We start from the raw sequence: 222063 nt of genomic DNA on the forward strand, positions 1-222063 counted from the left end.
CGTTCGACGGTCGAGAACTCCGAGACGTTCACCTCGGGGACGCCGCGGTACTCGCGGACGTAGGCGTTCTCGATGCGGACGGAGTCGCCGTCCTCGATGGCCTCGTGGGGGACCCACGCGGTGAACGGCAGTCGGCCGGACTCGTCGCCGAACACGCCGCTCAGGATGTCCGTCTCGCCGTCGCGGCCGTCGATGGTCCGTCGTTCGACCTCGTCGACCGCCACCTCGACGGCCACGCCGCGGTCGCCGGAGGTGAGTTCGCGCAGGGTCGCCTCGCCGCCGACCTCGTAGGGGACGTCCAGGTCCTCCTCGAGGAACGAGAGCGACGTGCTCTCGCCGAGGTTGAGTTCGGGGTGTCCGTCCCACTCGCGGACGTTCGCGTTTCCGATCTGGACCGTGTCGCCGGGCGAGAGGCCGAAGTCGGTCCAGGCGGTGTAGGATATCGTCCCCGTCGTGTCGGCGAGTTCGCCCTCGAAGATGGTCCGCTGTTCGCCCTGCGTCTGGATGGAGCGCTTGCCCACGGTGAGGACGCGGGCGGTGATGGCGACGCTGCTGTCGTCGGTCGCCACGTCGGCGATGTCGCGCTTCGAGGGGGCGGACCCCCCACCGCCGCCGCCGTCGCCATCGCCGTACTTCCGGCGTAGGCTCTGGACGGCCTCGTCCATCGGAACGCTGTACGACACCAGGTTCTCGAGGTCGGATTTGACCTCCTGTTTGTCGACGCCGAGGTCGGAGGCGAGCTCCTCGGCGCGGTCGTCGAGACTCATGTGGGCGCGTTCGGCACGACCGTATAAAAGGATTCGTGGGCCCGTGAGCACCGCGCGCCCCGGAACGCGGGGGTCGGTCCGAGATGGTTGGATTGAAGGCTACACGGCGACCCTATGGAACCGATGCGTCACGACCACCTGCTGACGGCGAAACAACTCTCGCGCGAGGACATCGAGACGGTGTTGGACCGCGCTGCCGAGGTGGACGCGAACCCGGCGTCGTTCGGCGAGCGACACGCGGGGCGTCTCCTCGGCCTCTGCTTCTACGAGCCGAGCACGCGGACGAAGATGAGCTTCGAGGCCTCGATGAAACGACTGGGGGGCGACGTGGTCGACATGGGGTCCGTCGAGTCGTCGTCGGTCAAGAAGGGTGAGTCGCTCGCAGACACCATCCGCGTCGTCTCGGGCTACGCCGACGCGCTCGTCCTGCGGCACCCGCTGATGGGCGCGGCGAAGATGGCCAGCGAGTTCGTCGACGTTCCGCTGGTGAACGCGGGCGACGGGGCGGGCCACCACCCGACCCAGACGTTGCTCGACCTCTACACCATCCGCGAGAACGCCGGACTGGACGACCTGACCATCGGCATCATGGGCGACCTGAAGTACGGCCGGACGGTCCACTCGCTGGCGAACGCGCTGACGAACTTCGACGTGCGCCAGCACTTCGTCTCGCCGGAGTCGCTGAAGCTCCCCCGGTCGGTCCGGTACGACCTGCACGAGGCGGGCGCGACGGTCCGGGAGCACACCGAACTGGACGACGTGTTGCCGGAACTGGACGTGCTCTACGTCACGCGCATCCAGCGCGAGCGCTTCCCCGACGAGAACGAGTACCAGCGCGTCGCCGGCGAGTACCAGATAGACGAGGCGACGCTCGCCGCGGCCCGCGACGACCTGACCGTCCTGCACCCGCTCCCCCGGGTCGACGAGATCGCACCCGAGGTGGACGAGACCGACCACGCGAAGTACTTCGAACAGGCCCACAACGGCGTCCCGGTGCGGATGGCGCTGCTCGACCTGCTCCTGGAGGGTGACGCATGACCGATACCGAGAAACAACTCCGCGTCTCGAAGATACAGAACGGAACCGTCATCGACCACGTCCGCGGCGGACAGGCGCTCAACGTCCTCGCCATCCTCGGCATCGACGGTACCGGCGGCGAGCAGGTGTCCGTCGGGATGAACGTCCCATCGGACGAACTCGCGACGAAGGACATCGTGAAGGTCGAGGGCCGCGAACTGAGCCAGGACGAGGTGGACGTGCTCTCGCTCATCGCGCCCGACGCGACCATCAACATCGTCCGCGACTACGAGGTGGTCGAGAAGCACCGCGTCGAACGACCCGAGAGCGTCAGCGGCGTGCTCTCGTGTCCGAACCACGACTGCATCACGAACGCCGACGAACCGGTCGAGACGCGCTTCGAGGTCCTGCGCGACGGCGCGCGGTGCGTCTACTGCGAGACCATCCTCCGCGAGGACATCGCCGACCACATCGCCGGCGAGTAGGGCCCGTTCCGTCCGTCGGGACGGACCACGCCAGCAGGATTAAATAATCAGCGACCGAATCTGCTCGTATGTCCGGAAAGGTCAAACTCCTGCTAGCCCTGGTCGTAGCGGTGGTCGTCTACAGGATGGTCAGCCGCGGCGGTGAATCCACCATCGAGGTCGACTACGACGTCGCGGAAGCCTGAACGCATCGTTCCGAACCATTTACGCGTCCGACGCCCCGTAGCCTGGGGTATGTACGGCGTCGTCACGCGCAACGAGGAGGAACTCGACTGGCCCGAGTTCGACCGGTCGTTCTACGAGGTCAAGGACGTGACCGGTCGGGCGGTCGAACCGGTCCCGTCGGCGGTGAACATGGTCTCGTGCTTCGGCGACACTGCCGCCGGCGAGGCGAAACCCGACCTCGTCCCCGTCAGCGACGAAGGTGAACCGGCGACGCGAGACCGGCCCTACTTCGACTGGGGCTACATCTGCCCGAGTCGGGACCGGTACAGGGCCGGCCTGCTGGAGACCATCTCGGACTGCGTCGCCGCGAACGGGGACGTCCGCCTCGACGACGTCGGCTTCCCCCGCGAGGAGTACTGTTACTGCGACCACTGCGAGGAGGGGTTCGCCGAGTGGCTGGCCGACCGCGAGGGCGGCGACCCGGCCGACTACGACCTGCGCGAGGCGAGCGACGAGGACCGGTTCGAGTGGCGGGCGAGCGTTATCACCGGGTTCGTGGCCGACGCCGCCGACCGCATCCCGGGTGACGTCTACCTCACGCTCTACCCCGACCCGTACCCGGGCCACCTCTACCGCCGTGCCGGTCTCGACCTCGACGCCCTCGCCGAGTACGTCGACGAGTTCGTCGTCCCGCTGTACGACATGGCGTACTCGACGACCTACTGGCTGGAGGTCATCGCCAGCGGGTTCCGCGACGCGCTCTCGAAGCCGTTCTCCGTCGAGTTGTACGCCGTCGACGTGGACGTCGACGCGCTCGGCCACGCGGCCGAGGTGGCCGACGAGTACGCCGAGGACGTCTACTTCGGCTACGACGCCAGTCAGGCGCGGGCGACCATCCGACGGATGAACGCCGACGCGCAGGACGGCAAGACCTTCGGCGACGTCTGACGGTAGGGGCGCCTGCTGCCGTCCGTCAGAGCGGTTTTCGCGGACTCACGAACGTCGGTTCGAAGCCGAGCGAGTCGTAGAAGCGTCGCGCTCCCTCGTTCTCGACGTGGACGGAGACACCGAGGTGGTCGCAGTCGTTCTCCCGGCCCCACTCCTCGAACCGGTCGAAGAGGGCCGTGGCGACGCCGTCGCGGCGGGCGGATTCGCGGACGTAGAGGCCGTCGCAGTAGGCGGTCGGGCCGCGGGCGTAGAGCGGTCCCGACTCCGAGCGAAAGCCGGTCACGTGCCCGAGGAGCGTCCCGTCGCGGACGGCGACGAAGATGACGCTGCCCTCCTCGTCGGTCCACAGCGTCGGGTCTGCGGCCGCCTCGTACGCGTCGTCGGCGAGTTCGTTGTACTCGTCGTCGTCGCCCGCCCCCTCGTAGGACGGCCAGAGCAGTTCGTCGGCGATTCGGTCGTGTTCGTCGGGTCGCGGTCGTCGTACGTTCATGGCTAGCGTATCGCTGTCGCTGGTCGGTTGCAGGCGGTGCGTCGTCGAGACGGGGATACTACGAACGGTCCGGCGCGGTGCCCGTCCGGGGCGTCAGAAGAGGGTCACGGTTCGACGTGGTCGGCGAACCCACAACAGCGTTTCGGCCGTGTGCGACGGCGTCTCGTGGGGGACGACGACGGTGACGGTCAGACCGGGAGCGTCCGGTCCCGCCAGTCCACCAGTGAGTCGCGGTCGCGGGTGTCATCGGGGAGCGTCTCGAACCAGCGCGCGGCCGATATCTCGTCGTCGGGGTCGGCGACGTGCGGGTCGTCGGTCTCCGCCCGGGCGGCGTACACCGGGAGGACGCCCTCGACGGACCTGTCGCCGTGGACGACCTCGACGCGGGTGAGTATCGCCAGCCCGTCGTAGGTGGCCTCGACGCCGGCCTCTTCGGCGAGTTCGCGCTCGGCGGCCTCCCGGAACGTCTCGTCCTCGTGGACGCCACCGCCGGGGACGACCCAGAGGTCGACGCCCTCGTGGCGGACGAGCAGTATGTCGGCACTCGGCCGGTAGACGATGGTGTGGGAACCGAAGGGCGCTCCCGACCGGTCGATGCGGCCGACGAGGCGACGGAACCGGTGGCGGCCGACGCGTTCGATGCGTTCGGTCACGACCGCGTCGGGGTGCCGTTCTCGGAGTCGGTGGTACGCCTGCTGGCCCGCCTGGCTGGCACGGCGGGCGCGGTACCAGAGGTCGTCGACGGTCATCGGGTCCGACAGGGTGACGGCGGGCGGTCGACCGCGACGCGACGGGGTGGATGGAGGGAGACGTACATCGTTGGGGTGACCTCGTCGACGGGCCACAAAAAGGTATACGTGGACGATGTCGGCAGTCCGCGCCGGTTCCTCGATTATGAAAGGTCTGGCTACCGTAGGGTCGTTCTATGGTATCAGCACTGTTCGTCGTCAGTCAGGAGGGCTACTGGGCCGAGGAGTGTATCGAACCGTTGGCGACCCTCACCGAGGCGGGCGTCGACGTCGAAGTGGCGACGCCGAACGGCGACCCACCGGTGGTCGACGAGCGCTCGCTCGACCCGGAGAGGGTCGGCGAGGAGTTCGCCGAACACGCGCGTGACGTCATCGAGAACGACGACCGACTCAACGACCCCGAACCGCTTGCGACGGTCGCCGCCGCCGACTACGACGCCGTCGTGTTCCCCGGCGGTCACGGGACCGTCTGGGACATCAACCAGGACCGTCACGCCCGGACGCTGCTGAGCGAGACGGTGGCCGGCGACGACGGCGTCGCACTCGTCGTCTGTCACGCCGTCGGCCTCCTCGGGTTCGCCCACGACGAGGACGGCCGGTACGTCGTCTCCGGCCGCAACGTCACCGGCTTCCCCAACGAGTGGGAGGAGGGCATCGTGGACGAGAACGACGTCCTGCCGGACGGTCGAAAGCTCCCGTACTGGGTCCAGGACGAGGTCGTCGCCGCCGGCGGAGAGTGGGACGCGGAACTCGACCAGGACACCTCGGTGAAGGTCGACGGCGACCTCGTCACCGGCCGCGGGCCGGGGTCGTCGACCGCAGCAGCCGAGACGTTGCTGTCCGAACTCGGCGTCGAGACGACGGCCTGAACGGGCACGAACCGTCCCCTCGTCCGCGCTCGTTCCGGCCGACGTATCGTCCAGAATCAGTCCCTTTTTATCGCAGCCCCGGGTACCACGGAACATGAGCTTCGAGGAAGACGACGTCGTCGTCCTGCACGACAAGCACAGCGAGTTCGACGGCGAGACGGGCACGATCACACAGGTCATGGACACCATGTTCGGCGACGCCACCTACACCGTCAGCTTCGAGGACGGGCAGGAGCAGGGCATCCCCGAGGACCAGCTCGAACTCGTCGACGAGGACGAGGAGTAACGCCCCGACACCGGTCTCTCTCCCAATGTCGTCCGTACCGTTCCACTACGTCGACCTCCGGGCGTTCTGTTACGCGACGGAGGACGAGAAACGCGTCGAGGACGCCCTCCGTCACTTCCTGCCCGAGGAGTTCGAGGTCGACCGGCAGGAGAGCAAGGGCCACCACGGCGACCGCATCGTCGTCTTCTCGGCGCGGGTCGAGAACGCGGACGACGTCCGGCACGTCCTCGCCCGCGTCGCGGAACTCGACGACATCGAGCGACTGCTCGACGAACTGGACGACCGGGTCACCGACAACTGCGAACTGTTCGTGCGACTCGACAAGCAGGCCGCCTTCGCCGGCGAGACGGAACTCGGCGAGGGCATCACCTTCCGTGCGAAGGTAGAGGCGTACCCCGCCAAACGGGAGAAGGCGGTCGTCAACGCCCGCGAGACGCTCGAATCGCTGCTGGCGGAAGCCGACGCCGACGCCGGCGCCGACGCTGACGACTGACCGGCGCGGACCAGAAGCGTAAGGTCACTCCTGGCTGAACGACCAGTCGATGTACGAGGCCGTCCACGCGCACCCAGACGGGGACGCGACCGTCTCTCGGTACGCCCACACCGCCGCCAGTTACGGCTACGACGGGGTCGTCGTCCGGAACCACGGCGACGCCCGCGCCGACTTCGACGCAGACGCCGTCGCCGAGGCGACGGGCGTCGACGTGGTCCGCGGCCTCGAGATTCGTGCGGACGGCCCCTCGCAGGCCAGCGGCTACGTCGGGAACTACCGGCGGCAGTACACCGTGTTGCTCGTCGACGGCGGCACGAAGGCCCTGAACCGGTTCGCCGTCGAGCAAGAGCGCATCGACGTGCTCGCGCATCCGATGGCCGGCGACGGCGACGTGAACCACGTGCTGGCGAAGGCCGCCGCGACCAACGGCGTCCGCCTCGAGTTCGACCTGGGCCGGGTGTGCCGGCTCACCGGCGGCGGCCGGGTGCAGGCGTTCCAGGACCTCCGGAAGCTCCGCGAACTGGTGGAACAGTACGACGTCCCCTACGTCGTCAGCGTCGACCCCACGTCGCACCTCCACCTGCGCGCACCCCGCGAACTCGCGGCCGTCGGCGAGGTCGTCGGCTTCACGGCCGACGCGATACGCGAGGGGCTGGCCGAGTGGGGCCACCTCGCCGAGCGCAACCGCGAGCGCCAGTCCGATTCCTTCATTGAGCCAGGCGTGCGTAGCGGACGGTATGAAGAAGACGATACGTGAGCACGCCGCCCGCTTCGACGACGTCGCCGCCGAGTACGACGACGAGCACAACCAGACCGAGGAGTACCGCGCCTGCGTCTCGCTGGTCCTCGAACACGCCCGCGACGCGCTGACGGGCACCGAGACGGTCCTCGACGTGGGCTGTGGTACCGGCGCCATCGGCCTGTCGCTGGCCGACGACGCCGGCCGCGTCGTCTTCCGGGACATCAGCGAGGGGATGCTCGACGAGGCACGTGGCAAGGCCGAGGCGGCCGGCCTGGAGAACGTCGAGTTCGGCGAGGGTCGCTTCCGTGACCCGAACTACGACGGGCCGGTCCAGGTGGTCGTCTCGAACTTCGCCATGCACCACCTCTCCGACGAGGAGAAGCGCCAGGCCATCCAGGTGCTCGCGGCCCTCGGCCCGGACCGCATCGTCCTCGGCGACGTGATGTTCTTCGGTGAACCGGACCCCGAGGACCCGTTCTACTCGCCGGAGGTCGACGACCCCTCGACGGTCGGCCACCTCGCCGACGCGTTCACCGACGCCGGGTTCGCGCTGACGGCGGTCGACCCGGTCCACGACCAGGTTGGCGTCCTCGTCGCCGAGCGCGTCCAGGACGACGGGTCCTAGTCCGGTCCGCTGGTGGCGACGGTCCAAGAGATACTTATACCTCCTGCCGTTGCAGAGGGCATGCACCGCTTCACGCAGGGGGACCTTGGGGACGACGCGCTCGACGAACTCAGGGAGCGAGTGACCGAGACCGACGACCGGTTCGTCGAACTCCGCCGGGAAGAGACGTTCAGCATGCGGTTCTACAGGGTGACCGACGGGACGGAGGGTCCGCACCGACCGATCGGCGGGGACGGCGTGTACTCCGTCGTCTCGGGGCAGGCCCGCTTCCGGCGCGGGGACGAGACGCACCAGGTCGAGGCCGGCGACGTACTCCACGTCGAACGCGGCGACGACCACCGGTTCGTCGACGTCGAGACGCCGCTGGAGGCGCTGGTCGTCGTCTCGCCACCGGATACCACGGTCGCCGGGGTCTGACCCGGGGACGGACGGACGCGAACTTCGAGCATTTCAATGCGGTACGCGTCGAAGGTCGAACAGGACCGTGAAACACCTCCCGAAGCACATCCGACCGCGGTGGCGCTACCTCGCGGTCGGCCTGGAGTCGACGCCGGACGCCCAGCTGTCGCGTAGCACCTTCCAGCGCGACCTGTGGTACGCGGCGCAGAACCTGCTCGGCGACGCCGGGAGCGCCGACGCCGACTGCACCGTCGTCCGGTTCGACTTCGACGGCGGGACGGGCGAGGCCGTCGTCCGCGCCCGACACGGTCACACGACGCAGGCGCGTGCCGCGCTCGCCTGCCTGGCGAGCGTCGACGGTCACGACGTCGGCCTCCACGTCCGTGGAATCTCGGGGACGATACGGGCGTGTGAAGAAAAGTATTTAGGACGGCCGAGTGAAGCCCCGACCCAGAGAACGGTCGCCTTCGAGGACGAAGACCGGCCAGCGTTCGTGCACGACGACGTCCTCGACGTGCGGGTCGACGGACGGTTCGTCGGCGCGACGCACCTCGATTTCGAGTGATCTACAATGCAAGGACAAGCCTCACAGCAGGCGTACGACCGGGGGATCACCATCTTCTCCCCGGACGGACGTCTCTACCAGGTCGAGTACGCCCGCGAGGCGGTCAAGCGCGGGACGGCGAGTATCGGCGTTCGAACTGACGAGGGGGTCGTGCTGGCGGTGGACAAGCGCATCCGTTCGCCCCTGATGGAGCGGACCAGCGTCGAGAAGATACACAAGGCCGACCGGCACGTCGGCATCGCCAGCGCCGGCCACGTCGCCGACGCGCGACAGCTCATCGACTTCGCACGGCGCGACGCCCAGGTGAACCAGCTCCGGTACGGCGAACCCATCGGCGTCGAGACGCTGACGAAGCACGTCACCGACCACATCCAGCAGTACACGCAGGTCGGCGGTGCGCGCCCGTTCGGCGTCGCCCTCATCGTCGGCGGCATCGACGACGGCGAACCCCGCCTCTTCGAGACCGACCCCTCCGGGACCCCCTACGAGTGGAAGGCGCTCGCAGTCGGTGCCGACCGGAACCAGACCCAGCAGTACCTCGAGGACAACTACGACGACGATGCGGACCTCGACGGCGGCATCGAACTCGCCCTGCGCGCCCTCGGCACCTCGAACGACGACGAACTCGAACCCGAGAGCGTCGGCATGGCGACCATCGACGCCCAGTCCGAGACCTTCGTCGAACTCACCGACGAGGAGATCGGCGAGTACCTCGAGGCGTTCGACCTGCTCCCGTCCGGGGAGGAATCCGGCGACGACGAGGCGGAGGCCGACGACGAGTCCGAGGAGTGACCGCGGCAGGGCACCGCCCCGCGGGTCGGCCGGTCCTCGTCCGGGAAACACCTTTTTAACCGCCCCGCGTAACGTTCGGGTATGATTTCGCTTGACGAAGCGGTGACCGCGCGACTGGAGAGCCACGGCGCGCGGTTCGAGGTACTCGTCGACCCCGACGCGGCGCTGGCCATCAAACGCGGGGAGTTCGAGGGCGACCTCGAGGACGTCATCGCGGCCGAGGACGTGTTCGAGGACGCCTCGCGCGGGGACCGACCGGCCGAGGCCGACCTCGAGGAGGTGTTCGGCACGACGGACCCCCTCGAGATAATCCCCGAGGTCATCGAGCGGGGCGAGATACAGATAACCGCCGAACAGCGCCGCGAGATGCAGGAACAGAAGCGCAAGCAACTGGTGAACAAGATCACCCGGAACGCGGTCAACCCGCAGATGGACGACGCACCGCACCCACCAGAGCGCATCGAGTCCGCGCTGGAGGAGGCGGGGTTCAAGATAGACCCGATGCAACCCGTCGAGAGCCAGGTCGACGACGCGCTGGACATGCTCCGGCCCATCATCCCCATCCGGTTCGACGAGGTGACCGTCGCGGTCCACGTCCCGGCGGACTACGCGGGGAGCACGCAGGCCGAGGTGCGGAACTACGGCGAACTCGAGCGCGAGGAGTGGCAGAACGACGGCTCGTGGATCGGCGTCGTCACCTTCCCCGCGGGGATGCAGAACGACTTCTACGACATGGTCAACGACCGGACGAGCGGCACGGCGGAGACGCGCATCATCAAGGACGAAGACGACATCAGCATGCGCTGACCCGGCCGTCCGGGCGGACTCACTCGAGCGATTTCTCGTAGAAGCACTGGACGAACGGTTCCTCGAACGCCGTCACCTCGACCCGTTCCCGTTCGACGAACCCGTTCGTCTCGTAGAACCGTCTCGCCGCGTCCTGGCGCTCCGTTACGTCGAGCACCAGCGTCTCGTAGCCGCGGTCGGCGGCCCGCCGTTCGAGTTCATCGAGGACCGCCTGGCCGTGTCCACGGCGCTGGTGGGCCGGGTCGACGCGCATCCGTTTCAGTTCGGCCGTTCCGTCCGGCAGGCCGTCGAACACGGCCCTGACGCGGTCGCCGGGCGGGCGGAACGCGCCCATGGCGACGACCCGTCCGTCCACCGTCCCGACGAGGAACTCGCCGTCAGCGTCGAGATACGACGCCGCCACGTCGGTGAGGTCGTCGTCGAGTTCGGCGTCGAACTCGGCGTCGGCGAAGAACGCACCGACGTCGCGCAGGGCCTCTACGTGAAGGGTCCGAACCCGGGCCGCATCGTCGGGTCGATACCGACGAACGTTGCGGTCACTCGTCACACTCGTCGTTCGGACCGTCGTCGATTGAAGGGCGGAGAAAGCGGTCAGTGCTACCGGGAACTATCCTTTCCGGAAGCCGAGCATGAAGCCGCCGGTGAAGCCCACACCGACCGACAGCGTCGAGACGATGGGCTCGATCCAGCCCGTGTTTATATTCTGGGTGTCCTCGGCGACGCTGAGGATGCCGCCGCTGAGTTCGTCCCACTTGACGGTGAGGTACCCCTTCGATTCGAGGAACTTGAACAGCGCCAGTTCGAGACCGACGATCGTCGCGATGATCTTCGCGATCTTCTTGGCCGCGAACCCGATCAACCCACCGATGACGGCCCCTGTACCGAATTCGAGACCGAGTTGTTGCGGGTTCAGTTCGAGTGGTAGCATATACCGACACGTGCACGACATCTGAATAAGTCTTTCGGGCAGATGGAAAGAAGTAGCCACGATGCCGGTGCCATCAGTGTCCAGTCACGTCACCCGCCCCAGCAAGAGATTCAAGAGGCGGGAGTTGTTACGTACTGGTATGAATCGCAGACATGGACGTGTGGTGGAGAACCGGCGAGGTTAGCGTCCCCTGCCTCGCGGGGCGCGCCCCGCGAGGAGCGACATCCGCCCGCCGACGAACCAGTGGCGACGTCGGGGTGACCGCGTCGTGAAGGCCATCGCCGTCAAGCGCGTCGACTCCGGCACGCCAGACACGACGGAGATACGCGAACTCGCACACGCGGCCGGCTACGACGTCGTCGGTGAACTTACCCAGACCCGCACCGCCGACCCGGCGCTCCAGCTGGGCGAGGGGAAGGCCGACGAACTCGCGGCGCTGGCGGCCCGACGCGGCGCGGACACCGTCATCTTCGACAACCGTCTCGGTCCGTACCAGACGTACAACCTCGGCCAGAAACTCCCCGACGGCACCGAGGTGATGGACCGGTTCACGCTCATCCTCGAGATATTCGGCCAGCGCGCACAGACGCGCAAGGCACAGCTCCAGGTCGAACTCGCGGAACTCAGGTACGAACTCCCGCGCGCCGAGGCCAAAGCGAGCCTCGCGAAGCGCGACGAGCACCCCGGGTTCATGGGACTCGGCGAGTACGACGAGAGCCGCGAGCGCGACATCAAGGACCAGATATCGCGCATCCGGGACGAACTCTCCCGCATCGAGCAGACGGAGGCCGACCGGCGCGAGCGACGCCACGAGGCCGGCTTCGACCTCGTCGCGCTCGCCGGCTACACCAACGCCGGCAAGTCGACGCTGTTGCGCCGGCTCGCGGCGGACCTGGACGTGGGCGAGAACGAGGACCTGCACCCGGACCTCGACGCCACCGCGGAGTCCGAGGACCGCCTGTTCACGACGCTCGGGACGACCACCCGACGTGCGGCCATCGACGACCGCGACGTGCTGGTGACCGACACCGTCGGGTTCATCTCCGACCTGCCACACTGGCTCGTGGAGTCGTTCAAGTCCACGCTCGACTCGGTGTACCGTGCAGACCTCGTGCTGCTGGTCGTCGACGTGTCCGAACCGGTCGACGAGATACGCGAGAAACTCGTCACGAGCCACGACACGCTGTACGAGCGCAACGAGGCACCCATCGTCACCGTGCTGAACAAGGTCGACAAGGTGGACGAGGCAGAACTCGAGGAGAAGCGTGCTGCGCTCTCGGCGCTCGCGCCGAATCCCGTCGCGGTCTCCGGCCGCGAGGGAATCGGCATCGACGAGTTGCGCGACCGCATCGTCGGCGAACTCCCCGACTGGGAGCGCGAACGACTCGTCCTCCCGATGACCGACGAGACGATGAGCCTCGTCTCGTGGATACACGACAACGCGAACGTTGAGGACGTGTCCTACGGCGACGAGGACGTGCTGGTCGACTTCGAGGCCCGACCCGCTGTGGTCGAACAGGCCCGGTCGCGGGCGGGCGAACTGTCGACGCCGGTGCAGTAATCCGGTCCCTGCGTTCGCCCCTTCGAACTCGTTTCTCGGCGACGTCCGCCGTTCAGTCCTTCCGACGACGGCCAGCGTCGGCGACCGCGGCCGCCGGTTCCGGGCAGGTCCCGCTCCCGGTGAGTGTCTGCACGACGGGGTGGTCGACGCCGAGCAGAGCGGTCAGGGCGGTGTCGAACCTGCTCGTCACGCCTCGCGTTTCTCCTTCGAGACGACCCGGACCCCCTCGATTTGCGTCTCGGGGTACTGTCCGTCTTCGTCCTTCTCGGCCGCCTTGACCATGTCCCAGACGACGTTCAGGCCGGTCGTGACGCCCTCCAGCGCCTCCATCTCGCACCCGGTCTTGCCCGTCGTCTCCACGGCCACGGTCAGCGTGACGGCGTCCTCGGCCACCTCGAACTCGGTGTCGACGTTCGTCACCGGAATCTGGTGACACATCGGGATGGTCTCCCAGGTGTGCTTGACGGCCTGTATCGCGCCGATGCGGGCCGTCGCCAGCACGTCGCCCTTCTCGACCTCGTCCGCCCGGATGGCCTCGACCGTCGACGCCGTGAGGTGGATGGTCCCCTCGGCGACCGCCCGTCGACGGGTGTCCGGTTTCGAACCCACGTCGACCATCTGTGCGTCGCCGGACTCGTCGACGTGCGTGAGGTCCCGCGACTCGTCCTCGGTCATCGTCTCCTCCACATGGCACGGGGTATCTCGTCCAGCAGGTCGCTCGCGAACAGCCCGTAGCCCTGCTCGTCGACGACGGCGTCCCCGGCGGTGCCGTTGACGTAGGCAGCGATGGCGCCGGCGGTGAGGGGGTCGTGCGTGCTCGCCAGGGCGGCGCAGATGCCGGCGAGCACGTCGCCGGTGCCGCCGACGGTCATGCCGGGGTTCCCGGTGCGACCGACACGGGTCGTCTCGCCGTCGGTCACGACGTCGTAGGCACCCTTGACGAGGAGGGTCTGGCCGAGGTCGGCCGCGAACTCGGCCACGAGGTCTGCGCGCTCCTCCCAGTCGCTGGCGGTCTCACCGCCCATCGCCAGCAGTTCGCCCTGGTGTGGCGTACAGAGCAGGTCGGCGTCCGTGTCGACCTCGGGGACCGCCCGGAGCGCGTCGGCGTCGACGACCGCCCGGCCGTCGTACTCGGACAGGAAGTCCCGGACGGCACCCATCGTCCCCGACGCCCTGCCGAGTCCCGGTCCGAGGAGGACGCAGTCGGCGTCGACGGCCGCGTCGAGCAGTTCGTCGACGTGCGTCGGTCGGAGCAGGTCGCCCGTGAACCCCCGGACGATGAGGCCCTCCTCGTACCCCTGGACGGTGTCGGCGACGTTCGTCGGACAGGCGACCCGCACCAGGTCGGCCCCGGCGCGCATGGCGGCCTGCGCCGAGAGCGCCGGTGCACCGGTGTACGGTCCGCCCCCGACGACGAGAACCTCCCCGAAGTCGCCCTTGTGTGCGTGGGGGTCCCGCGAGAGCGCGAGCAGGTCGCCGCGCTCGACGAACAGTTCCGCCGCGTCCGGGATGCCGATGTCGGCGACGGTGACGGACGCGTCGACCGACTCGAGCCCCGGTTTCTGGTCGTGGAAGGTGACGACGTGGTCGGCGTCGACGGCCACGCCATCGGTCTCGCCGGTGTCGGCGTCGACGCCCGACGGTACGTCGACGGCGACGACGGTCGCCCGGGCGTCGTTGATGGCCGACGCGGCCGTCGCTTCGGGTTCCCGGAGCGCCCCCGTCACGCCAGTCCCGAGCATCGCGTCGACGACCACGTCGGCGGCCGGGAGGTCGACGTCGGCCGAGTCGCGGACCTCGTACGTCTCGTAGTCGGCCCGCCGGAGCGCCTCCCAGTTCTCGCGGGCGATGTCCGTCGTGATGGTCTCGGCGCGCCCGAGCAGGAGCGTCGTCACCTCGAACTCGTCCAGGAACCGGGCGGCGACGAAGCCGTCGCCCCCGTTGTTCCCACGTCCCCCGACGACGGCCACGCTGTCGCCGGACTCTGCTACCTCCCGCACGGTCCGGGCGACGGCGTGTCCGCTCGACTCCATCAACTGCTTTCGCGGCACGCCGAGCGCCTCGGCGTTCACGTCGACCTGGGCCATCCGGTCGCTCGTAATCATGACGGGGTGTTCGGGCGGCGGTGTGGTAAATCCGCGCCCTTCGCAAGGCCTTCGGTGCCGGGGGCGCACGATGGACCATGGACCTGCCACCGGTCGGCCTGGGAACGATGGGCATCGACGACCCGGACGCCATCGCGAGCGCGCTGGACGCCGGGTATCGGCACCTCGACACCGCACAGATATACGAGAACGAGGCGGTCGTCGGCACCGGCATCGACCGGAGCAGCGTCGACCGCGAGGACGTGTTCCTGGCGACGAAGGTGTGGGCGAGCAACCTCGCGCCGGAGGACGTGCTGGCGACGACGCAGGTCAGCCTCGACCGCCTGGGCGTCGACTCGGTCGACCTGCTGTACGTCCACCGCCCCATCGAGGCGTACGACCCGGCGACGACGCTACCGGCGTTCGACGAACTCGTCGACCGCGGTCTGACCGACCACGTCGGCGTCTCGAACTTCACCCGGGACGAACTGGCGACGGCGCGTGACCACCTCGACGCGCCCATCTTCGCCCACCAGGTCGAGTACCACCCGTACTTCCGGACGCCGGACCTGCTCGCGGACAATCGCGCCCACGACGAGCAGGTCGTCGCGTACTCGCCGCTGGCCGGGGGCCGAGTGTTCGAGGACCCGGTGCTGGCGGACATCGCCGAGACCCACGACGCCAGTCCAGCCCAGGTCGCACTCGCGTGGCTCATCCGGACGGACGGCGTCGCGACGATACCGAAGGCCGGGAGCACGGCGCACCAGTCGTCGAATCTCGCCGCCGCCGACCTCGAACTCTCGGACGAGGCGGTCGCGAGGATCGACGCGCTCGACCGCGACCTGGAGCTGTTCCCCGAGTAGTCGACTGGTTCGCGTCGGGCGTCCGTCACCGGCGCGCAGGCGGCCGCACCGGTGACCGGGTCGCTGGCGACTCAGTACCGGATACGGAACCCGTCTTCGCCCTCGGGGTCGCCGTACTCGACCGAAACGTCCTCGACCGCGGCCCTCGGCGACCCCTCGTTGCACCATTCGACCATCGCCTCGACGGCGTCCTCTGGCCCCTCGAACACGGCCTCCACCCGGCCGTCGTCCAGGTTGCGGACCCAGCCGTCGACGCCGAACTCGCCGGCAGCCTCCTCGGTGTTCGCCCGGTAGTAGACGCCCTGTACGCGGCCGGAGACGAAGACGTGTGCGCGGGTTCGCGTCTCGCTCATGGCGCAGTGTGCGGTCGCCACGATGAAAACGGTGCCCCCGACCTGGGTCGCGTCGCGAGTCGCGCGTCTACAGGCCCTGGGACGCGTGATAGAGCCACGAGCGCATACCCCCGTCTTCAGGCGGGGGTCAAGCGGACGATAGCGTACGCCTCCACCTACGACGCCACGGCTTGATTTCCCATCGCCCACCGTTAGTATTAACACCCGTATCCACATAGTGTGCAACACGGATGAAGGCCACACGGCACGCGACCTACAACCTCAACTACCACATAGTGTGGTTGCCGAAGTCTCGCAGAACCGATGGTTCTGCGGACATCGCGGAGCAGGGCTCCGCTCAGTACCGTACCTCGGTACTCACGGGTGAGGTCGCAGACCGTGTACGAACCATCCTCCACGAAATCGCCGACGACAAGGGCCTCGACATACTCGACCTCACCGTTCAGCCCGACCACGTCCACCTGTTCGTCAGTAGCCCACCGAAGCACGCACCGTCCCTTCTCGCCAACTGGTTCAAAGGCATCAGTTCGCGCAAGTACAACCACCGCTATGCCGACCACGACGGCGAAAAGATCGGATGGGCGAGAGGCTACTACGCAGGCACAGCAGGACACGTCTCCAGCGAGACGGTCACGAACTACATCCAACAGCACAAGGAGGGCGATTCGTGACCGAGCTCACGAAGACGCTGGAACTGAAACTGGTAGAGCCGAACGCGCACAAGCGGCGGAAATTCCGTGAGACGCGGGAGGCGTACCAGCAGGCCCTCCAGGATGCCTTCGACCAGAACTGTACCACGCAGACCGAAACGAACGACGTGGTGGTCGTCTACGACCTGAGCGGATACGCGAAAAACGCGCTCAAAAAGTACGTCCCGCAACTCACGACGACCTACGGCGCGACCGAACTGCACGACGACCACCCCGTTCGGTTCACCAACGAAGGGCTCCAGCTCGACCACACGCCCGAGAACGCTATCGAGTGGTACGTCAAGGTTCCGCACCACGAGGACTACCACCTCTGGACGCCAGCACAGCCGAACCCCGAACAACGGGACTGGCTGGAAGCGTTGTACGCTGGTGACGCCACGATGGGCGAGAGTCGGCTGTTCGAGCGGGACGGAACGTGGTTCCTCCACGTTACCGCCACCCGCGACGTGGAGGACGGTTCCGAGGTGTCCGCAGAAGAACGGACACCCATCGGTGTCGATATCGGGGAAGCGTCGCTCGTCACGGTGTGTCACCGCGACGACCACGGTTCTCCGACCGCTCCCGAACTGTGGGCCGACGAAGGCAAGACCGTTCGTCGCCTCCGCAAAACCTACTTCACCGCCACACGGCGACTCCAGACGCGCAGAAGCGAACGTCTCGCGGAGTCCTTCGGGGACGATGTGTGGAGACAGATCGACGACGTGTTCCACCGTGTCACCCGAGAAGTCGTGGCGTACGCTGCGTCCGTCGAGAACCCCGTTCTCATGCTGGAAGACCTGACGTACATCCGGGAGTCGATGGACTACGGCGACTTCATGAATCGGCGTCTCCACGGCTGGGGGTTCGCCAAACTCCACGCGCAGATACGCTACAAGGCCGTCGAGAAAGGTATCCCCGTCGAGACGGTGAATCCGCGCAACACCTCGAAGGAGTGCCATACGTGCGGTGAGGTGGGGTATCGTCCGAAGCAGGCGACGTTCAAGTGTACGAACGACGCCTGCTGGGTGGGCGAGTACCAGGCGGACGTGAACGGCGCGGTGAACATCGCAGACCGCTACCGCAGCGGAGAGAGTCGTTCCAGAGAACACGAGAACGACGATGACTCGGCTGCGGATGGGGCGCGGTTGACCGCGCCACAAGACAGCCAGGCCGATGCTACCCAGCAGGAGACGCCTGGAACGTATGCGTCTTGAAACCACAGGGTCGAGCGAACGCTCGGCCTGAACTCCCGTGGTGGGATTCCCGCGTCTTCAGGCGCGGGAGGAGGTCAAACTCTAGAGCACGGCGACCGGGTCGCGACCGGACCTGTCATGTAAGCCCGAAGGCTTGTGGGTCTCGAGTGTGTGACGTTCACTTGCAGAATCGGTGACGCCTGCACTGCCCACCACCACTTCAGTCGCAACCATGGCACCTAGTTGCGACCTCGTGGTGACCGCACTCTTTGTGTTCTCCCGCTCACCAGCCTGGCGAGCGATGTCGACACGTGAAACTCACCGAGACCGATCTCGTGATCCCCGGTCGACGCCGCGACGTTCGAAACATCGCTGCGAACGTCGCGCTGGAGAACGACCGAGACAGGAACGAGGTACACGTCGTCTGCGCTGCTGGCGAACCGGCTGACGTCGACGACCCAGCGAGCTCCATAGCGGATGTCGAGTCGGGCGGTATTGCTGCGGCGCCAGACGCGTCGGACTTCGACTTCGCGACCGCCGTCCACCTCGACTGTCGTGTTGACGTGGCCGTACCACGACGACGGCCCCTATATAAAAAGAATGGGGCGATACTTCCGGGACCCTCCACATTCGGTCGCTGGGAATTATCCCGAAGTAACACTGCCGTCACCGACCGACATCGGCCCTACCTGATATCATTGATGTCAGATTAGATATAAGTATGTTGTAGTGCGAACTAACTGACGTCGTGATACCAGATGCGATACTACAACTGCTTGCACTGCACACCGACCAGTCCCAGACAGAGGAGGCGAGCCGATAGTGGCGGTCGATGCCGGCCTCGGCGGGGTCGTGTTCCTCGTCGCACGGGTACTCTTCGGCGGCCTGCTCGCGTTCCAGGGACTCAACCACTTCCAGAACGCCGACGCGATGAGCGGGTACGCCCAGTCGAAGGGCGTCCCCGCGGCCCGGGCAAGCGTCCTGCTCTCCGGCGGCCTGCTCGTCTTCGGCGGACTCGGCATCGTACTCGGAGCGTTCCCTGCCATCGCAGCCGGGGCGATCGCGGTCTTCCTCCTCGTTACGACCCCGATGATGCACGACTTCTGGGCCGTGTCCGAAGACCAGCAGCAGGCCGAGATGACGAACTTCATCAAGAACGTCGAACTCCTCGCCGCGGCGCTGATCTTCCTCGCCCTGAGCAGTGAACCCTGGGCGTACGCGCTCGGACTCTAATTGAGCGAGCGACGGTCGACCCCGTATAAAAAGGAGGGGGTACATTTCCGGCACCTCATCCCAGGACGGCTCTGTTGACACCCTCAACGACTGATAGAACCAGCGTGCGAGATACAGAGGATGGGCCCTGTTTAGACGCTCCTGACCAACCGGGAGCAATCGTCACTAGTAACTTCTAGTGTCCTAGCAATACTCGCTACTTGTCGAATCTACTAGGAAGTGAAGCGGGACGGGTTCGGTGTGCAAACCAAGACCGCCCGCTTCGCGAAGACAGTCGTAACGTTCGCCCAAAAAGCCGTCGCTGGCGAGCCCGCTCCGGCATACCGCCCCGGTCAAGAGGGGTATGCCGATTGGGTGATTCTGGCGATTCAGGGGTTCAAAGAGTATCTCGGCCACGATTACCGGAAGCTGATGGACGTGCTGCGAGAAATGCCGCGCGTCGCGAACTCACTCGATTTGACGGTCGAGACGCTGCCGCACTTCTCGACCGTGTGTGCGCGGAAGCAAGCGATTCCGATGACGCGGTGGCGAGCGATCCTCGACGCATCGGTCGAACTGTACGAACTCGGCGATGTTCAGGCAATCGACGCAACCGGCGTGGATCGGGTCCAGGCGAGCCAGCACTACGCGAAACGGACGGACTACACGTTCGAGGCGGTGAAGACCACGCTACTCATCGATTGTGGAACTAGTGCGATTCTAGATATACACTGTTCGATGAAACAACCGCACGATACCCAGATCGGCTGGCAAGTGCTGGTGCGGAATCTCGACGTCTTAAGCACTGTCGCGGCGGATAGGGGCTACGATTGGGAGGAACTTCGCACACGGTTACGTGCGGAACGTGTCACACCACTGATTCCGAAACGAGATCCCGGGATGCTGGGATGGGCGAGAAACTTGCTCATTCATGATCGGGCGTATCATCAACGCTCGAACGCTGAATCAGTGTTTTTCGGTCTCCGGCGCAGATACGGAGATACGCTCTGGGCGAGAACGTGGTTCGGTCAGTTCCGTGAACTTGTCATGAAATCGGCGGTCCGAAACATCGAACGCGCCTTAGAGGGTTCAAACCGATGAAATCACGCGTCTAAACAAGGCCCAGAGGATGCAGTCAGCAATGGAAGCTCGGTTGTTCCAGCTTCGAATCGCTGAATGCGCTGACAGACCTGGAATGCAAATCTCCCGACACAAAGGATTTTTTACACAGAAATAAAATCCTCTACTCATGACGTTTCAATCCGAGTTGGTGTCCGGATTCGTCTCCCGATCCGTGCTGCAACTTCCGGTGGTTATCGCTGGCGTTGGGGCAGTCACGGCCTCCTCACTATACTTGTCGGTGATTGCGGGTGCGGCCGTCGGCCTCTTCGTCGGGACTTTCGTCGCCGTACTCGTCGCTGTTCTTGCAACGTTTGTCGGATGATCCGACCAACACACGCGAGTTATCACTGTCACGTTGATGCGCTGTATCTACCAACTCGGATGATCGAAGCCGCGGAGATTTCTCATGGCCGATTTGCGGCCTGTATTCAGCACGAGCACTGAAACCGATCACAGAGCAAGGGTTTCAACAAGGTCCCCACTCCAGGACGTGTTCAAGCCCACCCGTGGCAGGGTAGTAGTCGCACTCGGTGAAACATCCCGACACTTCCGAGACCTTCCCCATAATCCAGCGCGGGTGGTCACGCGTCGGGTTGAAGGGGTACGTCCCGGGGAGACTCGACGCGGTCGTCGACGACGCGATACCGCCGGGTCGCCCGGCCATCGATCACTTCTATCAAATCGTGGTCTGCGAGCTTCGAGAGCTTGTTTCGGCGGGCCCGCTCTGATATCGGCGTCCCCCGTCGCCCCCGGTACGCCTGTTTGGATATCATGTCGTACCGGCGGTGGAGGTCGATGCCCGTGAGCTCGTCCGCATCGCGAATCAACTCGTACAGCACCTGGTGGTGGAACGTGAGCGACGACAGGTTCTCCTGGCGGATGCGGTGGCGAGCACGGTCGTAGGAGTCATCGACGTCTCCGGGTTCGATGCGTTCGTGGCCACGCGACGTCGCGAGTTCGGCTGCCGCGTGCAGGGACTGGATGCCGACGCGGGCGACCCCGGCGACGTCGTCGGCGATGCGTTCGAGCTGGTCGCGGCGAACGACGCCCGACCGGAGCCCTGCGGTCGCCCGTGCCTCGAGGACGTCGGCGAGTTCGTCGACACCATACCGGTCGAGGCTGAGTTCGTGCCCGTCGACGGAGAACCGGTGCTGGAGGTCGGGGTCGACCCGGCCCAGCCAGCGCTGGCGGTCGTGTGTGATGACGACCAGTGAGAGGCCGTCGATGCTGGTCAGGGTGTCGAGCGTGTCGGAGTCGGGAAGGTCGTCGGCCTCGTCCAGCACGCAGATACCGGGGTCGTCGAGGTGGTTGCGCACCGTCCACGTGAGGTCGGTGACGGTCTCGTCCCCGAGTGGGTGGCCACCGATCTGCCCGAGGAGGTCACGGAGCACGTCGCCGGTGGTCTGGCCCATCGCCCCGACGTGGGCGTATGGGACGTGGTTCTCTCGGGTGAGGTTGCGAAGGGCGAACGTCGTGAGGACGGTTTTGCCGACCCCGCTGGGGCCGGCGAGGAGGACGTCGGCGACGGGGTCGTCGACCGTGAGCGGATTCCAGGCCCGGACGAGCGTGCCGACTTCCTCCTCGCGGTGGGCGAGTTCGCGCGGGATGTAGTGTTCGTCGAACACCACCGAGTCGGTTATCATGCTCTCGATTCGACGTATCAATAATATATAAACCCACCCTGCATTTTCGACCCCCCGACGGGTGACTCGGAACTGTCATCGAAACCCGATTCGCGTACCTCTGGCTTGACCGACCCGGTCGCCCCGCGTTCGACGGGAGGGCTGAGCGATGGTCAGCGCCCGTCACAGGCGAGATGGACGGTCCACTCGAAGCCGCGGGCATCGCCGTCGCCCCGGCGCTCGGAGAGGCTCCCGGTCACGACCTGCGTACCGTCGTGTTCGCCCTGCCACTGGACGGCGAACTCGTCGGTGTCCTGCCCCGTCTTCTCCGGGTGCGGGCGAATCGTGCCGTTGTCCGTCACGTCTCCACCCGGGTCGTAGACCAGTACGTCGCCGCCACCGGAGACGTCGACGTGCGACCAGAGTCCGCGGAGTTCGTCCGCCTCCCGCAGGCGGGTACAGGACCAGAGCCAGTAGACGTAGACGTCCTCGTCCAGGGAGGTGGACTGTTCGCTCTCGTAGATCGCTGCGTAGTTGTCCGACTCGGCAAGTGTCGTGCCCGACGAGTCGGTCACTGCGAGCGTCTGTTCGCCGTCCCAGATGACGTCTCCGGACGCAATTCCCGGTTGCAGGCTCTGGTCCAGGGAGGTAGCATCGGGGACGATATCGTCGGCCGCCCACGACCCGTAGCGCTCTGCCATCCGGTCGACGTACTGCTCGCGTTCGGCGCCGGTCAGCCCGCCGGTGTCGGGACCGACCGTCGTGGACGCGGTGGCCGTGCGTACGTCCGACCGACCGGTAATCGACAGCGCGGTCGTACACCCCGCGAGCGCAGCGGTTCCGGCCCCCGCGACCAGGGAGAGAAATTCCCGTCTACCGTCCGGGGCACAGCTGTGTTCCATCACTCTACAGCCAGTATCATCGTAGATTACGTGAACGTTTCGCCTGCCAGATATTCATCGACGGCGAACCCAGGGCTATCGGGTGGGAAACCAGTCGTAGACCAGGTGTTCGATTACGCAAAGAAGATGGCCGCCGGATGTAGCACAGAACTGCTCCCAGATTCGAGGGCTGGTTTCAGCCGTGCCAGACCGGGTGTCTATTCGGCGAGGTCTATCTGTCGGTCGCCGTCGACGGTCACCGTGTACCCTTCGTATTCGAACGTGAGTTGCAACCCCCGGTTCCGGCTGTCGAAGAGGCGGTCGAGCGCGTCCGGGTCGACCGACTCGATGATCGGGTCGAGAGAGAGCGGGTCGACGTCTTTCGCCCGGGCGACTTCCTCGACGACCTGCGTAGAGAGTTCTACCGACGGCTGTCGTTGTGGATTCCGCTGCAGCATCTGGTTGAGTATGCCCATTATGCCACCAATCTGTGCAGAATACCGACGCGGGTAAAAGCTACTGCCAACGTTCAAACGGTTTAGTGCACTGGATTGTACCATCTTGCGGTCGAATGGGCATCAGCCCGTGCCGGAGGGGACTGGCTGGGACCATCGAATTTCGAAATCAACGTTCTTCAGGACGCTGCCCGGGGGAGTTCGGGGACGGACCGTCCGGGAGGCAGAGCGGGTGCTACTGGAGTGACACTCACGCCGTGAGAAGTAGTCAGAGCCCGGAGTACGGTCAATCCTTCGTGAAGATTCGTCGGACTGCGGTCCGGACCGATTTGAACGGGCCGTGCCGGGGTGAGTTCGACATTTCCATACCCCAGTCGGTCTCCCTATGCGACTCCTCATTATACTGTCTACTCGGAGCCATGGAATATCTAGGCCTTATACGGTCTTACTATTAATAGTTTGGTCATTTTGATACGTTCACTCGTGGGATGTCACTCATCTACTGACATTATCAGCTCGAATAATTCATCCGAATAATGCACGCACGCGCCGACCGCCATACCGGCGAAGAGTTCACCGATCAGAAGCAGGTACGAGACCGGGTCTCCCTTGATCTCGAGGATTCCGACGAGCGCGCCACCCATGTACAGGAAGAGACCGGCGATGGCGAAACTGATCGCCCACGAAATCGCGGTCGCGTTGAAATCGTGTACGCGCTGATTCTCACCGATCCATTCAGCATAGCTCTTGCCCAGGGTCTCGTTGAACTCGCGACGGGAAATCTCCCCATTGATCACACGATTCACGGGACCGGGTTTGACTCCCATCTGGAAGCTCGACGACGTGTACGTCATCGCTGAAACGAGACACGACAATATGAGGAGTGCCGTTCCGAGAGCAGTATGTGCGTTCAGGAAATCCGAGGTCACGACCGAGTCGGTTCGAACCGAGAGCGAAAGTCCGCTCGTCAAGACACCGAGCACGAGGAGGTTCGCTCTGAAGATCGCCACTGCCTTCTGGTCCTCGCTGTGAATCTTCTCGATCTGATGATTCAACGTTTCTCGTGCTTCGAGGCACGCGTCCCGGCATGTGTCGAGCGCTCGCTCGCTCTCCGGGTCGATGATTACTTCGTCGGCAGCAGAACTATCATCCACCTGCTCTGTACTCCTGTCCGACATTCTGACTCGGAATAGAAAAGGGCACGATAAATACCTATTGGCAACAGGTAACGGCCTCGAACGACTCTGATAACCACCCCATACTACTCGTGAACCGCACCCGAAATCACGTAATCCGAGTTCCGAGTGCTGGGTGAGCGCACCCACAGTCGACCGGAGGGTGTGGACCGTCTCCTCGGTGTCGTCCCGACTCCCCAGTTGCAGGCACACACCGCCTGGCGTGTCGTCCAGACTCCAGCCCTCCCGAGCTGGAACACCCGCAGGGAGCGCATCTCGCTCGTTGAGGAGCGTGGCGCCGGCGCTCACGCGGGACACGTCACTGGGTCGCTGGCTAGCGCCGCACGTGGCGTACGCGGGCTCTTACGGCTCTCCTCCACCGGTTCGAAGGAGATGGAACACGTAGGTCTGGACGTATCCGGCGTACCGGCCGCCGAACCGCTCCCGGAGGGCACGGGACGTCTCGACGTAGTTCCCCCGGTCACAGTCCGGATAGTAGTCCGAGACGACTGTCCGCATCCACGTGTCGAGGGGGATGGCCTCGTCGTAGCCGAGCGAGAACAGCAGGATGCAGTCGGCCACCTTGTCGCCGACCCCCACGAACCGGGTGAGGTACTCGCGGGCAGCCTCGTACTCCCGACCGGCGGCGTCCGCCGGGTGGGCCTCCCCGGCGGCGACCATCTCTGCCGTGCGCTGGACGTACGGCGCACGGTACCCGAGGCCGAGGTCGCGCAGGTCCGCCTCGGTCGTCGCCGCGAGCTGTTCCGGGCGGGGGAAGGCGTGGTACGTGTCGCCGTCGAAGCTGACCTCGTCACCGTACGTGCGTGCGAGCGTCGACACCATCTCGTGGATGCGTTCGACGCGCATCTGGGCCGAGCAGATGAACGATATCGTACAGCCGAACGGCGGGTCGTCGACCAGTCGGAGGCCACGGTAGGCGTCGTACGCCTCGGCGACGAGCGTCTCGTCCGGTGCGTCGGCGACGATGGCGTCGAGGTCGTCGTCGAGGCGCAGGAGGTGGACGACGGCGTCGTGTGCGTCACACGTCGCCTCCCACTCGACGGCTTCGTCGGTCGTACGGACGCAGACGACGTGCGGGCCGTCGCCCGGCAGCGGGACCCGCGACGCGTCGCGTTCGTCCAGGTCCAGCACCGTGTAGTACCAGGGCGTCCCGTCGTCGTCGCCCTCGTACATCCGTCCGTCCTCGCGTCGCCAGAGGTACGACTGCCCGCTCTCCAGGGTGGCGTGTGCGTCGAATCCCCCCGAAAGCGACGACAGCGGTATCGACCCGGTCTCCATCGAATCGAGGGACGGCCCGACCGCGTTTGGGGGTTTCGAAGTCGCTCGCCGGGGTCCGCATCGCCCCCGGAGGTGAACGAACGCCAAACTTGATACCGCTTGGCAGGCAACTACAGGGTACAATGAACTGCAGAGTTGTCGTCGAAGCTGCAGTGCCGGTCTACGACGTAGAGACACCGGACGAGGCGGTGCGAATCGCCATCTCGAAGACCGGCGAGATGTTGAACCCCGACCTCAACTACGTCGAGATAAACATGGGGTCCCGGACGTCGCCCTCCGGCGAGGAACTTCCGCCGGCGTTCATCGCGGCCGACGAAGCGCTCGTCGCACTCGAACTCGAGATGACGGTGTTCAACGTCGAACGCGAGGAACACGCCTCCAGGATCGCCCGCAAGGAGATCGGGATGCGGCTCGAGACCATCCCGCTGGAGGTGCTGGAGGTCGAGGTCGTCGAGGAAGAGGAGGAAGAGGACGAGGTGGAGCAGGCGTCGACGGCGGAGTCGCCGACCGACGACGGTGACGACGACGAAGTCCTCCCCGAGTTCGAGGACCTCATCGAGTGAGCCGGTTCCGGAGCCGATCGACGGCCGACTGCAGTTCGAGACGACGAACGCTTGTTGCGAGAGCCCGGTCGCAATCGAGTCGAAACGAGAGCGCGCCGGAACAGAAGAGTACGACCCGCGCGAACTGGAGCGGTCGCTATCTGGTGTGGTCGTAGCTAGGACGAGAGCATCCGTTTAGTCGGCGGAAACGGGAACCGTTTCCTCCGATTCCTCGGAGTGCATGTCGGACGTAATCCCGTTCGCCAGTGCAAAAACAGCGGCCTTGTGGTCGGTTTTCGATTTGTGGATCGACGTTGGTCGGATTCCAAGCGATTCGTATTCGTCCAGGTCTAGATCACCGTCGGCTGTTATCTCGTAGTGGCTGGATACCTCTGCGAGCAGGCCGTGAAGGTGAATGAGCTCCTGCTTCTTCATAACCAAAATCTCCTACCGGCTCAAGGGTTATATTATTATCCTGAGTCTCGTTAACACACTTTGCCGAAATTGGACATTTCCCCGTCGTCTGTCGAGGATTACTTCCCCGATCGACGGCCTGAACCCGGTCTTAGCCGTCGGGAACCGACTATCGACCGAGTATGAACTTATTTACTTTCGCTCGACCTTCGTTCTCCTATGGACTACGAGGACCAGCTCGAACGCGCGATCGAGGCGACGCCCGACTCCGAGTCCGTCGGTGAGCGGTTCACCGTCCCCGACGTCGAGGTCCGACAGGAGGGGAAGATGACCGTCTTCGAGAACTTCAGGGAGACGACCGACGTGCTCAACCGCAGGCCAGAACACGTCATGAAGTTCTTCCAGGACGAACTGGGGACCAGCGGTCACATCGACGAGCGCGGCCGCGCACGGTTGAAGGGCGAGTTCAGGGCCGACCGCATCGCGGAAGCGCTCGACGGGTACGTCGACTCCTTCGTACGGTGCAACGAGTGTTCGTCGCCCGATACTCGACTCGTCACCGAGCAAGGAGCGACCGTACTGAAGTGCGACGCCTGCGGGGCGCTGTCGCCGACCCCGGATCTGTAGTCACTGCAGCTGTTTCAGGGTATCGAGGTCGTGTTCCGTCCGCATGAACTCCGCGAGTCGACGCGTCGCGTGACAGCTCGGACAACTGTAGTTCTGCTTCGGCGTCGGTAGACTCGAGGGAGACGACTCCCAGTCTTTCTTGCACTCCGGACAGAGAAGGCGGACGTAGGTTTCCACCATGCAACTCAGTAACACGTCGCGCTATCAAAAAGGTTGTCGCTAAGGGTGTCACTACGCCGTTCGTCGGGGACGATACGTCGAGAATCGTCGGTCGAGGACCGCCAGAGGGAGACCGCGTTACAGCGCTCGCGCGTCGGTGGTGTCGGCGTCGAGCAGTTCCTTGTAGCGGTTCCGGATGGTGACCTCGGAGATGTTCGCCACCTCGCTGACCTCGTTCTGGGTCACCTTCTCGTTGGTCAGCAGTGCGGCCGCGTAGATGGCCGCGGCGGCGAGGCCGACGGGCGACTTGCCGGAGTGGATACCGGTCTCGCGTGCGTTCTCGAGGAGCTGGCGGGCGCGGCGTTCGGCCTCGTCGCTCAGCCCCAGTTCGCTGGCGAAGCGCGGCACGAACTTCTCGGGGTCGGCGGGCTTGATCTCGAGTTTCAGTTCGCGGATGATGTAGCGGTACGTCCGGGTCAGCTCCATCTTGTCGACCCGGCTCACCATCGCCATCTCGTCGAGGCTCCGGGGCGTGCCGGCCTGTCGTGCGGCGGCGTACAGCGCCGCCGTGGCGACGCCCTCGATGGAGCGTCCCGGGAGCAGGTCCTCGTTGAGCGCCCGGCGGTAGATGACGGAGGCGGTCTCGCGGACGTTCTTGGGGAGGCCGAGGGCGCTGGCCATGCGGTCGATCTCGCCGAGGGCCTGCTTGAGGTTGCGCTCCTTGCTGTCGCGGGTGCGGAAGCGCTCGTTCCAGGTGCGCAACCGCTGCATCTTCTTGCGCTGTCGGCTGGAGAGCGACCGCCCGTAGGCGTCCTTGTCCTGCCAGCCGATGTTCGTCGACAGCCCCTGGTCGTGCATCATCTTCGTCGTCGGCGCGCCGACCCGGGACTTCTCGTCTCGCTCGGCGGAGTCGAACGCGCGCCACTCCGGCCCGCGGTCGATGTTCTGGTCGTCGACGACGAGGCCGCACTGGGAACAGACGGTCTCGCCGTGCTCTGCGTCGAAGTGTAGTTCTCCACCGCACTCCGGGCACGTTCGTTCGGTCTCACTGGTCTCCTCGGTGGACTCTGTCTCGCCAGTGTACCGCGTTGTAATCTCACTCATGATGGTCTCCTGAAGCGGTCTCGCCGAGAGCAGAAAGAAAGCACTCTCGCCCCGGACTCGTCTTCACTATTAGTTAGGACGACAAGTACTTAAATGTTTGCCCTACTTTATAAACTATGCGCCGGAAACGTAATATGTACACCGGCGAACGAGCAAAACCTTCATATATTATCGTGTTGCGGGTCGGCTCACTCGAAGCGGTCGGTCGAACCAGCAGGCGACCGGTGGCTCACGGGGCCTGGCGGCCGCCCCGGGTCAGTCCCAGGTGACCCAGACGAGGAACGCGAGGCCGAACGTCTCCAGGACGTGCAACAGCATCTGGGTCTGCCAGACGACGATGGGAACCATGCTCTCGGTGTGCCACCACTCCGACAGCATCGGGTCGAGCATGTAGTAGTACAGCACGAGCGCGTTCTCCGCCAGCAGGAACGCCGAGAAGACGAGCAGACCGAGCGTGTGCTTGGACCGGAACCGCAGGTAGTTCCGACTCCAGACGTACCCGAGTGCGACGAGCAAGCACACGTTGACGACGGTCGAGACCTTCGCCAGGTCCACCCAGATGCTCATCTATACCTCCGTATCAGCCATCCGCGGAAATACTCTTTCCCAATTTCGGCCATAGTGGGTCACTCCACCTGTTCGAATACCCGTTCGACGGTGTCCCAGTACTCGCGCACCCGTTCCGTCGGCAGGTACACCGCGCCGTAGTCGTCACCGCTGTTCTGGACGATGTCGTTGTCCATCAACACGTCGAGGTGGTGCCTGACCGTCTTGTAGTCGAGGTCGAGGTCCTCGGCGAGTCTGTTCGCGTTCCGTGGCCGTTCGTCGACGGCACGCAGGATGCGGACGCGGTTCTCACCACCGCGCGTCCCTGTCAACACGTACCAGAGAACGGCCTCCATCACGTGTCTCCGACTCGTGCGCGCCATGTAATTCCATCGACAACGGGCGTGGGTCGGGCAGCACCGGCCGGCGCGACCGGTGCTACACGGTGAAGAGGTGGCCCTCGCGGGGCACGTCGAACAGGCCGATGCGCGCCCCCGCGTCCAGCCACGCGTGGCCGTAGGAGAACGCCGCCAGGGCGTTCACGAGGTCGCCGTCCGCCCGGAAGTGCTCGCCGTCGTCGAGGTACGAGGTCGCCATCTCGAGGCAGTCGAGCGCCGCCTCGCCCATCGGCGTGTCCTCGGGCGGCGCGACCTCGACCTCGGCGATGGCGTCCTCGAGCAGGTCGTGGTAGCGGTCGGTCTTCTCTTCGAGGTCTGCTGGCATTCGTCCGGTTGCCACTCGTGCGTGAGCGTGCCTGAACGTGTCGACTCTGGCCCGGTACCGACGTGCCGGTCCGGGGGCCGCCAGGACGCAGGTCGCTCCGACCGCCGCCGTTCAGGTGACGGGCTACGAACCACCGCCGGGCGCGTAGGCGACCCGAGACGGCACCGAGAGTGCGGCAAGTGCGTCGAACAACGCAACTATGAAACGCCTACACCGGGAACTACCTCCCATGACAGACGCACCGCACGTTGAGATCTACACCAAGGAGAACTGCCCGTACTGCGTCATGGCGAAGGACCTGTTCGAGGCGAAGGGTGTGGACTACGTAGAGTACAACGTCACCGGCGACGCCGACCTGTTCGAGGAGATGGTCGAACGCGCCGACGGTCGGCAGACGGCTCCCGAAGTGTTCATCGACGACGAACTCGTCGGCGGGTGGGACGACACGTCGGCGCTGGCGAAGGCCGGGAAACTCGACGACTGGCTGATGCTGGCCGACGGCGGCGAGGAACAGGACGCCCCAGACGCTCGGGACGACGTGCTCGAACACCGGCGCCTGCTCATCGCCGGGACGGGCATCGCGGGCCTGACGGCGGCCATCTACGCGGCGCGGTCGAACAACTACCCGCTCGTCGTCGAGGGCGACGAACCCGGCGGGCAACTGACCCTGACGACCGACGTCGAGAACTACCCCGGGTTCCCCGAGGGCATCTCCGGCCCGGACCTCATCAACAACATGAAAGAACAGGCCAAGAAGTTCGGTGCCGACACGAGAAACGGCATCATCGAGTCCGTCGACGCGTCCTCGCGCCCCTTCCGCGTCGAACTCACGAACGGGGACGTCTACACGGCCGACGCGGTCATCGCGGCGTCCGGCGCGTCGGCCCGGACGCTTGGCGTCCCCGGCGAGGACGAACTGATGGGCTACGGGCTGTCGACGTGTGCGACCTGCGACGGGGCGTTCTTCCGCGATGAGGACATGCTCGTCGTCGGCGGCGGCGACGCGGCCATGGAGGAGGCGAGTTTCCTGACGAAGTTCGCCGACAAGGTGTACATCGCCCACCGGCGCGACGAGTTCCGGGCCGAGGACGTCTGGATAGACCGCGTCACGAAGAAGGTCGAGGAGGGCGACATCGAGATCCTCTGGAACACGGAACTGACCGAGATCCACGGGAGCCAGGCGGACGGCGTCGACCACGTCACGCTCGTCGAGAACCCCGAGGGACACCCGACGGACAGACTGGACGACCCCGAGACCACGGAGTACGAACTGGACGTCGGCGCTGTCTTCTACGCCATCGGCCACACGCCGAACACCGGCTACCTCGACGGCACAGACGTCGAGATGGACGAGGAGGGCTACCTCAAGACGCAGGGCGGCTTCGGCGGCGGCCAGACGGAGACGGACGTCGCGGGCATCTTCGGTGCCGGCGACGTCGTCGACTACCACTACCAGCAGGCGGTCACGGCGGCCGGGATGGGCTGCAAGGCTGCCATCGACGCCGACGAGTACCTCGAAGACCACGCGACGCAGGCCGGCGCGGCGGCCACGACGCCCGCCGAAGCGGACGACTGAAGCCGGTTTCGCCGGACCGACTCTCGAACTGGCGGTACACTTTCGTATCCCCCGTGTGAATCGCCCTCAGAGAGGGACTCGCTCCGCAGCCCCGTGCGGCAGGGTAACACGGGCGGTGACAGTTCATCACCGTTCAACCGGGTCGTCAGGGTCGAGAACGACCGCTCGACCGGTCGTCGGGCCGGGGCGGGCCACCCGGTTAGAGGGTTCATAACGGTCAGATACATTTAAATATTAGTGGTGAAAATTGCCGATGATGTCCGATTCAGACACAGAGAACGAGACACAGGAACCCGAGGAATCGAACGACGGACTGGTCGACCGACTCAAGCGACTGGTCGGTCGGAAGTAATCGACGGCGGGTCGAACTGACCGACGTCCGTTCGGCCGACTGCCGCCAGCGGTATATCAGCGACAAGATGGTACCACGATTGGGACTACTGCAGATAAGCTGCAAACGGTGCGGCAACGTCCAGATAGGACGAAAGCACCGGAATGGCGGGCTACGACCGGTCGGCCGGAAGGCCTGTAGCTGTGGTGGAACGGATTTTGTCGCCGCCAGGGGCCGTTCGTCGTAGGCCGTCGTTGGACGCATCCCCCCTTTTTCGAGCGAGGTTCGGAGACCGAGGAGCGTTCCGTCGGTCTCGCCCCGGTAGTGGTGGTATCGGTCGGCCGGTCCGTCCCGCGCTCACGACCACTGGACGAGAGCAGGACGACCGGGCGCGTGGGACACACCGAACCCATAGAGGTTTACGTCCACGAGCGAACCACGAACTATGTCCGAAGACATCGAGACGCTCACGTTCACCATCGAATCCTCCGACGGAGACTCGGACGAGGTCACGCTCCCGGCCGGACTCGTCGATGTGCTCGCCGAGCAGGGCCAGTCGCCGACAGAGGTCGTCGCGGACATCGCCATGCTCTCGTTCGCGTCCCGCGCCCACCACATCGCCCACCACGGCGAGGAGAGCGACCCGCAGATAGACGAGATTGAGGCCGCCACGATGGACTTCTTCGAGGAGCGATTCGGCGTCACCTTCGGCGAGGCGACCGGTCACCAGCACTGAGAACCGTTCGCACGACCTGCACACGTTTTTCCCCGCGGCCCGCACACGTGGAGTCATGACCGACGACGCTCCCGACGGTGGGGTCGCCGCAGAGCCACCGGCACTCGCCGACGCCGTCGACGCGGTCGAAGCCGAGTACGACTGTACGGTGCTGGCCGCGAGGGACGTCGGAAGCCGCGCGTGGGACCTCGACGACGCCGGGAGCGACTACGACGTCGCGGTCCTCTTCCGGCAACCGCTGCTCCGGTACGCGACGCTCGGGGAGTACGTTCCGACCGTCGAGACGGAACTCGACGACGTCGAACTGACCGGGTGGAACGTTCGCCGGTTCGCCGAGTTGCTGGCCGACTCGAATCCCACGACGCTGGAGTTCCTCCACTCGCCACGTCGCTACAGGGCGTTCGACCCACTGGCGGCGCTCGAAGCCGACGTCGGCGGACAGTTCGAACCGATCAGGCTCTACCACCACTACCGGTCGCTCGCGGAGCGCCAGTACCGCAAGTACCTCGAACGCCGGCTGCTGGCGGCGGGCGAACCGGCGTTCGTCGTCGTCGACGAGACGGCGGACCACTGGGTCTGCGTCCCGTCCGACGGCGGGACGGGGCTGGGACGGCAGCTAGCAGGGGCAGAGCTGCGAACTATCTCGAAGGACGACGACCGGTACGAACTCGGCAGGTGCGACCGGACCGTCAGGCGAACGCTGTACGTCGTCCGGGCGGTCCTGTACGCGCGGTACGTCCGCGACACGCACTCGTTCCCGACGCTCTCGTTCCCGACGTTCCTCGACGAGTGCGAGGCGGCCGGGCGGGTCGACCCATCGGTACTCGACAGGGTGCGAACGCTGGTCAGGCGCAAGCGCGCCGGCGAGGGCGACGCCGTCGTCGGGTCGACGTTCTCCGGTGAAGAACTCGCGCTCCCGTCGGACGTCTCGCCCGAAGCGCACGCTGTCCGGGGAATCGACACGGACCGCGTCAACGAGTTCGTCGAAGCGGCGTTCGAGAACGGGTCGTCTCCGGTCGCGAGATAGCGGTCTCGCCCGTCAGTCGTCGTCGGCGGCGCGGGCCTCGTCTGCCACGTCGAGGTCGAGTTCGATGTCGTCCTCCTCCACGCGCGGCGGTTCCTCGCTAACTTCACCTCGTGCGACGCGCTTTGCGTACTCGATGTCCCGTTCGAGAACCTGGGACTCCTTGTTGAGGTGCTTTCGCTCACGGCCACGCTTGGTGTCTCCCATGACAATCGTTACCTATGCACAGGAAGCACGTAACTGTATCGTCCACCCGTCGCCCGGGAGTCGACTGCCCGTCAGTTCCCGTCGTCCGGGACCGTCCACTGGAGCAGGACGCCGTCGTCCATCCGGTCGACGCTCGTCAGCGACAGTTCCGGGAAGTCGTCGACGAAGCCGTCGCCGTCGGCGAGCGTCGGTGCGTCACGGCCGCCGACGACCATCGACCCGACGTAGACGGAGAGGGCGTCGACGAGGGCCGCCTCGAACAGCGAGAAGATGAGCTCGCCGCCGCCTTCGACCATCAGGCGGTCGACGCCCTCGTCGGCCAGCGCGTCCAGTCCCGCCTCCAGGTCGACCCGGTCCGCTCCGGCGGTCAGGACGACCGCGCCAGCGTCCGAGAGCGCCGAGACGCGGTCTGCAGGGGCTTCCGAAGAGACGAGCAGGTACGTGGTCGCCGCGTCGTCCACGACCCGGGCGTCCGTCGACGTCCGCGCCCGCGAATCGACGACGACGCGTGCCGGCTGGGCCGACCGTTCATCGCGTTCACGCGCGGCGATTCGGTCCGAGTCGTCGACCGTCAACGACGGGTCGTCCGCGAGGACCGTGCCGACGCCCACGGCGACGGCGTCGCTCTCGGCCCGGAGGGCGTCGACCCTGTCGAAGTCCGCCGGCCCGCTGATGCGCAACTGGGTGCGCTCGCGGGAGGCGAGTTTCCCGTCGGCGCTCATCGCCGCGTTGACGTGCACGTACACGGACGAGAGGACGGCCAGGGGTGGGAAACTGGTTTCGGTCCGCGACGGCGCACGGGGGTTCAAGTACCAGGACGGGACCAGAGGTGGCATGCTCGCCGTCGCCGGAGGGAAGGGTGGTGTCGGGAAGACGACGTCGACGCTCGCACTGGCGGCCGCGCTGGCCCGGCCCGGCAGGCCGGTTCGGGCGGTCGACGCCGACTGCGAGATGCCGGACCTGCACACGCTGGCGGACTGCGACCGCGACCCGTCGCTCTCGGCTGTCCTCGACGGGTCGCCACCGCCCGAGCAGGCCGTCTCGTCGCTCCCCGGGGTTCGCGTCGTGGCCGCACCGCGACCCGAGAACGGGTCGTCCGTCGCCGACGCGCTCTCGCACCTCCGCGACCGGCGGACGCTCGTCGACACGCCGGCGGGTGCCGGTCCGGACGCAGTCTCCCCGCTGCGTGCGGTCGACGACGTCCTGCTGGTCGCCGACGACACTCCACAGGCACTCAGGGACGCGACCAAGACCGGTGCCATCGCCCGCGAACTGGGGGCGACCGTCGTCGGGTGTCTACTCGTCCGAACGACGGACCCGCCGTCCGGCGTCGCCGACCTGCTCGACGCGCCGGTCGTCGGAACCGTCCCGGAGGCGGCGGAACCGCTGTCCGACCCGGCCGTCTGGTCAGCGTACGATAAGGTCGGCCGTTTGTTGCGCAGGCAAACAGTTATTTAGGCAGGGGTGGCTAACGGTGGAACGAACATGGCCGGGCGGTTAGACACGGGAATCGACGTCCTCGACAGGAAACTGAACGGTGGGCTCCCACCGGGTTCGATCGTCGCGTTCACCGCGGACCCTGCGAGCCAGTCCGAACTACTGCTGTACGAACTGACCGCCGCCCGTGGGACGCTGTACCTCACGACGGAACGGTCCGACCAGGCGGTCCGTGACGCCATCGAGAACACGAACGCGCCGGTCGGGTCGCCGACCGTCCGGGACATCTCGGGGTCGGAACCGCTCGACCAGGCGAACCGACTCATCCGGGCGCTCCCGGAGGGGGCGAACCTCATCATCGACACCGCCGACGTGCTCGAACGTGGCGACCGGAACCGCTACCGGAGCTTCATGACCGAACTCCAGACGCACATGGTCAACACCGGTTCTATCGCGTTCCTGCACTGTCTCGACGGGCATCACATCCCGACGAACCGTGACACGACCAAGCACATGTCCGACGTCGTGTTCGCCCTCGAGACGCGCGTCCGCGGTGCGGAACTGGAGAACCGGCTGTCGGTCCCGAAGTTCCGGGGTGGCACCGCACTGGTCGAGACCGTAAAGCTCGAACTCGCGGACGAGGTCGCCATCGACACCAGCCGCGACATCGCGTGAGGTCTAAACCGGGTGATGACGGCCTGCACCGCCGGTTCTCCGACTCCTTTCGTCGCAATCCCAAATCAGAAGGAATTACATTCGGGATTAGAAAGTACTGACAACGGCGCTCACTGAAACGCAGAGACGCTACCTATGCTACCATGACTGAGAAATACGACGTGGTCATCGCCGGTGCGGGGCCTGCGGGGGGGCAAGCGGCGCGGGACCTCGCTGCCCGAGGATACGACGTGGTCGTCCTCGAGACCGAGAGCGAGGACGAGTTCCCGAGCAGGAGTAACAAGTCGACCGCGGGGACGTTCCCGTCGACGATGACGGACTTCGCCATCCCCGACGACGTGGTGATGAACTTCACGGACGACGTGGTTCTCGAATCGCCGAATCGCCACTACACTCGCCACCAACCCGGGGCGGTCCTCGAGTTCGCCGACTTCAAGAACTGGCTGGTCGACGAGGCCGAGGCCGACGGTGCGGAGTACCGCTTCGACGCCCGGGTCTCGAAGCCGGTGATGGACGGTGACGAGATAGTCGGCGTCACGTACAACGGTTCCGAGGAGGTCTACGGCGACATCGTCATCGACGCCACGGGGCCGGGCGCACCCCTGGCGAAGGCGCTGGACGTGGTCGACCTCAAGCGCGAGAAGCAGGCCATCGGTATCGAGTTCGAACTGGAGGGCATCGACGTCGACTGCGACGGCTACGCCGACCTGACCGACGCGATGATGCTCCGCCTCGACCACGACATCGCCCCCGGTGGCTACTCCTGGATATTCCACACCGGCGCGGACACGGCCAAGGTCGGCGTCTGTTACATCCAGAACAAGAGCCACCGGGAGAACGCGAAGTCGGGCTACAGCATCGACGACTACCTCCAGTACTGGCTGGACACCGACCCCCGGTTCGCAGACGCGACGCGTCTCGAGGGCAAGCAACACCGCGGGTCGGCACACATCCAGCTGCCGAGTGGCATGAGTACGGACAACTTCATGGCTATCGGTGACACCGTCCCGACGGTCGACCCGCTCTGGGGCGAGGGCATCGACAAGTGCATGCGCTCGGGTCGGGCCGCCGCCACCGTGGCAGACCGCGTGCTCATCCACAGCGACCGGGACACCTCGGCGGAGGAACTCGCCATCTACGACCACCTCTGGCACACGCGGGTCGCGCCCAAGGCGAAGACGCGCCTGTTCATGACCGAACTCCTGTACCGCGCGTCCAACGAGCGCTACGACAACCTGATGGAGGACCTGAACGCGACGGACGAGGACACCCTGGAGCAGGCGAACCAGGGGAACAAGCGCGCCATGCTCGCACTGCTGAGCCCCGGCGACGTCTCGCTGGTCGCGAACACCCTGCGCGGCTGGGTCGGGAACTGACTCGACGCTGTCTTACTCGCCCGAGCTGGCGTCCCCCGTGAGTTCGATACGCCGTTCGTACTTCTCCAGCGACGTCTCCAGCGCCCTGTCGGCGTCGACGTCGGCCCACTCCGCCAGCGCCGGCAGCGAGAACAGGGCGTCGCCGAGTTCGTCGTCCGACACCTGGACGTCGTCCGGTCGCCCGCCGTAGGCAGTCGACTCGCAGGCCGCTTTCGCCAGTTCGCCGAGTTCGCTCGTGAGGTCGAGGAGCCGGTACGTGGGATGGGTCTCCAGGTCGTGTTCCGCGACGAATCGCGCGACGCGTCGCTGTTCGTCCATGTCGCCGCGAAAAGGTCGGCCGCGAGAAAGTCGATCCGGTGTCTGACGCGAGCGCTTACTCTTCGAGGTCGGACTCGATGTCCTCGGCGTCGATGTCGGCCTCGGCGAGGGCCTCCTCGATGTCGGCCGCCTCGGCACCGCCCGCACCGCCTGCGCCGCCCATCATGCCGCCCATGCCACCCATCATGCCGCCCATGCCGCCGGAGATGGTCTCCTGGACGATGACGCGGTCGATGTCGAGGTGCTGCATGAGCTGCTGTGCGACCTGCTGCTTGCCGAACATCCACTGCTGGTTCATCTGCAACTGCGGGTCGGATTCGATGTACAGCGTCTCCTTCTCGACGGTCTGGGTCTCGAACTCGGGTTCGGCGTCCTCGTCCTCCTCGTCGGACTCGACGCGGACCTCCTCCTCGACCTCGTCCGTCTCGAACCACATGTCGAGGTCGACGTCGAAGAACATCTGCATCAGGCCCTGCGCCTTCTCGACGTTGTCCTCGACGACGTCGACGACCTCGTACTCGTACTCGATGTCCTCGCCGGCGAGCGGGTGGTTGAAGTCGACGCGGGCACGGCCGCCGATGACGGCGTTGACGTAGCCCTGTTCGCCGTCGACCTGCACCTGTGCGCCGGGGCGCCGGGAGTCCTCGGGGAGCTTCTCGACGCTGACGGTGCGGACCTTCTCGTCGTCGTACTCGCCGAAGGCCTCTACGGCCGGGATGGTGACGGTACCGGAGACGCCGACGTCCTTGCCCCGGAGTTCCTCCTCGACGGCGTCGAACATGTGACCCTCGCCGAGTACGATGACGCGGGGCTCGAACTCGCGACCCTCCTCCTCGATGCCCTCCTCCTCGGCGACCTCGGGGTCGGTCGTGTCGACGAGTCGGTCGCTCTCGACGGTCCGGGCGGTGTAGGCGAGCCTGACGAAGTCACCGTCCTGGAGTCCGGTCTGCTCCGCTTCGGACTCCTCCTCGGTGGCTTCCGCTTCCGCTTCCTCGGCGGCTTCCGTCTCTTCGGCAGCCTCCGCCGCCGTTTCTTCCTCTTCTGTCACTTCTTCCGCTGTCGCTTCGTCCTCGTTGTCGGCCGTCTCGGCCTCTTGGTCATCGGTCATACCTTGAACGTCTCCTACGCGGCATTTAAGTACCACGTTTTGGACCCGTCCGAGACGGCCAGCCTTTTGTCCAGCGTAGGCGAGTGTCGAGGCATGTACGAGGTGGAAGTGAAGGTGCGCGCCGACCTCGAGTCGGTCCGGCGACGACTCGACGAGCAGGGGGCGGCGCAGGTCGACGCGGTCGTCCAGACCGACGTGTACTACGACGCGCCCCACCGGGACTTCGCGGAGACGGACGAAGCGCTCCGGGTGCGCAGGGAGGTCGACGTCGGCGTCGACCCGACCGAGGTTTCGGCCACGGTCGTCGAGGCGGTCGCGGAGGGACGGGAGGCGTCGGTCCGGGTCACGTACAAGGGACCGCTGGTCGACGCCGACTCCAAGACCCGCGAGGAGGTCGAGACGGGCGTCGACGACGGCGACGCGATGGACGCCATCCTCGGGCACCTCGGCTTCGACCCGGCGGCGACGGTCCGCAAGCACCGCGCCCGGTTCGCCCTCGCCGGCTACACCGTCACCCTCGACCGGGTCGACGGCCTCGGCGAGTTCGTCGAGTGCGAGGTCGAGTCGGACGCCGACGGCGTCGACGAGGCGCGCGACGGCGCGTTCGCCGTCCTCGAATCTCTCGGACTCGACCCCGACGACCAGATTCGCACGTCGTACCTCGGACTGTTGCTGGCCGAGCAGGGTGAGTGACCGGGCCGGCGCTGGCCTGACCGGGCCGGTGCTGGACGGTGGGCGAACCGTCTGTCGACGCCGTTTCGCCGGGTTGCGCAGGCGACCGGAGATTACTCACACGCATTCCGAGCGCCAGATGTGGATTCGCAAGTTATAGAAACTGCCCTGTTCAACTCGGTGTAATGACAGAGCGCAATATTCGCGTCGAACCCATCGACCGCCTGGCGGTGGAGGACCAGGAGGTCGAGATCGTCGAACGAAAGGGGCTCGGACACCCCGACTCTATCTGTGACGGTATCGCCGAAAGCGTCTCGCAGGCGCTCGCCCGCACCTACCTCGACCGCGTCGGTCGCGTCCTCCACTACAACACCGACGAGACCCAGCTCGTCGCCGGGTCGGCCGCCCCGGCCTTCGGCGGAGGCGAGGTCATCGAACCCATCTATCTCCTCATCGTCGGTCGCGCGACCAAACACTACGTCGACGAGGACGGGACCGAGTACCACATCCCGACCGAGACGGTCGCCCTGAAGGCGGCCCGCGACTACCTCGGTGAGAACTTCCCCGAACTGGAGTTCGGGACGGACATAATCGTCGACGTGAAACTCGGTGAGGGGTCGGGCGACCTGCAGGAGGTCTTCTCCGAGGACGGCGCGACCGTCCCGATGGCGAACGACACCTCCTTCGGCGTCGGCCACGCTCCCCTGACCGAGACGGAGCGCATCGTCCTCGAGGCCGAGCGCCGACTCAACGGGAGCTACGCCGCCGACAATCCGGCCATCGGACAGGACGTGAAGATAATGGGCAAGCGCGAGGGCGACGACATCGACATCACCGTCGCCGCCGCGATGATAGACCGCTACGTCGACAGCATGGACGACTACGTCGCCGAGGTCGAGGGCGTCCGTGACTACGTCTCCGAGGTCGCCGGCGAGTTCACCGACCGCTCCGTCGAGGTCCACGTCAACACCGCCGACAACTACGACGAGGGCGCCATCTACCTGACGACGACGGGCACCTCCGCCGAGCAGGGCGACGACGGGTCGGTCGGTCGCGGGAACCGTGCGAACGGGCTCATCACGCCGAACCGCTCCATGTCGATGGAGGCGACGTCCGGCAAGAACCCGGTCAACCACATCGGGAAGATATACAACCTGCTCTCGACGCGCATCGCGGAGGCCGTCGTCGAGGAGGTCGACGGCATCCGCGACCTGCGCATCCGTCTCCTGAGCCAGATCGGACGCCCCATCGACCAGCCACACGTCGCCGACGCACACGTCGTCACCGACGACGGCGTCCAGATCGCCGACATCGAGGACGACGTGACGGCCATCATCGACCGGGAACTCGCAGACGTGACCGACGTCACCCGTCAGGTCATCGAGGGCGAACTGACGACGTTCTGAGGTCCAGGACCACCCGGACCGTCTCTCACAGGCCCACAGCAACGCCGCTACCGGCTCGACGGTCGCGGGGTCGTCGCCGTCGCGTCCGCCCGGCGGTCCGACGGCGGTTTAAACGTCGACCCGCTACCGACGGCCATGCACCCACCGGGCTCTGACGCGGTCCTCGTCCGTCACGGCGACCTGAACGTCAAGAGCACCGGCGTCAAGCGACGCATGGAGCGACGACTCGGCGACCACGTCGAGGCGTTGCTCGACGCCGCGGACGTCGACGGCGAGGTCGACCTCGCGTGGTCCCGGCCCATCGTCCGGACCACCGAGTCCGACGTCGAGGCCGCCGCCAGGGCCGCCGCCAGGGCCTTCGGCGTGGTCTCGGCCAGTCCGGCGCTGTCGGTCCCGTCGGAGCGCGAGGCCATCGAGGACGCGCTGGCGACGGCCGGTCGGGCCGTCTACGACCGCGGGACGTTCGCCGTCGACGCCCGTCGGGCGGACAAGTCGCTCCCGTTCGACAGCGAGGACGCCCAGCGCTTCGGCGGGCAGGCCGTCTGGGACGCCGTCGAGCAGCGCGCCATCGAGTCCGGGACGGACTTCGAACCGGCGGTCGACCTCGACGACCCGGACGTCACCTTCGGCGTCGAGATACGCGAGGGCGAGACGTTCGTCTACTGCGACTCCTACGACGGACCGGGTGGCCTGCCCTACGACACCCAGGAACCGCTCGTGGCGCTGGTCAGCGGCGGCATCGACTCGCCAGTGGCGGCCTACGAGGCGATGCGTCGCGGGAGTCCCCTCGTCCCCGTCTACCTCGACCTCGGGGACTACGGCGGCGCTGACCACGAGGCACGGGCAGTCGAGACGGTCCGGAAACTCGGCGAGCACGTCCCGCAGGACGACCTCTCGATGTGGCGCGTCCCCGGCGGCGACGTGGTCGCGGACCTCGTCGCGTCGATGGGCACCGGTCGGATGCTCGCCCTCCGGCGCTTCCTCTTCCTCGTCGCCGAGGCCGTCGCCGACCGGACGGGCGCGGACGGCATCGTCACCGGCGAGGCGATGGGCCAGAAGTCCAGCCAGACGGCCCGGAACCTCGCGGTCACCGCCGCGGTAACCGACCTGCCGGTCCACCGGCCGCTGTTCGCCTGGGACAAACAGGACATCGTCCAGCGCGCCCGGGACATCGACACCTTCGACGACTCGACGGTGCCCGCCGGCTGTAACCGGGTCGTCCCGAAGCACCCAGAGACCAGGGGGTCCGTCGACGCCATCCGGTCGGCCGAACCCGACGACCTGCGCGAACGGGCACGGGCGGTCGTCGAGCGAGCCGACGTCTTCGAGCCCTGAGACGGTCGGTCCCGCAGGCGAAATCCACATACCCCCCGCCTCCCAATACCGCTCCAGTGACCGACGTCTGTCTCATCGGCTCGTCCGACGTGGTCCTCCGGTACGAACTCCTCTCCCGGGAGACCGCACGCGACGCGCTGTCTACCTACGACCTCTGGCAACCGTACGACAACGCCATCGCGCTCCGGACGGTGAGCATCGGGGCCGCCGTCTCCCTGGCGAACGACCTCGACTGGTACATCGTCCGGTTCGTCGACGAGGTACTGGTCAGGGAACCGTCGATAACCGACGAGGAGTGGCTCTCGCGAGGGCTGGCGAACGAGGTCCGCAGCGACGCGGTCGCCCCGGCCGAGACGGACCAGTTCTGCAAGGTCTACGGCCTCGTCGACCACGAGGACGGCCCGCCCGAACTGGTCGAACCGCTGTTCGTCCAGCGGACCGACGACGGCCTCCCGCCGTACGACCTCCGGCCAGACGTCGAGGAGACGGTCGTCGTCCGCGTCACCGAGGGGGAGTTCGCCGGATGAGCGCCGGACACGGCGTCGCCCGGGTCGACGGACTCCGGGTCCACTACCGGCGCGCCGGGACCGAGGGCCCGCCGGTCGTGTTGCTCCACGGCGGGGGCGTCGACGACGCCGACCTCTCGTGGCTCCACACCATCGAGACGCTGGCCGAGGAGTACCAGGTGTACGCGCCGGACTGGCCGGGGTACGGCGAGAGCGACCCCGTCGCGGAACCGTCCATCGGGACGTACCGTCGCGTCCTCGACGACTTCGTCGACGAGGTGGGACTGAACAGTTTCGCGCTCGTCGGCATCTCCATGGGCGGTGCCGTCGCCATCGACTTCGCACTCGACGACCCCGGCAGGGTCGACGCGCTCGGACTGGTCGACAGCTACGGTCTGGGCGGGAGCGTCCCCGGCGGGTCGATGCTGTACGCGCTCGCCAACATCCCCGGGATGAACGCGACCGGGTGGTCGATGGTCGGCAGTTCCCGACTGGCGGCGGCGATGGGCCTGGGGAACGTCGTCTACGACTCCTCGACGCTCGACGAGGGGTTCGTCGACGCCGTCCACGAACGCGCCAACGAGACCGACGCCGGGCGGGCGTTCACCGCGTTCCAGCGGAACGAGATCGGCCCCAGCGGGCAGGTGGCGACGAACTACGCGGACAGTCTCGACGACCTCTCGATGCCGACCCTGCTCGTCCACGGCGAGGCCGACCCCCTCTTCCCGGTCCGGTGGGCGCGTCGCGCCGCGGACCGGATTCCGGACGCCGAACTCGACGTGTTCGAGGAGTGTGGCCACTGGCCGACGCGCGAGTTCCCCGAGAAGTTCGATTCGACGCTCGACTCGTTCTTGCGGTCGCGTGTCCCCCCGGAATCGGCGTCGGACTGACCCGGTCCGTCAGTCGAAGGTTCCGGCGGACATGTAGCGCTCGCCCGAGTCCCAGAACACCGTCACGACGAGCGGGCAGTCCTCGTAGTCGCCGCCGTCGGTCTCGGCACTCTCGGCAGTCCGCGCGTCGCCCGGGGCAGGCGGGCAGTCCGCGGCCGGGTCGGCTATCTCGCCCGCCACCTCCCGCGCCCGGAGCGACGAGGCACCGGAGGACTGGCCGACGAGGATGCCCTCCTCGCGGGCGAGGCGTCGGCACTCCGCCTCGGCATCCTCCAGGCTGACGGTGCGGACCTCGTCGATGAGGCTCCGGTCGAGGTTGTCGCTGACGAACCCCGGTCCCATCCCCTGGAAGTCGTCGGACCCGGATTCGCCGGTCGAGAGGACCGGGTTCGACTCGGGTTCGACCGCGACGACGCGCATGTCGGGGAACTCCTCGAGCAACCGGCGGGCGTTGCCCGTGATGGTACCGCCGGTGCCGACGCCGGCGACGAACGCGTCGACCTCGCGGCCCTCGACCTGTTCGAGTATCTCCTCCGCCGTCGTCCGGTAGTGCGACCGTGGGTTCGCCGGGTTCTCGAACTGTCGCAACTGGACCGCCCCGGTCTCGGCCTCGATCTCGTCGGCACGTTCCCGGGCGGCAACCATGTCGCCGTCGACGAGTTCGATGTCGGCGCCGTAGGCGTGGAGGATGGCCCGGCGCTCCTCGGACATCGCCGACGACATGACGATGGTGACGTCGTAGCCCCGCGCCGCACCGACCATCGCCAGTCCGATGCCGGTGTTCCCGCTCGTCGGTTCGACGATGCGGTCGCCGGGCGACAGTCGCCCCGAGCGCTCGGCGTCCAGCACCATCTCGCGGGCCGGCCGGTCCTTCGCCGACCCGCCGGGGTTGAACGACTCCAGTTTCGCGGCGACGGTCGCACCCGGCGGCGACGACACCTGGACCAGCGGCGACCCGATGGTGTCGAGCACGCTCCGTTTCATACGGACTCCTACTCGCCCACGGATAAACCAACCCCGGTCACCGGCAAGCGTTCCCGGCCTCTACGTGCCCGACTGGACGCTGTCGGCGGGCCGCGCCGGGGGACCGTCGTGGTCGTCTTCGACCGCGTCCGACACGCCGACGACCGGGTGGAGTCGACGACTACGCGGCGTCCGTACCGGTAGCGTCGGGCTTAAACCCGGCACACTCGAACCGGGGCGTATGGAACTGGAGACGATGCGCCCGAACCCCGCGTGGGACGCGGCGTCCTACGAGGACGCGGTCGACGTGTGGTCGGCACTCGCCGACGACGTCGTGGTCAAGGTGTGGGGTGGCGACTGGTGCAAGGACTGCCGGCGGCAACTCCCGGACTTCGCCGCTGCGCTCGCCGCCGCCGGGGTCGAACGCGTCGAACACTACCCCGTCGAGACGGACGACGACGGGTCGAAGGTCGGCCCGAACGTCGAGGAGTACGGCATCGAGTACATCCCGACGGTCGTCGTCGAGGACCGCGACACCGGCACCGAACTGGCGCGGTTCGTCGAGGAGGAGCGCCGACCCATCGCGGTGTGGCTGGCCGACGAACTGGAGCGACACGCCTGAGAACGCGACGAGTCGAGCACCCCCGGAGAGTCGTCTCTGAGCCGTCCCCCGCCTCCTGCCGTTCTCGAACCCGGTTACGCCGAGTCCGAATCCGTGAGCCAGGCGAGCGCCTCCTCGACGTCGTGCGTCGGTGGCGAGCACGAGAAGTCGCGGCAGGCGTAGACGGTCGGTTCGTCGTCGGTGGCGTCCCGGCCCGCCCAGATGGGGGGCGCCTCGTCGAGGTCGAGGTCGGCGAGCCAGGCGTCGAGTCCCTCCGCCGTCGGTGGGCGTACCGACAGCACCCGACGGGGCAGGTACGTCGACGCGAGCGTCTCGCGCCACGACTCCGGGAGTCCGTCGGCGGCGACGGTGAGTTCCGCGTCGCCCGCCGTCCAGCGGTCCGCCGCCAGCGCGAGCGAGGCGTACTCCGTCGGACTCGTCTCCAGGCGGGTACCGTGGGTCGACAGCACGCCCTCGACGACCGTCTCGAACTCGTCGTCCGGGACGAAGTGCGAGAGCGAGAGCAACACGTCGAGGGCCACGCCGAGGCTCGACGGGGTGGACTGGTCGCGGAGTTCCTGCGGGCGAGCGACGAGTTCCTCGCCGTCGCGGGGCGTGAAGAACACCGTCTCCGCCTCGGCGTCCCAGAAGTCGCGGACGACGGTCCGGGCGAGGTCGACGGCGAAGCCGAGGTGGTCCGGGTCGCCCGTTGCCTGGTACGTGTCGAACGCGCCACGGGCGAGGAACGCGTAGTCCTCGAGGAACGCCTCGCCCTTCACGTCCCCGTCTTTGAACCGACGAGTCAGCTCGCCGGCCCGGTCGTCCCAGAGGTGCTCGCGGACGAACGCCAGTGCCTCCTCGGCCGGCCGGGCGTAGTCCGGGTCGAGCACCAGCGCGGCCTCTGCGAACGCCGAGATGCCGAGGCCGTTCCAGCCCGCGAGCACCTTCTCGTCGCGGCGCGGCCGTGGACGTCCCTCCCGGGCCTCGAAGACGGCCTCGCGGGCAGTCGCCAGTCGGGACTGGACCGTCGCGGGGTCGAGGTCGTACGTCTCGGCGAGGTCGACGACGGAGGCCGAGACGGTGAGGACGGTCTGGCCGTGCTCGAAGTTGCCCGCGTCGGTGACGCCGTAGCGGTCACAGAACAGGTCGGCGTCCGTCCCGTCCAGCACGTCGCGGACTCCCTCCGGCGTCCAGACGTAGAACGCGCCCTCGACGTCCTCGCCGGACTCGTCGGGCGACCGTGCGTCGAGCGTCGAGTAGAGGCCGCCGTCGGGGTGGGTGAGTTCGCGCCGGATGAATCCGAGCGTCTCCTCGACCACCGTCCGGTAGCGCTCGTCGCCGGTCACCTGGTAGCCCGCGAGGAAGACACGAGGGAGTTCCCCGTTGTCGTACAGCATCTTCTCGAAGTGCGGGACCGTCCAGTCGGCGTCGGTGCAGTACCGGTGGAAGCCGCCGCCGACGTGGTCGTACAGGCCGCCGTTCGCCATCGCGTCGAGCGTCTCGACCGCCACGTCGCGGTAGGTGTCCCGACCGGTCCGGTGGTAGGCCCGGAGGAGCAGGTGCACGCGGGCCTCCTGGGGGAACTTCGGCCCGCCGGAGCCGAAGCCACCGTGCTCCCGGTCCGCGCTCCTGAGGACCGCGTCGGCGGCGGTTTCGAGCAGGCCGTCCCCCGGTGCGTCCGACCCGGCCGAGGGAACGTCCTCCAGCTGGTCCTTCGCGGCGCGGGTCCACTGGTCGGCGCGGTTCTCCATCTCCGCCCTGTCGTCGGGGTCGGCCCAGGACCTGGCGACGTTGTTCAGCAGGTCGAGAAAGCCCGGCATGTTCCGTCGTGGCTCCCGCGGGAAGTACGTCCCGAGGTAGAACGGCTTGCCGTCGGGCGTGAGCCAGACCGACAGCGGCCACCCGCCGCCACCTGCCACCAGTTGCGAGACGGTCTGGTAGATGGCGTCGAGGTCCGGGCGCTCCTCGCGGTCGACCTTGACGGGGACGAACTCCTCGTTCAGCACCTCGGCGACGGCATCGTCCTCGAAACTCTCCTCCTCCATGACGTGACACCAGTGACACGCCGAGTAGCCGATGGAGAGGAAGATGGGCACGTCGCGCTCTTTCGCGGCGTCGAGTGCGGCCTCGTCCCAGGGCTGCCAGTTGACGGGGTTGTCCGCGTGCTGTCGGAGGTACGGCGACGCCTCCTCGTCGAGTCGGTTGCGGGCGGTGGGGTCGCTCATGGGTGACCTTGGGCCCGGTAGTGGGTAAAGGTCCGTCTCCCGCGATGGCGAGCGTCGGACCGGCGGGTGGGTCACCGACGTGCCGTCTCTCCTCTCGACAGCCCGCGACATATACAGCCCCGTGTATAGTTGCACCCGAACGAACCGAAACCGTTACACTCACTTGCGCACCGATGTCTCCTATGTCCGACACCGTACTGCTCATCGGTGGTGGCGGCCGCGAACACGCCATCGCCCGGGCGCTCGCCGAGTCGACAGAGCGCGAGACGTTCGAGTTCTACGCCTGCGCCGGCAACCGGAACCCCGGCATCGCCGCGCTGACCGACGGCTTCGAGACGCTCGACGAGACAGACGTCGACGCCGTCGTCGACTACGCCGAGTCCATCGACGCGACGCTCGCCGTCGTCGGCCCCGAGGCACCCCTCGCCGCGGGCGTCGTCGACGCGCTGGAGGACGCCGGCGTCTACGCCTTTGGCCCGCGCCAGGCCGACGCCCGAATCGAGACGGACAAGTCGTTCCAGCGGGAGTTCATGGCCGAGCACGACATCCCCGGCTGTCCCGACTACGCCGTCTTCGAGGAGATGGAGGCGGCCTGTGAGTACATCGACGAGTACGACGGCGACCTCGCGGTCAAGCCCGCCGGTCTGACCGGCGGCAAGGGCGTCCGCGTGACCGGCGACCAGATAACCAAGGCCGAGGCCAAGGAGTACCTCCGCGAGTCCGACTACGAGAAGGTCGTCCTCGAGGAGCGCCTCGTCGGCGAGGAGTTCACCGTGCAGGCGCTCGTCGCCGGGGACGACGTGCTCATCACGCCCGCCGTCCAGGACCACAAGCGCGCCTACGAGGGCGACGAGGGGCCGAACACGGGCGGCATGGGGAGCTACACCGACGCCTCGTTCCAGCTCCCGTTCATGACCGAACTGGACTCGTTCGAGGCGCTCGAGATACTGAAAGAGACCGTCGCGGCCCTGGACGACTTCCGGGGCGTCCTCTACGGGCAGTTCATGCTCACCGCCGACGGCATCAGGGTCGTCGAGTTCAACGCCCGCTTCGGGGACCCCGAGGCGATGAACGTCCTCCCCGTCCTCGACACGGACTTCTACGACGTCGTCGCGGCGGCCCGCGACGGCGACCGACTCCCCGCCCTCGACTTCGCCGACCGCGCGACCGTCTGCAAGTACGCCGTCCCCGAGGGCTACCCGACGGACCCGAAGTCCGGCACCCGCATCGAGGTCGACGAGGAGAGCGCGGCAGCCGCAGCGGGCGACCGGGACGGCGAGGCGCTCCTGTTCTACGCCTCCGTCGACGAGCGCGACGACGGCCTCTACACGACCACCTCGCGCTCGTTCGCCGTCGTCGGCGTCGCAGACACCATCGCGGAGGCCGAGGCCATCGCCGAGGACGCCCTGGCCGTCGCGGGCGAGGGCTTCCACGTCCGTCACGACATCGGCACCGAGGCGCTGGTCCAGAGCCGCATCGACCACGTGAGCGAACTCCGGGGCGAGTGACGCGGCGAACGGGCGGGTAGCCGGAACCGGCCGGTTTCAATACCCTCGGCTGACTACACCCGTCAGTGAGCGACGAACCAGCCGACGACCCCGGCTCTCGGCACGACAGGGTGACACACCACCCCACCCCCGGCCCACGCAACTCACTCCAGTACTGGCCAGACGCGGTCCACCCGCTCCACGTGGCGTTCAACTACGTCGTCGTCTGGCTCGTCCGAATCTCCCCGAGCCTCCGTCTCAAGAACTGGCTCCTCCGGCGCATCGGCGTCACCGTCGGCGAGGGCGTCTCCTGGGGCCTCGAGGCGACGCCGGACGTGTTCTGGCCGGCGCACATCACGCTGGGCGACCACGTCATCGTCGGCTACGACGCGACCCTCCTCTGTCACGAGTTCCTCCAGGACGAGTACCGCGTCGGCGACGTCGTCGTCGGCGACCGGGCGATGATCGGCGCGGGCGCCATCGTCCTCCCCGGCGTCGAGATCGGCGAGGGCGCACAGGTCGCCGCGAACTCGCTCGTCACCGAGGACGTGCCCGCCGGGGAGACGGTCGCTGGCGTCCCCGCGAGGCGGATGTCGAGCGGTGGCCTGGCCGACGATTGACGGGCCGCCCGGACGCCGTCACTCCCGGACCTTGACGAGTCCGTCCCTGAACACGCGGTGGTTCGGAACGATGTACTCGCGGCCGTCGGTCTCTATCTGGGTCACGAACAGGTCAACCTCCTGGACGACGCCCTCGTGGTCGTTTATCTCGACCTCGTCGCCGATGCTGTACGGCTGGTTCAAAAGCAGGTAGACGCCGGCGGCGCTCGCCCTGAGCATGTCGCGGAACGCCAGGCCGCCGAGGAAGATGAGCGCGAACACGTAGCCCGCGAGCAGTATCAGCAGGGCGAACATGTTCACCCCGATCTGGCCGAACGCGATGAGGAACGTCACGTAGATGACGCTGTACTTGACTATCTTCGGAAGGACGTTCACCTCGGGCAGTTTGATGCCTCGAAGGCGCTCGCTCGTGAGCAACTCGGCCTTGTCCGCCACGACGAACCCGACGATGAGGACCAGCGCCCCGACGAACACGTCGGGGACGAACCGCACCACGCCGAGCCAGAACTGGTCGGTTCGAACGAGGTTCGCGACGTGGACCGCCGCCAGCGCGGCGATGCCGTAGGTGAACCACGAACTCATCCGCGCGACGATGTCCACGGTCGAACTGCCGAGACTGCGCGCGCTGCTCTCGAAGGGGGTGCCCTCGACCATCTCGGGGACCCCCGCCGCGGTGAGCAGTCGCTTGTTCAACTTTCCGACGACGACGCCGAGGGCGATGCCGAGCAACAGCACGATGGTGGCGCGGACCAGCGGTTCGTTGATGAGCATCTCCCACGTCGGAACCTCCTGTGCCTGCGCCGGGACCGACGTCTCCTGATACAGCGCTAGCAGTGCCGCCGGCGTCCCGTCGAGCGACGTCATCCTCAGTAGTCCTCCGGATCTATCTCGAGCAGTAACTCGCCGTTCTTGAACGCCCGTACCAGGCCGTCGCTCTCGGAGAGGACGATGGCTGTGGCGTTCGTGTCACGGGTGATGGCACCGGCCGCCATGTGGCGCGCGCCCAGGCCCTTCGGGATGTCGACCCCCTCGGCCGACGGTTCGAGGTAGCGATAGGCCGAGACGATCTTCCCCGAGTCGGAGATGACGAACGCGCCGTCGAGGCGGGAGAACTCCTTGAGCATCACGTTCACGATGGGGTCGCCCACGTGGACGTGGGACTTCTCGAACGGGTTGTACGACAGCGGGCGGGACTTGTTCATCACCTTGCCGGCGTCGCCGACGACGAACAGCGCACCGACGGGTTCGCCCTTCTGTCCCTTCTTCCCGAGTTCGACCGCCAGTTCGAGGACGTCCTTGATGACGCCCGGTTCGGCACGCGAACTCGAGAACAGGTCGTAGACCCCGGACTGGTTCGACGCGTCGGCCCGGACCCGGGAGACGGTATCGATGCTGCCGTCGAAGACGCTCGTCGCACAGAGCAGGACGTCGCCGTCGTCGACGAGGCCCGCCTCGAGTGCGCCCTCGAGTCCGAACTGGACGCGCTGGGCGACCTCCTCGAACTCGAGTGGGAGTTCGACGAAGGACTCGGCATCGACGGTGTTCTCCGTCCCGACGACGATGACGTCGGGGTCTTCGAGGTCGTTGAACCGCTCGAAGTACGAACCGCTCGGTGAGAACAGCACGATTGCGTCCACGTCCGCGAGAATCTCCCCGAACAGCTCGCCCATGTTCGACATTGGCCGATACAACAGACCGGGTATGAAAAAGGTTTGCGGGGTCGGACGGGCTATCGCGTCGTCACCGGCCCACCTGGAGGTCGGGTCGTCGTCCTCCCGGACGACGCCGTTTCGGGTCGACCGACCGGACGACGCGATGCTACTCCGCCGTCACGCCGCCGTCGAACAGGGCCGTGAACAGCTTGTTCTCGGCCTTGCGCAGGTGCTGGTGGAACGTCGGCGCGGTGACGTCGAGCGACCCGGCTATCTCCTCGCCAGTGCTCTCTCTGGGCCACGCGAAGTAGCCTCGCTGGTAGGCCGCCCGAATCGCGCTCTGCTGGCGGTCAGTGAGCGCTCCGAAGATGGCCTCCTGCAGGTTCCCACTCGACGGTTCCGACCGCGTCACCTGGCGCTGGGTGACCAGTTCGATGGTCGGGTAGACGTCCGTGATCGTGTCGACGATCTCCCGGACGTTCACCCGCGGTGCGAGGTGGACCCGCATGTAGTAGTTGCCGTCCACGATGCGCGCCTCCTGCATGTAGCCGCCGTGTGCCGCGAGCGCCGAGAACAGTGGCTCGGTCAGCCTGAGTTCGAAGGTGGCCCCCTCGTCCCCTTCGTCGAGGACGTTCAGCCCCTCCCAGTGCTCGTACGCCTCGGACTCGACGGCGGCCCGCATCGCGTCTATCGCGTCTCCCCCGGCCGTCCCGTACACGAGGTACGAATCCTCGCCGACCGGGACCGTCCGTTCGAACTCGATCGGGTCGTCGGTCTCGGCGTCGCCGCCGAGGACGTCGAAGACGTTCTGTATCTGGAACTCGAGTTCGACGACCTCCTCGCTTATCAGCGCGCGTTTGCGCTCCACGGCGGCGATGGCGTGCCCGACGACCTCCCCGAGTTGGCCGACGACCGCTCGCTCGTCGTCGGTGAAGGCGTCCGGTCGGTCGGCGTGGAGCGTCAACACGCCGTAGAACGTGTCACCGTGGACGATGGGAACCACGGCCGACGAGGTTGCCTCGCCCCCGCGGTCGGACTCAGCCTGGGGTTCGTCCCGTGTGGTCTGGACCTCGCGTTCGACTATGGCACGTCCAGTGGGACCGTCGCTGGACCCGCCGTCCAGGTCGACGGGTATCGGCCCGTCGGGGTAGTCCCCGGTGCCCGCGCCGGTCCGGCAGTTCACCGTCTGCGTCTGGACGTCCACGTCGCCGACCCACGCGAACGTGTAGGAGTCGGACTCGGCGAGGCGTTCACAGACGATTGCTTCGATCTGCTCGCGGGTCGATTGTTCGACGACCGCGTCCGTGACGTCGCGGAAGACGCCGTTCAGGTCGTCGAGGGCCGTGAGGCGCTCGCGCTGGCGTTCCAGCAGTCGTTCGTACGCCACCCGGTCGGTGACGTCCTGTGCCATCAGCATCCCGCCGAAGATGTGCCCGTTCTCGTCGGTCACCGGCGCGACCCAGACGTCGAACACGTACTCGTCGTACTCGACCTCGAACTCGGCCGACTCGCCCGTCAGTGCGGCCCTGCAGTTCGTCCGGAACGCGTCGCGGACGTCCGACGGGACGAACTCCTCGGCCACCTGCCGGCCGACGAAGTCCTCCGGTTCGACATCGACCGTCTCGAAGAACTTCCCGTCCATCAGGGTGTACTCCAGGTTCTCGTCGAAGAGCGCGACGACGCCGTTCGGGAAGTTCTCCGCGAGCGCACGGTACCGACGCTCGGACACCTCCAGCGCACGCTCGCGCGCCTTGCGGTCCGTCACGTCCCTGACGACGCCGGTCCGGGCGTGCTGGTCCTCGTCGAACCGGTAGGGGCCGAACCGACTCTCGACCGGCAGCGTCTCCCCGTCGGCCGTCTCGAGGTCGAACTCGAGGACGGCACCCTCGCGCTCGCCGTCGACGACCGACTCGCTGAGTTCGCTCGCGCGTTCGTTGACCATCTCGTCGTGCACGAGCGACCCCGGTCGCCCGAGGAGTTCGTCGCGGTCGTAGCCGGTCATCTCGAGGAACGTCTCGTTGGCCATGACGAACCGTTCGTCGGGGTCCAGTGCGTAGACGCCGTCCCAGATGGTCTCGACGATGGTCGCGTACCGTTCGAGTTCCTTCTCGTATTCCTTGCGCTCGGTGACGTCGCGGACGACGCCGACCGTTCCACGGAACTCGTCCGGCGCATCGGAGAGCAGGGTGTACCGGGCCTCGACCGTCCGCGTCTCGCCGTCGGCGGTCTGCAACGTTACCTCGGTCGTCTCGGCCCGCTCGTCGCTCTCTAGGAGTTGCTCGCGATTCACGCGGCTGGCGTCGACGGCGTCCTCCTCGACGACACTCGAGACGTGCGACCCGACCAGGTCCTCGCGCGAGTATCCCGTCATCGACGTGGCTGCCTCGTTCACCAACTGTATCCGGAGGTCCTCGTCGAGCACGTAGATGCCGTCCTCCACCGTCTCGACGATGTGCTTGTACTCTTGCAACTGGCGTTCCCGTTCCTTGCGTCGGGTGACGTCGCGGAGGTAGACCGACACACCCGTCTCCGAGGGATAGACGTTGGCCTCGAACCACGTCCCGAGCGGTTCGAAGTACTCCTCGAACGACGTCGACTCCTGGGTCTCCAGTGCGTCCTCGAGTGCCCCGCTGGCCGTGGCCCCCAGGTCGAACGCGTCCCCCACGTACTCGCCGACGAGTTCGCCTGGGGACCGGTCGAGCAGGTCTGCCGCACGTTCGTTCAGGGCCGTGAACCTGAGGTTCGGGTCGAGGGCGAAGAAGCCGTCGTCGATGCGCTCGAACACCTCCTCCAGTTCGCCCCTGAGGTCGTCGCGCTGCCGTTCGAGTCGGCGGGCCTGCTCCTTGAGCTGCGTTACGTCGCCGACGGTGACGACGACGCCGTCCGTATCGCCCGTCAGCGGTTCGGCGTTCACCGACAGCCATCGCGTCCGGTCGTCGTGGCCGTCGACCCGGACCCACTGGTTGGTCACGTGCTCGCCCGCAGAGAGCGCACGCGCCGCCGGTCGGTCCTCGTACGGAATCTCGTCACCGTCCTCGTCGTGCAAGGGGTGGTCTCCCAGCACGTACTCCTCGGGGTCCGTCAGGTCCAGTCCGAGCAGGTCGACGAAGCGCTGGTTCACGCGGAGTGCCTCGCCGTCTCCGTCGAAGATGCCGACGCCGGTCGGACTCCCCTCGAGGACGCCGGCGAGCAGGTCGCGCTCCCGGCGGATGTCCTGCTCGCGCTCGCGACGGTCGGTCATGTCCCGCGTGACCTTGGCGTACCCCTCGACGCTGCCGTCGTCGCCGTAGATGGCCGAGATGGAGACGTGCGCCCAGAGGTCGGTGCCGTCGGCGCGAACGCGCCAGCCCTCGTCCTTGATGGACCCGTGGCGCGCCGCGGCGGCGAGGTTCTGTCCCGGGACGTCGTCCGCCCTGTCCCCCTCGGTGTAGAAGGTCGAGACGTGTTCGCCGACGATTCGGTCGCGTTCGTAGCCCGTGATTCGAGCCGCGCCCTCGTTCCAGGTGCGGACCCGGCCGTCCGCATCGAGGAGGAAGATGGCGTACTCCTCGACGGCCTGGACCAGCGACTGGAACCGTCGTTCGGTCTCCGCCAGGACTCGCTCCGAGCGCTTCTGGTCCGTGACGTCGTAGTAGAGTTCGACGCGCCCGCCGGCGTACCGGCCTGTTTCGATCGGTCGACTCCTGTGTTCCAGCCAGCGTTCCGTCCGACCCTCGCCGGCGGTCACGTGGCACTCGAACCGTTCCGGGTAGGTGTTGTCGCGGTACGTCGCCAGGACCGTCTCCGCGAACCCGGCAGACTCCTCGACGGTCGGGGCGATGCGGTCCTCGACCAGGGCACGTTTGTCCCGACCGACCAGGTCCGACCGGTCGACCCCGAAGTACCGGCCCGTCGCGTCGTTGACCCAGGCCACGTCGAAGTCCTCGTCGAGGACGAAGACGCCGACGTCGGCGCTGTCCAGGACGTCGACGAGCGACCCGGATGCGTCGGGCGGCGGCGCAGACGGTCGTCGGTCCCCCGGCGGGACGGTGGCACGCCACCAGACGCGCCCGCGTGCACCGACCTTCTTCGTCTGGAGACGCTCCTGATCGACGAGCCGTTCGAGACGTTCGTAGGTGCTCCGTCGTCCGAGGTCGAGTCGGTCGGCCACCTCCGTCGTCGTGAGCGGCGTTCCCGACGCTTCGCCGTCGAACACGGCGAGTGTCTCGCGGAGACTTGCGGTCAGTTCTGAATCGGTCACTACGAAACGTACAGGGCGTCCGTGCTTTTCAACCCTCCGTCAACGGACCCACCAGACCGACAGTACCGGTCACTCATCCCGTCGACTGTCGTGACCAACTGGTCACCAGACTGTCGCCACCACGCCCGAGACCGGGGGGACGTACCTCATCAGTTGGAGGCACCCCTTATGCACGACCGTACCTTTCTGGGAGGTGCGCGCTGTGAGACGCACGGAGACCCTGGAGGTACCCAACCGATGTCAATGAAATCGAACGTACACGGGGGCGGAGAGCGCGACCGAACCGAACTATCGACGACAGACTGTCACAGACTCCTGGCGGACGAACGACGCCGGACCCTGCTCGACGTGCTGGGCGACTCGACGCTTCCGGTCGACCTCACGACGCTGGCCGAGGACCTCGCCACGCACGACGAGGACGACGCGGCGACCGTCGACGAGTTGGCTATCAGTCTCCATCACCGGCACCTGCCCATGATGGACGACCTCGGCGTCGTCGACTACGACACGGACTCCCGGCGCGTCGAGGTGCGCCGGTCGAGTCTCGAACTCCTTGACCAATAACCGACCTTCTGCGACGCCGTGCCGTCTCGCTGTGAGTCACATCTCCCGTCGAAATCTGGGGGGAGTCGGTGTCGAGGAAGCTATTCTGTCGGGTCGCTTTCGACTGGTCGGTCCGTTCCGGCGGCGACAGCGGCCTCGATTCCGGTGAAAAGGCCGTCGATTGCGAGGAACAGACTCAACAGGAAGAGTGCTCCGACGTACACTACCGTCACCAAGCTGGCTGGCCAGAGATTGTAGAGTAGCAGGGCGCTAGCTGACCCGACCACTACCTTCAGGACGTGCCTATCGTAGGTCATCGTATCCGTTCGTATCAGCCGAATAGCAAAACGGTTTCTGTTCGAATACCCCTCACTCGAACTGACGTTCGAGACGGTATGCGCGGGACCGGATTTGAACCGGAGCGAGACGGTCGCTCACTTCGTTCGCGCTGCGACTCGCAGGGTTCAAAACGGTCCTGCTCTCTCGCTCACGCCGTTCGATCGATGCGCTGGACCGGATTTGAACCACGGTCGCTCACCTCTGTTCGCTCCCTGCCTCGAATCCGTTCGTATCGCAGACACGTCTCTCACTGACGTTCGAGACGGTATGCGCGGGACCGGATTTGAACCGGCGGACCCCTTCGGGACAGCGTCCTAAGCGCTGCGCCGTTTCCTGGCTTGGCTACCCGCGCTCGCCTCGTCTTTTATGTGAGGGCGGTAAGAACCTGTCGGGTTCGGGTGGCAGTTCGTTTAAATACGAGAACGCGGTACGACGGGGTATGTACAGCGCACGAGACCAGGTCGAGAACGAGGAGTGGCTCGCCGAACTGGAGGCGGCGGCGGACCGCCTCGACCTCGGTAGCGACGCGCGCTCGTACGCGGTCGACATGTTCCTCTCCTCGGTTCCGGAGTCGGACCGGTCGAAGCGACCGGCGATGGCGGCGAGTATCTACGCCGGTACGCTCGTGGCGGGTGACGGCAGGAGCCAGACCGAGGTCGCAGACGCGGCGGACGTCTCTCGGCTGTCGATCCAACAGCGCTGGAAGGACGTGCTGGAGGCCGCCGGAATGGAACCGCCGTCGTGGTGACCGGCGTCTCGTCGCTACCTGGACGCGCCGCGACCTTCCCGGTCGGGCGTGACGGCCCCGTGTTCGTCTATCTCGCCGGCGACGATGCGCGTACTCGAGATTATCTCGCCGTCGTCGGCGAGGACGTGGTCGACGACCTCTATCGAGAGCGGGTCGTACCCCCGTTCGGTGCGTATCTCGTTGATGCGTTCGGCACCGTCGACGGTCTCCGGCGAGACGACGAGGTAGTCGAACTGCGGTTCGGTCGCGATGCCGGTCGGTTCGGTCAGCGTTCGGACCTCGAACGTGCGGTCGTATCGCTCCCCGAACGCCGCGAGTTCGGCCTCGAGGGCACGCTTTCGCTCGTCGTACGGTCGGACGTATCGTTCCACGTTGCGCGTCTTTGGGGCGAGTTCGTCGCTGGTCAACCCGACGGTCACGTCGCCGAGTTCGAACGCCCGGTCGAACAATGCACGGTGCCCGTCGTGCACCGGGTCGAACGTCCCGCCCAGCGCCACCTTCATGCCCGGTGAAAGACCTGCCCGTGCAATAAAAGAGTCGAATCCAGCGGTTCACTCGCTCGCCGTCGAGTCGCCGTCGCCGCCTGCCGATTCGTCGGGGTCGACGACGTCCTCGTCGTCGCTAGTCGGGAGGTCCTCGACGGTGATGGTGACGGGTTCGCTCGGTGCCGGTTCGTCGAACTCGTCGTCGTCCTCGCGGTCGAGCAGTTTGTCGAGGTTGAACACCGTGTTCAGTTCGGCCTGTACCTGTCCGACGACGCCACTGACGAGTTCGCTCGGGGGGATGGCGGTGTACTCGTACGGGTTGTTCCCCGCGCCCTTGCTCTCGCGCTTGTCGCGGTGGACCTTCTCCTCGTCGTGGAGTTCGGCGAGTGCCTCCCGTACCGTCGACGGGTAGAGTCCGGTGCCCTGTGCGATCTCCTCGCTCGTGCTCCCGGGTCGTTTCTGGAGGTAGACGTATATCTTCGCGCGCGTCTCCGTGTCCAGAACCCACGAGAGGAGGTCGACGAGACCCTGGTCGAAGCCCTCGACGGCCCTGTCCCGCGTCGACCGCTGCTGGTCGGGTTCCTCGTCGGCGTTCGCGTCGGCGTCAGGGTCTGTGGCGTCGTCAGAAGACATGTCCTCTTCACGAGGACACAAGCCGTCAGGTAGTAAAAACCCATTGTTCACAGGACGAGGTCGCGACACAGAGCGTCGACGCCCTCGTCGGCGTGGATGCGACGCTGCCTCGTCGCACCGCTCTCGCCGTCGTACACGTCCCGGATGCCGGAGATTCCGAGGCGGTCGCACTCCCGGTCGACGACGGTGCCGAAGTCGACCGTGTCATCATCGCCGGAACGGGCGAGGAAGTCGGCGCCGTGACCGTACCTGAGCGCGCGCCACTTGTTCTCGTCGAGGAGTTCGCGACGCAGGGGCTGGCCGGGGTCGGCACCGTCCTCGTAGCGTTCGGAGAGGTCGGTGACCAGCGCCTCCGTGTACTCGACGAACGCGAGGACGACCGACGGGTCCGCCTGGGCGTCGGGCGCGCGCACCTCGACGGTCCCGTGGCCCGAGTGCGGCCGGACGTCGTACCAGAGTTCCCCACGGTCGTTGATGGACCCCGAGGAGACCATGCGGTCCTCGAACCGCTGGAAGGCGTCGTAGTCGTCGAAGGCGGTCGGCATGCCGGTGTTCGGCAGTGCCTCGAACACCTTCGCCCGGGCGGATTCGAGGCCCGTGTCGTACCCGTTCCAGTACGGCGAGTTCGCCGACAGTGCGAGCATCACCGGTACGTACCATCGCAGTTGGTTCGCGACCCAGACGGCCTTGTCGGGGTCGTCGACGCCGACGTGGACGTGCATGCCGGCGGTCGTGTTCCGGTGCTGGGGGTACTGGATGCGGTCTAACTGTGCCCGGTACCGGTCCTTCTGGGCGTGTTCGAGTTCCCGCCAGCGGGCCGTCGGGTGCAACCCGGCGGCGGCGATGCCGAAGTCGTACTCGGCCGCGTAGTCGACGAGCGCCTCCCTGACGGCGAGGACGTTCTCCCTGGCCTCGTCGAGGTCGGCCGACTTCGGCGTCTGCGTCTCGATGACAGTCTTGAACAGTTCGTGGTCGAGTCTGCCGTCGAGTATCCCTGGCGGGTCGCCCTCGTAGACGAGTTCGTCACTGCCAGAGACCGGACGGCCACGGCTGTCGACGACGAAGAACTCTTCCTCGATACCGAGCGTTCCCTGATCGGCGAACGACTCCGGCGACCCTCGCTCCATCGCGCCCCACTTCGCATGGCGCAGTGAAAAGCCGTGCGGAGTCGGGCGTTGCTACCGCGGACGCGCGACGACCGCCAGGTGGTCCTCGTGCAGCGGGTCCATACGCTCGGTCGTGACCACCTCGTACTCCTCCTCGATGGTCTCGACGACGTGCTCGTAGGTGACCTCGGGCGGACCGGTGACGTCCTCGCTCCGGGCCTTGACGGTGGCGACGAGCCAGCCGTCGTCGGCGAGGAACCGCCGGTTCCGACAGGCCACGTCGCCCTGTCCTCGCGTCGCCACGTCCTGGAACAGCACGTCGACGTCCGACTCGACGACGTGGGCGTACGTCTCCGGTCTCCGGGCGTCCTTGAGCAGGGGGAACAGGTTCGGGCGCTCCTCGGCCACCCGCACGAGGTCGCGCGCCGGACGGGGTGCGAACTCGACGGCGTAGGTCGGCCCGGAGAAGTCCGCGACGTGGCTGACCGTCGTCCCGCTCGCAGCCCCGAGGTACAGCACGGTGTCGCCGCCCTCGAAGCCGGTCTCGACGCCGCGACCGAGCAACGCGCCGAGTTTCGACCGGCCGGGGTCCCACGCCCGCCACTCGCCGGCGGTCGGTTCGCCGTACACCGGCGCGCCGCGGGTGGTGAGACGCTGGTCGCCGTCGATGGTCCGCGGGACGACGCCTTCGGGAAGGTGGTCGTCGCGGCCGCCGTCGGGTCGACTGCGGTCGGTCATCCGTCGTCCTCCGCCCGCGCCCGGATGGTCGCCATGCGCTCGTCGAGTTCCGCGTCGAGTTCGGGGCGTCGGTCGCCGGAGTAGTGGTCGACCCGCGCCGCGATGGCGAGTTTGCCGGCGAGCGCCCGGGCGGCCGACCCGCGGTCCTCCGGCCGCGTGCCGTGGACGTACTCGTGCGTGTAGATGACGCCGTGTTTCGGCGACGTGGCGTGGCCCCTTAGGTGCGCGAACAGCGCGTCCTCGGCCCCGAGGACCTGCACCGTCCCGCTTGGCTTCTTCGCGAGCGCCTCCAGTCCGCCCGCCAGCGCGACGAGTCGGGCCGCGAGCACCGGGCCGGCCATCGCGGAGAGGTTCGGCGCGACCGTCGGCGCGCGCGACTCGACGTAGGCCTCGAGGTCGTTCGCCTCCTCCGTCAGGTCGACGACGCGCCGGGCCAGCGAGACGACGCGCTCCTCGTCGGGCGTCGTCGGGTCGCGGTCGACGAGTTCGCGGGCGTACGCGACGCCACTCGCGTCCTCGTCGTACAGCGCACCGGCCCACTCGCTCAGTCGTTCGGCCAGTTCGTTCGCCGTCCGCGTGCAGTCGTCCATCGCCCTGATGGCGTGGACGAGTTGCTGGTCGCCGGCGCGCTCGGCCTCGGACGCCGCCGTCCGCGTCGCCTCGATGCAGGCGTCGTGGAGCGCCTCGTAGTAGGCGTCCTCGTCCGGCGCGAACCCGGCGTCGACGGCGAGCGCTGGCCAGTCGGCCGGTTCGTCGGCCGACCCCTCGGTGACGGCCCTGCTGGCCGCCGCGACGTCACCCGGTTCGAGTCCGTCGAACCACCCCGCGTTCGCGGGGGCTCTGTCGTTCATGCGTGTGCTGTAGAATCCGGGCCTGTATATGCGTTCTCGAACGGCGGGCGGTCAGGATTCGTCGGGCGCGTCCGACACGTCGACCACGATCTCGCCGTCGCCGTAGACGGACACCGGGTACCCACACAGGTGGAACGAGACGAACTGCAGGTGGCTCTCGCCCCTGACGAGGGTCTCCAGCGCCTGCGGGTCGACGGAGTCGTAGAGCGACTGGACGTCGTCCGGTTCGCGGTCCGAGACGGCCGCTATCGTGGAGACGAGCTGGTTGCAGAGCGAAGTCGGTTCGGCGTCCGCGTACTCGGCGTGGAACGTCTCCCGGACGGCGTCGTACTCGAACCGGTTCTGCGGGACGTCGTCATCCCCCATCGACGTGCCCCACGTGCCCGGCTCCGCGATGCGGTCGTTCGCGCGCGTTCCTCCCTGGGGTGCCCACGTACGGTGTCATGCGGTGACGAAAAGGCCGGGCTACGCTGTGAGTTCCTCGAGCGTCGGTCGCGACGACGTGACGCGGTTGCGGTCCCGGTCGTACTCGACGGCCCCCACGTCGTCGAGCAGCGGGAGGTGCGCGTGGTGCAGCGAAATCTTGACGTCGTCGACGGTCCCCGACTGGCGCTCCCTGCTCGCGACTTCGGTGGCGAGGTCTTCGAGTTTCATGGGTGTCCGCCAGTCGACGAGCACCTCGAGCACGACGCGTCGTCGTTCGTTCGCCAGTACCCTGTGCCGGTCGTCGGTCGCGACGTGGGCGATCTCTCGCTCCGCGTCCGGTCCCGAATTCGGTCTGTGGTTCATGGTTGGATGTCGTCTCTCCCCGGGTAGCCGGGAGCTATCAAGTCCGACGAGCGCGCACCCGATAAGGACTGGTCAATAGATATTAGGTCCCTACCTCGGTCCGTCGACCGAAAGGAACGGACGGATGCCGACCGGATCCGTTCGGGAGGAGTACCACCTGGCGACCAGACGTCGACGACGTTCCGAGACCGAAACGGTTCCCTCAACGGAGGCTTGATACGGTGTGCCGACGTGAAGGGAGCACATGACTACACGAAGCCTGACGCCGGCCCTCGAAGAGACGCTCGCCGTCTTCGAGACCGCAGACCGCGGCACACCCCTGACGACGGGAGAAGTGGCCGGGGAACTCGACGTCGGGCGGCGGAGCACCTACGACCGTCTCGAACGCCTCGCAGAGGCCGGCCGAGTCGAGACGAAGCAGGTCGGGGCACGCGGTCGGGTCTGGTGGCAGACGCTGGGCCCGGGAGCGAACGAGACGGCGGGTCCCCAGGTCAACTACGTGGACCTCATCGGGGAGGTTCCAGGGATGGTCTACCAGTACTGGGACGAGCCCGACGGGTCGCTGGAGTACGTCAGCGACGCCTGTACCGACGTGCTCGGATACGACGAGACGGCGCTCCGGCAGGGTCCCGACGACTGGCGCGAGACGGTCGTCCACCCGGACGACGTCGAACAGGTCCGGAGCGACGTCGCGGCAGGCCTCGACGAGACCGGGGACTTCACCGTCCGGTACCGGGTCCGCGACCCGGACGGGGAGACGCGCTGGGTGTGGGAACACGGTCACGGCGTCGACGACACCGGACTCGTCGAGGGGGTCGTGACCGAGATAACCGAGCAGCGACGGACCGAGACCGCCCTGCGAGAGAGCGAGCGCATGTTCCGGTCCCTCGTCGACTCAGTCGACGAATACGCCATCTTCATGCTCGACGTCGACGGGCGGGTCCAGACGTGGAACGCGGGTGCACGGTCGATAAAGGGGTACGAGGCCGAGGACGTCGTCGGCGAGCACTTCGAGACGTTCTACACCGAGGGGGACAGGGCGGACGACGTCCCGGGACAGAACCTCGCCGCCGCGGCGCGCCACGGGTCCATCGAGGACGAGGGCTGGCGCGTCAGGCAGGACGGCACCCGGTTCTGGGCGAACGTCACCATCTCGGCCGTCGAGGACGACGATGGGACGCTCGTCGGGTACGCCAAGGTCACGCGGGACATGACCGACCGACGCGACCGCGAGCGCCGGGTACAGCGGGAGCGGGACTACTTCGACCGCGTCCTCGAGAACAGTCCCAGTGGCATCGCCGTCTTCGACCCGTCGGGCACCGCCGACCGGTTCAACCAGCGCTTCGCCGAACTGGTTGGACTCGACGACGGCGACGGCGACGGCGACGGCTACGAACTCGGCGACCAGACCATCCGGGACGAGAACGGCGACCCGGTCCCGTACGACGAACGCCCGGCACAGCGCACCCTCGCGACTGGCGAGGGGACGAACGACCAGCGCTTCACGATAGACACCGAGACCGACGGGACGCGGTGGGTCTCCATCGACACCGAACCGCTGCTGGTCGACGGCGAGTCGTGGGTCGTCGTCACGCTGACGGACGTCACGCAACTGGAACGGCAGGCCCGAGAGTTGCTGCGCCGCCAGTCCGAACTCGAGGCGGAACTGGCGGACGTCTTCGCCCGGGTCGACGACGCGTTCTACGCGCTCGACGACGACCGCCGGTTCACCTACGTCAACGAACGCGCGGCGGAACTGTTCGAGCGTACCAGTAGCGACCTCCTCGGGTCGCACGTGCGGGAACTGTTCCCCGGGTCGGGACGCGACGTCGAGGTGTACGACCGGCACGAGCGCGCCATGGAGACGCAGGAACGGTGGACGCACGAAGAGTACGTCCCCTCGCTCGACCGGTGGCTCCAGTTCCGCATCTACCCGTCCGAGGGGGGCCTCTCGGTGTACTTCAGCGACGTCACCGAGCGCAAGCGCCGCGAGCAGGAACTCGAGGAGTACGAGCGCATCATCGAGACGGTCGGCGACGGCGTCTACGTCGTCGACAGCGAGGGGACGTTCACGTTCGCCAACGAGGCGTACGCCGAGATGATGTCCCGTTCGCGCGACGCCCTGGTCGGGCAGCACGTCTCGGCGGTCGTCGACGAGGACGTCGTCGAGACGGGGTCGAACGCACAGCGGGCGTTGCAGGCGGGAGACGACGCGACCGTCACCGTCGAGGCGAATCTGAGGGGTGACGACGGCGACCCGCTCTACGCGGAGGCGACGTTCGCGCTCCTGCCCGGGGACGAGGACGGCAAGCGAGTCGGCGTCGTCCGCGACGTCACCGACCGGGTCGAACGCGAACGGGAACTCGAACGGTACGAGACGATACTCGAGACGGTCGACGACGGCGTCTACGTCCTCGACGAGGAGGACCGGTTCGCCCTCGTCAACGACGCCTACGTCGAGTTGACCGGCTTCGGGCGCGAGGAACTGCTCGGTGCCCACTGCTCGCTCGTCCACGACGAAGACATCGCCCGAACCGTCGAGGCGCTGTCCGGGTCGCTCCTCGACGGCGACGACGAACACGCGCTCGTCGAGTCAGGACTGTGCCGGGCCGACGGCGGGGAGGTGCCCACCGAGAGCAAACTCACCGCCCTCGATGGTGTCGAGGTCGACGTCCGGGGTACGGTCGGCGTCGTCCGCGACGTCACAGAACGCACGCGGAGAGAGGGCGAACTCGAACGCCAGCGCGAACGACTCGCCGCACTCAACGACCTGAACGCCGTCGTCCGGGGCATCACTGAGGACGTCATCGAGCAGTCGACCAGGGAGGAGATAGAGCAGTCGGTCTGTGATGGCCTCGCAGAGACCGACTCGTACCGGTTCGCGTGGATCGGTGACGTCGACAGCCACTCACAGGAACTCCGGCTGAAAGCCGAAGCAGGGGTCGAGAACTACCTCGGCGGCGTCACCATCTCGGTCGACCCGGAGGACGAACACAGCGTCGGGCCGACGGGCCGGGCCGTCCTCGACCACGAGATGCAGGTCACGCAGGACGCCCGGACGGACGCGTCGTACGAGGCGTGGCACGAGCAGACGCTGACCTACGACTACCGCGCGTCGGCCGCGATTCCGATACTGCACGAGGAGTCGCTCTACGGCGTCCTGAACGTCTACGCCGACCGCGTGGACGCCTTCGTCGGAGACGAGGGCGAGATGCTCGGGTACCTCGGCGAGGTCGTCGGGCACGCCATCGCCGCCGTGGAGCGCAAACGCGCCTTGATGAGCGACGAGGTGGTCGAACTCGAGTTCCAGATGCTGGGCGTCTTCGAGGAACTGGGCGTCGAATCGGGCGGTGACGGCGAGATACGCATCGACAGAACGGTCCCGGTCGACGACGAGTCCTACGTCGTCTACGGGACCGTCTCGGAGGACATGGTCGACGCGCTCGAGGGCATCACCGAAGCACTCCCCCACTGGTACGACCTGACGCTCGTCGGCGAGTCCGCGCGTGGCATCCGCTTCGAGGTCAAGTTCGACGACCCACCCGTGCTCTCGGCCGTTACCGCCCACGGCGGCCACGTCGAGGAGGCCATCGTCAGGGACGACGACTACTACATGACCATCCACCTGCCGCCGAGTGCGAGCGCGCGGACCGTCATCGAACGGGTCCAGCAGGCGTACCCCGCCGCGCAGTTGCTCTCGCGACGACAGATATCGAACGAGACCCACTCGCTGGAACGGCTGACGCAGGCTCTCTCCGAAGAACTCACGGACCGACAGCGACTCGCGCTGGAGACGGCGTTCTTCTCGGGCTACTTCGAGTGGCCCCGGCGACGCTCCGGCGAGGAGGTGGCCGACTCGCTGGGCATCACGTCGCCGACGTTCCACCAGCACCTCCGGAAGGCGCACCAGCGGTTCTTCGAGGCGGTCTTCGTCGGCGACTCGACGGCCTGACGCTCCCGTCCCGGGGACGGGTCGGCGGAAAGCTTATGTCGATACACCCGTGTCATGCAGGTACCACGGTGCGGGGTCACACCCGTACTGGCACACCATGAACCGCGCGAACGACACGTCAAAGGACGACCCGCCGGAAATCGCGACCAGATTCAGAGCACGCGAAGTCGACGATGAGACCGTAGAGATCTACGACGAGGAGAACGACGACGCGTGGATTCGCTCGGACCGCGCACTGGAGCTAGAGCAACCGAACTGACGGGCGAGAGGCGTCTTCTCACCACACTATCGGCAACAGCACGTACCGGAGCGTGAACGCCTCGCGATCGGAGACCACGACCAGCGGTTCGTCCGGTCCCGTCTGGACGGTCACCGGTCCCCTGACCGTGTCGAACACGAGCGAGAAGCCGCGGTCGTACTCGTTTCGCACGTCGGGCCCGGTCACGGCACCGTCGAGGGTACCCGTCGCCCGCGTGTAACGCGTGTCGCCGAGTTCGACCCTGAGTGCACTGTCGCGGACGACGAACGGGTACGTCGTCGTCGCCCGGTCGAGTTCGACACCGTCGGCGATGCGGGCGAGTTCCTCCGCCCTCGTCTCGACGACGGTCGGCGCGAGTTCCCCGTCTTCGAGGATGAACCGCTCCTCGTCGGTGAACCGGTTCGGAAGTTCGAGCGTCACCTCCGCGAGCATCTCCGGGTCGCGGTAGCAGTCGACGTGTGCCTCCAGTCCGCCCGCCGACAGCGCGAGTTCGCCGGCGTTGCCCGTCTCCGGGTCGCCGAAGACGCGGACCGTCACCGGTCCGCCGTCGTCGACCCAGGCAAGCCAGTCCTGCACCTCTCCGATGTCGAAGAGGGCCGTCACGGGTTCGTCGCGGTGGAGGGCGAACCCGTCGAGCATCGACGCCGACGCCGAACAGTACGTCGCCAGCGACGACGTCGTGCTCCCCGCCGGCGTCTCCAGGCGGTCCTCGTCGATGCGGAGCAGCATCTCGTCGTAGTAGGGTTCCTCGACGCCCGCCGGGTGGAGGCCGGCGACCGATAGCATCCGGTCGAACAGGTCGTACGGCGCCGTCAGTTCTGCCAGTAGCCCCTCGTCCATGCGTGGGACTCTCACTCGACGAACAAAACGTCCGCGGATTCTTCACTCGACCGGCGCGGTCGTCACTCGAACTTCTCGAAGGGTTGCTGGCACTCGTTGCAGTAGTGCATCGACCGGCAGAGCGACGGTCCCTTCGGGTGCTCGCGGACGGTGTCCTCGGACCCGCAGTAGGGGCACTCTGCGCCCTCCATGTCGCCGCTGGTCGTCACCGAGGGGTCTGGTCGTCTCATATGCTCAGGCCGAATTCGCGGAGGTCTTCTCTGCCCTGTTCGGTCACGAGTTCGATGTTCCACTCCGGCGACCAGACCAGACGCAGGTCCACGTCGTCGACGCCGGAGACCTCGCCGACCTCCTCGCGCATCTGGTCCATGAGCATCGTCCGGGCCGGACACCCGGAGTACGTCAGCGTCATGTCGACGGTGACGGTCGTTCCCTCGTCGGACTCGTCGACGCCGACCCCGTACACGAGTCCGAGGTCGACGATGGAGATGGGCATCTCGGGGTCCTCGATACCGTAGAGTACGTCCCAGACGTCGCGTTCGAGGCCCTCGGCACCCTCGCCGGTCGCGGGCACCTCCTCGTAGGCCTCGCCCTCGACGTACTCGGTGTAGGCACACGCCGTCGGTTCGACGCAGTCGCCGTCGACCGGTTCGACGCTGTCCGGCACCTCACCGGGGTCGTACACGTCACTCATCGTCCGGGTCCTTCATGATGCGGCTGGCAGTCGTCCGTCCCAGTTCCCTGTAGGTGTGCGTGAACTCGTCGTAGAGGTCGTACCAGTCGTCGGTGTGCGTCTGGTCGCGGCCGACGTGGTCGGGGAGGTCGAACTGGCTGTGGTGGACGTCGTACTGCTCCGGCAGTTCGGCGTCCTCGACGTTGAGGCCGAGCGATTCGAGGTACGGCACGACCTCGTCGAGCCACTCCTCGCGCATCGTCACGAGCGGTTCGGTCCGGATGCCGAGTTCGTCGATGCGGTCCTCGACGGCCTCGTCCGTCGGCGCGAACAGCGTCAGCGCGTACGGGAACAGGCGGTCGAGTGCAGCCTGGACGCGCTCGCGGCTCTCCTCGTTCTCACACAGTCGTTCGAGCCAGTTCTGGGCGTGCTCGCGGTGGTAGTCCTCCTCGCCGAGTATCTTGCCGACCCGGTCGCGGATGCGGGGGTACGACGAGTCTTCGAGCGCCCGAAGCTGGATGTCCTCGGCGACGTCGTAGAGGTACGACCGGAGGATGGGGTCGGCCCAGTCGCCGTCCTCGAACGGGAGTTCGACGAGGGTCGAGTGCCGCCACTGGTCCGGGTCGCGCTCCCAGATGAGTTCGGCCTCCTCCTCGCCCCAGTCCTGGAGCAGGTCGTACCAGAGGCGTGCGTGGCCGTACTCGTCCTGTGCGATGTTCGAGAGCGCGAGGTCGGATTCGAGCGTCGGCGCGCGGACCTGCCACTCGGTGTAGCGCTCGGCGATGACGAACTCGTCGTCGGCCAGGCGGTACAGCAGGTGTTCGACGGCCTCGCGTTCGTCGGGCGTGAGCGACTCGGGTTCGGGGAGTTCCTCGACGGCCGCCATCAGTTACCACCCGCCTTCTCTAGCTGTGCCTTGCGTTCGCGCTCGGCGGTGGCCTGTTCGCTCTCGGACTCCTCGACCTCCGAGGCGGCGGCCTCGAAGTTGTACGTCATCGCCCAGCGGTAGGACTTGTCGGTCGTCCCGCCGAACGCGGCGTCCTCGGTGTCGACCTCGCCGATCTCCTTCTGCGGGGCGACCCACAGGCTGTTCGTCGGCTTTCGTCGCCCGTGCTGTATCTCCGCGAACATGAGCGCCATGTCCCGGTCGGGCGCGTGGACGTTCCCACAGTGCGTGTGGTAGTCGCCGGACTTCTCCTGTCGGAATACTTCCCAGATCATGGTCTTAGTCTGCAGCCTGCGGCTGGCTGGAGCCGTAGGCACGGCGTTCGTGTTCGTCGAGCGATTCGCGGACCCACTGGACCGCCTCCTGTGCGGCCTTCCGCCCGTCTATCTGGCCCAGACCGGGTTCGTACTCGTTCTTCGCGATGGTGAAGAACTCGTCCCAGTCGAGGTCCTCCTCGACGACCTCGTAGGTGCCGTCGTCGTTCTTCGAGATGCGCGGCTCCTCCGGAATCTCAAGGCCGTACTTCTCGGCCTTGGGGATGTAGGCGTTGAGGAACGCGTTCCGGAGGTCGTCGTTGCTCATCTGCTTGAGGCCGACCTCGCTGGCGAAGCCGTGGTGGGTCGACTTCTCGTTGGTGGGGCCGAAGAACTGGATGATACGGGGCCACCAGCGCTCGAAGGCCTCCTGGGTCAGCTCCTGTTCCTTCTTCGAGCCCGTCATCAGCTCGTAGAGGATGGCCTCGCCGTGCTTGACGTGGAAGCCCTCCTCGAAGCAGACCTTGTCCATCGCGTGGGCGTAGGGTTCCCACGAGGTGGACTTCAGCGTGGCCTGCCGGCGCATCGCCGCCCCGTCGACGAAGAACGCGATCATCGGCGTCTCGACCCACGACTCGAGGGGGTAGTGGAAGCAGTTGAGGAACTTCCCCTCCCCGGTGGCGAGTTCGTCGAGCATCTCGTCGCGGGTCTTGATGCCCAGACTCTCGGCGGCGCGGTACAGGAGCTGGCCGTGTCCGATCTCGTCCTGGACCTTCGCGCTGAACGCGAGCTTGCGGTCGAGGCTCGGCGCCTCGCGGATGAAGGGCTTCTCCAGGTAGGCGCCCATGATCTCGGAGTTCGCGTGGAACTGGATCATCCGCGTGGCTGCCTTGCGGTACTCCTCCGGCATGTCGTCTTTCGGACTGAACTCCCGCGGTCCTGCCCGTCGTTTGACCTCCTCGATGTCCATGGTCGTTCGTACAGAACTTCGGAACCGAGCAACTAACAGATTAACCCGCCCATACGCGGGGTTTAAGTACGACCGGCACCGACGAACGGACGATGATTGACGAGTGCCTCGTGGTCGAATTCCGCGTCACGGGAGACGGCTGTCCGCTCGCTGACGCGACGGCCGAGACCGGGGCGACCGTCGACGCCAGTCCACCGCAACTCAGGTCCGACGACAACGCGCTCTTGAGCTTCACCGTCGGCGAGAACCGGGAGTTCGCGGAGGTGCTGGACGACGACGACCGGATTCGCTACCTGCACGCCTCCCAGACCGGCGACCGGACCAACTACCGGTGCCTGTCGAAACACCCGTGTGCCGTCCACCGCCTCACGGACGCCGGGTTCATGGCCGAGTCGCTCCGCTACGACGACGGCGTCGAGTCCTACACCGGTGCCGTCGTGGGCTACGACGTTCTGGAGGGAGTACTGGAGGCGGCGGGCGAGACGGTCGGCGTCACCCTCGAACGAATCTACCCCCTCGGGGGCGAGGACGACGAGGTGGTCGCCCGGCGCTGGGGCTTCACCCCCGCACAGGAGGAGGCGCTCCGGGTCGCCAACGAGATGGGCTACTTCGAGGTCCCCCGCGAGGCCGACGCGGGCGACGTCGCGGCCGAACTGGGCATCGGCAAGTCCGCCTTCCTCGAGCGATTGCGCCGGGGCCAGGCGGCGCTGTTCGCACAGTTGTTCGAGTAACGTCCGTAGAACCAGGTGCCGAACAGGGGGCCTTACGACGTCTTGTAGACGCCCCGAGCGTCGGCGATGAGCGTGTCGTCCTCGGCTGCGTACACGTCGACGTCGACGGTGCCGACGGTGCCACACCGGACCACGTCCGCCTCGGCGTAGAGGTCGCCCGTCCCCGCGTCGAGGTAGTCGATGCGCATGTCGATGGTCGGCACGGGCTGGTCGACGAGCGAGACCAGGGCCGCGCCGCCGACGGTGTCCGCGAGCGTGAACGTGACGCCGCCGTGGGCCATCAACTGGTCGGCGTTCCACGACAGTTCCTCCCGCATCTCCAGTCGTCCCTCGGCGTGGCCGTCCTCGGCTTCGGTGACCTCGACGCCGAGCAGGTCGGCGAAGGGCATCTCCTCGAAGAAGGCTTCGATGTCCATGCCCGTAGGTGAACGGGACACCCTCTTAACGATTCAGGATTCGACGGCCGCCTCCCTGCCGGTCTCGTAGGACTCCACCGCGGCGACCACGGCGTAGACGAACGGCGTGTCCGCTATGGCGACGAGCAGTTTGAACGCGTACTGCCCGACGATGAGCGCGAAGATGATGGGGGGCTCGAGATCGCCCCCGGTTCCGAGGACCATCGGCGCGACGAGGAACGCCACCGAGATGAAGATGACCGTGTCGATGGCCTGACTGGTCGCGGTGGACACGACGTTCCTGAGCCACAGCGCCTCGCCGTCGGTCGCCTCGCGGAGCCAGTGGAAGGCGAACACGTCCCAGTTCTGGCTGACGACGTACGCCAGTAACGACCCGACGACGATGTTCGTGCTCGCGCCCAGCACCGTCGCGAAGGTGTCCGCGCCGACCGGTGACGCAGCGGCCACCGGCGAGGCGATGGTGCTCCAGACCAGGACGAGCACGACGAAGTTCATCGCGAAGCCGACGTTCACCATCACCGTCGCCGCCCGCCGGCCGTACAGTTCCGAGTAACAGTCGCTCGCGAAGAACGTCATCGCGTACGCCAGTGCCGCCCCCGGCAGGATGAGTGCCTCGCCCGCGTGCGGGAGCGAGATGGGAATCGAGAACGCCAGTAACTTGCTCGCCGTCACCTGGGCCGTCGCCAGTGCCGTGACGAAGAGCCCGATGAGGAACACCTGCCCTGCGTCCGCCGCGTCGCCCCTGCGAATCGGATGTGCCATCTCTGTCTGTTCGACTCGGCGCGTCGTTTTCAGGGTTGCTATCTTCGAGCTCCGGTGCTCGTGGCACGTGTGTGGGTGAACGGGCCTGGTCCGGTTCGAGGTCAGGGGAAGAGATGGGGTCCAGGGACGACCCGACCACTGCGACGGGGACGCGGGCTCACAGCCACTCGGTCGCCCAGCCCTCTATCTCGTCGAAGACGGGACAGAGCGAGTCGCCCTTCTCGGTCAGACTGTAGTACGAGGCGATGGGTGCGTCTGCCTCGACGCGGCGCTCGACGAACCCGAGTTCGCCGAGGTCGTCGAGGACCCGGGAGAGCGTGCGCGAACTCGCGCCGGTCGAGCGCTTGAGTTCGTTGAACCGCTTCTCGCCCTCGCGCAGGTCGTGGAGGACGACGAGTCGCCACTGCGACCCGATCTGTTCCAGCGATTCGACGACGGGACACGCCCCGGCGTTCTTCTCGGTCTGCTCGATGGATTCGGACGACATCGGTGGTCTCTGGTCTCGTCCTTGGCACCTCGGATACAAAGAGGTTCGGAAACGAATCAGGTGTCGAAACGTAACTAGCTACTGCGTGGTGGGTCCCCTCCGGGGGCACGCCGACGGTCGAAGGGTCGAACCACGTCCAGAGGACAGGCGAGCGCTCCTCGCTCGAACGGTCGTCGCAGGGTTGGCGTCACCCATCGACGGGGTTCAGCGCCCGTGGGCGTCGCCGAGCAGGATGGCTTCGATGCGGTCGAGGGCGCGCTTGCAGACCGGGACGTACGGCGCGGCCACCAGAGGCAGTTCGAAGACCACGCGACAGCGCTCCTCGGTCAGTTCCTCGACGCGGTGCCCCGTCGCGGGGAGTCGAGCCACGTCCCACGTCCAGCGTTCCCCGTCGCAACTCGTTATCTCGTAGGGGACCCACACCGCCCCGAGGACGTTGACTCGGCCGTGCAGGCCGTCGGCGATGAACCGCGTCGGGGCGTCGACCTCCGTTATCGTCGGCCCCCAGTCGGACCAGCGCCACGTGTCGGTCAACAGTTCCCACGCGAGCATCCGCGAGACTGGTATCTCGCGGGCCACCTCGATGCGGCGGCCGTCGGGCGTCCGCGCCAACCGGACCTGTGGGTGCTCGGACACGTCAGAACCTGGGGTCCCGGTGCCGATAAGCGTACCGTCGGTGGGTCCGTCGACGTCCCTGCGACCAGCGGCGGGGTGCTCAGAGGTTCCGCATCACGATCGGAAGGACGAAGACGTAACAGACGACGGCGAGCAGGCCGACGCCGACGAACCCCCCGACGACGGCGAGTCCGGCACCGAAGTTCGGGCCGCCCGCCCCGCGCTGGTACCGGTACACGTCGTAGGTCAGGGACTCGGTCGTCGTCCCCGTCGCGTCGGTGACGGTGACGGTGACGGTCCGGTTGCCCTCCGCGACGAAACGGTACGTCGCCGTCTCGCCCGTCGCCGTGGATCCGTCGGGGAACTCCCACGTGACGGAGACGTCGCCCTCCGCGTCCGTGACGACGGCCTCGAACGTCGACGTGGCGTTGTAGACGGCGGTGTGGGGTCCGTCGATGGTGACGTTCGGACCGGCCTGCGTCTCACCTGCGTCGCCGGCCAGCGCCGGCGTGGCGGCCCAGAGAACGGCGACGATGGCGACGGTGACGACGAAGCGGGTGGAGGAGCGCACGGGCTACGTTCTACGGCACTGACAGTTAGACCTTGCGCTCACGGGTGGCCGGTGCGCTCACGTTTTTGACCCACCCGGCCGTGGACACGGGCATGGAGTACACGACCCTCGGCGATACGGGAATGCAGGTCAGTCGCATCTGTCTCGGCTGCATGAGCTTCGGCAGTTCGGACTGGCGCGACTGGGTCCTCGACGAGGAAGCCGGGCACGAACTGGTCGACCGGGCGCTCGAACTCGGCATCAACTTCTTCGACACCGCGAACATGTACTCGCGAGGCGAGTCGGAACGCGTCCTCGGCGAGGCGCTTGAGGGGCGACGGGACGAGGCCGTCGTCGCCACGAAGGGCTACTTCCAGATGGACGACGACGACCCGAACTCCGGTGGCCTCTCGCGCAAGGCCATCGAGCAGGAACTCCAGAACAGCCTCGACCGTCTCGGCATGGACACCGTCGACCTCTACCAGATTCACCGCTGGGACTACGACACGCCCATCGACGTGACGCTCCGGGCGCTCGACGACGCCGTCCGGCGCGGGCAGGTGCGGTACGTCGGCGGGTCGTCGATGTGGGCCCACCAGTTCGCCGAGTCGCTGTACACGGCTGACCGACTCGGCACCGAGCGCTTCGTCACGATGCAGAACCACTACAACCTGCTCTACCGCGAGGAGGAACGGGAGATGCTGCCCCTCTGTGCGAAGGAGGACGTCGGCGTCATGCCGTGGTCGCCGCTGGCCAGGGGCTACCTCGCCCGACCGCACGAGGAGATAGAGGCGACCGTCCGCGGCCAGACCGACGAACACGCACGCAACCATCCGTACCTCCAGGCCGGCGGTCGGGAGATAAACGAGCGCGTCCAGGAACTCGCCGCCGAGTACGACGCGACGATGGCACAGATCGGACTCGCGTGGCTGTTCACCAAGGACTGGGTCGACGCTCCCATCGTCGGCACGACGAGCGTCGAGCACCTCGAGGAGGCCGTCGAGGCCCTCGACATCGACCTCGCCACGTCCGACGTCGAGTGGCTCGAGGAACCGTACGAACCCGTCCCCGTCTCGGGCCACGAGTGAGCAGTCGGTCGGTTCCCGGGTCCTTCGTCACCGACCCGTGACCGACGCCGCGACGGTTCGAATCGTCTCGTACTCGCCCTCGTCGTAGGCGACGAACCGGACGTCCGACAGGGTCGACGGCTCGAACGCGTCCAGTTCTTCGCAGATGATGCGGGCGCCGTCCGCCAGGTCGAACCCGGCGACGCCACACCCGAGCGCCGGAATCACGAGCGACTCACAGCCGAGTTCCTCGGCCGCCTCCAGCGCGTTCCGCGTCGCATCGCGGATGCTCTCGGCGGTCGCCCGTCCGTCGCCGTAGTGTGGCATCGCCGCGGCGTGGATGACGTACTCGGCGTCAAGGTCGTAAGCGTCGGTGACCGCGACCTCACCGAGGTCGACGGGCCCCTTCGACGTCGCCTCCTCGTCGATGTCTCCTCCCGCGGCGCGACGGAGCGCGCCTGCGACGCCGGACCCCATCTCGAGACTCGTCCCGGCCGCGTTGACGAGCGCGTCTGCGGACTGTGCCGCGATGTCCCCCCGTATCACCGTGAAGTCCATGTAGGTCTGTTCGTCGTCTTCACACCTCAACGTGGGGGTCAGGTGCGTCGGCCAGACGCGGCCACTCCGCCCGGGTCCAGACCCTCGTACCAGGCCCCACGCTTACGCATCTCCAGTGCGTTCTTCCGACGTAGGGCCGTCGCCCGTGACCTGTTTCCACGGTCGCACTGCCGTGGATAGCCGCCACCGTGAGAATTTTTGAAACCCTTTATTCACCCATGAGTAAATTTTTGTGCAGGGCCTCCGTAGTGTCTCGTATGGCTACCAGGACAGCACAACGGAAGGAACGAGTCCTCGTCGACGGCGAGTGGGTGGGTGGCACCGAGACCCTCGCAGTGACGGACCTCGCCGACGGCGGCCACTTCGCAGAGGTCGTCGCGGCGACCCCCGAGCAGGCGGACGCGGCGCTGGCTGCGGCCGAGCGTGCGGAGGCCACGATGCGCGAGACGACCGTCGTCGAGCGCGCCGAGTGGTGTGAAGAGATCGCGGACCGCCTCGAAGCACGCACGGAGGAACTCGCGGAGGTCATCGTCCGCGAGGCGGGCAAACCAATCTCCAGTGCACGCGGCGAGGTCGGGAGCGCCGCCGAGCGGTTCCGGCGCGCGGCCGAGGAGATCCGCCACATCAAGGGCCAGTTCCGCGAGGGCACGACCGCGGGCCACGAGGGCTGGGAGGCCATCGTGAAGCACGAACCCATCGGAACCGTGCTCTGCATCACGCCGTACAACTACCCGCTGGCGACGACGGCCTTGCAGGTCGCCCCGGCGCTCGCGGCCGGGAACAGCATCGTCCTCAAACCGGCGAGCAAGACGCCCATCAGCGGCGCCATCCTCGCCGACGTCGTGAAGGACGTCGTCCCGAAGGGCGGGTTCAACTTCGTCGCCGGGCACGGCTCCGAGATCGGTGACGTCCTCTCCGGCGACGACCGGGTCAACGCCATCGCGATGACCGGGTCCTCCGGCGCAGGCAAGCACGTCGCGAAGGAGTCCGGCATGGTCAACCTGCACATGGAACTCGGCGGCAACGCCCCGGAGGTCGTCTTCCCCGACGCCGACCTCGACGAGGCCGCCGCCGCCGCAGCGAAGGGGTCGCTGAAGTACGCCGGCCAGCGCTGTTCGGCCGTCTCCCGCGTCCTCGCACACGAGGACGTCCACGACAACCTCGTCGAACGCATCGACGAGAAGATGGACGACTGGGTGCAGGGCGACCTGTTCGACGAGGACACCGACCTCGGTCCCCTCATCTCCGAGGACCAGGCCGAGTGGGTCGAGGAACTCGTCCAGGACGCACTCGACAGGGGTGCGACCCTCGTCCGCGGCGGCGACCGCGACGGCGTCGTGTTCGAACCGACGCTGCTCGCGGACGTGCCCCACGACGCACGCATCGTCCACGAGGAGCAGTTCGGCCCTGTCTGTCCCGTCACGACCTTCGCGGACGAGGACGAGGCCGTGTCAATCGCGAACGGCGGCGACCTCGCACTCGACGCCTGCGTCTTCACGGCGGACTACGAGCGCGCGATGCGCCTCGCCGACGTCGTCGACGCCGGGGCGGTCCGCATCAACGGTGCGCCGAGTCACGGCCTCGGCGACATCCCCTTCGGCGGCAACCGGGACTCCGGCATCGGCCGCGAGGGCATCGACGCGTCCATCCACGCGTTCCTGCGCCAGAAGAGCATCGTCCTCTGAGACAGGACGTCCGTCCCCGCTGTCGATTCGGCCTCCTTTCTACCGTATCGCGACGCTCCGAGCACCAGCGTCTCAGGGGAGCTGGAACGCCGCCAGCACCGCCGACGCCGACTCGTCGGAACTGGTCCAGACGACCCGCACGTCGGCACCGCTCTCGGCGCCACCCACGTCCACGGTCACGCTGTCCCCGGCAGTGACCTCGTCGTACTCGTCCGCGAACTGGGTTCCGGTGGCGGTCCCGGCGACCGTGACGGTGAGCCGGTTCGCGTCGGCGCTGTCGCCGCCCTGGTGGACGACGGTGACCGCCTCTGCGTCGGGGCCGTACTCGAACGCGAAGGAGATTCGCGGTACCCTGGTCTGACCTTCGGTCTCCGACACCGACGTCCCCTCACCGGACCCCGACTGGCCGCCGCCGTAGAGGTCGAACTCGTCCGTGGCGACCGTCCCGGTCGTCGCCACGACGCGGCCCTCGACGGTCCCCTCGAACCCGGTGTAGTTGGACGGGACGACCTGGGTGGCGAAGTGGTCCGTGAACGCCGCGGGGTCGGCGACCTCACCCTCGGGATACGTTGCCGCCGCGGTGAACGTCGTCTGCTCCCGGCCGAATCGCCACCCGTAGGAGATGCCCGTCGACCCCTCGAGGGGGCCCCATCTGCTCGTCGCCCGGCGCGGGTCCGTACTTGCGAGCCGAAGGTGTGCGTCGCCGACACCGTCGTACAGGGTGGGCAGGTCCTCGTCGCTCTCGAACGCCCGGGATTCGTCACCCGCCCGCGCTGCGAGGACGGCTTCGACGGCGGTCGTGTCGGTCTCTTCGGCGGAGACTGTGGCGGTCTCGGTCTCCTCGACGGCAGTCGGGGACTCGGCTTCGACAGTAGCTGTGGCGGTCTCCTCGACGGCAGTCGGTGACCCGGCTTCGACGGTTGCCGTGGCGGTCTCTTCGGCGGCGGTCGTGTAGTCGGCGGCGATGGCGTGGACGACCGTGCCGTCCACGACCGCGACGGCCGACCGAACTCCGTCGAGGTCGCCCTCGTAGAGGGTCGTGGAACCGTACTGTCCGGCGCTTTCGAGTCCCGCGTCGACCACCGCGTCGACGAGCGTGGCGTCGTCGAGGGTCGTCCGGGTCAGGGTGACCGGTGCCGAGTTCATACGGAGAACCTCGACCGTCTCCTCCTCGGCGACGATGCCGCTCAGGTCGCGACGGAGGAGGTGGTTCGTGAGGGCGTCGTACGAACCGGTGGGGAGCACGTCCCGGAACGACCGTATCGAGTCGAGGTCGAGGTGGAACAGCGTCGTCTCGTCGGCCGTCTCGAACGCGTCTGCCGTCGGCACCCAGAGGCGCAGGTCGCTGGTCCGGAGGTCGGTCCCGGTGGTCGACTCCCGTTCGGTGTCGTCCGGTCCGGCGCCGACGCCGGTGTCGTCGACGCAACCGGCGACGGACAGCGCTGCCGCGGTGGTTCCGAGGCTCGTCACGAAGCGTCGTCTGGAGGGCCCGCTCATGTGTCGGTTTACAGACTGGTCGTACAAAGGAATTGTGTTTCTAGAGACGTATCGACCGGGGAAAAATAGCTCCGGCTCGGTGCGATTCCCGGGGCGTCACCACTCCGCCACGCTCCCGTCGTCGCGCCGCCAGACCGGGTTGTGCCACTCCGGGTCCCGCGTCGCATCCGCCAGCGCCGACTCGTCGACCTCGACGCCGAGTCCAGGCCCGTCGGGCACCGAGACGAACCCGTCCTCGTAGTCGAACACCGACGGGTCGGCCACGTAGTCCAGCACGTCGGCCGACTCGTTGTAGTGGATGTCCAGGCTCTGCTCCTGGATGAGCGCGTTCGGGGCGACGGCGTCGACCTGCAGGCACGAGGCCAGCGCGACGGGACCGAGGGGGCAGTGCGGTGCGAGCGACACGTCGTAGGCATCCGCCAGGTCGGCGATTCGTTTACACTCCGTGATGCCCCCGGCGTGGGAGAGGTCCGGCTGGACCACGTCGACCGCCCCCGATTCGAGCAGCGGTTTGAAGTCGCTCCGGTGGTAGCAGCGCTCGCCCGTCGCGATGGGTACCGTCGTGTGCTCGGCGATGGCCGGGAACGCGTCGTCGTACTCCGGCAGGACCGGTTCCTCCACGAAGAACGGGTCGTACGGTTCGAGCGCCGCGACGAGTCGCTTCGCCATCGTCTTCGAGGCGCGCCCGTGGAAGTCGACGCCGACGTCCACCTCGGGACCGACCGCCTCCCTGACGGTCCGGAGTCTGTCGGCGGCGGCGTCGACCGCCGCCGACGTGTCGAGTCGGCGGAGGTCGGCCGTCGCGTTCATCTTCAGGGCGGTGAACCCCTCGTCGACCTGCTCACGGGCGGCGTCGGCGACGTCTGCCGGCCGGTCTCCGCCGACCCACTGGTACACCCGGACGCGGTCCCGGACCGGGCCGCCGAGCAGGACGTGGACCGGCGCGCCGAAGTGCTTGCCGCGGATGTCCCACAGCGCCTGGTCGATGCCGGCCAGCGCCGAGGAGAGGACCGGGCCACCGCGGTAGAAGCCGCCGCGATACAGCCGTTCCCAGTGGTCCGCGACGGGGAGGGGGTCCTCCCCGAGCAGGTAGTCTTCGACGAGTTCCTCCACCGCCGCCCGGACCGTGTGTGCCCGTCCCTCGACGACGGGTTCGCCCCACCCGACGGTGCCGTCGGCCGTCTCCAGACGCAGGAAGAGCCACCGCGGCGGGACCGGGTACAGTTCGTAGTCGACGAGTTCCATCGGTTCGGGCGTCGGTCCCGCGCCACTTGGGGGTGTCGACGTCGGGGGGCGTGGCGGACCACTTTTCCCCAGCGCTGCCGAACCGACCCGCGTGCAACCCGACCCCGCTCTCGCCGCCCGACGGTACGTCCTCGACGAGCACGGGGCCCTCGTCGACGGCGTCGCAGAGTGCGCGGACCGCGTCGCCGCCGCGTGGGAGGGCCCGCCGACCGAGCGTGCCGGCGTCGTGGAACCGTTCTCGGCCGTCCTCGCGGACGCCGGACTGCTGGAGCGCCTCCCCGACGTCCTCGCGGGGGCCGTCGACGCGGCCGGCTACGACCTGCGTGCGTCGCCCGTCGCTGCACCGCCGTACGTGACCGTCACCAGCACCGGCCCGGTCTGCCGGGCGACGGTGGCCGACGAGCGTCTCGTCCTCCGGTTCGACCACTTCCGCGTGGAGCGAGCAGCGACCGACGGCGACCGGGGAACCCGGTACGTCCGCCGTGACTGCGACCCAACCGAGGCCGTCTCGGTCGCCCTCCGGGAGTAGGACCCGCCGGGTTACCGACCGACGAACTCGGGGTCCTCGTCCCCGAAGAACGCGGCGTAGCCGGCCTCGTAGTCGTCGGTTCCGGCGAGTCGCGCGATGGTGTCCTTCTCGGCCGAGAGCTGTGCAGAGAGCGAGCGCTCGTGCGAGCGCGCCAGCAACCGCTTGATGTTCGAATAGGCCTTCGTCGGGCCGTGTGCGAGGTCGTCGGTGACCTCCTCGACGCGCTCGTCGAAGTCGTCGGCCCCGACCGTCTCGGTCACGAGGCCGATCTCGTCCGCCTCGTCGGCGGGAATCGGCTCGTCGAGGAGCGCCAGTTCCCGGGCGCGCCTGTAGCCGAGGAGTCGCGGCAGGAACCACGTCGACCCGCCGTCGCCGGAGAGGCCGATTCGGGGGTAGGTGAACTCGAACCGGGCGTCCTCGTGGGCGACGACGACGTCCGACGCGAGGGCGAGGCCGAGGCCGCCACCGGCCGCCACGCCGTCGACGGCTGCGACGGTCGGTTTGGGTGCCGAGGCGAGCGTCTCGACCGCCCTGTGGAGCGGCGTCGCCACGGCGTCGAGGCGCTTCGCGTCCGTCTCGTCGCCCTCGTACGTCGAGAGGTCGGCCCCGGTGCAGAACGCCGGCCCGTTCGCCGCGAGCTGGATGCACCGGACGTCGTCGTCCTCGGCGAGGCCGGTCACGGCGGCGCGGAGGTCCCGCGCCGTCGCCGCGTCGAGGGAGTTGTACGATTCGCCCCGGTCGAGGGTGACACGGCCGACGCCATCGCTCCGGTCCACGACTACGTGGTCGTACTCGGTCATGTCAGTGTGTGGGCGTGGCGTCGTGAAAAATCCGCCGAGGCGGTTCAGGGGGTTTAATAGGTCACCCTGTAACCAGTCGGAGTATGGAGCACGTGGACGTGGCCATCGTCGGTGGTGGGCCAGCCGGGACCAACGCCGCCATAGAGGCGGCCTCCCACGGTGCGGACGCCGTGGTGCTGGAGAAAGGCGTCCCCAGGGCAGACCGGGACGGGCTCGGCCCGGATTCGACCGACGCCGCCGGGATGCTCGACTACTGGATAGACATCATGGAGCTCGACGTCGATGAACTGCCCGAGGGCGTCGTCCTGCAGGAACTCGACAGCGTCGACTTCGTCGGCCCGGCGACGACGACGACGATGGAGCAGACGGGCATCGACTCCTCGTACGACCGGTTCGGGTTCACGTTCCAGCGTGCCCGGATGGACGACTGGTTGCGCGACCGGGCCGAGGCCGAGGGCGCGGAGTACCGCGTCGGCGTCTCGGTGAAGTCGGTCGACTCCGACCTCGACGAGGAGTACCGCCACACCGTCACGCTGGCCGACGGCGAGAACGTCGCGGCACGGAACCTCGTCCTCGCGGACGGCCCCCAGCGAACCGTGACGATTCCGACCCTCGACCAGTTCATGCCCGAGGGTCGGAGCGTCGCCGACCAGATGGCCTCGACGAAGGCGAACCACATCGCCTACCAGGAACACCGCGAGTTCCCCGAGGAGGTCTTCGAGGAGAACAAGCTGAAGTTCTGGTGGGGCTGGATGCCGGGCGAGACGGCCTATCCCTGGGTCTTCCCCAACGACGGCAACGTCGCGCGCGTCGGCCTGACGATGCCCATCGGGATGCGCATGGAAGACGTCGAGAACCCGGAGGGCTACCGACTGCTCGAACCCGACGACGAAAGTCTGCCCCGTGCAGGGGAGTACGTCCGCCGCCTCCTCGAGACACTCTACGGAGACGAGTACGACGTCGAGGAGGACTTCCCGCTGGTCGAGGACCGCGGCAAGTCCGGCGGCACCGAGACGTACCCCATCTCCTCGACGCGCCCCATCGACTCGCCCGTCGGGGCGGGCATCGCCGTCGCTGGCGGTGCGATGGGCACCACCTCGGCGTTCCACGAGGGGGGCTACCACGTTGCCTCCCGGACCGGGAAGATAGCCGGCCGTCTCGCCGCCGTCGACTCGCTCGACCGGTACAACGACGTCTGGAAGGACGCCATCGGCGAGGAACTCGTGCGAAACATCACGTTCGCGGACCTCGTCGCCGACTACGGCCCCGACGACTGGGACCGCACCTTCCGGACGGCGAACAAGCTGATAGATTCGTCTGCGACCGACCTGTTCAGGACCCGGCTCTCCGGCGGCTTCAGCGGCCTCAAACTCGTCACGAGGTACAAACTGCACAAGCGTCGCCTCCTCCGGGGCGGGTACGTCCAGATCAGCGAGGACGAGTACCGCGTCTGAGCGCCGGTCCCCGGCGGTTTCTGGCGGTCGTCGTACGAACGGTGAGCCTGGCCCTCGCCGACCCGCCTCCAGACCCGCAAGACCTTACCTCGTCGGCCGACTACGGTCGGACGCGTGCCATCAGTCCCCGCCCGAGCAGACCCACTTCGGGAGCGATGATACGGCGGAGAACCCAGGCACGCGACACTGCACTGCTGGTCGCGCGAGCGGCCCGCCGAATCGGCTGCCGTCGATTCGGAACCCGGCGGCACTGGCAGCGTCGCCCGCCCGGCACGAGGGTTTCCCGGTCGACTCGGCACGCCGCCACGGGATGAGACCGGTCGTTAGTGTTCCGGGCGCACATCGTTATACGTATCAAACACGTTTCTAGAACGACGAGAAGACGTCGTCCGTAGCGTTTCGGGTCGGAGACGGTTCCACGAGCTCTCCCCTTCGTTTATCGGGGAGTCTACCGTAGCACGCAGTATGGGAGAACTCGAAACCGAGGCCGAGATGACACGGGCAGAAATCGCGTCGTACCTCCGCGAGTTCGCCGACCAGTTCGACGGCGGCGGTGACGTGACGCTCGAACTCGGCGGCCAGCAGGTCCGAGGGAATCCGACGGACCCGGTGACGGTCAAACTGGAGGGCGAATCGGACTGGTCCGAGGGCGACACCGAGGCGAAACAGAGCATCGAGTTCGAGTTCGTCTGGTGGCGCGACGCCCGGACGGCGGACGAGGGAACGCTGGACGTCAGTACCGGAGGAGCGTGAGGCCGGCCCACCGTCCCTGGACACCGTCACCATGTACGACCGAATCCTCTTCCCCACGGACGGGAGCGAACCGGCAGATTCAGTCCTCGACTACGCACTCCAGATAGCGTCCGAACACGGGGCCACGCTCCACGTCCTCAACGTCGTAGACACCAGCCAGGACAGCCTCACCCGAGTCCGGGAGGACGTAGTCGACGTCCTGGAGCAGGAAGGGAACGAGATAGTGGACGAAGCAGCAGAGCGCGTGAGTGAGCGCGGCATCTCCGTCGTCCCGGAGGTGGTCCAGGGCGACCCGTACACGTCCATCGTCGAGTACAGCGACCGGGTCGGCGCCGACCTGATCGTGATGCCGACCCACGGTCGGCACGGGCTGGAGCGGTTCCTCCTGGGAAGCGTGACAGAACGCGTCATCAACTCGGCCGAAGTGCCCGTGGTCGTGGTCAATCCCGACAGGGAGCGCCCACTCGTCTACCCGTGCCGGAACCTTCTCGTTCCGACGGACGGCAGCCGTGGCGCAGCACTCGCGTTGACCGAGGGCATCGCGGTTGCGAAAGCGACCGGTGCGACGCTGCACCTGCTTCACGTCGTCGAGACGGGTCGGCTCGGTCCCGACGCCCGGTCCGACATGGAGGAGGACGAATCGACGGTCCGAGCGAACGAAATCGTCACGGACGCCACCGAGACTGCAGAAGCGGCGTCCCTCCATACCGTCGTGGGTCAGGTCGAATACGGTGTCCCGTCCGAGGAGATTCCGGCCTACATCGACGCGAACGCGATCGACCTCGCTATCCTGGGTACGCACGGGGAGACGGACTTCAGCCGATACATGATGGGCGGTGTCAGTGCCAAGATCGTCCGAACGTCACCGGTTCCGGTGATGTGGGTGCGTGAGCCGGAGACCAGCGGTTGACGGGCCATCTGGACGTGACTCCAGCAGTCACTCGCCGTCGACACGCACGGAGCCAGTCCTGTCTGCGTCACCCGTTCGGAGTCACGGTTATGCGGACAGCACCCGCATTTTCACCCAGTACAATCATGGCCGACACCCGGACACCACCGGACCCGACTGCGTTCCCGTCGGGGGACCCACTGGCGGAACAGGCAGAGTTCCTCCTCAGATACGCGGTTCTGGCCCCCTCGAGCCACAACTCACAGCCGTGGGCGTTCGAAGTCGCGGACGGTTCGATAGCGGTGTACGCCGACGCGTCTCGTCAGCTCGACGTCGCCGACCCCGACGGCCGGGAGCTGTATCTGAGCGTCGGGTGTGCGCTCGAGAACCTCTCGGTCGCGGCCGAGCGGTTCGGACTCGAGTACACAGTCGAGTACGCGTCGGTCGATGCGCCCGAACCGTCGAGCGAGGACGGACTCCTGCACGTCGCTACGGTCCGACTCGACTCGCCCGCGTCGCCCCCCGGACCCGAGTCGGCGCTGTTCGACGCCATCGCGGAACGCCACACGAACCATCGGCCGTTCGACGACAGGCCCGTCCCCGAGTCGCTCCGCTCGCGGTTCGAGCACTACGCGAAAGCGGAGGGACTGGGACTCGAACTGGTCACCGACTCGATGCGACGGGAGGAGATTGCGTTGTTGCAGACCCGTGCCGACGAGCGACAGTTCGACGACCCGGCGTACCGCGAGGAACTGGCCTACTGGATCGGAACGGGCGCACTCGGTGCGAACTGGTTGACGGCCCGGATCGGCCAGTTGGCCGTCCGCCATCTCGACGTCGGCGAACGCGAAGGGCGGACGAACTCGAAACTCGTCACGAGTGCGCCCGTGATCGCCGTCCTGACCGCGAACTCGGACGACGCGGTGACCTGCCTGAAAGCGGGGCGGGTGTTCGAGCGCATCGCACTGGCCGCCGAGAGCGAGGGCCTCGCGGTCCATCCGATGAGTCAGATACTGGAGGTGGACGAACTTCGCGACGACCTGACGACGCTCCTCGAACTCGGGGCGGAGACGCCCCTGCACCTCTTCCGTCTCGGGTACGCCGAACCGGACTCGACTCGAACCCCCCGCCGGCCGGTCGAAGAAGTGCTGCTGTGACGTGGTCGCGGTCGTGACGTGTGCTCGATAACTACTAATTACGAGAGGTCGTGTGGTCTGTTACCAGGCATGTGTCCCGGACCGAACGAGCCCGGCCCGGCGTTCGAGGACGTCCAGTTCCTCACCGGGTCGGCGAATCGCGTCGAGGTGCTGACGGCGCTGACGGACGGCCCCGTCGACCGTCGCGACCTCCGGGACGACGTCGGCATCTCGCAACCGACGACGAGTCGGACCCTCGCCGAGTTCGAGGAGCGAGGGTGGGTCACGCACGACGGTCGACGGTTCCGGACGACGCCACTCGGGACGCACGTCGCCGAGTCGGTGGCGTCCTTCGTCGAGGAGATGGAGTCGGCCCGTCGACTCGCCGACGTCGTGCAGTGGTTCCCGGAGGAGGGATTCGGGTTCGACCTCGACCGACTCGCGACGGCGGACGTGGTCTCGGTCAGCGAGGGCGACGTCGGTGCGCCGGTCGCCCACCTGGCCCGGCAACTGGCGGGCGCGACGAACGTTCTGGCGCTCTCACACGGCATCACGAGTTCGCTCATGCGGGCGTGGCCCGCCGGGTCCCCGGGGAGCGACCGGACCGTACGCTGGGTGTTCGGCCCGGCCGTCCTCGACGTCCTGCGGGCGGACCCGGAGATGGCGACGCGTGCGCGACGGGCGGTCGAATCCGGCGGCGTGGACTACTTCTGTTACGATGGCGAGGTCCCGTTCAACGTCGTCGTCACCGACGACACCGTCAACCTGTGTCTGACCGGGGGGTCCGGGGCCCCGAACGCGGAGATACAGACCGACGACGCGGCGGTGCTGGCGTGGGCCGAGTCGACCATCGAGGCGTATCGACGGGACGCGACGCCGGTCACGCCCGACGTACTCGACGCCTGACGGTATTCACGGCGTGAATCGGATTCGGTGGGAATCGCTATCTGGCCGCGCGCCCGACCTGCTGACGACTCGGCCGGCACGAGCAGTCCCGTCCCGGCGGGACGCCGGGCGAGGATTCACCGACCATGTTCCACTCGACTACTCACCCGTGGACGCCGAGTGCGACCGTCGTGGGCCGTCACCTCGACCGGTCGCCGTGTTCGCCTGCCAGCCGACGAGCAGTCCGCCTGGACGGGCGGTGGTGGCGATGACGGACCGACCGCTCCGACGCTACGCAGTCCTCGGGTACGGGTGGGCCGCGTACCTGCTCGCACTGGCGGCGATCCTCTACGCCGTCGGGTTCCTCGCCAACGTGGCCGTCCCGAAGTCGGTCGACGCCGGGGCGGGTCTCTCGGCCGGAGACCCGGTGGTCGTCGACCTGGCGCTCGTCGGAGCGTTCGGTCTCCAGCACAGCCTCATGGCCCGACCGTGGTTCAAGGACCCGTGGACGCGACTCGTCCCCGAACCGGTCGAACGCAGCACGTACGTCCTCCTCGCGAGCGTCACGCTCCTCGGCGTGATGTGGGGGTGGAACCCGCTCCCGGAGACGGTGTGGCAGGTCGACGGACCCGGGGCAGCCGTCCTCTGGGCGGTCTACGCGTCGGGGTGGGTCCTCATGTTCGCCGCCGTGAACGCCATCGACAGGGACGACCTCATGGGGTTGCGGCAGGTCACCGCCTACTTCGAGGGGCGAACTCCGGACCCGCTCGGGTTCCAGACGCCGACCCTCTACCGGTTCGTCCGCCACCCCATCGTGACCGGGTTCCTGCTGGCGTTCTGGGTGACGCCGGACATGACCGTCGGCCACCTCGTGTTCGCCGCCGGCACGACCGGCTACGTGCTCGTCGGCGTCAAACTGGAGGAGCGCGACCTGGTCAGGGCTTTCGGCGACCGATATCGACGGTACCGCGACGACGTCCCCATGCTCGTGCCCCGACCGTGGCGGTCCGTCCCGCCGGCGCTCTCCGACGAGGGCGACGATGTCCGGTGACGACGCCGGTAGTGACGGTCGGCCGCCCGTCAAGAAGTACGGTCCTGGCGACGCGGCGGACGTCCACCGGTGGTCCGGGGGACTCACGTGGATCGCCCATCCGGACGAGACGATGCACCGGGCGAGCCACGCCCTCGCAGTCGGGCCGGACGGGGCCCCGGTCGTCGGACGAGACCCGCCGTCCGACGCGGCCGTCTGGTTAGTCGAACCCATCCACGTCGACGGACTCGACGAGTTGCTGGCCGAACTCGGGACGGTCGCGGGCGTGGTCGTGCTCGCGGGCCTGCACCGGCGGGACAACACGACGATAGCCGACCGTCACGACGTCCCGGTGTACCTCCCCGGGACAGTCGCGGGCTTGCGACGGCGCATCGACGCCCCGGTCGAGGTGTTCGAGGGCCGTCTCCCGGGGACGACGTACCGCGCCGTTCCCGTCCTCGACGGCGTCCCCTGGAGCGAGGCGGTCCTGTACGACGAGGGGACGGGCACGCTGGTCGCGACGGAGGTGCTGGTGACGAGCGACCGTGCGACCGGCAGGGGAGAACCGCTGTCGGTCGGTCCGTACGCCCGGCTTCAACCGCCACGGGCGGAACTCGGCGACCTGCACGTCGAGCGCGTCCTCGTCGGTCACGGTGCGCCGCTGTGTGACGACGCCCGGTCGGCGCTCGACCATGCACTTGCACGCTCGTTCCGGGGGATACCGGGGTATCTGCTCGACGACGTGGCGTTCATGCTGCGTGCCGGATACGTCGCGATGCGGGACTGACGGACCCGGTCGCAACGACCCGTCACTCCACCGTCGCCAGCACCTGTTCCCTGGCCACCTGCCCGAGCAGGACGAGGACGGGGACGAACAGCACGCCAGCGACGACGAAGGGAGACCAGTAGGCGACGACGACGTACAGCAACCCGGCGACGGCCGGGCCGACCGTCCGGGCGAGACTGCCCGCCGACTGGGTGAGGCCGAACGCACCGCCCTGCTCGTCTGCCTCGACGTTCAACGACACCAGTGCGTTGAGCGAGACGTTCGTGAGCGCGTTGCCGAACGCCAGCGGCGTCGAGACGAGCGCCAGCGCGACGCCGCCGGACTCGACCGGGCCGAGCGCCGGGACGAACGACCACGAGAGCGAGAAGGGGACGAGTGCCAGCGTCACCACCTGGACGCCGGCACCGGTCAGCGCCAGGCGGTACTCGCCGAAGCGGTCGGTCAGTGGACCGATGAGGCCGCCCTGGATGACCGCGATGAGTACGCCGATGTACGTGAGGAGGACGGCGTTGGCGGCGGTACCGTAGCCGAGACGGTCGTTCGTGAGGAAGATGAACTGGCTCTCGAACGCCGAGAAGGCGAAGGAGGCCAGGAAGAACGAGAGGACGAGCGCCCCGACGTCCGGCGACCGGACGGCGTCGAACAGCCGTCTGAGCCGGGATTCGTCGGCCGACCCTGTCGCCGGTGTGCGCCGACGTGGTTCGGGGAGGACGAGGAAGGCGAGCACGAGGTTGACCGCCGAGAGGAGAGCCGCCGTGAACGACGGCATGGTGAACTCGGTCACCGGGACGACCGCCGGGAGGACGTCCCGGAACAGGTCGAGGACGAACGGACTCGACACCACGCCCGCGATGGCCGGCCCGAAGACGAACCCGAGTCCGAACGCCGCGCCGAGGATGCCGAGGCCCTTCGCCCGGTCCTCCGGGGGCGTGATGTCCGCGATGTAGGCGTTCGCCGTGGCGATGTTCCCGCCCATCGCACCGGCGAGGGCCCGGGCGACGAACAGCACGACGAGTCCGTTCGTGGCACCGGTGAGCGTCCCGAGTTCGCCCGCGAGACCGAACAGCGTCCACACGACGACGCTCCCCGAGAGCGAGACCAGGAGGACGGGGCGCCGGCCGCGTTCGTCGGAGAGGCGGCCGAGCACCGGCGCGCCGACGAACTGGAACAGCGAGTAGGTGGCGATGAGGAGGCTGCCGACGAACTCGTTGGCGCCGAAGAACTTGGCGTACAGCGGGATGACGGGGATGAGGATGCCGAACCCGAGCAGGTCGATGAAGATTACGAGAAAGAGCGTCCCGACGACCCGTCGTCGGGTCTTGCCGGCCCCCTCGACGACGTCGTCGTCGTCGTCGGCCACGTCGTCCTCCGGAGCGTCGTCGGAGGCGGAACGGTTAGTCACACCTACACGATGCGGACACCCCCCAGATAGCTGTTGCGCTGGCGACGCCGCCATGAGCCAGCGTGAAGGTGCAGGGACGCGTCTGTGAGGTATGGACAGACCGGAGTACGGGCGGGACGCGCCCGTCCAGCACTCGTGGCCCGACCTGACGTGTTACGGGTGTGGGCCGGCCAACGAGCGGGGGCTACAGTTACAGAGCTACCTCGGGCCGGACGACGAGCGCCTGGTCGCGACCGTCGACCCCGACGCGACGTTCAACTCCGGCGCGCCGAACGTCATGTACGGCGGTCACGTCGCCTCCCTGCTGGACTGTCACTCTATCTGGACGGCCATCACGTTCGCGTACCGTGCGGCGGACCGCTCCCTCGGGAGTTCACCCCGCATCGGCTACGTGACGGGCCGACTGCGCGTCGACTACCGCGCGCCGACGCCCCTCGACCGACCGGTACACCTCCGGGCGTGGGTCGACGGGGACGTGGGTCGGAAGACGACGGTCCGGAGCGAACTCGGTCCCGTCGGGGAGACCACCGCGAGCGGGGAGGTGCGCGCAGTCAGGGCCGACCCGGACGAGGACACACACCACCGACGGGCGGACCGGCCTGCCGGGGGCACCCCGTCCGACCGCGGTGACGCCGACGACGGATGAGCCTCCGCCCCGGGTTCGACGAGGGCGTCAGGACGATACTCCCGCTGGTTCCCGCCACGGCGTCCGTCGGACTGGCGGCCGGCGTCGCCGCGCCAGCCGCGGGGCTCACGCCCGTCCAGTCCGTCGCGATGTCCGTGGCCGTCTACTTCCCGTCGGTGATGCTGGCGGCGCTCGAACTGCTCACCGCCGACGTGCCCGCGTTCGTCGTGGTCGTCACGTCGCTCGTCGTCGGCATCCGGGTCGTGATACTCAGCCTCTCCATCGCCCCCTACTTCGACCGGTTCTCGACCCCGTGGAAGCTGGTGCTCGCGTACTTCCTCTGGACGCCCGTGTACGCCCTGACCGTCGAGCGCTTCGTCGACGACCCGACGGGCGACGTCCGGGGGTACTACCTCGGCCTGGCAGCGCCACTCTGGGTGACCGTCCAGCTATCGGTGGTCGCCGGGACCGTCTTCAGCACGACCGTCCCACCCGGGTTACAGTTGACCTTCATCGTCCCGCTCGCCTTCATCGCGCTCGTCGTCCGGTTCCTGACCGACCGGTCGTCGAAAGCCGCCGCCGTGGTCGGCGGCGTCGTCGCCGTCCTCGCCGGGGGCGTCCCGCTCGGACTCGGTATCGTCGTCGCCACCGTCGGTGGGACGGTCGCGGGCGTGATCGTCGAACGGAGGGGAGGTACCGGATGACCCAGCCAGCGCCCGCAGCGACGTCCGTCTGGACGCTCATCGCCGTCATCGGCGTTCTGACGTTCGCGCTCAGGCTGTCGTTCATCCAGCTGTCCGACAGGGTGGACGCGTTCCCGCCGCAGGTCGTGGCGGCGCTGAAGTTCGTCCCGGTGGCCGTCCTCTCGGCACTGATACTGCCCGCCCTCGTCTCCGTCGACGGACCGGTGGTGAGCGGTCTCGTCAACGCCCGGTCGGTCGCCGGGGCCGTCGCTACCGTCGTGGCCTGGCGAACGAGGAGCATGACGGCGACGATCGCCGTCGGGATGGGCGTGCTCTGGAGCGTCCAGTTCCTCGTCGGCTGACGGCGTCACGCGGTCCGCGACGCCCGCCTCGGTGGGGCCGTCCGGGGGTCACCCCTGTCCGACCATCGACTCCTCGTCCTCCCACTCGCGCTCGCGGAGTTCGTACTTCTGGACCTTCCCGGTCGCGGTCGTCGGGAGTTCCTCGACGAACTCGACGTACGAGATGGCCTTGAACCGGGCGACGCGTTCGGCGACGAACTCCTTGAGTTCGTCCTCGTCGACGTCGGCGTCCTCGGTGGGGACGACGAACGCCTTCGGCGTCTCCCCCCACTTCTCGCTGGGTGCCGGGATGACGGCCGCCTTCGACACCGCCTCGTGGTCGTAGAGGACGTCCTCCAGTTCGATACTGGAGATGTTCTCGCCGCCGGAGATGATGATGTCCTTCTGGCGGTCCTGGATGGAGACGAACCCGTTCTCGTCCCACGTCGCGAGGTCGCCCATGTGGTAGTAGCCCTCCAGCCGTTCGGTGAACGCCTCCTCGGTCTCCTCGGGTTTGTTCCAGTAGCGGTCCATGACCTGGTTCCCGCGGACGACGATCTCTCCGATGGTGGACCCGTCCCGGGGGACGTCCTCGCCGTCGTCGTCGACGACGCGGATCTCGGTGCCGAGGTAGCCGATACCCTGGCGCTTCACGAGGTCGAACCGCTCGTCGTCGGTCTTGCCGGCGAGGTGTCGCGGCGCGTGCGAGGTGGTGATGAGCGGCCCCGTCTCGGTCGCACCGTAGACGTGCATGAGCGTCCACCCGAACTCGTTCTCGACGGTCCGGACCGTGGACTCGGGCGGTGCCGAGCCGGCCGTCGCCGCACGTACCGGGTTCGCGCCGGTCGTCGCGACGTCGTGGTTCCCGTAGTACTCCATGAGCATGTTGAGGACGGTCGGTGCGGCACAGAGGTAGGACACGTCCTCGGTCTGGATGACGTCGAAGACGCTCTCGGCGTCGACCCCGCGCGTGCAGACGTGGGTCGCACCGTTCCCCGTGATGGAGTAGATGTGTCCCCAGCCGTTCACGTGGAACATCGGCAGCGTCCAGAGGTAGACGTCGTCGTCCGCGATCTCCAGGTGAGCCGTGATGAGGTAGGAGTGGATGGTCTCTGCACGGTGGGTGCGACAGACGCCCTTCGGGTCGCCGGTCGTCCCCGAGGTGTAGTTGATGGTGATGACCTCGTCCTCGCTCATCTCGGGGCGGTCGTACTCGGCGCCCGCGTCGGCGACGACGTCGTCGAACGACTGCCAGTCACCCTCGACGGCGTCGACGTCGTTCGTCACGAAGACCTCGGTCGGCACCTCGTCTCGGATGGCCTCGATGCGGTGTGCGTACTCGTAGTCGGCGTAGATGGCCGTCACGCCGGCGTCGTTCAGGATGTACTCGTAGTCGTCGGGCGTCAGCCGGTAGTTGAGTGGCGTGTGGACCGCACCGGCCTGCATCGTGCCGTAGGCGGCCTCCAGCTGGTAGTGCGTGTTCGGGTCCAGCACGGCGACGCGGTCGCCCTTCTCGACGCCTTCGGACTGCAGGAAGGCGGCGAACCGGTCCGCACGGTCGCCGAACTCCTCGTAGGTGAAGCGCTCGCCCGTCGTCGCGACGATACCGGTCTCGTCGGCGTAGTGTCTCCGTGCCCGGTCCAGGGAGTCGGTCACCAGCAGTGGCTTGTGCATGATTGATTGTTGCGTTCATCTGTGTTCAATCCTGCGCGTCTGTTCAATAGTTACCGGAGAAATGACGGACGTCCCGAACGGACACACGGAATCGCCCGGACAGAAGCGTCTCCACGGCCCAGGCGCCACCCTACAGGTCGAGGAACTCCTCGGCGTTCTCCCAGAGTATCTTGCGCTGGACCGACTCGGGGAAGTCGAGTTCGGCGAACTGGTCGAGCCACGTCGCGGGGTCGAGCATCGGGTAGTCCGTCCCGAACATGACCTTGTCCTTCAGCAGGGTCTTCGCGTAGTGAAGCACCTGGTCGTCGATGTAGGCGGGCATCCACCCGGAGAGGTCCATGTAGACGTTGCCCTTCTGCTGGCAGATGGCGAGTTGTTCCTTCTCCCACGGGAACGCCGGGTGTGCGATGAGTATCTGGAGGTCCGGGTGTTCGGCGGCCACGTCGTCGATGAGCATCGGGTTCCCGTACTTTATCTTGAGGCCGCGACCGCCCGGCGCACACGCGCCCAGCGTGGAGTTCCCGCCGTGGAAGACGACGGGGACGCCGAGGTCCTCGATGGTCGACCAGAGTTCCTCGTGTTCCGGGTCGCTCGGGTCGAACCCCTGGGCGATCTGCTGGAACTTGAAGCCGACGAGGTCCAGGTCCTCGACGCACCGGCGGGCCTCCTCGACGCAGTCGTCCTTCAGGGGGTCGACCGACCCGAACCCGACGAAGAAGTCGTCGTACTCGTCGCGCACCTCGGCGACGTAATCGTTCGGGACGGGCGGGTTGCCCGTGTTAGTCTCGGCGTCCCAGCCGAGCAGGACGGCCCTGCCGATGCCGGCGTCGTGGTACTCCGCTATCATCTCCTCGTAGGAGTTCGGGACCATCTCCTTGCCGAACCGGCGGGCGGCGTCCTGCATCATCTCGCCACCGGCGTCGAAGAGGAACTCCTCCGTCGGCTGGTGGGCGTGGGTGTCGATGATGCGCGGTTCGTCCGGGTCGACGACGCTCGGCAGGGTCATGCTCTGGACTCCGACTGGCAACCGAAAAAGCGTTCGTGTTTCCGCGCCGCCTCAGACCGACGTCACCAGTTCGAGCACGTAGCCGTCCGGGTCCTCCACGAACGCGATTCGCAGGTCGAGTTCGTCGAGGGTCTCCGGCCCGCGGTGGATGCGGTCGTCGTCGAGCGCCGACACCGCCTCGTCCACGTCGGGGACGGAGACGCCGAGGTGGTCGGTGTCCCCGGGGTCCACCGACCCGTCGGCCTCGACGAACTGGAAGACTGGCTGGTCGTCGACGCCGACGAACGTGTCCGAGACGACGTCGCTCTCCTCGTACGCGTCGAGCGGTTCGTAGCCGAAGACGTCCCGGTAGAACGCGAGGGAGTCCTCGAGGTTCGAGACGCGAATCGCCGCGTGGTCCATCGTCATACGGGGTGATTCTCGGCGAGACGGATAGTTCTAGCTCAGGGGTGACCGGGCTTCTCGCCGTAGTAGTCCCGCCGTTTGAACATGAACTTCATGTCGCCCTGGAGCAACACCTCGTCGTCCTGGTTCCGCGTCTCGGAGTCGATGACCACGAGGCCGGCGTCCTCGCGGGAGTCGAACTCCTTCTTCTCGGTGACCTCGAACTCCGAGGAGATGGTGTCCCCGATGGTCAGGGGGTTCGGCACGTCCATGTAGTTCATCCCGAGGAACGCGATGACCGTCCGCTCGACGAAGCCACAGCGCTGGACCATTCCGGTCGTCAGGATGAACGTCATCGGCCCGTGACCGATGCGCTCGCCGAAGGGGCCCTCCTCGGAGTACTCGGCGTTGGTGTGCAGTTCCGTCCAGTCGTCGGCGAACATCGAGTGGAAGACGAAGTCGGACTCCGTGACCGTCCGTCCGGCGCTCTGGAACGTCTTCCCGACCTCCATGTCCTCGAAGTAGTGCGGTTCGTAGCTGTAGGCCATGCCCGGGCATTCGGAGGGGGTGCAAGTAACGATTGCCTTCTCGGCGAGGGATGGGAGGGGGCGCCGCCGCTGGTTCGTCACGCGGTCGAAAGAATCGTGGTCGGACGACGGTCCGTCGGCGTCAGTACTGCGCTTCTTCGTAGCTCTCGGTGGTCGCACCGGGTCGGCCGCCCGACCGGGCGCGATAGAACTCCTCCTCCCAGATCAGGTGGGCGAGGACGCCGCCGGCGGCGGCGAGACCGACGGTGTAGATGCCCACGAGGACGAACAGGAACAGGCCGAACACCAGGAAGAAGAGGAACCCGGTCGCGTCCCCGGTCAGCAGTCCGAGGACGCCGAACCCGAATATCACGACCAGCATCGGGATGAACGAGATGGCGCCGGCGGCCGCGCCGACCCGCAGGTTCTCGTTGCGCGACGTTCCCTTCTGTAGATACGCCGCCACGACCCCACCGAGTACCGTCGAGAATGGGATGAACGAGAGGACGAATGCAGCGACTGCACCGATCGCCGCGTTCACCCAAAAGCCGTTATCGTAACTCCGCTCGTCGAAACTGAGTGCCATGGGAGGCAAATGTTTCTCGTGAAATATAAAGCTACGTACTCGAAGCGGCCGGCCTCCGGAACGCTGCTCGTGGTATGCCCGGATTTCGGATGGGGCCCCGGACCGGTTCGGCAGTTAATGGTTTCCGATTGATAGTTTCGACGGGGGGACGAAGGCCGGGGGGACCGGCGTCAGCCACCGAGGAACCGCTTGCGGACCTCCTCGTCGGCCAGCAGTTCGTGGCCGGGGCCCTCGAAGCTGTTCTCGCCGTTGACGAGGACGTACCCCCGGTCGCAGCGCCGGAGCGCCTCCTTGGCGTTCTGCTCGACCATCAGCACCGCGGTCCCGGCGTCGTTTATCTCGTCGATGCGGTCGAACATCTCGTCGACGAGGTCGGGCGCGAGGCCGGCCGACGGTTCGTCGAGCATCAGCAGGTCGGGGTCGAGCATGAGGGCGGCACCCATCGCGAGCATCTGCTGCTGGCCGCCCGACATGGTGCCGGCGCGCTGGCGCTGGCGTTCCCGAAGGATGGGGAAGCGTTCGAAGACGTCCTCGAGTCGGTCCTCGGGGACCTCGTCGAAGACGTACGCGCCCATCTCCAAGTTCTCGCGGACGGTCATCCGCGGGAAGAGGTTCTCGGTCTGGGGGACGTACGCGATGCCCTCGCGGATGATGTCCTGCGTGCTCTTCTCGTGGATGGGGGTCCCGTCGAAGTGGACGGCCCCGTCCAGCAGGGTCGTCAGGCCGAAGACGGTCTTCATCGCGGTGGACTTCCCGGCACCGTTCGGTCCGACGATGGTGACGTACTCGCCGTCCTCGACGGTCATGTCGACGTCGGTGAGTATCTGGAGGTCGCCGTAGCCGGCGTCGACGGCGGCGAGCTGGAGCAGGCTCATAGCTCCTCCCCCAGGTAGGCGTCGATGACGCGCTGGTCGTTCCGGACGGTCTCCGGGTCGCCCTCCGTGAGTTTCTTCCCCTGGTGCATGACGACGACGTGGTCGCAGTTTGCCATGATGACCTCGATGTCGTGTTCGACGAACAGGAACGTCTGCCCCTGCGATTCGAGTTCGTGGATGCGGTTGAGAATCTTCCGTTCGAGGGTCGGGTTGACGCCCGCGAGCGGTTCGTCCAGCAACACCATCTCGGGGTCGGTCAGGAGTACCCGGGCGAGTTCGAGCAGTTTGCGCTGGCCGCCCGAGAGGTTGCCGGCAGGTTCGTCGAGGAGGTGGTCGAGTTCGAAGAACTCGGCCATCTCGACGGCCGCCCGGCGACTGCGGCGTTCGTCCTCGACGAACTCGCCGCCCCGGACCCAGGCGCGGGTCAGGTTCTCGCCGGACTGGCCCCGGGGCCCGAGCAGCAGGTTCTCGCGGACCGTCATGTTCTCCAGTTCGCGCGGTATCTGGAACGTCCGGACGAGTCCCTCGCGAACGATGGCCGGCGTCCGGTCGCCGGTCACGTCGGTCCCGTGGAACTCGACCGACCCGCCGTCGGGCGAGAGGTAGCCCGTGACGCAGTTGAAGAACGTGGTCTTCCCGGCACCGTTCGGCCCGATGAGACCGGTGATGCCCTGGTCGACGGTGACGTCGACGCCGTCGAGGGCGGTGATGCCCCCGAAGGACTTCCGGAGGTCGGTGACCTCGAGGACCGGGTCAGTCATCGGAGACACCTCCAGAGAGGTCTGCGCGGTCTCCGGGGACGTCGGCGTCCTCCTCCGACACGTCGACGTCGGCCCCCGGGAGGGCGATGTCGTAGTCCTGCTCGCCGAGGATTCCCTCCGGCCGGTAGTAGAGGATGACGATGAGCAGGACCCCGATGAAGACGAGCCGCGACGCCGCAAGCTGGACGGCGTACTCCGACGGGAAGTAGTCGTTGAGGAACTGCGTCCCGCTGTTGATGGACCAGAACACCGCCGTCCCGAGGACGACGCCGGCGTTGTTCGCCGTCCCGCCGATGATGACCGACGAGAACGCGAAGAACGTTATCATCGCGCCGAACTGGTCGGGACTGATGAACCCGAGGTGGATGGTGTAGAGCGCGCCCGCCGCCCCGGCGAGGGCGGAGCCGAACAGGAGCGCCTGTATCTTGTACCGGAACGTCTCCTTCCCGAGCGCCCGCGGGACGTCCTCGTCGTCGCGCACCGCACGCAGGACGCGACCGTACGGACTGTTGATGGTGCGCTGGCACCAGACGTAGCCGCCGGCGAGGAAGGCCAGCGAGAGGAGCATGAAGAACCGGTCGTAGTCCAGACCGCCGTTCGGCCCGGCGACGGGGTCGAACAGGAACATCACGTTCGTCTGGAGCGTGACCGTCGGGTTCGCCGCCGTGAGCAACGGCTGGACGAAGTACCAGCCGACGAACGCCAGGGCGACGACGACCCCGAGCGTGCGCTCGGGTTCGGTCGAGCGACGGACCGCCTCCCGGACGAGGGCGACGCCGACGATGGCGAGCAGGACGCCCACGTACTGGAACGTGCCGCCGGTCGCGACCACGCTGGCGGCGACGCCGAGGACGACGACGCTCGCGACGCCGAGGCCGGCACCGACCCCGTCGACGTCCCTGACGTAGTCGAGGACGCGGAAGGTCGCGTAGCCGATGACGAGCACGCTGAGACCGCCGAAGACGAGCAGGTTCACCGTGAACGACCCGAGGCTGAACGGGAACAGGCCCGCCGCCGGGTGGTGGACCGTCTGGATGCCGAACGGCCCGTTGAACAGCCAGACCTCGTTGCGGACCACCTCGTTCAGGATGGTGGCGATGCCGAGCGCCGTGATGGCGAGGTAGTCCTCGCGCAACCGGAGCGTCGGCACGCCGACCAGCAGCGAGACGAGCGCGGCGGCGAGCATCCCCACGGCGACGCCGAGGAGCCACCCGAGGAATGCGCCGCCCGGGACGACTCCCAGCAACGCCGGGAGCGCGTAGCCGCCGAGTCCCTCGTAGCCCGTCGCCTGCGCGGGCATCGTGAGGACGGCGGCGACGTACCCGCCGATCATGAAGTAGGCCACGTGGCCGAAGTCGATCAGCCCCGTGAACCCGAACTTGAGGTTCAACCCGAGTGCGAACAGCCCGTAGATGGCGACGAACGTCGCCAGCGAGACGAGGAAGTCTGACAGCGCCATCAGACGTCACCCCACAGGCCCTCGGGTTTCACGAGCAACACTGCGATGAGCATGACGAACGCGATGGCGGTCCGGTACGTCGCGAGGCCGGACGGCAGCAGGTAGACGCCGACGTCCATGCTGACGCCGATGACGAGCGCGCCCGCCGCGGCCCCGTACGGCGACCGGATGCCACCGAGGATGACCGCTGCGAACACCGGCAGGAGCAGCGTGAAACCCATGTTCGGGTTGACGTTGGAGGCGCTCCACCCGGCGAGGACGCCGGCCAGCGCGGTGAGGAGTCCGGCGATGACCCAGACCACGAGCTGGACGCGGTCGACGTCGACGCCGCGCACCTCCGCGAGGTCCATGTTGTCGGCCGTGGCGCGCATCCCCTTGCCGAGGCGCGTCGCCTTCAGCACGAGGTTGAGCAGGAACATCGCGACGCCGACGGCGAGGACGATGGTGACGTCCTTGCTGCTGGTCCCGACCCTGGTCTCGAAGAACGCGCTGGTCCCCTGCGGGTCGAAGCGTACGACGGCGGCGAGTGCGAGCAGCGTCGCGACGCCCCCGAGCAACCCGAGGACGCGCGGCGAGACGAGGTGGACCGCCTCGAAGTTCGAGTCGGTCTCTCGCCACCGGTAGATGCCGTAGCCCACGCCGCCGGCGACCGCGAGGACGCCGAGGACGACCCACCAGGGGTAGCCCCACTCGCCGAGCAGGGCCATCTCGTTGGCCTGGCGCTGGGTGCGCTGGACGGTGAGGCCCGACCCGGTGAGGTAGAGGTCCCAGTTCACGTCGCGGACGACGGGCGTCTCGTAGCTGATGTTGCGCGACCCGGCGACGAACAGCACGACGTTGCGCAGGACGAGCGCCAGCCCCAGCGAGACGATGACCATGGTGATGAGGTCGCTCTCCTTCGACCGGAAGTGCCGGAAGATGGAGTACTCGTAGACGGCCCCGAACAGCGACGCGACGACGAGCGCGACCGCGGCGGCGACGACGAGCGACACTGCGCCGCCGGGGAGTCCCGGCAGGAGCGATATCTCGTCCGGCCGGTTGACGACCAGCGCGAGGTACGCGCCGACGGTTATCATGTCGCCGTGCGCGAAGTTCGGCACCTCGGCGATGCTGTACACGAGCGAGAGGCCGATGGCACCGGCGGCGATGATGCTGCCGGTGACGAGCCCCTGTGCGAGCGCGTCGAGAAGCCCGGTCTCTACCATCCACCGGCCCCCCGGCCCCGACGCGGCCTGTACGTGTTCTCGGACTGCATGTCGTTCTGTCTCATGCGTAGCGAACCATCGTGTAGTAGGTTGCGGCGGCGGCGACGGCGTTCAGCGCGCCGAGGACCAGGAACGCGCCGCCGTAGCTCCCGGTCGCCTCCCTGATGGTCCCCGTGACCGGCGGGAGGACGAGCGCGGCGACGTTGCCGGCCGCGACGATGGTCGCGATGGCCGTCCCCTCCGCGTCCGTCGCGCCGGCGGCGAGGTTGTAGACCGCACCGAACGGGACCGAGACCGCCAGCATGACGAGGAACGGGAGGACGACGAGCGCGACCGGACTGCCGGTCACGGCCATCGCGGCGAACCCGAGCGCCGCCGCGGCGGTGCTCCCGGCGACCAGTCGGCGGTCCGAGAGCGCGAAGCGCCAGACAGTCTCGCCGCCGCCGACCCGTCCCGCCGTCGCCGTCGCCAGCACGACTACGTTGAGCCGTCCGACCACGCCGAGGTCCGCGAAGTACGCCGTCACGAACGTCGAGAGGGTGATGTACGATCCGATGATGGCGACGTAGCACGCCGACGCGAGCAACACGACCGGATGGAGCACCACGCCACCGGGTTCCGTCGACCCGGTGGGTTCGGTCCGGCGGTCCGAGAGGTGCATCCCGCAGACGACGAGCGCCGGAACCGAGAGCAGCGCGCCCGGCGCGTGCAGCGCCAGCCAGCCGAGTCGCTCGACGAGCGTCGGCGCGAGCAGGAAGCCGAGCATCCCGCCGAAGGTCAGCAGGCCGCCGTAGACGCCCTGCTGGCGCGTCGAGTTCGCCCCGTCGGTGAGGCGTGAGATGTGCGTCGCCCCGACCGTGACCAGCAGTCCACCGGTCGCTCCCCAGAGGCCCCGTAGCGCGAGGACGACCGGGAACGACGCCGACAGGTCCAGCGAGAGGCCGAGCAGGAGGTGTGCGATACCACCCACGAACAGCACCCGCGTCGTCGTGTGCCGACCGACCCACCGCGAGGCAGGCCGCTGGACGAGCACGAACGCCGCCAGCGGGGCGCTCATCAGCAGTCCGAACGACGGCAGGCCGACGCCCAGTCGCGCCGTCAGGACGTCCGGGAGCGCGGCGTAGGCGAAGATGACGTAGCCGACGCTGGTCACGAGGACGTGCGGGACGTACCGGAGTGGGTCGCGGCGCATCAGTCATCGCCACCCTCCAGACTGTCGGCTTCGTCGTCGCCGGTCGCACCGTCGACGTCGACCCCGTACGACTCGCGGGCCGCCTCGGCCGACACCTTCCCGTGGCGGACGTCGCGGCGGACGGCGTCGGCGTCGCGGTCCGCCGGGTCGCCGTAGCCGCCGGCACCCGGCGTCCGGATGCTGACCGTCGACCCCGGCGGGAGTTCGTGCGTCGACTTCTGCGGGAGTCGGCGCGTCTCGCCGTCGTCGGTCGTGAGCGCGGCCGAACCGCACTCGCCCGGTTCGCCGCCCTCCAGTCCGTAGGGCTGGTGCTGGTGCCGGTCGGCGAGGAGGCTGAAGTGCGCCTCGTGGTCGCGGACCTGGATGTCGCGCCGGAGGCCGAGACCGCCGCGGAACTGCCCCGGCCCACCCGAGTCCTGCCTGAGTTCGTACCGCCGGACCCGGAGCGGGTAGGCCGTCTCCAGCACCTCGACGGGCGTGTTCATCGTGTTGGACATGTGGACGTGGACGCCGTCCATGCCGTCCTTGCCGGCGCGACCGCCGAAGCCGCCGCCCTGCGTCTCGTAGAAGGCGTAGGGCGTGTCGGTCCGTGGGTCGGTCCCGCCGAAGGTGACGTTGTTCATCGTCCCCTGCCCGGCGGCCGTCACGCGCTCGGGCGCCTGCTGGGCGAACGCGCCCAGCACGACGTCGGTGACGCGCTGGGACGTCTCGAGGTTCCCGCCGACGACGGCGGCCGGCGGTTCGGGGTTGACGATGCTCCCCTCGGGAGCCTTCACCTCGATGGGCCGGTAGCAGCCGTGGTTCGGCGGGATGTCCGGGTCCGTGACGCACCGGACGGAGTAGTACGTCGCCGACGCGGTGACGGCGAGGACGGCGTTCACCGGCCCCTCCGTCTGGTCGGCGGTGCCCTCGAAGTCGACGGTGACGCCGTCGCCCTCGACCGTGACCGTCGCCTCGATGGGCAGGTCCTCGTTGCCGAGGCCGTCGTCGTCGAGCACGTCCCGGAAGTGGTACGTGCCGTCCTCGAGGGCCGCGATCTCGGTCCGCATCCTGGACTCGGAGTAGTCCTGTATCTCGGCGAGCGCCTCGGTCAACGTCTCGCGGCCGTACTTCTCGACGAGTTCGAGGAACCGGCGCTTGCCAGTCTGGTTGGCTGCCTCCTGTGCCCGGAGGTCGCCGCGGCGTTCGTCTGGCGTCCGGACGTTCGAGAGCACCACTTCGAACACGGCGTCGTTGGGTTCGTCGCCCTCGAACAGTTTCACGGGCGGGATACGGATGCCCTCCTGGTATATCTCGGTGGAATCGGCCGCGACGCTGCCGGCGCGTGCCCCGCCGACGTCGGCGTGGTGGGCGCGGTTGGCCGCGAACGCGACGAGTTCCTGCTCGCCCTCGTCGTCCTCGTGGAACACCGGCGTCACGAGCGTCAGGTCGGGCAGGTGTGCGCCGCCGTAGAACGGGTCGTTGAGCAGGATGCCGTCGCCGGGTTCGAGCGTCTCCGGCGGGAACCGGTCGATGGCCGCCGACACGGAGAACGGCATCGCGCCGAGGTGGACCGGCATGTTCTCGGCCTGGCTTATCATCTCGCCCTCGGCGTCGAAGAGCGCACACGAGCAGTCCCGGCGCTCCTTGATGTTGGGCGAGTAGCCGGTCCGGATGAGGTTCGCGTTCATCTCCTCGCAGACGGCGATACAGGCGTTCCGGATGACCTCCAGCGTGACGGAGTCGGTCATGGGTTCACCTCCACCAGCAGGCTGCCGTACTCGTCCACGCTCGCGGACTGCCCGGGGTGGACGACGACGGTACTCTCTCGCCCCTCGACGATGGCCGGGCCGTCGAAGGCCGCGCCCGTCGGGAGCAACCGACGGTCGTAGACGCTGGTCTCGTGCGTCCGCCCGTCGTAGACGACGGCTCGCGTCTCGCGCACGGCGTCCGCGACGGTGCCGTCGACCGGGTCCGGATGGAGGTCGGGGGTCTCGACGATGCCCCGCGCCCGGAGGCGGACGGTGACGAGTTCGACCGGTTCGTCCTCGTAGGCGTGACCGTATCGCTGGCGGTGTCTGTCGTGGAAGCGCTCGACGACGGTGCCGAGCGTCGCCTCGTCGAGTTCGCCGGACGGGACCGGAACGGTCAACTCGAACGACTGGCCGGCGTACCGGAGGTCGACCGAGCGCTCGAACTGCACGTCGCCACCGGTCCGACTCTCGGCGGCGAGGCGGTCCTGCCCCCGCCCACGGAACGTCTCGAAGGCGTCCGCGAGCGTCCGCGGTTCGACCTCGGTCCACGCCCGGACCTTCGAGGTCGAGTAGTCGTAGAGCACGTCGCTGATGAGCAGGCCGAGCGCCGAGAGGACGCCTGCGGTCCGGGGGACGACGACGCGGGGGACCTCCAGGTCGCGCGCCAGCCTGCAGGCGTGGAGCGGTCCCGCGCCGCCGAAGGCGACGAGACCGAAGTCCCGGGGGTCGTACCCGCGCTCGACGGAGACGACGCGGAGCGCCCGCGCCATGTTCGCGTTCGCCACGTCGAGGATTCCCTGGGCCGCCTCCGCGACGCCCATGTCCAGGTCGGCGGCGACGTGCTCCTCGACCGCCGCGTCGACCGCGTCGTCCGGCGACGGGCCGTCGAGGAACCGCGAGGGGTCGATGCGCCCGAGCACGGCGTGGGCGTCGGTGATGGTCGGTCGGGTCCCGCCCCGACCGTAGCAGACCGGTCCGGGCTCGGCACCCGCCGACCGGGGGCCGACCCGGAGCGCCCCGCCGGCGTCGATCCAGGCGATGGAACCGCCGCCGGCCCCGACGGTGTGGATGTCGATCATCGGCACCGAGACGGGGTAGTCGCCGACCTCGACGTCGGTGGTCACGAGTGGCTCGCCGTCCTGCACGAGCGAGACGTCACAGGAGGTGCCACCCATGTCCATCGTGATGCAGTCCTCGATGCCAGCGAGACCGGCCACGTAGGTCGCACCCTGGACGCCCGCCGCCGGACCGGAGAGCAGGGTGTTGACGGGTCGGTCCCGGGCGGCGTCGGCCGTGATGATGCCGCCGTTGGACTGCATTATCTTCAGGTCGGTCCCGACGCCCGCCTCCGAGACCCGGGTCTCGAGTCGGCCGATGTACCGGTCCATCACCGGCTTGAGGGCGGCGTTCAGCGCGGTCGTGAGGGTCCGTTCGTACTCCCGTATCTCGGGGAGGACGCGCGAGGAGAGCGAGACGGAGGCGTCGACGCCCTCCGCTTCGAGGAGTTCGCGGACGCGACGCTCGTGGTCGTCGTTCTCGAACGAGTAGAGGAGGCTCACCGCGACGCTGTCGACGTCGTCGAGGTCGGCGGCGAGGGCGCGGACGGACGACTCGTCGAGTGACGTCAGCACGTCGCCGCGCTCGTCGAGGCGTTCGGTGACCTCGTACCGACGGTCGCGCCCGACGACCGGCGTGGGTTTCTCGGCGTCGAAGTCGTAGATGTCCGGCCGTGCCTGGCGACCGATCTCGAGCACGTCTCGAAAGCCCTCGGTCGTGACCAGTGCGGTGTCGGCCCACGTCCCCTCGAGGACCGCGTTGGTCGCGACGGTCGTCCCGTGCCCGAAGAACGCGATGTCGTCCGGTTCGATGCCGTACTCCGTCGAGACCCCGTGGAGGCCGTTCATGACGCCCTCCTCCGAGTCCGACGGCGTCGAGGGCGTCTTGTGGACGCGGACGGTCCCGTCCGCGATGGTCACGAGGTCGGTGAACGTCCCGCCGATGTCGACGCCGACGCGGGCGTCGTCACTCACGCGGGGGCACCTCCCCGGCTGTCCGTCGATTCGGTTGCGCAGTTGCTGCTAACATGTATGTAAAATGGGATGACTCGGGCGGCGGCTCAGACCAGTTCGTCCGCGGGAATCACCTGCTGGTCCTCGAACGCCCCGTCGACCACCTCGACCACGACCATGTCGCTGGCCACGTCGCCGTTGTCGTCGTAATCCACGGTCCCGCTCGGGCCGCTGTAGTCTATCTCGGTGCCGCCGTCGAGCGCGCTGACCCCGTCGGCGAAGCCGTCGTAGCTGACCGCGTCGCCGGGCGGGTTGGAGACCGTCCGCATCTGCTCCTTGACGGCCCCCGAGTCCGTCGTGCCCGCCGCGTGGACGGCGAGACAGTACGACATGAGCGCGTCGTAGGAGTTCCACGAGTACGGCGAGAAGACGTCGGCGTCCGGGTAGGCGCTCTCGTAGTCGCTGACGAACGCGTCCGTCGCGTCGCCCGTCGGCGGTCGCGTACGCACACCGAACATGCCGTTTATCACGTCGGCGCCGACGTTGCCGATGACGTCCTCGGAGAGCATGCTGGTGTGGAGCACCCAGTTGCCGCCGTAGCCGCCCTCGTTCCACTGGCTGAGCATCGTCGTCCCCGATTCGGGGTACCCCGCGAACGCGATGAAGTCTGGGTCGTCGCTGAACGCCTCCGACAGTATCTGCTCGTAGCTGGACTGTCCGGAGGAGTACCCCACCGTCGCGGTCGTCGTGCCGCTGAACGTCGCCTCGAAGGTGTCGGCGAGCGCCCGTCCGAAGTCGTTGTTGACGTAGATGACGGCCGCACTCGACGCACCCTCGTTCTCGATGATGCGGGCCATCACCTTGGCGACGAAGCGGTCGTTCGTCCGGGTCCGGAAGACGAGGTCGTCGTCGTCGAGCGTCGAGATGGTCGGGGACGAGGACGCCGAGGTGATGTGCAACACCTCGTTCGGGATGGTCACCGACTGCGCGATGCTGATGGTGACGCCCGAGGAGACCGCCCCGATGAGTCCGGAGACGCCGTCGGTCTCGACCAGTTTGTTCGCCGCGTTGACCCCCTGCGTGGAGTCCGTCCCCGTGTCCTCGTCGAGCACCTCGACTTCGCGCCCAAGCGGCCCGCCGGCCGCGTTGATGTCCTCCTGTGCCATCCGCATGGCGTTGAGCATCGGTTCGCCGAAGTCGCTCAGGTCGCCCGAGAACGGAATCGCCGCCCCGACCTTGATGGGGTCCGACGACCCACCGCCCCCACCGCCACCACCGCCACCGTCGGTGTCGTCGTCGTCGCCGTCGGTGTTCGTCTCGCCCTGTAACTCGCCCTGGTTCAAGCAACCCGCGAGGCCGGCCACACCCAGTGCCCCGCTCAGGCGCAGGAACCGCCGGCGCCGCAACCGGTCCGCGAAAGTGTCATCCTGTGCCATGACGGAGAGTACCAGTGCCCCGGAGACTATATAGACTGTTGTTACCGAGTAACAAGACTCTCTGGCCAGATGCGACCGAGTATGAAGACGTATGAACCGTTCATACTAGAAATATGACACGAACGCCGGACGGCGGTCAGCCGTCGTCGGTGGGCTGCTCGGTCATCATGACCTTCGTGTACCCCTCCTCTATCTCTATCTCGAAGGGGAGTCGGACGGCGCTCCGCTCGATGAACCGGGTCATGAACCAGCGAATCTCTTCGGACGGGAAGACGACGTGGTAGCGGTTCCGGTCGCTCCGGCGCACCGAGAGGAAGCCACAGAGCGAGAGCCATTCGAGCAGTTCGTCGAGGCTCTCGAACTCCTCCTCGTACTCCCGGGCGTGATAGGCCGACACCTCGTCCGCCGCCTCGAGGAACTCCTCGGCCCGGTCGCCCTCGGCGTCGGAGACGAAGTCGAGGAAGCAGTGCAGGAAGTCGACGTCGAGGAGGACGTGCTCGCCGCCCGAGAGCATCTTGTGGTAGTCCTCCAGTTTCTCGCTCGCGTCCGTCGTCGCCGCCTGGAAGTTCGCCGCGTAGAACGTCAACGCCCGCCGGACGAGTTCGCTCTGGCCCTGTCCCGTCCGCGACGTCACGTCGGCCAGGGCCTCCTGGGCGTCCTCGTCCAGCGAGACGGTGATACGCGAGTTGCTCATGAACGGTACAGAACCGGCGTACGTTTGAATCTCACGGCGTTCGCGGCGAAACTTCCCACGTCGCGCCGGGCGGATAGATGCCGAAGCGCGAAGGTACTTCAGCCGTGACGTTCGACGTTCGAGTATGCGAGACGCGTACGTCGTCGGGGCGGGCCAGTCCGACTTCGGGTCCTTCCCCGGCGAGAGCTACCGGTCTCTGTTCGAGGCGGCGTTCGAGGAGACCGTCGAGAGCGTATCGAACGGGTTCGACCCCGACGCAGTCGACGAGGCGGTCGTCGGCACGCTCGGCGTCGGCGGCCGCCAGCTCGGCCTCTCGGGACCCGCGGTCACCGAACACGTCGGTCTCCACGGCGTGCCGACGACGCGGGTCGAGAACGCCTGTGCGGCGTCGGGATACGCGGTCAGGCAGGCGGTCCAGGCCGTCAAATCCGGCATGGCCGACGTGGTGCTGGCCGGCGGGGTCGAGGTGATGACCGACGCCTCCGGCGACGCGACGAAGTACTGGCTGGGCGTCTCCGGCGAGACGGAGTGGGAACGGCTCTCTGGCACGACGTTCGCCGGCGTCTACGCCCAGATGGCCAGCGCGCACATGGCCGAGTACGGCACGACGGCCGAGCAACTGTCGCACGTGGCCGTGAAGAACCACGCACACGGCGCGAAGAACCCCCACGCACACCTCGGCTTCGAGTGCTCGCTTGAGGACGCGATGGACGCGCCGGTCGTCGCCGACCCCCTGAACCTCTATCACTGCTGTCCCACGACCGACGGCGCCGCCGCCGTCCTCGTCGTCAGCGAGGACGTCGTCGACGAGTACACGGACGTGGCGGCCAGGGTGGCGGGCGTCGGCGCGGCCTCGGACCGCGTCGGCCTGTTCCAGCGCGACTCCTACGTGAACGTCCCGGCGTCGGTCGACGCGGCGGCGCGGGCCTACGAGATGGCCGGGTTCGGCCCGGAGGACGTGGACTTCGCCGAGGTCCACGACTGCTTCGCCATCGCCGAACTGATGGCCTACGAGGACCTCGGCCTGTGCGAACCCGGCGAGTCCGGCGCGTTCGTCGCCGCGGGCGAGAGCGACTACGGCGGTCAGGTCGTCGTCAACACCTCCGGCGGCCTGAAGTCGAAGGGCCACCCCATCGGTGCGACGGGTGCCGGTCAGGTCGTCGAAGCGTTCGAGCAACTGACCCACTCGGCCGGCGAGCGCCAGGTCGAGGGCGCGACGCGCGGCCTGACCCACAACGTCGGCGGGAGCGGCGGTGCGGCCGTCGTCCACGCCTTCGAGCGCGAGGAGGTGGGCGCATGAGCGCGAACGCCGTCCGCGCCCTCGGTGCGTACGCCCCGCGGTTCCGCATCACGTCCGAGGCGTTCGTCGAGGCCTGGGGCCAGTTCCAGGCCGCCGGCGTCGAGGAGAAGGCGGTGCCCGGCGCGGACGAGGACGCGCTCACGATGGCCGTCGCGGCCGGGGAGCGCGCTCTCGCCGCCGACGGGAGCGACGGGTCCGACGTGACCTACCTCGCGTTCGCGTCGACGACCCCACCGCTCGCCGAGGAGGACCTGACCGCGAGACTGGGGGCGGCGCTGGCCGTCCCCGAGACCGCGACGCGGCGATTCCACAGTGGGAGCACCCGCGCCGGGACGCAGGCGCTCGTCGACGGTCTCGACGCGGGCCTCGATGGTGGCGTCGGACTCGTCGTCGCGGCCGACTGCCCGCGCGGGAACCTCGACGAGTCGACCGACCACGCCGCCGGGGCGGGAGCCGTCGCGTTCGTCCTCGCCGGCGACGGGAGCGCCCGCGTCGTCGACCGCGCCGAGTACGCGAGTCCGTACCCGGGCACGCGGTTCCGACAGTCCGGGTCCGAGCGTGTCGAGGGACTGGACGTGACGACGTACGACCGGAACGCCTTCCGGGACGTCGTGACCGGTGCCGTCGAGGGCCTCGACGCCTCCCTCGACCCCGACGCCGTGGCGATACAGGCACCCGACGGGAAGTTGCCCTACCGCGTCGCGGGTGCCCTCGGCGTCGACTCCGACGCCATCTACGACGTGGCGACGGTCCACGAACTCGGGGACACTGGAGCAGCGAGCGCACTCCTCTCGCTCGCCACCGCGCTGGCCGACGGCCTGGAGACGACGCTCGTCGTCGGCTACGGGTCGGGCGGCGGCGCGGACGCACTCGTCGTCGAGGCCGACGGCGAGGTCGTCACCGACCTCGGACTCGCCGGCGAGACGACGCTCTCGTACGCCGAGTACCTCCGGCAGCGCGGCGAGGTCACCTCGGGACCACCCGCCGGTGGCGGTGCGTACGTGTCCGTGCCGTCGTGGACGCGCACCATCCCCCAGCGGTACCGACTGGAGGCCGGTCGCTGTGGCAGTTGCGGGGCGCTCAACTTCCCGCCGGAGGGCGCGTGCGAGCAGTGCCACGAACGCGCCGAACTGGCCCCCGTCCGACTCCCCGGAACCGGAACCGTCGAGGCGGTCACGACCATCTCGCAGGGGGGTGCGCCGCCCGAGTTCGCCGAACAGCAGGCGAAGACGGGCGACTTCGCCGTCGCCGTCGTGGCGCTCGACGGCCCCGACGCGGAGGCCGCCGTCAGCATGCCGGCACAGGTCACCGACGCCGACCCGGGGGCCGTCGACGTCGGGGACCGCGTCGAGGCCACCTTCAGGCGCATCTACACGCAGGAGGGCGTGACGCGCTACGGGTCCAAGGTCACGCCGACGGGGTGACGTGGCGAGACTGGCCGGCTCCGGACCTCACTCGCCCGTTGGCAGGAACGCAACGCAGGCGACGGCGGCGACGACGTGCATGAACGCCAGCGTGGCGACGCCTGAGACGGTCGCCGCCGGGTCACCGAGGAGGAGGCCGACGTCCGGGAGGAACGAGAGGACGAGCGCGAGCGCCGCGACCCGGGTGAAGGTCCTCGTCGGGTCGTCGACGCGTCTGGCGATCACCCAGTAGACGCCAGTCGCGGCGACGACGCCGACGGTCGTGAGGAACAGCACCGGCGGGTAGTCGAGTGCCGTCAGGTCCGGGGCGATTCCGGCCGCGTCGGCGGCGGTGACCACGGCGACGTTCCCGACGACCGCCGCTGCTAGCGCGACCAGCGCGCGGACCGGGAGGCCGTACCCGGCGACCGGTCTACGGAGCGAATCGAGCGTCGTGGTATCGTGGCTCATAGTAGTCCGGACGGCCGCGACGGTATTGAATATTGGAGCCACGTCACGGCATCGCCGGAACGGATAACGCTTACTTGCCGCGCCCGCACCGTCTCGACTATGAAGGTATGCGTACTCGGCGCCGGCACGATGGGGCACGGAATCACACAGGTAACCGCGATGGGCGGCCACCAGGTGACGATGCGCGACATCGAACGGGAGTACGTCGAGAACGGACTCGACAGCATCCGGTCCAACCTCCAGGGTGGCGTCGACCGCGACAAGGTCACCCGGGAACAGATGGACGCGACGCTCGACCGCATCGACGTCGCGGTCGACCTCGAGGACGCCGTCGCGGGTGCCGACCTCGTCGTCGAGGCGGTCCCCGAGCAGATGGAGTTGAAGAAGGAGACGTTCGCGGACGTGGAGGAACTCGTCGACGACGAGGCCGTCATCGCCTCGAACACGTCGTCGCTCTCCGTCACCGAGATAGCGAGCGCACTGGACCACGACGAACGCGCCGTCGGTCTGCACTTCTTCAACCCGGTCCACCTGATGCAACTGGTCGAGGTCGTCGTCCCGGAGCAGGCGAGCGAGGAGACGGTCGACTTCGCCGAGTCGTTCGTCGAGAGCATCGACCGGACGGCCGTCACGGTGCGGGACTCGGCTGGATTCGCCTCCTCCCGCCTGGGCGTCAGCCTCGGCGTCGAAGCCATCCGGATGCTCGAAGAGGGCGTCGCCTCGCCACGGGACATCGACGCAGCGATGGAACTCGGCTACAACCACCCGATGGGACCCATCGAACTCGGCGACGTCGTCGGTCTCGACGTGCGACTCGACATCCTGGAGTACCTTCGCGAGGAACTCGGCGAGCGCTTCCGGCCGCCACAGTTACTCAAGCAGAAGGTCCGGGCGGGCAAACTCGGGAAGAAGACCGGCGAGGGCTTCTACGTCTGGGAGGACGGCGAGATAGTCGGCACGTTGGGCGACCGGGGTGAGGACGAATGAGCGACGGCGACACCGGGTCCGTCGCGGCCGACTGCGACCTCGTCGAGGCCAGCGTCGGCGACCGCGTCGCTGGCGTCGCGACGGTCGTGCTGAACCGGCCGGACGCACGGAACGCCCTGAACGCGCAACTCCGGCGGGAACTGAAGTCGGTGCTGGACGCCGCCGAGGACGACGACGAGGTGACGGTGGTCGTCCTGACCGGGTCCGACGAGTCGAGTGCGTTCGTCGCCGGTGCGGACGTGACCGAACTGCGCGAACGCGACGCGCTGGAACAGCGCGAGGCGTCGAAGCGCCCCCGCGTGTACGAGTACGTCGACGACCTGGAGAAACCGGTCATCGCGAGGGTGAACGGCCACTGTCTCGGCGGCGGGTCCGAACTCGCGCTCGGCTGTGACGTCCGCATCGCCCAGTACGGCGCGAAGTTCGGCCAGCCGGAGATCAACCTCGGCATCATGCCCGGTGGCGGCGCGACCCAGCGTCTCCCCCGTCTCGTCGGCGAGGGGCAGGCGATGCGACTGGTCCTCTCCGGCGAACTCGTCGACGCCGAGGAGGCCCACGACATCGGACTCGTCGACGAGGTGTGCGACCCGGAGGACATCGACGACCGGGTGTACGACCTCGCGGGGAAGATGGCGGCCAAGTCGCCCGTCGCGCTGGAACTCGCGAAGAAGGCCGTCAAGGCCGGGTCGCGGATGGGTCTCGAAGAGGGCATCGAGTACGAGGCCGAACTGTTCGCGTTGCTGTTCGCCAGCGATGACAAGAACGAGGGCATCGACGCCTTCCTCGAGGACCGCGACCCCGAGTGGCAGGGCGAGTAAGGGGGTCGTACCGCCGACCACGCCGCCGGGGGTCGGCTGACGAACCCGCAGGCCACTGTACGACCGATGCCGGACATCGGTCGGTCGACGCCTCGGGGGGTCTCCACCCTCCCATATATTTATTTCTTACACCTTGACTTTGTGTTTTCAAAATATCGTGGCGTATTATGTAGAAATATAAAGTTTCGAACACACCTATTATTTATAGGTCGGCTTCGTGGGTCGAGCCATGAGACGAGTCCCTTGGGAAGGGGGACGTTCGTCTGACGCGGTCAACTGGAAGGAACGGAGCGAACGAACAACCACCAGAACGGAGCGCGGACAGTCGTCAGTGCTAGCGGTCGTGCTACTCGTCGGTATCGTCGCCGTCGGGATGGTGGCCATCGCCGTCGTCGGGGCCAACACCATCAGCGAGTGGAAAGGCGGCACCGAGGACGAGCGAATCGAGGACGTCTTCGTGCAACTCGGGCAAGACATCAACTCCGTCGCATACGGGCAAGGCTCCAGCGAGAGCGTCAACTTCGACATCCGAACCAGGGAAGGAGCCGTACACCACGACAACACCGGTCACATCAAGGTCTACACGGAGAACCAGACCATCGCGGACCAGTCGTTCGGCTCCGTGGAGTACGTGCGCGACGACTCGACCTTCGCCTACCAGGCCGGGGGCGTCTGGCGTGGCACCGGCGCGAACGCACAGATGGTCGCGTCGCCGAGTCTGCGCTACCGCGACGGGACGCTGAACGTCCCGATACCGGTCGTCACCGGCGACGACTCGCTGTCGTCCGGTGCGGTCACCATCAGGAAGAACGGCACGCGCGCCCCGATAAACAACATGGGGTACATCCAGGGAGAACTCGTGACCGTCGAGATCACGAGCGAGTACTACGGCGGCTGGGCCGAGTACCTCCGTTCGAACACGAACGATGCGTCCGTCACCGTCGACCACGCGAACGAGACGGTCATCATGAAGCTCGGCCGACCGATGGTCGACGACTCGTTCTCGGACGGCGTCTACGTGACCGGCGGCGGCCTCGATTTCGAGGGTGGAAATGCCGAGGTCAACGGCTCGGTCTTCGCCGAGGGGAACGTGAGCGACGAGAGTCGCGTCGACGGCAACGTCACGGAGAACGTCGATAGCGACCTGCCGGAACTCGACGATGTCATCGAGTCGAAGATAGAGACGGCGCGTAACGATTCGTCGGTCATCGACGTCGACCCCGAGAACGGTGGCGACACCCTCGATGGCGGGAACACCTACTACGACGACGACGGGTTCACCATGGGCAATAATGACGACGTGACCGTCGACCTCAGCGGGGGGAACGTCACCCTCATCGTGAACGGTAGCATGTCGCTCGACGGAGGTCACATCGACGTGACGAACGGGGCCGGTGACAAGGCGTTCCGTGTGTACTCCAACGGCAACTTCGGCATGAGAGGGAGTACAGCCGGCGTCCAGGGCGAGTCCCAGTACCTCCAGATATACGGGACCTCGGAGATGCAGGTCGCCATCACCGGCGGTAGCGACACCAACTTCTACGGGACGATATACGCACCTCGTGACGACCCGGTCCTCGACGACACTGACTGGAACCAGGCCGCACTTTCGAACAACACCCAGTGTGTAGGCTGGGATACCTGTATCTCGACGGGTGGCGGGTCCTTCGAGGGTGCGATCGTCGCCGGGCCGACGCTGATCGGCCAGAGCGTGGAACTGGTCTACGACACGGACCTGAGCAGCTACGAACCGACGCTCCAGCTCGAGAACGGGCTCTACCCGCCGCCGATTACGTACCTCCACGTCTCGGTCCACGAGGTGACGGTCGACGACGGCGACGAGTCGCTCCGCGCGCCGCCGCTCGCTGGCAGCGCCGACGCTCGCGCACGGGCCGCGCAGGTCTGAACCTGCCGCACTCGACTGCCAGGAAGAGCGTCGACCCTGATTACTTCGGCTCGCTCTACGCGGGGTGGACGAGGTTCTCTATCATCGAGAGCATCGCGGCCTCCTCGTCTATCTCCTGCGGGTAGACCCCGAGCGCGACGACGTGGTCGTCCGCGTGCTCGATGGACTCGGTGACGAAGACGTAGACGTCGACCTGTCGCCCGTTCAGCGTCGCCGTCCCCTCGAACCTGGAGGTGCTGGCGGTCGTCCCGAGCGTGCTGACGTCCTGCCGGGAGACGCGGTCACCGACGGCGAAACCGGAGTACTGGGACTGGAACCGCCGGGCGATGTCGACCTCGGTGGCGTCGCCGACCGGGTTGAACGACTTGCCGAGGACGTTCACCTGGGGCGTCGAGACCGTCGCGAAGACGGCCGCACGCTGGTCCTCGAGCACCGGGATGTCGACCGTCTTGTAGTACTCGGTCACCCAGTTGACGACCTGGACCGTCTTCTCCTGCCCCGCTGCGGAGAACGTCCGTTCGGCGGACTGCTTCGTCGGTTCTTGCTGCTGGTAGCTCTCGCTCGACGCGACGGACTCGTCGGTGAACGCCTTCTCGGCCTCGAACGTCGTCGTACCGGAGAGGATGCCGAGACAGCCAGCCGTCGCCGCGACGGAGGCACCGGCGACCGACAGGAAGGTTCGTCTCTGTAGTCCCATGCTGGTCACGAATCGAGATTGCCGAGCATAAAAACCTGCTCAAATCGGGAGGTCGTCGCTGGACGCGACCGGTGGGTCGCGTTCAGATGCGGTACGTCGCGCCCTCGTCGGTGTCCTCGACGGTGACCCCCAGCGCCTCGAGTTCGTCCCTGAGTTCGTCGGCCCGTTCGTAGTTGCCCGCCTCGCGCTCGGCCGCCCGGACCGCCAGCACGAGTTCGACCACCTCGCCGGCGAGGTCGGCGCGTCCGTCGGTCACGGCCCCGAACTGGAAGCCGAGGACGTCGCCGCCGAACTCGTCGAGCGTCTCGACGGCCTGCCGGAGGCCGCGGTAGTCGTACTCGTCGCGGCCGTCGACGTGTCGGTTCACCGCGCCGACGAGTTCCAGCAGCGCCGTCGTCGCCTCGCGCGTGTTGAAGTCGTCGTTCATCCCCTCGGTGAACTCCCGACGGGTCCGTTCGACCGCGGCCCGGAGTTCGCGGTCGTCGACCTTCGTCCGGGCGTCCACGGAGTCACAGGCCTCGACGGCCGTCCGGTAGCCCCGTTCGAGGCGTTCCCAGCGCTCCCGGGCCTCGGCCATGGTCTCGTCGCTGTAGACCGCACGGTTGTGGTACGCCGTCGAGAGCAGGAACATCCGGACGACGTTCGGCCCCTCGGATTCGAGCGCCTCGCCGACCGTCGTGAAGTTGCCAAGACTGGAGGACATCTTCTCGGCCTTCGTCTCCAGCAGGCGAACGTGGAGCCAGTACTTCGCGAACCGCTCGCCCGTCGCGGCCTCGGACTGGGCGATCTCGTTCTCGTGGTGGGGGAAGACCAGGTCCTGCCCGCCGACGTGGACGTCGATGGAGGAGTCGAGGTGGGTCATCGCCATCGCCGAGCACTCGATGTGCCAGCCCGGACGCCCCTCGCCCCACGGCGAGTCCCACGTCTGCCCCGTCGGGCACTCGTCGTCGCCGAGCGGGTGGCCCTCCTTGCGGTGTTCCAGGACCGACTCGGCTGAGACGCCGTCGGCCTTCCAGAGGGCGAAGTCGGCGGGGTGGCGCTTCTCCGCCAGTTCGTCGGGGTCGCCCTGCTCCTCGATGTCCTCGACGCGCTGGTTCGAGAGTTTGCCGTAGTCCTCGAACTCGGTCACGTCGAAGTAGACAGACCCGTTCGTCTCGTAGGCGTAGCCCTTCTCGACGAGCGTCTCGACGAGGTCCAGTATCTCCGGGACGTGCTCGGACACCCGGGGGTACACCTCCGCCCGGAGCAGGTTCAGTCCGCGCATGTTCGACAGGACCTCGCGGACGTAGTGCTCCGCGACCGACGGTTCGTCCTCGCCGAGGGACGGGTCGCCCGCCCGGGCGACTATCTTCTCGTTCACGTCGGTGAAGTTCTCGACGTGTCGAACCCCGTAGCCGAGGTGCTCCAGCCACCGGTGCATCACGTCGACGTGGACCCAGCCACGTGCGTGCCCGAGGTGGGCCGGGTCCGAGACCGTCAGCCCACAGTAGTAGAGGAGGACGTCGTCGGGGTCCATCGGCTCGAACGGCTCCGTCTCGCCCGTCAACGTGTTCGTCACGTGCAGGGTCATTAGCGTCCCTTTCCGTCGGCACCTAGAATAAATGCTCGGAAGCGACCGGTCGTACGAGGGCGTTCGGCAGGGGCACGAACGTGCTCGTCGTCACGACTCTGTCGACGACCGGGCTACGCGTCCAGTCCGTCGGGTCGGTCCGGAACCGACTCGGACGCCCGTTCGACGGCCCTGACCGCGTTCGCGCCGGCGCGACGCTCCACGACGGCGACCAGCGCGTCGCCGTCGAACGCCAGCGCCTCGACGTCGACGCCGGCCTGCGCGAGTCGGTCGAGGACCGCCGACGCGAACGCGCCGTCGACCGTCCCCGCCGCGACGATGGCCGTCCGCCGTCCGCCGTCGGCCGGCGCGTACGTCGACTCGCCGACGCGGAGCAGCGCGTCGTCGACGCCATCGTCGGGGTCACAGCGGTCGAGACCGCTCTGCATCGTCACCCGGACGGACCGTGCCTCTGGCGCGTAGTCTGGAACCGCCTCTTCGTACCGGCGAAGCGCCGTCGCAACCGCCTCCTCCTCGCCGTCGACGCCGAGGAACCGCGCCGCCGCTGCGTAGTTCACCACGCCGGCGCGGAGCGCGTCGACTAGGAAGGGATGCTCGGCCGCCGCCTCCCGTGTGCGTGCCGCGAGCGTCATACTCCGACTGCCGTCCCGGCGTGCGATAAACGCCCCGGTACGCGGGTCCCCCGACCCACTGCACCGTCAGGGTTTGTGGGTAAAGAGGAGTACGTCGTCGTCGTGAGTCGTCACGCAGAGGTCGAGCAGTTTGCTCAGTTCGAGGCTGTTGTACTCCTCCGTACAGACGACGAGGTCGTCGAAGGGCCGGTCGCAGGCCGGACACGCCATCGCCACCGTGTTCTGGTAGTTCCTGACCCCACCGACGGACTCGCGGGGCGTGACGGACTGCATGAGTTCTTCGTAGGTCGCTTCGTCCATGCATCCCGTTCGGACCCGTCGTGTGATAACTGTTGGCAGTAACGGCACGTTCTGCGTTCGACCGCGTCGATGGGCCCGCGTCGACCGTTCCGCGGGCCGTCTCCATCCGGGCGGTCTATCGCCTGGCCCCCGGGTCGTGGCCGTGGCCGACGACCAGCGCCAGGACGTTCACCGTGATCATGACCGAGAACGCGACGAACTCGGCTCCCGTGCTGATCCCCTGGACGAGCAGCGAGGCCCAGAGGAACGGGATGGCGATGGCCATCCAGAAGCAGACTCCGCGAAACACGCCGAAGAATTCGTCAGCCCACTCGCTGACGAGCTGGACGGTGACCCGCCACCGCGATTCGTCGTCGAGATGGGTTTCCTTGAACGACACTACATCACGGTAACAACGTCTTACCCGAATAGTGGTTTTGACGGGATTGCGGCCGCCTACCGTCCGATGTTGATTGACTATCGGCCAGTCGAGGACGACTGGCGACCAGATGCCGACGACTGGTTACCAGTCGGGGTGGGTCACGCCGCGGTGACAGTCGTCCCGGCGACGCGCCGTCCCCGACGTTTCGTACACACTGGACGTCGTACAGACACTTTTACGTTGGGTGGCCCGAGGGAGCGTCTCCCGACAGGAATCTGGCCGGGGGACGAGGTCCGGTTTCTCGCCTCCGTCGTGCGAACCCCTTCTCCGGACGTGCAGCACGTCGGACGTGTACCAGACGGTAGCGAACCGGTCCAGTGTCGAGTTCGGCTACCCGTCGAGAACGGTAGGGACGGAGGGATTCGAACTGACGAGACGTCCGGACGTGGACGTGGTCAGTCGCAGGTTCGAACTGTCTCGGGACGATGCCAGGCTGCTGGGCCGCCCTACCGCATCTACTGTCTTGGCCAGGGCAGCCATTGTTATCCGGAGTTTTCTGCCGCCGGGCGCGATTGCGACGCCCATTACAGTTTCTCTGCAACGATGACAGATGCGATAGTTACCGACGGCGACGATGCAGATTCACAGGGGAGGCACATCGAGAGTCCTCGAACGGATTCCGTTGCTCTCAGGAAGCCCTTACTACCTCGTGACCTGGGCAGAGCACTCCCATCGTCTCGGTGGCCTGGACAGCCCCATCTCCGAGGCCCCCGAAATCGCCCTACCGGTCGTACAGCCCCCAGCAGTACAGTTCGAGGGAGTCCTCGGTCTCGAGCTGATCCGGCCCGTGCCCACGAGACCGACCGTCGTCTGTCCAGTAGGTATTTGTCGGCCCCCTCGGAAGCCGTCGTATGCCTGACCTGTCCTCCATCTCCCGACGCCAGGTGCTCGCGGCCGTCGGCGTCGGTGCGACCGGAACCGGTGGCTACGTCGCGGGCGTTCGCTCCGCCGACAGCGCGCCCGACTGGCTCGCCAGCCGCGAGTGTTCGCCGTCACCCGCACCGAATCGTCCCTCTATTTAATAGTCCGTCGGGGTATCCCCTGTCGTATGTATGGAGATAATAAATCGAGGCTCGTCGAGAACCTCGGTAACGCGCCCAGTTCGGAGTGGGTCGACTCCTATCTGAACCTGGTAGATTCTCTGCTCTCCGGGACGAACCTCACGAGACACGACCCCCGACTGGTCATGTCGTTACCGAAGGAGGGAACGCTCCCCGTGACGGTGAACAACCGGTACGTGTTGACCCCCTTCCGAGAGGAGCGGTCCCGGACGGAGTTCATTCTCCCGGCGAATCGCGGGGCCGTCGACGAATATCTGAACGAAGCTGACCGGACGGGTCGGTTCGATGCGATATACGACGAGGAGGAATCGAACCGACCGTGGTTCGTGGGCTTCGATGGACTCCCCGACCGGATCGTCGACGACGAGTTCGAACGGCTCTGGTTGAGTGCGGTGAGAACGGAGATGCAGCGTGCAGAACGTTCACCGTATCGGCGATACGACGAACCGATACTCTACAGGGCGGCCAGAGACCCGGGTTTCCGGGGGCTGGTTATCCGGGACGCGTTCGATTGACGACCCCCCTGAGGGGCGCAACTTCCCGCCCGTCGGTGGGATATCGTGGTTCGCGACGGAACCTGCTCTCTCGGTGCGAACCAGCCCCTCTCGTGGTCGAACGGGCACGTCGATGGCCCGCGATTCGTGGTCGTCGTCCGTATCGGCCGGGTCGGGTACGAACTACCGTGTCAGTGGAAGGCGAACACGGCCGCCGTCTAGCGGGCCCAGGTGTACTGTCAGACACTGTAGTGAAGACCTCGTTAATTTCTACATCTATGGATATAATGCATATTTCACGAACCCTGTTTTTTGCGTCAGACGGGCGTTAGACGCCTTTTGCTCCGGATTCGGGCACATCTTCGGCGACCGCGGACTGTCTAGCGATTTGAACAGAATGAACGGTGGGCAGTGCTTTACGTGTCATTCGCAGACGGTGTAGTATGGGAACTGTCACCCATACGATGGACGCAGGGAGTGAAGGGGAGTCCGTGGATCCAGCCTCGCGTGTCGTCGAGAGAGTCGCCGACGCGAAAGACGTCGATTCGGTCGCGCTCGATCCCATCTTCGAAGCGATCGATTCGGACGCACTCAACGACCTCCTCGGCAGTTCGAAGCGTGGGACGAAAGTCACCTTCGAGTACGAAGGATACAGGGTGAGTATCCGGGACGACCGGCGGATCGAACTCGCCGAATAGCTACCCGTCGCCGCTCTCTCGAATCTATACTCGTTGTCATCTGGGATTTGGTTCAACGCGAGTCAAGCGCAGATTCGAGAGCGGTGTCGGTTGCTCTCATATGCTGGTTTGATTGCACCACCCACCGAAGAGTCAAGACTCTATGAAATAACAGCGGAAGGACAAGACTATCTTGTGGGCGAGTTAGACGCAGAACACCAACCTGTCTCTAAGGCAAGGTCACACTGAGGCTTCAGTAGTACTACCCCTGAACCAGCAACCTAGTTAGAACAGGGCAAATGAGCCGGTAACTGTGGAACTTCTTCACCACAGAAGGGGCATGTTTGGTACTCGTACTGGTTCTTACCACGTTCAGAATGGTCTACTGAGTATCCTTCCGTGTCTAGAACGTGCTTCACTATCTCTGCCCAACCGTTTGGAGTCCCGTTTAGTAACTTCCGACGAAGGGACATCGGCTTCATGTAATCAGCATTCGACCGATTTTCTTCAATCCAAGTCCGCACTACCTCTTGAGGCTCATGCTCATCGAGATATAGAACAGCGTTGGTGTTTCCACCCATCGATTGGGTACCCCCTCGATTAGATCCTACACTGACATCGATTGACCGGACTATCCTTCTGACTCCCTCGCTAGTAGGGTCACCAGGAACATCATCGCGGCAGGAAGGTCCATTCTCCTTGAGATAAACTACAGTTACCGAGTCTTCGGAATTCTTCACCATCCATTCAATATAGAAGGATAACCCATTAAATTTCTATCTTTGAAATGACTGGAGGATCTGTCTATTCAAATCCTGGAACCAATGCCGACCAAAAATGTCCCTTCTTTCACAGTCTGTCCACAGTATTAATCTAGTATACTGGACTCTCTCTGAGCAGTTGCCTATGAACCGATTGGCAAGGGAGTAATTTAATAAATAGAAATGTCATCTATTGAACTATCCCTGTATGGACTTTTTAGCTCGGTTCATCCATTGGGCGACCTATGACCGAATCGCCTACGAACCAATACGAGAGGATTTCATTTCTTGGTATTACAGCGCCTATCAGGATCTCCCAGAAGAAGAAAAATTGCAACTGGATAATAATGAAATCGTAACGATGGCTATCGAGGCTCGCGATGAAGCAATCCAATATGAGCCAAATACTCCTCTTAATTCTGCGATTCAGGTCACGAATGAAGCAAAATCAGTGATTGGCCTATGGACGGCAATAGTTGGTCTAACTGGAGCAACAGCGGGCACAGCACTATTCGGACTTAGTCTCAGTAACTTAGTTTCTGGATTGGTGTCTTTGATAATGGGTTTATTTGGAGGAGCACTACTCGGAGTATTCGCTCCTCTATTACCGCTTTACGTAATTCTGAAACACACGATTGAGACAAACGGTGAACTAATTCGGCTATACAATCAAGACTTGGTTGTATCAGTTGGAAGGATACAGCGAGACAAGCGTAAGGCGGATGTTGTGATCGCGTACTATTTCCACAATTCAGGATTGTGCTCTACGTCTACTCTTCCAGCAGTTATTATACTTGGAATTATTCGAGTAGCCTCTCCATGGTTGTATGGAATAATTAGCAATGAGCTAAAGTCCAATATTACAGAGTACCGAACAGAGAACTTCCGAAGGGCGGTTAGAAAGCAGTATGCAAGGATTCGAAAACAGGAGTTAGTCTAGCACGCAAGTACCGCATCCTCACATCTGTCGCCGCGGCCCTGTTGAAACCCTCAGCCAGTGAACTGTTTCTTGGCCTGTGCTGAATAGAGCGCGCGAGTCGGTCACTGGTTAGACACACGAGTTCACCGACTCGAACCGATCAGTAACGGAGTATATTTCTTAGAGCTGGTTGCTTGAACAGAGATAATCGAGATCGATGTGGTTGGTATTCAACTTGAAATCCAGATGTCGATCCTCGCAAGGGTCATCGAAGAAGGCCGGTTTGAACTCACGGGAGGATGTGTAGGAAAAAGTCGAACCCGAAACGGATGTTTCCATGTGATTGATGGAACGGTCCAATATGGGCAGTTCGTAGCTTTGATGTGCTTGAAACGAACCGGAGTTTTCGTATATCAACTCGTCCTCCGACGAGAACATCCGCAACTCAAACTCAACCGCTTCATCAGTAAAATTCCTTGCAGTCAATCTGACCGACTTTCGGTTATTTAGACACCCGGCAAAGGGTACACTCGTAAGAAAAACAGCGGAGAGGAGGGCCCGGCGCTTCATATGGAGAGAATTATTGCACTTGTTCAAGTATTTTGTGGAGCTTAAATAGATACACAAGCTGAGTAGCTGAGTCGGCAGGGACCATCTGGAAGAAACAGAGCCACCGCGCTGACTACATCATCCTATATATCTTGCACGCCAGCTCTGTCAGTCGTTGAGGGTTTCAACAGAGCCATAAGACTGTAATTTCGTGTTTGGAACCGACGACTGATTTCAGAGCGACTTCGATCCGGCCTACGACTGATTCGCGCCACCTATTCAGCATGGCCGGCGAAACTGGCAATATCTTTATCATTTCAACAGATTTGGTAGTCATAGTTCAAAACATTGACTGGGGAATTTTCGGTGGTTCCACCGTGCATCATTCCATAGAGCCGCGAGACAACGCAAGACACCATCCCCTGAGCGACTGAAATAGTTCACTGCATTGAGCGCGGGAACTTAAGGAAGAGGCTCTCTGCTGTCGATTTTGAAGCAGTAAGGTAAGTTATGGGGACGAAGGGATTTGAACCCCTGATCGACTGATATCTCCGGTGTGCGCCTCGGAACTCCAGAGGGTCGTCGTCGCGAACCGATGATCAGTCGGTCGCTCGGTATATCAGTCTGGAGTTTCGTCCCGGGCGCGTGGCCTCTGGAGTCAGTCGCCATGCCTGGCTTGGCCACGTCCCCTCGGTCCCTCGTTTGGCGGTTTCCACTAAAGGGGTTTCGATTCTGGCGAATCAGTCGCGGTCGGTCTCGCCCCAGTCGCAGTCCTGGCACTTGTAGCCGGTGACGAGTTCGGTGACGCTCGGCATGTAGACGACTTCGAGAACGTCGCCGCCGCACTCGGGGCACTCGCGGTCGGCGTCTTCGATGGACTCGGCTTCCATGACGGTCGCCCCCTCGACGATTTCGGCGAGTTTCTTCGGCGTGACCATGCGGCCCTGGACGACGCGGTTCTCTGGCATGGGTGCAAAGGGTTCGCGTGCGTCCGTAAGCCCTCCGGTCGGGGCCGGTCAGTCTGCGCACTCGACGGCGTCGAGGGCCGTGGCGTCGTGGTCGCAGTCGTGACCCGGTTCCAGTGCGAACAGTGCGGCGACGGCGACGACGGCGAGGGGTGCAGACCCGACGTCCAGTCCGAGGATTGAGAGCGCGAGCAGGCCGAGAGCGACGGCGCTGCCGAACCGGAAGCGGTCGACGTCCATGCGCCGGCGAAGGTGCGGTCCGGCGGCGGCGACGGCGAGGGCGAACGTGGCGCCGACCGCTGCCGCGGCCGTCGCCGCGAGGACGAGTCCCGGGTCCGGCACGAACGCGAGCCGCGGGTCCGAGAGGTCGAGGCTGACGAGGAGACCGAGGCCGACGACGACGGCGGGTCGGGGGAGGTAGTCGCCGACGCGGGCCGAGGCGGTCCTGGCAGCCACGGCGAGGACGACCAGCGCGGCGGCGTGCTCGAACGCGGCGATGTCGAGGACGCTCTCGATGGTCGGCGCGAGCGCGGCTTCGAGGGCGGCGAGTGCAACCAGTCCGATGCCGACGACGGCGACGGTCGGGAGCACCTCGGCCCGGTTACCGTTCATCTCGGCGAGGACCACGGCGACGGTGGCGCTCCCGCCGAAGACGAGGAGGCCGACCTGCACGATGGCGAGTGGACCGTCGAGCGCCCCGGCGAGTACGAGGGCCGGGAAGATGCCGTCGACGAGGGGGAGTCCCATCACGGTGGCGAGGAGTCTGGCGTCGCCGCCGACGAGCGGTTCGAGACGGCCCGTCACGGGGTGGGTGGTCGAACTCATTCGCGGGACTCCCTGGGGACGCCACCGAGGGGTCCGTCGCTGCGACGGGGTGCGTCGGCCGACCGGACAGGTGAGCCCGCGACTGCCAGGGCCGGTACGTTCCTCGCGAGAAGGGCGGGTGTCGCAGTCACGAAGGGCACGAAGAACGAGCGCTCGGTTCGGTCGCGTCGCTCGATGCCGGTACGTGCTCCGTCCGTCGTGACGGCGGTCATACTCGCACCAGAACGAGAACCCAGATAAAGATTCCGTGAGATTGGGACACAATCGCCGAACGATAGTTGGAGAAACATCGGAAATAGTTAAGATATTCCGGACAGACTCCTCGTTCGACGGTGGGTGGTAACTCCAGGCCACGACGGTTTCGGTCGGGGGACGTGTGCAACGTATCGACACGCCGGAGGCCGTCTCGCAACGCTTTTGTGGCATTCGCGCGGACCGCTTATATGGCGAACGACGATTCAGGCGGCGGACGATTCTCGGACAAACTACAGGTACCCGAGGCGTTGACGTTCGACGACGTGTTGCTTCGACCGAAGGAGAGCCACGTCGAACCCGACGAGGCGGACCTCGCCTCGCGCGTCTCGAAGCACGTCGAACTCCCGGTGCCGGTGCTCTCGGCTGCGATGGACACCGTCACAGAGGACGAGATGGCCATCGCGATGGCGCGCCACGGCGGTCTCGGCGTCATCCACCGGAACCTCGACGTCGACGAGGTGGCGGCCCACGTCGAACGCGTCAAGCGCGCAGACGAACTCATCATCCGCGACGTGGTGACGGCCACGCCGGACCAGACGGTCCTGGAGGTGGACGAGATGATGGACGCCGAGGGCGTCAACGGTGCTCCCGTCGTCGACGAGGACGGGACCGTCCTGGGCATCATCTCCGGGACGGACATCCGCCCGTACCTCGAGGTCGGCGAGCAGGACAGCGTCCGCGAGGCGATGACCGAGGAGGTCATCACGGCCCGGAAGGACGTGACCGCACGCGAGGCGCTCGAACTCATGTACGAGCACAAGATAGAGCGCGTCCCCATCGTCGACGAGGGCGACCAGCTCATCGGCCTGGTGACGATGCAGGGCATCCTCCAGCGACGGGAGTACGACAACGCGGCCCGGGACGAGGATGGCCGCCTCATCGCCGGCGCGGCCGTCGGTCCGTTCGAACTCGACCGCGCAATCAGGGCAGACGAGGCAGGCGCGGACGTGCTGTTCATCGACTGTGCGCACGCCCACAACCGGAACGTGGTCGACAGCGCCCGCGAGATAGCGGAGGCGGTCGACGCCGACGTCGTCGTCGGGAACATCGGCACCAGTGAGGCGGCCGAGGCGCTCGTCGACTTCGCCGACGGGCTGAAGGTCGGCATCGGTCCAGGGTCCATCTGTACCACGCGCGTCGTCTCCGGCGCGGGCATGCCCCAGATCACGGCCGTCTCGCAGGTGGCAGACGTGGCCGCCGAGCACGACGTCCCGGTCATCGCCGACGGCGGCATCCGGTACTCCGGCGACGCGATCAAGGCCATCGCGGCCGGCGCGGACGCGGTGATGCTGGGCTCCTACTTCGCCGGGACCGACGAGGCACCGGGCCGCGTCGTCACGATGCAGGGCAAGAAGTACAAGCAGTACCGCGGCATGGGCAGCGTCGGTGCGATGCAGTCGGGTGACGCCCAGCGCTACCTCAAGGAGGAGGACGAGGACGAGGAGTACGTCCCCGAGGGCGTCGAGGCCGCGACGCCGTACAAGGGCAGTCTCCGGTCCGAACTCCACCAGCTCGTCGGCGGGATGCAGTCCGGCATGGGCTACGTCGGCGCGGCGACCATCTCCGAGTTCAAGGAGCGCTCCGAGTTCGTCCGCGTGTCCGCTGCGGGTCAGACCGAGAGCCACGCACACGACGTGCTCATCACCGACGAAGCGCCGAACTACAAACCGGACGGGAGCTGAGGATTCGCCGGTTCCACCCGGGCGTACCAGGCGACCGCGCAGGAGTCGTCGTCGACGTCGACCCCCGTCTGACCGACACCGCCACCGTAACCGACAGTAACTGCCACTGGTGGCTACCAGCAGAAAGCTGATAACGGATGCGACGCGACAGTTGAACGCAATGCTCCCCGCATTGCACGCGCGAGTACCACCGACCCCACCGCCACCTACCACCTCGCGCGTCAGTCGTTGCCCCCACGGCGCGGCGTCGTGACCTGCCCACCCGACGCCGCGTCACCACTATCTCTTCCGCGAACGATACGGCTCCAGTCACTACCCGAGGAGACTTTACGCCGGGCATCCGAGGTCTCACCAGACTCGAATGGCTCCGACCCGACCGACGGTCGTCGTGCTCTCGGGCGACCTGCTCGACGACCTCACGTCGACGCAACTGCTCGACTGCACGTCCTACGCCGACGCCGACGCGGTCTGTGCGTCCGACGGGATGGCTGCCCTCTCCCTGCGGGCCAGGGGCGACCGCCTCGGCGACGTCGAAGCCCTGCTGTCCGTGGAGGCCAGCGGGACCGGCGACCCCGACGTCCACCGCCTCGGCGACGTCGACGTCGTCGTCGCGACGACGGACGGCGAACTCGCGGCCGTCGCCGACCTGGAGCGCGAGGGGCGCCTCGACCCGTCGACAGAGACGTACGTGTTCACCGACCGACTCGCCGTCGACGTCGACCCCGTGGAACTCTCGGCGACGCTGACCGGCCGAGAGGCGTACCTCGACGCGCTCTCGCCGACGGACCTCGACGGGTCCTACACCCACGTCACCACCGAGGCCCCGGCCGGCTACCGACGGCGATGGGACGACCACGTCGTCGTCGGCTGTGGCGTCGACGACGACCCCTCGGCGGCGTCGATTCCGTTGCTGACGCTCGCCCCCGACGGGACGGTCTGTGCGTCGGACGTCCGACCGGGGAGCCTCGGCCTCCGGGCGATACGCGGGGTCGGCGTCGAGACGGCCCGTCGGCTCGGGGAGACGGGGTACCGCGACCCGGCGGCCGTCGCCGACGCGACGGTACTCGACCTCTCGCGACTCGACGGCGTGAGCCGGAACCGGGCAGAGACGCTGCGCGAGAACGCCAGCGCCCTCGTCTCCGGCGAGGTGGTCCGCCGGGGCGACGAGGGCTTCCCGGACCGCGACCCCGTCTTCGTCGACGTGGAGACGGACGGTCTGTCGCCGACGGCCGTCTGGCTGGTCGGCGTCCTCGACCGCACCGGCGAGGAGACCTACTGCTCCTTCCTCGCGACCGACCCCGACGAACCGGGGCGGGCCGTCGAGGCGTTCGTCCGGTGGTACGCGACGAACGCCGCGGGCCGCCCCATCGCCGCCTACAACGGTCACGGGTTCGACTTCCCGGTCCTCCGGGAGCACGTCGGCCGCCACTGTCCGGAGTACCTCGACACCTGGGAGGCCGCCCCCCGGTTCGACCCCCTCTCGTGGGCCAGAGACGGCAACGCCGTCCTCCCGGGACGGACGAACCAGCTGGACGACGTGGCGGTGGCCCTCGGCCACGAGAGCGCCGACACCGGGCTGACGGGTGCCGTCGTCGCCAGGCGCTACCGGCGCTGGGCACGCGACCGCACGCCGGAGGCCGAACTCGACTGGGAACGCCACGAACGCTACTGCGAGGACGACGTTCGCGCCCTCGCCTGCGTCTACGACGCGCTCGACGAGGCACGACGGACCGCCAGGGGCACCGACGGGACGAACGCGGCCGCCGACACCACGCAGGGACGACTCTCTGACTTCTGACGATGACCGACGACAGCCACAGCCACACCGACCCGGCACGAGCGAGCGACGACCCTCTGTCGCGGGACCACCTCGAATCGACGGTCCCGGGCTACGACGGACAGTTGACTCACTCGGTCACCCAACCCGCGAAACCGGGTGCGTACGTCGACGCGGCGAGCGTCCTCGGGTCGGACCTCGGGGACGCGCTCGGTCACGACCTCTACACGCACCAGGCCGAGGCCATCGAGCGCCTCCGCGACGGCGATAACGTCACCGTCGCGACGTCGACCGCCTCGGGGAAGACCTACGTCTACGCGCTCTACTTCGCGCTCCTGAAGCAGCGCGACCCCGACGCCAGGGCGATGCTCTGCTACCCGACGCGGGCGCTGGCCCGCGACCAGGAGCAGTCGCTCAACGACCTGTTCGCCGACCTCGGACTCGACGTCTCGGTGGGGGTCTACGACGGTGACACGCCCCAGGGACGCCGACGCGCCTACCGGACGGAACTCGACGTCGTCATCACGAACTTCGCTGGCATCAACGTCTACCTCGCACACCACCCGCTGTGGAACGAGATATTCTCGAACTGCGAACTCCTCGTCGTCGACGAGTCCCACACGTACACCGGCGTCCACGGGACCCACGTCGCGTGGACGATTCGCCGACTGCGACGCGTGCTCGCCCACTACGGGAGCGACCCGCAACTGGTGTGTACGACGGCGACGGTCGGCAACCCGGCCGAACACTCCCGGCGCCTCACCGGCGAGTCGTTCTCGGTCGTCGACGACGACGGCAGTCCGAGGGGTCGGCGCGAACTGCTCTTCTGGGACCCACCCCTCGACGACCGGGACCTCGCCGAGGCGTTCGAACTGGAGGCGTTCTACGGCGCGAAACGCAGCGCCTACCTCGAGGCCAGCGACCTCGCGGCCCATCTCGCACTGCACGACGTCCAGACGCTCGTCTTCGCCAGGTCGCGCCAGAAGACCGAGGTCGCCGCCAGGCAGGTGGCACGGGCGGCCGGCGACCACCCCCTGTCGGGACACGTCGACGTCGACCCGTACCACGCGGGCCACGGCAAACAGACCCGCCGTGGCACCGAGTCGGGGCTGAAACACGGGGACCTCGACTGCGTCGTCTCCACGTCCGCGCTCGAACTCGGCATCGACGTCGGGTCGGTCGACGCGACGCTCCTCGCCGGCTACCCCGGCACCCGGCAGTCGTTCTGGCAGCAGGTCGGGCGGTCAGGTCGCGGGGCGGCCGACGCCCTCTCGGTCATGGTCGCCCGGGCCGACGCCATCGACCAGTACGTCCTCGACGACCCCGACTGGGTGCTCGGCGACGCCATCGAGGACGCCGTCGTCGACCGCTCGAACAACGTCATCTACGCGACGCACCTCCTCTGTGCGGCCGACGAACTCCCCCTCACTTGGGACGACGCCCGGTGGTTCGGCGCCGCCGACGGGACCGGGGTCGACGACGGGGACCGCCTCGAACGGGGCGTCGAGATGTGGACCGCCGCCGGGAACCTCGTCGGCGACCTCGACCGCGGCGTGCAGTACGACGGCCCGCCGCGACCGCAGGCCGACGTGTCGATGTACGGGACCGGTGGCGAGGAGTTCCGCGTCGTCTGCGAGAACGGCGAGATAGACATGGAACCGATCGACCGGTCCCGTGCATACCGGGACTTCCACGAGGGCGCGCTGAACCTCCACGACGGCACGGAGTACGAGGTGGTCGACTTCGACGAGGACGCACCGCACCCGACCGTCACCCTCCGGGAGGTCCACACCGACGAGTTCACCGTCACCGATTCGGACAAACGCGTCACCGACGTCGAGGCACGCGAGGTCCGCGACCTCGGAGACGGGTACCGCCTCTGCTTCGGCATGGGCACCGTCGAGGTCCACTACGACCGCTACCGGCGCATCGACTCTCGAACCGGCGAGCGCCAGGGCCTCCCACGACCGACCGGCCTCCCGCCCATCGAGCTGCGGACGCAACTCTGCTGGGTCGAGACGCCGCCGGAACTGCTCCCCCGGGTCGTCGACGACCTCCCCGAGGAGCACCTGCTCGACCCCGACCCCGACCTCGCGGCCGGCCAGCGCGAGTACACGTTCGCCGGTGGCCTCCACGGTGCAGAACACGCCCTCATCAAACTCTCGCCGCTCGAACTACGGGTCGACACCGGCGACCTCGGTGGCCTCAGCACGCTCCGCCACGCCGAGACCGGCGTCCCGACGTGGTTCATCCACGACGCCGTCGACGGTGGCATCGGCTTTGCGAGGGGTATCTTCGACCACTTCGACTCGTTGGCGGCCCGGACCCGGGACCACGTCGACGGCTGTGACTGTGCTGGCGTCCGGGGCTGTCCGGCCTGTCTCATGGACTCGCAGTGTGGCAACGGGAACGAACCGCTACACACGACGGCGGCGGTGGCGATACTCGACGCCGTGCTCTCCCGCCTCGACTGACCCCGGCGGGCCGGCCGTCAGGGCTTCCGGGCGACGTAGTCGTGGCGTATCTCGAACGCCGCGAGCGGACCGTCGCGCTTTCCCACCGTCTCGACCACCTCGAACCCCGCCGCTCGAAGTTGTCGCCGGGTGCGTCGTGGCGACCCCTGGTAGAGGTCCAGGCCCAGTTCGTCCGGGTCGCGCTTGTACCGCGAGAACAGTCTCCGGAGGTTCCCGTTGCGGAGGTAGTACTCCCGGACGTACCTGAAGTCCGAGACCAGCGCCGGCAGCACGTACCACAGGTTGTGCGAATTGAACGCGAACGTCCCGCCGGGCCGCAGAACCCGGAATATCTCCGCCACGGCGCGGGTCCGACTTTCCTCCGGGACGATGCTGTCGAGACCGTAGTACGAGAACAGCACGTGGTCGAACGACCCGTCGTCGTGGCGCAGGTCGGTCGCATCGTCCACCTCGAACCTGATTCCCGGGTGTCGCGTTCGCGCTCGCTTCACCATCTCCTCGCTCACGTCCACGCCCACGACGTCGAACCCCATGTCCGAGAGCGGTCGGGTCGTCCGTCCGGTCCCGCACCCGATGTCCAGTACCCTGCCGCCGGCGTCCCCGAAGTGTTCCTCGACGAGGTATCGCTCCCGTTCGAGGAGGTGTCCGTCCCCGCCGTGTTTGTCGTACCGGTCCACCATCTCGGGAGCCTCGTACAACTGTACGTTTCGCTCGTCCGATAGTTGCTGCTCCCCGTTAGAGTGCGGCGTCTCGGAGGCCATAGTCTCACTTCCTGACTAGGTACCTGCCGGTTCGGAGCAGTTTCGTAACGGATTGCCCTACGACCGATATCGACGCGTTATCAGGGCGGCCGTGTACGGCGCCTATCTGGCGAACCTGCAGACCATCTCTCCGAGACGATGTGCTTCACTCCCTGATTCATTCCTCCCGACGGGCGGGCTCGGCGCTCCCGAACTGGTCGCGCCGAGAAAGCGGGCCGGAAGGGAATTGAACCCCTGACCGTCTGATTAAGAGTCAGACGCTCTGCCTAACTGAGCTACCGGCCCGGATGCAACTGCACGTTGTATGCTGGTATCTAAAAGGGTTTTCATTCATGGCGCCGAATCGGGGGCCGGAACCGCAATCAGTAACGTTCTCCGGCGCCCAGCGTCTGTCATGTCCTGGAGAATCCTCGTCGTCGCCGGGTTGTTCGAAGTGGCGTGGGCGGTCGGGCTGGAGTACTCCGAGGGATTCTCTCGACCGGTCCCGTCGGCACTGACCGTCGCCGCACTCGTCGTCAGCATGCTGCTCCTGGCACAGGCCATCGAGACGCTCCCGGTCGGGACTGCGTACGCGGTCTGGACCGGCATCGGTGCGGTGGGGACGGCGGTTCTGGGCGTCGTGCTGTTCGACGAACCCGCGACGCTCGCCCGTGCGGGGTTCGTCGGCCTCGTCGTCGCTGGTATCGTCGGCTTGCACACGACGGCCGGGTGAGGACAGGGTCGGGAGGGTTAAGTGTGCCCGGGGAAAGGTGTTTCGTACATGACGACCGGGGTCAGTATCTCCTCGATGTCGAAGTACGCTATCCTCGGCTGCGGGAGCGTCGGCCACGCCGTCGCCGAGGAGCTGGTCGAGCAGGGCAAGGACGTGCTCATCGTCGACCGCGACGAGGGACGCGTCGAGGCCCTCCGTGACCAGGACCTCGTCGCCCAGACCGCAGACATCAGCGATCCCGACGTGGCCGACGCCGTCGCCGACTGCGACGTCGTGCTCATCATGGCATCGGACGTGGAGGCGAACAAGGAGGCCGTCGCGAACATCAGGGACCGCGACGGCGACCAGTTCGTCGTCGTCCGGGCGTCCGACCCGGTCTCCGGCGACGAACTCACGGAACTCGGTGCCGACGTGGTCATCAACCCGTCGTCGGTCATCGCCGACGCGGCGATGCGGTCGCTCGAATCGGGCGAACTGGAGTACAAGGCCAACCAGTTGGCGGACGTGCTGCGCGACGCGAAGGGCCGCGTCGCCATCTTCACGAACGAGAGTCCCGACCCGGACTCCATCGCCAGCGCGGCGGCGCTCCAGGCCATCGCCGAACACCTCGGCGTGGAGTCGGACATCTGCTACCTCGGCGACATCGGCCACCAGGAGAACCGGGCGTTCGTCAACCTGCTCGGTATCGAGTTGCTGAACTGGGCCGACGTCGAGGACCGGGACCAGTACGACACGCTCGCCCTGGTCGACCAGGCGAAGGGGGGCGAGCAGTTAGCCCTCGACGTCGACGTCGTCATCGACCACCACGAACCCGAGGCGGACTTCGACGCCACGTTCGTCGACGTGCGGCCGAACATGTCCTCGACGTCGACCATCATGACGAAGTACATCCAGGAGTTCGACATGAAGGTCGACGAGGCCGTTGCGACGGCGCTCCTGTACGGCATCCGCGAGGAGACCCTCGACTTCAAGCGGGACACGACCCCTGCAGACCTCACCGCGGCGGCGTACCTCTACCCCTTCGCGAACCACGACCTGCTCGAACAGGTCGAGTCACCCTCGATGAGTCCCGAGACGCTGGACGTACTCGCAGAGGCGATCCAGAACCGCGACGTGCAGGGCAGCCACCTCGTCTCGAACGCGGGCTTCATCCGCGACCGGGAGGCGCTCGCACAGGCGGCACAGCACCTCCTCAACCTCGAGGGCATCACGACGACGGCGGTGTTCGGCATCGCCGACGACACCATCTACCTGGCAGCGCGCTCGAAGGACATCCGCATGAACATCGGCAAGGTGCTCGCCGACGCCTACGGCGACATCGGCGAGGCGGCCGGCCACTCCACGCAGGCCAGCGCGGAGATATCCCTCGGTATCTTCACCGGCATCGAGACGACCGACGAGAACCGGGACACGCTGTTGCAACTCACGGAGGAGGCGGTCACGCGAAAACTGTTCCTCGCGATGGGCGTCGAGAGCGGCGAGTCCGCGAACGGCAGTTAGACGACGGCCTCTTCCTCCTCGTCGGGCGTCTTGAGGCGCTCGACGATGTCGTTGACGAGGACCACGTCGCCGACGGCCCGGACCCACCGGTACGGGACGAGGACGCCCTTCGAGTCGCCGAGACGGCCGCTGAACAGTTCCGGGTTGAGGTCGGCCAGCGCCAGGCCGGTGACGAGTTCCTGCTCGATGTCGAGACGGACGTCCTCGACTTCGCCGACGAAGACGCCGTTGTTCGAGTACACCTCTCGTCCGACGAGGGCCGTGATCTCCTGTGGGGTACCGTTCATACGCTGCCTGTCGTAACAGCGTGCCTTAATTGTTAGTCAGACATCTACGCCAGGTCGTCGAGGACGGTCCCGAAGGCGTCGAGGGCCGCCGCCGCATCGTCGGCCGTGTGACCGAGGCTGAGTCGGACCGCGTCCGGCGCGTCGAAGAACCGACCGGGGACGACGAGGACGCCGTCCTCCCACGCCGCCTCGGCGACGGCGTCACCGTCGCCGACGGTCGGTTCGACCAACGCGAAGGTGCTCCCCGGATGGACCACGCCGTCGAGGTCGGCGCGGTCCTCGACGAACGTCGCCAGGAGGTCGTGGTTCCTGGCCACGTGGTCGCGCTGCGTGGCGAGGAGCGCCTCGTCGTTGTAGAGGGCACGGCGCGCGAGCGCGACGCTCGTCTCTGCCAGCACGGGGAGGTGGAAGGCGATGCTCCGGGCGCGGTCGACGAACGACTCCTCGGCGACGAGCCACCCGACGCGGAGGCCGCCGAATCCGAAGAACTTCGTCAGCGACCCCGTCACCACGACGTCGTCCAGTCCGGCCGCGGTCGGGCCGCCGAACGCGCCGTCCTCGGACGGGACGGTCCCGAACGGGGCGTACACCTCGTCGACGAGGAGGCGCGCACCGGCATCGGAGACGGCTTCGGCTGTCGCCTCGAGGGCCGACCGCCCGGTGAGCGCGCCGGTCGGGTTGTGGCGGTTCGTGACAGCGACGAGGCGGGCCGACTCCCGGAGCGCGCTCTCGACGCGTGACGGGTCGAGGCGATACTCGGTCTCGGGCGTCCTGAGGAACCGGTCGACGCGAGCACCGAACCCGGCGGGGGTCGCACGGAGTGGTTCGTAGCCGGGTTTCTCGACGAGGACCTGCGGCCGGGTGTCGGCGTCTGCCGGCGACCGGTACTCGTCGAGGACCGTCGCCATCGAGAGGACGTTCGCGGTCGACGCGCCCGCGGTGAGGAGGACGTTCGACGGCGAGACCCCGTACTCGTCGGCCACCTGCTCGTCCAGGCTCACGTCTGACGGTGGGTCGTCGAGATCGGCGAGCCGACCCGGGACCGGCGTGTAGCCCGGCTGGACGCTCGCCCGGAGGTCGCTCGACCCGAGGTCGTGGGTCGCCGACTCCGGCCGTCCCGAGATCCACTCGAGGTACTCGATGCTGGGGAACATACACTGGTGCGACGGCGGGGGTCCTGTTGAGTGTTCGGCTCTCGGTCGGCCCGACCGCGTCCTGCTTTTATAAACGTGCAAAATGCTTTTATATCATTGCCCGATGGCTGGTAATACTTTCAGGCCATGAGGGTAAACGTCCACGGCGGTTACGGTACACCGCCGGGGTGCCTCTGACAATCCGGCACTTGACGGGTCGGTCGTGCCCGGACCGCCCGTCGAGCAGGGACGGTCCCCGTCGCGAACGTGACGGTGACCGTCCGTGAACTGATTCATCGCCGCGAGTCGAAGTCCGGTAGTCGACGGTCTGTCGAGCCAACACGGCCGTCGGGCCGGTCGGGTTCCTGGTCGAACACACTCGCCAGTTCGAAGGCGACCCGCGAGAACGTCGGGTCTGGCCTCACTCACCGAGCAGGGCGTCGAGGTCCGCGTGTGCGGCCAGCAGTTCGCCCATCCGGTCGACCGTCGCCTCGTTCCTGGTCCGCCCGACCCGAATCACGTCCTCTGCCCGCTCGACGGCCGTGATGGTGTTCGACTGGAGGACCATTATCGGGACGCCCTTCTCGGCAGCCTTGCCGAGTACGGCACCCGACGGCCGGTGGCCGCCGGTGAGGATGAGACACTGCACGCCGGGGGCCTCCAGGGCGGCGGTGTGTATCTCGGACCGGTCACCGCCGGTGATGACGGCGGTGGCCTTCGTCCGCCGCAGTCCTCTGAGGACGGCGTCCGGACCCATCGCGGCGACGCTGAACCGCTCGACGAACGCGTCGGTCGGGACGTCCGTCAGTACGTGGGCCCCGAGTTCGTCCGCGAGTTCTCCCACGGTGACGCCCGCCAGTTCGCGCTCGCGGGGGACGATGCCGTGGACCGAGATGCCGCGCTGTTCGAGGAAGGGAACCACGTCCTCCTTCAGTTCGTCGTACGCGCCGTCGGGCACGCGGTTGAACAGCACCGCGTCGAGATTGTCTCCGACGTCGTCGATGGCCGCGAGTACCTCGTCGACGTCGGTGACCTGCTCGTACGGGCAGACGAGGAGCACGTCCGCGTCGAGCAGTTCGGCCAGGTCGCCGTCGGCGATGTCGAGGAGGCGACCGGCGGTCAGGCCGCCGCCCTCGACGAACATGCGGTCGTGGTCGTCCGCGAGTCCGTCGAACGCCTCCCTGATGCGCTCGCGTACCTCCGTGGCCTCCTCCCGGCCGCGCAGGGCACCCTGGACGAACGTCGGCGAGTAGACGACGGGTTCGAGTTCGTGCATCTCGGCGTCGAGGCCGAGCAGTTCGCGGGCCAGCAGGGGGTCCTCGTCCAGCGTCTTGCCGACGTTGGACTGCAGGCGGGTCCCTTTGGGTTTCATGTAGCCGACGTCCGTCCCCCGGTCGCGTGCGATGCGTGCGAGCGCGAGCGTGACGGCCGTCTTTCCGGTGCTTTCTCCGTTCGCGGTGACGAGTAACGGTTTCATAGTTCCTCCGTGTCTACGGTGAGTCTGATGTCGACTGCCTGTGCCCCGTCGGGGCCGGCGACCAGCGGGTTGATGTCGAGTTCGAGTATCTGCGGGAAGTCGGTGACGAGTTGCGAGATGCGCTGGATGGTCTCGATGACGCTCTCGACGTCGGCGGGCGTCCGGCCCCGGGCACCCCGGAGCAACGGCGCGGCCTTCACCTCGTCTATCATCTCGCGGGCCTCCGGTTCGGTGACCGGCGCGACCCGGAGCGTGGTGTCCTCCAGCACCTCGACGAAGATGCCGCCGAGACCGAACAGCACGAGCGGACCGAACTGCGGGTCCCGGTTGACCCCGACGATGGTCTCCGTACCCTCGTCGAGGTCGACCAGTTCCTGTACCTGCACGCCGAGGATGGTCGCGTCAGGCTGGTAGTTCCGTGCCCGGGCGACCAGGTCCTCGAAGGCGTCGTAGACGTCCTCGTTGGCGACGCCGACCTTCACGCCGCCGATATCCGACTTGTGCAGGATGTCCGGGCTGACGATCTTCATGACGACGTCCCCGCCGATGTCCTGGGCGACGGTGACGGCGTCGGCGGGTTCGTCGACGACCTCGCCCGCCGGCGTCTCGATGCCGTACGCGTCGAGGACGTCCATCGCCTCGACGCCGAGGCGGTTGTCGTTGCGTTCCTTCGCCGCGAGGAGCACCTCGCGGGCGGCCTCGCGGTCGACGTCGAACTCGGTCGGGTCGACGTACTCGCGCTCGGTGACGCGCCGATAGCGCGCCAGCGCGTCGAGGCTGTCGACGGCCCGCGCCGGGTCGAAGTAGTTCGGGATGCCCGCCTCGCGCAACCTGTCGACGGCCGGGCCGGTCCGTGACCCACCCATCAGGCTGGAGATGACCGGTTTCCCGTACTCGGCCTGGCACTCGACGATGGCGTCGGCGAGGTCGCCGAAGTCGAGCACCGCCGTCGGTGCGCTGACGACGACGGCCGCGGCGACGTTCTCGTCGGCGAGTGCCGCGTCGAGGGCCTTCTCGAAGCGCTCGACCGTGGCGTCGCCGATGACGTCGACCGGGTTGTAGATGTTCGCCTCCTCCGGGAGCACCTCCCGGAACCTGTCGAGCGTCACGTCGCCGAACGATGCCAGCGACAGCGAGGAGTCACCGACGGCGTCGGTGGCCATCACGCCGGGACCGCCGGCGTTCGTGACGACGGCCACGTCGTCGGTGTGCGGGAGCGGTTGACCCGACAGCGCCCGTGCCGAGTCGAACAGTTCCTGCACCGAGTCGGAACGCAGGACGCCGGACTGCTCCAGACCGGCCTCGTAGGCCGCCTCGCTGCCGGCTATCGCGCCGGTGTGGCTGGATGCCGCCTTCGCCCCGGCGTCGGTCCGGCCGGACTTGACGACGACGACTGGCGTGTCCTGCGTGGTCTCGCGGGCCGCCTGGACGAACGCTTGCCCGTCCTGGATGCTCTCGAGGTAGCCGAGGACGGCGTCGGTGTCGGGGTCGTCGCCCCACTCGCGGACGAAGTCGGTCTCGTCGAGGACGGTCTTGTTGCCGAGCGATACCACGTCCTTGAACCCGATGCCCTGGTCGCCGGCCCAGTCGAGCACGGCCGTGATGAACGCACCGGACTGGCTCATGAACGAGACCGACCCGGGACGCGGCATCTCGGGGCCGAACGTGGCGTTCATGTCGGCCGTCGTGTTCATCACGCCGAGCGAGTTCGGCCCGACGAGGTTGAGGTCGTACTCGGTTGCGACGGCCTTCAACTCCTGCTCGCGGGTGGCGCCGTCGGCACCCGTCTCGCTGAAGCCGGCGGTGATGACGACGACGTTCTCGACGCCGGCCTCGGCGGCCTCCCTGACCACCGAGACGGCGACGGAGGGCGGTACGACGACGACGGCGAGGTCGACCGGTCCCGGCGCGCTGGCGACGTCGGGGTAGCACCGGTACCCGAGCACCGTCTCGCGGTTCGGGTTCACGGCGACCACGTCGCCGTCGAACGCGCCGAGGTTGTCCAGTATGGCACGACCGACCGAGCCGTCACGGTCGGTCGCTCCGACCACGGCGACACGCTCGGGTGCGAACAGTTCTGACAGCGTACCCATCCCTAGAATCGAGTGTCGGCGTGCCGATAAAGCTAGGTATCGACGGCGCTCTGTCCGGCGACGCTTCACGTGCAACGGTGGTGGGGGTCGCGCACTCGAACCCCGGACCTGCTGCTCACTCCGACACGTCGGCGACGGTTCCGTCTGCCATGTCGACCAGTCTGTCCGGGTCGACGGGGAACACGCCGTCGGGCGTCCCCGCCGCGGCCCAGACCGTCTCGAACGCCGCCAGCGTCTCGTCGACGAACGTCGGGACGTCCGTCTCGTGACAGAAGGGTGGGACGCCGCCGATGGTCCACCCGGTCGCGGCCTTCACCTCGTCCGGGGCGGCCATCCGTGCGTCGCTCCCGCCGACCAGCGCTGCCAGGGCGTCCGTGTCGACGCGGTTCGCGCCGGACGTGACCGAGACGACGACCTGTCCGTCGTCGCTCCCGTCGTCCACGACGAGGACGATGCTACTGGCTATCTGGGCCACGTCACAGCCGATCGCGCTGGCGGCGTCGGCCGCCGTCTTCGTCCCCTCGGGGAACTCGGTCACGTCCGGGTCGAACCCGTACCGGTCCCGCGCCGACTCTGCGAACCGTTCCGCGGTCGGGTGCATACCCGCCGTATCTCCGGCCCTCCGCAAAAACCTACGCCTTCCCACAGTCCAGGGGCCAGCAGTTTTGTACCGGGACCTCGTCGGCTCTCGCATGACCGACGCTCCCGAGGTAGTCGTCCTCAGGAAGGCGGCGCACGGGATTCCGATAGAGCAGTACGCGGAGGCGCTCCGGGAGCGCCTCCCCGACAACGAGGTTCGACTCGCACGCACCCCAAGGGAGGAACGCGAGTTGATACGCGACGCCGAGATAGCCACGGGCCTGTGGCTCTCCGACGAACTGGTCGACGAGGCGGAGACCCTCCGCCTGTTCGCCTGCGGCTACGCCGGAACCGGCCACCTCCCCCTGGAACGACTCGCTGAACGCGGCGTGACGGTGACGAACGCCTCGGGAGTCCACGGTCCCAACATCGGCGAGCACGTCCTCGGGGCGATACTCACGTTCGGCCGGCAGTTCCACGTCGGGTTCGAGCGCCAGCGTCGCAACGAGTGGCGGACCTACGAGACGCACGAACTGTACGGGTCGACGGTGACCGTCGTGGGCCTCGGCGCGCTCGGCGAGGCGGCGGTGGCCAGACTCGACGGGTTCGGCGTCGACACCATCGGGGTCCGGTACACCCCGGAGAAGGGCGGGCCGACCGACGAGGTCATCGGTTTCGACGACGACGCGTTCCACGACGCGCTGGCCCGGACGGACGTCCTCGTGCTGGCCTGCCCGCTGACCGAGACGACGCGGGGACTCGTCGGGACGTCCGAACTGGTCACCCTGCGCCCGAACGCCGTCGTCGTCAACGTCGCCCGTGGGCCCGTCGTCGACACCGACGCGCTCGTCACCGCGCTCCAGAGCGGCTGGATTCGCGGTGCGTCCCTCGACGTGACCGACCCAGAACCACTCCCTGCGGACCACGCGCTCTGGGACCTCGGGAACGTCCAGATAACGCCGCACAACGCCGGCCACACGCCAGAGTACTACGAACGGCTCGCGGACATCGTCGCCTCGAACGTCCGTCACGTCACCGAGACTGGCGAGTACGAGGGGCTGACGAACCAGGTTCCGCTGCAGGAGTTCGGGTCGCGCTAGGCGACGCTCAGAGGTAGCCTTCTGCCAGGAGCAACTCGCCGTTGAGCACGCTCGCACCGGCCGCACCCCGGATGGTGTTGTGGGCGAGGCAGTTGTACTGGAGGCCGAACGTCGACGGCTGGAAGCCGCCGGCGGCGATGGCCATCCCGCCGCCCAGGGTCCGGTCGAGGCGCGGCTGTGGTCGGTCCGGGTCGTCGAAGACGTGGATGAGCGGGTCGGGCGAGGAGGGCAGGTCGAGACCGGGGTACGACGCCATGGCTTCCGTCGCGTCGTCGACGGTGAGGTCGTCCGGGCTCTCGACCCAGACGTTCTCCAGGTGGCCGTCGATGGTCGGGATGCGGTTGCAGGAGGCGGCGACGCCGACGTCGTGCTGGTCGATCCGGGCCCCGTCGAACGCCCCGAGGAGCTTCCGGGACTCGGTCTCCAGCTTCTCCTCCTCGCCGCCGATGTGGGGGATGGCGTTGTCGATGATCTCCATCGAGGAGACGCCGTCGTAGCCCGCCCCGGAGACGGCCTGGAGCGTCGCGACGTGGACGCGGTCGAGGTCGTAGCCGGCGTCGGCCAGCGCGGCCAGCGTCGGGACGAAGGTGATGGTCGAGCAGTTCGGGTTCTTCACCATCGCGCCGTCCCAGCCGCGCTCGTCGCGCTGGACCTCGAGCAGGTCGAGGTGGTCCGCGTTGACCTCGGGGATGACGAGGGGGACGTCCTCGGCCATCCGAGCGTTCGAGGAGTTCGAGGAGAGGACGTAGCCGGCCTCGCAGAAGGCGGGTTCGACCACTTCGCCGATAGCGGAGGGGAGCGACGAGAACAGCAGGTCGACGTCGTCGGAGACCGCCTCGGGGTCGGTCTCGGTGACGGTCATCTCGGCGACGTCGGTCGGGATGGGCGAGTCGACGCGCCACTTCGCTGCGTCGCGGTACAGTTCGCCTGCGGAGTCTGGACTGGCGGTGAGAGCTACGAGTTCGAAGTCGTCGTGTGGTGCGAGGAGCTGGACGAGGCGCTGGCCGACAGCACCCGTCGCTCCCAGGATACCGACCTGTACGGTCATTGCTGTGGTTCTCGTCACCGCCAGATGAAAACGCTTCGGGTGCTGTCAGGGATTGCTGGCGACGATACGACGGTACGCGGCGGTTACTCGATATCGCCCAGCGGGTTGTTCGCGTAGGTGTTGCCCGCCGCGTCCAGCGTCGAGTCCGAGGTGACCGAGACGCCGTAGGCCACGCTGTCGCGGACGGTGGAATCCTGGAGAGAGAGGCGCGACCCGCGCGAGACGGCGACGTTCGCCGCCGCGTCCGCCCAGACGTGCTGCTCCCTGCCGCCGTACTCGACGACGCAGTGGTGCAACCGGTTCTCGGTGCGACTGGTCTCGTCGAACCGGAGGCCGTTCCAGTAGCCGGCCGTCTTCTGCTCACCGGTGAACGTGATGAGCGCGTCCGACTCCCCGACGGCGGTGATGGAGCCGACCCCGCTCCCGGCGACCGCCTCCAGGTCGGCGTTCTGGCCGAACTCGACGGTCGTCCCGGGGTCGACTGTCAGTCGGCCCTGGACGCTGACGGTGTCGTCGCTCGCGACGCGGTAGGGGACGTCGATGGCGTCCCAGGTCACCCGGCGGCCGTCGCGGACGGTCCCGCTGGTCACCAGGAGGACGTCCCGGTCGTTGCCGGTGTACGTGCTCGTGTCGCTGAAGTAGTGCGCGCTCGGGGCGGCGGCTTTGGCGGCCCCGTCCCGGTTCCGGGTGACGGTGTTGGTCGTGAAACTGTCGACGGTGCTGTCCCCGGTGACGGCGACGCCGTACGACCCGGACTCGCGGACGGTCGACCCGTCGACGCGCAGTCGAGAGCCGCGCGAGAGGACGACGTTCGCGGCCGCGTTCGACCAGGTGTAGGCGTCGCCGCCACCGTACTCCACGACGCAGTTTCGAAGCTGGTTCTCGGTCCGGTCTGTCTCGTCGAACCGGATGCCGTTCCAGTAGCCCCGGGTCTTCTGCTCGCCGGTGAACGTGATGGGCCTGCGCTCCTCGTCGTCGGTCAGGCCGACGGCGGTCAGCCGACCCGTCCCGGAGCCGTCCTCGACCGACAGTCGCGAGCTCTGGCCGAACTCGACGGTCGCACCCGGTGCGACGGTCAGGTGCCCCTCGACGGTGACCGTGGACTCCGGTCGGACGCGGTAGGGGACGTCGATGCCGTCCCAGGTCACCTCCTGTCCGCTCCGGACGGTCCCCTGGCTGACGACGACGACGTCCTCGTCGTTGCCGACGTAGGTCCCGGTGTCGCTGAAGAGGTGTGCCACCCTCGCGTCCACGTACCCCGCCCCGCTCTCGTTGCCGGTCACCGTCACCGCGTGGAACGCCTCGACGGTCGTGTCGCCGGTCGCGCTGACGCCGTAGGCCGCCGACTCCCTGATTGTCGCGTCCGTGACCGCGAGGCGTGCGCCGCGCGAGAGGACGACGTTCGCGGCCGCGTTCGACCAGGTGTAGGCGTCGCCGCCACCGTACTCCACGACGACGTTCTGGAGTCTACTCGTCACCCGGTCGGCCTCGTCGAACCGGATGCCGTTCCAGTAGCCCCGGGTCTTCTGCTCGCCGGTGAACGTGATGGGCCTGCTCTCTTCGTCGGCAGTCACCCCGACGGCTGTCAACTGGCCGTCCTCGAGGACCTGGAGGCCGGCGTTCTGGCCGAACTCGACGGTCGCACCCGGTGCGACGGTCAGGTGGCCACCGTCGACCGAGACGGTCGCCCCGGACCGGACGCGGTAGGGGGCGTCGATGCCGTCCCAGGTCACCTCGTCGGTGACGCGGCCGTCGTCGACTTCGACGACGTCCGCCTCGTTGCCGACGTAGGTGCTGGTGTCCGAGAGCGCCCCGGCCGTGGTCGTGCCGACGCGACCGGCGCCGTCGGCGTTCTCTGTCACCGCGTTCCCGTCGAAGGCGTCGACGCTGACGCCCCCGCCGAACGCGAACCCGAACGCCGCCGACCCGTGGAGGGAACTGTTGCTGACGGAGAGCCTGGCACCCCGGCTGGCGACGACGTTCGCCGCGCCGTTCGACCAGGTGTAGGCGTCGCCGCCCCCGTACTCGATCAGCGCGAACGCGAGTTCGTTCCGCTGGTTCGACTCGTCGAACCGGAGGCCGTACCAGTACCCCGGCGTCTCCTGTTCCCCGGAGAAGACGATGGGGGCCGAGCAGGTGCCGACCGCCGAGAGGCGTCCGTCGTCGACGACCTCTAGCCCGGTGTCCTGTGCGAACGTGAGGACCGTCCCGGGTTCGATGGTCAGCGTCGCCCCGTTCGTCACCGACACCGACTCCGTGACCTCGTACCGACCCGAGAGCGTCGTGTCCGACCGGACGTCGTCCGAGAGCGCCTCGACCGGGCCGTCGGCCGCCGGGGCCGCGAAGCAGTCGCCGTCACTCGACCCACCGCCGTCGCCGGTCCCGTCGTCGTCCGGCGCGTCGGTGCTCGTACCGACCTGTGTCCCGGTCGCCGTGTCGGTCGGCGGAGACTCCCCATCGCCGCTCAGAAGGCCCATACAGCCAGAGAGACCGGTCGCGAGTGCGCCCGTGCCAGCCGTCTGCAGGAGCGCTCGCCGTCGTAGACCGGTCGCTGTGTCGTCCCTATCTTTCATCGATGCTACCATCACTCGCCGCTATAAGTACTCATCTGGTGAACAGAGTTCAGCGACTGAATAGCGGTCGGTGATTCAGGTGTGAGGAGGTCCGACCCGGCGGTTCCTCGCTGGAACGCGCTCCGAATCGGGCGGCGACACTGGGCCGAATGGGGCCGTCGATGCGGATTCCCGGCTGTACGTCGGGGCAGTGGAGAACGTGGCTGTGGCTGTCGAGCAACGGTGTCCCGACCGAATCTCGGTCGGCAGTCGCGTCGTCGAGAGGGAGAAGACGGGGCGAGACTCGTCGCGTTACTGCGTCTGCTTCGGCGCGCCGCCCTTCTTGCGCGTGACGTAGCCCGCGATGCGGTTCCGGACGCCCTTGGACTCGATGTTGGTCAACTTCTGGACGCTCTTCTTGTTCACGTCGAAGTCGGTGGTGAACGCCTCGGGGTACCGCTCCAGCAGGATGTTCCCCGTCTTCTTGACGTAGTCGGGTTTGATTGCCATACCCGTTCGTTCCTCGGTGGCCCCCTAAAATGATTCGTTCTCCGTCTTCCAGTCCGTGAGTGCCTCGATTCGGGCCATCGCCTCGCGCTCGCGCGGCCCGCCACACCGGTCGACGACCTGCTCGAAGTACGCCAGTCGCCGGCGGAGCGTCGTCCGGTCGTACGACGGAACGTCGAGTCGCGACGCCGCGACGGTGGCCTCGACGACGGCACCGAACCCACGGTTCACCGGCACGACGGACTCCCGTTCGACGGCCGACTCGACGGGAGCGAGGGACCACTCGACCCAGTCTGTCGACCCGTCGTCGCCCGTCCCCACGCGTTCGACGTCGACGCGCGCCCAGGCGTCGGCGCTGTCCAGCACCGGGCCCTCGCGTTCGTACACGTCGAGGGCCGCCCGGGTGAAGTCGACCGGGTCCCTGGTGAACTGGACGACGGCGGCGCCCCGACGGTCGAAGTTGCGTCTGGTCCGCGTCCGGCCCCACGTCCGGGCCGTGGCCGGGGCGCCCGCGTGCAGGCCGAGCGCCGCGAGGTTCCACCGGTCGTTCGGGCCCCGGGTGGCGACCACGGTCTCGGTGATCCCGTGGAGGTCGACCGGCCACGAGGCGTCGCTCACGGGACCACCCCGTGGCGCTCCAGCGCGACGAACGTCGCCGCCGCAGTCACGTCAGCCGTCGTCCCCGGGTTCACCCCCCGGTCGACGAGTTCGTCGCCGAACGCCTCGACGGCCTCGGTGGGTGCGCCCTCGTCGAGCAGGTCGGCCGCACGGTCGGACACTTCACGGGCGACCTGCTCGCCGTGCTGTTTGGCGACCAGCGAGTCAGGTTCGTCGGCGAGCAGTTCGAGGAAGACGTCGGCGACGCGGTCGGGGACCGGACCCCGGGCGGCGGCGACGTCCGCCGCTGCCTCGAACGTCCGTGGGAAGCCGTTCGTCCACTCCGCGGCGTCGCCGTCCTCTGGCGCGCCGAGTTCCATCACGTCGTACAGCGTGACCTCCCGGTCACGTACTGCGGGGACGGCGTCGCTCCCGCGTCTGACGTCCAGCGCCGCGGCGCCGGCGGGCGGGTCGTCGACGAACACGTCCACGTGGTCGAAGGCACGGTAGAAGCCCACCGCGTCCTCGACCGTCGTCGCCTCGGCCACCCGCGACGCCCCGTCCGGCGTCAGTTCGTCGGTCGCCGCGGCACGGACCAGCGGGACGAGCAGGAGCAGCGCGCCGAACTGGGCGTTGCCCCCGCGTTGCTGGCTCATGCCCGCGACTGCCCGGTCGAACGCCTCGCCCACCGGTTCACCCTCGGCGGCCGCCTGGAGGCCGTCCTGTGCCCCGACAGCCCCGGCGAGGAAGTGCTCGAACCTGAGGTCGTCGAAGTCCCGGTGGCGGTCGACGTTCCCCGGTTTCGGCGTCCCCGCGACCTCCAGCAGCAGGGCGAGTTCGGCGTGCTGTGCTGTCCGCATATCCCTGCGTTCGAGAGCGGTCCGTATGAAGGTCGCGCCACCGGAGGCGCGTCTGGTCCGCGATTCGAGGCGTTTCGTCAGGCCCGCGGCGTGAACCACTCGGTCGTCGCCGCCTCGACGCGGCGGAGTACCCTGGGGTCGTCGCTGGGTCGGCCGACGCTCACCGCGTCGGCCCCGAGCGCGAGGTACTCCCGGACCGTCTCCCGGTCGCGGACCCCGTTGTTCGCGACGACGAAGCAGTCGGTCGCGTCGACCACGTCGCCGACGACGGGTTCGCTGTCCATCGCGTCGACGTGGAGGACCGCTGCGCCAGCGCGTTCGACCCGGCGGGCGGTCTCGACGAGGTCGACCCCGTCGACCTCCGCCCGTACCTTCACGCCGACCGTCGCACCGGTGTCGGCGGCGGCCTCGACGTACGAACAGAGTCGGTCGGTGTCCCGCAGCAGCGTCTCGCCACAGCCGACGTCACAGAGTTCGTCCTGCCGGCAGTGTGCGTTCACCTCGACGACGGCGTCTTGTCGGGCACAGACCTCGGCGGCCTCGCGCACCGGGTCGACGGTCGCGCTCCGGACGTTGAACCCTGCGCGAACGTCGACGTCCGAGAGGGCGCGCAACTGGTCGTCGACGAAGGAGAACGGGTCGTCGGGGAGGAACTCTGACCGCTCGCGCTCGACGAGCAGTCGGGCCGCCTCGCGCGACCGTTCGTCCAGCGCGATGCCGCCGAGGAACGCCATCCCGGCGTACTCGCTGCCGGCCTGCGCCCAGTCGGCGTCGGCCTCCCCGCTGAGACTCGCGAGTGCGACCCGGGGTTCGAACATCATTCCACCGCGTCTATCGCGCGGGTGACGGCCTGGCAGACGCGGGCCGCGTCTCGTCGCTCGTCTATCTCGATGTCGGTTCGTTCGACCGGCACGTCGAAGCTCACGTCGTCGGACTCGTCGACGACGAAGGCGTCCGCGAACGGGTACGCCGTCGCCAGTCCGGCAGAACTCGGTTCCGCGTTGACCGCCTCCATCAACTTCCCCGCCGGCCCGGAGAAGGCGTCTGCTCCGAGGAAAGGCGAGACGACGACGACGGTCGTGTCGGCCAGCGCCGCGCCGAACCCCGGAATCGACAGCATCGGACCGATGCTGGTCACGGGGTTCGACGGGCCGATGACGACCGTCTCCTCCAGTGCGTCGAGGACGCCCGGGGCTGGTTCGGCGTCCGACGACCCGCGGAACTCGACGTTCCGGACCGTCGGTTCGCCGCCGTGGGCGACCCAGAACTCCTGGAAGTGCATCATCCCGTCGGACGTGTGGATGAGGCTCGACACGGGGTCGTTCGTCATCGGGAGCAGGTCGAGTTGCAGTCCGAATCCCCTCGCCAGTTTCGCCGTCACCTCCGAGAGCGAGTGTCCGTCGTCGAGCAGACTGGTACGCGTCACGTGGACTGCCCGGTCCCGGTCACCGATCTCCATGAACTCGGCGACGCCCGAGAACCGTCGCCAGCGCGCCAGGTCGCGCCCCTCGGTCTGTCGTTCCTTCGGCAGGTACCGCGGACCGCCCTCGAGTCCGACCGCGCCCGCGATGTCCTGCAGGGCGTCGTGGGTCCGCGTCGTGTCGCCCTCGATACCCCACCAGCGGTCGCGGTCGAGGATACCACCGCCCTGGAAGATCAGCGTGTCGACGTCCGGACAGATGAAGAGACCGCCGAGTTCGATGTCGTCCCCGGTGTTGGCGATAACTGTCGTCTCGTCGGGGGAGAACGCGGCAGCGGCACCGTCGAGCAGTTTCGGCGTTCCGGTGCCACCGGAGAGGAACGTCACCATACGGCCACCGTTTCTGCGTGGGGACTATAATCAGTTCCGGCCTTCGCGTAGCCAGTCCGCGAAACTCCCGTCGAGCAGCGTCTCCCGCTGGGCGTCTATGTAGTCGCGCTGGGCACCGTAGACCGCGTCCTCGAAGGTCGCTCCGTCCTCGACCGCCGAAGCGACGCGTTCGCGCTTCCAGCTCGCGGGCGTCTGGCGCTGCCGGACACGCATCCTGAGTGGGTAGAGGTAGTGAGCCGTCTCGGCGTCGTCGAGGCCGCGACTCTTGAGGCCGTCTTCGGCGTGGTCGACGATGTCGGCGTAGATGGTGTCCGTGTCGGTGGTCTTCTGGCCGTCGTTGGTGATCCACGTCAGGTCGGCGTCGAGACCGTCCCGCATCGCCCCGTAGAAGTTGTCGTTGGCCAGTTCCCAGTCGAGTTCGGCGACCGGGTGTTCGAGCCTCGTGAGGCTCTCGAGCAGGCCAGCGAAGACCGCCTGGAACGCGACGGAGTCCCGGACAGTCGGCTGGGCGGAGATGGGCCGGAACTCGATGCGGGCGTTCGCGGCCGAGCGCGTCGGTCCGTCGAACACGGGCCTGACCCAGCGCCAGTAGGTGCCGTGTTTCGTCCGGAAGTGTGCGAAGGCGTCGTCGAAGCGGTCCGACTCGGTGACCGGCAGTGGGACGAGCGTCTCGTCGTTCGCGATGCGGTCGACGGTTTCCTCGACCGACTCGACGTCCTTCGGGAACCGGACCTTCCCGGCGGTGTCTGACTCGGCGTTCAGCACCGTCTCGAAGACGCTGATACGGTTCTCCATCCAGCCATCTTCGAGGACGTCCTCGGCAGTGACCGACTCGTCGTACAGGTCCGGCGGGAAGAAGGGCGAGTTCACGCCCAGTGCGAGGAGGGGGCCGGCGATCCTGAGCGCGTACCGGAAGTACGTCGGCAGGTCGGCGGCGTGGGGGACCTGGTAGTGGGGTTGGATGGACGTGATGAGGCTCTCCGGAAGGACGGTGTCCGCGTCGAGGTGGACGTGGGGCGCGTCGAGGTGCATCCCCACCTGCTTCGCACGGTCGGTGTTCGCCATTGCGTGGTAGCGCGACGAGTCGCTCATGTTCGTCGCGATGCGAACGCCGCGGTGGACGACGCTGTCGGTGAGGTACTTGCGGGCCGACTCTCCCTCCGGCGGGATGGTCCACATCCCGTCACTGACGAGGCGCATGCCCTCGGCGCGGGTGCAGTCCAGCGCCGTCTCCAGTCTCGCCAGGACCTCGTGTTCCTGTGCGAGCAGTCCGTTTCGGTTGAAGGGCTGTGGACTCGTCGTCATCTCGGCGTTGTGGAGGCCGAGTTCCTTCTCGAAGCCGATGAACTCGAGCAACCGGCGTGGGACGCGCCGGAGCGGGTAGTCGTGCGAGATTCCCTGGGTCTCAGCGTCGGGTTCTGACACCGCGTAGAACTCGTACTCCAGTCCGACGATCGCCTGGGGGTTGTCGAACGTCCCCGCCGCCAGTTCCTCCTTCAGGGTCGCGGCGTCCTCGTCGACCCGGCGCTGGAACGCATCGGCGTCGACGTCGAGCACCGACTGTATCCGGTCGGCGAGGTCGTCCTCTGGCATGGCCGATAGTGCGACCGAGGGTGCCTTCAATCCCGTGGCTACCGGAGTAGGCTGACAGACGACAGCGACCGCCCGCCCGTCGACCGGTGCTGTCGTACACCTGCTGACCGGTCGACGCCGTTCGTCAGTACACGTGGGGTCTGGTCCCGGCCTCGTACTTGAACGGTCGCCTCCGCCGTGTGCCTCCGACGTGTCCCGGGTGACGGTCGCCTCGACGCCGTCGCCGGTGCCCGAGCGTCGGCGTCGTCCGTGCAGGCACTTCGGACACTTTAACTGGCGCGTCCGGCTACGTGTCGGCGATGCAATTCGGTGCGTTCGCCACCCGGGCGGCCGAGATAGAGGACGAACCGGCCGACCTCGAGACGGTCTCCCTCGTTCGAGACCTCTTCCTCGAGTCCGGCGACGACCTCGCGGTCGTCGCCCGGTTCGTGCAGGGTCGCGTCTTCCCGGCGTGGGACGACCGCAAACTGGACGTCGGGCCGAGCACCTGCTACGCCGCCATCGCCCGGGCGGCCGGTCCGAACGTCGACTCGGACGACGTGGAGGACCGACTGGCCGACCTCGGCGAGGTCGGCGACGTCGCTGCGAGCTACGAGTTCGGCGGCCAGCGGGGCCTCGCCGCGTTCGGTGGCGGTGGGGCCGACGCGATGACGGTCGCCTCGGTGTACGACGACCTCTCGACGCTCGCTGCGACGGACGGCGAGGGGAGCGAGGGGACGAAACTCGACCTGCTGTTCGGCCTGTTCAACCGCTGTGAACCGAACGAGGCGCGCTATCTGGCTCGCATCGTCCTCTCGGAGATACGCATCGGCGTCGGCGAGGGGACGGTCAGGGACGCTATCGCGGCGGCGTACGACGTGCCGACGGAGTCGGTCGAGCGCGCACTCCAGGTGTCGAACGACTACGGTCTCGTCGCCGAGACGGCCCGGGACGAGGGAACCGCGGGCCTCGACGGGACCACCCTGGAGGTGGGACGACCGGTTCAGGCGATGCTCGCACAGGCCGAGACGGCGAGCGACGCGCTGGAGGAGTGGGACGAGGCGGCCGTCGAGACGAAGTTCGACGGTGCTCGCGTGCAGGTCCACTGGGACGGCTCGACGGTCGACGTCTTCTCGCGCAACCTCGAGGACGTGACCGAAGCACTCCCGGAGGTCGTCGACTTCGTCCGCGAGCACTGCGACGCGCCTGCCATCCTCGACGGGGAGGTGGTCGCCGTCGACGACGCGGGCGAACCGCTCCCGTTCCAGCAGGTGCTCCGTCGCTTCCGGCGGAAACACGACGTGGCGAAGGCCCGCGAGGACGTGACCGTCGAACTCCGGGCGTTCGACTGTCTGCACGCCGACGGCGTCGACCTGCTGGACGCGCCCCTGCGCGACCGGCACGACCGACTCGCGAGCGTGCTCGACGCCAACGTGAGCGACCGGACCCTCACCGACGACCCCGAAACGGTGGCGGAGTACGAGGCCAGGGCGCTCGACGCCGGTCACGAGGGCATCATGCTCAAGGACCCCGCGTCGACGTACTCGCCGGGCAAGCGCGGGCGGAACTGGCTCAAGCGGAAACCGGACGTCGAGACGCTCGACTGCGTCGTCGTGGGCGCCGAGTGGGGCGAGGGTCGTCGGGCCAACGTCTTCGGGACGTTCCGCATCGCCGTCCGGACCGACGACGGCTACGAGGGCATCGGGAAGGTGGCGACGGGGGTCACCGACGAGGAACTCGACGACCTGACCGACCTGCTGCGACCACACGTCACCACCGAGTCGGGACGCGACGTGACGTTCGACCCCGCCGTCGTCTTCGAGGTCGGGTACGAGGAGATACAGCCGTCGCCCACGTACGAGTCGGGGTACGCCCTCCGGTTCCCCCGGTTCGTCGGCGTCCGCGACGACAAGGATGCGGACGACGCGGACTCGCTCGACCGGGTCGAACGACTCGCGGGCCTGCAGTAGGTGCGCCGGCGCCCGTCAGAGCGACATCCAGTTCGTCGACCGGTCGAACGCCGGGAGCGTCCACCGGTGTTGCGGCCCCGTCGCCACCTCCCGTAGTTCGACGCAGCCGTCGACGGCGTCGACGAGTCCGGTCGGCGGGTCGATGCCGGGGTACCGGAGGAACGCCATCCCCCGCACGCCCCGGACGACCGCTCCGACGCCACGTACGAACCGCTCCACCTCGTCGGGCGCGTGGGCCTCGACCGCCGGACCCAGGTCCTCCAGCAGGAGTCGGAGCTGCCCCGGCGAGAGACCACCGTTCTCGGCGTCGCGGTCGACGACGGCGTCGGTGACCGCCTTGACCAGGGAGTCGAGCGACGGCGGCGCGCTGGTCGTCACCGTCGCGATCGTCTCGTCGTTCGAGTCGAGTCCGGTCGGGAGCATCGGTGCGAGGTCCCGCGTGGCCCGGTCCGGGAAGACGACGAGCCGAACCCGGTCGGCGTCCGTGGCACCGCCGAGCAGTCGGAATGCCCGCGTCGCCGTCTCGACCGACACGTCGCCGGTGACCAGCATCGAACAGCCCGTTCGTTTGTACCTGGCGAGGACGTCGGAGAGGTCGTCCCCGGTGTCGTCACCCGGCCCACGGAACGTCGCACCGTCGAGCGCTCGCTCGAACTCGACCCTGTATTCGTCCATCTGGAGGCGGTTTTGAGGCCCGGACTACAAAACCGTTCCTGCCGTCACTTGACGAACTCTCGGACCGCCGACTCGTCCTCCTGCCCCGATTCGTCGTAGAACGCCGCCAGCGCCTCGTCCAGTTCGTCGAGGGCCTCGACCTGCGGCGTCTCGGCCAGCGAGTACGTCGGGTACCCGTCGCCGCTCGTCCGTTCGAGGAACCCGAGCGACCGCAGCGGGTCACGGTGTTCGTGGAAGGTACTCGCCGCCAGGTCGGCGCGAGCAGCGATCTCAGACGCTCCCAGTTCCTGGTCACGCGCCTCGGTCAGCACGCCGAGGATGGCCACCCGTGCCGGGTAGCCGAGGGCCCGTTCAAGCGGCGGGTCGAACGCTTCGTCTGTGTTCACGACCCGTGATTCGGTCGTGGTCGTAAGAATCTTTTCGAGCGGACGGTCCTCTCGTCTGCGGTGGCGGCCCGTGGACGGACGTTGAATATTCAGGCAACAGGTGCCGTCGTGTCGTGCGGACGACCGAATCGGCAAGTAGCCTTTTGTCGGGTGGCTTCGGCTACGTTCGTATGACCTTCGGCACGTCTCCAGGGGGAGTTCGAGGCGAACGGGCGGAGTGGGTGCTCCGTCGTGCCGACGAACTCGACGTCCAACCGGCAGTCGTCTGGGGGTACCTCGAACGGAACGTCGAAGACGGAATCGCCACCGTCGACGAACATCGGACGCGGCTCGCGCGACTGTTCAAGGCGCACCTCGCCCGGCCGATGCTCTCGGACAACTCCCGGATACGGATATACGACGGGTCCGAGGGGCGGTTCGACTACATCAAAGGCACGCACTACGTCCAGCAGGTGTCCGACGAGGTCCGCCGACTCGTCCACGTCGTCGCCGACGAGCAGCGCATGACCGTCGAGGTCGACGGGACCTCGGGCGTCGCGGTCCGGTTCACGGACCCCGTCCCCTCTGCCGACGCGCACGTCGCGTCGGAACTCTGTCGTCGCGCCCTCGGGACCCCGCTGGACGGCCTCGACGACGTCGTCGAGATAGTCGACTGCGACACCCAGCGCTCCTGGACCGAGGTCGGTTAGTCGAGGACCTCGTCGACGGCGTCGGCGTCGGTCGGCCAGTACAGTTCGCCGTCGTAGCGGTACGGCGCGTCCCACTCGACGAGTTCCCGTATCGTCGCCTCGCGGGGGAGGACGTGGGACTCCGTCACGGACGGGGCGAGTCCCCGTTCCACGTTCGTCGGGTCCCCGACGACGATGCTCGTGTGTATCCCGAGGGACCACGCACACCGGAGATACGTCTCTGCGGCCAACTCGTAGGCTCCGGTCGGCCGTCGCCGGACCGTCGCGACGAGCGGGAGTTCCGTCCCGTCGACCACGAGGCGCGACAGACCGTCGCCCACGACGAGGTACTGTCGCCCCGCCTCGAGGTGGCCTGCGACCTGCTCGACGGCGGCACTGATCGAGAACCCGTCGCCGAGGAGGCGGGCGACGTCCCGGCCGACGTGGACGGCGTCCTCGTTCGCGACCCGGGTCGTCGCCGCGACGCCGCCGACGGCCCCCCGTTCGACGAGGGCCGTCGCCTGTTCGTACGTCTCGCACGCGTTGAGTACGAACAGGTCCGGTTCGACGCTCGCGAGGGTTCGAACGTCGAGGGGACCGTCCGAGCACTCCAGTCCGGCGGGCGTCGCGTGGCCGACGAAGTGGACGAGGTCCGTCCGGTCGTCGGTCAGGACGCCGGCCACCTCCTCCCGGTCGGCGTCCGAGACCAGCGAGACCGTCCTGGGCAGCCCCAGGCTGCCGTCGTAGAACTCCTCGAGCGAGCGCTGCTCGGGAAGCATCTCCGGGTCGGTACAGACGATGGCGACGGTCACCTCGTCCGACGGGTCCCTGGCGAGTGCGTTCCGGTAGGCCGTCGACGACGCCTTCGAGGCACCGCGAGGGACACCCGGCCCGAACCAGGCGTGGGTCACAGCGTCGACCTCGCTCTCGGGGACGACGCGTGGGCGACCCGCCGCCACGGCCGGGTTCGGGCCGGTCCCCTGCCCGTTCGAATCCGGCCCCGACCCGTCCCTGACGAACGCAGCGACCGGCCCCTGGTTCGTACCCGTGACCCGTCCCCGCGCCGATTCGACGACGCCGAGTCGGTGACAGACGTGCGGGAGCAGTTCCACCGACGCGGCGCGTGGGGGGACCGCCGCGACCAGCGGCCAGCGCGGGAGCGCGGGTTCGAGGAGTGCGACCGGGACCTCCAGATACGCCGCCAACCGGTCGGCGGGGGTCGAGTCGTACAGCGCTTCCGGGTCGGCCGGCAACGCCGCTTCGAGCGCCTCGTGGCCGTCGACCTGCAGGTCGTAGTGGCCGTAGCGTCGAACGACCGCGTCGAGTACGAGCGACCGCCGGAGGAACCACCCGAGGTCCACCTCGAGCGACCGAACGTCCCCGAGCGCGTGCGTTCGACCCCCCATCCGCACGTGCGGCGTCGACCCGGTCTGCAGGTCGGCACCGAGGTAGTACGCCGCCGGCGCCGCGGCGAAGAGGGGTGCGTACCGCGGCGGGACGACTATCTCGACACCGGAGTCCGGGGCCGAGAGTTCGTCGGGTATCGACAGCGTCGTTCCGAGTTCGACCCGGGGTGGGTGCCCGCGAAGGTTCGGCCACGACCGTTCCGGTGACGTCGTCTGCAGCGACGACGAGAGCACGCTCACGGCGGCCGCGACGTCGTCGGGCCGGTCGGTCGTCTCGACAGTCGCGGTCGGGACCGACGTCGTCGAACGGAACCCCACGACGACGCTGTTCGCCTCGGCCAGCTCGACGCGCGTTCGACTGCCCTCGGGCGTTATCGTCATCGCACTGCTGACCAGCACGTAGCACTTCACCGCGGACCCGAGTTCGAGGACGTGCGTGCCGGCCGGGTAGGACCGTCGCTCGTCGGCCCGAACCAGGCCGACGTCGTTCATCGCGGTATCGCGGACCGTGACGGCGACGAGCGACGGGACCTCCAGGTACCGCGTCTCGACGGCCAGGGCCTCGTCGACGAACGCCCCGAACGGGAGGTCCGTCGACGTCGGAACGAACCGTCCGGTCGAGGTGGCGAGTCGGAGTCGGGCCTGTTCGCTCGTATCGACGACCTCCAGCCCGGTCGGGTCGCGCGTCGTCCTGTACTGCAGCGCCATCGGTTCCCGGATGCAGGTCCAACTGAACCACCGTAACCGTTTCCGCCGGAGTTTTGCGCCGGGCAGGTCGATGAATGGATATGACCGTCCGTCACGACGGCCTCACCGTCGACTGGCTCGGCTACGCGACGACGCGAATCGAATCTCCCGACGGGACGGTGGTCTACCTGGACCCGGGGCGCTACGGCGTGCTGTCAGGGGAGTGGGCGCCGCCCGGCCCCGGGGACCTGCCACATCCCGCCCCGCGGGACGAGTACCCGAAGGACGGCGACGTCGTCTGCGTCACCCACGACCACCACTACGACAGCGACGCCATCCAGCGCGTCGCCAGGTCTGACGCGACCGTGGTCGTGTTCGAGGCGGTGGACGCGTCGAACGTCGACCGGGAGGTCGCGCCTGTCGAGGAGTTGCCTTACGACGTGGTCCGCGTCGACGAGGAGTCACACCTGACCGCCGCCGGTGTCGACGTCTGGTCCGTGCCGGCGTACAACGACCCCGAGGGGCTACGCACCGGACCGGACGGGAACGTCACTCATCCACCCGGATTCGGTTGTGGATTCCTGCTCTCGGTCGGCGGCGTCACCGTGTTCTGGCCGGGCGACTCCGACGCCCTCGACGCCTACGCCGAACTCGACGTGTCGCTGTTCCTGGCAAACATCGGTGGGACCGTCGTCAGCGACCGGCACGAGGCCGCCGACCTTGCAGAACGGCTGGACCCGGACCTGGTGCTGCCGGTCCACTACAACACCATCGACATCCTCACGACTGACTCCGGCGAGTTCGCGAAAGACGTGGCGCGACGGGGCGTCCCCGTCGTCCTCGACGAACGCTAGTTCGGTTCGTAGCTGACGAGTTCCATCTCCATCGAGAGAGACCCGTCCTCGTCGTAGTACGCGGTGTACGCTGCCAGACCGAGGTCAGGTGCGAAGCACCCTTCGTACAGCACGGACCCGTCGACGCGCATCTCCGAGCGGTAGCAGTCGACGTCCCCGTACGACTCGACGCCGGTGACCTCGAAGCTCGCCGAGCCCTCGGCCGTCTGGTAGGACCACTGCGTGCCGACGCGCAGGTCCTGGCCGGCGTACCACGTCGACGGCGTGAACATCGTCGTCACGACGAGGATGCCCGCCGGCGTCGAGTAGAGTTGCCCCTCGACGGTCTCTTTCGTCCCCGTGACGGTGGACTCGTACCGTTCGTCGCCCATCTCGTAGACGGTGCGGACGGTCACCGTGTCGCCGTCGACCTCCTGGACGTCCCAGACGAGCGTCCCGCTCCCCTCGCCCTCGACGTAGACGTCGTACGTGTACGTCGCCGGCCGGTCGAACTCCAGCAGCGCCCACGAACCGCCGTCGAGCGTCGAACTGTCGCCACTGCCGTCACCGCCGTTCCCGTCGGACCCGGCGGTGCTCGTCGTCGGTACGTCGCCGCCACCCGAGACGCAACCGGCGAGGAGGACGCAGACCACCACCATCGCTGTCAGCACCGTTCTTCGTGTCATGGGGCGCGTACGTCGAGGGGATATATAATCGTGCGTATGTTTCCTGCCGGCACGCTCACGCATCACCCATCGGAACGTAGGTAAACGGTCGTCAAACGAATCGAACCGGCCGCGAGAGGACCCGTAGCTGGCGCATTCGTGGGTATCACCGAAACCATTTACCGGCGGGAGTACCACCTTTCTGACATGGGCCCCGCTAACGCCGACCGTGACGCGACGGCCCCACCGTACTGCTCTCAGTGTGGCTCGAGACTCGGGCCAGCGGCGAAGTACTGTCCCCAGTGCGGTTCCAGGGTCGGCGAACGAGCGGGCAGTTCGTCGGACCGGGACCGTCCCGCGAGGGACCCCCACGACCGGACCGGTCCGGCCCGAGAGGAACGAGACGCAGAGGCATGGGCGCGCCGGGTCGACGAGGCCCTCGATGGCTGGGTCTGGTCCGACCAGGCCGACCGGAGTCGGGAGGACCGACGGTCAGAGGCCGGTGGTGCGGCGTCCCGGCAGGGCGACGACGACGCCGCACGGAACGACCGAGCCCGAGAACGGGCCGGTCGGTGGCCCCCCCGGAACCACTGGCGACGCGGGGGGCCGAAACCGGAGTCGGAACTCGACGAGGGCGACAGACGGCTCCGGGACCGCATCGAGCTGTACGTCCACGACGGGTGGGACGTCGACGAGCACCACGGCGACTCGGCCGTGCTGGTCGACCGGACGTACGGCGGTGCCGGGATGCACCTTCTCGTCGCCGCGACCACCATCTGGTGGACGTCCGGGCTGGGAAACGCCGCGTACGCGGCCCACAAGTACTACGCCGACGCGGACCGCCTCGTCCTGCAGGTCCGCGACGGCCCGGACGGTCCGGTCGTGACAGAGCATCGCGAGCAGGGGTCGTCGACGACCGGTCGACGCGTCGCCGGGTTCCTCGCCGGACTCCTCCTGCTGTTCCTGTTCGTCCCCGTCGTGGTCGCACTGGCCGTCGGCTTCGGCGAACTGTCGCTGGTGATACTCGCTGGCGCCGTCTGCATCGCGGGCGTGCTGGCGGCCGTCGTCGGCGCCCCGGGTGACCACTCGCCGACCGAGTTCGGCCGGACGAGGGCCGTCGAGGAACGCGCCATCGAGGCGCCCGACCAGCCCTGCACGGCGTGTCTCTCGACCATCGACCGTGGCGTCGAACGCACCTACCGCGACGAGTTCCTCGTCGCGGGCGTGCCGGTGAAGACCTACGAGATGGGCCGGAACCACTACTGTGTCTCCTGCGCCCAGGGCGAGACGGACGTTGAGTCGACGGCTGACGCGGGGTCGACCGACGAGTCGAACGCACCAGCAGGTGCTCCCGAGGAGACGGCGAATCGGGACGGTGAGAACGGCGGCGGACCCGGGACCGACCCCGAGCACGAGACGGGGTGACGACGGGCCTAGATGACGCCCATGTCGCCGAGTCGCTCCGGCAGGTAGGTGTCCGTGACGAAGTCGAGCCCCCTGGCGGCGAGCGCCTGCTGTTCTGCCTTCTTCTCGATGTCGAGCTGGAGTTCTATCTGCTCGGTCCAGAACTCGTCCTGGAACCGGGGGTCCTCCAGTTCGGATTCGAGCGCGTTGACGTCGGAGTCCGCCAGGGGGTCGGTCGGCAGGTCGTAGTCGACGATGTCCTGCGGTCGGATGCCGACGTAGCGTGCCTCGGGCGTCGCGAGGTACTCCGAGAGGTGCGCGGACTTGATGGACCCGTACGCGACGGACCCGAAGATGCGGTACGACCACGGGTCGCCGTCTGTGAACACCACGACGGGCAGGTCGAGTTCGTCGTGCAGGCGCTTCGTGATGCGCCTAGTCGCCCGGGCCGGTTGGCCCTTCAGGTGGACGATGAGGCAGTTGTAGTCGGTGTCGAAGCCGTTCTCGACCAGTCGGTCGCGCATCCCACCGGTCTCCACGCACAGGACGAAGTCGATGTCGTGGTCGGTGAACTCGATGGTGTCGGGATTGTTCGGTATCTGGTAGCCACCCTCGCCGACGTCCTCCTGGCAGTGGATCTGGCGTTCGCCCCGGCGGGTCTGTTCTATCAGTTCCAGCGGGCCGATGAGCGTCGCACCCGACTCCTCCGGGCGCATGTGGAAGTCCTCGCGTTTCACCTCGCTGACTATCTCGAGGTCCTCGACGAGTTTGTTCGACTCGTCCTGACCGGTGAACTGTGCCTCCTCGGCGTCCCAAGACTCTGAGAGGTAGTACAACTCACGGAGGGTGGACGACCGGTCCTCGTCGAGTTGCCGGGCGAGGAACTCGATGGTGTATATCGCCTTCAGTAGCTTCCGGGCACCGCGGACCGATTTGGCCGACCGCGTCGACGTGCGGTCGCCGTACACCCAGACGTTGCTGTCCTCGTCGTACTCGATGTTGGACTTCGTCCGGGTCGGCAGGGTCATCTGCGGGACGTCGCCCTGCTGGAACTGGTCGTAGAACTCTGCGGCGAGGTCGATGAGTTGCTCGCGTGCGTCGGCGTCTGTCTCTGTGCTCATGGATTACTGGTTGACGGTGAGTTTGGCTTCCTGGACGTCGCTGACGGAGAGGTCGAACGTGGCGTCTGCCGGGACGGTGTACTCGAGGGTGGCCTCGTCGCCACCCTCGACCTTCGGGTTCCACTTGCAGAACCACTCGCCGTCCATCTCGACGACCGAGACGTCGTCCGAACCCACGGTCGGTTCCGCGGAGACGATGTCGGTCACCGAGGGCGTCTCGATTGTCGACCCGTGGTTCTCGACGACGACCTTGACCGTCTGTTCGTTTCCGTTCTCCTCCGTCGTCCGCTCGACGAGGACGTTGTTCATGATGCGGGCCAGCGCGTCGTCGTAGTTGGGCACGTCCTGGCCGGTCACCTCGGCCACCTTCTCGGCCATCCGCGGGAGGATGTCAGCGAGGACGTTCTGTTTCTGCTGGCGCTTTCGCATCGAGCGCTGCTTCTTGAGGTAGGACTTCAGTTCGCGGGCGGCCTCCCGCACCGCGAGTTCTATCTCGTCCTCGATCTCGGGCACCGAGGCCACGGCGTCTTTGGACTCGCTGGTGAACGGGACGTTCGTCGATGCCACGTGGACCATGATGACGGCCGGACCGTTCGGGACGCCGCGGCCGCCAGGCTGGTCGAGGTTGTAGTTCCGCCAGCCGATGTCCTGGATGACCTGCGTGATGGCACAGCCACCGCGCTTGTAGACGAGCGGGACGCGGTTCGCGTACCGGAGCACGTCGGCCTGTCCGTCGGCTTCGATGTCGCCGCCGTAGGCGATGCCTGCCTCGACGACGAACGGGTCGCCGGCGTGGACCTCGGCGTCGCGGGTCGCCGCGGCGTAGAACTCGGCGTCGAACTCCTTCCGGAGGCCGGCCTCGACGAGTTCGGCCGAGATCGGGGAGAGACACGACGTCGGCGGGGCGATGATGTCCGTCGTCCGCATCGCGGAGACGAGGTCGCCGACTGCCTGCCGGTCGCTGGCGAGGGTCCGTACCTTCGGCGGGTCGTCGGGGACGGTCACCATCGTCGACCACACCTGCTCGACGACGTTCTCGCGGGCCGTGTCGCCGAAGCTGACCTCGGCGCGGTCCTCGGTCATGTCGGCCGCCCGGTCGACGTAGTCCCGGAGCGCGGACCGGTCGAGTCGGTTCCGGAGGTCGACCTCGTCCTCGCTCTCGTCCGGGACGAACTTCGCGGCGAGTCTGTCGGCGAAGCCGACGACGACGGCGTCGTCCTTCTGGACCGACGTCGCGGCGTCTGCGTGGGCGCGAACGTCGTCGAGCAGTCGTTCGGCCCCGTCGGCGACCCCGTAGCCGGTCACCTCGCGCCAGACGCCGTCGACGACGTTCTCGCGGACCGTCGAGCCGAAACTGGTGTCGGAGTCGGCGCCGTCGGCGGCGCCCGAGACGGCCCCGGAGACCTGGTGGTGTGCGACGCGTCCGTCCGTGGCGACGGCGTTCAACTCGTCGACGACGCGGTCGGCGAAGGCCGTCTTCGCGTCCGACGGCTTGTTGTTGACGGACTCGACGACTGCACTCCGGAGGTCGTCGTCGTCGGGGAGCGACCACGTCATCTCGCGACCGTAGTGGCGGTCGCGGAAGGCGTCGACGATGCTCTTTGCCGTCTTCTTGCCGACCCGGGTGAACTCGCTCTGGAGGAACCCCGACATCGAGTGCGAGTCGCTCGCCTTCAGCATCTTCAGGACGTTCCCGAGTTCGACCCCGTGGGGGTGTGGGCGAATCTCCTCGGTCTCGGCCGGCAGGTCGGCCTCGTAGTCGGCCGTCGCCACGAACTCATCGTTCGGTTCCGAGTAGGAGATGGTCGCGTGCGGGTTGACGACGGCGGTGTGCTTGACGTAGTCCTCGAGTTGCTGGCGCGCCCGCATGTTCGCCGCCATCTCCAGTTCGATTCTGGTCCCGTGGGTGTCGCCGAGGGGTGACTCGCCCGGGGATAGCTCCCGTTCCGAGCGTATCTCCGGTTCGTTCTCGTCGGTGTCGATGACGAGTTCGAACTCCATCGCCGTCGACGACCCCTGCGTCCGGGACGTTATCTTTGCGGGTTTCCCGCTGGTCAACTGGGAGTAGAGGACCGCCGCAGAGATACCGATACCCTGCTGACCGCGTGACTGCTCGCGCGCGTGAAATCGGCTCCCGTAGAGGAGTTTGCCGAAGATCTTGGGAATCTGCTCGCGCGTGATACCGGGTCCGTTGTCCTCGACCGCCAGCCTGTAGTAGTCGCCAGATTCGGTGATATCGATGGAGATGTTGGGTCTGATCCTGGCCTCCTCCGTCGCGTCGAGGGCGTTGTCGACCGCCTCCTTGACGGCCGTGACGAGCGCCCGGGCCTCGGAGTCGAACCCGAGCATCTGCTTGTTCTTCTCGAAGAACTCGGCGATGGAGATGGCCCGCTGGCTCTCGGCCAACTCCTCGGCGATGCCCGACTCCTCGCCGATCGTCGACTGGAATGACGTCATTCTGTGGCGGTTATTTCGCGGCGGGGGTTAAAAGGAGTGCGCTGGCGGAGTGAAAGTAAAGCGGGTGGCCGACGGGGTGAACGGGAACCCATCGTGTCAACCGTGTAATCGATGGCACCCGCCGGGACCGCGACGCCCCGGCGCGAGGCGTCCGCCCCGCTGCTGTCGGGGGCGTTCGGCGTTTTCTCGTCGGTGGTGGCGGGGACACCTGTCGGGTCACGACCGGTTCCGTCGGCGGGCCGTTCGGCCGAAATAAATTTGGGGTGCCACGCTTACGCGCGAGCGCGCACACGGGAGTTTTATTAGTCTTCGTCGTCTACCGAAAATCAGTCTTTCATGTCCAACGAAAATGAGTACAGCGCCGGTCAAATCCAGGTCCTCGAGGGCCTGGAGGCCGTCCGAAAACGTCCGGCGATGTATATCGGTTCTACCGACTCTCGGGGCCTGCATCACCTCGTCTACGAGGTGGTCGACAACTCTATCGACGAGGCCCTCGCCGGCTACTGCGACGACATCACGGTGACCGTCCACGAGGACGGGTCCGTGAGCGTCCAGGACGACGGACGTGGGATTCCCGTCGACATCCACGAAGAACACGACAAACCCGCACTCGAGGTCATCATGACCGTCCTCCACGCCGGCGGGAAGTTCGACAACAAGTCCTACCAGGTGTCCGGTGGCCTGCACGGCGTGGGCGTCAGCGTCGTCAACGCGCTCTCGGAACGACTCGAGGTCGAGGTCACCCGGGACGGTGCCGTCTGGAAGCAGTCCTTCGAGCGCGGCGTCCCCCAGGGGGAACTCGAACGCGTCCGCGACATGGGACCGGACGACGAGACGGGGACGCAGATACGGTTCTGGGCGGACGAAGATATCTTCGAGACCCGCGAGTACTCGTACAAGACGCTCGGGAACCGCCTGCGCGAACTGGCGTTCCTGAACTCCGGCGTCAACATCGGACTCGTGGACGAACGCGACGGCAGGTCCGAGACGTTCCACTACGAGGGCGGCATCCGGGCGTTCGTCCGCTACCTCAACGAGACGAAGACCGCACTCCACGACGACGTCATCTACTTCGAGGACGAGGACCAGAACATCCAGGTAGAGGTGGCCATGCAGGCGACCGACGAACTGCAGGGGAGCATCCACGCCTTCGCGAACAACATCAACACCCGCGAAGGTGGGAGCCACCTCACCGGCTTCAAGACGGCGCTGACGCGCGTCGTCAACGACTACGCGACGAGCAACGACCTGCTCAAGGACCTCGACGACACCCTCAAGGGCGAGGACATCCGCGAGGGCCTGACGGCGGTCATCTCCATCAAGCACCCCGACCCACAGTTCGAGGGCCAGACCAAGACGAAACTCGGCAACAGCGAGGTCCGCGGCATCGTCGAGAGCGCGATGCACGAGAACCTCGACACGTACTTCGAGGAGCACCCGAACACGGCCGAGGCCATCATCGGCAAGGCGGTCGAGGCGGCGAAGGCACGCAAGGCCGCCAAGAAGGCGGAGGAACTGACCCGGCGCAAGAGCGCGCTCGAGAACACGGCCCTGCCCGGCAAACTCGCCGACTGCCAGACCAAGGACCCGACCGAGGCCGAACTGTTCGTCGTGGAGGGCGACTCCGCGGGCGGGTCGGCCAAGCAGGCCCGTGACCCCGAGTTCCAGGCCGTCCTGCCCATCCGTGGGAAGGTCCTGAACGTCGAGAAACATCGCCTCGACCGCATCCTGGAGAACGACCAGATACGGAACCTCATCACCGCCATCGGCACCGGTATCGGTGACGAGTTCGACCTCGAGGACGCCCGCTACCAGAAGATAATCATGGCGACGGACGCCGACGTCGACGGGGCCCACATCCGGACGCTCCTGCTGACGTTCCTCTACCGACACATGCGACCGCTCATCGAGGCTGGCTACGTCTACGCGACGAAGCCGCCGCTGTACCGCATCCGGTACAACGGCAACACGTACGACGTGATGAACGAAGCGGAGCGCGAGCGGGTCGTCGAGGAGAAGTGCAACGGCAACCCGACGCAGGTCCAGCGCTTCAAGGGACTCGGCGAGATGAACCCCGAACAGCTGTGGTCGACGACGATGGACCCGGACCGACGCGTCCTGAAGCAGATACAGATCGAGGACGCCGCCGCCGCGGACAAGATGTTCTCGGTGCTGATGGGCGACGCCGTCGGCCCGCGAAAGCAGTTCATCAAGGACCACGCCCCCGAGGCGGACTGGGTGGACATCTAACCAATGAGTTCAGACACACCAGACGTTCCCGCAGACAGAGTCGAACACGTCCGAATCGAGGACGAGATGGAACAGAGCTACATCGACTACGCGATGTCCGTCATCGCCGGTCGTGCGCTCCCGGACGTCCGTGACGGCCTGAAGCCGGTCCACCGTCGCATCCTCTACGCGATGCACGAGATGGGCGTGACGAGTCGAACGGGCCACCGGAAGTCCTCCTCCATCGTCGGCGAGACGATGGGTGACTTCCACCCGCACGGCGACAAGGCCATCTACGACACGCTCGTCGGGATGGCACAGGAGTTCTCGATGCGATATCCCCTGGTCGACGGCCAGGGGAACTTCGGGTCGATGGACGGTGACCCGGCCGCCGCGATGCGGTACACGGAAGCCAGGATGTCGCCCATCTCCGAGGAACTGCTCGCGGACATCGAGAAGGACACGGTCGACTTCAGTTCGAACTACGACGACCGCATGCAGGAACCGGACGTCCTGCCGGCGGCGTACCCGAACCTGCTGGTCAACGGCAGTACGGGTATCGCAGTGGGGATGTCGACGAAGGTTCCACCCCACAACCTCGGGGAGATAATCGACGCGACCATTGAGGTCATCGACGACCCCACCTGCGACGTGGCGGACCTGATGGAACACGTCAAGGGTCCCGACTTCCCGACGGGCGCGAACATCGTCGGCCGGAACGGCGTCCGGAAGGCCTACACGACCGGTCGTGGTCGAATCCGCATCCGTGCCGAGTTCGAGGTCGAGGAGTGGAAGAAGGACCGGAAACGCATCGTCGTCACCGAGATACCGTACCAGGAGAACAAGGCCCGCCTCGTCGAACGCATCGCGGACGACGTGAACGAGGGCAAGCTAGAGGGCATCTCGGACCTGCGCGACGAGTCCGACCGGGACGGCGTCCGCATCGTCATCGAGCTGAAACGCGGTGCGAACGTCGAGGTCGTCAAGAACAGGCTCGTCGAGAGCCACCTCGAACAGACCTTCGGCGTCATCAACCTCGCACTGGTCGACGGCCAGCCCAAGGTGCTGACGCTGAAGGAGACGCTCGAACACTACGTCGACCACCGGAAGGAGGTCGTCCGCCGGCGCTCGGAGTTCGACCTGCAGGAGGCTGAGGACCGCGCACACATCCTCGAAGGGCGATTGAAGGCACTCGACCACATCGACGACGTGGTCGAACTCATCCGCGGGTCCGAGGACCGGGACGCCGCGAAGACGGGACTCGAGGAGCGATACGACCTCTCTGAGGCCCAGTCCGAACACATCGTCCGGATGCAACTCGGGTCGCTGACGTCGATGGAGCGCACCGAGATAGAGGAGGAGTACGAGGGGGTCCAGGAGACCATCGAGTACCTCGAATCCGTGCTCGCCGACGAGGAGAAACTCCTCGACGTCATCAAGACGGAACTCCGCGAGGTCAGAGACGAGTACGACGACGACCGGCGAACCTCCTTCGTCGAGGACACCGGCGAGGTCACCCACGAGGACCTCATCCCCGAGGAGGACGTCTTCGTCGTCGTCACCGAGGACGACTACATCAAGCGGATGCCGGTGTCGCGGTTCGACGCCCAGAACCGCGGCGGGAAGGGCATCATCGGCGTCGACCCGAAGGAGGGCGACCGGGTGTCGACGGTGTTCCGTGCGAACACCCACGACTACCTGCTCTGTTTCACGAACCGGGGCAAGGTCTATCAGCTGAAGACATACCAGGTCCCAGAGATGTCCCGCACCGCTCGCGGGAAGTCGGCGGTCAACCTCATCGACCTCGACGACGGCGAGGAGATAACGGCCGTCGTCACGACCGACGAGATGGGCGACGACGAGTCCATCACCATGGTGACCCGGGACGGCTACGTCAAGCGGACCCGGTGCGAGGACTTCCGGAACATCCTCTCGACGGGCATCATCGCCGCCAAGCTCGAGGAGGACGACGAACTCGTCGACGTCGAGGTCACCGACGGGTCGATGGACCTCGTCGTCGCCACCGAAGGCGGCATGACCATCCGATTCGACGAGAGCGAGGTCCGGACGATGGGACGGAACACCCGCGGCGTCCGAGGCATCGAACTCGAAGACGGCGACAGGGTCGCGGGACTCGTCGCGACCGACGAGGCGGACGAACGCGCGCTGCTCACCGTCACCGAGAACGGGTACGGGAAACGGACGAAACTGTCGAACTACCGGGTCCAGTCCAGGTACGGCAAGGGCCTCATCGACATCAAGACAGGCGACCGGAACGGACAGGTCGTCTCGGTCAAGGCCGTGACGGCCGACGACGACATCGTCGTCATGTCCGAAGGCGGCCAGATAATGCGGACCCACGCGGCCGACGTCTCGATGGTCAACCGGAACACCAAGGGCGTCGTCGTGATGCGCGTCGAGGGGGGCGACCACGTCGCGAGCGTCGACGTCATCCCGGCACCCCGCGCTGCCGCCGAGGAGGCCGGCGGTGAGGCGACCACCGGCGGGGCCCCGGCCGAGGAGTGACGAGCTGAACGGACCCAAGGTCGACGGACGCTTCGGTCACCTTCTCCCGACCGTTCGGCTCCGAGGACGCTCCAGTTTAGAGGATTCGCTTGCCGAGCGCGCTGGCGGCCAGTTCGGTCGCGAGTTCGGCGGTCCGGTTGTGTTCGTCGAGGATGGGGTTGACCTCGACGGCGTCCATCGAACGGACCACGTCGTGTTCTGCGTCGTACTCCGCGACGCGTTCGAGCGCGTAGTGCGCCTCGCGGTAGGTCGCACCGCCGTGGACCGGCGTCCCGACGCCCGGCGCCTCCTTTGGGTCGAGCCAGTCCAGGTCGAGGCTGACGTGGATGCCGTAGACGCCGTCCGTGGCGATCTCGAGTGCGTCTTCGACGACGGGACTGATGCCGCGCTCGTCGATGTCGGACATCGTGAACGCGGTGCCCTCGCTCCGGCGAATCGCCTCGCGCTCGGTGTCGTCGAGGTCGCGGAGTCCGACCCAGACGACGTTCTCCTCCCGCAGTCGGTGCGCGTTGGCCCACCCGACGTTCGCCCAGTCGCGGTAGCCCAGCGCAGCGGCGAGTGGCATCCCGTGGATGTTCCCGCTGGGGGAGGTCTCTGGCGTGTTGTAGTCGCCGTGGGCGTCGAACCAGATGACGCCGAGGTCGGCGTCGCGGGCGGCCCCGGAGAGACAGCCGATGGCGACCGAGTGGTCGCCGCCGAGGACCAGCGGGAGCGACCCGTCCTCGATGGCCCCGGCGACCCGGTCGGCGAGTCGGAGCGAGACGTCCTCGACCTCGCGGACGAACTTCGCCTCCCGGCCCTCCTCTTCTGGTTCGTCGACCGTCGGGTCCCGCGTCTCGGCGGTCGGGACGAGCAGGTCGCCGGTGTCGACGACGGAGATGCCCGCCGCCTCGAGTGTCGATGCCAGTCCGGTGTACCGGATGGCCGAGGGTCCCATGTCGACGCCGCGTCGGTTCGCGCCGTAGTCAGTCGGTGCACCGATGATGCGGACCTCTCTGGTCATACGAACCGTTTCACCGGACGTCGGTAAGAACGAACCGGTTGGGAACAGCGAAGATTTAACCCACACGGAGGTATAAGCCGACGTATAGAGAGATACTCTCACATGAGCCAGACCGAGTCTACGTCGGACGGCGACGATGGCGGTTTCGTACTGCGATTCGTCGTCTGGGTCCTCGCGCTCGTCCTCCTCGGGCGGGCGTTCAAGAACAACTCGCTCTACGACCTCCGGCAGTTGCGCGCCGAGCAGGTCCTCGTCCGCCTCGGCACCGGCGCGGTGCTCCTTGCGTTCGTCGTCTGGGCCGTGTTCGTGGCCAGGACAGACGTGATGGCCATCGTCGTCATCGCCTCCGTCGGCCTCGTCGCGATGCACGCGCTCCCGTGGCTGTTCGTCACGGTGATGACGAGGGCGGCCAGCGAGCGGGAGTACGCAGAGGCGAAGGAGTGGCGCGCGATCACGGACGACCGCGACTGACTGGTCAGTCCAGGTACGGTTCGCAGAGCAGTTCGAGGCCGTCTTCGAACGATATCTTCGGTTTCCAGCCCGTCGCCTCCTGCATCTTCGTCGCGTCGGCCATCGTGTGGTGGACGAAGACGTTCTCGTCGATGGGGTTCTCGACGTGTTCGGGTTCGACGTCCGCGCCGAGAACCTCACAGAGTTCGTCGACGACCTCGTTGGCGGTGTACTGCTCGCCGGTCCCGAGGTTGAAGATGCCGTTCAGTTCCTCGTCGGCCGCGAGTTCGATGCCACGGACGACGTCCGAGACGTGCGTGAAGTCGCGGGAGTGGGTCCCGTCGCCGTAGATGACCGGCGACCGACCGTGTGCCACGTCGTCGGCGAACTGGGCGATGATGTTCGCGAACTCGCCCTTGTGTTCCTCCGCGCCGTTGTACCCCTGGTAGACCGAGAAGAACCGCAGCCCCGCCACCGACATGTCGTGGTAGTTGTGGAAGTACTCGGCGTACCGCTCCCGAGCGAGTTTCGAGGCCTCGTAGCCCGTGTTCGCCTCGACTGCCATCGACTCGGGCGACGGTTCCCGTCGGGACCCGTAGATAGACGACGTCGAGGCGTAGGCCACGGTGTCGCACCCGTCGGCGCGGGCCTGTTCGACGGTGTTGGCGAACCCCTCGACGTTGACCCGAAGCCCGCGGAGCAGGTTCTCCCTGGAGTCCTCGTGCATCTTGAGCGACGACAGTGCGGCGAGGTGGAACACGACGTCCACGCCGTCCGTCGGCAGGTCGTCGTCGAGGACGCTGACCTCGTGGAACTCGACGTCGTCGTCGAGGTTCTCGGGCGTCCCGAGGTAGCAGTCGTCGACGACGACGACCTCGTTGTCGGTGGCGAGGTGGTTCGCGAGGTTCGATCCGATGAAACCCGCACCCCCGGTGACGAGGACTCGGTTACCTTGCATGCGCGGCCTTTCTGCAGGCCGGTTTGTAGCCTTGTCGCTTCGCCCGGGCGAGCACCGTCAGACCGGCGAAACGGGTGTGATGGTTCACCCCACGGATTTAAGGACGCGAGAGACCAATCCGTCCCTATGTCATCTATCGAACTAACTCCGAGTCAGAAGAACATCCTGCAGGCCCTGATAAACCTACACAGGGAGGACGAGAGCGCGGTGAAGGGCGAGGAAATCGCCGAGCGCGTGGACCGTAACCCGGGAACCATCCGAAACCAGATGCAGAGCCTGAAGGCGCTCCAGCTGGTCGAAGGTGTCCCAGGGCCGAAGGGTGGTTACAAACCGACCGCGGCGGCGTACGAGGCCCTCGAGATACAGCAGATGGACGAACCGGCGGCGGTCCCGTTCCTGCACGAGGGCGACCCCGTCGACGGGGCCATCGTCGAGGAGATCGACCTCTCGTCGGTCCACCATCCGGAACTCTGTCGGGCCGAGGTACACGTACAGGGGTCGCTCCGGGACATCCACGAGGGAGACGAGGTCGTCGTCGGGCCGACGCCGCTGTCGAAACTCCGCATCAGGGGTACCGTCGACGGCAAGGACGACACGAGCAACATCCTCATCCTCCGGATAGACGAGATGGAGGCACCGGCGGGCGAGCCCGAACACTGACCTGTCAGTCTCTCTTCTGTCAACTCCTGACCTGCCACAGTCTACCACGCGAAACGGGTTTCAACACCTTTGTATCGGTCGGTTTCTGAGATGCTGGTATGACTACCAAGGTCGTCGTGCTCGGTGCGGGCTACGCGGGCGCGGGCACCGTCAAGGACCTGCAGGAACAGGTCGGTGGGAGCGTCGAACTGACGTGGGTCGCAGACGTCGACTATCATCTCGTTCTCCACGAATCTCATCGCGTCATCCGTGACCCGTCTGTACGGGACAAGATCACCATCCCCGTCGGGGAAATCGCCGACCCGTCGACCGAGTTCATCAAGGACGAGGTTACGGGCCTCGACACCGAAGAGCGCGTGGTCGAACTCGCCAGCGGCGAGGACGTCGACTACGACTACGTCGTCGTCGCCTTCGGGAGCCAGACCGCGTACTACGGCATCCCCGGCCTCGCCGACAACTCGCTGACGCTCAAGAACCTCGACGACGCACTCGCCATCCACGAGGCGGTGAAAGACGCCGCCGAAGACGCCACCCGAGACGACCGTGCACAGGTCGTCGTCGGCGGCGCCGGCCTCTCGGGCATCCAGTCCGCGGGCGAGATTGCGGAGTTCCGCGACAAGCACCGCGCACCGATGGACATCTACCTCGTCGAGGCGCTCGAAGAGATATTCCCGCCGGGAGACGCAGAGGTCCAGGGCGCACTCCGGAAGCGACTGCTCGAGAAGGACATCGAGATTCTCACGAACGACCCAATCACCGAGGCCGAGGAGGACGTCATCCACTTCGACGAACGCGAACCCCTCGACTACGACGTCTTCCTGTGGACCGGCGGTATCACCGGTCACGACTGCATGGACGGGGTCGACATCGAGAACGAGCACAACCGGCTCAACGCGCAGATGGACTTCCAGACATCCGACGAGCGCGTGTTCGCCGTCGGCGACTCCGCCGTCGTCGACCAGCCCGGCGAGCGCCCGGCCCCACCGACTGCACAGGCCGCCTGGCAGGCCGCGGAGGTCGTCGCCGAGAACGTCGTCCGCGAGATGAACGGCCAGCACCTCAAGACCTGGACGCACGAGGACAAGGGCACCGTCGTCTCCGTCGGCGAGACGGCCGTCGCACACGACGTGTTCTTCTCGCCGGTCACGACGTTCGGTGGTTTCCCGGCCAAGACGCTGAAGAAGGGCATCGCCGCCCGCTGGATCGCCGACCTCACGTCCGTCCGTCGCGCCTGGGACGCCTGGGACGTGCTGTAGACGACGCACTCGACCGCTCCCCCACCTGCTTCTCTACCACGCCGACCAACGCCCGACGGTTTATACCCGAGACCGCACCCAGAACCCGCGTGTCCTGACGGAACCCACGCGGGGGACGAGGCGGGTGTGCGACACACCCCGCGTGCGTAGCTGCGTCGCCTGCTCGCAACGATCGACCGCCTGTCAGTCGATGGACAGTCCCGCGTGCCAGCGGTCGACGCCCGCCTCCGCCTTCACCCGGTCCATCTCGGCCAGGAGTTTCACCGCGAGCGACCCCGTCTCCGATGCCCGGCGTTCGCCCTCCGTCCGGAACTCGCCGGTGACGCGGTTGGCGTACACCGAACAGACAGCGCCGGCACGTAGACCGTAGACGTTGGCGACGGTGAGAAGCGCTGCGGCCTCCATCTCGATGTTCTTCACGTTGGCCGCCTGCAAGTGGTCGACGAGGTCCTCGGCGCCCTCCGCCATGAACTCCTCGAACCCGGGTCGACCCTGTCCGGAGTAGAACGAGTCGGCCGACATCGTCACGCCGGTGTGGTAGTCGTAGCCAAGTCGCTCGGCGGCGGCGACGAGCGCACATACGACCTCGTGGTCCGCGGTGGCGGGGTACTCCGAACGAACGTACTCCTTGCTCGTGCCCTCCTGTCGCAACCCGCCGGTGGTGATGACCAGGTCGCCGACCGACATCTCGGGCTGGATAGCACCACAGGACCCGACGCGGATGAAGGTGTCCGCCCCGACGCGGGCGAGTTCCTCCAGCGCGATGGCGGCCGACGGCGACCCGATGCCGGTCGAGGTGACCGAGATGGGTTCGCCGTCGTAGGTCCCCGTCGCCGTCCGGTACTCGCGGTGGTACGCCACCTCCTGGGCGTCGTCCCAGAACCCGGTTATCTTGTCTACCCGTTCCGGGTTGCCAGGCAGCAGAACGGTGTCCGCGACGTCGCCCGGACCGACCTCGAGATGGTACTGCACGTCCGCGTTCGGGTCTTCGCTATCGCCGGTCATACTGGCGCTTCAGGACCCGAGAACTAAGGTCTATTCACTGCTTGCCGAGGGTCTCCGCCGTGATCGTGTTCGGGAGGAGTTCGCCGAGCGTGTAGGCCGTCGCCTCCTCGCCCTCGTCACAGAGGACGACGAAGTCGTCGTCGCAGAACTCCGAGAGCGTCTGCCGGCACATCCCACACGGCGTGACCCCGTCGCGCTTCCCCGACGTCACCGCGATGCGCTGGAACTCGTGGTACCCGTCCGCGACTGCCTTGCCGACGGCCACCTCCTCGGCGTGGAGGCTGTTCGAGTAGTTCGCGTTCTCGACGTTACAGCCCCGGTACACCGTCCCGTCGGCGGTCAGCAACGCGGCACCGACGGTGTACTCGGAGTACGGTGCGTACGAGTTAGACAGCGCGTCGCGGGCCTGCTCGACGAGGGCAGCGTCGTCCATGTCACCCCGTAGGACGGTCTCCCTCAAGTAGGAACTGGGTTCGGGCGTGGGTCAGTCCTCGCCCGACTCGTAGTGCTCGCCGGCGGCGGCGGGCAGTCGAGTCTTCCCGACCAGCACGAGGACGATGACGACCACGAGGTACGGCAGCATCAGGAAGAACTCCGTCGGGATGCCGACGTCCTGCAACCGGAGTTGCACCGCCTGTAGCCCGGAGAAGAGGTAGGACGCGGCGAACGCGCCGAACGGGTTGTAGTTCCCGAAGAGGTACGCCGCGATGGCGATGAACCCACGACCGTCGACCATCGTCTGGCCGGCGCCGATGAACTGTCCGACGCTGCCGATGGAGAGCGCGGTCCCGCCGATACCGGTGAAGAACCCGGAGATGAGCACCGCCGTGTAGCGGACGCGGTTGACGTTCACGCCGACGGTGTCCAGGGCTTTCGGGTTCTCGCCACTCGCGCGGACCCAGTAGCCGAAGTTGGTCCGGTTCAGCCCGTACCAGCCGACCGGGACCGCGACGAGCATCATGAACACCATCGGACTCGCCTCGAACAGTATCGGCCCGACGAAGGGTATCTCAGAGAGGAGCGGAATCGACCAGTCGCCGACGGTGCCGACGCGGGCCGTCGACGGCTGTCCGTAGAACACCTTCGACGCGAACGGCGCGAGGCCGAGTGCGACCAGCCAGACCGCCAGGCCGGCGATTATCTGGTCCGCCTCGAACTCGATGCAGATGACGGCGAACAGGAGCGAGAACAGCATGCTCGCGAGGACGCCGCCGACGAAGCCGAGCCAGATGTTCGGGACGACGAACTGCAGACCGGGGTCGACGGTGTACACCCTCCCGCCGAGGTCGAACGAGACGACCGGCGGGAAGCCGGTGGTCCCCGCAGAGCCCAGCAGGTCGGCGACGAGCACGCTCACGAACGCCGAGACGATGAGCAGCCCCTCGAGTCCGATGTTGATGATGCCGCTCTTCTCGGCGTAGATGCCGCCGATGGCAGTCAGCGCGATGGGGACAGCCAGGCGGAGCGACGACTCGATGGTGCTCTGGCTGGTCGCCGTCCAGAATATCGTCCCGGCGGTCGAACGGGGTGCGAGGATGCCCCACACCGAGAGGACGACCAGTCCGAGGACCGCCGTGGCTGTCGCGACCAGTCGAAGGCTGTCTCTGTCCATCGTCCGCACCTCCGTCCACCCTCCGGTCGGACCGACACGTCGAACGTACCGTCGAAGGTCGTCTCTATCCATCGTCCTCACCTCCGTCGGTCGCGACGGCACCGACGCGCTCGTCCTCGTCGAACGAGAGTCGTGCGCCGACCATGCGGAAGAACTCCGGCATGGCGACGAACAGGATGATGAGGCCCGAGAGGACGCCGACGAGTTCCGGCGGGACGTCGGTCTGGAAGTTGAGCGCGTTCCCGCCGCTCTTGAGGACGCCGAACAGGATAGACCCGAACACCACGCCCAGCGGGTTGTTCCCGGCGAGGACGGAGACCGTGATGCCGTCGAAGCCGAGCGACGGGACCTCGCCGCCGGTCAGGAACCGGCCGTTCGCGAGGAGTATCCACAGGGCACCGCCGATACCGCCGAGTGCGCCGGACAGCGTCATGCTGGCGACGATGGTCCGCTCGGCGTCGACGCCGGCGTAGGTCGCCGCCTCGGGCTGGAGGCCGCTCGTCCGGACGTCGAACCCGAACGAGGTCCCCCACAGGAGGTAGTAGATGCCGGCCGCCAGTACCAGCGCGAGGACGAACGCTAGCAGGGAGAACCGACTCCCCTGGAAGCCGAACGGGAGACTCGGCACGAGCGAGTTCGCTGGCACCATCCGCGTCTGGGTGCCGCCGGCCGAGGCCGGGTCCTGGAAGTACTCCTTCACGATGAGCGTCGACCCGTACACGGCGACGAAGTTCAGCATGATGGTGGTGATGACCTCGTTCGCGTCGGCGTAGGCCTTCAGCGCGCCCGGTATCGCACCCCAGATGCCACCCGCGACCGCGCCGGCGACCAGTGCGAGCGGCAGGAGGACGACCGTGCCGGCGAGGCCGGCCGGTGCGACGCCTGCGACCGTGAGCACGACGACGGCCGCCGCGAGGGCACCGAATATCATCTGCCCCTGCGTCCCGATGTTGAACAGGCCGGCGCGAAACGCCACGGCGACCGACAGGCCCGTGAACAGCAGGAGCGTCGTCCGCTGGAGGAAGACCTCCATCGAGAAGTTCGTCGGCGACCACCCGCTCTCCCACGGCAGTCCGCCGATGGCCCCGATGAACAGTTTCTCGTAGACGTTGATCGGGTCGTAACAGGCAGCCTGCCCGAACAGCGAGACGTTGCCCTCGAACAGGAGTAGCTCGAAGCTTCCGGGGAGCGGAATCGCGACGTGGTAGAACGCGCTCTGCTGGCAACTCGCGGCGAGGCCGGAGACGAAGACGAGGACGCCCCCGACGACGATGGAGAGTGCGAGCGCCGCGAGACTGATGACGGCGCGCTCGGCACCGGATGCGCCGACCAGGCGTTCGAGGAGGTCGCGGGCGCGACTCACTGGTCACCACCCGCCCTGACCGTCCGGACGTCGTCCGGGTACTCGCCGGCCATGAGGAGCCCGACGTCCTCCTCCGTCGTCTCGTCCGGGTCGACCACGTCGACCAGTTCCCCCTCGTACATCACGCCGAGGCGGTCCGAAAGCTGGCGGACCTCGTCGAGTTTCGACGAGACGAGCAACACCGCCCGGTTCCGTTCGCGCAGGTCGAGCAACCGCTCGTGGATGAACTCGGTCGACCCGATGTCGACTCCCCGCGTCGGGTGGGTCGCGACGACGACGGACGGGTCGCGTTCGAACTCCCGGCCGACGATGAACTTCTGCTGGTTCCCGCCGGAGAGGGAGTGCGCGTCGGCGTCCGGGCTGGGCGGCCGGACGTCGTAGGTCTCGATAATCTCCTCGGCGTGGGTTCGGACCTCGTCCCAGTCGATGCGTCCCTGGTCGGAGAAGGGCTGGGTGTGTTGACTGCCCAGCAGCCCGTTCTCGACGAGGTCGAAGTCCATCACGAGGCCGCGCTCGTGACGGTCCTCGGGGATGTACGCCATCCCGTCTTCGATGCGCTCGCGTCGCGAGCGGTCGGTGAGGTCCGCACCGTCGACGACGATGCGACCGCTGGTCGGGTCGGCGAGGCCGGTGATGACCTCGACGAGTTCCGACTGCCCGTTGCCGTCCACCCCCGCGATGCCGAACACCTCGCCCTCGCGGACCTCGAAACTGACGCCGTCGACGCGGTCGATGCCGTCGGCGTCGGTGACGGTCACGTCCTCGACGGCGAGCGTCGTCTCGCCCGCGTCGTGCGGCTGCGGGTCGACTTCGAGCAGGACCTCGCGTCCGACCATCATCTTCGCGAGCTCGTCGCGTGTGGTGCCGTCGGCGTCGACGGTCGCGATGCTCTTGCCGTCGCGCAGGACGGTGATGTCGTCGGCGGCGTGCATCGCCTCGCCGAGTTTGTGCGTGATGAAGATGACCGTCTTCCCCTGCGAGGTGAGTTCTTCGAGCACCGTGTAGAGGTCGTCGACCTCCTGTGGCGTCAGGACCGCCGTCGGTTCGTCGAGGATGAGAACGTCCGCCCCGCGGTACAGCGCCTTGAGAATCTCGACGCGCTGCTGGACGCCGACGCTGACCTCCTCGACGGTGGCCGTGGGTTCGACGTCGAATCCGTAGCGCCGGCTGAGTTCCCGGACCTCCTCGTTGGCCCGCGCCGTGTCCACGGCCAGGCCGAAGTACTTCCGTGGTTCCCGCCCCAGGACGATGTTCTCGGCGACGGTCATCGGGTCGACCAGCATGAAGTGCTGGTGTATCATCCCGATGCCGGTGTCGATGGCGTCGCGTGGCGAGTCGAACTCCCGGCGTTCGCCACCGACGTGTATCTCCCCTTCCTCCGGTTGCAAGAGCCCGTAGAGCACGTTCATCAGCGTCGTCTTCCCCGCACCGTTCTCGCCGAGAAGTGCGTGAACGGACCCCTCCTCGACGGTCAGGTCGACGTCGTCGTTCGCGACGACGCCGGGGAAGCGTTTCGTGATACCTGCAAGTCTGACTGCTTTACTCATGGGCTCCAGATGAAACGTGGGTCATCTCGGACACCGACTCAGAGTTCGGTCGGAACCGTGATCTCCCCGTCGATGATGGCCTGTCGCGAGTCTTCGACTGCGGTCTTGATGTCGGACGGGAGCGAATCGCCCAGGGTCTGCCCGTAGACGCAGGCGACCCCGTCGGCCTCGAGACCGAGCGTGACGACGCCGCCGCCCTGGAAGTTGCCGTTGACCTCGGATTCGATGGCGTTGAACACCGCGGTGTCGACGCGCTTGACCATGCTCGCGATGATGTAGTCCGCGAAGTCGGGTTCGCTCCGGGACTGGTCAGCGTCGACGCCGATGGCGTACTTGCCACGCTCCTGTGCGGCCTGGAAGACCCCGAGACCGGACGCGCCGGCAGCGTGGTAGATGATGTCCGCTCCGGCGTCGTACATCGAGAGCGCCGCCTCACGGGCGGTCGCGGCGTCGTTGAACGACCCGACGTAGGTGGACTCGACGGTCACGTCGCCGTTCGCGTACTCGATGCCGGCCTCGTAGCCGGCCTGGAACTTGTTGATGAGCGGGACGTCGAGACCGCCGACGAAGCCGACGGTCGTGGAATCGGGGGACGTCGACCCGCCGCCCGCCGAGAAGTCCCGCGTGGTCAGGAGGCCGGCGAGGTGGCCGACCTGGAACGAGCCCTCGTGCTCGCGGAACACGTAGTTCGCCACGTTCTCCTTCTCGACCACGGAGTCGACGAGCTGGAAGTGCTGGTCCGGGTACTGCTCGGCGTTCTGCGTGACCGCGTCGGTCTGGGCGAACCCGATGCAGGAGATGAGGTCGTAGTCGGGGTCCCCCGACTCGGCGAACTGGCGCTGTGCCGGCGAGAAGTCGGAGTTCTGCTCCGGCTGTGCCTGGTCGAAGGAGATACCGAGTTCGTCCCGGGCCTGGATGGCACCCTGCTGGGCCATGTCGTTGAACGACTTGTCGCCCAGGCCACCGGTCGCGTAGACCATCCCGACGTTAACGTCGGAGCCACCGTCACCACCATCGGTGGTCTCCGTCGTCCCGTCGTCGGTCGAGTCGGTCTCGGTGTCCGTATCCGTGTCCGTGTTCCCACCGGTGTCGTCCGTGCTGCTGATACACCCCGCCAGAGCGAGCGTTCCCGTGAGGCCTGCACCCTTCAGGAACGTTCGCCGACCACTGTTCGAGCGCATTACAGCCTCGAAGGAGTACCATCAGGAAAAACCCTTTGGAATGCAAGTGAACGTTACAAAATTCGGCGTTTTCATAATCGAGACGGCGAATAAATTCACAGCAGTGTCGGTGATATGAGACCGCGTAGCCGGTCGGGGGTTCGACCGTCAGGCCGCTTCGACGGCGCGCTCGACGATGCCCGTCGCCTCGTCGACCAGTTCGTCGACGTCGTCGCTCTCCGCGTACACCCGGACGTACGGTTCGGTCCCGCTCGGTCTGACGAGTACCCACGAGCCGTCGGTCAGGTCGATGCGAACGCCGTAGTCGGTATCGACGCTCGCGTCGGGGAACGCCTCGGGAAGCGTGGTCGCCAGTCGGTCCATCGCAGCCTCCTTGGCATCGTCCGGGCAGTCGACGCTGACCTTCCGGTACGGTCGCTCGCTGATGGGGGCACGCAGCGGTGCCAGGCCGCCGGCGTCGGCGACGAGTGCCGAGACGACTGCGGCACTTGCGACGCCGTCGATCCACCCGCCGAAGGCCGTGTGGACGTGCTTCCACGGTTCGGCGGCGAAGACGACCTCGGTCCCGTCGCCACCGGCCGCCCGTTCCCGGGCGATGCCCTCGTGCAGGGCACCGAGTCGGACGCGTTCGACCCGCCCGCCGGCCTCCGAGACGTGCTCGTCGATTCGCGCCGAGGCGTTCGGCGTCGTCACGACGACGGGGTCCGCCGCGTCGCTCTGCCCGGCGTAGTAGCCGGCCAGAATCGCGAGCACGGTGTCCTCGTGGACGACCTCGCCGTCGCCGGTGACGACGACGATGCGGTCGGCGTCCCCGTCGTGTGCCAGACCCAGGTGGAAGTCGTTGGATTCGAGGAACCGGACGAAGTCGGTCAGCGTCTCAGGCGTCGGCTTCGACGGTCGGCCCGGGAAGTGACCGTCGACGTTGGCGTTGAGAGCCACCACCTCGCCCCCGAGTTCACGGAGCACCTGGGGGGTGGCGATGCTCGCCATCCCGTTCCCACAGTCGACGGCGACCCGCAGTCCCGCCAGCGGGTCGGCCGCGGAGTCGCCAGTCTCCGACACGAGGTCCCGGGCGTAGTCGGCGACTGCATCGCGGTACGTGCCGAGGACCGACTCCCGAAAGCCGTCCCCCCACTCGTCCCACGCGACGGCCGCCGTCTCGTCGGCGACGCGCGCTTCGACCCGGTGTTCTGCGTCGCGGTCGTACTCGACGCCGTCGGCGAACAGTTTGATGCCGTTGTCCGCCGGCGGGTTGTGGCTGGCCGTCAGCATCACGCCCCGACGCTCCTGCGAGGCGAACGCCAGCGCAGGCGTCGGGAGTTGCCCCGCGCGGGCCACCGTCGCACCAGCACTCTCGAGGCCCGCCTCCATCGCGGCGGCCAGCGCCGCACCGGTCTCCCGACCGTCGCGGGCCACGACGAAGTCGTCGCCGTCGCGTCCGGCCGCCCTCCCCACCGCCATCGCGAGTTCCGGCGTCACCCGGTCCTCGACGGGGCCTCGTATCCCAGCGGTGCCGAACAGTGTCATGTCCGGGGGTTGCTCCGACGACTACTTAATTGGTAGCATACGCACGTCAGACGGCCTGGTGCGACTCGCCGTCGAACGTGACGGGGCAATCAGCAGCGACCCGTGTTCCGGTTCGGCCGGGTCCCGACGGCCAGGCCCCGACCGGTCACACCGTGGCCAGCAACGCCGTCGGGGTCGGCACTCGACGCAGTGGCTCACGACGTACGGACGAACGACGAGACAGGAGGACCGTTCGACGGACGGGACGAGATGTCCGTCTGCTGGCCGTCTAGAGTTCGACGCCGCTCGGGATGAGGCTCTGGTTCCGGAGGAGGTTGCCCTCCGCGTTGTAGACGAGGAAGGTGCTCTTCTCGTAGGTGACGAAGTCCTCGCCGTCGAGCAGGATGTGCACCGTGTACTCGCCCTCGTCGCCGGCGCTCTCCCCGTAGCGCCGTGCCGCCCGGATGAACTTGAGGACGTCGTCGGCGGTCTCGTTGAGTTCGAGGAGGAAGTCCCCGGTCACCCGGTTGGTCACGCTCACGACCCCCTGTGCGTCCGGGTCGTCGACCGATGTCTGTAATCGAAACGTCACGTCCGTCTCGGACGCATCGAGCGGTTCGTCTTCGGGACCGGTGAGGCGCTCTCGGAGTGTCGAAACTGGACCCTCGAACGAGATGGTAACGGTAGGTTTCTGTGGACTGCCGTCCTCGTCGACCCAGTCGACGTTGCTGACCTGCAAAGTGAAGTAGTCACGCCTCATTCCACGACTCAAACTTCGTCCTCACGGGGTATGAACGTAACGCCTGCCACATCGTTCTGCCGGTCTCCCACGTCGTCAGAATCGACAGACTCGGTACACTTCTCTGCACCGGTGCTCGACGCCGACGACTGCACCGACGGGTTTTAGGTCGGTGGCGGTTCGGTCTCAGGGTATGGTGTGGATCAACTCCGACTACGTCGAGGAGTTCGCCGTGCTCACGACCTGGTTGTCGGTGCTACTACCGTGGTCGGTCGTCCAGGGGAACATCTCGGTCCTCGACGGGGGCGGGAAGGAGACGGAGGTCGTCATCCTGCGGTTCCCGCTGTTCGGGATTCGCTACGTCTTCGGGTCGGGCGTGTTCGACGGGACGACGGTACAGACGCCGTACGGGTTCTTCCAGGGAACCTCGGCGTCCGCCGCCGCAGGGGCAGCGTCGCAGTCGGCGGCTCACCTCGCGTGGACGGTCGCGGCCGTCGCCTTCCTCGCGATGTTCGTCCTGAGTCTGGCGATGTATCTCGAGGTCGACGTCCTCCGGGCGCTTCCGGGGCGGGGCGTCTACGTCGTCGGCGCACTCATGCTCGTTCTGGCTGTGACGTACACCGTGGCGGCACTGGTCCTGAACGCCCACCAGGCGACGAAGATACTGGGACTCGACCTCTTCGTCCCGGTCGGACTCCTCGGGACGCTGTTCTTCTACCTCTTCGGGGGCCTGACCCTGTTCGCGGACCGGACGTAGGCCGTCGCCGTTCGCGTTTGCCATGCGTGGAACGGAACCGCTAACCCGGCGGCCCGCCACGGCCGGACCATGGACCGTTCGTCGCGCACGACGCGGGACACCTACGACCGCATCGCCGAGCACTTCGCCTCGACGCGGGAGTACGCCTGGCCCGAGACCGGGGCGTTCCTCGACGGCCGTCGCGGTCACCGCGGACTCGACCTCGGGTGTGGGAACGGCCGCAACGCCGAACTCCTCGCCGACCACTGCGAGTGCGTCGTCGGACTGGACATCTCGGGAGCGTTGCTCGCGCAGGCACGCCAGCGCGCCGTCGACCACGCCTTCGAACTCGAACTCGTCCAGGGCGACGCGTCACGCCTCCCGTTCGGGGCCGACCGCTTCGACCTCGTCGTCTACGTCGCGACGCTCCATCACCTCCCGACGGTTGCCGACCGTCGCCGCAGCCTCGACGAACTCGCACGTGTGCTCGCACCAGGTGGCCGTGCACTGGTCTCGGTCTGGAGTACGGCCCACGACAGGTTCGACCGCGAGGAGGGCTTCGACACCACCGTCGACTGGACGCTCCCGGGCGGCGAGTCGATTCCGCGCTTCTATCACATCTACAGTCCGGACGAGTTCGACTCCGACCTCGCTGCAAGCGCCCTCTCTGTCGTGGAGAGTCGGGTCTCCTCGGGCAACTGCTACGCCGTCGTTGAACAGAAAAGCCCTTAAGTTCTCGCCGTCAAACTAATCGTGCGCACACCCGTTGGTGTGGGATTCGCGTGCCTCGTAGGCCCTCGCGCACGGCTCACCGGGGCGACTGCAGTGATGCGTTCACATCACTGCGCTCGGTTTCGACCCGGCCCCAACCGGCACGGTCGCCGGGACCGGACGGGTCCCCGTTCTCTCTCTCTCGACACGACTGTCCAGCGAGCCACGGCTACGCCGTGTCCCGGTTCCGGGTGGCCACGCCAGCAGTCCGCGATAGCGTCGGACGGGGGAGTGTGGTATGCTAGTGTTACCCGGGTGTCCAGTGCCGGCGCACTCTCGCTCTACCCTTAAGGCGGGTCGACCGCTACTTCTTCGACAGATGGATACCGAGACCGATGGAACCGAGTACGAGGTCGTCGTCGTCGGCGGCGGCCCGGCAGGGCTACAGACGGCACTGTACACGACGCGCCTGGGCCACGACACGGCGGTCGTGGACCGTGGCGGCGGCCGTGCGGCGATGATGCTCGACACGCACAACGTCGTCGGCGTCGAGGAGTCCGTCTCCGGCAACGAGTTCCTCCAGACGGCCCGCGACCAGGTCGAGGCCTACGGCGCTGACCTGTACCGTGACTTCGTCACCGACGTCGAACCCACCGAGGACGGTCGGTTCCGCCTCACCGCCGGTGAGGGGGAGCTCGTCGCCGACCGGGTGGTCCTCGCCGTCGGATTCAGCGACGCGCACCCCGACCCACCGCTCCCGCGGACGGGCAAGGGCCTGCACTACTGCCTGCACTGTGACGCCTACATGTTCGTCGACCGCCCGGTGTACGTCATGGGCAACGGGGAGAGCGCCGCCTACGTGGCGATGATCATGCTGAACTTCACCGACGAGGTGGACCTGCTCCTCCGTGGCGACGACCCGGAGTGGAGCGACGAGACGGACGAACTGCTCCGCGCCCACCCCGTCGACGTCGTCGAACCAGAGATAACGGGCATGAACAAGAGCGACGACGGCTGGCTCGAATCGTTCGAGTTCGAGGACGGGTCTGTCCGCCCCTACAGGGGCGGCTTCCCGATGTACGGGGCGAAGTACAACACGGACCTGGCGGAAGGCCTCGGCTGCGAACTCAACGACGACGGGACCGTCGTCGTCGACGACCACGGCCAGACCACCGTCGAGGGCGTCTACGCTGTCGGCGACGTCACCCCCGGGCACAACCAGATTCCCGTCGCCCTGGGCGAGGGTGCCCAGGCCGGAATCGCCGTCCACTACGACCTCCGGGAGTTCCCCCGGAGCATCGACGAGATACGCGCCGATGGCCCGGTCTCGCCGTCGGACGTCCCCGGTATCGGTGACCGCGTCCGCGCCGCGGCCGCCGAGTTCGAGGAGGCCCGCGCTCCGCCCCTCGAAGACGGAACCGCGACCCCGGCCGACGACTGACCCCGGTCCAAAGGGTAAGGTCCTTATTGCACCGTCTGAAACTGGAGGGTGAGCGTCGGCCCCCACGGCATGGAGGTCGGGGCGGATGAAGCGCGCCGGTGTCTCGCGGAACGAAGTGACGCGGGGCTCTGCGCGCGAGGAACGAAGTGGCGGACTGCGCCGGTGTCTCGCGGAACGAAGTGACGCGGGGCTCTGCGCGCGAGGAACGAAGTGACGAAGCGCGCCGGTGGTCTAGTGGCAGGACCTGAGCCTTCCAAGCTCATGGCCCGGGTTCAAATCCCGGCCGGCGCATTCTGCGAGGAACTTCCGTGACGAGCGAATGCGTCACGGCGGGATTTGAAGCAGGGAGCAAATCGAAGATTTGCGACCGAGGTTCACAATCCCGGCCGGCGCATCGTTGTCCCGAAAATCGTGAGAGACGTGATCGCTCGCTGTGCGTGGACCACGTATAACCATAATACATTATAATTATACTTTGCCAGAACAATTACGAATATAGTTGGTAGGTCCACACTGTCGTGGCTAGCAAAACGCCAGATATCTACGTAACAATGCCGAGCTAATGAAAACTCTACTGGACCAGTAATGTAATAACTATTATATCTTCCCAGAGTGGATACTCTCTCCATGAACCGTCGAGAGTACGTAATCGTAAGCGGAACTGCACTGTGCCCTCCTCTCGTTGCAGGCTGTACTGAGGACGAGACTGATTCGGACAGTGGAGAGGCAAACGTCGGGGGAGACGGTGGTGAAGGCGATGGCTCCGGTTCCGCAGAGACCACCAATTCCGGAGACACTGTTTCCCAGTCAGCCACCGACGACCGGCCGGACTTCGAGATTCTCGAGCACGAGTTCTATCGGGAGACGTTCAGCGGTGTTCGGGGTACTGCCCGCAACAACACTGATAGCGAATTATCGTACGCCCAAGTCGAGGTCACCTTCCTAGACGAGGCGGATACCCAAATCGGAGAAGGGCTCGATAACGTCAGTGAACTCGCAGCAGGTCGGTCGTGGGAATTCGACTGCGTGTACCTCGGGAACAGTCCAGAGAGAATCGCTTCGTACGAGATAGAGGCATCGACCGGTTTCTAAATCCGGAATTATCTCGTGCATTGATGGCGCGACGCTGCACCTGGGTGATACGTACACTCGAAGAGAAGAACGATGATTCCGTTGCCCCAGCCTCAGAGCCACGTCCACAACAGCGAGGACTCCACTTCCTCGACGTACTCCGACAGTATCCCGGCGGTCCGGTCGGGGAACTCGAAGTTCCGAAGGTCGAACCGGTACGTCTGGAGGGGGACCCGGCTGTAGAGGACCAGTTCGTCGTCGGTCAGTCGGTAGCCGCGCAGTTGCCACCACGGAACCAGCGACCGGAGACCGAGTTGCTCCCCCCGGAGCAGTAGCCCGTCGTCGTAAACCGCACACTCCTTCCGTTGGGTTGGAGAGAGGAACGTCCCGATGGACGCACCCAACATACCTCCGATGAGGTGCGGTGCGGCCTCGGCAATCGACACGCCGACGGGGTGCGTCCCGAACCAGGGGACCACGTGCGGGAGAGCGAGGGAAGCGACGCCGGCGAGGGGGACGACCACGACGAAGGCGACGACCGCCAGAATCCGCTTTCGGCGGACGGTCCGGGCACTCGCCCTGCCGGACCAGCGGACGCGGGCCGGCCGGTCCCCGAAGACGATTCGATTGTGACGGTCCCGCAGGAACAGGTACGAGACGATGCCGACGCTCGCCGCTACGATGAACGGGAACGCGAGGGGGGACTCGGACGCGAGGGTGTCGGGACCCACGCCGAAGACGAGCACGAGGACGACGAGGAGGTGCACGACGACGTAGAGGTGGTGGAGGCGCGACCGGGCGATGGGGACCGACAGCGCGGGACGGAGGGCGAACGCGCCGCCGACGGCGAGGAACGTCACGACGCCGACGCCCTTCGCGACAGGTCCGATGATACCCTGGCCGAGAACGTGTGCGTACCCGATGGCGGCTAGCAGGCCGACGTAACAGCCGACGGACCCGCCGAGTTTGAGGTCGATGGAGGACACTGCGCGGACGTATCAATCTCGGGTATATGTGTTTTTTCAAATCCTCACCAGCCGAATCTTTCGACGGCGGTCACGGGACGAGCAAGAACGCCAGCGCGACGGCGATGAACACGACCTTCAACGCGGTGTTGACGAGGACGACCTTCGCGCCGAACTCGGGACCCCAGATGCCGAACTGGAAGGGGATGGAGCGCTTGAACGTCGAGACGGCGAAGGAGACGATGCCACCGACGAGCATCGTCGCCACGGCGGTCCGGGGGGTGAACGGGTCGCCGAGCAGGGGTGCGATGAACGCCGCACCGCTGGTCGTGTCGATGGCGAAGACGGCCACGACGGCGGCGGCCTCGCCGGGGAGTCCGAGCAGGGTGGTGGCGGGTTCGGCGACGGCCGTGACCGACTGGAGGTCGGTCGTCGCGGTCACGACTGCGACGGCCGTGTAGACGAGGACGAGTCGCGGGACGATGTCGAACAGTTTGTCGCGGGTGTTCTCCAGGGCCGCGAGGACGGTCTCGCGTCCGGTTCGGGGTCCGTCGCCGTCCGCCGTCGCGTCGGTGCCGCCGTCGCTGGCGAAGTCCTCGGGGAGGGTCTCGGGCGTCCGTTCGCGCTGCGAGAGCAGGACTGCACCGGCGAGGACGCCGGTCAGGGTGATGGCGAGCGAGATAGCCGCCCGCGCGCCGACGTACAGCAACCCGACCTCGAGGCCGAGAATCGGGATGAGGACGGGGACGTAGAACGTGAAGATGTGCTGGGCGAACCCGAAGAAGGTGTTGACGGTGACGGCGACGAGCGTCTCGCGGTCGTCGAGGGTTCCGGCCTCGCGGAACTCCGCGAGCATGCCGTACCCGGCCGTCGGCGAGGCCGCAGTCGAGAGGATGGCGGTCCCCACCTCGTCCGGGAGGTTCGCCGGGGCCGTGAGCGGGCGCGAGAGTCGAGAGATGGCGTTCACCGCGCCGAACTCGACGGCGAGGTTGGCCAGCGTCAGCCCCAGTCCGAGGAAGACGACGATGGACAGCACTCGCTGGAGCACGGACGCCAGCAGGTCGACCGGGAGCGTCACGACTGGCGGTTGGACCCGGGCGAAGAAAGGAGCGTCGGAACCGGGCGACCCCGGCCGGTTCGGCGGGCGAGCGCCCGCGGGCGTTGCACGGACCCCGTTCCGAATCCGTATCGGTCGCCGGTTCGGGGTCGTCTCGGCGAAAGACCGACGGTCGAGCGCCGCCTCGTCCCGACCGTGAGCGACACCGAACTCGAACTGCTCGGCTGGCCGGCGGACGGCCCGACGCTCCGACTGGACCACCGGCGGTTCAGCTACGCCGGCAAGTTCGTCATGTCCTCCACCGGGAAGGCCGTCGTCCGGACGACCGACGGACCGGCCGGCGACGACGACGACACCGACGACGCCTCCGGTCCCGAGACCGAAGGTCCCGACGCCCACACTGCCGACTACGACACCGACGTCCTGGCTGCCGTCGCCTTCAACGAGGACCGGACGGACGACTCGACGCTCTGGCTCAGGTACGTGACCGTGCGGGTGGACCATCGAGGAGAGGGACTCGGCCCCCGACTCGTCCGGTTCGTCACCGACCGGGCCCGGGAACGCGGCTACGACCGGGTCCGGATCGCCGTCAACAACCCGTACTCCTACGAGGCGCTCTACCGGGCAGGGTTCGGCTTCACCGGCGAGGAGACGGGCATCGCCGAACTCGTCCTCGAACGACCGGCGGAGCAGTCCCCCGGGCGATACCGCGCCGGCCTCGACGTCTTCGCCGGGCGCGACGACCTCACCGACGACGAGCGGGACTTCGTCGTCGAGAAACGGGAGCGCGGACCGCCGACTGCTGCCGGTCGGGACCCCGACGCGGACCGCCACCATTGAAATCACCCGGCCCCTATGTGGACCAATGGGAAACGCAGACCTTCGCTCCCTCGCGCACATCGAGACGGTTCCCTTCGCCGACCTCGACCCGGGCGTGGTCGCGGTCGACGCCCACAACTGGCTCTACCGGTACCTGACGACGACCGTACGGTGGACGAACGACGCCGTCTACACGACGGCCGAGGGCGACGAGGTGGCCAACCTGGTCGGCATCGTCCAGGGACTGCCGAAGTTCTTCGAGCACGACCTGAACCCGGTGATGGTGTTCGACGGCGGCCCGTCGGAACTCAAAGCCGACGAGATCGCCGACAGGCGCGAGCAACGCGAGAAGTACGAGTCGCGACTGGAGGACGCCCGCGAGGCCGGTGACGCCATCGAGGTGGCACGTCTGGAGTCCGCCACCCAGCGGCTCACGCCGGTCATCCAGGAGACCAGCCGCGAACTGCTCCGCCTGCTCGACGTGCCGGTCGTCGAGGCGCCCGCAGAGGGCGAGGCCCAGTGCGCCCACATCGCCAAACGGGGGGACGCCAGCTACGTCGGGACGGAGGACTACGACGCCCTGCTGTTCGGAGCGCCGGTCACCCTCCGGCAGTTGACCAGCAAGGGTGCCCCGGAACGGATGGAACTCCAGGCGACGCTCGACGACCTCGACATCACCCTCGAACAGCTCATCGACGTCGCCATCCTCTGTGGCACCGACTTCAACGAGGGCGTCCACGGCTACGGCCCGAAGACGGCGTTGAAGGCGGTCCGCGAACACGGCGACATCTGGGGCGTCTTCGAGGCCGAGGACGTCTACGTCGAGAACGCGGACCTCGTCCGCGGACTGTTCCGCAACCCGAACGTCACGGACGAGTACGAGTTCGACACCGACCTGAACCCGGACGTCGACGCCGCCCGCGAGTACGTCACCGAGGAGTGGGGCGTCGACGCCGACGAGGTCGCCCGCGGCTTCGAACGCATCGAGGAGGCGCTCACGCAGACCGGGCTGGACCGCTGGACCTGAGAGCGAGCGAACACCACGTCCCCGTCGCAGCCGTGGCCTTCGCCCGGAGAGCGGGGCGGAGTCCTTTTGCCGTTCCCGGACGCAGGCACCGGCATGAACGTAGAGGAAGTCGAGGCACTCATCGAGGCGGGCATCGAGGACTGTGAGGCGACCGTCGAACGCGCTCGTGGCGAGCACGACGACGACCACCTCCGGGCGACGGTAGTCTCGCCTGCGTTCGAGGGACTCCCGCTGGTCCAGCAACACCAGGTCGTCTACGACGCGCTCGGCGAGCACATGACGACGGACATCCACGCGCTCGAACTGAAGACGTACACGCCCGAGGAATTCGAGGGCTGAAGCGTCCGACGCTGTTTTCGACGTCCTCCCCGCCCCGACGGGCCGGGAGTTCTCCTTGGCTTTACGTAACCCCGGTTCGACGGTCCGAGCATGCACATGGAGACCCTCCACGAACGCGTCAGGATCCAGTGGCTCCTGAGGGTCGGTATCGCCGCGGCCGTCGTGGGCGTCGTCGCGAGCGTGGCCGCAGCGTTCTTCGGTGACCGCCTCGCCGACCTCGGGGTGCCGACACTCGCACCGGGGGTGGTCCTGGGTGTGGTCGTACTCGCCGCCGGGGCCTGGCACACCGTCGTGCGCTACCGCGACTGGTGGTTCGAGCTGCAGGACGACGCGCTCTACCTCGAACGGGGCGTCGTCACCCGAGTGGAGACGGCCGTGCCGTACGTCCGCGTCCAGCACGTCGACACCCAGCGGACTGCGTTCGACCGCCTCCTCGGCCTCTCGAGGGTCGTCGTCTACACCGCGGGGTCGCGGGGAGCCGACGTGACGATACCCGGGTTGCCGCCGGACCGGGCCCGTCGGCTCAGGAACGAACTCAGGGAACTCGCCGTCGAGAGCGAACCCGAGGACGCCGTATGAGACAGCGACTCCACCCCATCACGGCCGTCACCCGGGCGCTCCAGTACGGGGTCAACGGCTTCGCGATACCGTTCTTCCTCGTGCTCGTCGGGTCCACCGTGCTGGAGGGCGCCGGCATCGTCGAATCCGCGGGGACGTTCATCGACGTCCTGTTCGTCGCCTCGCCGCTGTTCGGTCTGCTCGGTGCGGCCTACGGCTTTCTCACCTACCTCCGGTTCGACTACGAACTGACCGAGGACACGTTCGACCTCGCGTCCGGGGTCCTCGCACGGACCGAACGGGAGATTCCGCTCGGGCGCATCCAGAACGTCGACGTCTCCCAGAACCTGCTGCACCGCGTCTTCGGCGTCGCCGTCGTCCGCATCGAGACGGCCGGTGGCGGCGGGACCGAGGCCGAACTCTCGGTGGTCTCCCTGGCAGAGGCCGAACGCCTCCAGCACGACATCCGGGAACGGCGTCGGCGGGCACGCACCGCCGAGTCGGAATCCGGGGAGCCGACCGGACCCGACGACGACGCCGCTGCCGATGAAGCCGTCGAGGTGGAGCCGTCGCGGACGGGCGAGGCGACGGCCGGGGGGACGGAACCTCTCTTTACCATCTCCCCGGTCGAGCTCTTCGTCGTCTCGCTGACCCGGTTCCAGCCCGGCGCCATCGTCCTGGTCATCATCGGAATCCCGCTGGCGACCGACCTCGCGGTGGAGTTCCTGCTCGCGGCGGCGGACCCACTCGGCGGGCCGCAGTCGGCGGACATCACCAGGGCCACGCCCGACCAGCTGCTGGTTCTCGTCCTCGTCGCGCTCCCGCTCACGCTCATCGGGTCGTACCTCGTCAGCGGCGTCATCTCCGCGCTGGGGTACTACGACTTCCGACTGGCCCGGCGTGGCGACGACCTGGTGTACGAGCGCGGCCTCGTCCAGCGTTACTCCGGGTCGATTCCGCGTCGAAAGATACAGACGCTCACGATGACCGAGACGCTCCTGATGCGACTCATCGGCTACGCCGCGCTCGACGTGGAGACGGCGGGTTACACGGGTCAGCGCGCCGAGCAGGGCAACCAGTCCGCCATCCCGGCCGCCAGCAGGGAGCGCGTCGTCGCGTTGGCGAGTCGTCTCGGCGAGTTCTCGGACCCATCGTTCGAGCGACCGCCCAGGCGGGCGCGCCGGCGATACGCGGTCAGGTACGCGATGGTCGTCGCCGCACTGACGGCCGTCGCGTACGTCGTCTCGACCGCCGTCCAGGGGTTCACGCTCTGGTACCTCCCGGCGGTGCTGTTCCTCGTCGTCCCCGTCGCCGCGCACCTGAAGTGGGCGAACCGCGGCTACCACCTGGGCGAGGACCACGTCGTCGTCAGGAACGGCTTCTGGCGGCGGCGCACGAAGGTCGTCCCGTACTACCGGTTGCAGACCGTCGTCAGCGAGGCCACGGTGTTCCAGCGCCGTCTCTCGCTGGCGACGGTGGTCGCAGACACCGCCAGTTCGGCGACGCTGGTCCGGAACACGCCGGCGGCGTTCGACCTGGACACGGAGACGGCGGCCGCGCTCCAGCGGTCGCTCAGGGAGCGGTTGCAGACGCACCTGCAGGGCGAGCGCGCAGGTGCGTGAGAAGAGGTTTCGACGGGGGTCAGACCGGACGACCGAGGGCTTCGACGTCCTCGAGCGACCTGTTCTTCACCGCGTCGCCGGAGTCGGCGTCGAAGAGGTGGATGGCGTCCTCGTCGAGGTGGACGACGACCCGCTGGCCCGCCTCGACCCGTTGCATCCCGCCGATGGTCGCGATGAACGTCTCCTCGTCGGCCTCGGCGTCCTCGAATGCGAGATACAGGTTGTTCTCGTCGCCGGTCGGTTCGACGACGTCCACGACCGTCTCGAAGTCGTGCGGCCCGCTGGCGCTCGACCGGAGTTCGACGTCCTCCGGGCGGATGCCCAGCGTGAGTTCGGTCCGGTCGCCGATGGCATCCACCGTCTCCTCCGAGATGGGGTAGACGAAGTCGTCGGCGTGGAGTTCCGACCCCTCGACTCGCACGTCGAAGAAGTTCATCGACGGTTCGCCGATGAAGTCCGCGACGAACTCGTTTGCCGGTTCGTGATAGCACTCCAGCGGCGTCCCGACCTGCTGGAGGATGCCGTCGTCCAGCACCGCGATGCGGTCGCCCATCGTCATCGCCTCCGTCTGGTCGTGGGTGACGTAGACGGTGGTGACGCCGAGGTCCTCCTGCAGGCGCTGGAGTTCGGTGCGCATCTTCGAGCGCAGTTTGGCGTCCAGGTTCGACAGCGGTTCGTCCATGAGGAACACCTCGGGGTCGCGGACGATGGCGCGGCCTAGGGCGACGCGCTGTTGCTGGCCGCCCGAGAGTTCGCCGGGTTTGCGTTCGAGCAGGTCGCCGATGCCCATCATCTCGGCCGTCCTGCTGACGGTCTCGGCGATGGCGTCGTCGCTCATGTCCGTCGACTCCTCCAGCCCGAAGCTCATGTTCTCCGCCACGGTCATGTGGGGATAGAGCGCGTAGGACTGGAACACCATCGCGATGTCCCGGTCTGCGGGCTGTTTCTCGTTGATCCGGGTGCCGGCGAGGCGCAACTCGCCGCCAGTGACGGTCTCGAGTCCGGCGATCATCCGCAGCGTCGTCGACTTGCCACAGCCCGACGGGCCGACGAGGACGAGGAACTCGCCGTCCGGTATCTGCACGTCGACCCGGTCGACGGCCACGATCTCGTTCCCGTCGTCCTCGACGAAGACCTTCGTTATCTCGTCGAGTTCGAGTTCAGCCATGCGTACTCCTCCGTGTTCTGTGTGTGTAGTTGTGCGTCATTTACGATGTCACTCCCTTCGCGAACTGTTCGCCGAAGAAGACGTACACCAGCAGCGTCGGCAACGCCGTGACGAACGCGGCCGCCATCTGGAGCGGGAAGTCCGTCCCCTCCATGGCGACGCCGATACCGATGAGTTCCTGCGTGACGACGCCGACCTCGCCGGACCCACCGATGAGGATGAGCGCGAACAGGAGGTCGTTCCATATCTGGGTGAACTGGTAGATGAGCGTCACCGCGAACATCGGGACCGACAGCGGGAGGACGATCCGCCGGTAGATGCGCGTGACGCTCGCGCCGTCGAGTTTCGCCGCCTCGACCATCTCGGTCGAGAGCGACTTGTAGTACGACCGGAACAGGAGCGTACAGATGGGTATCCCGTACGCGACGTGGGTGATGGTCAGCGCGAACAGTCGCCCGTGGTCGGGGACGAGTCCCGGCAGCAGCCACAGGGGTTCGAGCCACACCCTGAGCGGGACCCACTGGGTCCAGAACTGCTTGAGCGGGACGAGGACGGCCTGGTACGGGACGAAGATGCCCGCGATGAACAGGACGTAGACGCCGACCTGGCCTCGCCAGTCGACGTTCGTCAGCCCGTAGGCCGCCATGCTCCCGAAGACGGCCGACAGCGCGGTCGCCGGCACGGCCATCAGGACGCTGTTGAACAGTCCGGACGACAGGCCGTCGAACGCCGTCGCCCACTTCTGTACCGTGACGCCACTCGGCCCCGGCGGGAAGTACGGCGCGGTGTCGCCGTAGGCCGCGGTGGTCTTGAACGCAGTCACCAGCCCCGCCTCGATGGGGAGCAGGTAGAAGCCGACGAGTCCGGCGAGGACGGCGTACAGGCCGACGCGGTTCCAGTCGACCGCCTCGAACCGTCCTTCGGTGGTCGTCTCGTAGCTCATAGTGCACCTCGCTTGTACTCGCTGTAGAGGTAGGGGCCGACGATGGAGAAGGCCATCACGAACAGCACGACCGCGATGGCGGACCCGTACGCGATCTCGTTGTTCCGGAACGCCTCGCGCACCATCTTCGTCGCGAGGATGTCGGTACCGACCGCCGGCGTGTCGCTGCCGTACAGGGCACGCAGGAAGTCGAAGGCCTTCAGCGCGAACACCATCAGCACGACCGAGGCGCTGACGGTGGCGGTCCGCAACTGGGGGATGATGACCCGCCAGTACATCCGGACCACGCTCGCGCCGTCGACGCGGGCCGCCTCGAAGTGCTCGTCGGGGATGGCTCGCAGCCCCGCGAGGTAGACGACCATGGCGTACCCGCTGAACTGCCAGATGAGGGCGAACGCCACCGCCGCGAGCTGGACGTTCGGGTCGGGGTTGCGGATGAAGTCGACCGGTCCGACGCCGAACCAGCCGAGGAAGACGTTCACGAGACCCCCATCGGGGCTGTACATCCAGAGCCACATCTTCGCCGTCACGACGAACGAGAGGCTCATCGGGAGCAGGTAGATGGTCCGGAAGGTGTTCTCGTACCGGATGTCGCGGTCGACCAGGATGGCGACGACGAGTCCGAACGCGAGACAGACGAGCGTGAACGCGACCAGGAGGAGGACCGTGTTCACGAACGCGTTCGTGAACGAGTACGACCCGGTCTCCTGTATCAGTCGCTGGTAGTTGTCGAGGTCGAAGGTCTCGTATCCGGGCGAACCGAGCCCGGAGAAGTCGGTCAACGAGATGACGACGTTCCAGGCGATGGCACCGTAGACGAACAGGCCGACGAGCAGGAACGGCGGGAGCCAGAACGGTGCCGACCGCACGGAATCGCGTCGCAGGAAGTGCCGTCCGTTCGTGGACGACTGCTGGTCGTCGGTGCCGTCGTCGGTCTCGTCGTCGGTCCGGAGCAACCGCTGTTCACGTACCCGTTCGACGAAACGCTTCAACCGGGAAACTATGGAATCCATTGGCGAAACGAGTCCGCCAGTACTTACTGGACCGCCGAGACGAGCTCGTCGGCCGTCGCGTCACTGTCGTAGGTGCCGATGAACGCACCGATGGCCTCGACGACGGCGGTGCGTTGCTCCGGCGGGAGCGCGAGGCCGTGCTGGATGGACGGCGGCTGGTGGTCGACGCTGCCGAAGTCGTCCATCTGGTCCTGCTGGAACTGCGGGAAGTTCGACGGGTCGACGTCGCCCCGCGGCGGGATGGAGCCCTTGGCCTCGTTGAACCGGATCTGGGCGTCCTTGGACCCGCAGTAGCGGAGGAACTGCTTCGTGGCCTCGGGCGACGGGTTGTTCGCCGCGTACGGGAAGGAGTCCATGTTCAGCTGGTAGCTGTGCTCGGACCCGGGGAACGGGACGTAGCTCCAGTCGGACCCGTACTCGAAGCCGTCGGTCCCGCGGTAGGCACCGGCAGCCCAGTCGCCCTGGTGGATGAACGCCGCCTCGCCGTTCATCACCATGTTGTTGGCGTCGGTGAACGCGATGTTCGAGGAGTTGCTGGGGTAGTGGTTCGAGTAGTCGGCGACGATGTCGAGCGCGCTCTTCACCGCGGCGCGGTCGGGGTTCCCCTCGATGAAGTTCTGGTAGGCCTCGTAGCCACCGTCGGCGAGGAGGACCGTCGCCCAGAGCTGGACCGTCGACCAGCCACCGTTGGTCTGGTGGGCGAACGGGACGGCGTCCGTGTTCCCTGCGACCGTCTCGAACGCCCCGAGGACGTCCTGCGGCGTCGAGAGGCTCGTCGGGTCGACGCCCGCCTCCTCGACGACGGCGGTGTTGTAGAACAGGTTGTTGATGCGGTGGATGTTGACCGGAACCGAGACGAAGTGGTCGGTCCCACCCTTGGCCTGCTTCTTCGGCCCCTCGCGGTAGGCCGACTGCATGTCGTTCTCGCTCCAGACGGACTCGGTGATGTCGTCGAGCGCGTCGCCCTCGACGTACGGCGTGAGCGCCTGCCCCGGCCAGTTCTGCCAGGTGCTCGGCGGGTTGCCGTTGCGGATGCGCTCGTCGACGACGTTGTTGAGGTTCTGCGTGGCCGCGCCCTCGATGCTGTCCTTGTTGAGTTCGACGTCCGGGTACTGCTCCTTGAACCCCTCGAACAGGGACGAGATCGCCTCTGCGCCGTCGCCGCTGCTCCACGCGTGGAGCAACTGGAGGGGTTCCGTCTCGCCGCTTCCGCCGGTCAGGCCGCTGAGACAGCCAGAAAGGCCGGCGATGCCGGCTGCACTGGCTGCACCGGTCGTCTTCAGTACGGTACGTCTCGAAACGCTGGATTCGGATTCGTGTCCTGTCATGCCACCACGTGTCTCAGTGTGAGACTCACGAACGTCTTACTTCAGGTCCCACTTAATAGTTCCCCAAATTAATTCAATTCCGAGTAAGTGGTCTGTCACCGTGGAACGTGTCGGAATCGTGCTGGTGGGGCGTCCGAACGCGTCTGGGCGGTCTGTCCCGTCCGGGTCGTCCAGCCACGTTCTGGATACTCGTGGCTCGTTGAAATGCCCTGTGGTCCGGATTCCCCGGGGACGGACCCGACGTCTCACCACCGGCCACCCGTGGCGCTGGACGGCAAAACTAAATGCCATCGCTGTTAAGTGTGACCACACATCATGTCGTACCTCGTCGGGATATCTTCGGTCATGGCCGTGTTCCTGATCGCTGTCGCAGTCGCAGTTACCAGACGGAGGGGCTGGTACAACTACGCGCCGGACATCGGCGGAGGAACGTCGATGGTCCAGGACCTGGCCGGGAACCCGGTCGTCTGGACGCTCTCGTTCCTCCTCGTCGTCGGCGGACTCCTGGGTGGCGTCGTCGTCTTCGTCAGCGGGACGCCCCAGCAGCAGGCATTCGGCGGTGCGCTGCTCGCCGTCCTCGGTGGCCTGCTGTTCGTCGGCTACATCGCCTTCGGGACGTACCACTCCAGTCGGAGTCGCGGACTCACGAGCGCCGTCTCGGCGATGGTGAGCGCCTGGGCACTCGGGTCCCTGCTCGTCCTCGCCATCACCGCGTCACTGCTGATCGGCTGACGATGGTCGCGAACCAGATGCGCCGGGTCGCCGACGCCCTCCCGAGCGAGACCACCCTCTGGTTCGGGCTACTCTGCGCACTCGAACTGTTCGCCGTGGTGGGCTACTTCCGCGTCACCAGCGCCGAACTCACGTCCGTCCGGTACGTCCTCTACCCGTTCGTCTGGATCAACGTCGGCCTGTACGCCGTGGTCGGGACCCGTCTCGTCGCCGCGTCCCGGCGGCACCGGGTCGCCGCGGCGGTCGTCGCGTCGACGTACTTCCTGCTGCTCGCGTGGCTGGTCGGGATGGTCGGACTCCAGTCCGGCGGCCACGAACTGGCGACCGGGCTGTCGGTCCGGATGCGCTCGCCCGGGTGGGGGCCGGTGGTCACCTACGTGACGCCGTCGGCCACCATGGCCGTCGTCCCGTTCCGACTCGTCGGGTACCTCTCGCTGGCCTACCTGGTCTACGCGACGGTGCTGGAGTCGGCGACGGCGTCCGTCGGTGGCGTCGTCGGACTCGTCTCCTGCATCAGCTGTGCGGCCCCGCTGCTGTCGTCGCTGGCGGCGAGTCTCACGGGGAGCACGACGGCCATCGCGGCGACGCTCTTTCCCTTCTCCCTCGACGTCTCGACGCTGATTTTCGTCCTCACCGTCGCGTTGCTCTACTGGCGGCCAGGGGTGAGCACTCGTGCGTCGGCGTGACCTCGTCCGCGGACTCGTCGTCGCCGTCGCCTGCGCGTCGCTGGCAGACCCGGTGCTGGCTCACTCCGCGATAAGCGGCGGGTTGACCTCGACGGAGGTCCCGTTCTGGCTGGTGGCGCTGTCCGGAGGCGGCGTCGTCGGCGCGTCGTTCCTGTTCACCAGTTTCGCCACCGACCACGCGTTCATCCGGTCCATCAACGACCGGGACCTCGGCCTCCCGTCGTCGGAGACGGTCGGTCGCTGGACTGTCGCCGCCGCCCGCACCGCGAGCGTCGCGCTCCTCGGCCTGGTCGTGGCAGTCGGCCTGGTCGGCCCACCCCAGCCACAGCGCAACCTCGCCGTCCTCGGCGTGTGGGGTGGCTGGTGGGCCGGGTACACGATGACGGTGTACCTCGTCGGGAACACATGGCCCGGGCTGAACCCGTGGCGGGCGCTGGCCGGCGCGGTCTCGCGCTCGACCGACAGCCTCCGCGAGTTGCCGGCACGGTACGTCGGCTGGCCGGCCACCGTCGGCCTCGTCGCCCTCGTCTGGGTCGAGGTGGTCAGTCCGGTCGCCTCCGCACCGCGCCTGCTCGCCGGACTCGTCGTCGCCTACTCGGCCGTCACGCTGACCGGCGCGTTCGTCTTCGGCGACGCGTGGTTCCGGCACGTCGACCCCATCTCCCGGGTGTTCAGGACCTACGGCTGGCTGGCACCGGTGCGACGGACGGACGACGGCCTCACGGTCGAACTCCCCGGCGCAGCGCTCGTCCGCCGCCTCGACGAGACCACCGACGGCGACGTGTACTTCGTCGTCGCGCTCGTCTGGGTGACGTCGTACGACGGGCTGGTCTCGACGCCGCCGTTCGCGGCGTTCGTCCGACGCGCCGCCGACGTCGGCGTCCCCGCACTGGCGGTGTACCTCGGGACCGCAGTCGTCGGGTTCGCGGGGTTCCTCGGCATCTACAAGCTGGCGGCCCGCCTCTCGCGCCGGACCGCCGGGACGTACGTGGGCGCCGACGTCATCGAGCGCCGGTTCGTCCCGTCGCTGGTGCCGATCGCGGCCGGCTACCACCTCGCGCACTTCCTCGGCTACTTCCTGACGTTCACGCCCGCGCTCTCGGTCGTCGCGGCCGACCCCTTCGCGCCCCCACCGGCTCACAGGGTGCCGGTCGCGATACTCCCCGACTGGTTCGGAGCGGTGGGCCTGGCGTTCATCGTGCTCGGCCACCTGCTCGCTATCTGGGTCGCCCACGCCATCGCGTTCGAGACGTTCACCGGCCGGTTACAGCCCATCCGCAGCCAGTACCCGTTCGCGCTCGTCATGGTGTTCTACACGATAACGAGCATGTGGCTCCTCTCCCAGCCGTACGTCGACCCCGCCCTCCTCTGACCATGACCACGCACGACCACGCACACGCGACCGACCAGCCAGGGACCGCCGACCAGCCACCGATGGACGACCGACCGTCGACGCGGGACGCCGCCGGTTCGCGCGAATCGGGCCCGACGGCGGCGCGGGACGCACGTCGGCGGTACGGCCAGCCGAGAACGGAGGTCCCCGACGGGGAGGCACCTGCGGCCAGGTGTCGGCTCTGCGACCGGCCGTTCCCGACGCGGGACCAGCACGCGCTCCACCTCGGTGAGGTCCACGGCGACGCCCTGACGGCGGCCGAGCAGGACCGGTACGAGTCGGCGCGCGAGGCGGAGACGGACGAACTGTTCCTCTACCACCTGAAGGTCATCGCCGCGCTGGGGACGCTGTACGCCGTCCTCGTGCTGGTCTACATGGTGGTCCTGAGCCTGTGATTCCGATGGACCGGAGACCACGACGGGACGGTCGGACGGAGCGGCGACGGACGTGGCCAGTGACGCTGCTCGTCGTCGCCGTCGCCCTCGCCGCCGTCCCCACGGCCAGCGCCCACGAGGGGACGGTCCACGGGGGCGTCCCCCACCTCGCGCTCCTCGGAACGCTCGTGGTCGGCCTCGCCGCCCTGGCTGGTATTGCCGTCCTGGACCGGGCCGGCGCGCTCGACCGGGTACTCTCGCCCCGGGCGACGGCGCTGGCGCTCGTCACCGGCGTCTCGCTGGCGGCACTCGGGGCGATGGGACTGGTCGAGGTGCAGGTCGAACCCGTCGGGACGGCGGTGACGACGCGGGCGTGGTACCCCGCGCTGACGTTCTTCGGCGGGATGGGCATCGTCGTCGGGAGTCTCGGCTGCTATCTCTGGCGGTGGGGTGACCACCACGCCTACCCCATCCTCGGTACCGTCCTGGGGCTCTGGGTCGCGTACCCGGAGCTGATTCCCCGCGGTGCGACGACGCACCCACTGGGCTACGTGCTGGTGCTCGCCGTGCCCGTCGTGCTGGGCTACCTCTACTGGACCGAACTCCGGCCGGCGGTCCGCAGGCTCGACCGGCGGTCCGGGTTGGTCGGTCTCGCCGGGGGCGTCGCCTTCGGCGGCTTCTTCGTGGTCTCCTCCGGGTTGTTCACGCTCAACCCGGACGTCGTCTCCCAGGCGGGCGGGGAACCGTTCACCGTCGTCACCACGTTCGCCAGCCCCCTGGTCTCCTGGCCGGCCGTCGAGACGTACCGCCCGTCGGTACCGCTGTTCGCCGCGCTCTCCGTCGGGACCGGACTCGTCGTGGCCGTCCTCGCGGGACTGGTCGGCCTCAACGCCGCGTTCGGGACTGCGGTCTGGCGTCGGCGCGACGAGGTGTCGACGGACGGGGGTACCGACGTGGAGGCCAGCGCACTCCCCGGCGTCACGGGGGCCGTCGCCACCACCGGCGCGACCGCCTGCTGTTGCTGCGGCCCGGCGCTGTACGGCGTGGCCAGTGCCGCCATGGGTGCCTCGGCCAGCCCCATCTACTGGGCGTTCACCGACCCGGCGTCGCCGCTCGCGACGCTCTTTCTCGTCGCCGCCATCGCGCTCCTGTCGGCCAGCGCCCTGACGCTCGCCACCTCCGTCCGCCAGGTGTGCGAGGTGCCGTCGGCCTGACTCACAGGGTCCGTCGCATCTCGACGACGGTACCGGTGACGTCGGTCGACTCGGACGTGGAGAACTCGTGGTCGCGCTCCGTGACCCGTTCGTAGCCGTGGGCCTCGTAGAACGCGACCGCGTTCTTGGACGCCGTGAGTCCGACGGTTCGGACGCCCGCCGCCCGGGCGGTCGCCTCCAGCGTCGAGAGCACCGCCGACCCGACCCCCGACCGTGCGACCGACGGGTGGACGTACACCGCGGTCACCTCGGCATCCACGCTCGACTCGTACGCGTCGGGCGACTCGAACAGTACCGACCCGAACGCGACGACCTCGTCGTCGTCCTCCTCGCCGGTCACCGCCACGACGAAGTAACACCCTGGGTCGGTGACCTCGCTGTAGTCGGCCGACTCGACGCCCTCGGCCCAGGCGACGACCTGTTCCCGGTCGTAGGCGTCGGCACCGAGTCCCCGGATCGACGCCTCGTGGACCGACCGGATGGCCTCGACGTCGGACTGCGTCGCCTCCCTGACGTCCATGCGACGGTGTTGGCCCGGCACCACCTTCGAGATTCTGGTCGGGCAGACCCGGTCGGTGCGACTCCCGGTGCGTCGAGGTCGGTCGGATTCGAGAAACTCGTGGCGGCGAACCGCGCTAGAGGATGGAGTACGACGCCGCCACGGTCAGCGCGACGGCCCCGAGCAGTCCGAGCAGTATCAGCGTCGTCACCGAGCGCGGTTCGTACCGGAGGTGCTGGTACCAGCCTGCGACGAAGACCGCCTTCAGTGCCGACAGCACGATGATGGCGGTGAACGCCGGCCAGTACGCCGCCTCCAGGTAGCCCATCTGTTCGACGACCACCTGGACGGTCGCCAGCACGAACAGGACCACGTATATCGCCGTGTATAGTTTTGCTTTTGACATTGTTTCACCTCAGAGGATGTAGAACAGCGGGAACAGGAACAGCCAGACGATGTCGACGAAGTGCCAGTACAGGCCGAAGTACTCGATGGGCGCGTCGTCGTCGAGGTAGGCCCCGTTCCAGGCGCGGAGTATCATGTACAGCGTGATGATGAGGCCGACGATGACGTGCAGGCCGTGCAGGCCGGTCGTCACGTAGAACGTCGTCGACGCGATGTTCGTCGAGAGTTCCCACCCTTGCGGGAACGCCTCGGAGTGGACGTGGAACAGGTGCTGCCACTCGATGCCCTTGTTGACGAGGAAGCCGACCCCCAGGCCGAACGTGGCGACGAGCGACCCGACGACGCCGAGTCTGCTGTTGCGCTGGGCGAACACCATCGCGAGCACGACCGCGAAACTGCTCGTCAGCAGCAGGTAGGTGTTTATCAGGCCCGGCAGGACGACGTGCTCGGCCGGGATGAGGTGGTGCCAGTCCTGCCAGCCGTACGCCACGCGGGAGAAGACGTACGCGCCGATGAACGCACCGAACAGCACGACGTCGGAGGCGAGGAATATCCACATCCCGAGTTTCGTGTTCTCGACCCCGGTGAACGGCCAGCTCTCGCCGAACGGTCCCTCGGGCCCGTGGAACGACTCGCGGGTCATCCCGACGAGACTGCCGAACAGCGTGAGGCCGCCGACGACGGACAGTCCGGCGTACATGCCGCCCGCGGTGCCGGTCGGGAACGACCCCTGCTGCAGCCCGGACAGTCCGAGCAGCAGCAGGAACCCGCCGACGCCGATGACGAAGGGCCAGAAACTGGCGTGGCTCTCCGCCTCGTCGTGACCGGTCTCGTGGTCGGTCTCACCGGTGAGCGCCGCGTCGGCCCCGTGGACGGTGCCGCCGTCGGTGCTCGCGTGGTCGCCGCCGTCGAACGTCAGCGCCCCGCTGGCGTAGGTCGGGATACCGGGGAAGTTCTCGAGCGGTGGGGGCGAGGGGACCGTCCACTCCGCGGTCGAGGCGTAGTCCCACGGGTTGCCGTCGACCGGTTCGCCCGAGTAGAGGCTGTCGAACAGGTTGTAGAACAGCACGAGGAACGACGCCCCCAGCAGGAACGCGCCGATGGTCGAGACCTGGTGCCACGCGGTCAGACCGGGCGCGTACTCGAAGACCCGGCGGGGGGTCTCCCAGGCGATGAACATCGGGAAGTAGAGCAGGTTGAACCCGACGAAGTACATCCCGAAGTTGATCTTCCCGAGTCGTTCGTCGTACATCCGCCCTGTCATCTTCGGGAACCAGTAGTACAGGCCCCCTATCAGCCCCGTGACGCCGCCGACCATCACGTAGTGGAAGTGCGCGACGACCCAGTACGTCCCACGCAGGGTGTAGTCGAGCACGACGGCACCGAGGAAGACGCCGGTGATGCCACCGAGGATGAACAGCACCAGAGCGCCGAAGCCGAAGAGGAACGGCGTCTTGAAGCGTATCTTCCCCTTGAGCATCGTGTAGATGAGCGCGAAGACCATCAGGTCGAACGGTAACGAGATGCCGATGGTCGTCGCCATGAACAGCGTCTTTATCTCGAGGTTGATGCTCGTCAGGAACATGTGGTGCATCCAGACGACGAAGCTCTGGAGCGCCACGAGCAACATCGCGCCGATGAACCACTTGCGGCCGACGATGCGACGGCCACAGAACGTCTGGAACACCTCGGCCATCGCGCCCAGCGCCGGGAAGAACACGATGTACACCTCGGGGTGGCCGAAGAACCAGAACAGGTGTGCCCACAGCATCGACCCGCCGGGACTGCTGTCGGCGAAGTAGCCGGTGCCGATGAGGCGGTCGGAACTCAGGAGCAAGAGCGCGGCCAGCAGGGCCGCGAACGCGAACAACATCATCCACACCGTCAGGAGGATGCTCCACGTGAACAGGGGGAGTCGTCGCATCGTCAGTCCCTCTGCCCGCATACGATGCATGGTCGTCAGGAAGTTCACCGACCCCACCGTCGCCGAGGTCACGAACAGCAAGAGCGCGAGCACCGCCGTCGACCCCCCGAGTTCGGGCGTGTAGACGGGCATGTTCAGCGGCGCGTACATCGTCCACCCGCCGTTGAACGTCCCTCCCTGGAAGAAGGAGACGCCCATCAGGATACCCGAGAACAGGTAGAGCCAGTACGACAGGGCGTTCAGACGCGGGAACGCGAGGTCCTTCGCGCCGATCTGGAGCGGGACGACGTAGTTCGCGAAGCCGAACGCCAGCGGCGAGAGGAACCAGAACACCATGATGAGACCGTGCGCCGAGACGGCCTGGTTGTACGACTCCGCCGGCATCACGTTCGCTCCGGGCGCCCACAGTTCGAGGCGCATCATGAGCGCGAGTATCCCGCCGAAGACGAGGAAGAACAGGGCGGTGACCGTGTAGAGGATGCCGATGTCCTTGTGGTTCGTCGTGACGAACCAGCGCCGTATCGAGTACATCGGCGGGAGGCCGTGTTCCTCGTCCGTGTGGCCGTCACCCCCACCGACCGGGAGCGACTGGTCGTCGACGAGCGCGCCGCCGTCCGGTGTCGACCCGCCGTCAGTCTCCGTGTCTGCTGGTGGCTGGTCGTTCGCCTGTGCCCCGTCGTCCGTCGATGGCTGGTCCTCAGTCATGCTGCGATGGTTCGGTTGCTGGCGTTAGTTCCACTGCTGTCGGTCGAGTTGTCGTACCACGATTCGAACTCCGAGTCCTCCATCACGACGATGTCGGCCGTCATGTAGGAGTGGCCGGCCCCGCAGAGTTCGTAGCACTTCGCGGTGTAGTTCCCCGCCTCGGCCGGGCCGAACCAGGTGGTCGTCGTCTGGCCGGGGATGGCGTCGGTCTTGGTCTTGAACGCCGGAATCCCGAAGTTGTGGAACACGTCGTCGGACGTCACCCTGATACGTACCTGCGTGTCCTCGGGGACGTACATGGTCCCGTCCGTCGTCGCCCCGTTCGGGTACTCGAACCGCCAGCCGAACTGGTACCCGGTCACGTTGACAGTCATCGTGTCCTCCACCTCGGGGTTCGCCTGGGGATTTCCGCCGGCTTCGACGAACGCCAGACTCCCGTACGTCCAGAGGATGAGCGAGACGACGATGATGGCGCTGATCGTGAACGAGAGCAAGAGCTTCCGTCCGTGACCGCCGCCCGTCGGCAGTTCGCCGAGTTCCGGGCGCTCGTCGTCGTAGCCGGTGACGTCCCGTGGCCCGTCGGCGCGATACCTGTACGCGTTGTAGAGCATGTACCCCACGACGAAGAGGCCGACGACGGTCCCCAGTACGAGGAACACGTCGAAGATTCTCTGGAATATCTCGGCTCTCGTTCCTCGCGGGACGATGCCGTCGATTCCGCCCCCGGCAGCCTGTAAGAGCAGTCCCACGTTCATCAGATACGGCAAACTCCGATGCGGGACTATTTATATATTGGGGCGTGTTATCACGGAGTCTGGTGGGTGGTAGTACGAGACGTGACCACAGGCCGGGCGAGACGGCGGCGTCGTTCGATTTTCCGACACGAACCTGACCGACTCGAATCGCTCCGAACGGAGGCCGAGAATCGGAGCGACCCTATTTAAACACCTGCGAAAGGCTGATAAATGTGTAGAGGTTACCTGTGGTTAGCAAGAGGTGACCGGCGACCGCCGGTTCACCGACCCTCCATTACGATGTCAGATATTCGCACACGGACGGCCGGTCGAGAGACCGAGGTATCGGAGAGCACCCAGGAGCACCAGCGCTGCCCCGAGTGCAACGGCCGCCTCGCTTCGGACGAGGAGCGAGGTGAGACGGTCTGTGCCGACTGCGGACTCGTCGTCGAGACCGATTCGGTAGACCGCGGTCCGGAGTGGCGTGCGTTCGACTCCGCCGAGCGCGACCAGAAGTCCCGCGTCGGCGCACCGACGACGAAGATGATGCACGACAAGGGGCTCTCGACCAGCATCGGCTGGCAGGACCGCGACGCCTACGGCCGAAGCCTGTCGAGCACGCAACGTCGGAAGATGGCCCGTCTCCGCACCTGGGACGAGCGCTTCCGAACCCGCAACTCCCGCGAACGCAACCTGAAGCAGGCCCTCGGCGAGATAGACCGGATGGCCAGCGCACTCGGCCTCCCCGAGGACGTCCGCGAGACGGCGTCGGTCATCTACCGACGCGCGCTGAACGACGACCTCCTGCCGGGACGGTCCATCGAGGGCGTCGCCACCGCGTCGCTGTACGCGGCCGCACGACTCGCCGACGTCCCGCGGAGCCTCGACGAGGTCTCGGCGGTGAGCCGCGTCGACGACATGGAGTTCAAGCGGACCTACCGCTACCTCGTCAGGGAACTCGAACTCGAGGTCCAGCCCGCGGACCCGGAACACTACGTCGCCCGGTTCGCCAGCGAACTCGGACTGAGCGACGAGGGCGAACTCAGGGCGCGAGAACTCCTGCGTTCCGCCAAGGAGGCAGGTATCCACTCCGGCAAGTCGCCGGTCGGCCTCGCCGCCGCCGCGGTGTACGCCGCCGCACTCCTGACGAACGAACGGCTCACCCAGAGCGAGGTCAGCGAGGTCGCCAACGTCAGCGAGGTAACCATCCGGAACCGGTACAAGGAACTCCTCGAGACGGACGAGCGGACGGCCTAGCCCCCACGCTTCGTTTCAGGCCAGCGATGCGACGCTGATGTCGCAGTCGCGGACGATGTCCGGGACCAGCGTCGCTATCTGCTCGCCAGCGTTCAGATTCGTCGACACGGCGACGCCCGTCCGGTCGTCGAGCGGCACCCGGAGCAACAGGCCGTCGTCGAACCCCTTGACGACGAAGTTGAACTGGCCGAGCTGGAGCAACTCCTCCTGGAAGGCGTCCCCCATCCGCCCGTCCAGACAGAGGTCGGCCGCCAGTGCGTCGAGGTCAGCCGAGTCGTACTGGTGACGGAGCGTCTCGTGGAAGTAGTGGATCTCGAGTACGTCCTCGTTGTACACCGCGACCATCGTGAGGTCGCGGCCGAGCTGGTCCTGCAGTCGTTCGACGACGTCGTCCGTCCGGTCGACGATACGCTTGCTAGGCGGGGTCTCGTCCACGAACTGGGCCCTCGCGGGCGACTGCGTCGGACTGTCGTAAGTCATCCAACGTGGGCACAAAGGAGGGACTCGCTTAAAAAACCGGCAGGATTACTCCGGGGCGGCCGCGACTCGCGGCTCGTCGTCGGCGAGTAACCGGTCGAGGGCGTCGACCATCGCCTGCACGCTGGCCCGTGTGATGTCGGCGTCGCTGTGGGCCACGGTCACCTCGTCGTCCGCGCGCGCCATCGTCACCTCGACGGTCACGACGGCGTCGGTACCGCCGGTGATGGCGTCGACGTGGTACGCCGTGAGGTGGGCGTCCGTCGTCCCGCCGAGTGCCTCCTTGACCGCGGAGACGGCGGCGTCGACGGGACCGGACCCGGTCCCGCTCGCGACGCGTTCGACCCGGTCGTCGTCGACGTCGTCGGTGGCGTCGAACGCGTCCACGCCGGACGGTTCGACCTCGGGGCCGAGGACGGTCGGGTCGACGCTCAGGCGAACGCTCGCCGTCGGGGTCGAACTCCCGGCGGTAGCGGTCACCTCGAGCAGTTCGACGCGCCTGTCGCGCGTCTCGCCGGTCACGGTCTCGGTGATTGCGAGCAGGTCGGCGTCCGTCACGCGCCGTCCCCGCTTGGCGAGGTCCTTCACGCGGTCGACGACCGCCGAGAGTTCCTCGTCGGTCACCGAGACGCCGTGTTCCTGCAGTGCCGCCCGGGTGCCCGCCCGTCCGGCGTGCTTCCCGAGGACGAGTCGGCGCTCCCTGCCGACCGTCTCCGGGGGATACGGTTCGTACATCCGGTCGTCCTTGAGCGTGCCGTCGGTGTGGATGCCCGACTCGTGGGCGAAGGCGTTCGCGCCCGTGACGGCCTTGTTCGGCGCGGGACGGACGCCGGTCGTCCGGGCGACCGTCTGGCCGAGTTCGTACAACTGGGTCGTATCGAGCGTCTCCACGTCGTAGACGTGCTGGAGCGCGATGACGACCTCCTCCAGGGCGACGTTGCCGGCGCGTTCGCCGACGCCGTTTACCGTCGCGTGGACGAGGTCGGCACCCGCCGAGACCGCGGCGAGCGCGTTCGTCACGCCGAGTCCGAGGTCGTCGTGGGTGTGCGCGCTGGTCGGTCCGAGGTCGGCCAGACGCTCGACGACCTGGTAGGTGTGCTCCGGGCCGGCGTGGCCGACCGTGTCGGCGTAACAGACGCGGTCAGCACCCGCATCGAGTGCCGACCCCGCCAGTTCGGCGAGGAAGTCGAGGTCGGCGCGCGACCCGTCCTCGCCGATGACCTCGACCCAGAGGTCGTGGTCGGTCGCGTACTCGACGAGGTCGACGGTCGTGGCGACGACCTCCTCGCGGGTCGACCCGACCTTGCCCTCGACGTGGCGGTCGCTGGCGGGGACGACGAGGTTCACGCCGTCCACGTCGCAGTCGAGCGCCAGGTCGACGTCGCGTTGCAACCCACGGGCGAAACTCGTCACCGTCGCGTCCAGGCCGAGGTCGGTCACCCGGTCGATGGCCGCACGTTCGCCGGGGCCCGTGCAGGCGCTGCCCGCCTCCACGACGGAGACGCCGGCGCGGTCCAGTGCCATCGCTATGTCGACTTTCTCGTCCGGCGTCAGTGAGACGCCGGGTGCCTGTTCCCCGTCGCGCAGCGTCGTGTCCAGAAAGCTAACGTCAGCGTCTGAGAGTGTGTGTTCGGGGGAGCCCCCGAATAAATCGGTCACCGGTCATATGCCGTCTGTCCCGTGGCATCGGAGCGACTTCAAGGGGGTTCGTCGGACAGTCGGGTCTGTCCGACCCGCAAAATCTGCCAGCGTCAGCGGTCGGACTCGACCCGGACGACGTCACCGAGTTCGACGTCGGTGGCGGCCCCGGCGGGCAGTTCGACCAGCGTGTCGGCGGTCCCGCGTCCGAGTCCGACCCAGGGGCGAAGCCGTTCTGCGTGGACGACCTCCCCGTCGACCAGCCAGAGGACGTCGATGGGGAACGGGACGAACAGCATGTGGACGTTGCGCGTCTCCGCCGTGTCGAACTGGAAGACGAGGGCGTAGTCGTCTGGAATCGACCGTCGAAACATGAGTCCCCGCACCCGCGAGAGGGTCGAGTCGGCCACGTCGACGTTCCTCGCCAGCGTCCGCGTCGTCAGGCTCTCGTCGCCGGACGGCTTCGTGTGGACGAGTCGCACGTGACCCGCTTCGAAGGCCTCCGATTTAGCTCTACTCACGCGACCGGACCGGTCAGAACGGAACGTCCGAGAGGTCCTCCTTCGTCGGCCGGTCCTCCTCGCCCATCCCCGTCTCCACGGTGACGTGGCTGAGTTCGGGAATCTCGGCGACGAGTCGCGCCTTCAGCGCCTCCGTCGTCAGGTTCGAGATGCCACAGCCGTCGCACGCGCCCGAGAGCAGGACGTGGACCTCGCCCGACTCGGGGTCCAGGTCGGCGATGTCCCAGCTTCCCCCGTGCATCTCGATCTGTGGGAAGTTGCGGTCGAGGAACGCGCCGATTCTGTCACGGAGCGTTGCGTCGTCGGTCATGGGTGAGCAGAGGAAGTGGACGGTCAAATGCGTTGGCCTTGCCCGTGACCGGGCCGTGGCAACGATTTTGGTGCTGCCTTCCCTAGCAGGGGTGAACGAACGTCCCCACCACGACCATGACAGGAACAGTAGCGATACTCGGCGGCGGAATCGGCGGTCTGAGCGCCGCCCACGAACTCGTCGAACGCGGCTTCGACGTGACGGTGTACGAACGGAACGAGCGGTTCGGCGGGAAGGCCCGCAGTTTCCCCGGCCCGAGGGACGGCGACGCCAGCCTCCCGGCCGAACACGGCTTCCGGTTCTTCCCGGGCTTCTACCGCCACGTCACCGACACGATGGGGCGAATCCCGACCGACGACGGGACGGTGCTCGACCACCTGACCTCGACCGACGAACTGTTGCAGGCGGTCACCGAGGGCGAGTCCCGCCGGATGCGCGTCGGCGCGCCGCGGTCCATCCGCGAGTGGCGCGACCGCATCCAGTCTGTCTTCGGGTCCGAGGTGCCCCGAGACGAGGCGGCCTTCTTCGCCAACCGACTGCTGATGCTCCTGTCGACCAGCGACAGACGCTGGCGCGAGGAGTACGACGACCGGTCGTGGTGGGAGTTCATCCGTGCCGACGAGATGTCCGACGCGTACGGAACCTACCTCGGCTACGGCATCACGCAGTCGCTCGTCGCCATGCGTCCCGAGGTCTCGTCGACGCGGACCATCGGCCGCATCTACCTCCAGATGCTCCGGGGCCTGTTCGACCCGGCGTTGCCCGCCGACAGACTGCTCGACGGGCCGACGAACGACGTGTGGATCGACCCGTGGGTCGAGCACCTGCGGGCGAGCGGTGCGACGCTCGAACCCGGCGTCACCGTCACCGAGATAGAGACGGACGGCGAACGCGTCACGGGCGTTCGCGTCCGGGACACCACTGCCGGCGACGACGAAGGGGGTGCCGGCGACCGTACCGTCACCGCCGACGCCTACGTGCTGGCGCTGCCAGCCCCGGCCGTCGTCGAACTCCTGACGCCCGACCTCGAACGCGCGGCCCCGTCGCTGTCCGGGGTCCGGAACCTCGACCACGGCTGGATGAACGGCGTCCAGTTCTACCTCCGGGAGGACGTCGCCCCCGTCCGCGGGCACGGCGTCTTCTACGACTCGCCGTGGGCCCTGACCGCCGTGAGCCAGCGACAGTTCTGGGACGACTACGACTTCGACGCCTTCGCGGAGACGGAGGGCGTCCTCTCCGTCATCGTCTCGGAGTGGGACGAACCGGGCATCGTCTACGGCAAGCCCGCGAGGGAGTGCACCAGGGACGAGATCCTGGCCGAGGTGTGGGAACAGCTACGGGCACACTTCGACGGCGACGGCGTCTCCCTCACCGAGTCGAACCTCGTCGGTTCGACGCTCGACCCGGCAGTGCAGTACGACGAGTCGACGGGCGAGGTGACCAACGACGCGGAGTTGCTCATCAACACCGTCGGCAGTCTGCGCCACCGCCCCGAGGCCGACACCGCGTGTCCGAACCTCTACCTCGCGGCCGACTACGTGCGGACCGAGACGGACCTCGCGAGCATGGAGTGTGCGAACGAGGCCGCCCGCCGTGCCGTCAACGGTATCCTGCGCGACGCCGGACGTGCCAGCCCCCGGTGCGAGGTCTGGCCGTTCGAGTGGCCGACGGTCTTCGAACCCCTCCGCCGGCAGGACGCGGTCCAGTACCAGCTGGGCCTCTCACATCCCGGCGAGGGTGCGTCGTCGCTGTGGTCGGCCTACCGCAGGGTCGTCCAGCCAGCGTTCCGCCTCTGAGCCCGGACCGGAGACGCGCTGTTTTTACCCGCGGACCCGGTACCGACCGGTATGGGCAAGATCAGTCTCGGTCTTCGTGGCTGGCGCTTCGACGAGGAGGAGGTGTTCACCGAGGCGGGCGAGGTCCGCCCGTTCGACGAGATGGACGAGGACACGAAACGACGACTCGTCAGACTCGGCGTCCTCTACGGCGGGCCCTGCGACGCCTGCTGGCTGGTCCACGGCGACGAGGACCTGGACGCCTGCGAGGAGGGCACCGTCGTCTACGGCGAACCCCTCTCCGAGGTCGTCCTCTGTGACGAGCACGAATCGGACTTCCTCTACTGGTTCCGCGAGGAGGGCGGCGTCGACCACGCCGGGACCGACGAGTTCGAGGACGAGTTTCACGAGTGGTTCGCGGACGGCGGCCGCGCGCCGGAGGACTACGGCAGCGTCGAGCACGTCGAGACGGACCCGGAGGACCTCCCGAAACCGTCGCTCCCCGACCCGGAGGAGTACGCGGACCACGCCGGCGAACAGGAGATAACCGAACGCATCGACATGCGGAACATGGAGATAGACCGCGAGTACCCCTCGGGCGAACGAGGATGAGCGTCCCAGCAGTCGCCGTCGTCGACGCGAAGACGCCGGGGAACGTCGGCACCATCGCCCGGGCGATGAAGAACTTCGGACTCTCCGAACTCCTGCTGGTCGACCCGCCCGAGGGCGTCCAGAAGAAACACGGCGAGGCGTGGGGCTTCGCCGGCCGTGCCCGGCGTGACGTGCTGAGCAACGCACGTGAGGTCGACTTCGACTACCTCGTCGAGAACTACTACACGGTCGGACTCACCGCGACGACCAACGAGGACTGTCGCAAGCACGTCCGGTTCCCGTTCTCGACGCCCGCCGAACTCGCAGACGACCTCGCCGAACTCGACGGCGACAGCGTCCTCGTCTTCGGCCGTGAGGCGAACGGCCTCCACAACGACGAACTGGCCCGTCTCGACGCCGTCTGTTCGATTCCGGCGAGCGACGAGTACCCCGTGTTGAACCTCGGGCAGGCCGCGACCATCACGATGTACGAACTCCGCGACCTGACCGTCGAGGAGACCCAGTTGCCCGAGCGCCAGCACGAACGCGCCGACGAGGAACTGCTGGAGGTCCTCTACGACCAGTTCGACGACCTGCTCGACGCCATCGACCACGCCGAGGAGAAGCGCCCGAAGACCCGACGGATGGCCCGCCGCGTCTTCGGGCGCGCACACCTGACCGACCGGGAGACGCGAACGCTCCTCGGCATCGTCCGGCGCGCCAGCGAGGAGGCCGCCGCGGACCGGACCGTCAGCACCGGCGAGGACGGCGACTGACCGACCCACTGCAGTACCGGAAGGACTTTCACGGCACTCCGTGATGGTTCGGTAATCAAACGGTTCCCATGTCCCCTCCATCCCTACCGGAACGGTTACGACGAGTCGAACTATGTATCGAAACAATAACAACTGGGCCCCTCGGTAGTACTACGTAGGACGATGGAACAGCTATTGCCCTCCCTCTCGTTCGGTACGCTGTTCTCGTTACTGGTGGCGATACCGACGCTCGTCGCCTTCGGTGTCGGGTTCTCCGTGTTCGTCCCCGACACGTCGCCACGGCGGTTCGCCGCCGAACTGGTCCGGACGGACTGGAAGTACCTCGGCCTGGCGTGGACCATCACCTTCGGCGTGAACACGATGGCCCACGAGTTCCACTCCGGTGCGGCCTACACCTCGGTCATCTACGACCTGGAGGGGACGACGGTCCTGCTCTTCCAGTCGTTCACCTGGGAGCCCCTGACGTACGTCCTCACGTTCGTCTACCTCGTGGGCTTCCCGTTCGTCGTCCTGTTCACGTACTTCAAACTGAAGGTCCACGACCCGGAACAGGCCCGGCGCTACTCCGCGGCCTACGCGATGCTCGTCCTGTTCGCGCTCCCGTACTTCCTCGCGTTCCCCGTCGCCGTGACGTCCGAGTACCTGGGACAGGCGGCCAACGGCGAACCGGTGATGCAAGCGCTGATGTACGACCTGCATCCGATAATCAGCGAGGGCATCACCTCGACGGACACCCTCGTCAAGTCGTTCCCGAGCCTGCACACCGGTCTCTCGGCGCTGGCGGCGGTGTACGCCCGCGAGACGGACCGGTCCTACGCCCGACTCGCCGGGGGGCTGACGGTCACGATAATCTTCTCGACGTTCTACCTCGGGGTCCACTGGCTGACGGACGCAGCGTTCGCGCTGGTGCTCGTCGGCATCGCGTACTACCTCTCCCAGCGCATCCCCGACCCGGCGATACTCGAGTCGCGCGTCGGGTCCGCGCTCTCCGTCGACGCGACCGAGAGCGACTCCGACCGCTACGGTCGCCGGGCGGACTGAGTGGACGGCGGTCCCGACTCGACTACGCTCGCTTCTGGATCTCCTCGCGGAGCGCGTCGCTCACGACGTCGCCGCTGGCCTTGCCGCGGAGCGCACCCATACACTCGCCCATGAGTGCGGAGAACGCACCCATGCCCTGCGCTTCGACCTGGTCCGCGTTCCGTTCGACGACTTCGGCGACGGCCTCGCGGACCTCGGCCTCGTCGACGCCGCCCAGTCCCTCCCGTTCGACCGCCTCCTCGGCGGTGAGGTCGGGGGTCTCCGCGAGCGCCGTCAGAAGGTCCGGGACGCCCTCGTTGGGTACGTCGCCGGCGTCGACGAGCTCCAGCGTCTCGCGCAGGTGGTCGTCGGTCAGGTTCTCGACGGGAACGTCGTCACGACGGAGTTCGGTCAGCGTCGATTCGAGCGTCCCGGCGGCGAGCGTGGCGTCGACGCCGTCCTCGACGACGGACTCGAACAGGGGCATGTGCTGGCCGTACGCCACCTGTTCGGCGAGGCCGGCGTCCAGGCCGTACTCGGACTGGTAGCGCTCGACCTTCTCGGTGAGCAGTTCCGGTTCCTCGACCTCGCTCGGGTCGAGTTCGACCGGGGGCACGTCCGTCTCGGGGTACATCCGGGCGGCGCCCGGGAGGGGCCGCAGGTACCGTGTCGTGCCGTCCTCGTTCGCACCGCGGGTCTCCTCGGGGACGCCGTCGAGCGCCGTCTCGGCGCGGGTCGCCGCGGCCTCGGTGGCCGCCTCGGCGACGTCCGGGCCGGCCGCGACCATGGCGACGGCGTCTTCCGGCCCGGCGCCGACCGCGTCGCGGAGCGCCGCCACCTCGGCCTCGGTGACGCCGTACGCCGGGAGTTCGTCCGTGTGGAAGATGCCGCCTGCCCCGTGGCGCTTCGCGTGGTCGGAGAGTTCGGTCCCGAGGCGACGGTCGGGTTGAATCTCGCGGCCGACGAGGCCGTCGAAGCCGTAGAGGGGGACGGCGAACACCGCGCCGCCGTCGTCCAGTGCGCCGCGGACGACGCCCGAGTCGGTGTCCGAGAAGACCGCGGTCACGTCCTGCACGTCGCCGACGTGTGCGTCGCGCTCGTGGAGTTCGTCGCGGATGGCGAGCAGCTCGACCTGCCGGCCGACCTCGTTGCGGACGATGTCGTCGATGTCGTCGAGGCTCTGGACGCCCTTCACCTCGACGCGCGCGCCGTCGGCGATGGAGATGTTCACGTCCTGCCTGATGGTCCCGAGGCCCCGCTTGACGTGGCCGGTCGACCGGAGCAACATCCCGATGCGTTCGGCGGCGGAGCGGGCCTGTGCCGGCGACGAGATGTCCGGTTTCGTCCCAATCTCGACGAGCGGGATGCCGAGGCGGTCGAGGCTGTAGGTGACGCCCTCGTCGGACTCCTCGACGCGCTGGGCGCTCTCCTCCTCCAGCATGAGGTCGGCGATGCGGACCGTCCCGTCGTCGGTCGTTATCTCGCCGTCCGTCGCGACCAGCGTCGAGCGCTGGAAGCCCGAGGTGTTCGACCCGTCGACGACGATCTTGCGCATGACGTGTGCGACGTCGACTGGCGTCATGTCCAGCAACTGTGCGATCTCCAGCACGACGCGCTGTGCCTCCCCGTCGAGTCGGTGGGGCGGTTCCTCGTCCTCCTCGACCAGGCAGGTGGTGTCGTAGCCGAGGTAGGTGAACTCGCGTTCGACCTGGCTCTCCTCCAGTGCGGCCTCGTCGATCTCGCCGAGTTCGCTCTTGGTCGGATGGAGGTAGCGCGTGAACTCGCGCGTCGACTCCTCCGGTTCCCTGAGCTCGGTCGGACAGTGACAGAACAGCTTGGCGTCCGTATCGAGCTGCTGGTGTATCTCGAGCCCGGCGACCAGTCCGAGCTCGTCGTAGTCGTAGTCCGTCATTGGCCGAGACTCCGACCCCGAGCGGTAAAAAACCGTCCAGTTCCGGACAGCGCGGACGACGACGCCAACCGACCACGCTCCGGGTCAGGCGATGGAACTGCTGGTGCTAACGACCCGTTCCTGTGGCGGACGAGCGTGGCCGGCAGAGCGAACCTGCCGTGTCGAACCGGAGGCCACCGCCGTCGCCTCGTCGAAAAGCCGTCACTACCGAATCGGTTCCCGTCGAGATGCGGTGTGTTCGTCTACTGCGTCGCCGCTTTGATGTCGTCGATGTGAACGATGTCTTCGCCCAGTCCCTCTCCCTCGCAGTCCTCGTTCGGGCATCGATAGTGCCAGCCGTCTCGTGTGCCTACGCGCTCGGAGAATCGCTCGCCACACTGCTCGCAGAATAGCTGCCCCTTCTCGCATTTGTCCCGGTGTAGCTCCAGCGCGAGTTCTGTGCTGAACGACTGGTTGCAGTCACGGCAGGTGTACATACCAGAAAGATTGATTCCCTCCCCCATAACAGCAGTGGATTGTTCGGCGTACCGCCGGCTCTCGATTACGTTCGGTAACTCTCCGCCGTCTATCGGTCAGTTCGACCGGCGGCGGAGGGTGTAGAAGATAGCTGCGCCCTCGAAAGCCGGGGACGTCGTCGAGTGCCGTCTCAGTCGTCGGAGCCGAGGATGCCCCGGTGGGTCATCGCCTCGGGGTCGATTATCTCGTCGGCCTCCGCCTCGGTCAGGTACCCCATCTCGACGACGACCTGCCGGACGGTCTTGTTCTCCTTCAGCGCCTGCTTGGCCGCCTCGCTGGCCTTGTCGTAGCCGATGTGAGGGTTGAGCGCCGTCGCGAGGGCCATCGACTGCTCGACCTGTTCCTCGCAGTGTTCCTCGTTGGCCTCCAGTTTGGCGACGAACTTCCGGGCGAACACCTCGCTGGCGTTCGAGACCAGCTCTGCCGACTGCAGGAAGTTGTACGCGAGGACGGGCTTGTAGAGGTTCAGGTCGAGTTGGCCCTCCGCCGCACCGGCGGCGACGGCGGCGTCGTTGCCGACGACCTGCTTGTGGACCTGGTTGACCGCCTCGGCCACGACCGGGTTTATCTTGCCGGGCATGATGGAGGACCCGGGCTGGTTCTCCGGTTGTTCGAGTTCGCCGAGTCCGTTGCGCGGACCCGAGGCGAGCAGTCGGAGGTCGTTGGCGATCTTGTTGAGGCTCCCGGCGACGGTCCGGAGCGCGCCGTGGGCCTCACCCATCGCGTCGTGGGCGGCCTGGGCCTCGAAGTGGTCGTCGGCCTCGCGGAACTGCACGCCCGTCTCCTTGGTGATGTACTCGGCGGCCCGGCCCGGGAACTCCGGATGCGTGTTCAGGCCCGTCCCGACGGCGGTGCCGCCCAGGGCGAGTTCGGAGAGGTGTTCACGCACGTTGTCGACGCGGACGAGTCCCTTCTCGACCTGGGCGGCGTAGCCGCCGAACTCCTGGCCGAGACGGACCGGCGTCGCGTCCTGCAGGTGCGTCCGTCCGGTCTTGACGACGCCGTCGAAGGCGGCTTCCTTCTCGCGCAGCGCCTCGCGCAGGACGTCCAGCGCCGGCGTCACGTCCTTCTCGACGGCCTCGAGGGCGGCGACGTGCATCGCCGTCGGGACGACGTCGTTGCTCGACTGGCCGAAGTTGACGTGGTCGTTCGGGTGGATCTCGCGCGTGCCGACCTCGCCGCCGTAGAGTTCCGTCGCGCGGTTGGCGATGACCTCGTTGGCGTTCATGTTCGAGGACGTGCCCGACCCGGTCTGGAACACGTCGACCGGGAACTGGTCGTCGTGCTCGCCAGCGATGACCTCGTCGGCGGCCTCGACGATGCAGTCGGCCTTGTCCTCCGGAATCATCTCCAGGTCGCGGTTGGCCTGTGCAGCGGCCTTCTTCACGACGCCGAGTGCGCGCACGAACCGGCGACCGAACGTCAGTCCCGAGATGGGGAAGTTCTCGACCGCACGCTGGGTCTGTGCCCCCCAGTACGCGTCGGCCGGCACCTGCATCTCGCCGAGGCTGTCCCGTTCGGTACGGTAGTCGTCTGACATGGTCGAACCGACGTGCGACGGGGCGTAAAACCCACCGAATCGACGCCGTATTTACCGTCTCTCGGGCGGGACGGGTCCGCTCGGCGGCGGTCCAGTCGGCCGGTAACCTCCCGTGAACCGCTGGTAAGCCGACGTGACCCGGGGCGACGGCACCTGACACGCAGAGCGAGCGACTCGCGGTGCTGGCGACGTATCGTCCTGGAGAACGCCGAGAGGGAGATTCGAACCTCGCCCGGACGTGCTCGCTGGCGCTGTGCACGTCCGGGCTGGTTCAAATCATTTGCTGTCCTGCAGAGCGAGCGACTGACGCTGCTATCGACGCGACGTCCTGGAGAACGCCGAGAGGGAGATTTGAACTCCCGTGTCCGTGAGGACAGTAGATTTCGAATCTACCGCCTTGGCCGGGCTAGGCTATCTCGGCTCGGATTGACGTTGCCGTCTGACTATTTTATCGGTTTCGATTTACTCGTCTGTGTGGTGACAATCGCCAACGATAAATTGCAGGGTTGACAGTGAGAACGCATGGACGTAAGCCAAGCGACCGAGGACTGCGACGCTGTCCTCGATGCCATCGGAACGGCGGTCATCGCCGACCGCGAGTTCCTCGAAACCGTGTTGCTGGGCGTCGTCGGTCGGGGGCACGTGCTCCTCGAAGACGTTCCCGGAACCGGCAAGACCCTGACTGCACGGGCGATGGCGTCCGCCCTCGGACTGTCCTTCTCCCGCATCCAGTTCACGCCCGACCTCCTCCCCTCCGACGTGACGGGGACCCACGTGTTCAACGAGGAGACCCGCGAGTTCGAGTTCCAGGCGGGACCCATCTTCGCGAACATCGTCCTCGCGGACGAGATAAACCGCGCACCGCCGAAGACCCAGGCCGCCCTCCTCGAGGCGATGGAGGAGGGGCAGGTCACCGTCGACGGCGACACCCGTCAGCTTCCACAGCCCTTCTTCGTCATCGCGACGCAGAACCCGGTCGAGCAGGAGGGGACCTTCCCACTCCCCGAGGCGCAGGTCGACCGCTTCATGGTCAAATCGAGCATCGGCTACCCGGACGAGACCGGCGAGGTCGAACTCCTGCGACGCCGTGCGGGCCGCGTCGAACAGAGCCCGAGCGTCGAGCGCGTCCTCAGCGATGAGGAGGTCACCGACCTCCGGCAGGTCCCCGAGTCCATCCGCGTCGACGAGGACCTCCTGGGGTACATGGCGGCGCTCTGTCGGGAGACCCGGCAGGACGGCCGCGTCGACATCGGCGTCTCCCCACGTGGGACCCAGCGCCTCTTCGAGGCATCCCGGGCCTACGCTACGCTGGTCGGGCGCGAGTACGTCACGCCCGACGACATCAAGCGCGTCGCCCTGCCGGTGCTCGCACACCGGCTCGTGCTGACGCCGGACGCGATGGTGAACAACGTCGACAAGCGAGAGGTCGTCCAGGCGGTGCTGGACTCGGTGCCGGTGCCGACCGTCGAGTAGGCGGCCCGTCCCCTACCGACCCGGAGCGATGCGTCTCACGGCCAGAGGCCGCGCATCTCGTGTGCCTCGGCCAGTCGGGAGAGCGCCACCACGTACGCCGCGTCCCGCCAGGACACGTCCCGGGCGTCGTACTCGGCCCCGACGGCGTCCCACGCGGTCCCCATCCCTGCGTCGAGTTCCTCTGGACCAGTTCGAGCGACCACTTCCTGCAGCCACTCGAAACTACTGCCGCAGGGCCGACGTGAGTGCCACGACGGCGACGAGCATCATCGCGAGCGCCGCGAGGGGTTGTCCCGACCCGGCGACCTGGTAGAGTCCGTAGGCGGTCCCGGCGGTCACCGTCCCGACGGCGACGGTCGCGCCCAGGTGGGCGAGTTCGGCCCGCGTCGTCTCGGTGTCGCGGCCGAGTTGCTCGCCGATGCCGATGGCGTTCTGGCCGACGTCCCACGCGACGATACTGGCGGTCGCGCCGACGAGCAGGAGCAACTCCGTCGCACCGCCACTCCCCGACCCCGTCGCACCCGCGAACAGGATGCCGGCGACCAGCGCACCGCTCCCGAGGTGGACCAGTCGGCGCGACCCGACGAGCAGGGCCGGTGCGAGCGCGACGACGCCGAATCCGGCGAACAGCACGCCGACGCTCGCGGTCAGCGCCGCGGTGAAGGCCGCGAGCGCGCCGGCGCCGAGTGCGACGATGGCCGAAAGCTTCGCCGGGCGACGGTCGAGGTCCGTCATCGCGACCACCGCACGGAGCTACGTGCGAGCGCCTCCGCGAGCGGTTCGTCCGGGCTCCAGTCGGCGACGCGGACGCCACCCTCGCGGAGTTCCGTGATGCGGTTCCGGCGCTCGACGCGGGCGAACCGCTGTCCGACGGACTCGCCGGCGGTCGGGTCGGGACTGAGCACGGTCACCTTGTGCCCGTGGACGTGCAGCAGGCGCGCGGCCTGTACGGCGTCGTCGTCGCACAGCGGCGAGAAGAACACGACCTGTACGTCCCCGGAGAGGCGCTTCCTGAGGGTTCGGACGCCGAGCGTGACCGAGTAGTGACCGCCGGGGCGTTCGGCCGAGAGCGCCGGGTGGTGGGCGAACAGTTCCTCGACGCGGGCCCTGTGTTCGTTGCCCAGGCCGGCCGAGAGCCACACCGACCGCGGCGCGAGTGCGGTGATACCGACGCGGTCACCCGTCTCCAGCAGCGTGGTGAACACCTGGCCGGCGGCGTTGATGCCGAGGTCGGCGGCGTGGAGTTCGTCGGACTCTCGACGGACGTACGCCTCCGCCCGGAGGTCCAGCAGGAGCATGACGGTGGCCGCGCGCTCCTCTCGGAACTGGAGCGTCGCCAGGTCACCGGTCCGTGCGTACCGTCGCCAGTCGACGCGGGAGAGGGGGTCGCCGGCGCGGTACTCCCGGGTCGAGTGGAACTCGACGCCGTCGCCCGCCACGTCCGTCTCGACACGGCCGGCGTACTGCGACGTCTGCTTCCGGAGGGGCATCGGAATCGTCGCCGACAGCGAGGGCGTACACACCATCTCGCCGCCGGTCCGGAAGCGCGTGTGGCGTTCGCGCTGCCCGCTCCAGTCCCGCAGGATGGTCTCGCAGGTCTTGAACTCGTGCGTGCCGCGCTTGGCCGTCACGGTGTAGGAGAACGAGTCGGTCTCGCCGGGTCTGAGCGCGGTCCCGAGGCGGGGCGTCCCGGCGACCACCGACAGTTCCTCGGGGACGCCGTCGACGACCCGGAGGTCCGGGAGGACCGTCTCGCCCTCGTTCGTCACGGCCACCGTCACGTCCACCTCGTCGCCGAGGTCCGGCGTCGCGTCCGAGAGTTCGCGCCGGACGTGGACGGTCGCAGCCGGCACCTCGGTCACCTGGACGTAGGCGAGGTACCCGACGCCGACGACGGCAGCGAGCAACAGCGACGGCTGACGGTAGACGACGCCGAACCCGCCCGCGAGGAACGTCAGTGCGGCGACGCCACGCCAGTGGTTCGTCGCTTCGTTCGTCTCGGAGATGACCCGTCTGGACGAACCCGTCTCGGAGGGTTCCGACTCGTCGTTCGTCGGGCCGTCGGACGCGGTGGCCGTCCCGTCCGTCGGGGGCTCCCGTGGTATGGTCGTACTCATCGGTCGAACTCCTCCGACAGTCGGGCGACCTCGCTGGCTGCGTGGACCGCCCAGCGCTGGTACTGCGACTCCATCTCGTTCCGCAGGTCGATGCGCGACACCAGGGACGCACCCTCGACGCGGCCAGTGAAGAACGCCGCCGCGTAGGGGTCGTCGGTCCACTCGCCCTCGTCGACCCGTCGCTGTGCCTCGGTCCGCGAACAGCCCTGCGTCCGGACGATGGTCGCCACGGCGGCGCGTTTGAGGCGTTCGCGGACGGTCTCTCGGCTCTTGACCGCCCGGCGGTCCGTGCCGGCGTCGACGAGCAGGTCGTCGAACTCGTCGCCCGGCGTCGGGAGGTCCTGTGCGTCCTCCGGGTCCGGCGTCTCGACCTGTTCGTAGGGCGAGCGCCTGCGCGACCAGGCGACGCGGACGCCCTGGACGACCGCCAGAAGCCCGACCACGACCAGCACCGCGTCGTCGAGCGCAACGGACGAGGCGAGTCCGGGGACGGCGACGAGGACGAACCCCGTCAAAGCGAGGGCGACGCCGACCACCGACAGCACGGTTCGGAGGTTCATCCGTTCTCACCTCCGTCCTGGGCCTCGACACGCCTGAGTGCTTCGACGGCGCGACGTTCGTCGTCCGCGGTCACGTCCTCGTGACCGTACCTGACCCTCTCGAACAGGTCGGTCAGGTCCCGAACGTCGGCGGGGGCGATGCCGGCCTCCACGGCCGCGTGCTCGAACTCGCGGGGCGTGCTCGTCTCGGGGTGGTCGACCGGCAGGTACGTCGTCATCTCGACCCACGCCCGGCAGATCTCGTTGTCGAGGTCCTGCTCGGCCTCGATGCGGTCCGCTGCGCGCCCGGCGGCGGCCGCGACTCCGGCCACGTCCGCGGACTCGGCTGGCTCCTCGTCCGGTTCGTCGGGGGCGTCGACCACCTCGAAGTCGCCGTCGTCGTCCTCCCGGCGGACGACCCAGACGCCTCCGACGACCACGGCGGCGATGGCGACGATGCCACCGAGCAGGACCAGCGGCGTCGGAATCTCGGGACTGGACTCGCCAGGCTGGCCGGTGCCGTCGCCCGAGCCACCGGCCACGTCCTCGCTCTGGTTCGGCAGGGCTGCCCAGGACCCGTTCTGCTGGTCCTCGTCGACCGGCTGGGTGGGGCAGGCGACGAGGAAGGGGACGACAGAGGCGACGACGACGAACACGACGAAGAACGACGTGACGGCGACCAGTCCGTCGTACCGGCGGTACATCCCGGCCGTCGTGACGGCGACGACCCCGACCAGTCCGAGGACGACGGCCGGCGGGAGCGACGACTCGCACCGCGAGGAACTCACCGGCGGGTTCACGTCGTTCTGCCCGCCCTCGTGGTCCGCGTCCATCGGCGTACTCGTCTGCGTCGTGGTCGACCCGTCGTCGGGTCGGCTGGCGGGCCCACTGGCCTCCTCGCCGGGGTTCGCCGTCTCGGAGAGCGTCCCGGCGGCCAGTACGATGGCACCCACGCAGCACAGCGCCACGACGAGGACCCCCAGCGTCCGTCTGTTCACGCCCCAACGTTTCGACAATTCGCACCTAACGCTTTCGCTTGCTCAAACCGGTGCTTGTCTCACGAAGGTCGGCGCTATCCGTCGGTCTCGCCGTACTCTGCCTCGATTGCCCGGAGCGCGTCGATGGCCCGTGACTCGCGCTCGTCGGTCACCGGTTCGCCGCCGTAGCGGACCTCCTCGAACAGGCGGGTGAGGTCGGCAACGTCGTCTCGGGCGACGCCGGCATCCACGGCCGCGCTGGCGAACTCCGCGGGCGTGCTCGACTTTGGATGCTCGACCGGCAGGTACGTCGTCATCTCGACCCACGCCCGGTACACCTCGTTCTCCGTTGCGTCGGTCTGTTCGAGTCGGTCGGCCGCCCGACCGGCGACGGTCCCGAGGGCGGCCACCCGTGCGACGGTTCCCGTCCCCTCGTCCTCCGGTTCGGGGTCCGGTTCGCCGCGCGCTTCGTGCTCGCCGGACCAGACGACGTACCCGACGACGCCCACGACCAGCGTCGTCGCGAGCAGGACCAGCACGACAGTCGGTTGGACGACGACGCCGGGGTCCTGGCTGAACCCGAACGAGGATTCGTCACCGCGTAGCGGTGGGACCGGGTCCGAGGGGAGTATCGAGAACCGCTCCGGCTGGTCCGGCCGGGTACAGTTGGTGAAGAACAGCCAGACGAACAGGCCCGGGAACGCGATCGTGACGACGACGGCCGCCGCTGTGAACCCGTCCGCCCGGTACTGGACGACGGCCCAGATTCCGACGGCGAGGAGGAGGACGATGGCGACGAACTGCGCCGACACGAGGAACGGGACGCAGAACCCCAGGTCGAGGACGAAGTCACCGGGGTCCGTCAGCGGGCGCGCGCTGCTCGACCCGTCGCTCCCGGCCGGTCCCGTCTCCTCGGGGGTCGACCCGACGGCCGACGCACCGCCACCGTCGCTCTGGGCCGGGTCCGCGAGCGTCGCCGCGGCGAACGCGAGGGTGAGGACGCACACCACCGCGAGGACGACAGGGAGGAGTCGACGCCTGTCCATTGCCGACCGGTTGGGCCTCCGCCGTGTTAGGGTTTGTCTCGTATGGCGTCCGGACGTGGTCCACGGTCTCGCGGGTCGCGGCAGTCCGGTCTGGGAACACGCCCCTTTTCACTCGTAGCGGTCCGAACTATCGGGTATGCAGAACGTCGACGCCGCGGGACTCGGCATCGGGGACGACCACCCCACGCGGATCATGGGCGTGTTGAACGTCAGTTCGGAGTCGCCGTACGACCCGAGCGTGTTCGCAGACACTGTGGAGGCCGCCGACTACGTGGAGGACGAACTCGTCGCGGAGGGGGCCGACGTCGTCGACGTCGGCCTCGAATCCGCGAACAAGCGGTTCGAGGTCCTCGACGCGGCGGCGGAACTGGAGCGCCTCGAGACGGCACTCGAGGTGATAGAGACGACCTCGACGGACGTCGTCTGGTCCATCGAGACGCGCTACCACGAGGTCGCCGAGGCCGCCATCGACGGTGGGTTCGACGTCATCAACGACATCGCGGGCTTCGCCGACCCCGAGATGCCGTCGGTGGCCGCGGAGTACGACGTCGCGGTGGTCAAGATGGCGAGTCCGCCGGACATCACGCGCCCGGGGGCGGTCGAGGAGACGCCCTGGGCCGAACGGCGGGACCCTGCGTGGGCCGAGTCGGCCGACTACGTCGACATGGTGTACGAGGCGCTGAAGCAGAACGGGCTGACCGACAAGACCATCGTCGACCCCGCCTTCGGTGGGTGGTCCGAGACCAAGACCCTCGAAGACGACCGGGAGACGTTCCGCCGGTTGCGGGAGTTCCGGGGCCTCGACCGGCCGATGCTGGTCTCCATCAACCGGAAGAACTTCCTCCGGACGCTGACGGACCGGTCCACCGAGGAGGCGCTCCCGGTGTCGCTGGCGGCCACCGCGATGGCCATCGAGCGCGGCGCACACGTCGTCCGCACGCACGACGTCCGCGAGACGGTCGACGCGGCCGCCGTCGGCGACGCGTTCACCCCCCGGCGGCGCAGCCGGACCGACACCGTCGAGGTGGCCGAACTCGACGCGCGGACGAGTCGAGACGTAGCTCGACACGAGGAGCGACTCGGGACCGGCGAGGTCGCACCGGACGCGACGGCCCTAGTCTTCGAAGTTCACGGCCTCTCGACGACGAGCACGGAACTGCTGGCGTCACTCGCCGACGACGCGGGAGCGACGTTCGCCGCCGGTCGGGCCGGTGATGGGGGCCTGCTCGCCGGCACGACCCGGTCCCTCCGGTCGCTCGCGAACTGTAACGTGGCCGACGAGTCGGTCGTGGTCGTCCTCGACTGCGTTGGCGACGCGGTGGCGTGACCTGTCGGCCCGTCGTGGCGACGAGGGCATTCGCTGTCCGAATAGGCGATTACCAAAGGAATCGGGGCGTTAGAGGTAGCATAACGTTCGTACAGTCCCGAACTCCTCGAAAGAGAAAACTTATACCGGTGGGTTCAGAAGCATGGGTTGGAAGCCGGAAGGGCCTCTCGGGTAGGGGTACTCACATGAGGCAACTCCGGCCCACACCAACGGTTATCTTGGTACTAATCGTCCAGCGTCAGCTATGGAGTTCACCGAGTTCGAACCAGTGTACGAGCAGATTCTCGCCGACTTCGGGTACGGGCGCGGCGCCGACGAGGCGGCACGGGACCTGCTCGCACGGTTGACGACGCCGTTCGACGAGTCCCGACTCTCCGTGCTGACGGACGAGACGGTCGCCGTCTGCGGTGCCGGGCCGACCCTCGCGGCCGACCTCCGGGAGTTCGACGCGGACCGCGTCGTGGCGGCGTCCTCGGCCGCCGCCGTCTGCCGCGAGGCTGGCGTCCCGGTCGACGTGTACGTAACCGACCTCGACGGGGACCCGGAACTGGCCGACGTGCTCGTCGCGGAGGAGACGCCAGTCGTCGTCCACGCGCACGGGGACAACCGTCCTCGACTCCGCGAGGTGGTCCCTGACCTGCCGGACGGGTCCGTCCTGCCGACGACGCAGGCCGCACCGGTCGCACACGTCCGGAACTTCGGCGGGTTCACCGACGGCGACCGGGCGGCGTTCCTCGCCGACCACGTCGGGGCGACGCGTCTCACGTTCCCCGGGTGGTCGTTCGACGACCCCGCCGTGACCGAGACGAAGCGGAAGAAGTTGCGCTGGGCGGCGCGGTTGCTGGCGTGGCTCGAACGCCGTCGCGACGAGCAGTTCGCCGTCCTCGACGGCGTCAGGGACGAGGTCGAACCGTTGCCCTGAGACGGTCTCAGGGCGTCAGGACGACCTTGCCCATCGACTCGCGGTTCTCGATGTACTGGTGTGCCGCCGCCGCGTCCTCGAGCGCGAACGTCTCGCCGACCACGACCTCGAGTTCGCCGGCGCCGAGTCCCGCCGTCAGGTCGGGTATCGCCTCCAGGACCTTCTGGGGATCGCTCCCCATCGCCTTACCGAGGTGGTAGCCGATGACGGACTGGTTCCGGAAGAACACGTCGCTCGTGTCGATGGTACCGGGCGTACCGCTGGCCGCGCCGTAGGGGACGATACGACCGAAGTCG

229 protein-coding genes, 5 tRNA genes and 1 pseudogene (2 of these 235 cut by a window edge) are annotated in these 222063 nt (G+C 67.3%); 101 read left to right on the forward strand and 134 right to left on the reverse strand.

Annotation, left to right across the window (positions count from 1 at the left end):
- Positions 1–767, reverse strand: partial view of a Single-stranded DNA binding protein gene (locus ACSC1W_RS10185; protein ID WP_435347205.1) — the 5' portion only. It extends 514 nt beyond the left edge of the window; only the first 767 of its 1281 coding nucleotides appear in the window; its start codon is at positions 765–767; the stop codon falls past the left edge of the window.
- Between the two features lie 123 nt (positions 768–890).
- On the opposite strand from ACSC1W_RS10185, the gene pyrB reads away from it, so the two are divergent.
- From pyrB to ACSC1W_RS10200, 3 genes are all read left to right on the forward strand, one after another.
- Positions 891–1805 carry an aspartate carbamoyltransferase gene (pyrB, locus tag ACSC1W_RS10190; RefSeq protein WP_435347678.1) on the forward strand — a complete coding sequence of 305 codons (915 nt, stop codon included), beginning with the start codon at positions 891–893 and terminating at the stop codon, positions 1803–1805.
- On the forward strand, positions 1802–2269 hold the full coding sequence (gene pyrI, locus ACSC1W_RS10195) for an aspartate carbamoyltransferase regulatory subunit (RefSeq protein WP_435347207.1): 468 nt from the start codon (positions 1802–1804) through the stop codon (positions 2267–2269). The genes pyrB and pyrI overlap by 4 nt, the downstream gene beginning before the upstream one ends.
- A 234-nt stretch (positions 2270–2503) precedes the next feature.
- Positions 2504–3382, forward strand: a complete 879-nt coding sequence (locus ACSC1W_RS10200) for a hypothetical protein (protein WP_435347209.1) — start codon at positions 2504–2506, stop codon at positions 3380–3382.
- Positions 3383–3407: 25 nt separating this feature from the next.
- Here the strand turns inward: ACSC1W_RS10200 and ACSC1W_RS10205 are convergent, their stop codons facing one another.
- Both ACSC1W_RS10205 and ACSC1W_RS10210 read right to left on the reverse strand, forming a co-directional pair.
- Entirely contained in the window at positions 3408–3872 is a 465-nt protein-coding gene (locus ACSC1W_RS10205; RefSeq protein WP_435347210.1) for a GNAT family N-acetyltransferase, read from the reverse strand.
- 188 nt (positions 3873–4060) lie between these two features.
- Positions 4061–4621, reverse strand: a complete 561-nt coding sequence (locus ACSC1W_RS10210; protein ID WP_435347212.1) for an NUDIX hydrolase — start codon at positions 4619–4621, stop codon at positions 4061–4063.
- Between the two features lie 176 nt (positions 4622–4797).
- Between ACSC1W_RS10210 and ACSC1W_RS10215 the strand changes: the two genes are divergently transcribed.
- The 9 genes from ACSC1W_RS10215 (at position 4798) to ACSC1W_RS10255 (ending at position 10199) form a co-directional block, all read left to right on the forward strand.
- A complete protein-coding gene (locus ACSC1W_RS10215; protein ID WP_435347214.1) occupies positions 4798–5490 on the forward strand; it encodes a type 1 glutamine amidotransferase domain-containing protein in 693 nt (230 codons plus the stop codon).
- 94 nt (positions 5491–5584) lie between these two features.
- Positions 5585–5776: a DUF1918 domain-containing protein gene (locus tag ACSC1W_RS10220; RefSeq protein ID WP_435347215.1), complete on the forward strand. Its 192-nt coding sequence runs from the start codon at positions 5585–5587 to the stop codon at positions 5774–5776.
- Positions 5777–5801: 25 nt separating this feature from the next.
- Entirely contained in the window at positions 5802–6269 is a 468-nt protein-coding gene (locus tag ACSC1W_RS10225; protein ID WP_435347217.1) for an RNA-binding protein, read from the forward strand.
- Positions 6270–6318: 49 nt separating this feature from the next.
- Positions 6319–7026, forward strand: coding sequence for an RNase P subunit p30 family protein (locus tag ACSC1W_RS10230; protein WP_435347219.1), 708 nt, complete (start codon positions 6319–6321; stop codon positions 7024–7026).
- Positions 7007–7636: a class I SAM-dependent methyltransferase gene (locus ACSC1W_RS10235; RefSeq protein WP_435347221.1), complete on the forward strand. Its 630-nt coding sequence runs from the start codon at positions 7007–7009 to the stop codon at positions 7634–7636. The genes ACSC1W_RS10230 and ACSC1W_RS10235 overlap by 20 nt, the downstream gene beginning before the upstream one ends.
- A gap of 60 nt (positions 7637–7696) precedes the next feature.
- The gene (locus ACSC1W_RS10240; RefSeq protein WP_435347223.1) at positions 7697–8053 is read left to right on the forward strand and encodes a cupin domain-containing protein; all 357 of its coding nucleotides are present in this window, start codon (positions 7697–7699) and stop codon (positions 8051–8053) included.
- A 67-nt stretch (positions 8054–8120) separates the two neighbouring features.
- Positions 8121–8600: an Rpp14/Pop5 family protein gene (locus ACSC1W_RS10245; protein ID WP_435347225.1), complete on the forward strand. Its 480-nt coding sequence runs from the start codon at positions 8121–8123 to the stop codon at positions 8598–8600.
- A 6-nt stretch (positions 8601–8606) separates the two neighbouring features.
- On the forward strand, positions 8607–9392 hold the full coding sequence (gene psmA / locus ACSC1W_RS10250; RefSeq protein WP_435347227.1) for an archaeal proteasome endopeptidase complex subunit alpha: 786 nt from the start codon (positions 8607–8609) through the stop codon (positions 9390–9392).
- A gap of 81 nt (positions 9393–9473) precedes the next feature.
- Positions 9474–10199, forward strand: coding sequence for a ribosome assembly factor SBDS (locus ACSC1W_RS10255; RefSeq protein ID WP_435347229.1), 726 nt, complete (start codon positions 9474–9476; stop codon positions 10197–10199).
- 19 nt (positions 10200–10218) lie between these two features.
- On the opposite strand, the gene ACSC1W_RS10260 is transcribed toward ACSC1W_RS10255, so the two are convergent.
- On the reverse strand, positions 10219–10746 hold the full coding sequence (locus ACSC1W_RS10260; protein WP_435347231.1) for a GNAT family N-acetyltransferase: 528 nt from the start codon (positions 10744–10746) through the stop codon (positions 10219–10221).
- Between the two features lie 60 nt (positions 10747–10806).
- On the reverse strand, positions 10807–11127 hold the full coding sequence (locus ACSC1W_RS10265; RefSeq protein ID WP_435347233.1) for an FUN14 domain-containing protein: 321 nt from the start codon (positions 11125–11127) through the stop codon (positions 10807–10809).
- A 268-nt stretch (positions 11128–11395) separates the two neighbouring features.
- Between ACSC1W_RS10265 and hflX the strand changes: the two genes are divergently transcribed.
- Positions 11396–12688, forward strand: a complete 1293-nt coding sequence (gene hflX, locus ACSC1W_RS10270) for a GTPase HflX (RefSeq protein ID WP_435347234.1) — start codon at positions 11396–11398, stop codon at positions 12686–12688.
- Between the two features lie 52 nt (positions 12689–12740).
- Here the strand turns inward: hflX and ACSC1W_RS10275 are convergent, their stop codons facing one another.
- From ACSC1W_RS10275 to ACSC1W_RS10285, 3 genes are read right to left on the reverse strand one after another with little or no spacing between them, the layout of a single operon-like run.
- Positions 12741–12878, reverse strand: a complete 138-nt coding sequence (locus ACSC1W_RS10275; RefSeq protein ID WP_435347236.1) for a hypothetical protein — start codon at positions 12876–12878, stop codon at positions 12741–12743.
- Positions 12875–13363: a cyclic pyranopterin monophosphate synthase MoaC gene (gene moaC / locus ACSC1W_RS10280; RefSeq protein ID WP_435347237.1), complete on the reverse strand. Its 489-nt coding sequence runs from the start codon at positions 13361–13363 to the stop codon at positions 12875–12877. Before moaC ends, ACSC1W_RS10275 begins: the two co-directional genes overlap by 4 nt.
- The gene (locus tag ACSC1W_RS10285) at positions 13360–14793 is read right to left on the reverse strand and encodes an NAD(P)H-hydrate dehydratase (protein ID WP_435347239.1); all 1434 of its coding nucleotides are present in this window, start codon (positions 14791–14793) and stop codon (positions 13360–13362) included. The genes moaC and ACSC1W_RS10285 overlap by 4 nt, the downstream gene beginning before the upstream one ends.
- Before the next feature lie 77 nt (positions 14794–14870).
- On the opposite strand from ACSC1W_RS10285, the gene ACSC1W_RS10290 reads away from it, so the two are divergent.
- Positions 14871–15635, forward strand: a complete 765-nt coding sequence (locus ACSC1W_RS10290) for an aldo/keto reductase (protein WP_435347241.1) — start codon at positions 14871–14873, stop codon at positions 15633–15635.
- A gap of 71 nt (positions 15636–15706) precedes the next feature.
- Here ACSC1W_RS10290 and ACSC1W_RS10295 read toward each other — a convergent pair whose 3' ends face one another.
- Positions 15707–15988, reverse strand: coding sequence for an acylphosphatase (locus ACSC1W_RS10295; RefSeq protein ID WP_435347243.1), 282 nt, complete (start codon positions 15986–15988; stop codon positions 15707–15709).
- A gap of 230 nt (positions 15989–16218) precedes the next feature.
- On the opposite strand from ACSC1W_RS10295, the gene tnpA reads away from it, so the two are divergent.
- From tnpA to ACSC1W_RS10325, 6 genes are all read left to right on the forward strand, one after another.
- Entirely contained in the window at positions 16219–16659 is a 441-nt protein-coding gene (tnpA, locus tag ACSC1W_RS10300) for an IS200/IS605 family transposase (RefSeq protein WP_435347244.1), read from the forward strand.
- Positions 16656–17891 (forward strand): RNA-guided endonuclease TnpB family protein, encoded by a 1236-nt coding sequence (locus ACSC1W_RS10305; protein WP_435347246.1) that lies wholly within the window; start codon positions 16656–16658, stop codon positions 17889–17891. Before tnpA ends, ACSC1W_RS10305 begins: the two co-directional genes overlap by 4 nt.
- Positions 17892–18181: 290 nt before the next feature.
- The gene (locus tag ACSC1W_RS10310; protein ID WP_435347248.1) at positions 18182–18583 is read left to right on the forward strand and encodes a hypothetical protein; all 402 of its coding nucleotides are present in this window, start codon (positions 18182–18184) and stop codon (positions 18581–18583) included.
- Between the two features lie 109 nt (positions 18584–18692).
- The gene (locus tag ACSC1W_RS10315) at positions 18693–19103 is read left to right on the forward strand and encodes a DoxX family protein (protein WP_435347250.1); all 411 of its coding nucleotides are present in this window, start codon (positions 18693–18695) and stop codon (positions 19101–19103) included.
- A gap of 219 nt (positions 19104–19322) precedes the next feature.
- The gene (locus ACSC1W_RS10320) at positions 19323–20183 is read left to right on the forward strand and encodes an IS5 family transposase (protein ID WP_435347251.1); all 861 of its coding nucleotides are present in this window, start codon (positions 19323–19325) and stop codon (positions 20181–20183) included.
- Positions 20184–20331: 148 nt separating this feature from the next.
- A complete protein-coding gene (locus tag ACSC1W_RS10325) occupies positions 20332–20526 on the forward strand; it encodes a hypothetical protein (RefSeq protein ID WP_435347253.1) in 195 nt (64 codons plus the stop codon).
- 259 nt (positions 20527–20785) lie between these two features.
- Here ACSC1W_RS10325 and ACSC1W_RS10330 read toward each other — a convergent pair whose 3' ends face one another.
- From ACSC1W_RS10330 to ACSC1W_RS10350, 5 genes are all read right to left on the reverse strand, one after another.
- A complete protein-coding gene (locus ACSC1W_RS10330) occupies positions 20786–21847 on the reverse strand; it encodes a Cdc6/Cdc18 family protein (protein ID WP_435347255.1) in 1062 nt (353 codons plus the stop codon).
- Between the two features lie 152 nt (positions 21848–21999).
- The gene (locus tag ACSC1W_RS10335) at positions 22000–22731 is read right to left on the reverse strand and encodes a hypothetical protein (RefSeq protein ID WP_435347257.1); all 732 of its coding nucleotides are present in this window, start codon (positions 22729–22731) and stop codon (positions 22000–22002) included.
- A gap of 194 nt (positions 22732–22925) precedes the next feature.
- Positions 22926–23183 carry a HalOD1 output domain-containing protein gene (locus ACSC1W_RS10340; protein WP_435347259.1) on the reverse strand — a complete coding sequence of 86 codons (258 nt, stop codon included), beginning with the start codon at positions 23181–23183 and terminating at the stop codon, positions 22926–22928.
- Between the two features lie 470 nt (positions 23184–23653).
- Positions 23654–24340 carry a hypothetical protein gene (locus tag ACSC1W_RS10345; RefSeq protein ID WP_435347261.1) on the reverse strand — a complete coding sequence of 229 codons (687 nt, stop codon included), beginning with the start codon at positions 24338–24340 and terminating at the stop codon, positions 23654–23656.
- 360 nt (positions 24341–24700) lie between these two features.
- Positions 24701–25636, reverse strand: coding sequence for a DNA-3-methyladenine glycosylase family protein (locus tag ACSC1W_RS10350; RefSeq protein ID WP_435347263.1), 936 nt, complete (start codon positions 25634–25636; stop codon positions 24701–24703).
- A 122-nt stretch (positions 25637–25758) separates the two neighbouring features.
- Between ACSC1W_RS10350 and ACSC1W_RS10355 the strand changes: the two genes are divergently transcribed.
- Complete coding sequence (locus ACSC1W_RS10355) at positions 25759–26199, forward strand: DUF555 domain-containing protein (protein WP_435347264.1); 441 nt, start codon at positions 25759–25761, stop codon at positions 26197–26199.
- A gap of 174 nt (positions 26200–26373) precedes the next feature.
- Here ACSC1W_RS10355 and ACSC1W_RS10360 read toward each other — a convergent pair whose 3' ends face one another.
- Complete coding sequence (locus ACSC1W_RS10360) at positions 26374–26613, reverse strand: UPF0058 family protein (protein WP_435347266.1); 240 nt, start codon at positions 26611–26613, stop codon at positions 26374–26376.
- A gap of 198 nt (positions 26614–26811) precedes the next feature.
- On the opposite strand from ACSC1W_RS10360, the gene ACSC1W_RS10365 reads away from it, so the two are divergent.
- Positions 26812–27219 (forward strand): translation initiation factor IF-2 subunit beta, encoded by a 408-nt coding sequence (locus tag ACSC1W_RS10365; RefSeq protein ID WP_435347267.1) that lies wholly within the window; start codon positions 26812–26814, stop codon positions 27217–27219.
- Here the strand turns inward: ACSC1W_RS10365 and ACSC1W_RS10370 are convergent, their stop codons facing one another.
- The 5 genes from ACSC1W_RS10370 to ACSC1W_RS10390 all read right to left on the reverse strand — a co-directional run bounded on the left by ACSC1W_RS10370 (position 27220) and on the right by ACSC1W_RS10390 (position 29751).
- A complete protein-coding gene (locus tag ACSC1W_RS10370) occupies positions 27220–27399 on the reverse strand; it encodes a DUF7836 family putative zinc-binding protein (RefSeq protein ID WP_435347268.1) in 180 nt (59 codons plus the stop codon).
- 117 nt (positions 27400–27516) lie between these two features.
- Positions 27517–28482 carry a transcription initiation factor IIB gene (locus ACSC1W_RS10375; RefSeq protein WP_435347270.1) on the reverse strand — a complete coding sequence of 322 codons (966 nt, stop codon included), beginning with the start codon at positions 28480–28482 and terminating at the stop codon, positions 27517–27519.
- Between the two features lie 255 nt (positions 28483–28737).
- On the reverse strand, positions 28738–29049 hold the full coding sequence (locus ACSC1W_RS10380) for a DUF8036 family membrane protein (RefSeq protein ID WP_435347271.1): 312 nt from the start codon (positions 29047–29049) through the stop codon (positions 28738–28740).
- A 59-nt stretch (positions 29050–29108) separates the two neighbouring features.
- Positions 29109–29384, reverse strand: a complete 276-nt coding sequence (locus tag ACSC1W_RS10385) for an ArsR/SmtB family transcription factor (protein ID WP_435347273.1) — start codon at positions 29382–29384, stop codon at positions 29109–29111.
- An 82-nt stretch (positions 29385–29466) separates the two neighbouring features.
- Positions 29467–29751, reverse strand: a complete 285-nt coding sequence (locus ACSC1W_RS10390; RefSeq protein ID WP_435347274.1) for a DUF357 domain-containing protein — start codon at positions 29749–29751, stop codon at positions 29467–29469.
- 229 nt (positions 29752–29980) lie between these two features.
- Between ACSC1W_RS10390 and grxC the strand changes: the two genes are divergently transcribed.
- The 3 genes from grxC to ACSC1W_RS10405 all read left to right on the forward strand — a co-directional run bounded on the left by grxC (position 29981) and on the right by ACSC1W_RS10405 (position 33421).
- Positions 29981–31327: a glutaredoxin 3 gene (grxC, locus tag ACSC1W_RS10395; RefSeq protein ID WP_435347276.1), complete on the forward strand. Its 1347-nt coding sequence runs from the start codon at positions 29981–29983 to the stop codon at positions 31325–31327.
- Positions 31328–32103: 776 nt separating this feature from the next.
- On the forward strand, positions 32104–32394 hold the full coding sequence (locus ACSC1W_RS10400; RefSeq protein WP_435347278.1) for a DUF7545 family protein: 291 nt from the start codon (positions 32104–32106) through the stop codon (positions 32392–32394).
- A 55-nt stretch (positions 32395–32449) separates the two neighbouring features.
- Complete coding sequence (locus ACSC1W_RS10405; protein ID WP_435347279.1) at positions 32450–33421, forward strand: DNA polymerase beta superfamily protein; 972 nt, start codon at positions 32450–32452, stop codon at positions 33419–33421.
- 12 nt (positions 33422–33433) lie between these two features.
- On the opposite strand, the gene ACSC1W_RS10410 is transcribed toward ACSC1W_RS10405, so the two are convergent.
- The gene (locus ACSC1W_RS10410) at positions 33434–33625 is read right to left on the reverse strand and encodes a hypothetical protein (protein ID WP_435347280.1); all 192 of its coding nucleotides are present in this window, start codon (positions 33623–33625) and stop codon (positions 33434–33436) included.
- A gap of 71 nt (positions 33626–33696) precedes the next feature.
- Positions 33697–34371 (reverse strand): 2,5-diamino-6-(ribosylamino)-4(3H)-pyrimidinone 5'-phosphate reductase, encoded by a 675-nt coding sequence (locus ACSC1W_RS10415; RefSeq protein ID WP_435347282.1) that lies wholly within the window; start codon positions 34369–34371, stop codon positions 33697–33699.
- Between the two features lie 88 nt (positions 34372–34459).
- Between ACSC1W_RS10415 and ACSC1W_RS10420 the strand changes: the two genes are divergently transcribed.
- The 3 genes from ACSC1W_RS10420 (at position 34460) to ACSC1W_RS10430 (ending at position 37113) form a co-directional block, all read left to right on the forward strand.
- The gene (locus tag ACSC1W_RS10420) at positions 34460–35083 is read left to right on the forward strand and encodes a MinD/ParA family ATP-binding protein (protein ID WP_435347284.1); all 624 of its coding nucleotides are present in this window, start codon (positions 34460–34462) and stop codon (positions 35081–35083) included.
- 27 nt (positions 35084–35110) lie between these two features.
- Positions 35111–35737 carry an RAD55 family ATPase gene (locus tag ACSC1W_RS10425; RefSeq protein ID WP_435347285.1) on the forward strand — a complete coding sequence of 209 codons (627 nt, stop codon included), beginning with the start codon at positions 35111–35113 and terminating at the stop codon, positions 35735–35737.
- 143 nt (positions 35738–35880) lie between these two features.
- Positions 35881–37113: a digeranylgeranylglycerophospholipid reductase gene (locus tag ACSC1W_RS10430; RefSeq protein WP_435347287.1), complete on the forward strand. Its 1233-nt coding sequence runs from the start codon at positions 35881–35883 to the stop codon at positions 37111–37113.
- Between the two features lie 12 nt (positions 37114–37125).
- On the opposite strand, the gene ACSC1W_RS10435 is transcribed toward ACSC1W_RS10430, so the two are convergent.
- Together ACSC1W_RS10435 and ACSC1W_RS10440 are read right to left on the reverse strand one after the other, a co-directional pair.
- Positions 37126–37431 carry a MazG nucleotide pyrophosphohydrolase domain-containing protein gene (locus ACSC1W_RS10435; RefSeq protein WP_435347289.1) on the reverse strand — a complete coding sequence of 102 codons (306 nt, stop codon included), beginning with the start codon at positions 37429–37431 and terminating at the stop codon, positions 37126–37128.
- A 55-nt stretch (positions 37432–37486) separates the two neighbouring features.
- Complete coding sequence (locus tag ACSC1W_RS10440) at positions 37487–38479, reverse strand: FKBP-type peptidyl-prolyl cis-trans isomerase (protein ID WP_435347679.1); 993 nt, start codon at positions 38477–38479, stop codon at positions 37487–37489.
- 153 nt (positions 38480–38632) lie between these two features.
- On the opposite strand from ACSC1W_RS10440, the gene cyaB reads away from it, so the two are divergent.
- From cyaB to ACSC1W_RS10465, 5 genes are all read left to right on the forward strand, one after another.
- A complete protein-coding gene (gene cyaB / locus ACSC1W_RS10445) occupies positions 38633–39232 on the forward strand; it encodes a class IV adenylate cyclase (protein WP_435347291.1) in 600 nt (199 codons plus the stop codon).
- A 164-nt stretch (positions 39233–39396) separates the two neighbouring features.
- Complete coding sequence (locus ACSC1W_RS10450; protein WP_435347293.1) at positions 39397–40617, forward strand: methionine adenosyltransferase; 1221 nt, start codon at positions 39397–39399, stop codon at positions 40615–40617.
- A gap of 135 nt (positions 40618–40752) precedes the next feature.
- Positions 40753–41952 carry a tRNA sulfurtransferase gene (locus tag ACSC1W_RS10455; RefSeq protein ID WP_435347294.1) on the forward strand — a complete coding sequence of 400 codons (1200 nt, stop codon included), beginning with the start codon at positions 40753–40755 and terminating at the stop codon, positions 41950–41952.
- Between the two features lie 56 nt (positions 41953–42008).
- Complete coding sequence (locus tag ACSC1W_RS10460; RefSeq protein WP_435347296.1) at positions 42009–42479, forward strand: DUF5804 family protein; 471 nt, start codon at positions 42009–42011, stop codon at positions 42477–42479.
- Positions 42476–43348: an alpha/beta fold hydrolase gene (locus ACSC1W_RS10465; RefSeq protein ID WP_435347298.1), complete on the forward strand. Its 873-nt coding sequence runs from the start codon at positions 42476–42478 to the stop codon at positions 43346–43348. Before ACSC1W_RS10460 ends, ACSC1W_RS10465 begins: the two co-directional genes overlap by 4 nt.
- Positions 43349–43357: 9 nt before the next feature.
- Here ACSC1W_RS10465 and ACSC1W_RS10470 read toward each other — a convergent pair whose 3' ends face one another.
- On the reverse strand, positions 43358–44332 hold the full coding sequence (locus ACSC1W_RS10470; RefSeq protein WP_435347300.1) for a PLP-dependent cysteine synthase family protein: 975 nt from the start codon (positions 44330–44332) through the stop codon (positions 43358–43360).
- A gap of 220 nt (positions 44333–44552) precedes the next feature.
- Between ACSC1W_RS10470 and ACSC1W_RS10475 the strand changes: the two genes are divergently transcribed.
- On the forward strand, positions 44553–44933 hold the full coding sequence (locus ACSC1W_RS10475; protein WP_435347302.1) for a TlpA family protein disulfide reductase: 381 nt from the start codon (positions 44553–44555) through the stop codon (positions 44931–44933).
- A 74-nt stretch (positions 44934–45007) separates the two neighbouring features.
- Here ACSC1W_RS10475 and ACSC1W_RS10480 read toward each other — a convergent pair whose 3' ends face one another.
- A complete protein-coding gene (locus tag ACSC1W_RS10480; RefSeq protein ID WP_435347304.1) occupies positions 45008–47137 on the reverse strand; it encodes a thioredoxin domain-containing protein in 2130 nt (709 codons plus the stop codon).
- Between the two features lie 182 nt (positions 47138–47319).
- Here ACSC1W_RS10480 and purD point away from each other — a divergent pair, with 182 nt between their 5' ends.
- Both purD and ACSC1W_RS10490 read left to right on the forward strand, forming a co-directional pair.
- Positions 47320–48645 carry a phosphoribosylamine--glycine ligase gene (purD, locus tag ACSC1W_RS10485; RefSeq protein WP_435347306.1) on the forward strand — a complete coding sequence of 442 codons (1326 nt, stop codon included), beginning with the start codon at positions 47320–47322 and terminating at the stop codon, positions 48643–48645.
- A gap of 65 nt (positions 48646–48710) precedes the next feature.
- On the forward strand, positions 48711–49244 hold the full coding sequence (locus tag ACSC1W_RS10490; protein ID WP_435347308.1) for an acyltransferase: 534 nt from the start codon (positions 48711–48713) through the stop codon (positions 49242–49244).
- A gap of 18 nt (positions 49245–49262) precedes the next feature.
- On the opposite strand, the gene ACSC1W_RS10495 is transcribed toward ACSC1W_RS10490, so the two are convergent.
- The 3 genes from ACSC1W_RS10495 to ACSC1W_RS10505 all read right to left on the reverse strand — a co-directional run bounded on the left by ACSC1W_RS10495 (position 49263) and on the right by ACSC1W_RS10505 (position 55136).
- The gene (locus ACSC1W_RS10495) at positions 49263–50015 is read right to left on the reverse strand and encodes a mechanosensitive ion channel domain-containing protein (protein ID WP_435347680.1); all 753 of its coding nucleotides are present in this window, start codon (positions 50013–50015) and stop codon (positions 49263–49265) included.
- A gap of 95 nt (positions 50016–50110) precedes the next feature.
- Positions 50111–50923, reverse strand: coding sequence for a diadenylate cyclase DacZ (gene dacZ / locus ACSC1W_RS10500; RefSeq protein ID WP_435347310.1), 813 nt, complete (start codon positions 50921–50923; stop codon positions 50111–50113).
- Between the two features lie 139 nt (positions 50924–51062).
- Complete coding sequence (locus ACSC1W_RS10505; protein ID WP_435347311.1) at positions 51063–55136, reverse strand: PAS domain S-box protein; 4074 nt, start codon at positions 55134–55136, stop codon at positions 51063–51065.
- Positions 55137–55373: 237 nt separating this feature from the next.
- Between ACSC1W_RS10505 and ACSC1W_RS10510 the strand changes: the two genes are divergently transcribed.
- Positions 55374–55700 (forward strand): DUF7344 domain-containing protein, encoded by a 327-nt coding sequence (locus ACSC1W_RS10510; RefSeq protein ID WP_435347313.1) that lies wholly within the window; start codon positions 55374–55376, stop codon positions 55698–55700.
- Positions 55701–55780: 80 nt separating this feature from the next.
- On the opposite strand, the gene ACSC1W_RS10515 is transcribed toward ACSC1W_RS10510, so the two are convergent.
- Both ACSC1W_RS10515 and ACSC1W_RS10520 read right to left on the reverse strand, forming a co-directional pair.
- On the reverse strand, positions 55781–55996 hold the full coding sequence (locus tag ACSC1W_RS10515; RefSeq protein ID WP_435347315.1) for a hypothetical protein: 216 nt from the start codon (positions 55994–55996) through the stop codon (positions 55781–55783).
- Between the two features lie 290 nt (positions 55997–56286).
- A tRNA-Leu gene (locus ACSC1W_RS10520) sits at positions 56287–56370 on the reverse strand.
- 87 nt (positions 56371–56457) lie between these two features.
- On the opposite strand from ACSC1W_RS10520, the gene ACSC1W_RS10525 reads away from it, so the two are divergent.
- Positions 56458–56766 carry a cyclin family protein gene (locus ACSC1W_RS10525; RefSeq protein WP_435347317.1) on the forward strand — a complete coding sequence of 103 codons (309 nt, stop codon included), beginning with the start codon at positions 56458–56460 and terminating at the stop codon, positions 56764–56766.
- A 14-nt stretch (positions 56767–56780) separates the two neighbouring features.
- Here ACSC1W_RS10525 and ACSC1W_RS10530 read toward each other — a convergent pair whose 3' ends face one another.
- The 7 genes from ACSC1W_RS10530 to ACSC1W_RS10560 all read right to left on the reverse strand — a co-directional run bounded on the left by ACSC1W_RS10530 (position 56781) and on the right by ACSC1W_RS10560 (position 61368).
- Entirely contained in the window at positions 56781–57269 is a 489-nt protein-coding gene (locus tag ACSC1W_RS10530) for a phosphopantetheine adenylyltransferase (RefSeq protein ID WP_435347319.1), read from the reverse strand.
- Between the two features lie 48 nt (positions 57270–57317).
- The gene (locus ACSC1W_RS10535; RefSeq protein ID WP_435347320.1) at positions 57318–57884 is read right to left on the reverse strand and encodes a helix-turn-helix domain-containing protein; all 567 of its coding nucleotides are present in this window, start codon (positions 57882–57884) and stop codon (positions 57318–57320) included.
- Between the two features lie 47 nt (positions 57885–57931).
- Entirely contained in the window at positions 57932–59011 is a 1080-nt protein-coding gene (locus ACSC1W_RS10540) for a glutamate--cysteine ligase (protein ID WP_435347322.1), read from the reverse strand.
- Positions 59012–59062: 51 nt separating this feature from the next.
- The gene (locus tag ACSC1W_RS10545) at positions 59063–59728 is read right to left on the reverse strand and encodes a fibrillarin-like rRNA/tRNA 2'-O-methyltransferase (RefSeq protein WP_435347324.1); all 666 of its coding nucleotides are present in this window, start codon (positions 59726–59728) and stop codon (positions 59063–59065) included.
- The gene (locus tag ACSC1W_RS10550; protein ID WP_435347326.1) at positions 59725–60579 is read right to left on the reverse strand and encodes an NOP5/NOP56 family protein; all 855 of its coding nucleotides are present in this window, start codon (positions 60577–60579) and stop codon (positions 59725–59727) included. Before ACSC1W_RS10550 ends, ACSC1W_RS10545 begins: the two co-directional genes overlap by 4 nt.
- A 51-nt stretch (positions 60580–60630) precedes the next feature.
- The gene (locus ACSC1W_RS10555) at positions 60631–60945 is read right to left on the reverse strand and encodes a HalOD1 output domain-containing protein (protein ID WP_435347328.1); all 315 of its coding nucleotides are present in this window, start codon (positions 60943–60945) and stop codon (positions 60631–60633) included.
- A gap of 99 nt (positions 60946–61044) precedes the next feature.
- Positions 61045–61368, reverse strand: coding sequence for a DUF7344 domain-containing protein (locus ACSC1W_RS10560; protein ID WP_435347330.1), 324 nt, complete (start codon positions 61366–61368; stop codon positions 61045–61047).
- Positions 61369–61612: 244 nt separating this feature from the next.
- Between ACSC1W_RS10560 and ACSC1W_RS10565 the strand changes: the two genes are divergently transcribed.
- Positions 61613–65320: a PAS domain S-box protein gene (locus ACSC1W_RS10565; protein WP_435347332.1), complete on the forward strand. Its 3708-nt coding sequence runs from the start codon at positions 61613–61615 to the stop codon at positions 65318–65320.
- 97 nt (positions 65321–65417) lie between these two features.
- On the forward strand, positions 65418–65579 hold the full coding sequence (locus ACSC1W_RS10570) for a DUF7331 family protein (RefSeq protein ID WP_435347333.1): 162 nt from the start codon (positions 65418–65420) through the stop codon (positions 65577–65579).
- An 18-nt stretch (positions 65580–65597) separates the two neighbouring features.
- Here ACSC1W_RS10570 and ACSC1W_RS10575 read toward each other — a convergent pair whose 3' ends face one another.
- From ACSC1W_RS10575 to paaA, 6 genes are read right to left on the reverse strand one after another with little or no spacing between them, the layout of a single operon-like run.
- Complete coding sequence (locus tag ACSC1W_RS10575) at positions 65598–66434, reverse strand: hypothetical protein (protein ID WP_435347335.1); 837 nt, start codon at positions 66432–66434, stop codon at positions 65598–65600.
- Between the two features lie 47 nt (positions 66435–66481).
- Complete coding sequence (paaE, locus tag ACSC1W_RS10580) at positions 66482–66649, reverse strand: 1,2-phenylacetyl-CoA epoxidase subunit PaaE (protein WP_435347336.1); 168 nt, start codon at positions 66647–66649, stop codon at positions 66482–66484.
- Positions 66646–67113, reverse strand: a complete 468-nt coding sequence (paaD, locus tag ACSC1W_RS10585; RefSeq protein WP_435347338.1) for a 1,2-phenylacetyl-CoA epoxidase subunit PaaD — start codon at positions 67111–67113, stop codon at positions 66646–66648. Before paaD ends, paaE begins: the two co-directional genes overlap by 4 nt.
- On the reverse strand, positions 67106–67978 hold the full coding sequence (paaC, locus tag ACSC1W_RS10590) for a 1,2-phenylacetyl-CoA epoxidase subunit PaaC (protein ID WP_435347340.1): 873 nt from the start codon (positions 67976–67978) through the stop codon (positions 67106–67108). Before paaC ends, paaD begins: the two co-directional genes overlap by 8 nt.
- On the reverse strand, positions 67978–68313 hold the full coding sequence (paaB, locus tag ACSC1W_RS10595; RefSeq protein WP_435347341.1) for a 1,2-phenylacetyl-CoA epoxidase subunit PaaB: 336 nt from the start codon (positions 68311–68313) through the stop codon (positions 67978–67980). The genes paaC and paaB overlap by 1 nt, the downstream gene beginning before the upstream one ends.
- 4 nt (positions 68314–68317) lie before the next feature.
- Positions 68318–69262 (reverse strand): 1,2-phenylacetyl-CoA epoxidase subunit PaaA, encoded by a 945-nt coding sequence (gene paaA, locus ACSC1W_RS10600; RefSeq protein ID WP_435347343.1) that lies wholly within the window; start codon positions 69260–69262, stop codon positions 68318–68320.
- A gap of 92 nt (positions 69263–69354) precedes the next feature.
- Between paaA and ACSC1W_RS10605 the strand changes: the two genes are divergently transcribed.
- Positions 69355–69993, forward strand: a complete 639-nt coding sequence (locus ACSC1W_RS10605; protein ID WP_435347345.1) for a helix-turn-helix domain-containing protein — start codon at positions 69355–69357, stop codon at positions 69991–69993.
- A gap of 32 nt (positions 69994–70025) precedes the next feature.
- On the opposite strand, the gene ACSC1W_RS10610 is transcribed toward ACSC1W_RS10605, so the two are convergent.
- The 5 genes from ACSC1W_RS10610 to ACSC1W_RS10630 form a co-directional block, all read right to left on the reverse strand.
- Complete coding sequence (locus ACSC1W_RS10610; protein ID WP_435347346.1) at positions 70026–70409, reverse strand: PaaI family thioesterase; 384 nt, start codon at positions 70407–70409, stop codon at positions 70026–70028.
- Positions 70410–70442: 33 nt separating this feature from the next.
- Complete coding sequence (locus ACSC1W_RS10615; RefSeq protein ID WP_435347348.1) at positions 70443–71171, reverse strand: queuosine precursor transporter; 729 nt, start codon at positions 71169–71171, stop codon at positions 70443–70445.
- Positions 71172–71328: 157 nt separating this feature from the next.
- Positions 71329–71658, reverse strand: coding sequence for a winged helix-turn-helix transcriptional regulator (locus tag ACSC1W_RS10620; RefSeq protein WP_435347350.1), 330 nt, complete (start codon positions 71656–71658; stop codon positions 71329–71331).
- Between the two features lie 204 nt (positions 71659–71862).
- Complete coding sequence (locus ACSC1W_RS10625) at positions 71863–72294, reverse strand: SRPBCC family protein (RefSeq protein WP_435347352.1); 432 nt, start codon at positions 72292–72294, stop codon at positions 71863–71865.
- A gap of 79 nt (positions 72295–72373) precedes the next feature.
- Entirely contained in the window at positions 72374–72844 is a 471-nt protein-coding gene (locus ACSC1W_RS10630; protein WP_435347354.1) for a PKD domain-containing protein, read from the reverse strand.
- Positions 72845–72936: 92 nt separating this feature from the next.
- On the opposite strand from ACSC1W_RS10630, the gene ACSC1W_RS10635 reads away from it, so the two are divergent.
- Positions 72937–73911 (forward strand): aldo/keto reductase, encoded by a 975-nt coding sequence (locus ACSC1W_RS10635; RefSeq protein ID WP_435347356.1) that lies wholly within the window; start codon positions 72937–72939, stop codon positions 73909–73911.
- Between the two features lie 27 nt (positions 73912–73938).
- Here ACSC1W_RS10635 and ACSC1W_RS10640 read toward each other — a convergent pair whose 3' ends face one another.
- Complete coding sequence (locus ACSC1W_RS10640; RefSeq protein WP_435347357.1) at positions 73939–74448, reverse strand: macro domain-containing protein; 510 nt, start codon at positions 74446–74448, stop codon at positions 73939–73941.
- A 257-nt stretch (positions 74449–74705) separates the two neighbouring features.
- Here ACSC1W_RS10640 and ACSC1W_RS10645 point away from each other — a divergent pair, with 257 nt between their 5' ends.
- Positions 74706–76133 carry an aldehyde dehydrogenase family protein gene (locus tag ACSC1W_RS10645; RefSeq protein WP_435347359.1) on the forward strand — a complete coding sequence of 476 codons (1428 nt, stop codon included), beginning with the start codon at positions 74706–74708 and terminating at the stop codon, positions 76131–76133.
- Positions 76134–76205: 72 nt separating this feature from the next.
- Here ACSC1W_RS10645 and ACSC1W_RS10650 read toward each other — a convergent pair whose 3' ends face one another.
- Together ACSC1W_RS10650 and dgoD are read right to left on the reverse strand one after the other, a co-directional pair.
- The gene (locus ACSC1W_RS10650; RefSeq protein ID WP_435347360.1) at positions 76206–77630 is read right to left on the reverse strand and encodes a hypothetical protein; all 1425 of its coding nucleotides are present in this window, start codon (positions 77628–77630) and stop codon (positions 76206–76208) included.
- A 96-nt stretch (positions 77631–77726) separates the two neighbouring features.
- Positions 77727–78875: a galactonate dehydratase gene (gene dgoD, locus ACSC1W_RS10655; protein WP_435347361.1), complete on the reverse strand. Its 1149-nt coding sequence runs from the start codon at positions 78873–78875 to the stop codon at positions 77727–77729.
- A 91-nt stretch (positions 78876–78966) separates the two neighbouring features.
- On the opposite strand from dgoD, the gene ACSC1W_RS10660 reads away from it, so the two are divergent.
- Positions 78967–79404 (forward strand): DUF7988 family protein, encoded by a 438-nt coding sequence (locus ACSC1W_RS10660; RefSeq protein WP_435347363.1) that lies wholly within the window; start codon positions 78967–78969, stop codon positions 79402–79404.
- 11 nt (positions 79405–79415) lie between these two features.
- Here the strand turns inward: ACSC1W_RS10660 and ACSC1W_RS10665 are convergent, their stop codons facing one another.
- Entirely contained in the window at positions 79416–80204 is a 789-nt protein-coding gene (locus ACSC1W_RS10665; RefSeq protein WP_435347365.1) for an enoyl-CoA hydratase/isomerase family protein, read from the reverse strand.
- 83 nt (positions 80205–80287) lie between these two features.
- Between ACSC1W_RS10665 and ACSC1W_RS10670 the strand changes: the two genes are divergently transcribed.
- The 7 genes from ACSC1W_RS10670 to ACSC1W_RS10700 all read left to right on the forward strand — a co-directional run bounded on the left by ACSC1W_RS10670 (position 80288) and on the right by ACSC1W_RS10700 (position 87138).
- Entirely contained in the window at positions 80288–81658 is a 1371-nt protein-coding gene (locus tag ACSC1W_RS10670; protein WP_435347366.1) for an NAD(P)/FAD-dependent oxidoreductase, read from the forward strand.
- Between the two features lie 465 nt (positions 81659–82123).
- Entirely contained in the window at positions 82124–82411 is a 288-nt protein-coding gene (locus ACSC1W_RS10675; protein ID WP_435347368.1) for an amphi-Trp domain-containing protein, read from the forward strand.
- 31 nt (positions 82412–82442) lie between these two features.
- Positions 82443–83321: a universal stress protein gene (locus tag ACSC1W_RS10680; protein WP_435347370.1), complete on the forward strand. Its 879-nt coding sequence runs from the start codon at positions 82443–82445 to the stop codon at positions 83319–83321.
- 125 nt (positions 83322–83446) lie between these two features.
- On the forward strand, positions 83447–84457 hold the full coding sequence (locus ACSC1W_RS10685; protein ID WP_435347372.1) for an Acg family FMN-binding oxidoreductase: 1011 nt from the start codon (positions 83447–83449) through the stop codon (positions 84455–84457).
- A gap of 69 nt (positions 84458–84526) precedes the next feature.
- Positions 84527–85342 carry a helix-turn-helix transcriptional regulator gene (locus ACSC1W_RS10690; protein WP_435347374.1) on the forward strand — a complete coding sequence of 272 codons (816 nt, stop codon included), beginning with the start codon at positions 84527–84529 and terminating at the stop codon, positions 85340–85342.
- 247 nt (positions 85343–85589) lie between these two features.
- Positions 85590–86372, forward strand: a complete 783-nt coding sequence (mddA, locus tag ACSC1W_RS10695; RefSeq protein WP_435347376.1) for a methanethiol S-methyltransferase — start codon at positions 85590–85592, stop codon at positions 86370–86372.
- Positions 86362–87138: a hypothetical protein gene (locus ACSC1W_RS10700; protein ID WP_435347377.1), complete on the forward strand. Its 777-nt coding sequence runs from the start codon at positions 86362–86364 to the stop codon at positions 87136–87138. The genes mddA and ACSC1W_RS10700 overlap by 11 nt, the downstream gene beginning before the upstream one ends.
- A gap of 22 nt (positions 87139–87160) precedes the next feature.
- On the opposite strand, the gene ACSC1W_RS10705 is transcribed toward ACSC1W_RS10700, so the two are convergent.
- Entirely contained in the window at positions 87161–88498 is a 1338-nt protein-coding gene (locus tag ACSC1W_RS10705; protein ID WP_435347681.1) for an MFS transporter, read from the reverse strand.
- 133 nt (positions 88499–88631) lie between these two features.
- Between ACSC1W_RS10705 and ACSC1W_RS10710 the strand changes: the two genes are divergently transcribed.
- Genes ACSC1W_RS10710 through ACSC1W_RS10720 form a run of 3 tightly spaced genes read left to right on the forward strand, consistent with a single transcriptional unit; the run spans position 88632 to position 90210 of the window.
- Positions 88632–89186, forward strand: coding sequence for a PaaI family thioesterase (locus ACSC1W_RS10710; protein WP_435347379.1), 555 nt, complete (start codon positions 88632–88634; stop codon positions 89184–89186).
- Positions 89183–89869, forward strand: a complete 687-nt coding sequence (locus ACSC1W_RS10715) for an AzlC family ABC transporter permease (RefSeq protein ID WP_435347381.1) — start codon at positions 89183–89185, stop codon at positions 89867–89869. The genes ACSC1W_RS10710 and ACSC1W_RS10715 overlap by 4 nt, the downstream gene beginning before the upstream one ends.
- Positions 89866–90210: an AzlD domain-containing protein gene (locus ACSC1W_RS10720; protein ID WP_435347383.1), complete on the forward strand. Its 345-nt coding sequence runs from the start codon at positions 89866–89868 to the stop codon at positions 90208–90210. The genes ACSC1W_RS10715 and ACSC1W_RS10720 overlap by 4 nt, the downstream gene beginning before the upstream one ends.
- Before the next feature lie 48 nt (positions 90211–90258).
- Here ACSC1W_RS10720 and ACSC1W_RS10725 read toward each other — a convergent pair whose 3' ends face one another.
- From ACSC1W_RS10725 to ACSC1W_RS10790, 14 genes are all read right to left on the reverse strand, one after another.
- Positions 90259–91863 (reverse strand): long-chain-fatty-acid--CoA ligase, encoded by a 1605-nt coding sequence (locus ACSC1W_RS10725; protein WP_435347385.1) that lies wholly within the window; start codon positions 91861–91863, stop codon positions 90259–90261.
- 130 nt (positions 91864–91993) lie between these two features.
- Positions 91994–92869 carry an amidohydrolase family protein gene (locus ACSC1W_RS10730; protein WP_435347387.1) on the reverse strand — a complete coding sequence of 292 codons (876 nt, stop codon included), beginning with the start codon at positions 92867–92869 and terminating at the stop codon, positions 91994–91996.
- 51 nt (positions 92870–92920) lie between these two features.
- Positions 92921–93277, reverse strand: coding sequence for a VOC family protein (locus ACSC1W_RS10735; RefSeq protein WP_435347388.1), 357 nt, complete (start codon positions 93275–93277; stop codon positions 92921–92923).
- Positions 93278–93312: 35 nt separating this feature from the next.
- The gene (locus tag ACSC1W_RS10740; RefSeq protein ID WP_435347390.1) at positions 93313–93801 is read right to left on the reverse strand and encodes a MaoC/PaaZ C-terminal domain-containing protein; all 489 of its coding nucleotides are present in this window, start codon (positions 93799–93801) and stop codon (positions 93313–93315) included.
- Positions 93802–93922: 121 nt separating this feature from the next.
- Positions 93923–94366, reverse strand: coding sequence for a DUF5518 domain-containing protein (locus ACSC1W_RS10745; protein ID WP_435347392.1), 444 nt, complete (start codon positions 94364–94366; stop codon positions 93923–93925).
- Positions 94367–94536: 170 nt separating this feature from the next.
- Positions 94537–95241 carry an ABC transporter ATP-binding protein gene (locus tag ACSC1W_RS10750; protein WP_435347394.1) on the reverse strand — a complete coding sequence of 235 codons (705 nt, stop codon included), beginning with the start codon at positions 95239–95241 and terminating at the stop codon, positions 94537–94539.
- Positions 95238–96002 carry an ABC transporter ATP-binding protein gene (locus tag ACSC1W_RS10755; protein WP_435347396.1) on the reverse strand — a complete coding sequence of 255 codons (765 nt, stop codon included), beginning with the start codon at positions 96000–96002 and terminating at the stop codon, positions 95238–95240. The genes ACSC1W_RS10750 and ACSC1W_RS10755 overlap by 4 nt, the downstream gene beginning before the upstream one ends.
- Complete coding sequence (locus ACSC1W_RS10760) at positions 95995–97461, reverse strand: branched-chain amino acid ABC transporter permease (RefSeq protein WP_435347398.1); 1467 nt, start codon at positions 97459–97461, stop codon at positions 95995–95997. Before ACSC1W_RS10760 ends, ACSC1W_RS10755 begins: the two co-directional genes overlap by 8 nt.
- Positions 97461–98666 carry a branched-chain amino acid ABC transporter permease gene (locus ACSC1W_RS10765; protein ID WP_435347400.1) on the reverse strand — a complete coding sequence of 402 codons (1206 nt, stop codon included), beginning with the start codon at positions 98664–98666 and terminating at the stop codon, positions 97461–97463. Before ACSC1W_RS10765 ends, ACSC1W_RS10760 begins: the two co-directional genes overlap by 1 nt.
- Before the next feature lie 61 nt (positions 98667–98727).
- The gene (locus ACSC1W_RS10770) at positions 98728–99858 is read right to left on the reverse strand and encodes an MFS transporter (protein ID WP_435347402.1); all 1131 of its coding nucleotides are present in this window, start codon (positions 99856–99858) and stop codon (positions 98728–98730) included.
- Complete coding sequence (locus ACSC1W_RS10775) at positions 99858–101588, reverse strand: hydantoinase B/oxoprolinase family protein (RefSeq protein ID WP_435347404.1); 1731 nt, start codon at positions 101586–101588, stop codon at positions 99858–99860. Before ACSC1W_RS10775 ends, ACSC1W_RS10770 begins: the two co-directional genes overlap by 1 nt.
- The gene (locus ACSC1W_RS10780) at positions 101585–103621 is read right to left on the reverse strand and encodes a hydantoinase/oxoprolinase family protein (RefSeq protein ID WP_435347406.1); all 2037 of its coding nucleotides are present in this window, start codon (positions 103619–103621) and stop codon (positions 101585–101587) included. Before ACSC1W_RS10780 ends, ACSC1W_RS10775 begins: the two co-directional genes overlap by 4 nt.
- Positions 103622–103707: 86 nt before the next feature.
- Positions 103708–105036, reverse strand: coding sequence for an ABC transporter substrate-binding protein (locus ACSC1W_RS10785; protein ID WP_435347408.1), 1329 nt, complete (start codon positions 105034–105036; stop codon positions 103708–103710).
- Positions 105037–105172: 136 nt separating this feature from the next.
- Positions 105173–105730 carry a ribbon-helix-helix protein, CopG family gene (locus ACSC1W_RS10790; protein WP_435347410.1) on the reverse strand — a complete coding sequence of 186 codons (558 nt, stop codon included), beginning with the start codon at positions 105728–105730 and terminating at the stop codon, positions 105173–105175.
- A gap of 124 nt (positions 105731–105854) precedes the next feature.
- Here ACSC1W_RS10790 and ACSC1W_RS10795 point away from each other — a divergent pair, with 124 nt between their 5' ends.
- Positions 105855–107030: a thiolase C-terminal domain-containing protein gene (locus ACSC1W_RS10795; protein WP_435347412.1), complete on the forward strand. Its 1176-nt coding sequence runs from the start codon at positions 105855–105857 to the stop codon at positions 107028–107030.
- Positions 107027–108454, forward strand: a complete 1428-nt coding sequence (locus tag ACSC1W_RS10800) for an OB-fold domain-containing protein (protein ID WP_435347414.1) — start codon at positions 107027–107029, stop codon at positions 108452–108454. The genes ACSC1W_RS10795 and ACSC1W_RS10800 overlap by 4 nt, the downstream gene beginning before the upstream one ends.
- A gap of 27 nt (positions 108455–108481) precedes the next feature.
- Here ACSC1W_RS10800 and ACSC1W_RS10805 read toward each other — a convergent pair whose 3' ends face one another.
- Complete coding sequence (locus ACSC1W_RS10805) at positions 108482–108904, reverse strand: DUF6069 family protein (protein WP_435347416.1); 423 nt, start codon at positions 108902–108904, stop codon at positions 108482–108484.
- Between the two features lie 99 nt (positions 108905–109003).
- On the opposite strand from ACSC1W_RS10805, the gene ACSC1W_RS10810 reads away from it, so the two are divergent.
- From ACSC1W_RS10810 to ACSC1W_RS10820, 3 genes are all read left to right on the forward strand, one after another.
- On the forward strand, positions 109004–109891 hold the full coding sequence (locus ACSC1W_RS10810; protein WP_435347417.1) for a 3-hydroxyacyl-CoA dehydrogenase family protein: 888 nt from the start codon (positions 109004–109006) through the stop codon (positions 109889–109891).
- Positions 109888–110709 carry an enoyl-CoA hydratase/isomerase family protein gene (locus tag ACSC1W_RS10815; RefSeq protein ID WP_435347419.1) on the forward strand — a complete coding sequence of 274 codons (822 nt, stop codon included), beginning with the start codon at positions 109888–109890 and terminating at the stop codon, positions 110707–110709. The genes ACSC1W_RS10810 and ACSC1W_RS10815 overlap by 4 nt, the downstream gene beginning before the upstream one ends.
- A gap of 229 nt (positions 110710–110938) precedes the next feature.
- A complete protein-coding gene (locus tag ACSC1W_RS10820) occupies positions 110939–112615 on the forward strand; it encodes a DUF7289 family protein (protein ID WP_435347421.1) in 1677 nt (558 codons plus the stop codon).
- Positions 112616–112670: 55 nt separating this feature from the next.
- Here the strand turns inward: ACSC1W_RS10820 and ACSC1W_RS10825 are convergent, their stop codons facing one another.
- From ACSC1W_RS10825 to ACSC1W_RS10845, 5 genes are all read right to left on the reverse strand, one after another.
- Positions 112671–113312: a DUF6517 family protein gene (locus tag ACSC1W_RS10825; RefSeq protein ID WP_435347423.1), complete on the reverse strand. Its 642-nt coding sequence runs from the start codon at positions 113310–113312 to the stop codon at positions 112671–112673.
- 82 nt (positions 113313–113394) lie between these two features.
- Positions 113395–114882 carry a cysteine--tRNA ligase gene (cysS, locus tag ACSC1W_RS10830; RefSeq protein WP_435347424.1) on the reverse strand — a complete coding sequence of 496 codons (1488 nt, stop codon included), beginning with the start codon at positions 114880–114882 and terminating at the stop codon, positions 113395–113397.
- 113 nt (positions 114883–114995) lie between these two features.
- Positions 114996–115514: a DUF7523 family protein gene (locus ACSC1W_RS10835; protein WP_435347425.1), complete on the reverse strand. Its 519-nt coding sequence runs from the start codon at positions 115512–115514 to the stop codon at positions 114996–114998.
- A gap of 66 nt (positions 115515–115580) precedes the next feature.
- Positions 115581–115814 carry a DUF7385 family protein gene (locus ACSC1W_RS10840; protein ID WP_435347427.1) on the reverse strand — a complete coding sequence of 78 codons (234 nt, stop codon included), beginning with the start codon at positions 115812–115814 and terminating at the stop codon, positions 115581–115583.
- Positions 115815–115929: 115 nt separating this feature from the next.
- Positions 115930–116193: a DUF8028 family protein gene (locus ACSC1W_RS10845; protein ID WP_435347429.1), complete on the reverse strand. Its 264-nt coding sequence runs from the start codon at positions 116191–116193 to the stop codon at positions 115930–115932.
- Positions 116194–117086: 893 nt separating this feature from the next.
- Here ACSC1W_RS10845 and ACSC1W_RS10850 point away from each other — a divergent pair.
- The 4 genes from ACSC1W_RS10850 to ACSC1W_RS10865 all read left to right on the forward strand — a co-directional run bounded on the left by ACSC1W_RS10850 (position 117087) and on the right by ACSC1W_RS10865 (position 120168).
- Complete coding sequence (locus ACSC1W_RS10850; protein ID WP_435347431.1) at positions 117087–117257, forward strand: hypothetical protein; 171 nt, start codon at positions 117087–117089, stop codon at positions 117255–117257.
- 26 nt (positions 117258–117283) lie between these two features.
- The gene (locus ACSC1W_RS10855) at positions 117284–117811 is read left to right on the forward strand and encodes a hypothetical protein (protein ID WP_435347433.1); all 528 of its coding nucleotides are present in this window, start codon (positions 117284–117286) and stop codon (positions 117809–117811) included.
- Between the two features lie 422 nt (positions 117812–118233).
- Positions 118234–118488 (forward strand): HalOD1 output domain-containing protein, encoded by a 255-nt coding sequence (locus ACSC1W_RS10860; protein ID WP_435347435.1) that lies wholly within the window; start codon positions 118234–118236, stop codon positions 118486–118488.
- A gap of 948 nt (positions 118489–119436) precedes the next feature.
- Complete coding sequence (locus tag ACSC1W_RS10865; protein ID WP_435347436.1) at positions 119437–120168, forward strand: hypothetical protein; 732 nt, start codon at positions 119437–119439, stop codon at positions 120166–120168.
- Between the two features lie 1039 nt (positions 120169–121207).
- Here ACSC1W_RS10865 and ACSC1W_RS10870 read toward each other — a convergent pair.
- The 4 genes from ACSC1W_RS10870 to ACSC1W_RS10885 all read right to left on the reverse strand — a co-directional run bounded on the left by ACSC1W_RS10870 (position 121208) and on the right by ACSC1W_RS10885 (position 122698).
- Positions 121208–121386 (reverse strand) — tRNA-Trp (locus tag ACSC1W_RS10870).
- 50 nt (positions 121387–121436) lie between these two features.
- On the reverse strand, positions 121437–121664 hold the full coding sequence (locus ACSC1W_RS10875) for a DUF5795 family protein (RefSeq protein ID WP_435347438.1): 228 nt from the start codon (positions 121662–121664) through the stop codon (positions 121437–121439).
- A gap of 48 nt (positions 121665–121712) precedes the next feature.
- Positions 121713–122486 carry a DUF5794 domain-containing protein gene (locus ACSC1W_RS10880; RefSeq protein ID WP_435347439.1) on the reverse strand — a complete coding sequence of 258 codons (774 nt, stop codon included), beginning with the start codon at positions 122484–122486 and terminating at the stop codon, positions 121713–121715.
- Positions 122483–122698 (reverse strand): hypothetical protein, encoded by a 216-nt coding sequence (locus ACSC1W_RS10885; RefSeq protein WP_435347440.1) that lies wholly within the window; start codon positions 122696–122698, stop codon positions 122483–122485. The genes ACSC1W_RS10880 and ACSC1W_RS10885 overlap by 4 nt, the downstream gene beginning before the upstream one ends.
- 231 nt (positions 122699–122929) lie before the next feature.
- Here ACSC1W_RS10885 and guaB point away from each other — a divergent pair, with 231 nt between their 5' ends.
- The 3 genes from guaB (at position 122930) to ACSC1W_RS10900 (ending at position 128674) form a co-directional block, all read left to right on the forward strand.
- A complete protein-coding gene (guaB, locus tag ACSC1W_RS10890; RefSeq protein ID WP_435347441.1) occupies positions 122930–124423 on the forward strand; it encodes an IMP dehydrogenase in 1494 nt (497 codons plus the stop codon).
- Positions 124424–124784: 361 nt separating this feature from the next.
- Complete coding sequence (locus ACSC1W_RS10895; RefSeq protein WP_435347443.1) at positions 124785–126221, forward strand: ribonuclease H-like domain-containing protein; 1437 nt, start codon at positions 124785–124787, stop codon at positions 126219–126221.
- Between the two features lie 2 nt (positions 126222–126223).
- Positions 126224–128674: a DEAD/DEAH box helicase gene (locus tag ACSC1W_RS10900; protein ID WP_435347445.1), complete on the forward strand. Its 2451-nt coding sequence runs from the start codon at positions 126224–126226 to the stop codon at positions 128672–128674.
- Positions 128675–128691: 17 nt separating this feature from the next.
- Here ACSC1W_RS10900 and ACSC1W_RS10905 read toward each other — a convergent pair whose 3' ends face one another.
- Positions 128692–129435, reverse strand: coding sequence for a class I SAM-dependent methyltransferase (locus ACSC1W_RS10905; RefSeq protein ID WP_435347447.1), 744 nt, complete (start codon positions 129433–129435; stop codon positions 128692–128694).
- Between the two features lie 211 nt (positions 129436–129646).
- Positions 129647–129720, reverse strand: a tRNA-Lys gene (locus ACSC1W_RS10910).
- A 109-nt stretch (positions 129721–129829) separates the two neighbouring features.
- Between ACSC1W_RS10910 and sugE the strand changes: the two genes are divergently transcribed.
- Positions 129830–130147 (forward strand): quaternary ammonium compound efflux SMR transporter SugE, encoded by a 318-nt coding sequence (gene sugE, locus ACSC1W_RS10915; protein WP_435347449.1) that lies wholly within the window; start codon positions 129830–129832, stop codon positions 130145–130147.
- A gap of 48 nt (positions 130148–130195) precedes the next feature.
- The gene (locus ACSC1W_RS10920; RefSeq protein WP_435347451.1) at positions 130196–131647 is read left to right on the forward strand and encodes a DHH family phosphoesterase; all 1452 of its coding nucleotides are present in this window, start codon (positions 130196–130198) and stop codon (positions 131645–131647) included.
- Here the strand turns inward: ACSC1W_RS10920 and ACSC1W_RS10925 are convergent.
- The 5 genes from ACSC1W_RS10925 to ACSC1W_RS10945 all read right to left on the reverse strand — a co-directional run bounded on the left by ACSC1W_RS10925 (position 131644) and on the right by ACSC1W_RS10945 (position 137238).
- Positions 131644–131934 (reverse strand): PRC-barrel domain-containing protein, encoded by a 291-nt coding sequence (locus tag ACSC1W_RS10925; protein ID WP_435347453.1) that lies wholly within the window; start codon positions 131932–131934, stop codon positions 131644–131646. The genes ACSC1W_RS10920 and ACSC1W_RS10925 overlap by 4 nt on opposite strands.
- A 44-nt stretch (positions 131935–131978) precedes the next feature.
- Positions 131979–133088 (reverse strand): pyridoxal phosphate-dependent aminotransferase, encoded by a 1110-nt coding sequence (locus ACSC1W_RS10930; RefSeq protein ID WP_435347455.1) that lies wholly within the window; start codon positions 133086–133088, stop codon positions 131979–131981.
- Positions 133089–133488: 400 nt separating this feature from the next.
- Complete coding sequence (locus ACSC1W_RS10935) at positions 133489–134544, reverse strand: phosphotransacetylase family protein (protein ID WP_435347457.1); 1056 nt, start codon at positions 134542–134544, stop codon at positions 133489–133491.
- Positions 134541–136637, reverse strand: coding sequence for an acetate--CoA ligase alpha subunit (gene acs, locus ACSC1W_RS10940; RefSeq protein ID WP_435347459.1), 2097 nt, complete (start codon positions 136635–136637; stop codon positions 134541–134543). The genes ACSC1W_RS10935 and acs overlap by 4 nt, the downstream gene beginning before the upstream one ends.
- Positions 136638–136752: 115 nt before the next feature.
- The gene (locus ACSC1W_RS10945) at positions 136753–137238 is read right to left on the reverse strand and encodes a YbaK/EbsC family protein (protein WP_435347461.1); all 486 of its coding nucleotides are present in this window, start codon (positions 137236–137238) and stop codon (positions 136753–136755) included.
- 91 nt (positions 137239–137329) lie between these two features.
- Between ACSC1W_RS10945 and ACSC1W_RS10950 the strand changes: the two genes are divergently transcribed.
- Positions 137330–138316 carry a D-2-hydroxyacid dehydrogenase gene (locus ACSC1W_RS10950; protein WP_435347463.1) on the forward strand — a complete coding sequence of 329 codons (987 nt, stop codon included), beginning with the start codon at positions 137330–137332 and terminating at the stop codon, positions 138314–138316.
- Positions 138317–138323: 7 nt separating this feature from the next.
- Here the strand turns inward: ACSC1W_RS10950 and asd are convergent, their stop codons facing one another.
- The 8 genes from asd to ACSC1W_RS10990 form a co-directional block, all read right to left on the reverse strand.
- Positions 138324–139364, reverse strand: a complete 1041-nt coding sequence (gene asd, locus ACSC1W_RS10955) for an aspartate-semialdehyde dehydrogenase (protein ID WP_435347465.1) — start codon at positions 139362–139364, stop codon at positions 138324–138326.
- An 83-nt stretch (positions 139365–139447) separates the two neighbouring features.
- Entirely contained in the window at positions 139448–141937 is a 2490-nt protein-coding gene (locus ACSC1W_RS10960) for an RHS repeat domain-containing protein (RefSeq protein ID WP_435347467.1), read from the reverse strand.
- Positions 141938–142228: 291 nt separating this feature from the next.
- Complete coding sequence (locus ACSC1W_RS10965) at positions 142229–142426, reverse strand: 30S ribosomal protein S17e (protein WP_435347468.1); 198 nt, start codon at positions 142424–142426, stop codon at positions 142229–142231.
- 24 nt (positions 142427–142450) lie between these two features.
- Complete coding sequence (locus tag ACSC1W_RS10970; protein ID WP_435347470.1) at positions 142451–143041, reverse strand: DUF447 domain-containing protein; 591 nt, start codon at positions 143039–143041, stop codon at positions 142451–142453.
- A complete protein-coding gene (locus ACSC1W_RS10975; RefSeq protein ID WP_435347472.1) occupies positions 143038–143880 on the reverse strand; it encodes a triphosphoribosyl-dephospho-CoA synthase in 843 nt (280 codons plus the stop codon). The genes ACSC1W_RS10970 and ACSC1W_RS10975 overlap by 4 nt, the downstream gene beginning before the upstream one ends.
- A gap of 77 nt (positions 143881–143957) precedes the next feature.
- Entirely contained in the window at positions 143958–144698 is a 741-nt protein-coding gene (locus ACSC1W_RS10980) for a tRNA-dihydrouridine synthase (RefSeq protein WP_435347682.1), read from the reverse strand.
- Positions 144698–145690 (reverse strand): 2-phospho-L-lactate transferase, encoded by a 993-nt coding sequence (cofD, locus tag ACSC1W_RS10985; protein WP_435347473.1) that lies wholly within the window; start codon positions 145688–145690, stop codon positions 144698–144700. The genes ACSC1W_RS10980 and cofD overlap by 1 nt, the downstream gene beginning before the upstream one ends.
- A gap of 30 nt (positions 145691–145720) precedes the next feature.
- Positions 145721–147283, reverse strand: coding sequence for a glutamate-cysteine ligase family protein (locus tag ACSC1W_RS10990; protein ID WP_435347475.1), 1563 nt, complete (start codon positions 147281–147283; stop codon positions 145721–145723).
- A 299-nt stretch (positions 147284–147582) separates the two neighbouring features.
- On the opposite strand from ACSC1W_RS10990, the gene ligA reads away from it, so the two are divergent.
- Positions 147583–149232: an ATP-dependent DNA ligase LigA gene (ligA, locus tag ACSC1W_RS10995; RefSeq protein ID WP_435347477.1), complete on the forward strand. Its 1650-nt coding sequence runs from the start codon at positions 147583–147585 to the stop codon at positions 149230–149232.
- Between the two features lie 15 nt (positions 149233–149247).
- Here the strand turns inward: ligA and ACSC1W_RS11000 are convergent, their stop codons facing one another.
- Together ACSC1W_RS11000 and ACSC1W_RS11005 are read right to left on the reverse strand one after the other, a co-directional pair.
- On the reverse strand, positions 149248–149907 hold the full coding sequence (locus ACSC1W_RS11000) for a DUF7504 family protein (protein WP_435347479.1): 660 nt from the start codon (positions 149905–149907) through the stop codon (positions 149248–149250).
- 44 nt (positions 149908–149951) lie between these two features.
- Positions 149952–150293 carry a helix-turn-helix domain-containing protein gene (locus ACSC1W_RS11005; protein WP_435347480.1) on the reverse strand — a complete coding sequence of 114 codons (342 nt, stop codon included), beginning with the start codon at positions 150291–150293 and terminating at the stop codon, positions 149952–149954.
- Positions 150294–150463: 170 nt separating this feature from the next.
- Here ACSC1W_RS11005 and ACSC1W_RS11010 point away from each other — a divergent pair, with 170 nt between their 5' ends.
- Positions 150464–150982: a hypothetical protein gene (locus tag ACSC1W_RS11010; RefSeq protein ID WP_435347482.1), complete on the forward strand. Its 519-nt coding sequence runs from the start codon at positions 150464–150466 to the stop codon at positions 150980–150982.
- Here ACSC1W_RS11010 and ACSC1W_RS11015 read toward each other — a convergent pair.
- On the reverse strand, positions 150979–153075 hold the full coding sequence (locus tag ACSC1W_RS11015; protein ID WP_435347484.1) for a hypothetical protein: 2097 nt from the start codon (positions 153073–153075) through the stop codon (positions 150979–150981). The two genes, ACSC1W_RS11010 and ACSC1W_RS11015, sit on opposite strands and share 4 nt — an antisense overlap.
- 80 nt (positions 153076–153155) lie before the next feature.
- Here ACSC1W_RS11015 and ACSC1W_RS11020 point away from each other — a divergent pair, with 80 nt between their 5' ends.
- A complete protein-coding gene (locus ACSC1W_RS11020; RefSeq protein ID WP_435347485.1) occupies positions 153156–153908 on the forward strand; it encodes an MBL fold metallo-hydrolase in 753 nt (250 codons plus the stop codon).
- Here ACSC1W_RS11020 and ACSC1W_RS11025 read toward each other — a convergent pair.
- Positions 153905–154573, reverse strand: coding sequence for a hypothetical protein (locus ACSC1W_RS11025; protein WP_435347487.1), 669 nt, complete (start codon positions 154571–154573; stop codon positions 153905–153907). The two genes, ACSC1W_RS11020 and ACSC1W_RS11025, sit on opposite strands and share 4 nt — an antisense overlap.
- A gap of 186 nt (positions 154574–154759) precedes the next feature.
- Between ACSC1W_RS11025 and ACSC1W_RS11030 the strand changes: the two genes are divergently transcribed.
- Positions 154760–155977: a zinc ribbon domain-containing protein gene (locus ACSC1W_RS11030; protein ID WP_435347489.1), complete on the forward strand. Its 1218-nt coding sequence runs from the start codon at positions 154760–154762 to the stop codon at positions 155975–155977.
- A gap of 8 nt (positions 155978–155985) precedes the next feature.
- Here the strand turns inward: ACSC1W_RS11030 and ACSC1W_RS11035 are convergent, their stop codons facing one another.
- Together ACSC1W_RS11035 and ACSC1W_RS11040 are read right to left on the reverse strand one after the other, a co-directional pair.
- Positions 155986–157077: a DNA topoisomerase IV subunit A gene (locus tag ACSC1W_RS11035; protein WP_435347491.1), complete on the reverse strand. Its 1092-nt coding sequence runs from the start codon at positions 157075–157077 to the stop codon at positions 155986–155988.
- Between the two features lie 3 nt (positions 157078–157080).
- A complete protein-coding gene (locus ACSC1W_RS11040; RefSeq protein WP_435347492.1) occupies positions 157081–159534 on the reverse strand; it encodes a DNA topoisomerase VI subunit B in 2454 nt (817 codons plus the stop codon).
- 336 nt (positions 159535–159870) lie between these two features.
- Between ACSC1W_RS11040 and gyrB the strand changes: the two genes are divergently transcribed.
- Positions 159871–161784, forward strand: a complete 1914-nt coding sequence (gyrB, locus tag ACSC1W_RS11045) for a DNA topoisomerase (ATP-hydrolyzing) subunit B (protein WP_435347494.1) — start codon at positions 159871–159873, stop codon at positions 161782–161784.
- A 3-nt stretch (positions 161785–161787) separates the two neighbouring features.
- A complete protein-coding gene (gene gyrA, locus ACSC1W_RS11050) occupies positions 161788–164289 on the forward strand; it encodes a DNA gyrase subunit A (protein WP_435347496.1) in 2502 nt (833 codons plus the stop codon).
- A 76-nt stretch (positions 164290–164365) separates the two neighbouring features.
- On the opposite strand, the gene rocF is transcribed toward gyrA, so the two are convergent.
- Positions 164366–165292 (reverse strand): arginase, encoded by a 927-nt coding sequence (gene rocF / locus ACSC1W_RS11055; RefSeq protein ID WP_435347498.1) that lies wholly within the window; start codon positions 165290–165292, stop codon positions 164366–164368.
- 102 nt (positions 165293–165394) lie between these two features.
- On the opposite strand from rocF, the gene ACSC1W_RS11060 reads away from it, so the two are divergent.
- Positions 165395–165763 (forward strand): hypothetical protein, encoded by a 369-nt coding sequence (locus ACSC1W_RS11060; RefSeq protein WP_435347499.1) that lies wholly within the window; start codon positions 165395–165397, stop codon positions 165761–165763.
- 4 nt (positions 165764–165767) lie between these two features.
- On the opposite strand, the gene ACSC1W_RS11065 is transcribed toward ACSC1W_RS11060, so the two are convergent.
- The gene (locus tag ACSC1W_RS11065) at positions 165768–166700 is read right to left on the reverse strand and encodes an NAD-dependent epimerase/dehydratase family protein (RefSeq protein WP_435347501.1); all 933 of its coding nucleotides are present in this window, start codon (positions 166698–166700) and stop codon (positions 165768–165770) included.
- A gap of 126 nt (positions 166701–166826) precedes the next feature.
- Here ACSC1W_RS11065 and ACSC1W_RS11070 point away from each other — a divergent pair, with 126 nt between their 5' ends.
- Together ACSC1W_RS11070 and ACSC1W_RS11075 are read left to right on the forward strand one after the other, a co-directional pair.
- Positions 166827–167360, forward strand: a complete 534-nt coding sequence (locus ACSC1W_RS11070; protein ID WP_435347503.1) for an Rrf2 family transcriptional regulator — start codon at positions 166827–166829, stop codon at positions 167358–167360.
- A 98-nt stretch (positions 167361–167458) separates the two neighbouring features.
- Entirely contained in the window at positions 167459–168616 is a 1158-nt protein-coding gene (locus ACSC1W_RS11075; protein ID WP_435347505.1) for an NAD(P)/FAD-dependent oxidoreductase, read from the forward strand.
- Positions 168617–168799: 183 nt separating this feature from the next.
- Here the strand turns inward: ACSC1W_RS11075 and ACSC1W_RS11080 are convergent, their stop codons facing one another.
- The 8 genes from ACSC1W_RS11080 to ACSC1W_RS11115 all read right to left on the reverse strand — a co-directional run bounded on the left by ACSC1W_RS11080 (position 168800) and on the right by ACSC1W_RS11115 (position 177590).
- Positions 168800–169621 (reverse strand): nucleoside phosphorylase, encoded by an 822-nt coding sequence (locus ACSC1W_RS11080; protein WP_435347506.1) that lies wholly within the window; start codon positions 169619–169621, stop codon positions 168800–168802.
- A 34-nt stretch (positions 169622–169655) separates the two neighbouring features.
- Positions 169656–170054, reverse strand: a complete 399-nt coding sequence (gene cdd / locus ACSC1W_RS11085; protein ID WP_435347508.1) for a cytidine deaminase — start codon at positions 170052–170054, stop codon at positions 169656–169658.
- Positions 170055–170105: 51 nt separating this feature from the next.
- Entirely contained in the window at positions 170106–171233 is a 1128-nt protein-coding gene (locus ACSC1W_RS11090) for an ABC transporter permease (protein ID WP_435347509.1), read from the reverse strand.
- Positions 171234–171297: 64 nt separating this feature from the next.
- Positions 171298–172596 carry an ABC transporter permease gene (locus ACSC1W_RS11095; RefSeq protein WP_435347511.1) on the reverse strand — a complete coding sequence of 433 codons (1299 nt, stop codon included), beginning with the start codon at positions 172594–172596 and terminating at the stop codon, positions 171298–171300.
- Positions 172593–174143 carry an ABC transporter ATP-binding protein gene (locus ACSC1W_RS11100; RefSeq protein WP_435347513.1) on the reverse strand — a complete coding sequence of 517 codons (1551 nt, stop codon included), beginning with the start codon at positions 174141–174143 and terminating at the stop codon, positions 172593–172595. Before ACSC1W_RS11100 ends, ACSC1W_RS11095 begins: the two co-directional genes overlap by 4 nt.
- A gap of 38 nt (positions 174144–174181) precedes the next feature.
- A complete protein-coding gene (locus tag ACSC1W_RS11105; protein ID WP_435347515.1) occupies positions 174182–175324 on the reverse strand; it encodes a BMP family lipoprotein in 1143 nt (380 codons plus the stop codon).
- 147 nt (positions 175325–175471) lie between these two features.
- Positions 175472–176851 (reverse strand): phosphohexomutase domain-containing protein, encoded by a 1380-nt coding sequence (locus tag ACSC1W_RS11110; RefSeq protein ID WP_435347516.1) that lies wholly within the window; start codon positions 176849–176851, stop codon positions 175472–175474.
- A 268-nt stretch (positions 176852–177119) separates the two neighbouring features.
- The gene (locus ACSC1W_RS11115; protein WP_435347518.1) at positions 177120–177590 is read right to left on the reverse strand and encodes a DUF5793 family protein; all 471 of its coding nucleotides are present in this window, start codon (positions 177588–177590) and stop codon (positions 177120–177122) included.
- A 172-nt stretch (positions 177591–177762) separates the two neighbouring features.
- Between ACSC1W_RS11115 and ACSC1W_RS11120 the strand changes: the two genes are divergently transcribed.
- The 5 genes from ACSC1W_RS11120 (at position 177763) to ACSC1W_RS11140 (ending at position 181549) form a co-directional block, all read left to right on the forward strand.
- The gene (locus tag ACSC1W_RS11120) at positions 177763–178326 is read left to right on the forward strand and encodes a DUF7549 family protein (RefSeq protein WP_435347519.1); all 564 of its coding nucleotides are present in this window, start codon (positions 177763–177765) and stop codon (positions 178324–178326) included.
- 69 nt (positions 178327–178395) lie between these two features.
- Entirely contained in the window at positions 178396–179037 is a 642-nt protein-coding gene (locus tag ACSC1W_RS11125) for a class I SAM-dependent methyltransferase (RefSeq protein WP_435347520.1), read from the forward strand.
- Between the two features lie 358 nt (positions 179038–179395).
- Complete coding sequence (locus ACSC1W_RS11130; RefSeq protein WP_435347521.1) at positions 179396–180457, forward strand: NAD(P)/FAD-dependent oxidoreductase; 1062 nt, start codon at positions 179396–179398, stop codon at positions 180455–180457.
- 220 nt (positions 180458–180677) lie between these two features.
- Positions 180678–180748 (forward strand) — tRNA-Gly (locus ACSC1W_RS11135).
- Between the two features lie 336 nt (positions 180749–181084).
- On the forward strand, positions 181085–181549 hold the full coding sequence (locus ACSC1W_RS11140; protein ID WP_435347522.1) for an FxLYD domain-containing protein: 465 nt from the start codon (positions 181085–181087) through the stop codon (positions 181547–181549).
- Positions 181550–181641: 92 nt separating this feature from the next.
- Here the strand turns inward: ACSC1W_RS11140 and ACSC1W_RS11145 are convergent, their stop codons facing one another.
- Together ACSC1W_RS11145 and ACSC1W_RS11150 are read right to left on the reverse strand one after the other, a co-directional pair.
- Complete coding sequence (locus ACSC1W_RS11145; RefSeq protein WP_435347523.1) at positions 181642–182514, reverse strand: hypothetical protein; 873 nt, start codon at positions 182512–182514, stop codon at positions 181642–181644.
- A 70-nt stretch (positions 182515–182584) separates the two neighbouring features.
- Positions 182585–183571 carry a nucleoside recognition protein gene (locus tag ACSC1W_RS11150; RefSeq protein ID WP_435347524.1) on the reverse strand — a complete coding sequence of 329 codons (987 nt, stop codon included), beginning with the start codon at positions 183569–183571 and terminating at the stop codon, positions 182585–182587.
- A 174-nt stretch (positions 183572–183745) separates the two neighbouring features.
- Between ACSC1W_RS11150 and ACSC1W_RS11155 the strand changes: the two genes are divergently transcribed.
- From ACSC1W_RS11155 to ACSC1W_RS11175, 5 genes are all read left to right on the forward strand, one after another.
- On the forward strand, positions 183746–184390 hold the full coding sequence (locus ACSC1W_RS11155; protein ID WP_435347525.1) for a GNAT family N-acetyltransferase: 645 nt from the start codon (positions 183746–183748) through the stop codon (positions 184388–184390).
- A gap of 25 nt (positions 184391–184415) precedes the next feature.
- Positions 184416–185396: a flap endonuclease-1 gene (gene fen, locus ACSC1W_RS11160; protein ID WP_435347526.1), complete on the forward strand. Its 981-nt coding sequence runs from the start codon at positions 184416–184418 to the stop codon at positions 185394–185396.
- 93 nt (positions 185397–185489) lie between these two features.
- Positions 185490–185735 carry a BolA family protein gene (locus tag ACSC1W_RS11165; RefSeq protein ID WP_435347527.1) on the forward strand — a complete coding sequence of 82 codons (246 nt, stop codon included), beginning with the start codon at positions 185490–185492 and terminating at the stop codon, positions 185733–185735.
- Positions 185736–185831: 96 nt separating this feature from the next.
- Positions 185832–186314 carry a PH domain-containing protein gene (locus ACSC1W_RS11170; protein ID WP_435347683.1) on the forward strand — a complete coding sequence of 161 codons (483 nt, stop codon included), beginning with the start codon at positions 185832–185834 and terminating at the stop codon, positions 186312–186314.
- The gene (locus ACSC1W_RS11175; protein WP_435347528.1) at positions 186311–187915 is read left to right on the forward strand and encodes a PH domain-containing protein; all 1605 of its coding nucleotides are present in this window, start codon (positions 186311–186313) and stop codon (positions 187913–187915) included. Before ACSC1W_RS11170 ends, ACSC1W_RS11175 begins: the two co-directional genes overlap by 4 nt.
- 19 nt (positions 187916–187934) lie before the next feature.
- Here the strand turns inward: ACSC1W_RS11175 and ACSC1W_RS11180 are convergent, their stop codons facing one another.
- From ACSC1W_RS11180 to ACSC1W_RS11195, 4 genes are read right to left on the reverse strand one after another with little or no spacing between them, the layout of a single operon-like run.
- Positions 187935–189083, reverse strand: coding sequence for an ABC transporter ATP-binding protein (locus tag ACSC1W_RS11180; protein WP_435347529.1), 1149 nt, complete (start codon positions 189081–189083; stop codon positions 187935–187937).
- 40 nt (positions 189084–189123) lie between these two features.
- Positions 189124–190026 carry a carbohydrate ABC transporter permease gene (locus ACSC1W_RS11185; protein ID WP_435347530.1) on the reverse strand — a complete coding sequence of 301 codons (903 nt, stop codon included), beginning with the start codon at positions 190024–190026 and terminating at the stop codon, positions 189124–189126.
- The gene (locus ACSC1W_RS11190) at positions 190023–191039 is read right to left on the reverse strand and encodes a carbohydrate ABC transporter permease (protein WP_435347531.1); all 1017 of its coding nucleotides are present in this window, start codon (positions 191037–191039) and stop codon (positions 190023–190025) included. Before ACSC1W_RS11190 ends, ACSC1W_RS11185 begins: the two co-directional genes overlap by 4 nt.
- Positions 191040–191062: 23 nt before the next feature.
- Positions 191063–192367, reverse strand: coding sequence for an ABC transporter substrate-binding protein (locus tag ACSC1W_RS11195; RefSeq protein ID WP_435347532.1), 1305 nt, complete (start codon positions 192365–192367; stop codon positions 191063–191065).
- A 315-nt stretch (positions 192368–192682) separates the two neighbouring features.
- Between ACSC1W_RS11195 and ACSC1W_RS11200 the strand changes: the two genes are divergently transcribed.
- Genes ACSC1W_RS11200 through ACSC1W_RS11220 form a run of 5 tightly spaced genes read left to right on the forward strand, consistent with a single transcriptional unit; the run spans position 192683 to position 196766 of the window.
- Positions 192683–193099, forward strand: coding sequence for a hypothetical protein (locus tag ACSC1W_RS11200; RefSeq protein ID WP_435347533.1), 417 nt, complete (start codon positions 192683–192685; stop codon positions 193097–193099).
- A 2-nt stretch (positions 193100–193101) separates the two neighbouring features.
- Positions 193102–193785, forward strand: a complete 684-nt coding sequence (locus tag ACSC1W_RS11205) for a DUF7546 family protein (protein ID WP_435347534.1) — start codon at positions 193102–193104, stop codon at positions 193783–193785.
- Positions 193772–195157: a hypothetical protein gene (locus ACSC1W_RS11210; RefSeq protein WP_435347535.1), complete on the forward strand. Its 1386-nt coding sequence runs from the start codon at positions 193772–193774 to the stop codon at positions 195155–195157. The genes ACSC1W_RS11205 and ACSC1W_RS11210 overlap by 14 nt, the downstream gene beginning before the upstream one ends.
- 2 nt (positions 195158–195159) lie before the next feature.
- A complete protein-coding gene (locus ACSC1W_RS11215) occupies positions 195160–195573 on the forward strand; it encodes a DUF7410 domain-containing protein (protein ID WP_435347536.1) in 414 nt (137 codons plus the stop codon).
- Between the two features lie 59 nt (positions 195574–195632).
- On the forward strand, positions 195633–196766 hold the full coding sequence (locus ACSC1W_RS11220) for a hypothetical protein (RefSeq protein WP_435347537.1): 1134 nt from the start codon (positions 195633–195635) through the stop codon (positions 196764–196766).
- A 1-nt stretch (position 196767) separates the two neighbouring features.
- Here ACSC1W_RS11220 and ACSC1W_RS11225 read toward each other — a convergent pair whose 3' ends face one another.
- The 4 genes from ACSC1W_RS11225 to coxB all read right to left on the reverse strand — a co-directional run bounded on the left by ACSC1W_RS11225 (position 196768) and on the right by coxB (position 201054).
- The gene (locus tag ACSC1W_RS11225) at positions 196768–197286 is read right to left on the reverse strand and encodes a GNAT family N-acetyltransferase (protein WP_435347538.1); all 519 of its coding nucleotides are present in this window, start codon (positions 197284–197286) and stop codon (positions 196768–196770) included.
- A 115-nt stretch (positions 197287–197401) separates the two neighbouring features.
- Positions 197402–197671: a cytochrome C oxidase subunit IV family protein gene (locus ACSC1W_RS11230; protein WP_435347539.1), complete on the reverse strand. Its 270-nt coding sequence runs from the start codon at positions 197669–197671 to the stop codon at positions 197402–197404.
- 9 nt (positions 197672–197680) lie between these two features.
- Positions 197681–200125, reverse strand: coding sequence for a cbb3-type cytochrome c oxidase subunit I (locus ACSC1W_RS11235; RefSeq protein ID WP_435347684.1), 2445 nt, complete (start codon positions 200123–200125; stop codon positions 197681–197683).
- Between the two features lie 170 nt (positions 200126–200295).
- Positions 200296–201054, reverse strand: a complete 759-nt coding sequence (gene coxB / locus ACSC1W_RS11240) for a cytochrome c oxidase subunit II (RefSeq protein ID WP_435347540.1) — start codon at positions 201052–201054, stop codon at positions 200296–200298.
- Positions 201055–201333: 279 nt separating this feature from the next.
- Here coxB and ACSC1W_RS11245 point away from each other — a divergent pair, with 279 nt between their 5' ends.
- Complete coding sequence (locus tag ACSC1W_RS11245) at positions 201334–202290, forward strand: transcription initiation factor IIB (protein WP_435347541.1); 957 nt, start codon at positions 201334–201336, stop codon at positions 202288–202290.
- A gap of 15 nt (positions 202291–202305) precedes the next feature.
- On the opposite strand, the gene ACSC1W_RS11250 is transcribed toward ACSC1W_RS11245, so the two are convergent.
- The 4 genes from ACSC1W_RS11250 to ACSC1W_RS11265 all read right to left on the reverse strand — a co-directional run bounded on the left by ACSC1W_RS11250 (position 202306) and on the right by ACSC1W_RS11265 (position 205236).
- Positions 202306–202770, reverse strand: coding sequence for a DUF7522 family protein (locus tag ACSC1W_RS11250; RefSeq protein WP_435347542.1), 465 nt, complete (start codon positions 202768–202770; stop codon positions 202306–202308).
- Positions 202771–202815: 45 nt separating this feature from the next.
- A complete protein-coding gene (locus tag ACSC1W_RS11255; RefSeq protein ID WP_435347543.1) occupies positions 202816–204426 on the reverse strand; it encodes a hydroxymethylglutaryl-CoA lyase-like TIM-barrel protein in 1611 nt (536 codons plus the stop codon).
- A gap of 92 nt (positions 204427–204518) precedes the next feature.
- Positions 204519–204887, reverse strand: a complete 369-nt coding sequence (locus ACSC1W_RS11260) for a DUF192 domain-containing protein (RefSeq protein WP_435347544.1) — start codon at positions 204885–204887, stop codon at positions 204519–204521.
- 52 nt (positions 204888–204939) lie between these two features.
- On the reverse strand, positions 204940–205236 hold the full coding sequence (locus ACSC1W_RS11265; protein WP_435347545.1) for a NifU family protein: 297 nt from the start codon (positions 205234–205236) through the stop codon (positions 204940–204942).
- A 116-nt stretch (positions 205237–205352) separates the two neighbouring features.
- Between ACSC1W_RS11265 and ACSC1W_RS11270 the strand changes: the two genes are divergently transcribed.
- The 4 genes from ACSC1W_RS11270 to ACSC1W_RS11285 all read left to right on the forward strand — a co-directional run bounded on the left by ACSC1W_RS11270 (position 205353) and on the right by ACSC1W_RS11285 (position 209419).
- Positions 205353–207032, forward strand: a complete 1680-nt coding sequence (locus ACSC1W_RS11270) for a hydroxysqualene dehydroxylase (protein ID WP_435347546.1) — start codon at positions 205353–205355, stop codon at positions 207030–207032.
- Between the two features lie 51 nt (positions 207033–207083).
- Positions 207084–207623 carry a DUF8114 family protein gene (locus ACSC1W_RS11275; RefSeq protein ID WP_435347547.1) on the forward strand — a complete coding sequence of 180 codons (540 nt, stop codon included), beginning with the start codon at positions 207084–207086 and terminating at the stop codon, positions 207621–207623.
- Positions 207620–208378 (forward strand): RNA methyltransferase, encoded by a 759-nt coding sequence (locus tag ACSC1W_RS11280; RefSeq protein WP_435347548.1) that lies wholly within the window; start codon positions 207620–207622, stop codon positions 208376–208378. The genes ACSC1W_RS11275 and ACSC1W_RS11280 overlap by 4 nt, the downstream gene beginning before the upstream one ends.
- Positions 208379–208540: 162 nt before the next feature.
- The gene (locus ACSC1W_RS11285; RefSeq protein WP_435347549.1) at positions 208541–209419 is read left to right on the forward strand and encodes a phosphatase PAP2 family protein; all 879 of its coding nucleotides are present in this window, start codon (positions 208541–208543) and stop codon (positions 209417–209419) included.
- A gap of 22 nt (positions 209420–209441) precedes the next feature.
- Here the strand turns inward: ACSC1W_RS11285 and gatE are convergent, their stop codons facing one another.
- The 4 genes from gatE to ACSC1W_RS11305 form a co-directional block, all read right to left on the reverse strand.
- The gene (gene gatE, locus ACSC1W_RS11290; RefSeq protein ID WP_435347550.1) at positions 209442–211310 is read right to left on the reverse strand and encodes a Glu-tRNA(Gln) amidotransferase subunit GatE; all 1869 of its coding nucleotides are present in this window, start codon (positions 211308–211310) and stop codon (positions 209442–209444) included.
- 242 nt (positions 211311–211552) lie between these two features.
- Complete coding sequence (locus ACSC1W_RS11295) at positions 211553–211786, reverse strand: transcriptional regulator (protein WP_435347551.1); 234 nt, start codon at positions 211784–211786, stop codon at positions 211553–211555.
- A gap of 170 nt (positions 211787–211956) precedes the next feature.
- Positions 211957–213366, reverse strand: coding sequence for a class II fumarate hydratase (locus tag ACSC1W_RS11300; protein WP_435347552.1), 1410 nt, complete (start codon positions 213364–213366; stop codon positions 211957–211959).
- A 336-nt stretch (positions 213367–213702) separates the two neighbouring features.
- A tRNA-Ser gene (locus ACSC1W_RS11305) sits at positions 213703–213787 on the reverse strand.
- A gap of 101 nt (positions 213788–213888) precedes the next feature.
- Here ACSC1W_RS11305 and ACSC1W_RS11310 point away from each other — a divergent pair.
- Positions 213889–214839, forward strand: a complete 951-nt coding sequence (locus ACSC1W_RS11310) for an AAA family ATPase (protein ID WP_435347553.1) — start codon at positions 213889–213891, stop codon at positions 214837–214839.
- A gap of 35 nt (positions 214840–214874) precedes the next feature.
- Here ACSC1W_RS11310 and ACSC1W_RS11315 read toward each other — a convergent pair.
- The 6 genes and pseudogenes from ACSC1W_RS11315 to ACSC1W_RS11340 all read right to left on the reverse strand — a co-directional run.
- A pseudogene (locus ACSC1W_RS11315) lies at positions 214875–215066 on the reverse strand (Glu/Leu/Phe/Val dehydrogenase); the annotation flags it as partial.
- Positions 215062–215574 carry a DUF7519 family protein gene (locus ACSC1W_RS11320; protein WP_435347554.1) on the reverse strand — a complete coding sequence of 171 codons (513 nt, stop codon included), beginning with the start codon at positions 215572–215574 and terminating at the stop codon, positions 215062–215064. The pseudogene ACSC1W_RS11315 and the gene ACSC1W_RS11320, both read right to left, overlap by 5 nt.
- Positions 215571–216956, reverse strand: coding sequence for a DUF58 domain-containing protein (locus tag ACSC1W_RS11325; RefSeq protein WP_435347555.1), 1386 nt, complete (start codon positions 216954–216956; stop codon positions 215571–215573). The genes ACSC1W_RS11320 and ACSC1W_RS11325 overlap by 4 nt, the downstream gene beginning before the upstream one ends.
- Positions 216953–217516, reverse strand: a complete 564-nt coding sequence (locus ACSC1W_RS11330) for a DUF7269 family protein (protein ID WP_435347556.1) — start codon at positions 217514–217516, stop codon at positions 216953–216955. The genes ACSC1W_RS11325 and ACSC1W_RS11330 overlap by 4 nt, the downstream gene beginning before the upstream one ends.
- The gene (locus ACSC1W_RS11335; RefSeq protein WP_435347557.1) at positions 217513–218493 is read right to left on the reverse strand and encodes a DUF4129 domain-containing protein; all 981 of its coding nucleotides are present in this window, start codon (positions 218491–218493) and stop codon (positions 217513–217515) included. The genes ACSC1W_RS11330 and ACSC1W_RS11335 overlap by 4 nt, the downstream gene beginning before the upstream one ends.
- 74 nt (positions 218494–218567) lie before the next feature.
- Positions 218568–219518, reverse strand: coding sequence for a DUF4129 domain-containing protein (locus ACSC1W_RS11340; RefSeq protein ID WP_435347558.1), 951 nt, complete (start codon positions 219516–219518; stop codon positions 218568–218570).
- A 136-nt stretch (positions 219519–219654) separates the two neighbouring features.
- Here ACSC1W_RS11340 and folP point away from each other — a divergent pair, with 136 nt between their 5' ends.
- Positions 219655–220845 carry a dihydropteroate synthase gene (folP, locus tag ACSC1W_RS11345; RefSeq protein WP_435347559.1) on the forward strand — a complete coding sequence of 397 codons (1191 nt, stop codon included), beginning with the start codon at positions 219655–219657 and terminating at the stop codon, positions 220843–220845.
- Positions 220846–221089: 244 nt separating this feature from the next.
- On the forward strand, positions 221090–221767 hold the full coding sequence (locus tag ACSC1W_RS11350; protein ID WP_435347560.1) for a 6-hydroxymethylpterin diphosphokinase MptE-like protein: 678 nt from the start codon (positions 221090–221092) through the stop codon (positions 221765–221767).
- Positions 221768–221774: 7 nt separating this feature from the next.
- On the opposite strand, the gene ACSC1W_RS11355 is transcribed toward ACSC1W_RS11350, so the two are convergent.
- Positions 221775–222063, reverse strand: the final stretch of a protein-coding gene (locus ACSC1W_RS11355) for a quinone oxidoreductase family protein (protein ID WP_435347561.1). 683 nt of this gene lie beyond the right edge of the window; the window shows 289 of its 972 coding nt (coding positions 684–972); its start codon lies beyond the right edge, outside the window — the gene reads right to left on this strand; it ends in the stop codon at positions 221775–221777.

Source organism: Haloarchaeobius marinus (genome assembly GCF_051207415.1).
Taxonomy (GTDB): domain Archaea; phylum Halobacteriota; class Halobacteria; order Halobacteriales; family Natrialbaceae; genus Haloarchaeobius.

Bases quoted from the DNA above. Each gene is read 5' to 3' on its own strand.
- ACSC1W_RS10220 (WP_435347215.1), top strand. From the start codon at position 5,585: ATGAGCTTCGAGGAAGACGACGTCGTCGTCCTGCACGACAAGCACAGC.
- ACSC1W_RS10880 (WP_435347439.1), bottom strand. From the start codon at position 122,486: ATGAGTTCGACCACCCACCCCGTGACGGGCCGTCTCGAACCGCTCGTC.
- ACSC1W_RS10425 (WP_435347285.1), top strand. From the start codon at position 35,111: ATGGCCGGGCGGTTAGACACGGGAATCGACGTCCTCGACAGGAAACTG.
- ACSC1W_RS10570 (WP_435347333.1), top strand. From the start codon at position 65,418: ATGAACCGCGCGAACGACACGTCAAAGGACGACCCGCCGGAAATCGCG.
- ACSC1W_RS10750 (WP_435347394.1), bottom strand. From the start codon at position 95,241: ATGAGCCTGCTCCAGCTCGCCGCCGTCGACGCCGGCTACGGCGACCTC.
- ACSC1W_RS11330 (WP_435347556.1), bottom strand. From the start codon at position 217,516: ATGAACCTCCGAACCGTGCTGTCGGTGGTCGGCGTCGCCCTCGCTTTG.
- ACSC1W_RS10390 (WP_435347274.1), bottom strand. From the start codon at position 29,751: ATGCCAGCAGACCTCGAAGAGAAGACCGACCGCTACCACGACCTGCTC.
- ACSC1W_RS10235 (WP_435347221.1), top strand. From the start codon at position 7,007: ATGAAGAAGACGATACGTGAGCACGCCGCCCGCTTCGACGACGTCGCC.
- dgoD (WP_435347361.1), bottom strand. From the start codon at position 78,875: ATGGAACTCGTCGACTACGAACTGTACCCGGTCCCGCCGCGGTGGCTC.
- ACSC1W_RS11225 (WP_435347538.1), bottom strand. From the start codon at position 197,286: ATGGACGTCAGGGAGGCGACGCAGTCCGACGTCGAGGCCATCCGGTCG.
- ACSC1W_RS11030 (WP_435347489.1), top strand. From the start codon at position 154,760: ATGGGCCCCGCTAACGCCGACCGTGACGCGACGGCCCCACCGTACTGC.
- ACSC1W_RS10360 (WP_435347266.1), bottom strand. From the start codon at position 26,613: ATGAAGAAGCAGGAGCTCATTCACCTTCACGGCCTGCTCGCAGAGGTA.
- ACSC1W_RS10875 (WP_435347438.1), bottom strand. From the start codon at position 121,664: ATGCCAGAGAACCGCGTCGTCCAGGGCCGCATGGTCACGCCGAAGAAA.
- ACSC1W_RS10495 (WP_435347680.1), bottom strand. From the start codon at position 50,015: ATGCTCATCAACGAACCGCTGGTCCGCGCCACCATCGTGCTGTTGCTC.
- ACSC1W_RS10475 (WP_435347302.1), top strand. From the start codon at position 44,553: ATGGAACTGGAGACGATGCGCCCGAACCCCGCGTGGGACGCGGCGTCC.
- ACSC1W_RS10465 (WP_435347298.1), top strand. From the start codon at position 42,476: ATGAGCGCCGGACACGGCGTCGCCCGGGTCGACGGACTCCGGGTCCAC.
- paaA (WP_435347343.1), bottom strand. From the start codon at position 69,262: ATGGACATCGAGGAGGTCAAACGACGGGCAGGACCGCGGGAGTTCAGT.
- psmA (WP_435347227.1), top strand. From the start codon at position 8,607: ATGCAAGGACAAGCCTCACAGCAGGCGTACGACCGGGGGATCACCATC.
- ACSC1W_RS11250 (WP_435347542.1), bottom strand. From the start codon at position 202,770: ATGACTTACGACAGTCCGACGCAGTCGCCCGCGAGGGCCCAGTTCGTG.
- ACSC1W_RS11100 (WP_435347513.1), bottom strand. From the start codon at position 174,143: ATGAGTAAAGCAGTCAGACTTGCAGGTATCACGAAACGCTTCCCCGGC.
- ACSC1W_RS10820 (WP_435347421.1), top strand. From the start codon at position 110,939: ATGAGACGAGTCCCTTGGGAAGGGGGACGTTCGTCTGACGCGGTCAAC.
- ACSC1W_RS11215 (WP_435347536.1), top strand. From the start codon at position 195,160: ATGACCACGCACGACCACGCACACGCGACCGACCAGCCAGGGACCGCC.
- ACSC1W_RS10525 (WP_435347317.1), top strand. From the start codon at position 56,458: ATGTACAGCGCACGAGACCAGGTCGAGAACGAGGAGTGGCTCGCCGAA.
- ACSC1W_RS10480 (WP_435347304.1), bottom strand. From the start codon at position 47,137: ATGAGCGACCCCACCGCCCGCAACCGACTCGACGAGGAGGCGTCGCCG.
- asd (WP_435347465.1), bottom strand. From the start codon at position 139,364: ATGACCGTACAGGTCGGTATCCTGGGAGCGACGGGTGCTGTCGGCCAG.
- ACSC1W_RS10745 (WP_435347392.1), bottom strand. From the start codon at position 94,366: ATGGCACTCAGTTTCGACGAGCGGAGTTACGATAACGGCTTTTGGGTG.
- cysS (WP_435347424.1), bottom strand. From the start codon at position 114,882: ATGACCCTGCACGTGACGAACACGTTGACGGGCGAGACGGAGCCGTTC.
- gyrB (WP_435347494.1), top strand. From the start codon at position 159,871: ATGTCCAACGAAAATGAGTACAGCGCCGGTCAAATCCAGGTCCTCGAG.
- ACSC1W_RS10380 (WP_435347271.1), bottom strand. From the start codon at position 29,049: ATGAGCATCTGGGTGGACCTGGCGAAGGTCTCGACCGTCGTCAACGTG.
- ACSC1W_RS10470 (WP_435347300.1), bottom strand. From the start codon at position 44,332: ATGAAACGGAGCGTGCTCGACACCATCGGGTCGCCGCTGGTCCAGGTG.
- ACSC1W_RS10805 (WP_435347416.1), bottom strand. From the start codon at position 108,904: ATGAGCCACGATACCACGACGCTCGATTCGCTCCGTAGACCGGTCGCC.
- ACSC1W_RS11175 (WP_435347528.1), top strand. From the start codon at position 186,311: ATGAGACAGCGACTCCACCCCATCACGGCCGTCACCCGGGCGCTCCAG.
- ACSC1W_RS10800 (WP_435347414.1), top strand. From the start codon at position 107,027: ATGAGCGCGAACGCCGTCCGCGCCCTCGGTGCGTACGCCCCGCGGTTC.
- ACSC1W_RS11015 (WP_435347484.1), bottom strand. From the start codon at position 153,075: ATGGCGCTGCAGTACAGGACGACGCGCGACCCGACCGGGCTGGAGGTC.
- ACSC1W_RS10865 (WP_435347436.1), top strand. From the start codon at position 119,437: ATGGACTTTTTAGCTCGGTTCATCCATTGGGCGACCTATGACCGAATC.
- cyaB (WP_435347291.1), top strand. From the start codon at position 38,633: ATGTACGAGGTGGAAGTGAAGGTGCGCGCCGACCTCGAGTCGGTCCGG.
- ACSC1W_RS11270 (WP_435347546.1), top strand. From the start codon at position 205,353: ATGACAGGAACAGTAGCGATACTCGGCGGCGGAATCGGCGGTCTGAGC.
- ACSC1W_RS11275 (WP_435347547.1), top strand. From the start codon at position 207,084: ATGGGCAAGATCAGTCTCGGTCTTCGTGGCTGGCGCTTCGACGAGGAG.
- gyrA (WP_435347496.1), top strand. From the start codon at position 161,788: ATGAGTTCAGACACACCAGACGTTCCCGCAGACAGAGTCGAACACGTC.
- ACSC1W_RS10740 (WP_435347390.1), bottom strand. From the start codon at position 93,801: ATGGCCTACAGCTACGAACCGCACTACTTCGAGGACATGGAGGTCGGG.
- ACSC1W_RS11325 (WP_435347555.1), bottom strand. From the start codon at position 216,956: ATGAGTACGACCATACCACGGGAGCCCCCGACGGACGGGACGGCCACC.
- ACSC1W_RS10930 (WP_435347455.1), bottom strand. From the start codon at position 133,088: ATGTTCCCCAGCATCGAGTACCTCGAGTGGATCTCGGGACGGCCGGAG.
- paaD (WP_435347338.1), bottom strand. From the start codon at position 67,113: ATGAGTGACGTGTACGACCCCGGTGAGGTGCCGGACAGCGTCGAACCG.
- ACSC1W_RS11195 (WP_435347532.1), bottom strand. From the start codon at position 192,367: ATGACAGGACACGAATCCGAATCCAGCGTTTCGAGACGTACCGTACTG.
- guaB (WP_435347441.1), top strand. From the start codon at position 122,930: ATGGCGAACGACGATTCAGGCGGCGGACGATTCTCGGACAAACTACAG.
- ACSC1W_RS11235 (WP_435347684.1), bottom strand. From the start codon at position 200,125: ATGTACTCGATACGGCGCTGGTTCGTCACGACGAACCACAAGGACATC.
- fen (WP_435347526.1), top strand. From the start codon at position 184,416: ATGGGAAACGCAGACCTTCGCTCCCTCGCGCACATCGAGACGGTTCCC.
- ACSC1W_RS10455 (WP_435347294.1), top strand. From the start codon at position 40,753: ATGCACCCACCGGGCTCTGACGCGGTCCTCGTCCGTCACGGCGACCTG.
- ACSC1W_RS10230 (WP_435347219.1), top strand. From the start codon at position 6,319: ATGTACGAGGCCGTCCACGCGCACCCAGACGGGGACGCGACCGTCTCT.
- ACSC1W_RS10650 (WP_435347360.1), bottom strand. From the start codon at position 77,630: ATGAGCGGGCCCTCCAGACGACGCTTCGTGACGAGCCTCGGAACCACC.
- ACSC1W_RS10785 (WP_435347408.1), bottom strand. From the start codon at position 105,036: ATGGCACAGGATGACACTTTCGCGGACCGGTTGCGGCGCCGGCGGTTC.
- ACSC1W_RS11245 (WP_435347541.1), top strand. From the start codon at position 201,334: ATGTCAGATATTCGCACACGGACGGCCGGTCGAGAGACCGAGGTATCG.
- ACSC1W_RS11295 (WP_435347551.1), bottom strand. From the start codon at position 211,786: ATGTACACCTGCCGTGACTGCAACCAGTCGTTCAGCACAGAACTCGCG.
- ACSC1W_RS11285 (WP_435347549.1), top strand. From the start codon at position 208,541: ATGGAACAGCTATTGCCCTCCCTCTCGTTCGGTACGCTGTTCTCGTTA.
- ACSC1W_RS11025 (WP_435347487.1), bottom strand. From the start codon at position 154,573: ATGACACGAAGAACGGTGCTGACAGCGATGGTGGTGGTCTGCGTCCTC.
- ACSC1W_RS11230 (WP_435347539.1), bottom strand. From the start codon at position 197,671: ATGTCAAAAGCAAAACTATACACGGCGATATACGTGGTCCTGTTCGTG.
- ACSC1W_RS10450 (WP_435347293.1), top strand. From the start codon at position 39,397: ATGACAGAGCGCAATATTCGCGTCGAACCCATCGACCGCCTGGCGGTG.
- ACSC1W_RS11010 (WP_435347482.1), top strand. From the start codon at position 150,464: ATGACCTTCGGCACGTCTCCAGGGGGAGTTCGAGGCGAACGGGCGGAG.
- ACSC1W_RS11065 (WP_435347501.1), bottom strand. From the start codon at position 166,700: ATGCAAGGTAACCGAGTCCTCGTCACCGGGGGTGCGGGTTTCATCGGA.
- ACSC1W_RS10690 (WP_435347374.1), top strand. From the start codon at position 84,527: ATGTGTCCCGGACCGAACGAGCCCGGCCCGGCGTTCGAGGACGTCCAG.
- ACSC1W_RS10215 (WP_435347214.1), top strand. From the start codon at position 4,798: ATGGTATCAGCACTGTTCGTCGTCAGTCAGGAGGGCTACTGGGCCGAG.
- ACSC1W_RS10375 (WP_435347270.1), bottom strand. From the start codon at position 28,482: ATGAGTGAGATTACAACGCGGTACACTGGCGAGACAGAGTCCACCGAG.
- ACSC1W_RS10385 (WP_435347273.1), bottom strand. From the start codon at position 29,384: ATGGAGGCCGTTCTCTGGTACGTGTTGACAGGGACGCGCGGTGGTGAG.
- paaC (WP_435347340.1), bottom strand. From the start codon at position 67,978: ATGGCGGCCGTCGAGGAACTCCCCGAACCCGAGTCGCTCACGCCCGAC.
- ACSC1W_RS10205 (WP_435347210.1), bottom strand. From the start codon at position 3,872: ATGAACGTACGACGACCGCGACCCGACGAACACGACCGAATCGCCGAC.
- pyrB (WP_435347678.1), top strand. From the start codon at position 891: ATGCGTCACGACCACCTGCTGACGGCGAAACAACTCTCGCGCGAGGAC.
- ACSC1W_RS10960 (WP_435347467.1), bottom strand. From the start codon at position 141,937: ATGAAAGATAGGGACGACACAGCGACCGGTCTACGACGGCGAGCGCTC.
- ACSC1W_RS10515 (WP_435347315.1), bottom strand. From the start codon at position 55,996: ATGACCTACGATAGGCACGTCCTGAAGGTAGTGGTCGGGTCAGCTAGC.
- ACSC1W_RS11300 (WP_435347552.1), bottom strand. From the start codon at position 213,366: ATGTCAGACGACTACCGTACCGAACGGGACAGCCTCGGCGAGATGCAG.
- ACSC1W_RS10945 (WP_435347461.1), bottom strand. From the start codon at position 137,238: ATGCACCCGACCGCGGAACGGTTCGCAGAGTCGGCGCGGGACCGGTAC.
- ACSC1W_RS11205 (WP_435347534.1), top strand. From the start codon at position 193,102: ATGGTCGCGAACCAGATGCGCCGGGTCGCCGACGCCCTCCCGAGCGAG.
- ACSC1W_RS11140 (WP_435347522.1), top strand. From the start codon at position 181,085: ATGAACCGTCGAGAGTACGTAATCGTAAGCGGAACTGCACTGTGCCCT.
- ACSC1W_RS10560 (WP_435347330.1), bottom strand. From the start codon at position 61,368: ATGAACCACAGACCGAATTCGGGACCGGACGCGGAGCGAGAGATCGCC.
- ACSC1W_RS10510 (WP_435347313.1), top strand. From the start codon at position 55,374: ATGTCAATGAAATCGAACGTACACGGGGGCGGAGAGCGCGACCGAACC.
- rocF (WP_435347498.1), bottom strand. From the start codon at position 165,292: ATGACCAGAGAGGTCCGCATCATCGGTGCACCGACTGACTACGGCGCG.
- ACSC1W_RS10680 (WP_435347370.1), top strand. From the start codon at position 82,443: ATGTACGACCGAATCCTCTTCCCCACGGACGGGAGCGAACCGGCAGAT.
- ACSC1W_RS10290 (WP_435347241.1), top strand. From the start codon at position 14,871: ATGGACCTGCCACCGGTCGGCCTGGGAACGATGGGCATCGACGACCCG.
- ACSC1W_RS10435 (WP_435347289.1), bottom strand. From the start codon at position 37,431: ATGGACGAACAGCGACGCGTCGCGCGATTCGTCGCGGAACACGACCTG.
- ACSC1W_RS11020 (WP_435347485.1), top strand. From the start codon at position 153,156: ATGACCGTCCGTCACGACGGCCTCACCGTCGACTGGCTCGGCTACGCG.
- ACSC1W_RS10420 (WP_435347284.1), top strand. From the start codon at position 34,460: ATGCTCGCCGTCGCCGGAGGGAAGGGTGGTGTCGGGAAGACGACGTCG.
- pyrI (WP_435347207.1), top strand. From the start codon at position 1,802: ATGACCGATACCGAGAAACAACTCCGCGTCTCGAAGATACAGAACGGA.
- ACSC1W_RS10685 (WP_435347372.1), top strand. From the start codon at position 83,447: ATGGCCGACACCCGGACACCACCGGACCCGACTGCGTTCCCGTCGGGG.
- ACSC1W_RS11165 (WP_435347527.1), top strand. From the start codon at position 185,490: ATGAACGTAGAGGAAGTCGAGGCACTCATCGAGGCGGGCATCGAGGAC.
- ACSC1W_RS10900 (WP_435347445.1), top strand. From the start codon at position 126,224: ATGACCGACGACAGCCACAGCCACACCGACCCGGCACGAGCGAGCGAC.
- ACSC1W_RS10255 (WP_435347229.1), top strand. From the start codon at position 9,474: ATGATTTCGCTTGACGAAGCGGTGACCGCGCGACTGGAGAGCCACGGC.
- ACSC1W_RS11110 (WP_435347516.1), bottom strand. From the start codon at position 176,851: ATGACACTGTTCGGCACCGCTGGGATACGAGGCCCCGTCGAGGACCGG.
- tnpA (WP_435347244.1), top strand. From the start codon at position 16,219: ATGAAGGCCACACGGCACGCGACCTACAACCTCAACTACCACATAGTG.
- ACSC1W_RS10240 (WP_435347223.1), top strand. From the start codon at position 7,697: ATGCACCGCTTCACGCAGGGGGACCTTGGGGACGACGCGCTCGACGAA.
- ACSC1W_RS10605 (WP_435347345.1), top strand. From the start codon at position 69,355: ATGATTGACGAGTGCCTCGTGGTCGAATTCCGCGTCACGGGAGACGGC.
- ACSC1W_RS10840 (WP_435347427.1), bottom strand. From the start codon at position 115,814: ATGGACGAAGCGACCTACGAAGAACTCATGCAGTCCGTCACGCCCCGC.
- ACSC1W_RS10610 (WP_435347346.1), bottom strand. From the start codon at position 70,409: ATGGACATCGAAGCCTTCTTCGAGGAGATGCCCTTCGCCGACCTGCTC.
- ACSC1W_RS10325 (WP_435347253.1), top strand. From the start codon at position 20,332: ATGACGTTTCAATCCGAGTTGGTGTCCGGATTCGTCTCCCGATCCGTG.
- purD (WP_435347306.1), top strand. From the start codon at position 47,320: ATGTCCGACACCGTACTGCTCATCGGTGGTGGCGGCCGCGAACACGCC.
- ACSC1W_RS10225 (WP_435347217.1), top strand. From the start codon at position 5,802: ATGTCGTCCGTACCGTTCCACTACGTCGACCTCCGGGCGTTCTGTTAC.
- ACSC1W_RS10810 (WP_435347417.1), top strand. From the start codon at position 109,004: ATGAAGGTATGCGTACTCGGCGCCGGCACGATGGGGCACGGAATCACA.
- acs (WP_435347459.1), bottom strand. From the start codon at position 136,637: ATGGGTACGCTGTCAGAACTGTTCGCACCCGAGCGTGTCGCCGTGGTC.
- ACSC1W_RS11130 (WP_435347521.1), top strand. From the start codon at position 179,396: ATGGATACCGAGACCGATGGAACCGAGTACGAGGTCGTCGTCGTCGGC.
- ACSC1W_RS11035 (WP_435347491.1), bottom strand. From the start codon at position 157,077: ATGAGCACAGAGACAGACGCCGACGCACGCGAGCAACTCATCGACCTC.
- ACSC1W_RS10710 (WP_435347379.1), top strand. From the start codon at position 88,632: ATGGACAGACCGGAGTACGGGCGGGACGCGCCCGTCCAGCACTCGTGG.
- ACSC1W_RS10795 (WP_435347412.1), top strand. From the start codon at position 105,855: ATGCGAGACGCGTACGTCGTCGGGGCGGGCCAGTCCGACTTCGGGTCC.
- ACSC1W_RS11040 (WP_435347492.1), bottom strand. From the start codon at position 159,534: ATGACGTCATTCCAGTCGACGATCGGCGAGGAGTCGGGCATCGCCGAG.
- dacZ (WP_435347310.1), bottom strand. From the start codon at position 50,923: ATGTCGAACATGGGCGAGCTGTTCGGGGAGATTCTCGCGGACGTGGAC.
- ACSC1W_RS11090 (WP_435347509.1), bottom strand. From the start codon at position 171,233: ATGGACAGAGACAGCCTTCGACTGGTCGCGACAGCCACGGCGGTCCTC.
- ACSC1W_RS10730 (WP_435347387.1), bottom strand. From the start codon at position 92,869: ATGACCCTGCCGAGCGTCGTCGACCCGGACGAACCGCGCATCATCGAC.
- ACSC1W_RS10990 (WP_435347475.1), bottom strand. From the start codon at position 147,283: ATGCCAGAGGACGACCTCGCCGACCGGATACAGTCGGTGCTCGACGTC.
- ACSC1W_RS10400 (WP_435347278.1), top strand. From the start codon at position 32,104: ATGTCCGAAGACATCGAGACGCTCACGTTCACCATCGAATCCTCCGAC.
- ACSC1W_RS10545 (WP_435347324.1), bottom strand. From the start codon at position 59,728: ATGACCGACCGCAGTCGACCCGACGGCGGCCGCGACGACCACCTTCCC.
- ACSC1W_RS11060 (WP_435347499.1), top strand. From the start codon at position 165,395: ATGAGCCAGACCGAGTCTACGTCGGACGGCGACGATGGCGGTTTCGTA.
- ACSC1W_RS10735 (WP_435347388.1), bottom strand. From the start codon at position 93,277: ATGACGATGGACCACGCGGCGATTCGCGTCTCGAACCTCGAGGACTCC.
- ACSC1W_RS10790 (WP_435347410.1), bottom strand. From the start codon at position 105,730: ATGAGCAACTCGCGTATCACCGTCTCGCTGGACGAGGACGCCCAGGAG.
- ACSC1W_RS10850 (WP_435347431.1), top strand. From the start codon at position 117,087: ATGCCTGACCTGTCCTCCATCTCCCGACGCCAGGTGCTCGCGGCCGTC.
- ACSC1W_RS10405 (WP_435347279.1), top strand. From the start codon at position 32,450: ATGACCGACGACGCTCCCGACGGTGGGGTCGCCGCAGAGCCACCGGCA.
- ACSC1W_RS10905 (WP_435347447.1), bottom strand. From the start codon at position 129,435: ATGGCCTCCGAGACGCCGCACTCTAACGGGGAGCAGCAACTATCGGAC.
- ACSC1W_RS10355 (WP_435347264.1), top strand. From the start codon at position 25,759: ATGAACTGCAGAGTTGTCGTCGAAGCTGCAGTGCCGGTCTACGACGTA.
- ACSC1W_RS10920 (WP_435347451.1), top strand. From the start codon at position 130,196: ATGACGACCGGGGTCAGTATCTCCTCGATGTCGAAGTACGCTATCCTC.
- ACSC1W_RS10980 (WP_435347682.1), bottom strand. From the start codon at position 144,698: ATGTTCGAACCCCGGGTCGCACTCGCGAGTCTCAGCGGGGAGGCCGAC.
- ACSC1W_RS10640 (WP_435347357.1), bottom strand. From the start codon at position 74,448: ATGGACTTCACGGTGATACGGGGGGACATCGCGGCACAGTCCGCAGAC.
- ACSC1W_RS10860 (WP_435347435.1), top strand. From the start codon at position 118,234: ATGGGAACTGTCACCCATACGATGGACGCAGGGAGTGAAGGGGAGTCC.
- ACSC1W_RS10530 (WP_435347319.1), bottom strand. From the start codon at position 57,269: ATGAAGGTGGCGCTGGGCGGGACGTTCGACCCGGTGCACGACGGGCAC.
- ACSC1W_RS11080 (WP_435347506.1), bottom strand. From the start codon at position 169,621: ATGACCGGCGATAGCGAAGACCCGAACGCGGACGTGCAGTACCATCTC.
- grxC (WP_435347276.1), top strand. From the start codon at position 29,981: ATGACAGACGCACCGCACGTTGAGATCTACACCAAGGAGAACTGCCCG.
- ACSC1W_RS11180 (WP_435347529.1), bottom strand. From the start codon at position 189,083: ATGGCTGAACTCGAACTCGACGAGATAACGAAGGTCTTCGTCGAGGAC.
- ACSC1W_RS10665 (WP_435347365.1), bottom strand. From the start codon at position 80,204: ATGACCGAGTACGACCACGTAGTCGTGGACCGGAGCGATGGCGTCGGC.
- cdd (WP_435347508.1), bottom strand. From the start codon at position 170,054: ATGGACGACGCTGCCCTCGTCGAGCAGGCCCGCGACGCGCTGTCTAAC.
- ACSC1W_RS10775 (WP_435347404.1), bottom strand. From the start codon at position 101,588: ATGACCGACTCCGTCACGCTGGAGGTCATCCGGAACGCCTGTATCGCC.
- paaE (WP_435347336.1), bottom strand. From the start codon at position 66,649: ATGAGACGACCAGACCCCTCGGTGACGACCAGCGGCGACATGGAGGGC.
- ACSC1W_RS10410 (WP_435347280.1), bottom strand. From the start codon at position 33,625: ATGGGAGACACCAAGCGTGGCCGTGAGCGAAAGCACCTCAACAAGGAG.
- moaC (WP_435347237.1), bottom strand. From the start codon at position 13,363: ATGACCGAGGACGAGTCGCGGGACCTCACGCACGTCGACGAGTCCGGC.
- ACSC1W_RS10725 (WP_435347385.1), bottom strand. From the start codon at position 91,863: ATGCACAAGCCACTGCTGGTGACCGACTCCCTGGACCGGGCACGGAGA.
- ACSC1W_RS10555 (WP_435347328.1), bottom strand. From the start codon at position 60,945: ATGGGGGATGACGACGTCCCGCAGAACCGGTTCGAGTACGACGCCGTC.
- ACSC1W_RS10620 (WP_435347350.1), bottom strand. From the start codon at position 71,658: ATGTCGTCCGAATCCATCGAGCAGACCGAGAAGAACGCCGGGGCGTGT.
- ACSC1W_RS11340 (WP_435347558.1), bottom strand. From the start codon at position 219,518: ATGGACAGGCGTCGACTCCTCCCTGTCGTCCTCGCGGTGGTGTGCGTC.
- ACSC1W_RS10855 (WP_435347433.1), top strand. From the start codon at position 117,284: ATGTATGGAGATAATAAATCGAGGCTCGTCGAGAACCTCGGTAACGCG.
- ACSC1W_RS10715 (WP_435347381.1), top strand. From the start codon at position 89,183: ATGAGCCTCCGCCCCGGGTTCGACGAGGGCGTCAGGACGATACTCCCG.
- ACSC1W_RS10350 (WP_435347263.1), bottom strand. From the start codon at position 25,636: ATGGAGACCGGGTCGATACCGCTGTCGTCGCTTTCGGGGGGATTCGAC.
- ACSC1W_RS11115 (WP_435347518.1), bottom strand. From the start codon at position 177,590: ATGAGGCGTGACTACTTCACTTTGCAGGTCAGCAACGTCGACTGGGTC.
- ACSC1W_RS10700 (WP_435347377.1), top strand. From the start codon at position 86,362: ATGTCCGGTGACGACGCCGGTAGTGACGGTCGGCCGCCCGTCAAGAAG.
- ACSC1W_RS10340 (WP_435347259.1), bottom strand. From the start codon at position 23,183: ATGGGCATACTCAACCAGATGCTGCAGCGGAATCCACAACGACAGCCG.
- ACSC1W_RS11280 (WP_435347548.1), top strand. From the start codon at position 207,620: ATGAGCGTCCCAGCAGTCGCCGTCGTCGACGCGAAGACGCCGGGGAAC.
- ACSC1W_RS10540 (WP_435347322.1), bottom strand. From the start codon at position 59,011: ATGGAGCGAGGGTCGCCGGAGTCGTTCGCCGATCAGGGAACGCTCGGT.
- ACSC1W_RS10535 (WP_435347320.1), bottom strand. From the start codon at position 57,884: ATGTCTTCTGACGACGCCACAGACCCTGACGCCGACGCGAACGCCGAC.
- ACSC1W_RS10200 (WP_435347209.1), top strand. From the start codon at position 2,504: ATGTACGGCGTCGTCACGCGCAACGAGGAGGAACTCGACTGGCCCGAG.
- ACSC1W_RS10770 (WP_435347402.1), bottom strand. From the start codon at position 99,858: ATGCGCCGCGACCCACTCCGGTACGTCCCGCACGTCCTCGTGACCAGC.
- ACSC1W_RS10885 (WP_435347440.1), bottom strand. From the start codon at position 122,698: ATGACCGCCGTCACGACGGACGGAGCACGTACCGGCATCGAGCGACGC.
- ACSC1W_RS10965 (WP_435347468.1), bottom strand. From the start codon at position 142,426: ATGGCAATCAAACCCGACTACGTCAAGAAGACGGGGAACATCCTGCTG.
- folP (WP_435347559.1), top strand. From the start codon at position 219,655: ATGCAGAACGTCGACGCCGCGGGACTCGGCATCGGGGACGACCACCCC.
- ACSC1W_RS11310 (WP_435347553.1), top strand. From the start codon at position 213,889: ATGGACGTAAGCCAAGCGACCGAGGACTGCGACGCTGTCCTCGATGCC.
- ACSC1W_RS10925 (WP_435347453.1), bottom strand. From the start codon at position 131,934: ATGAACGGTACCCCACAGGAGATCACGGCCCTCGTCGGACGAGAGGTG.
- gatE (WP_435347550.1), bottom strand. From the start codon at position 211,310: ATGACGGACTACGACTACGACGAGCTCGGACTGGTCGCCGGGCTCGAG.
- ligA (WP_435347477.1), top strand. From the start codon at position 147,583: ATGCAATTCGGTGCGTTCGCCACCCGGGCGGCCGAGATAGAGGACGAA.
- ACSC1W_RS11350 (WP_435347560.1), top strand. From the start codon at position 221,090: ATGGAGTTCACCGAGTTCGAACCAGTGTACGAGCAGATTCTCGCCGAC.
- ACSC1W_RS10285 (WP_435347239.1), bottom strand. From the start codon at position 14,793: ATGATTACGAGCGACCGGATGGCCCAGGTCGACGTGAACGCCGAGGCG.
- ACSC1W_RS11125 (WP_435347520.1), top strand. From the start codon at position 178,396: ATGGACCGTTCGTCGCGCACGACGCGGGACACCTACGACCGCATCGCC.
- ACSC1W_RS10615 (WP_435347348.1), bottom strand. From the start codon at position 71,171: ATGGCACATCCGATTCGCAGGGGCGACGCGGCGGACGCAGGGCAGGTG.
- ACSC1W_RS10565 (WP_435347332.1), top strand. From the start codon at position 61,613: ATGACTACACGAAGCCTGACGCCGGCCCTCGAAGAGACGCTCGCCGTC.
- ACSC1W_RS10370 (WP_435347268.1), bottom strand. From the start codon at position 27,399: ATGGTGGAAACCTACGTCCGCCTTCTCTGTCCGGAGTGCAAGAAAGAC.
- ACSC1W_RS11190 (WP_435347531.1), bottom strand. From the start codon at position 191,039: ATGGATTCCATAGTTTCCCGGTTGAAGCGTTTCGTCGAACGGGTACGT.
- mddA (WP_435347376.1), top strand. From the start codon at position 85,590: ATGACGGACCGACCGCTCCGACGCTACGCAGTCCTCGGGTACGGGTGG.
- paaB (WP_435347341.1), bottom strand. From the start codon at position 68,313: ATGATCTGGGAAGTATTCCGACAGGAGAAGTCCGGCGACTACCACACG.
- cofD (WP_435347473.1), bottom strand. From the start codon at position 145,690: ATGGTGACGTTCCTCTCCGGTGGCACCGGAACGCCGAAACTGCTCGAC.
- ACSC1W_RS10825 (WP_435347423.1), bottom strand. From the start codon at position 113,312: ATGGGACTACAGAGACGAACCTTCCTGTCGGTCGCCGGTGCCTCCGTC.
- ACSC1W_RS10935 (WP_435347457.1), bottom strand. From the start codon at position 134,544: ATGAAACCGTTACTCGTCACCGCGAACGGAGAAAGCACCGGAAAGACG.
- ACSC1W_RS10895 (WP_435347443.1), top strand. From the start codon at position 124,785: ATGGCTCCGACCCGACCGACGGTCGTCGTGCTCTCGGGCGACCTGCTC.
- coxB (WP_435347540.1), bottom strand. From the start codon at position 201,054: ATGAACGTGGGACTGCTCTTACAGGCTGCCGGGGGCGGAATCGACGGC.
- ACSC1W_RS11320 (WP_435347554.1), bottom strand. From the start codon at position 215,574: ATGACGGACCTCGACCGTCGCCCGGCGAAGCTTTCGGCCATCGTCGCA.
- ACSC1W_RS10675 (WP_435347368.1), top strand. From the start codon at position 82,124: ATGGGAGAACTCGAAACCGAGGCCGAGATGACACGGGCAGAAATCGCG.
- ACSC1W_RS10295 (WP_435347243.1), bottom strand. From the start codon at position 15,988: ATGAGCGAGACGCGAACCCGCGCACACGTCTTCGTCTCCGGCCGCGTA.
- ACSC1W_RS10365 (WP_435347267.1), top strand. From the start codon at position 26,812: ATGGACTACGAGGACCAGCTCGAACGCGCGATCGAGGCGACGCCCGAC.
- ACSC1W_RS10950 (WP_435347463.1), top strand. From the start codon at position 137,330: ATGACCGACGCTCCCGAGGTAGTCGTCCTCAGGAAGGCGGCGCACGGG.
- ACSC1W_RS11265 (WP_435347545.1), bottom strand. From the start codon at position 205,236: ATGACCGACGACGCAACGCTCCGTGACAGAATCGGCGCGTTCCTCGAC.
- ACSC1W_RS10720 (WP_435347383.1), top strand. From the start codon at position 89,866: ATGACCCAGCCAGCGCCCGCAGCGACGTCCGTCTGGACGCTCATCGCC.
- ACSC1W_RS11120 (WP_435347519.1), top strand. From the start codon at position 177,763: ATGGTGTGGATCAACTCCGACTACGTCGAGGAGTTCGCCGTGCTCACG.
- ACSC1W_RS11105 (WP_435347515.1), bottom strand. From the start codon at position 175,324: ATGCGCTCGAACAGTGGTCGGCGAACGTTCCTGAAGGGTGCAGGCCTC.
- ACSC1W_RS10635 (WP_435347356.1), top strand. From the start codon at position 72,937: ATGGAGTACACGACCCTCGGCGATACGGGAATGCAGGTCAGTCGCATC.
- ACSC1W_RS10645 (WP_435347359.1), top strand. From the start codon at position 74,706: ATGGCTACCAGGACAGCACAACGGAAGGAACGAGTCCTCGTCGACGGC.
- ACSC1W_RS11200 (WP_435347533.1), top strand. From the start codon at position 192,683: ATGTCGTACCTCGTCGGGATATCTTCGGTCATGGCCGTGTTCCTGATC.
- ACSC1W_RS10210 (WP_435347212.1), bottom strand. From the start codon at position 4,621: ATGACCGTCGACGACCTCTGGTACCGCGCCCGCCGTGCCAGCCAGGCG.
- ACSC1W_RS10815 (WP_435347419.1), top strand. From the start codon at position 109,888: ATGAGCGACGGCGACACCGGGTCCGTCGCGGCCGACTGCGACCTCGTC.
- ACSC1W_RS10755 (WP_435347396.1), bottom strand. From the start codon at position 96,002: ATGACTGACCCGGTCCTCGAGGTCACCGACCTCCGGAAGTCCTTCGGG.
- ACSC1W_RS11070 (WP_435347503.1), top strand. From the start codon at position 166,827: ATGTCATCTATCGAACTAACTCCGAGTCAGAAGAACATCCTGCAGGCC.
- ACSC1W_RS10760 (WP_435347398.1), bottom strand. From the start codon at position 97,461: ATGGCGCTGTCAGACTTCCTCGTCTCGCTGGCGACGTTCGTCGCCATC.
- ACSC1W_RS11075 (WP_435347505.1), top strand. From the start codon at position 167,459: ATGACTACCAAGGTCGTCGTGCTCGGTGCGGGCTACGCGGGCGCGGGC.
- ACSC1W_RS10975 (WP_435347472.1), bottom strand. From the start codon at position 143,880: ATGCGGACAGCACAGCACGCCGAACTCGCCCTGCTGCTGGAGGTCGCG.
- ACSC1W_RS10430 (WP_435347287.1), top strand. From the start codon at position 35,881: ATGACTGAGAAATACGACGTGGTCATCGCCGGTGCGGGGCCTGCGGGG.
- ACSC1W_RS10550 (WP_435347326.1), bottom strand. From the start codon at position 60,579: ATGAACGACAGAGCCCCCGCGAACGCGGGGTGGTTCGACGGACTCGAA.
- ACSC1W_RS10835 (WP_435347425.1), bottom strand. From the start codon at position 115,514: ATGACGCTCGCGGCACGCACACGGGAGGCGGCGGCCGAGCATCCCTTC.
- ACSC1W_RS11000 (WP_435347479.1), bottom strand. From the start codon at position 149,907: ATGGACGAATACAGGGTCGAGTTCGAGCGAGCGCTCGACGGTGCGACG.
- ACSC1W_RS10265 (WP_435347233.1), bottom strand. From the start codon at position 11,127: ATGCTACCACTCGAACTGAACCCGCAACAACTCGGTCTCGAATTCGGT.
- ACSC1W_RS11185 (WP_435347530.1), bottom strand. From the start codon at position 190,026: ATGAGCTACGAGACGACCACCGAAGGACGGTTCGAGGCGGTCGACTGG.
- sugE (WP_435347449.1), top strand. From the start codon at position 129,830: ATGTCCTGGAGAATCCTCGTCGTCGCCGGGTTGTTCGAAGTGGCGTGG.
- ACSC1W_RS11170 (WP_435347683.1), top strand. From the start codon at position 185,832: ATGGAGACCCTCCACGAACGCGTCAGGATCCAGTGGCTCCTGAGGGTC.
- ACSC1W_RS10670 (WP_435347366.1), top strand. From the start codon at position 80,288: ATGGAGCACGTGGACGTGGCCATCGTCGGTGGTGGGCCAGCCGGGACC.
- ACSC1W_RS10345 (WP_435347261.1), bottom strand. From the start codon at position 24,340: ATGTCGGACAGGAGTACAGAGCAGGTGGATGATAGTTCTGCTGCCGAC.
- ACSC1W_RS10765 (WP_435347400.1), bottom strand. From the start codon at position 98,666: ATGGTAGAGACCGGGCTTCTCGACGCGCTCGCACAGGGGCTCGTCACC.
- ACSC1W_RS10330 (WP_435347255.1), bottom strand. From the start codon at position 21,847: ATGATAACCGACTCGGTGGTGTTCGACGAACACTACATCCCGCGCGAA.